Origin of the sequence: Variovorax sp. MSC1_012, from assembly GCF_023667525.1 — a bacterium.
Lineage (GTDB): Bacteria > Pseudomonadota > Gammaproteobacteria > Burkholderiales > Burkholderiaceae_C > Variovorax > Variovorax beijingensis_B.
In genome coordinates this window covers 1,909,057-2,133,924 of record NZ_CM174443.1, presented here as the reverse complement: position 1 = coordinate 2,133,924, position 224,868 = coordinate 1,909,057, and the positions used below count along the sequence as shown (strand labels likewise).

214 protein-coding genes and 1 tRNA gene (2 of these 215 cut by a window edge) are annotated in these 224,868 nt (G+C 67.0%); 138 read left to right on the top strand and 77 right to left on the bottom strand.

All coding sequences use genetic code 11. The annotated features are described in order from the left end of the window. Positions 1–748 carry the 3' portion of a class I poly(R)-hydroxyalkanoic acid synthase gene (gene phaC / locus L1081_RS10110; protein ID WP_489416762.1) on the top strand. Its footprint begins 1,004 nt before the window's first position, so 748 of the gene's 1,752 nt are visible here — the last part of the coding sequence; its start codon lies beyond the left edge, outside the window; the stop codon is at positions 746–748. A gap of 48 nt (positions 749–796) precedes the next feature. Beyond that, positions 797–1,975 carry an acetyl-CoA C-acetyltransferase gene (locus tag L1081_RS10105; RefSeq protein ID WP_124959488.1) on the top strand — a complete coding sequence of 393 codons (1,179 nt, stop codon included), beginning with the start codon at positions 797–799 and terminating at the stop codon, positions 1,973–1,975. A gap of 484 nt (positions 1,976–2,459) precedes the next feature. On the opposite strand, the gene L1081_RS10100 is transcribed toward L1081_RS10105, so the two are convergent. Further along, positions 2,460–3,371 (bottom strand): LysR substrate-binding domain-containing protein, encoded by a 912-nt coding sequence (locus L1081_RS10100; protein ID WP_489416287.1) that lies wholly within the window; start codon positions 3,369–3,371, stop codon positions 2,460–2,462. Between the two features lie 110 nt (positions 3,372–3,481). Here L1081_RS10100 and L1081_RS10095 point away from each other — a divergent pair, with 110 nt between their 5' ends. The 5 genes from L1081_RS10095 to L1081_RS10075 are packed head-to-tail and all read left to right on the top strand — an operon-like array spanning position 3,482 to position 8,460. Beyond that, positions 3,482–4,456 carry a tripartite tricarboxylate transporter substrate-binding protein gene (locus L1081_RS10095; RefSeq protein WP_489416286.1) on the top strand — a complete coding sequence of 325 codons (975 nt, stop codon included), beginning with the start codon at positions 3,482–3,484 and terminating at the stop codon, positions 4,454–4,456. A gap of 8 nt (positions 4,457–4,464) precedes the next feature. After that, positions 4,465–5,373, top strand: coding sequence for an FAS1-like dehydratase domain-containing protein (locus L1081_RS10090; RefSeq protein WP_489416285.1), 909 nt, complete (start codon positions 4,465–4,467; stop codon positions 5,371–5,373). A gap of 20 nt (positions 5,374–5,393) precedes the next feature. Beyond that, the gene (locus L1081_RS10085; protein ID WP_489416284.1) at positions 5,394–6,575 is read left to right on the top strand and encodes a CoA transferase; all 1,182 of its coding nucleotides are present in this window, start codon (positions 5,394–5,396) and stop codon (positions 6,573–6,575) included. Further along, positions 6,572–7,459 (top strand): aldolase/citrate lyase family protein, encoded by an 888-nt coding sequence (locus L1081_RS10080; protein ID WP_489416283.1) that lies wholly within the window; start codon positions 6,572–6,574, stop codon positions 7,457–7,459. Before L1081_RS10085 ends, L1081_RS10080 begins: the two co-directional genes overlap by 4 nt. After that, the gene (locus L1081_RS10075) at positions 7,456–8,460 is read left to right on the top strand and encodes a tripartite tricarboxylate transporter substrate-binding protein (RefSeq protein WP_489416282.1); all 1,005 of its coding nucleotides are present in this window, start codon (positions 7,456–7,458) and stop codon (positions 8,458–8,460) included. The genes L1081_RS10080 and L1081_RS10075 overlap by 4 nt, the downstream gene beginning before the upstream one ends. 11 nt (positions 8,461–8,471) lie before the next feature. Here L1081_RS10075 and L1081_RS10070 read toward each other — a convergent pair whose 3' ends face one another. After that, entirely contained in the window at positions 8,472–8,993 is a 522-nt protein-coding gene (locus tag L1081_RS10070; RefSeq protein ID WP_489416281.1) for a nicotinamide-nucleotide amidohydrolase family protein, read from the bottom strand. Between the two features lie 223 nt (positions 8,994–9,216). Here L1081_RS10070 and L1081_RS10065 point away from each other — a divergent pair, with 223 nt between their 5' ends. The 3 genes from L1081_RS10065 to L1081_RS10055 all read left to right on the top strand — a co-directional run bounded on the left by L1081_RS10065 (position 9,217) and on the right by L1081_RS10055 (position 13,170). Further along, positions 9,217–9,954 carry an acetoacetyl-CoA reductase gene (locus tag L1081_RS10065; RefSeq protein WP_012747162.1) on the top strand — a complete coding sequence of 246 codons (738 nt, stop codon included), beginning with the start codon at positions 9,217–9,219 and terminating at the stop codon, positions 9,952–9,954. 124 nt (positions 9,955–10,078) lie between these two features. Further along, on the top strand, positions 10,079–11,422 hold the full coding sequence (locus tag L1081_RS10060; RefSeq protein WP_489416280.1) for a C4-dicarboxylate transporter DctA: 1,344 nt from the start codon (positions 10,079–10,081) through the stop codon (positions 11,420–11,422). Between the two features lie 50 nt (positions 11,423–11,472). Then, positions 11,473–13,170: a cation:proton antiporter domain-containing protein gene (locus tag L1081_RS10055; protein WP_489416279.1), complete on the top strand. Its 1,698-nt coding sequence runs from the start codon at positions 11,473–11,475 to the stop codon at positions 13,168–13,170. A 41-nt stretch (positions 13,171–13,211) separates the two neighbouring features. On the opposite strand, the gene L1081_RS10050 is transcribed toward L1081_RS10055, so the two are convergent. Next, entirely contained in the window at positions 13,212–13,616 is a 405-nt protein-coding gene (locus L1081_RS10050) for a hypothetical protein (RefSeq protein WP_489416278.1), read from the bottom strand. Positions 13,617–14,018: 402 nt separating this feature from the next. On the opposite strand from L1081_RS10050, the gene L1081_RS10045 reads away from it, so the two are divergent. Continuing rightward, positions 14,019–15,377, top strand: a complete 1,359-nt coding sequence (locus tag L1081_RS10045) for a homoserine dehydrogenase (RefSeq protein ID WP_489416277.1) — start codon at positions 14,019–14,021, stop codon at positions 15,375–15,377. A 9-nt stretch (positions 15,378–15,386) separates the two neighbouring features. On the opposite strand, the gene L1081_RS10040 is transcribed toward L1081_RS10045, so the two are convergent. The 4 genes from L1081_RS10040 to L1081_RS10025 all read right to left on the bottom strand — a co-directional run bounded on the left by L1081_RS10040 (position 15,387) and on the right by L1081_RS10025 (position 20,315). After that, positions 15,387–16,379: a tripartite tricarboxylate transporter substrate-binding protein gene (locus tag L1081_RS10040; RefSeq protein ID WP_489416276.1), complete on the bottom strand. Its 993-nt coding sequence runs from the start codon at positions 16,377–16,379 to the stop codon at positions 15,387–15,389. A 56-nt stretch (positions 16,380–16,435) separates the two neighbouring features. Further along, on the bottom strand, positions 16,436–17,632 hold the full coding sequence (locus tag L1081_RS10035) for an acyl-CoA dehydrogenase family protein (protein WP_489416275.1): 1,197 nt from the start codon (positions 17,630–17,632) through the stop codon (positions 16,436–16,438). Between the two features lie 12 nt (positions 17,633–17,644). Further along, positions 17,645–19,219, bottom strand: coding sequence for an AMP-binding protein (locus L1081_RS10030; RefSeq protein WP_489416274.1), 1,575 nt, complete (start codon positions 19,217–19,219; stop codon positions 17,645–17,647). Positions 19,220–19,322: 103 nt separating this feature from the next. Further along, positions 19,323–20,315 (bottom strand): LysR substrate-binding domain-containing protein, encoded by a 993-nt coding sequence (locus tag L1081_RS10025; protein ID WP_489416273.1) that lies wholly within the window; start codon positions 20,313–20,315, stop codon positions 19,323–19,325. A gap of 219 nt (positions 20,316–20,534) precedes the next feature. On the opposite strand from L1081_RS10025, the gene L1081_RS10020 reads away from it, so the two are divergent. Further along, a complete protein-coding gene (locus L1081_RS10020; protein WP_489416272.1) occupies positions 20,535–20,879 on the top strand; it encodes a DUF1090 family protein in 345 nt (114 codons plus the stop codon). A gap of 13 nt (positions 20,880–20,892) precedes the next feature. Here the strand turns inward: L1081_RS10020 and L1081_RS10015 are convergent, their stop codons facing one another. Next, positions 20,893–21,744: a PA4780 family RIO1-like protein kinase gene (locus L1081_RS10015; protein WP_489416271.1), complete on the bottom strand. Its 852-nt coding sequence runs from the start codon at positions 21,742–21,744 to the stop codon at positions 20,893–20,895. Next, positions 21,741–22,835, bottom strand: a complete 1,095-nt coding sequence (locus L1081_RS10010; protein ID WP_489416270.1) for a GNAT family N-acetyltransferase — start codon at positions 22,833–22,835, stop codon at positions 21,741–21,743. The genes L1081_RS10015 and L1081_RS10010 overlap by 4 nt, the downstream gene beginning before the upstream one ends. 481 nt (positions 22,836–23,316) lie before the next feature. Between L1081_RS10010 and L1081_RS10005 the strand changes: the two genes are divergently transcribed. The 6 genes from L1081_RS10005 (at position 23,317) to L1081_RS09980 (ending at position 29,959) form a co-directional block, all read left to right on the top strand. After that, on the top strand, positions 23,317–23,703 hold the full coding sequence (locus L1081_RS10005) for a helicase SNF2 (protein ID WP_489416269.1): 387 nt from the start codon (positions 23,317–23,319) through the stop codon (positions 23,701–23,703). A 114-nt stretch (positions 23,704–23,817) separates the two neighbouring features. Continuing rightward, on the top strand, positions 23,818–24,789 hold the full coding sequence (locus tag L1081_RS10000; protein ID WP_489416268.1) for a tripartite tricarboxylate transporter substrate-binding protein: 972 nt from the start codon (positions 23,818–23,820) through the stop codon (positions 24,787–24,789). Between the two features lie 86 nt (positions 24,790–24,875). Next, on the top strand, positions 24,876–26,267 hold the full coding sequence (locus L1081_RS09995) for an acyclic terpene utilization AtuA family protein (RefSeq protein ID WP_489416267.1): 1,392 nt from the start codon (positions 24,876–24,878) through the stop codon (positions 26,265–26,267). 157 nt (positions 26,268–26,424) lie between these two features. Next, a complete protein-coding gene (locus tag L1081_RS09990; RefSeq protein ID WP_489416266.1) occupies positions 26,425–26,790 on the top strand; it encodes an AtuA-related protein in 366 nt (121 codons plus the stop codon). A gap of 46 nt (positions 26,791–26,836) precedes the next feature. Continuing rightward, positions 26,837–27,808, top strand: coding sequence for a tripartite tricarboxylate transporter substrate-binding protein (locus tag L1081_RS09985; protein ID WP_489416265.1), 972 nt, complete (start codon positions 26,837–26,839; stop codon positions 27,806–27,808). Positions 27,809–27,868: 60 nt separating this feature from the next. Next, positions 27,869–29,959 carry an alpha/beta hydrolase domain-containing protein gene (locus L1081_RS09980; RefSeq protein WP_489416264.1) on the top strand — a complete coding sequence of 697 codons (2,091 nt, stop codon included), beginning with the start codon at positions 27,869–27,871 and terminating at the stop codon, positions 29,957–29,959. On the opposite strand, the gene L1081_RS09975 is transcribed toward L1081_RS09980, so the two are convergent. Then, the gene (locus L1081_RS09975) at positions 29,956–30,753 is read right to left on the bottom strand and encodes an NAD(P)H-dependent oxidoreductase (protein WP_489416263.1); all 798 of its coding nucleotides are present in this window, start codon (positions 30,751–30,753) and stop codon (positions 29,956–29,958) included. The two genes, L1081_RS09980 and L1081_RS09975, sit on opposite strands and share 4 nt — an antisense overlap. Positions 30,754–30,842: 89 nt before the next feature. Between L1081_RS09975 and L1081_RS09970 the strand changes: the two genes are divergently transcribed. After that, positions 30,843–31,736: a LysR substrate-binding domain-containing protein gene (locus tag L1081_RS09970; protein WP_489416262.1), complete on the top strand. Its 894-nt coding sequence runs from the start codon at positions 30,843–30,845 to the stop codon at positions 31,734–31,736. A 44-nt stretch (positions 31,737–31,780) separates the two neighbouring features. Here L1081_RS09970 and L1081_RS09965 read toward each other — a convergent pair whose 3' ends face one another. After that, on the bottom strand, positions 31,781–32,185 hold the full coding sequence (locus tag L1081_RS09965) for a DUF4440 domain-containing protein (RefSeq protein WP_489416261.1): 405 nt from the start codon (positions 32,183–32,185) through the stop codon (positions 31,781–31,783). Positions 32,186–32,310: 125 nt separating this feature from the next. Next, entirely contained in the window at positions 32,311–32,805 is a 495-nt protein-coding gene (locus L1081_RS09960) for an Lrp/AsnC family transcriptional regulator (RefSeq protein WP_206168836.1), read from the bottom strand. Between the two features lie 65 nt (positions 32,806–32,870). Between L1081_RS09960 and ilvB the strand changes: the two genes are divergently transcribed. Then, a complete protein-coding gene (ilvB, locus tag L1081_RS09955) occupies positions 32,871–34,670 on the top strand; it encodes a biosynthetic-type acetolactate synthase large subunit (RefSeq protein ID WP_489416260.1) in 1,800 nt (599 codons plus the stop codon). Between the two features lie 66 nt (positions 34,671–34,736). Here the strand turns inward: ilvB and L1081_RS09950 are convergent, their stop codons facing one another. From L1081_RS09950 to L1081_RS09940, 3 genes are all read right to left on the bottom strand, one after another. Further along, positions 34,737–35,744: an alpha/beta fold hydrolase gene (locus L1081_RS09950; protein ID WP_489416259.1), complete on the bottom strand. Its 1,008-nt coding sequence runs from the start codon at positions 35,742–35,744 to the stop codon at positions 34,737–34,739. An 81-nt stretch (positions 35,745–35,825) separates the two neighbouring features. Beyond that, positions 35,826–36,302 carry a transcriptional regulator, SarA/Rot family gene (locus L1081_RS09945; RefSeq protein ID WP_489416258.1) on the bottom strand — a complete coding sequence of 159 codons (477 nt, stop codon included), beginning with the start codon at positions 36,300–36,302 and terminating at the stop codon, positions 35,826–35,828. 66 nt (positions 36,303–36,368) lie between these two features. Then, the gene (locus L1081_RS09940; RefSeq protein WP_489416257.1) at positions 36,369–37,343 is read right to left on the bottom strand and encodes a helix-turn-helix domain-containing protein; all 975 of its coding nucleotides are present in this window, start codon (positions 37,341–37,343) and stop codon (positions 36,369–36,371) included. 205 nt (positions 37,344–37,548) lie between these two features. Between L1081_RS09940 and L1081_RS09935 the strand changes: the two genes are divergently transcribed. Continuing rightward, positions 37,549–38,322, top strand: coding sequence for an aldolase (locus tag L1081_RS09935; protein WP_489416256.1), 774 nt, complete (start codon positions 37,549–37,551; stop codon positions 38,320–38,322). Further along, positions 38,319–39,620 carry an MFS transporter gene (locus L1081_RS09930; protein WP_489416255.1) on the top strand — a complete coding sequence of 434 codons (1,302 nt, stop codon included), beginning with the start codon at positions 38,319–38,321 and terminating at the stop codon, positions 39,618–39,620. The genes L1081_RS09935 and L1081_RS09930 overlap by 4 nt, the downstream gene beginning before the upstream one ends. 3 nt (positions 39,621–39,623) lie before the next feature. Here L1081_RS09930 and L1081_RS09925 read toward each other — a convergent pair whose 3' ends face one another. The 4 genes from L1081_RS09925 to L1081_RS09910 all read right to left on the bottom strand — a co-directional run bounded on the left by L1081_RS09925 (position 39,624) and on the right by L1081_RS09910 (position 43,471). Beyond that, a complete protein-coding gene (locus L1081_RS09925) occupies positions 39,624–41,351 on the bottom strand; it encodes a hypothetical protein (RefSeq protein WP_489416254.1) in 1,728 nt (575 codons plus the stop codon). A gap of 69 nt (positions 41,352–41,420) precedes the next feature. Beyond that, on the bottom strand, positions 41,421–41,759 hold the full coding sequence (locus L1081_RS09920; protein WP_489416253.1) for a putative antibiotic biosynthesis monooxygenase: 339 nt from the start codon (positions 41,757–41,759) through the stop codon (positions 41,421–41,423). A gap of 44 nt (positions 41,760–41,803) precedes the next feature. After that, complete coding sequence (locus L1081_RS09915) at positions 41,804–42,706, bottom strand: NAD(P)-binding domain-containing protein (protein WP_489416252.1); 903 nt, start codon at positions 42,704–42,706, stop codon at positions 41,804–41,806. 3 nt (positions 42,707–42,709) lie between these two features. Next, complete coding sequence (locus L1081_RS09910; RefSeq protein WP_489416251.1) at positions 42,710–43,471, bottom strand: SDR family oxidoreductase; 762 nt, start codon at positions 43,469–43,471, stop codon at positions 42,710–42,712. A gap of 216 nt (positions 43,472–43,687) precedes the next feature. Between L1081_RS09910 and L1081_RS09905 the strand changes: the two genes are divergently transcribed. Both L1081_RS09905 and L1081_RS09900 read left to right on the top strand, forming a co-directional pair. Then, positions 43,688–44,608: an NAD(P)-dependent oxidoreductase gene (locus tag L1081_RS09905; protein ID WP_489416761.1), complete on the top strand. Its 921-nt coding sequence runs from the start codon at positions 43,688–43,690 to the stop codon at positions 44,606–44,608. An 18-nt stretch (positions 44,609–44,626) separates the two neighbouring features. Beyond that, positions 44,627–45,700 carry a zinc-binding dehydrogenase gene (locus tag L1081_RS09900; protein WP_489416250.1) on the top strand — a complete coding sequence of 358 codons (1,074 nt, stop codon included), beginning with the start codon at positions 44,627–44,629 and terminating at the stop codon, positions 45,698–45,700. 5 nt (positions 45,701–45,705) lie between these two features. Here the strand turns inward: L1081_RS09900 and L1081_RS09895 are convergent, their stop codons facing one another. The 3 genes from L1081_RS09895 to senB all read right to left on the bottom strand — a co-directional run bounded on the left by L1081_RS09895 (position 45,706) and on the right by senB (position 49,000). Next, the gene (locus tag L1081_RS09895) at positions 45,706–46,716 is read right to left on the bottom strand and encodes a substrate-binding domain-containing protein (protein ID WP_489416249.1); all 1,011 of its coding nucleotides are present in this window, start codon (positions 46,714–46,716) and stop codon (positions 45,706–45,708) included. A gap of 221 nt (positions 46,717–46,937) precedes the next feature. Then, positions 46,938–48,011 carry a selenophosphate synthetase SenC gene (gene senC / locus L1081_RS09890; protein WP_489416248.1) on the bottom strand — a complete coding sequence of 358 codons (1,074 nt, stop codon included), beginning with the start codon at positions 48,009–48,011 and terminating at the stop codon, positions 46,938–46,940. Continuing rightward, the gene (gene senB, locus L1081_RS09885; RefSeq protein WP_489416247.1) at positions 48,008–49,000 is read right to left on the bottom strand and encodes a selenosugar synthase SenB; all 993 of its coding nucleotides are present in this window, start codon (positions 48,998–49,000) and stop codon (positions 48,008–48,010) included. The genes senC and senB overlap by 4 nt, the downstream gene beginning before the upstream one ends. Here senB and senA point away from each other — a divergent pair. Genes senA through phnE form a run of 5 tightly spaced genes read left to right on the top strand, consistent with a single transcriptional unit; the run spans position 48,988 to position 53,687 of the window. Then, positions 48,988–50,238 (top strand): selenoneine synthase SenA, encoded by a 1,251-nt coding sequence (senA, locus tag L1081_RS09880; RefSeq protein WP_489416246.1) that lies wholly within the window; start codon positions 48,988–48,990, stop codon positions 50,236–50,238. The genes senB and senA overlap by 13 nt on opposite strands. A gap of 52 nt (positions 50,239–50,290) precedes the next feature. Continuing rightward, positions 50,291–51,148 carry a putative selenate ABC transporter substrate-binding protein gene (locus L1081_RS09875; RefSeq protein WP_489416245.1) on the top strand — a complete coding sequence of 286 codons (858 nt, stop codon included), beginning with the start codon at positions 50,291–50,293 and terminating at the stop codon, positions 51,146–51,148. 25 nt (positions 51,149–51,173) lie between these two features. Further along, a complete protein-coding gene (locus L1081_RS09870) occupies positions 51,174–51,992 on the top strand; it encodes an ATP-binding cassette domain-containing protein (protein WP_489416244.1) in 819 nt (272 codons plus the stop codon). Positions 51,993–51,994: 2 nt separating this feature from the next. After that, complete coding sequence (locus L1081_RS09865) at positions 51,995–52,834, top strand: ABC transporter permease subunit (protein WP_489416243.1); 840 nt, start codon at positions 51,995–51,997, stop codon at positions 52,832–52,834. A gap of 13 nt (positions 52,835–52,847) precedes the next feature. After that, complete coding sequence (gene phnE, locus L1081_RS09860; protein ID WP_489416242.1) at positions 52,848–53,687, top strand: phosphonate ABC transporter, permease protein PhnE; 840 nt, start codon at positions 52,848–52,850, stop codon at positions 53,685–53,687. 25 nt (positions 53,688–53,712) lie between these two features. On the opposite strand, the gene L1081_RS09855 is transcribed toward phnE, so the two are convergent. The 17 genes from L1081_RS09855 to L1081_RS09775 form a co-directional block, all read right to left on the bottom strand. Continuing rightward, complete coding sequence (locus L1081_RS09855) at positions 53,713–54,588, bottom strand: amidohydrolase family protein (RefSeq protein ID WP_489416241.1); 876 nt, start codon at positions 54,586–54,588, stop codon at positions 53,713–53,715. Next, positions 54,585–55,355, bottom strand: a complete 771-nt coding sequence (gene lra1 / locus L1081_RS09850; protein WP_489416240.1) for an L-rhamnose 1-dehydrogenase Lra1 — start codon at positions 55,353–55,355, stop codon at positions 54,585–54,587. Before lra1 ends, L1081_RS09855 begins: the two co-directional genes overlap by 4 nt. A 13-nt stretch (positions 55,356–55,368) precedes the next feature. Then, positions 55,369–55,698 (bottom strand): L-rhamnose mutarotase, encoded by a 330-nt coding sequence (rhaM, locus tag L1081_RS09845; RefSeq protein WP_489416239.1) that lies wholly within the window; start codon positions 55,696–55,698, stop codon positions 55,369–55,371. Positions 55,699–55,710: 12 nt separating this feature from the next. Further along, positions 55,711–56,895, bottom strand: a complete 1,185-nt coding sequence (rhmD, locus tag L1081_RS09840; protein ID WP_489416238.1) for an L-rhamnonate dehydratase — start codon at positions 56,893–56,895, stop codon at positions 55,711–55,713. Between the two features lie 30 nt (positions 56,896–56,925). After that, positions 56,926–57,861 (bottom strand): dihydrodipicolinate synthase family protein, encoded by a 936-nt coding sequence (locus L1081_RS09835; protein WP_489416237.1) that lies wholly within the window; start codon positions 57,859–57,861, stop codon positions 56,926–56,928. Beyond that, positions 57,858–58,400: an NUDIX hydrolase gene (locus L1081_RS09830; protein ID WP_155248128.1), complete on the bottom strand. Its 543-nt coding sequence runs from the start codon at positions 58,398–58,400 to the stop codon at positions 57,858–57,860. The genes L1081_RS09835 and L1081_RS09830 overlap by 4 nt, the downstream gene beginning before the upstream one ends. Before the next feature lie 471 nt (positions 58,401–58,871). Further along, positions 58,872–59,138 (bottom strand): helix-turn-helix domain-containing protein, encoded by a 267-nt coding sequence (locus L1081_RS09825; RefSeq protein WP_489416236.1) that lies wholly within the window; start codon positions 59,136–59,138, stop codon positions 58,872–58,874. After that, complete coding sequence (locus tag L1081_RS09820; protein WP_489416235.1) at positions 59,122–60,348, bottom strand: MFS transporter; 1,227 nt, start codon at positions 60,346–60,348, stop codon at positions 59,122–59,124. The genes L1081_RS09825 and L1081_RS09820 overlap by 17 nt, the downstream gene beginning before the upstream one ends. A gap of 88 nt (positions 60,349–60,436) precedes the next feature. After that, a complete protein-coding gene (locus tag L1081_RS09815) occupies positions 60,437–61,156 on the bottom strand; it encodes an ATP-binding cassette domain-containing protein (protein ID WP_489416234.1) in 720 nt (239 codons plus the stop codon). Continuing rightward, complete coding sequence (locus L1081_RS09810; RefSeq protein WP_489416233.1) at positions 61,153–61,950, bottom strand: ATP-binding cassette domain-containing protein; 798 nt, start codon at positions 61,948–61,950, stop codon at positions 61,153–61,155. Before L1081_RS09810 ends, L1081_RS09815 begins: the two co-directional genes overlap by 4 nt. Continuing rightward, positions 61,947–62,834 (bottom strand): ABC transporter permease subunit, encoded by an 888-nt coding sequence (locus tag L1081_RS09805; RefSeq protein ID WP_489416232.1) that lies wholly within the window; start codon positions 62,832–62,834, stop codon positions 61,947–61,949. Before L1081_RS09805 ends, L1081_RS09810 begins: the two co-directional genes overlap by 4 nt. Continuing rightward, positions 62,827–63,720 (bottom strand): ABC transporter permease subunit, encoded by an 894-nt coding sequence (locus tag L1081_RS09800; RefSeq protein ID WP_489416231.1) that lies wholly within the window; start codon positions 63,718–63,720, stop codon positions 62,827–62,829. Before L1081_RS09800 ends, L1081_RS09805 begins: the two co-directional genes overlap by 8 nt. Before the next feature lie 30 nt (positions 63,721–63,750). Beyond that, a complete protein-coding gene (locus L1081_RS09795; RefSeq protein WP_489416760.1) occupies positions 63,751–64,857 on the bottom strand; it encodes an ABC transporter substrate-binding protein in 1,107 nt (368 codons plus the stop codon). Between the two features lie 56 nt (positions 64,858–64,913). Then, positions 64,914–65,627 (bottom strand): FCD domain-containing protein, encoded by a 714-nt coding sequence (locus L1081_RS09790; RefSeq protein ID WP_489416230.1) that lies wholly within the window; start codon positions 65,625–65,627, stop codon positions 64,914–64,916. A 30-nt stretch (positions 65,628–65,657) separates the two neighbouring features. Beyond that, on the bottom strand, positions 65,658–66,434 hold the full coding sequence (locus tag L1081_RS09785; RefSeq protein WP_489416229.1) for an aspartate racemase/maleate isomerase family protein: 777 nt from the start codon (positions 66,432–66,434) through the stop codon (positions 65,658–65,660). Further along, complete coding sequence (locus L1081_RS09780) at positions 66,431–67,675, bottom strand: D-amino acid dehydrogenase (RefSeq protein ID WP_489416228.1); 1,245 nt, start codon at positions 67,673–67,675, stop codon at positions 66,431–66,433. Before L1081_RS09780 ends, L1081_RS09785 begins: the two co-directional genes overlap by 4 nt. 12 nt (positions 67,676–67,687) lie before the next feature. After that, positions 67,688–68,035 (bottom strand): Rid family hydrolase, encoded by a 348-nt coding sequence (locus L1081_RS09775; RefSeq protein ID WP_489416227.1) that lies wholly within the window; start codon positions 68,033–68,035, stop codon positions 67,688–67,690. 522 nt (positions 68,036–68,557) lie between these two features. Between L1081_RS09775 and rfbB the strand changes: the two genes are divergently transcribed. From rfbB to dusA, 5 genes are all read left to right on the top strand, one after another. Beyond that, on the top strand, positions 68,558–69,643 hold the full coding sequence (gene rfbB, locus L1081_RS09770; RefSeq protein WP_489416226.1) for a dTDP-glucose 4,6-dehydratase: 1,086 nt from the start codon (positions 68,558–68,560) through the stop codon (positions 69,641–69,643). Next, positions 69,640–70,530, top strand: coding sequence for a dTDP-4-dehydrorhamnose reductase (gene rfbD / locus L1081_RS09765; protein ID WP_489413172.1), 891 nt, complete (start codon positions 69,640–69,642; stop codon positions 70,528–70,530). The genes rfbB and rfbD overlap by 4 nt, the downstream gene beginning before the upstream one ends. Before the next feature lie 71 nt (positions 70,531–70,601). Beyond that, on the top strand, positions 70,602–71,501 hold the full coding sequence (gene rfbA, locus L1081_RS09760; protein ID WP_489416225.1) for a glucose-1-phosphate thymidylyltransferase RfbA: 900 nt from the start codon (positions 70,602–70,604) through the stop codon (positions 71,499–71,501). Continuing rightward, the gene (gene rfbC / locus L1081_RS09755) at positions 71,498–72,043 is read left to right on the top strand and encodes a dTDP-4-dehydrorhamnose 3,5-epimerase (protein WP_489416224.1); all 546 of its coding nucleotides are present in this window, start codon (positions 71,498–71,500) and stop codon (positions 72,041–72,043) included. The genes rfbA and rfbC overlap by 4 nt, the downstream gene beginning before the upstream one ends. Positions 72,044–72,295: 252 nt before the next feature. Further along, positions 72,296–73,297 (top strand): tRNA dihydrouridine(20/20a) synthase DusA, encoded by a 1,002-nt coding sequence (gene dusA / locus L1081_RS09750; protein ID WP_489416223.1) that lies wholly within the window; start codon positions 72,296–72,298, stop codon positions 73,295–73,297. 12 nt (positions 73,298–73,309) lie between these two features. On the opposite strand, the gene L1081_RS09745 is transcribed toward dusA, so the two are convergent. After that, the gene (locus L1081_RS09745) at positions 73,310–74,188 is read right to left on the bottom strand and encodes a TauD/TfdA family dioxygenase (RefSeq protein ID WP_489416222.1); all 879 of its coding nucleotides are present in this window, start codon (positions 74,186–74,188) and stop codon (positions 73,310–73,312) included. Positions 74,189–74,225: 37 nt separating this feature from the next. After that, positions 74,226–75,173 carry a tripartite tricarboxylate transporter substrate-binding protein gene (locus L1081_RS09740; RefSeq protein WP_489416221.1) on the bottom strand — a complete coding sequence of 316 codons (948 nt, stop codon included), beginning with the start codon at positions 75,171–75,173 and terminating at the stop codon, positions 74,226–74,228. 191 nt (positions 75,174–75,364) lie between these two features. On the opposite strand from L1081_RS09740, the gene L1081_RS09735 reads away from it, so the two are divergent. Next, positions 75,365–76,150: an IclR family transcriptional regulator domain-containing protein gene (locus L1081_RS09735; RefSeq protein WP_489416220.1), complete on the top strand. Its 786-nt coding sequence runs from the start codon at positions 75,365–75,367 to the stop codon at positions 76,148–76,150. Positions 76,151–76,274: 124 nt separating this feature from the next. Here L1081_RS09735 and L1081_RS09730 read toward each other — a convergent pair whose 3' ends face one another. Further along, positions 76,275–76,922, bottom strand: a complete 648-nt coding sequence (locus L1081_RS09730) for an FCD domain-containing protein (RefSeq protein ID WP_489416219.1) — start codon at positions 76,920–76,922, stop codon at positions 76,275–76,277. Between the two features lie 127 nt (positions 76,923–77,049). Between L1081_RS09730 and scpA the strand changes: the two genes are divergently transcribed. From scpA to L1081_RS09695, 7 genes are all read left to right on the top strand, one after another. After that, entirely contained in the window at positions 77,050–79,212 is a 2,163-nt protein-coding gene (gene scpA / locus L1081_RS09725; RefSeq protein WP_489416218.1) for a methylmalonyl-CoA mutase, read from the top strand. 10 nt (positions 79,213–79,222) lie between these two features. Further along, the gene (locus L1081_RS09720) at positions 79,223–79,699 is read left to right on the top strand and encodes a GNAT family N-acetyltransferase (RefSeq protein WP_489416217.1); all 477 of its coding nucleotides are present in this window, start codon (positions 79,223–79,225) and stop codon (positions 79,697–79,699) included. Beyond that, positions 79,693–80,745: a methylmalonyl Co-A mutase-associated GTPase MeaB gene (gene meaB / locus L1081_RS09715; protein ID WP_489416216.1), complete on the top strand. Its 1,053-nt coding sequence runs from the start codon at positions 79,693–79,695 to the stop codon at positions 80,743–80,745. Before L1081_RS09720 ends, meaB begins: the two co-directional genes overlap by 7 nt. Before the next feature lie 40 nt (positions 80,746–80,785). Beyond that, positions 80,786–82,330 (top strand): carboxyl transferase domain-containing protein, encoded by a 1,545-nt coding sequence (locus L1081_RS09710; RefSeq protein ID WP_489416215.1) that lies wholly within the window; start codon positions 80,786–80,788, stop codon positions 82,328–82,330. A gap of 20 nt (positions 82,331–82,350) precedes the next feature. Then, positions 82,351–84,399, top strand: a complete 2,049-nt coding sequence (accC, locus tag L1081_RS09705) for an acetyl-CoA carboxylase biotin carboxylase subunit (RefSeq protein ID WP_489416214.1) — start codon at positions 82,351–82,353, stop codon at positions 84,397–84,399. A gap of 138 nt (positions 84,400–84,537) precedes the next feature. Next, entirely contained in the window at positions 84,538–85,584 is a 1,047-nt protein-coding gene (gene bioB / locus L1081_RS09700; RefSeq protein WP_489416213.1) for a biotin synthase BioB, read from the top strand. Beyond that, positions 85,581–86,072, top strand: a complete 492-nt coding sequence (locus tag L1081_RS09695) for a VOC family protein (protein WP_124957626.1) — start codon at positions 85,581–85,583, stop codon at positions 86,070–86,072. The genes bioB and L1081_RS09695 overlap by 4 nt, the downstream gene beginning before the upstream one ends. Here L1081_RS09695 and L1081_RS09690 read toward each other — a convergent pair. Beyond that, positions 86,047–86,574: a DinB family protein gene (locus L1081_RS09690; protein ID WP_489416212.1), complete on the bottom strand. Its 528-nt coding sequence runs from the start codon at positions 86,572–86,574 to the stop codon at positions 86,047–86,049. The genes L1081_RS09695 and L1081_RS09690 overlap by 26 nt on opposite strands. A 105-nt stretch (positions 86,575–86,679) precedes the next feature. Here L1081_RS09690 and L1081_RS09685 point away from each other — a divergent pair, with 105 nt between their 5' ends. Then, the gene (locus tag L1081_RS09685; RefSeq protein WP_489416211.1) at positions 86,680–87,279 is read left to right on the top strand and encodes a TetR family transcriptional regulator; all 600 of its coding nucleotides are present in this window, start codon (positions 86,680–86,682) and stop codon (positions 87,277–87,279) included. On the opposite strand, the gene L1081_RS09680 is transcribed toward L1081_RS09685, so the two are convergent. Further along, positions 87,269–87,766 carry an Lrp/AsnC family transcriptional regulator gene (locus L1081_RS09680; RefSeq protein ID WP_436035749.1) on the bottom strand — a complete coding sequence of 166 codons (498 nt, stop codon included), beginning with the start codon at positions 87,764–87,766 and terminating at the stop codon, positions 87,269–87,271. The genes L1081_RS09685 and L1081_RS09680 overlap by 11 nt on opposite strands. 115 nt (positions 87,767–87,881) lie before the next feature. Here L1081_RS09680 and yedA point away from each other — a divergent pair, with 115 nt between their 5' ends. Next, positions 87,882–88,817 (top strand): drug/metabolite exporter YedA, encoded by a 936-nt coding sequence (yedA, locus tag L1081_RS09675; RefSeq protein WP_489416210.1) that lies wholly within the window; start codon positions 87,882–87,884, stop codon positions 88,815–88,817. 12 nt (positions 88,818–88,829) lie between these two features. On the opposite strand, the gene L1081_RS09670 is transcribed toward yedA, so the two are convergent. The 4 genes from L1081_RS09670 to L1081_RS09655 form a co-directional block, all read right to left on the bottom strand. Next, entirely contained in the window at positions 88,830–89,468 is a 639-nt protein-coding gene (locus tag L1081_RS09670; protein WP_489416209.1) for a LysE family transporter, read from the bottom strand. Further along, the gene (locus L1081_RS09665; RefSeq protein ID WP_489416208.1) at positions 89,465–90,103 is read right to left on the bottom strand and encodes an RnfABCDGE type electron transport complex subunit B; all 639 of its coding nucleotides are present in this window, start codon (positions 90,101–90,103) and stop codon (positions 89,465–89,467) included. The genes L1081_RS09670 and L1081_RS09665 overlap by 4 nt, the downstream gene beginning before the upstream one ends. Further along, on the bottom strand, positions 90,100–91,515 hold the full coding sequence (locus L1081_RS09660) for a polyhydroxyalkanoate depolymerase (RefSeq protein ID WP_489416207.1): 1,416 nt from the start codon (positions 91,513–91,515) through the stop codon (positions 90,100–90,102). The genes L1081_RS09665 and L1081_RS09660 overlap by 4 nt, the downstream gene beginning before the upstream one ends. A 157-nt stretch (positions 91,516–91,672) precedes the next feature. Further along, positions 91,673–92,869: an aromatic amino acid transaminase gene (locus L1081_RS09655; protein WP_489416206.1), complete on the bottom strand. Its 1,197-nt coding sequence runs from the start codon at positions 92,867–92,869 to the stop codon at positions 91,673–91,675. A 106-nt stretch (positions 92,870–92,975) separates the two neighbouring features. Here L1081_RS09655 and uvrB point away from each other — a divergent pair, with 106 nt between their 5' ends. The 14 genes from uvrB (at position 92,976) to L1081_RS09585 (ending at position 104,388) form a co-directional block, all read left to right on the top strand. Further along, on the top strand, positions 92,976–95,093 hold the full coding sequence (gene uvrB, locus L1081_RS09650; protein WP_489416205.1) for an excinuclease ABC subunit UvrB: 2,118 nt from the start codon (positions 92,976–92,978) through the stop codon (positions 95,091–95,093). A 232-nt stretch (positions 95,094–95,325) separates the two neighbouring features. Next, positions 95,326–95,862 carry a Fe-S cluster assembly transcriptional regulator IscR gene (gene iscR / locus L1081_RS09645; RefSeq protein WP_007828186.1) on the top strand — a complete coding sequence of 179 codons (537 nt, stop codon included), beginning with the start codon at positions 95,326–95,328 and terminating at the stop codon, positions 95,860–95,862. A gap of 76 nt (positions 95,863–95,938) precedes the next feature. Next, positions 95,939–97,159 carry an IscS subfamily cysteine desulfurase gene (locus tag L1081_RS09640; RefSeq protein ID WP_124957635.1) on the top strand — a complete coding sequence of 407 codons (1,221 nt, stop codon included), beginning with the start codon at positions 95,939–95,941 and terminating at the stop codon, positions 97,157–97,159. 29 nt (positions 97,160–97,188) lie between these two features. Continuing rightward, the gene (iscU, locus tag L1081_RS09635) at positions 97,189–97,608 is read left to right on the top strand and encodes a Fe-S cluster assembly scaffold IscU (protein WP_021006925.1); all 420 of its coding nucleotides are present in this window, start codon (positions 97,189–97,191) and stop codon (positions 97,606–97,608) included. Between the two features lies 1 nt (position 97,609). Then, positions 97,610–97,933 (top strand): iron-sulfur cluster assembly protein IscA, encoded by a 324-nt coding sequence (gene iscA / locus L1081_RS09630; protein ID WP_012747263.1) that lies wholly within the window; start codon positions 97,610–97,612, stop codon positions 97,931–97,933. A 153-nt stretch (positions 97,934–98,086) separates the two neighbouring features. Next, positions 98,087–98,605, top strand: a complete 519-nt coding sequence (gene hscB / locus L1081_RS09625; protein WP_489416204.1) for a Fe-S protein assembly co-chaperone HscB — start codon at positions 98,087–98,089, stop codon at positions 98,603–98,605. A 92-nt stretch (positions 98,606–98,697) separates the two neighbouring features. After that, the gene (gene hscA / locus L1081_RS09620; RefSeq protein ID WP_489416203.1) at positions 98,698–100,554 is read left to right on the top strand and encodes a Fe-S protein assembly chaperone HscA; all 1,857 of its coding nucleotides are present in this window, start codon (positions 98,698–98,700) and stop codon (positions 100,552–100,554) included. Between the two features lie 7 nt (positions 100,555–100,561). Further along, the gene (gene fdx, locus L1081_RS09615) at positions 100,562–100,900 is read left to right on the top strand and encodes an ISC system 2Fe-2S type ferredoxin (protein ID WP_124957638.1); all 339 of its coding nucleotides are present in this window, start codon (positions 100,562–100,564) and stop codon (positions 100,898–100,900) included. Positions 100,901–100,912: 12 nt separating this feature from the next. After that, positions 100,913–101,620, top strand: coding sequence for a DNA polymerase III subunit epsilon (gene dnaQ, locus L1081_RS09610; RefSeq protein WP_489416202.1), 708 nt, complete (start codon positions 100,913–100,915; stop codon positions 101,618–101,620). Positions 101,621–101,689: 69 nt separating this feature from the next. Beyond that, positions 101,690–101,764 (top strand) — tRNA-Val (locus L1081_RS09605). A 145-nt stretch (positions 101,765–101,909) separates the two neighbouring features. After that, entirely contained in the window at positions 101,910–102,032 is a 123-nt protein-coding gene (locus L1081_RS09600) for a hypothetical protein (protein ID WP_012747270.1), read from the top strand. Positions 102,033–102,067: 35 nt separating this feature from the next. After that, a complete protein-coding gene (locus L1081_RS09595; RefSeq protein WP_489416201.1) occupies positions 102,068–103,171 on the top strand; it encodes an FAD-dependent oxidoreductase in 1,104 nt (367 codons plus the stop codon). 149 nt (positions 103,172–103,320) lie between these two features. After that, positions 103,321–103,617, top strand: coding sequence for a glycine zipper domain-containing protein (locus L1081_RS09590; protein ID WP_012747272.1), 297 nt, complete (start codon positions 103,321–103,323; stop codon positions 103,615–103,617). A 48-nt stretch (positions 103,618–103,665) separates the two neighbouring features. Then, on the top strand, positions 103,666–104,388 hold the full coding sequence (locus L1081_RS09585; protein ID WP_489416200.1) for a phage holin family protein: 723 nt from the start codon (positions 103,666–103,668) through the stop codon (positions 104,386–104,388). Between the two features lie 24 nt (positions 104,389–104,412). Here L1081_RS09585 and L1081_RS09580 read toward each other — a convergent pair whose 3' ends face one another. Next, complete coding sequence (locus L1081_RS09580) at positions 104,413–105,492, bottom strand: quinone-dependent dihydroorotate dehydrogenase (protein WP_489416199.1); 1,080 nt, start codon at positions 105,490–105,492, stop codon at positions 104,413–104,415. 40 nt (positions 105,493–105,532) lie between these two features. Between L1081_RS09580 and rpiA the strand changes: the two genes are divergently transcribed. After that, positions 105,533–106,264 carry a ribose-5-phosphate isomerase RpiA gene (gene rpiA, locus L1081_RS09575; protein ID WP_489416198.1) on the top strand — a complete coding sequence of 244 codons (732 nt, stop codon included), beginning with the start codon at positions 105,533–105,535 and terminating at the stop codon, positions 106,262–106,264. Positions 106,265–106,303: 39 nt separating this feature from the next. Here the strand turns inward: rpiA and L1081_RS09570 are convergent, their stop codons facing one another. The 5 genes from L1081_RS09570 to L1081_RS09550 form a co-directional block, all read right to left on the bottom strand. Further along, on the bottom strand, positions 106,304–106,948 hold the full coding sequence (locus tag L1081_RS09570) for a glutaredoxin domain-containing protein (protein ID WP_489416197.1): 645 nt from the start codon (positions 106,946–106,948) through the stop codon (positions 106,304–106,306). A gap of 30 nt (positions 106,949–106,978) precedes the next feature. Beyond that, a complete protein-coding gene (locus tag L1081_RS09565; RefSeq protein WP_489416196.1) occupies positions 106,979–109,036 on the bottom strand; it encodes a M3 family metallopeptidase in 2,058 nt (685 codons plus the stop codon). A gap of 5 nt (positions 109,037–109,041) precedes the next feature. Beyond that, positions 109,042–109,893, bottom strand: coding sequence for a bifunctional methylenetetrahydrofolate dehydrogenase/methenyltetrahydrofolate cyclohydrolase FolD (gene folD / locus L1081_RS09560; protein WP_489416195.1), 852 nt, complete (start codon positions 109,891–109,893; stop codon positions 109,042–109,044). 80 nt (positions 109,894–109,973) lie between these two features. Further along, complete coding sequence (locus L1081_RS09555; RefSeq protein WP_012747279.1) at positions 109,974–110,606, bottom strand: response regulator transcription factor; 633 nt, start codon at positions 110,604–110,606, stop codon at positions 109,974–109,976. Then, entirely contained in the window at positions 110,603–113,143 is a 2,541-nt protein-coding gene (locus L1081_RS09550; RefSeq protein WP_489416194.1) for a PAS domain S-box protein, read from the bottom strand. The genes L1081_RS09555 and L1081_RS09550 overlap by 4 nt, the downstream gene beginning before the upstream one ends. Before the next feature lie 205 nt (positions 113,144–113,348). On the opposite strand from L1081_RS09550, the gene aceE reads away from it, so the two are divergent. The 4 genes from aceE to lpdA (L1081_RS09530) are packed head-to-tail and all read left to right on the top strand — an operon-like array spanning position 113,349 to position 120,180. Then, entirely contained in the window at positions 113,349–116,063 is a 2,715-nt protein-coding gene (aceE, locus tag L1081_RS09545; protein WP_489416193.1) for a pyruvate dehydrogenase (acetyl-transferring), homodimeric type, read from the top strand. A 54-nt stretch (positions 116,064–116,117) separates the two neighbouring features. Next, positions 116,118–117,776: a dihydrolipoyllysine-residue acetyltransferase gene (aceF, locus tag L1081_RS09540; protein ID WP_489416192.1), complete on the top strand. Its 1,659-nt coding sequence runs from the start codon at positions 116,118–116,120 to the stop codon at positions 117,774–117,776. Beyond that, on the top strand, positions 117,773–118,366 hold the full coding sequence (locus tag L1081_RS09535; protein ID WP_012747283.1) for an Ntn hydrolase family protein: 594 nt from the start codon (positions 117,773–117,775) through the stop codon (positions 118,364–118,366). The genes aceF and L1081_RS09535 overlap by 4 nt, the downstream gene beginning before the upstream one ends. After that, entirely contained in the window at positions 118,363–120,180 is a 1,818-nt protein-coding gene (lpdA, locus tag L1081_RS09530; protein WP_489416191.1) for a dihydrolipoyl dehydrogenase, read from the top strand. Before L1081_RS09535 ends, lpdA (L1081_RS09530) begins: the two co-directional genes overlap by 4 nt. A gap of 86 nt (positions 120,181–120,266) precedes the next feature. Here the strand turns inward: lpdA (L1081_RS09530) and L1081_RS09525 are convergent, their stop codons facing one another. Next, positions 120,267–120,851, bottom strand: a complete 585-nt coding sequence (locus L1081_RS09525; protein WP_124957652.1) for a C40 family peptidase — start codon at positions 120,849–120,851, stop codon at positions 120,267–120,269. 322 nt (positions 120,852–121,173) lie between these two features. Between L1081_RS09525 and L1081_RS09520 the strand changes: the two genes are divergently transcribed. After that, on the top strand, positions 121,174–122,226 hold the full coding sequence (locus L1081_RS09520) for a PQQ-dependent sugar dehydrogenase (RefSeq protein WP_489416759.1): 1,053 nt from the start codon (positions 121,174–121,176) through the stop codon (positions 122,224–122,226). A gap of 16 nt (positions 122,227–122,242) precedes the next feature. Here L1081_RS09520 and L1081_RS09515 read toward each other — a convergent pair whose 3' ends face one another. Next, a complete protein-coding gene (locus L1081_RS09515; protein WP_489416190.1) occupies positions 122,243–123,040 on the bottom strand; it encodes an alpha/beta hydrolase in 798 nt (265 codons plus the stop codon). Between the two features lie 83 nt (positions 123,041–123,123). Here L1081_RS09515 and L1081_RS09510 point away from each other — a divergent pair, with 83 nt between their 5' ends. The 7 genes from L1081_RS09510 (at position 123,124) to L1081_RS09480 (ending at position 133,369) form a co-directional block, all read left to right on the top strand. Further along, the gene (locus L1081_RS09510) at positions 123,124–123,726 is read left to right on the top strand and encodes an isochorismatase family protein (protein ID WP_489416189.1); all 603 of its coding nucleotides are present in this window, start codon (positions 123,124–123,126) and stop codon (positions 123,724–123,726) included. Positions 123,727–123,810: 84 nt separating this feature from the next. Further along, the gene (locus L1081_RS09505) at positions 123,811–125,778 is read left to right on the top strand and encodes a propionate--CoA ligase (protein ID WP_489416758.1); all 1,968 of its coding nucleotides are present in this window, start codon (positions 123,811–123,813) and stop codon (positions 125,776–125,778) included. Positions 125,779–125,956: 178 nt separating this feature from the next. Continuing rightward, positions 125,957–128,833, top strand: a complete 2,877-nt coding sequence (locus L1081_RS09500) for a 2-oxoglutarate dehydrogenase E1 component (protein ID WP_489416188.1) — start codon at positions 125,957–125,959, stop codon at positions 128,831–128,833. 55 nt (positions 128,834–128,888) lie between these two features. Then, positions 128,889–130,148 carry a 2-oxoglutarate dehydrogenase complex dihydrolipoyllysine-residue succinyltransferase gene (gene odhB / locus L1081_RS09495; protein ID WP_489416187.1) on the top strand — a complete coding sequence of 420 codons (1,260 nt, stop codon included), beginning with the start codon at positions 128,889–128,891 and terminating at the stop codon, positions 130,146–130,148. Between the two features lie 14 nt (positions 130,149–130,162). Next, positions 130,163–131,593 carry a dihydrolipoyl dehydrogenase gene (gene lpdA, locus L1081_RS09490; RefSeq protein ID WP_489416186.1) on the top strand — a complete coding sequence of 477 codons (1,431 nt, stop codon included), beginning with the start codon at positions 130,163–130,165 and terminating at the stop codon, positions 131,591–131,593. A gap of 4 nt (positions 131,594–131,597) precedes the next feature. After that, positions 131,598–132,701: a cell division protein ZapE gene (zapE, locus tag L1081_RS09485; protein ID WP_489416185.1), complete on the top strand. Its 1,104-nt coding sequence runs from the start codon at positions 131,598–131,600 to the stop codon at positions 132,699–132,701. Next, positions 132,698–133,369, top strand: a complete 672-nt coding sequence (locus tag L1081_RS09480) for a hypothetical protein (RefSeq protein ID WP_489416184.1) — start codon at positions 132,698–132,700, stop codon at positions 133,367–133,369. The genes zapE and L1081_RS09480 overlap by 4 nt, the downstream gene beginning before the upstream one ends. A 34-nt stretch (positions 133,370–133,403) precedes the next feature. On the opposite strand, the gene L1081_RS09475 is transcribed toward L1081_RS09480, so the two are convergent. Then, positions 133,404–134,171 carry a protein phosphatase 2C domain-containing protein gene (locus L1081_RS09475; protein ID WP_489416183.1) on the bottom strand — a complete coding sequence of 256 codons (768 nt, stop codon included), beginning with the start codon at positions 134,169–134,171 and terminating at the stop codon, positions 133,404–133,406. Between the two features lie 108 nt (positions 134,172–134,279). Here L1081_RS09475 and L1081_RS09470 point away from each other — a divergent pair, with 108 nt between their 5' ends. Together L1081_RS09470 and yoaA are read left to right on the top strand one after the other, a co-directional pair. Continuing rightward, a complete protein-coding gene (locus tag L1081_RS09470; protein ID WP_012747296.1) occupies positions 134,280–134,483 on the top strand; it encodes a YdcH family protein in 204 nt (67 codons plus the stop codon). Further along, positions 134,480–136,537 carry a DNA repair helicase YoaA gene (yoaA, locus tag L1081_RS09465; protein ID WP_489416182.1) on the top strand — a complete coding sequence of 686 codons (2,058 nt, stop codon included), beginning with the start codon at positions 134,480–134,482 and terminating at the stop codon, positions 136,535–136,537. The genes L1081_RS09470 and yoaA overlap by 4 nt, the downstream gene beginning before the upstream one ends. Positions 136,538–136,615: 78 nt before the next feature. Here yoaA and bamD read toward each other — a convergent pair whose 3' ends face one another. Then, positions 136,616–137,422: an outer membrane protein assembly factor BamD gene (gene bamD, locus L1081_RS09460; RefSeq protein ID WP_489416181.1), complete on the bottom strand. Its 807-nt coding sequence runs from the start codon at positions 137,420–137,422 to the stop codon at positions 136,616–136,618. A 56-nt stretch (positions 137,423–137,478) separates the two neighbouring features. Here bamD and L1081_RS09455 point away from each other — a divergent pair, with 56 nt between their 5' ends. The 20 genes from L1081_RS09455 (at position 137,479) to L1081_RS09360 (ending at position 157,965) form a co-directional block, all read left to right on the top strand. Further along, positions 137,479–138,462: an RluA family pseudouridine synthase gene (locus tag L1081_RS09455; protein WP_489416757.1), complete on the top strand. Its 984-nt coding sequence runs from the start codon at positions 137,479–137,481 to the stop codon at positions 138,460–138,462. Between the two features lie 128 nt (positions 138,463–138,590). Next, on the top strand, positions 138,591–139,436 hold the full coding sequence (gene scpB / locus L1081_RS09450; protein WP_489416180.1) for an SMC-Scp complex subunit ScpB: 846 nt from the start codon (positions 138,591–138,593) through the stop codon (positions 139,434–139,436). Then, complete coding sequence (locus tag L1081_RS09445) at positions 139,433–141,247, top strand: pseudouridine synthase (protein ID WP_489416179.1); 1,815 nt, start codon at positions 139,433–139,435, stop codon at positions 141,245–141,247. Before scpB ends, L1081_RS09445 begins: the two co-directional genes overlap by 4 nt. A 151-nt stretch (positions 141,248–141,398) precedes the next feature. Continuing rightward, positions 141,399–141,824 carry a nucleoside-diphosphate kinase gene (gene ndk / locus L1081_RS09440; RefSeq protein ID WP_012747302.1) on the top strand — a complete coding sequence of 142 codons (426 nt, stop codon included), beginning with the start codon at positions 141,399–141,401 and terminating at the stop codon, positions 141,822–141,824. A gap of 21 nt (positions 141,825–141,845) precedes the next feature. After that, entirely contained in the window at positions 141,846–142,994 is a 1,149-nt protein-coding gene (gene rlmN, locus L1081_RS09435; RefSeq protein WP_489416178.1) for a dual-specificity RNA methyltransferase RlmN, read from the top strand. A gap of 4 nt (positions 142,995–142,998) precedes the next feature. Next, entirely contained in the window at positions 142,999–143,853 is an 855-nt protein-coding gene (gene pilW / locus L1081_RS09430) for a type IV pilus biogenesis/stability protein PilW (RefSeq protein ID WP_489416177.1), read from the top strand. Continuing rightward, complete coding sequence (locus tag L1081_RS09425) at positions 143,846–144,805, top strand: RodZ domain-containing protein (protein ID WP_489416176.1); 960 nt, start codon at positions 143,846–143,848, stop codon at positions 144,803–144,805. Before pilW ends, L1081_RS09425 begins: the two co-directional genes overlap by 8 nt. Further along, entirely contained in the window at positions 144,802–146,082 is a 1,281-nt protein-coding gene (ispG, locus tag L1081_RS09420) for a flavodoxin-dependent (E)-4-hydroxy-3-methylbut-2-enyl-diphosphate synthase (protein WP_489416175.1), read from the top strand. Before L1081_RS09425 ends, ispG begins: the two co-directional genes overlap by 4 nt. A gap of 12 nt (positions 146,083–146,094) precedes the next feature. Then, positions 146,095–147,417, top strand: coding sequence for a histidine--tRNA ligase (gene hisS, locus L1081_RS09415; RefSeq protein ID WP_489416174.1), 1,323 nt, complete (start codon positions 146,095–146,097; stop codon positions 147,415–147,417). Positions 147,418–147,422: 5 nt separating this feature from the next. Next, entirely contained in the window at positions 147,423–148,115 is a 693-nt protein-coding gene (locus tag L1081_RS09410) for a YfgM family protein (RefSeq protein ID WP_319432055.1), read from the top strand. 7 nt (positions 148,116–148,122) lie between these two features. Next, the gene (gene bamB / locus L1081_RS09405; RefSeq protein WP_489416173.1) at positions 148,123–149,265 is read left to right on the top strand and encodes an outer membrane protein assembly factor BamB; all 1,143 of its coding nucleotides are present in this window, start codon (positions 148,123–148,125) and stop codon (positions 149,263–149,265) included. 48 nt (positions 149,266–149,313) lie between these two features. Then, a complete protein-coding gene (gene der, locus L1081_RS09400) occupies positions 149,314–150,657 on the top strand; it encodes a ribosome biogenesis GTPase Der (RefSeq protein ID WP_018902785.1) in 1,344 nt (447 codons plus the stop codon). A 164-nt stretch (positions 150,658–150,821) separates the two neighbouring features. Beyond that, complete coding sequence (gene hfq, locus L1081_RS09395; protein ID WP_012747311.1) at positions 150,822–151,067, top strand: RNA chaperone Hfq; 246 nt, start codon at positions 150,822–150,824, stop codon at positions 151,065–151,067. 52 nt (positions 151,068–151,119) lie between these two features. After that, positions 151,120–152,289: a GTPase HflX gene (gene hflX, locus L1081_RS09390; protein WP_489416172.1), complete on the top strand. Its 1,170-nt coding sequence runs from the start codon at positions 151,120–151,122 to the stop codon at positions 152,287–152,289. Positions 152,290–152,363: 74 nt separating this feature from the next. Beyond that, a complete protein-coding gene (hflK, locus tag L1081_RS09385) occupies positions 152,364–153,734 on the top strand; it encodes an FtsH protease activity modulator HflK (RefSeq protein WP_319432059.1) in 1,371 nt (456 codons plus the stop codon). A gap of 16 nt (positions 153,735–153,750) precedes the next feature. Beyond that, the gene (gene hflC / locus L1081_RS09380; RefSeq protein WP_489416171.1) at positions 153,751–154,656 is read left to right on the top strand and encodes a protease modulator HflC; all 906 of its coding nucleotides are present in this window, start codon (positions 153,751–153,753) and stop codon (positions 154,654–154,656) included. An 18-nt stretch (positions 154,657–154,674) separates the two neighbouring features. After that, positions 154,675–154,863: a DUF2065 domain-containing protein gene (locus tag L1081_RS09375; protein ID WP_021006983.1), complete on the top strand. Its 189-nt coding sequence runs from the start codon at positions 154,675–154,677 to the stop codon at positions 154,861–154,863. A 43-nt stretch (positions 154,864–154,906) separates the two neighbouring features. Next, positions 154,907–156,067: an ATP phosphoribosyltransferase regulatory subunit gene (locus L1081_RS09370; protein WP_489416170.1), complete on the top strand. Its 1,161-nt coding sequence runs from the start codon at positions 154,907–154,909 to the stop codon at positions 156,065–156,067. Positions 156,068–156,090: 23 nt separating this feature from the next. Further along, on the top strand, positions 156,091–157,422 hold the full coding sequence (locus tag L1081_RS09365) for an adenylosuccinate synthase (protein WP_012747317.1): 1,332 nt from the start codon (positions 156,091–156,093) through the stop codon (positions 157,420–157,422). A gap of 18 nt (positions 157,423–157,440) precedes the next feature. After that, on the top strand, positions 157,441–157,965 hold the full coding sequence (locus L1081_RS09360; protein ID WP_489416169.1) for a phosphoribosyltransferase family protein: 525 nt from the start codon (positions 157,441–157,443) through the stop codon (positions 157,963–157,965). Between the two features lie 104 nt (positions 157,966–158,069). Here the strand turns inward: L1081_RS09360 and L1081_RS09355 are convergent, their stop codons facing one another. Together L1081_RS09355 and L1081_RS09350 are read right to left on the bottom strand one after the other, a co-directional pair. Beyond that, the gene (locus L1081_RS09355; RefSeq protein WP_489416168.1) at positions 158,070–158,531 is read right to left on the bottom strand and encodes a VOC family protein; all 462 of its coding nucleotides are present in this window, start codon (positions 158,529–158,531) and stop codon (positions 158,070–158,072) included. 90 nt (positions 158,532–158,621) lie between these two features. Then, positions 158,622–159,464, bottom strand: coding sequence for a helix-turn-helix domain-containing protein (locus tag L1081_RS09350; RefSeq protein WP_489416167.1), 843 nt, complete (start codon positions 159,462–159,464; stop codon positions 158,622–158,624). A gap of 75 nt (positions 159,465–159,539) precedes the next feature. Between L1081_RS09350 and L1081_RS09345 the strand changes: the two genes are divergently transcribed. Together L1081_RS09345 and L1081_RS09340 are read left to right on the top strand one after the other, a co-directional pair. Further along, a complete protein-coding gene (locus tag L1081_RS09345; RefSeq protein WP_489416166.1) occupies positions 159,540–160,733 on the top strand; it encodes a cystathionine beta-lyase in 1,194 nt (397 codons plus the stop codon). Between the two features lie 113 nt (positions 160,734–160,846). Then, positions 160,847–161,050, top strand: a complete 204-nt coding sequence (locus L1081_RS09340) for a hypothetical protein (RefSeq protein WP_047785064.1) — start codon at positions 160,847–160,849, stop codon at positions 161,048–161,050. A 75-nt stretch (positions 161,051–161,125) separates the two neighbouring features. On the opposite strand, the gene L1081_RS09335 is transcribed toward L1081_RS09340, so the two are convergent. After that, positions 161,126–161,797, bottom strand: coding sequence for a GDSL-type esterase/lipase family protein (locus L1081_RS09335; protein ID WP_489416165.1), 672 nt, complete (start codon positions 161,795–161,797; stop codon positions 161,126–161,128). Between L1081_RS09335 and L1081_RS09330 the strand changes: the two genes are divergently transcribed. From L1081_RS09330 to rlmB, 3 genes are read left to right on the top strand one after another with little or no spacing between them, the layout of a single operon-like run. Next, complete coding sequence (locus L1081_RS09330) at positions 161,796–162,518, top strand: ABC transporter ATP-binding protein (protein WP_012747325.1); 723 nt, start codon at positions 161,796–161,798, stop codon at positions 162,516–162,518. The two genes, L1081_RS09335 and L1081_RS09330, sit on opposite strands and share 2 nt — an antisense overlap. After that, on the top strand, positions 162,515–163,495 hold the full coding sequence (locus L1081_RS09325; protein ID WP_489416164.1) for a hypothetical protein: 981 nt from the start codon (positions 162,515–162,517) through the stop codon (positions 163,493–163,495). Before L1081_RS09330 ends, L1081_RS09325 begins: the two co-directional genes overlap by 4 nt. Positions 163,496–163,528: 33 nt before the next feature. Beyond that, positions 163,529–164,275 carry a 23S rRNA (guanosine(2251)-2'-O)-methyltransferase RlmB gene (gene rlmB / locus L1081_RS09320; RefSeq protein WP_489416163.1) on the top strand — a complete coding sequence of 249 codons (747 nt, stop codon included), beginning with the start codon at positions 163,529–163,531 and terminating at the stop codon, positions 164,273–164,275. A 30-nt stretch (positions 164,276–164,305) separates the two neighbouring features. Here rlmB and L1081_RS09315 read toward each other — a convergent pair whose 3' ends face one another. Beyond that, positions 164,306–164,476, bottom strand: a complete 171-nt coding sequence (locus tag L1081_RS09315; RefSeq protein WP_021006995.1) for a hypothetical protein — start codon at positions 164,474–164,476, stop codon at positions 164,306–164,308. Positions 164,477–164,587: 111 nt separating this feature from the next. Then, the gene (locus L1081_RS09310; protein ID WP_489416162.1) at positions 164,588–165,175 is read right to left on the bottom strand and encodes a helix-turn-helix domain-containing protein; all 588 of its coding nucleotides are present in this window, start codon (positions 165,173–165,175) and stop codon (positions 164,588–164,590) included. Between the two features lie 61 nt (positions 165,176–165,236). Here L1081_RS09310 and L1081_RS09305 point away from each other — a divergent pair, with 61 nt between their 5' ends. After that, positions 165,237–165,758 carry a GNAT family N-acetyltransferase gene (locus L1081_RS09305; protein ID WP_489416161.1) on the top strand — a complete coding sequence of 174 codons (522 nt, stop codon included), beginning with the start codon at positions 165,237–165,239 and terminating at the stop codon, positions 165,756–165,758. A 59-nt stretch (positions 165,759–165,817) separates the two neighbouring features. On the opposite strand, the gene L1081_RS09300 is transcribed toward L1081_RS09305, so the two are convergent. The 3 genes from L1081_RS09300 to L1081_RS09290 all read right to left on the bottom strand — a co-directional run bounded on the left by L1081_RS09300 (position 165,818) and on the right by L1081_RS09290 (position 168,101). Beyond that, on the bottom strand, positions 165,818–166,789 hold the full coding sequence (locus tag L1081_RS09300) for an aldo/keto reductase (protein ID WP_489416160.1): 972 nt from the start codon (positions 166,787–166,789) through the stop codon (positions 165,818–165,820). Between the two features lie 33 nt (positions 166,790–166,822). Further along, the gene (locus L1081_RS09295) at positions 166,823–167,410 is read right to left on the bottom strand and encodes a chromate transporter (RefSeq protein ID WP_489416159.1); all 588 of its coding nucleotides are present in this window, start codon (positions 167,408–167,410) and stop codon (positions 166,823–166,825) included. 100 nt (positions 167,411–167,510) lie between these two features. Continuing rightward, positions 167,511–168,101, bottom strand: a complete 591-nt coding sequence (locus L1081_RS09290; protein WP_489416158.1) for a chromate transporter — start codon at positions 168,099–168,101, stop codon at positions 167,511–167,513. 88 nt (positions 168,102–168,189) lie between these two features. Here L1081_RS09290 and L1081_RS09285 point away from each other — a divergent pair, with 88 nt between their 5' ends. Beyond that, the gene (locus L1081_RS09285; RefSeq protein ID WP_489416157.1) at positions 168,190–169,101 is read left to right on the top strand and encodes a YhjD/YihY/BrkB family envelope integrity protein; all 912 of its coding nucleotides are present in this window, start codon (positions 168,190–168,192) and stop codon (positions 169,099–169,101) included. A gap of 12 nt (positions 169,102–169,113) precedes the next feature. On the opposite strand, the gene L1081_RS09280 is transcribed toward L1081_RS09285, so the two are convergent. Continuing rightward, positions 169,114–169,665 (bottom strand): DUF924 family protein, encoded by a 552-nt coding sequence (locus L1081_RS09280; RefSeq protein ID WP_489416156.1) that lies wholly within the window; start codon positions 169,663–169,665, stop codon positions 169,114–169,116. 116 nt (positions 169,666–169,781) lie between these two features. Between L1081_RS09280 and L1081_RS09275 the strand changes: the two genes are divergently transcribed. The 6 genes from L1081_RS09275 to L1081_RS09250 all read left to right on the top strand — a co-directional run bounded on the left by L1081_RS09275 (position 169,782) and on the right by L1081_RS09250 (position 175,511). Next, the gene (locus L1081_RS09275; RefSeq protein WP_489416155.1) at positions 169,782–170,231 is read left to right on the top strand and encodes a CHRD domain-containing protein; all 450 of its coding nucleotides are present in this window, start codon (positions 169,782–169,784) and stop codon (positions 170,229–170,231) included. A 49-nt stretch (positions 170,232–170,280) separates the two neighbouring features. Then, positions 170,281–171,489, top strand: a complete 1,209-nt coding sequence (locus L1081_RS09270) for a patatin-like phospholipase family protein (protein WP_489416154.1) — start codon at positions 170,281–170,283, stop codon at positions 171,487–171,489. Positions 171,490–171,553: 64 nt separating this feature from the next. Beyond that, positions 171,554–172,336: a 3-hydroxybutyrate dehydrogenase gene (locus L1081_RS09265; protein WP_489416153.1), complete on the top strand. Its 783-nt coding sequence runs from the start codon at positions 171,554–171,556 to the stop codon at positions 172,334–172,336. A gap of 125 nt (positions 172,337–172,461) precedes the next feature. Further along, positions 172,462–173,469: a tripartite tricarboxylate transporter substrate-binding protein gene (locus L1081_RS09260; protein WP_489416152.1), complete on the top strand. Its 1,008-nt coding sequence runs from the start codon at positions 172,462–172,464 to the stop codon at positions 173,467–173,469. Positions 173,470–173,512: 43 nt separating this feature from the next. Beyond that, positions 173,513–173,986: a tripartite tricarboxylate transporter TctB family protein gene (locus L1081_RS09255; protein ID WP_489416151.1), complete on the top strand. Its 474-nt coding sequence runs from the start codon at positions 173,513–173,515 to the stop codon at positions 173,984–173,986. Positions 173,987–174,002: 16 nt separating this feature from the next. Next, positions 174,003–175,511, top strand: coding sequence for a tripartite tricarboxylate transporter permease (locus L1081_RS09250; RefSeq protein WP_489416150.1), 1,509 nt, complete (start codon positions 174,003–174,005; stop codon positions 175,509–175,511). Here L1081_RS09250 and L1081_RS09245 read toward each other — a convergent pair. Then, entirely contained in the window at positions 175,498–176,460 is a 963-nt protein-coding gene (locus tag L1081_RS09245; RefSeq protein WP_489416149.1) for a GNAT family N-acetyltransferase, read from the bottom strand. The genes L1081_RS09250 and L1081_RS09245 overlap by 14 nt on opposite strands. Positions 176,461–176,611: 151 nt before the next feature. On the opposite strand from L1081_RS09245, the gene L1081_RS09240 reads away from it, so the two are divergent. The 3 genes from L1081_RS09240 (at position 176,612) to L1081_RS09230 (ending at position 182,202) form a co-directional block, all read left to right on the top strand. Continuing rightward, positions 176,612–179,017: a YgiQ family radical SAM protein gene (locus tag L1081_RS09240; RefSeq protein WP_489416148.1), complete on the top strand. Its 2,406-nt coding sequence runs from the start codon at positions 176,612–176,614 to the stop codon at positions 179,015–179,017. Between the two features lie 58 nt (positions 179,018–179,075). Then, a complete protein-coding gene (locus tag L1081_RS09235; protein ID WP_489416147.1) occupies positions 179,076–179,990 on the top strand; it encodes a hypothetical protein in 915 nt (304 codons plus the stop codon). A 103-nt stretch (positions 179,991–180,093) separates the two neighbouring features. Continuing rightward, the gene (locus tag L1081_RS09230; protein ID WP_489416146.1) at positions 180,094–182,202 is read left to right on the top strand and encodes an esterase-like activity of phytase family protein; all 2,109 of its coding nucleotides are present in this window, start codon (positions 180,094–180,096) and stop codon (positions 182,200–182,202) included. A gap of 30 nt (positions 182,203–182,232) precedes the next feature. On the opposite strand, the gene L1081_RS09225 is transcribed toward L1081_RS09230, so the two are convergent. Then, positions 182,233–183,111, bottom strand: a complete 879-nt coding sequence (locus L1081_RS09225; RefSeq protein ID WP_489416145.1) for a CoA transferase — start codon at positions 183,109–183,111, stop codon at positions 182,233–182,235. A gap of 149 nt (positions 183,112–183,260) precedes the next feature. On the opposite strand from L1081_RS09225, the gene L1081_RS09220 reads away from it, so the two are divergent. Continuing rightward, positions 183,261–184,163, top strand: coding sequence for an SDR family oxidoreductase (locus L1081_RS09220; protein ID WP_489416144.1), 903 nt, complete (start codon positions 183,261–183,263; stop codon positions 184,161–184,163). Positions 184,164–184,204: 41 nt separating this feature from the next. After that, positions 184,205–184,813 carry a glutathione S-transferase N-terminal domain-containing protein gene (locus L1081_RS09215; RefSeq protein ID WP_489416143.1) on the top strand — a complete coding sequence of 203 codons (609 nt, stop codon included), beginning with the start codon at positions 184,205–184,207 and terminating at the stop codon, positions 184,811–184,813. 5 nt (positions 184,814–184,818) lie between these two features. Here L1081_RS09215 and L1081_RS09210 read toward each other — a convergent pair whose 3' ends face one another. After that, positions 184,819–185,208, bottom strand: coding sequence for a DUF488 domain-containing protein (locus tag L1081_RS09210; RefSeq protein WP_125965692.1), 390 nt, complete (start codon positions 185,206–185,208; stop codon positions 184,819–184,821). A 31-nt stretch (positions 185,209–185,239) separates the two neighbouring features. Then, entirely contained in the window at positions 185,240–187,099 is a 1,860-nt protein-coding gene (locus L1081_RS09205) for an alkaline phosphatase PhoX (RefSeq protein WP_489416142.1), read from the bottom strand. Between the two features lie 92 nt (positions 187,100–187,191). Between L1081_RS09205 and L1081_RS09200 the strand changes: the two genes are divergently transcribed. Together L1081_RS09200 and L1081_RS09195 are read left to right on the top strand one after the other, a co-directional pair. After that, positions 187,192–188,019, top strand: a complete 828-nt coding sequence (locus L1081_RS09200) for a crotonase/enoyl-CoA hydratase family protein (RefSeq protein WP_489416141.1) — start codon at positions 187,192–187,194, stop codon at positions 188,017–188,019. 255 nt (positions 188,020–188,274) lie between these two features. Beyond that, positions 188,275–188,586, top strand: a complete 312-nt coding sequence (locus L1081_RS09195; RefSeq protein ID WP_489416140.1) for a hypothetical protein — start codon at positions 188,275–188,277, stop codon at positions 188,584–188,586. A 39-nt stretch (positions 188,587–188,625) separates the two neighbouring features. Here the strand turns inward: L1081_RS09195 and L1081_RS09190 are convergent, their stop codons facing one another. The 3 genes from L1081_RS09190 to iaaH form a co-directional block, all read right to left on the bottom strand. Continuing rightward, the gene (locus L1081_RS09190) at positions 188,626–189,771 is read right to left on the bottom strand and encodes an alanine racemase (protein ID WP_489416139.1); all 1,146 of its coding nucleotides are present in this window, start codon (positions 189,769–189,771) and stop codon (positions 188,626–188,628) included. Between the two features lie 82 nt (positions 189,772–189,853). Next, complete coding sequence (locus L1081_RS09185) at positions 189,854–190,150, bottom strand: hypothetical protein (RefSeq protein ID WP_489416138.1); 297 nt, start codon at positions 190,148–190,150, stop codon at positions 189,854–189,856. A gap of 74 nt (positions 190,151–190,224) precedes the next feature. Continuing rightward, a complete protein-coding gene (iaaH, locus tag L1081_RS09180) occupies positions 190,225–191,652 on the bottom strand; it encodes an indoleacetamide hydrolase (protein WP_489416137.1) in 1,428 nt (475 codons plus the stop codon). 140 nt (positions 191,653–191,792) lie between these two features. Here iaaH and L1081_RS09175 point away from each other — a divergent pair, with 140 nt between their 5' ends. The 12 genes from L1081_RS09175 (at position 191,793) to L1081_RS09120 (ending at position 202,802) form a co-directional block, all read left to right on the top strand. Beyond that, the gene (locus L1081_RS09175; RefSeq protein WP_489416136.1) at positions 191,793–192,800 is read left to right on the top strand and encodes an ABC transporter substrate-binding protein; all 1,008 of its coding nucleotides are present in this window, start codon (positions 191,793–191,795) and stop codon (positions 192,798–192,800) included. 14 nt (positions 192,801–192,814) lie between these two features. Further along, positions 192,815–193,669, top strand: coding sequence for an ATP-binding cassette domain-containing protein (locus tag L1081_RS09170; RefSeq protein ID WP_489416135.1), 855 nt, complete (start codon positions 192,815–192,817; stop codon positions 193,667–193,669). Then, positions 193,666–194,424, top strand: a complete 759-nt coding sequence (locus L1081_RS09165) for an ABC transporter permease subunit (RefSeq protein ID WP_489416134.1) — start codon at positions 193,666–193,668, stop codon at positions 194,422–194,424. The genes L1081_RS09170 and L1081_RS09165 overlap by 4 nt, the downstream gene beginning before the upstream one ends. Next, entirely contained in the window at positions 194,403–195,161 is a 759-nt protein-coding gene (locus L1081_RS09160; RefSeq protein ID WP_489416133.1) for an ABC transporter permease subunit, read from the top strand. Before L1081_RS09165 ends, L1081_RS09160 begins: the two co-directional genes overlap by 22 nt. Positions 195,162–195,163: 2 nt before the next feature. Beyond that, positions 195,164–195,937, top strand: coding sequence for a class II aldolase/adducin family protein (locus tag L1081_RS09155; RefSeq protein ID WP_489416132.1), 774 nt, complete (start codon positions 195,164–195,166; stop codon positions 195,935–195,937). Positions 195,938–195,982: 45 nt separating this feature from the next. Next, positions 195,983–196,822 (top strand): TauD/TfdA family dioxygenase, encoded by an 840-nt coding sequence (locus L1081_RS09150; RefSeq protein ID WP_489416131.1) that lies wholly within the window; start codon positions 195,983–195,985, stop codon positions 196,820–196,822. A gap of 65 nt (positions 196,823–196,887) precedes the next feature. After that, positions 196,888–197,634, top strand: a complete 747-nt coding sequence (locus L1081_RS09145; RefSeq protein WP_489416130.1) for an FCD domain-containing protein — start codon at positions 196,888–196,890, stop codon at positions 197,632–197,634. A 48-nt stretch (positions 197,635–197,682) separates the two neighbouring features. Continuing rightward, complete coding sequence (locus tag L1081_RS09140) at positions 197,683–198,516, top strand: SDR family oxidoreductase (protein WP_489416129.1); 834 nt, start codon at positions 197,683–197,685, stop codon at positions 198,514–198,516. Beyond that, positions 198,513–199,688, top strand: coding sequence for a pyridoxal phosphate-dependent aminotransferase (locus tag L1081_RS09135; RefSeq protein ID WP_489416128.1), 1,176 nt, complete (start codon positions 198,513–198,515; stop codon positions 199,686–199,688). Before L1081_RS09140 ends, L1081_RS09135 begins: the two co-directional genes overlap by 4 nt. An 8-nt stretch (positions 199,689–199,696) precedes the next feature. Next, entirely contained in the window at positions 199,697–200,578 is an 882-nt protein-coding gene (locus L1081_RS09130; RefSeq protein ID WP_489416127.1) for an alpha/beta fold hydrolase, read from the top strand. Next, on the top strand, positions 200,578–201,852 hold the full coding sequence (locus L1081_RS09125; protein ID WP_489416126.1) for a hydantoinase/carbamoylase family amidase: 1,275 nt from the start codon (positions 200,578–200,580) through the stop codon (positions 201,850–201,852). The genes L1081_RS09130 and L1081_RS09125 overlap by 1 nt, the downstream gene beginning before the upstream one ends. After that, positions 201,849–202,802, top strand: coding sequence for a cupin domain-containing protein (locus L1081_RS09120; RefSeq protein ID WP_489416125.1), 954 nt, complete (start codon positions 201,849–201,851; stop codon positions 202,800–202,802). The genes L1081_RS09125 and L1081_RS09120 overlap by 4 nt, the downstream gene beginning before the upstream one ends. 14 nt (positions 202,803–202,816) lie before the next feature. Here L1081_RS09120 and L1081_RS09115 read toward each other — a convergent pair whose 3' ends face one another. Both L1081_RS09115 and L1081_RS09110 read right to left on the bottom strand, forming a co-directional pair. Next, positions 202,817–203,095 carry a hypothetical protein gene (locus tag L1081_RS09115; protein WP_489416124.1) on the bottom strand — a complete coding sequence of 93 codons (279 nt, stop codon included), beginning with the start codon at positions 203,093–203,095 and terminating at the stop codon, positions 202,817–202,819. 168 nt (positions 203,096–203,263) lie between these two features. After that, positions 203,264–203,467 (bottom strand): hypothetical protein, encoded by a 204-nt coding sequence (locus L1081_RS09110; RefSeq protein ID WP_489416123.1) that lies wholly within the window; start codon positions 203,465–203,467, stop codon positions 203,264–203,266. 423 nt (positions 203,468–203,890) lie between these two features. On the opposite strand from L1081_RS09110, the gene L1081_RS09105 reads away from it, so the two are divergent. The 4 genes from L1081_RS09105 to L1081_RS09090 all read left to right on the top strand — a co-directional run bounded on the left by L1081_RS09105 (position 203,891) and on the right by L1081_RS09090 (position 207,064). Next, a complete protein-coding gene (locus tag L1081_RS09105) occupies positions 203,891–204,883 on the top strand; it encodes a hypothetical protein (RefSeq protein WP_489416122.1) in 993 nt (330 codons plus the stop codon). Positions 204,884–204,888: 5 nt separating this feature from the next. Next, positions 204,889–205,662, top strand: a complete 774-nt coding sequence (locus tag L1081_RS09100) for a hypothetical protein (protein ID WP_489416121.1) — start codon at positions 204,889–204,891, stop codon at positions 205,660–205,662. Positions 205,663–205,737: 75 nt separating this feature from the next. Then, positions 205,738–205,875 carry a hypothetical protein gene (locus L1081_RS09095; RefSeq protein WP_489416120.1) on the top strand — a complete coding sequence of 46 codons (138 nt, stop codon included), beginning with the start codon at positions 205,738–205,740 and terminating at the stop codon, positions 205,873–205,875. A gap of 46 nt (positions 205,876–205,921) precedes the next feature. Next, on the top strand, positions 205,922–207,064 hold the full coding sequence (locus L1081_RS09090; protein WP_489416119.1) for a ScoMcrA-related endonuclease: 1,143 nt from the start codon (positions 205,922–205,924) through the stop codon (positions 207,062–207,064). Between the two features lie 158 nt (positions 207,065–207,222). Here the strand turns inward: L1081_RS09090 and L1081_RS09085 are convergent, their stop codons facing one another. Then, positions 207,223–207,495 (bottom strand): helix-turn-helix domain-containing protein, encoded by a 273-nt coding sequence (locus L1081_RS09085; protein WP_489416118.1) that lies wholly within the window; start codon positions 207,493–207,495, stop codon positions 207,223–207,225. A 305-nt stretch (positions 207,496–207,800) separates the two neighbouring features. On the opposite strand from L1081_RS09085, the gene L1081_RS09080 reads away from it, so the two are divergent. The 9 genes from L1081_RS09080 to L1081_RS09040 all read left to right on the top strand — a co-directional run. After that, positions 207,801–208,322: a cupin domain-containing protein gene (locus tag L1081_RS09080; protein ID WP_489416756.1), complete on the top strand. Its 522-nt coding sequence runs from the start codon at positions 207,801–207,803 to the stop codon at positions 208,320–208,322. A 521-nt stretch (positions 208,323–208,843) separates the two neighbouring features. Next, complete coding sequence (locus L1081_RS09075; protein WP_489416117.1) at positions 208,844–209,425, top strand: hypothetical protein; 582 nt, start codon at positions 208,844–208,846, stop codon at positions 209,423–209,425. Positions 209,426–209,480: 55 nt separating this feature from the next. Beyond that, positions 209,481–210,524 carry a relaxase/mobilization nuclease domain-containing protein gene (locus L1081_RS09070; protein WP_489416755.1) on the top strand — a complete coding sequence of 348 codons (1,044 nt, stop codon included), beginning with the start codon at positions 209,481–209,483 and terminating at the stop codon, positions 210,522–210,524. Positions 210,525–210,622: 98 nt separating this feature from the next. After that, positions 210,623–211,033 carry an ATP-binding protein gene (locus L1081_RS09065; protein WP_489416116.1) on the top strand — a complete coding sequence of 137 codons (411 nt, stop codon included), beginning with the start codon at positions 210,623–210,625 and terminating at the stop codon, positions 211,031–211,033. Positions 211,034–211,240: 207 nt separating this feature from the next. After that, positions 211,241–211,507: an AlpA family phage regulatory protein gene (locus L1081_RS09060; RefSeq protein ID WP_489416115.1), complete on the top strand. Its 267-nt coding sequence runs from the start codon at positions 211,241–211,243 to the stop codon at positions 211,505–211,507. Between the two features lie 919 nt (positions 211,508–212,426). After that, on the top strand, positions 212,427–221,570 hold the full coding sequence (locus L1081_RS09055) for a two-partner secretion domain-containing protein (protein ID WP_489416114.1): 9,144 nt from the start codon (positions 212,427–212,429) through the stop codon (positions 221,568–221,570). 6 nt (positions 221,571–221,576) lie between these two features. Beyond that, a complete protein-coding gene (locus L1081_RS09050; RefSeq protein WP_489416113.1) occupies positions 221,577–222,542 on the top strand; it encodes a hypothetical protein in 966 nt (321 codons plus the stop codon). Positions 222,543–222,792: 250 nt separating this feature from the next. Next, complete coding sequence (locus L1081_RS09045; RefSeq protein ID WP_489416112.1) at positions 222,793–223,014, top strand: hypothetical protein; 222 nt, start codon at positions 222,793–222,795, stop codon at positions 223,012–223,014. A 312-nt stretch (positions 223,015–223,326) separates the two neighbouring features. Beyond that, positions 223,327–224,868: the 5' portion of a ShlB/FhaC/HecB family hemolysin secretion/activation protein gene (locus tag L1081_RS09040; protein ID WP_489416111.1), read on the top strand. It continues 177 nt past the right edge of the window; the window shows 1,542 of its 1,719 coding nt (coding positions 1–1,542); the start codon lies at positions 223,327–223,329; its stop codon lies beyond the right edge, outside the window.

Genomic DNA, 224,868 nt, shown 5'->3' with positions numbered 1-224,868 from the left:
GGCCGCCTCGGTCACGCTGCTCACCACCTTTCTCGACTTCAGCGACACCGGCATCCTCGACATCTTCGTCGACGAGGCGATGGTGGCGTACCGCGAAATGCAGCTGGGCAAGGGCGGCCTGCTGCCGGGCATGGACCTGGCCTCGACCTTCAGCTTCCTGCGGCCCAACGACCTGGTCTGGAACTACGTGGTCGGCAACTACCTGAAGGGCGAGACCCCGCCGCCCTTCGACCTGCTCTATTGGAACAGCGACGCCACCAACCTGCCGGGCCCGTTCTACACCTGGTACCTGCGCAACACGTATCACGAGAACAAGCTCGCCAGGCCCAATGCGCTCACGGTCTGCGGCGAGAAGATCGACCTGGGCAAGATCGATATCCCGGCCTACATCTATGGCTCGCGCGAAGACCACATCGTGCCGATCGGCGGCGCCTATGCGTCCACGCAGCTGCTGCCGGGCAAGAAGCGCTTCGTCATGGGCGCTTCGGGCCACATCGCGGGCGTGATCAATCCGCCCGCCAAGAAAAAGCGCAGCCACTGGATCCGCGAAGACGGCAAGTTCCCCAAGACCCAAGCCGAATGGCTGGCCGGAGCCACCGAGCATCCCGGCAGCTGGTGGACCGACTGGGCCCAATGGCTCAAGGGCCATGCGGGCAAGCAGGTTCCCGCGCCCAAGGCCTACGGCAACGGCAAGGCCTACAAGGCCATCGAGCCGGCGCCCGGACGCTACGTCAAGGCAAGAGCCTGACCCGATCCTTCACAACCCCGACTTCAAATCACTTCAACGGAGAACCTCATGGAAGACATCGTCATCGTTTCGGCTGCACGCACGGCGGTCGGCAAGTTCGGCGGCTCGCTCGCCGGCATTGCAGCCACCGAGCTGGGCGCCCTCGTGATCAAGGAAGTGATTGCGCGTGCCAACCTCACGGCCGACCAGGTCGGCGAAGCCATCATGGGCCAGGTGCTGGCCGCCGGCGCGGGCCAGAACCCCGCGCGCCAGGCATGGCTCAAGAGCGGCGGCACCAAGGAAACGCCGGCGCTCACCATCAATGCCGTGTGCGGCTCGGGCCTGAAGGCCGTCATGCTCGCGGCGCAGGCCGTGGCCACCGGCGACAGCGAGATCGTCATTGCGGGCGGCCAGGAGAACATGAGCGCCGCGCCGCACGTGCTGCCCAACTCGCGCAACGGCCAGCGCATGGGCGACTGGAAGCTGGTCGATACCATGATCGTCGACGGCCTGTGGGACGTCTACAACCAGTACCACATGGGCATCACGGCCGAGAACGTGGCCAAGAAGTACGGCATCGACCGCTCCGCGCAGGACGAACTCGCGCTCGGCAGCCAAACCAAGGCCGCGGCCGCGCAGGACGCCGGCAAGTTCAAGGACGAGATCGTTCCCGTGAGCATTGCGCAGAAGAAGGGCGACCCGATCGTCTTCGACAAGGACGAGTTCATCAACCGCAAGACCAGCGCCGAAGGCCTGGCGGGCCTGCGCCCGGCGTTCGACAAGGCCGGCGGCGTGACCGCGGGCAATGCCTCGGGCCTGAACGACGGCGCTGCCGCCGTGATGGTGATGACGGCCAAGAAGGCGGCCGCGCTCGGCCTGAAGCCGCTGGGCCGCATCGCGAGCTACGCCACGGCCGGCCTCGATCCGGCGATCATGGGCATGGGCCCGGTGCCCGCATCGACCAAGGCGCTGCAGCGCGCCGGCTGGAAGGCCGCCGACCTCGACCTGCTCGAGATCAACGAAGCCTTTGCCGCGCAGGCCTGCGCGGTGAACAAGGAAATGGGCTGGGATGTGAACAAGGTCAACGTGAACGGCGGCGCCATTGCCATCGGCCACCCGATCGGCGCGTCGGGCTGCCGCATCCTGGTGACGCTGCTGCACGAAATGCAGCGCCAGAACGCGAAGAAGGGCATTGCCTCGCTGTGCATCGGCGGCGGCATGGGTGTGGCGCTGACCATCGAGCGATAGGGCTCTTTCGAGGGGGACGCTGCTGCTGTTCAGGGCGGCGCTCCCGCCGACGGGGTACGCGGCGAAGCGAATGTCCTCCGCCCTTCGGGCTCCCCCTTTATTTCGCTGCGCAAGGCACCCCATCGGCGTGATCGTTGGACAGAGCGGTCGTTGATCAGCGATACACCAGCAGCGTGCCCAGGTGCACAGGGCATCGGGTGCTCCCCGCAGCGAAATCAAGGAGGAGCCGAAGGCGGGGGACATTCGCGGAGGGGAGTACCCGGTGGCCTGTGCACGCGCCTGAACAAGCGCTGCTAATCGCGACAGGCGCATGCCACGTTGTTCACCGCTCAAAATTTGAGCAAACTGATTATTCCCCTTGTAAAACAATGAGTTAGTTCGCCTTTACAAGGAAGAACATCAGTTATCCCCAAAGTTGTCCACGGAAAATGGGGATGGCATCGGTTTCTTCAGAATTCGCCCGCAAGTCCTTGTTTTTGGGCAATCAATCGACGGCGGCCTGCTCCCCCGCGTAGTGCTGGCACAGCGTTTCGACCAGCGCCTGCGCGTAGATGGGCAGGGCAGCCCGGTCGCGCACCAGCAGGTAGCGCTCCCGCACGCACCACGCATCGCTGAGATCGATCAGCGCGAGTTGCATGCTTTCCTGGTTGCGCCGCGCCGCCGACTCGGGCACGACGCCAATGCCCACGCCGCTGCCGATCATCCGGCACATGGCATCGAAGCTGCCTAGCTGGATGCGCAGCTTCTGCCGTTTGCCGAGGTTGTCCGTGATCTGCGCCAGAAAGGTCTGCAAGGTGCTGCCCTGCTGCATGCCGATTGCGTCTTCGTCGAGCGTTTCCGCGAATGAAATCCTGCGGCGCTTCGCGAAGCGGTGCCTGCGCGAGGTGGCGAGCACCAGCCGGTCGGTGCTGAAGTGGATGGCTTCGAGGCCCAGCGTGTCGACGCGGCCCGCGACGATGCCGATGTCGGCGCGGCCGTCGAGCACGCCACGCGGGATCTGAGCATTCGGTTTTTCCTGAAGGTCGACGTTGATGCGCGGGTTGCGCGCAAGAAAGCCCGGCAAGATTTCAGGCAGGAAATCGGTCACCGCCGTGGTGTTGGCGAACACGCGCAGATGGCCGCGCAGCCCGCCGCCGTATTCGAGCAGGTCGGCGCGCAGTTGCTCGGTCTGGTGCAGCACGAGGCGCGCGTGGTGCAGGAAGGCTTCCCCCGGCGGCAGCAGTCGCACGCCGCGGGCTTCGCGCTGCAGCAGCTGCAGCCCGGCCTGGTTTTCGAGCGCCTTGATGCGCGCGCTGGCCGCCGCAAGCGACAGGTGCTGCCGCTCGGCCGCGCGCGTGAGGTTGCCGAGCTCGGCCGTGGCAACGAAGAGGCGCAGGTCGGTCAGGTCGAAAAGCATGGTGCCATCGTAAAGCCCAAGCCTTCGGTATTTCAGAAGGCTGGGTTCCGAAATCGCAGATTGCGCGCGCTGCCACGGCAGAACACCATGCGGCCATGGAGACAAAGACAATGAAATTCCGCGCACTGGCGCTTCTTTCCCTTGCTGCGGCAGCGCTTTGCACTGCGGTTCCGGCTGCCGCGCAGCCCTACCCCTCGCGCCCTGTCACGCTCGTCGTGCCGCAGGCCGCGGGCGGCACCAACGACATCGTCGGCCGCCTCGTGGGCCAGAAGATCGGCGAGCTGATGAACGCGAGCGTGGTGGTCGACAACCGGCCGGGCGCCGGCGGCAACATCGGCACGCAACTGGTCGCCAAGGGACCGAAGGACGGCTACACGCTGCTCATGACCATCAGCAGCAGCCAGGCCATCAATCCGGCGCTCTACAAGAATGCGGGCTTCGATCCGGTGAAGGACTTCAAGCCCGTGGGCCTGATCGGCGCGGTGCCCAACGTGCTGCTGGTCAACCCTTCGTTTCCCGCCAAGGACTTCAGCGAGTTCCTGAAGCTCGCGCGGCAGAAGGGCGCCAACTACCAGTACGCCTCGGCCGGCAACGGCACGCTCAACCACCTGCTGGGCGAAATGCTCAACAGCATGGCGGGCATCTCGATGCAGCACGTGCCGTACAAGGGCGTGGCGCCCGCGCTCAACGACGTGCTCGGCGGGCAGCTGCCGATCGTGTTCGCGAGCCTGCCTTCGGCGCTCTCGCACATCAAGGCCGGCAAGCTGCGCGCGCTGGCCGTGAGCGGCGAGAAGCGCTCGCCGGTGCTGCCGGATGTACCCGCCATTGCCGAGGCCGTGCCGGGCTACAACGGCACGCTCTGGATCGGCCTGTTCGCGCCCGCGGGCGTGCCGGCCGATGTGCTGGCCACGCTGCAGGATGCGACGCGCAAGGCACTGGCCGCGAAGGACCTGCGCGACAAGCTCGAACAGCAGGGCGTGGAGATCGCGGCGCCCACCACGCCCGATCAATTTTCGAAACTTCTGCAGGACGACCTCGCCAAGTGGGCACGCATCGTCAAGGCCTCCGGGGCAGCGGTCGACTGAAGGAACCGATGAGCAATCCCACCCAAGAAGAGTCCTCCGGCGCGATCGACGGAGGCACGCTCGCCAGGCTCCAGGCCTGGCAAGGCCGCAGCGAAACGCTGGCCGACGACATCACCGCCGCCCCGGTGCGCGCACTCTCGGCCACGCTCGACCGCGACGACGCGCTGCCCACGGCCGGCACGCGCCTGCCCGAACTCTGGCACTGGCTCTACTTCCTGCCGCACCATCGCCAGTCCGAGATCGGCGAGGACGGCCATGCGAAGCGCGGCGGCTTCCTGCCGCCCGTGCCGCTGCCGCGCCGCATGTGGGCCGGCGGCCGGCTGGCGTGGGAGCAGGGCAACCCGCTGCAGGTCGGCGACAAGGCCGAGCGCACCTCGACCATCGCCTCGGTCACCCACAAGGTGGGCCGCACAGGCGAGCTGATGTTTGTGCTGGTGCGCCATGAGGTGCGCAACGAACGCGGCCTTGCGCTGACCGAGGAGCACGACATCGTCTACCGCGCTGCGGCCGCGCCCGGCGAGAAGGCACCGCCGCCCGCGCCGACGCCGAAGGACGCCGCCTTCAGCCGCGAGATCGTGCCCGACGACGTTCTGCTGTTCCGCTACTCGGCGCTCACCTTCAACGGCCACCGCATCCACTACGACCGCCGCTACGTGACGCAGGTCGAGGGCTATCCGGGCCTGATCGTGCACGGCCCGCTGATCGCGACACTGCTGGTGGACCTGCTGCGCCGCAATGTGCCGGGCGCGCAGCTCGCGCGCTTCGAGTTCCGCGCCGTGCGGCCGACCTTCGACATCGCGCCGTTCCGCGTGCATGGCAGGCCGGCCGAAGGCAGCACGCACGGCAAGACCTTCAGCCTCTGGGGCGAGGACGCCGATGGCTGGCTCACGATGCAGGCCACGGCCGTGCTCGCATGAAAAAAACGGAAGACAAGCCCATGACAAGACCCCTCGACGGCATCACCGTGGTTTCGCTCGAACACGCGATCGCTGCGCCTTTCTGCACCCGGCAACTGGCCGACCTTGGCGCCCGCGTCATCAAGGTGGAGCGCCCCGGCGTCGGCGACTTCGCACGCGCCTACGACGCACGCGTGGGCGGCGAGGCCTCGCACTTCGTGTGGGTGAACCGCTCCAAGGAAAGCCTCACGCTCGACCTCAAGCAGCCTGCCGCGCTCGCGGTGCTGCAGGAGCTGGTGGCCGATGCCGACGTGCTGGTGCAGAACCTCGCGCCCGGCGCCGCCGCGCGCATGGGCCTGGGCGCCGAGGCGCTGCAGGCATTGCATCCGCGGCTCATCGTCTGCGACATCTCGGGCTATGGCGACGACGGCCCGTACCGCGACAAGAAGGCCTACGACCTGCTGATCCAGAGCGAGGCGGGTTTTCTCTCGGTCACGGGCACGCCGGATGATCCGTGCAAGTCGGGCAATTCGATCGCCGACATCGCGGCGGGCATGTATGCCTACACCGGCATCCTCGCGGCGCTGCTGCAGCGCGGCAAGACCGGCAAGGGCTCGCACATCGACGTGTCGATGCTCGAATCGCTCGCCGAGTGGATGGGCTACCCGATGTACTACGCCTACGGCGGCGCGCCGCCCCCGCCGCGCAGCGCCGCCTCGCACGCCACCATCTATCCCTACGGCCCGTTTCCCGCGGGCGATGGCGGCACGGTGATGCTGGGCCTGCAGAACGAGCGCGAATGGCGCGTGTTCTGCGAGAAGGTGCTGCTGCAGGCGGGGCTCGCCACCGACGCGCGCTTCGACAGCAATGCGCGGCGCAACGAGAACCGCGACGCGCTGCGCGCGATCATCGTGGAGACCTTTGCCGCGCTCGGCACCGCGCAGGTGGTCGAGCGCCTCGATGCGGCGCAGATCGCCAACGCGCGCATGAACGACATGGCCGGGCTGTGGGCGCATCCGCAGCTGCAGGCGCGCGAGCGCTGGCGGCAGGTGGGCTCGCCGGCCGGCGACATTCCGGCCCTGCTGCCGGCCGGCCGCCAGAGCGCCTTCGACTACCGCATGGACGCGATACCGGCCGTGGGCCAGCACACCGACGCCATCCTGCGCGGCCTCGGCCGCAGCGAGGCGGACATTGCGGAGCTGCGCGAGGCGGGGGCGGTGTGAGCACGGCAGCGCTCGCGCTGGCGCGCGCCTTTCTCTTCGTGCCGGCCGACCGGCCCGAGCGCCATGCGCGCGCGCTGGCCACCGGCGCGGGCGCAGTGATCGTCGACCTGGAGGACGCGGTGGCACCCGAACGCAAGGCCGCGGCGCGCGAAGGCCTTGCCGCCTCGTTCGCCGCGCTGCCCGGCACCGATCGGCAGCGCCTGCTGGTGCGCATCAATGCCGCAGGCACGCCGTGGCACAAGGACGACCGCGCGGCCGTGGCGGGGCTGGTCTCGCAAGGGCTGGCTGCGGGCGTGGTGCTGCCCAAGGCGGAGCGGGACAGCGACCTGCGGCTGCTGGCCGAAGCCATCGGCCCTCGGGGCGTGCTCGTGCCGCTCGTCGAATCGGCGGCCGGCCTTGCGGCGGTTGATGAACTCGCGGCGGTGCCACAGGTGCTGCGGCTCGCCTTCGGCAATCTTGATTTCCAGGCCGATGTCGGCCTGGCCTGCGATGCGGACGAAGCCGAGCTGGCGCCGGTGCGCCTCGCGCTGCTGCTGGCCTCGCGCCGCGCCGGGTTGCCCGCGCCCATCGACGGCGTGACCGCCGACTGGCGCGATGCACAACGCCTGGCCGCCGACACGGCACGCGCGCGCCGCGGCGGCCTCGGCGCCAAGCTCTGCATCCACCCCGACCAGGTCGCGCCGGTGCAGGCTGCGCTCGGCCCGAGCGCCGGCGAGCTCGCATGGGCGCGCCGCGTGATCGAGGCTGTGCGGGCCGCCGGCGGCGGTGTGGCCAGCCTCGACGGACGCATGGTCGACGCGCCGGTGGTGCGTCTGGCCGAACGCCTGCTGGCGCTCGATGCAGAACAAGACAGACATCCAACAACCCAGGAGACAACCCGATGAATCTGAAGAAGAACTGGAAGGCCCGCACCCTGCTGACCGCATCGCTGGGCGCAGGCCTGCTGGCCGGGCAAACGCCGGCCGCCGCGCAGGCGCCCTGGCCGGAAAAAGCCATCACCATGGTCGTCCCGTATTCGGCCGGCGGCCCCACCGACGTGGTCGCGCGCATGCTCGCGATTCCCATGGGCAAGTCGCTCGGGCAGACCGTGATCGTCGAGAACACCGTGGGCGCGGGCGGCACCATCGCGCCCGCGCGCGTGGCCAAGGCGGCGCCCAACGGCTACACCATCCTGATCCACCACATGGGCATGGCCACCGCGCCCGCGCTCTACAAGAAACTCAACTACGACCCGCTGAAGGACTTCGAATACGTGGGCCAGGTGATGGACGTGCCCATGACCCTGCTCTCGCGCAAGGACTTTCCGGCCAGCAACTTCCAGGAGCTGCTGGCCTACGTGAAGACGAACAAGGACAAGGTGACCCTCGCCAACGCCGGCATCGGCGCGGTGTCGCAGCTGTGCGGCATGCTCTTCGCGCACCAGATCGGGGTGCAGCTCACCACCGTGCCCTACAAGGGCGCCGGCCCAGCGCTCAACGACCTGATGGGCGGGCAGGTCGACCTGCTGTGCGACCAGACCACGCAGACCGCGCCGGTCATCAAGGACGGCAACCGCGTCAAGGTATTCGGCGTGACCACGCCGAGGCGGCTGTCCAGCATGCCGAACATTCCCACGCTCGACGAGCAGGGCCTGAAGGGTTTCGACGTGAAGGTGTGGCATGGCATCTACGCGCCCAAGGGCACGCCGCCGGTCGTGATGGAAAAGCTCAACACGGCCCTGCGCGCCGCGCTGCAGGACGATATGGTCAAGCACCGCTTCGCCGAACTGAGCACCGAAGCCGTGCCAATGGACAAGGTGACGCCCGAAGCGCTGCGCACCCACCTGGCGGCCGAGACCGAGAAGTGGGGGAAGGTGATCCGGGCGGCGGGGGTGCAGGCGGACTAGGGGCTGCCCGTTCAGCCGGATGTTCCCCAAGGCTGCGCCCGCAGCGTCTCGTGGAACAGCAGGAGCAGCTGGCGCGCAAAGACGTCCATGTTCGACACGCGGTCCGCATCGGCGGTTTCGATCGTCCTGCTCGCCGCAGCCTCTCCGGCGACGGCGACGCACACGTGCCCCGGCGCGTCGCCGTAGGAGCTGCCGGACGGGCCGGCCGCGCCGCTCTCGGCGATTCCCCAGGTGGCGCGGTGGCTGCCCCGGATCCTGCCTGCAATGAAGCTGGCATAGGGTTCGGTTTCCGCGCGCATGCCGGCCATGTCTTCGGCCGTCAGGCCCAACAGCGCTTTTCCGGCCCGGCGTGAATAGACGACCGCCCCGCCGAGGAAAAAAGCCGAGGCACCCGGAATGGCGAGCAGGGCGGCCGACACGAGGCCGCCGGCCGAGGATTCGGCCACCGCCACCGTCTGGCGCCGCTCGCGAAGGATGGTGCCGACACGGTTGGCGAGCACGGAAAGCGGTTCGAGGCCGGCGGCGTCAGACATGGTGACGCCGCCTGGCGTTTTCGAATTCATACTTTCGAACTCCTTGGAAGCAAAAGGGGTGAGCAGGGCGGCGACCGACTTATGCAATATGGTTGCACATGCGGCTGCGCCGTGACAGCTGGTTGCAAGCTCGGCTCAGTGTTTTCCTCAGAGTTCGACGGCTTGAAACTCGCTAGAGTGAAGGCGGCCGTTCAGGCTTTTCGCACACATCAAGGAAAAATTCATGAGCAAGAAAGTTGCATATGTCACCGGGGGCATGGGTGGCATCGGAACAGCCATCTGCCAGCGCCTTCACAAGGACGGCTTCACTGTCGTCGCGGGCTGCGGCCCCACGCGCGACCATGCCAAATGGCTGGCCGAGCAGAAGGCCCTGGGCTTCGAGTTCCATGCCTCGGTCGGCAATGTCGGCGACTGGCAATCCACCGTCGAGGCCTTTTCTGCCGCCAAGGCAGCGCATGGCCCCATCGACGTGCTGGTCAACAATGCCGGCATCACGCGGGACCGCATGTTCCTGAAAATGACGCCCGAGGACTGGAGCGCGGTCATCGAGACCAATCTCAACAGCATGTTCAACGTCACCAAGCAGGTGGTGGGCGACATGGTCGAGAAGGGCTGGGGCCGCATCATCAACATCAGCTCGGTCAACGGCGCCAAGGGCCAGGCGGGGCAGACCAACTACTCGGCGGCCAAGGCCGGCATGCACGGCTTCACGATGGCGCTGGCGCAGGAGCTGGCGAGCAAGGGCGTCACGGTCAACACCGTGAGCCCGGGCTACATCGGCACCGACATGGTCAAGGCCATCCGCCAGGAAGTGCTCGACAAGATCGTGGCCACCATTCCGGTCAAGCGCCTGGGCGAGCCGAGCGAGATCGCTTCCATTATTGCGTGGCTTGCCACGGACGAGGGCGGCTACAGCACGGGCGCCGACTTCTCGGTCAACGGCGGCCTGCACATGCATTGATCACGCTGACGGCAAGCTGATCGAAAAGACCCGCCTCGGCGGGTTTTTTCATGTCTGCGATGTGGCTTCTACGAATGGAAAGCGGCCGATTCGGTTTTACAGTTTCCAACCCTCCGGAGGCAACATGGCAGACACAACAATCACACCCACCAGAAAGCTCCCGCTCTACCGGTCCCTCTACGTGCAGGTGATCACGGCGGTGATCATCGGCGTGCTGCTCGGCCACTTCCATCCTGCGCTCGGCGAGGCCATGAAGCCGCTGGGCGACGGTTTCATCAAGCTCATCAAGATGATCATCGCGCCGATCATCTTCTGCACGGTGGTGGTGGGCATCGCGGGCATGGAGGACATGAAGAAGGTCGGCAAGACCGGCGGCCTGGCGCTCCTGTACTTCGAGATCGTGAGTTCCATCGCGCTGGTGGTGGGCCTTGTGCTGGTCAACCTGCTCAAGCCCGGTGCGGGCATGAACATCGACCCGTCCACGCTCGACACCAAGGCACTCGCGTCCTATACCGGCCCGGGCAAGATGACGGGCACGGTCGACTTCCTGCTCAACGTCATTCCCAGCACGGTGGTGGATGCCTTCGCCAAGGGCGAGATACTGCAGGTGCTGCTGATCGCGGTGCTGTTCGGCTTTGCGCTGCATCGCTTCGGCGGGCGCGGCACGCTGGTGTTCGACGTGATCGAGAAGGGCTCGCACGTGCTCTTCGTGATCGTGGGCTACATCATGAAGCTGGCGCCCATCGGCGCCTTCGGCGCGATGGCCTTCACCATCGGCAAGTACGGGCTGGGCAGCCTGTTCTCTCTCGGCAAGCTGATGGGCACCTTCTATCTGACCTGCCTGCTGTTCATTTTCGTGGTGCTGGGGCTCATTGCGCGCTTCCACGGCTTCAGCATCTGGAAGTTCATCAAGTACATCAAGGAAGAGCTGCTGATCGTGCTGGGCACCTCGTCCTCCGAGTCGGTACTGCCGCGCATGATGGAGAAGATGGAGAACCTGGGCGCCAACAAGGCCTGCGTGGGCCTGGTGATTCCCACCGGCTACTCGTTCAACCTGGACGGCACCTCCATCTACCTGACGATGGCGGCCGTGTTCATTGCGCAGGCAACCAACACGCCGATGACGCTGACCCAGGAGATCACGCTGCTGGCCGTGCTGCTGCTTACTTCGAAGGGTGCGGCGGGCGTCACGGGCAGCGGCTTCATCGTGCTGGCCGCCACGCTGTCTGCCGTCGGCCACGTGCCGGTGGCGGGCCTGGCGCTGATCCTGGGCATCGACCGCTTCATGTCCGAGGCGCGTGCGCTGACCAACCTGATCGGCAACGGCGTGGCCACCATCGTGGTGGCCAAGTGGACCAACGAGCTCGACACCGAGCGGCTGCGGGCCGGGCTCGACAACGAGAACTGGGTGGAGTCGCAGGAGCCCGAAGTGCTCGAAGCTGCGCGCATCAGCAAGATGGCCGATTGATGATGCCCGTGTGAAACCGGAGGGGCGCATCGTTCCTGCAAAATGGAGCAATGCCCCACAGCGTTTCCCTCATCAACACGATTGCAGCCGGCCTGGGGCTGGCGCTCGTGCTGGGTTTCCTGGCGCTGCGGCTGCGGCTGCCGGCGCTGGTGGGCTACCTGCTCGCGGGCGTGATCATCGGTCCCTTCACGCCGGGCTTCGTGGCCGATGCAGGCATTGCGGCGCAGCTGGCCGAGATCGGCGTGATGCTGCTGATGTTCGGCGTGGGCCTGCATTTTTCCCTCGACGATCTGCTGGCGGTGCGCAAGATCGCGCTGCCGGGTGCGCTCGCCCAGATCGCGGTGGCCACGCTGCTGGGCGGTGCGCTGGCGCTCTGGTGGGGCTGGTCATGGGGCGAGGCGCTGGTCTTCGGGCTGGCGCTGTCGGTGGCAAGCACGGTCGTGCTGCTGCGCGCGCTCGAGAGCCTGGGCATTCTCGATTCGTTCACCGGGCGCATCGCGGTCGGCTGGCTGGTGGTCGAGGACCTGGCCATGGTGCTGGTCCTGGTGCTGATGCCGCCGCTCGCGGGGGCCCTGGGCGGCCGGGCGGGCGATTCGGCCAACGTCGATCCGCTGTGGCAGACGCTCGGCGTCACGCTGCTGCAGGTGGGCGGGTTCGTGGCGCTGATGCTGGTGGTAGGGCGGCGCGCGTTTCCGTGGATTCTCTGGCAGGTCACGCGCACCGGCTCGCGCGAGCTGTTCACGCTGTGCGTGATCGCGGCCGCAGTCAGCATCGCCTTTGCGTCGGCGGCGCTGTTCGGCGTGTCGTTCGCGCTCGGCGCTTTCTTCGCGGGCATGGTGATGCGCGAATCGGAATTCAGCCACCGCGCGGCGCAGGAGTCGCTGCCGCTGCGCGATGCCTTCGCGGTGCTGTTCTTCGTGTCGGTGGGCATGCTCTTCGATCCCTCGGTGCTCATCGAGCGGCCGCTGCAGGTGCTGGCGGTGGTGGGCGTGATCGTGCTGGGCAAGTCGCTGGCCGCCTGCGCGCTGGTGCTGGCGTTCCGCTATCCGCTGGGCACGGCACTCACGGTAAGCGCGAGCCTCGCGCAGATCGGGGAGTTCTCGTTCATTCTTGCGGGGCTCGGCGTCTCGCTCGGCCTGCTGCCGGTGGAAGGCCAGAGCCTGATCCTGGCCGGTGCGCTGATTTCCATTGCCACCAATCCGCTGTGGTTCAGCCTGGTCGCTCCGGTGGAGAAATGGCTGCATGGCCGTTTTCCCCTGGCGCGCGGCCTCGAGTCGCACGACCATCCGCTGGCCGAACTGCCAACGACCACCGAAGCCCGGTACCTGTCCAGGCAGGTGGTGCTCGTGGGCTACGGCCGCGTCGGGCGCCGCATCGCATCGGAACTGGAGGCGCACGACATTCCCTATGTGGTGGCGGAGCAGAACCGCGAACTGGTCGAGAAGCTGCGCGAGGCCGGTGTTGCGGCCGTCTGGGGCGACGCGGCCGATCCGGCCGTGCTGATCCAGGCGCACATCGCGCGTGCCCGCGTGCTGGTGGTGGCCATACCGGATGCCATGAACGTGCGTCAGATGATGGAGACCGCCCGCACCCTCAATCCGGCCATCGAAACCGTGATCCGCAGCCACAACGAAGAGGAGGCCGGGCTGCTGACGCGCGAAATGGCCGCCACGGTCTTCCTGGGCGAACAGGAACTCGCGCAGGCCATGGCCCGCGACGTGGTGCGGCGCGCAGCGGCGGCCGCCTGAGCCGGCTTCGGCGGGAGAGAGAGAAGAGAGAGAGAGAAATCTCAGAGGTCTTCGATGACCAGCGTGCGATAGCGCTGCGCGATCGAATAGGGCACGGTGCGCACCACCTCCATCAGGCGGTTGGCTTCTTCCTCGTTCTTGGTCCTCACCAGGAGGCCGGTATGGCCTTCGCGCGCGAGCTTGGTGTAGGCGCGCACGGTGGCCGCGTCGGTGCCGGCCGAAGGCAGCGGATCGTCGGCCTCCTTCACGGTGGGCGTGATCTCCGACAGCACGGTTTCAGCGGGAAGCAGATAGATCTCGTCGCCGCTCACGCCTTTCTCGATCAGCTTGTGGCCGATGCGGTTGGCGTCTTCCGTGTTCGGGAACATCACCATCGAATAGCCTGTGGGGTAGAAAGCGCCGCCGATGCTCGAGCGCATGCGGGGCTCCAGAACGAAATTCTTCATGATGCTGCCTCCTGGATGATGCAGTTCTTTGCCCACCACACTAGGCCCGCGGCCGCCCGCCTGCTGTAGGCCTGCTCCCCGAAATTCCGCAGGCTGGGCGCGCCAGCCGCCCCATGCCGGTGCCGTCGGCACGGCCTGCTCCTGTACACTGGCGGCTTCATGCCGTGCCAATCCTTCCCCTCCACCGTCTGCGCGGCCACCCTGGCCCGCATGATGCCGCCTGCCTTCGCGCGGGCGGAGGGGTCATTGGTTGCACGAATGATTACCACCATTACCACCGCGGCCACCTGAGCACGCGCAGGTGGCCGTTTCGGCAGCCACCTGGTGTATCGCTCTTCTTCTCCGAATGAATGAAACCCAGCTCTGGCAGCTGGGTTTCTTGTTTTTCATCCGGAGATGTCCATGTACCGCGATCCCGTCCAGTCCCTCGAACCCCTGCCCAGCCTTCCTGCGGCCATTCGCGCGTTGCGCGTGGGCATGATCGGCATCGGCACCGTCGGCTCGGGCACGTTCCGGGTGCTGGCGCGCAACCAGACCGAGATCGCGGGCCGGGCGGGCCGGCCGATCGAGCTGGTGATGGTGGCCGCGCGCAACCTGGTGCGCGCCGCCGCCATCGTGGGCGCGGATGTTCCCTTGACGGACGACCCGCTGCGCGTGGCCACCCACCCCGACGTCGACGTGGTGGTCGAAGTGGCCGGCGGCACCGGACCGGCGCGCGAATGGGTGCTGGCCGCCATCGCGCACGGCAAGCATGTGGTCACGGCCAACAAGGCCTTGCTCGCGGTGCATGGCGCCGAGATCTTTGCCGCGGCCCGGCAGCATGGCGTGGCGGTGGCCTACGAGGGCGCGGTGGCGGTGAGCATTCCCATCGTCAAGGCGCTGCGCGAGGGGCTCGCGGCGAACCGCATCGAATGGGTGGCGGGCATCATCAACGGCACCACCAACTTCATCCTGAGCAAGATGCGCGATGAAGGCCTGGACTTCGAGTCCGCGCTCGCGCAGGCCCAGGCGCTCGGCTATGCCGAAGCCGATCCGGCCTTCGACATCGAAGGCATCGACGCCGCGCACAAGCTCACGCTGCTGGCCGCCAATGCGTTTGGCACCCAGGTGCGCCTGGCCGACGTGCACGTGCAAGGTATCACGGCGCTCGAGCGGGTGGACGTGGCCTGCGCCGAGCAGCTGGGCTACCGCATCAAGCTGCTGGGCGTCGCGCGGCGCCGGGAAGAGGGCGTGGAGCTGCGCGTGCAGCCCACGCTGGTGCCTGCGTCGCACCTGATGGCGCATGTGAGCGGGTCGATGAATGCCGTCATGGTCAAGGGCGATGCGGCCGGCGTGACGATGTACTACGGCGCGGGCGCCGGCTCCGAAGAGACCGCATCGGCGGTGATTGCCGACCTGGTCGATGTGGCGCGGCTCGACGGCATCCATGCCGCGCAGCGGGTGCCGCATCTCGGGTTTCATGCGCATGCGATGAGCGAACTGCCGGTGCTGCCCCGCGCCGCCGCGTGCGGCGCGTATTACCTGCGCATACCCGTGCATGCCGCCAGCCAGATCGAGGCGGTGTCGGGCTGGCTGGCCGGGCAGCAGGTGCCGGTGCGGCGGGTGGCTCTGGCGGCCGCGCAGCCCGGCATGGGCGCGCAGGTGCTGGTGCTGACGCGGCCGGTGCGGCAGGGCGCGATGGACCTGGCGCTGCATGCGTTGCAGGCGCATCCCTCGGTCGCAGGAAAGGTCACGGCGCTGCGGGTGGAGGAACTGGCGTGAGCGCCGTCTTCACATTGGCGCCAGCCGCGCCTTCTTCATCATGGTTTCGGTCAATGCCATTTCCTGCGTGAACAGCCTCAGGTATTCCTCGGAGCTCGAAAGACTGACGCTTGCTCCCGAGGCTTCGACGGCCGTGCGCACGGCCGGCTGCGCCATGGCGCTTTCGAAGGCGGCCCGGATCCTGGCGACGACGGGCGCGGGTGTGCCGGCCGGCACGGAAACGCCGCCCCAGGAGGTGAGCGACACGCCGGGCACGCCCCCTTCGGCCAGCGTCGGCACCTCCGGCAGGGCGGCGTTGCGCTGGCTGCCGACGACTGCCAGCGCCTTGAGCCGGCCGGCCTGCACGTGCGGAAACGCCACGCCGAAGATGGGCGTTGCAAAGGCAACCTGCCTACCGAGAACGGCATTGACCAGTTCCGAGGCGCCTTTGTAGGGCACGTGCGTGGCCTGCACGCCGGCCGCGCTCAGGAACAGTTCCACGCCCAGGTGAGAGGGCGTGCCCACGCCGCCGGATGCGTAGTCGAGCTGGCCGGGATTTGCGCGTGCCCGTTCGACCAGTTCGCGCACCGAGCCGATCCCCGATGACGGATGAACGATCAGGAGAATGTCCGAGGTTGTCAGCCGCATGATGTGCCGGAAATCCTTGATCGCGTCGTAGCCCGGTACGGCGTACATGCGCATGTTGGCCGCCATCGGCGCGGCCGAATAGATCCAGGTATAGCCGTCGGCCGGCGCGCGCGCCACCAGCCTGGCGCCGATGTTGCCCGCCGCGCCGCCGCGGTTCTCGATCACCACCGGCTGTCCCAGCAAGGGGCCCAGGGCCTCGGCCAGCGTGCGCGCGGTGGTGTCGGGCCCGGTGCCCGCGAGGTAGGGCAGGACCCATTTGATCGGCCGGCTGGGCCAGTGGCCGTCTGCCGCCAGCGAAGGCAAGGCGGCGGGCCACAGCGATGCGGCCAGCGCCTTGCAGAGCTGGCGCCGGGTGGGCATGCATTCTCGATTCATTGCGTCTGTCTCCTGATTTGTCTTTGTCTGTCTTTCTGCCGAACCGCGGCGAAAACCTAAGGCCCGGAATCGCCGAGCAGTTCGCGCGCGATGGTGTTGCGCTGGATCTCGCTGGTCCCGGTCAGCACCCGGTACATGCGCAGCATGCGGAACAGGAACTCCACGCGGCGGCCCTGCACGATGCCTTCGCCGCCGTGGATCTGCACGGCAGAGTCCGCGATGCGGAAGGCCGCTTCGGAGCAGAACAGCTTGGCCATCGAGGCTTCGGCGCGCGCTTCGCCGCCGGCGTCGAGCTGGCGTGCGGTCGCGATCATCAGGCCGCGCGCGGCCGCGAGTTCGGTCGCCATGTTGGCCAGCATGTGCTGGATCGCCTGGAACTGCGCAATCGCGCGGCCGAATTGCCGGCGGCCCTTTGCGTAGGCGACGGCGTCGTCCAGCGCCACCCGCGCGAGGCCCACCATGGCGGGGCAATGCAGAAGCCGGTTCACCGTGATGCGTCCGAGCGCCAGCGCCAGTCCGCGCCCGCGTTCGCCGATCATGTTGCGCGTGGGAATGCGGCACGCCTCCAGCACGATGTCGCCCGTGTGCGACTGCCCCGCCATGGTCTTGTAGCCCGACTCCACGCGCGCGCCCGGCTGGCCCAGGTCGACGAAGAAGGCGGAGACTTCGCGCTGCCCCGGCTCGTCGGCCGTCGAGGCCATGACCAGTGCGAAGTCGGCGAACGGCGAGCCGGAAATGAAGCGCTTGCGGCCGGTGAGCACATAGTGGTCGCCCTGCAGCTCGGCCCGCGTCTGCACCGCGCCGGCATCCGACCCCGCCTCGGCCTCCGTCAGGGCAAAGCAGATGGCCTTGTCGGCACGGGCCACCGGCACGATGAACTGCTCGAGCTGGTAGGGCGTTGCCTGCCGCGCGAGCGCGCCCACCCGCGGCGGGCCGCTCAGCTCGCCGAAGACATGCGGCGCGAGCGGCGAGCCGCTGGCGTAGATGAACTCCTTGATCAGCACGTGATCGAGCACCGAAAGGCCCATGCCGCCCATGGCCTTGGGCAGCGTGATGCCGTAGAAGCCGAGCTCGTTCGAGCGGCGCCAGACGCGCCGCAGCGTTTCGCGGTCGGCGCTGCGTTCATGGTCGAGGCCATGCTCGGCGACGATGGCGGCAAGCTCGCCGTGGAGGAAATCGCCGATGCGGGCGATGAGTTCCGCCGCCTGCGCGGAACCTTCGAAGGGCACGGTGGATGGGGGCGAGGTGTTCATGCGTGCAGCTCCTCAGTTCACGCGCCGGGCGCGGTCGGACCAGTACGGCGCCTGGATGGCCTTGCGCGCCACCTTGCCGTTGGCGTTCTTCGGCAGTGCGGCAACGAACTCGATCATGCGGGGCCGCTTGAAGCCGCCGAGCCGCTCGGCGCAGAACGCGTCGAGCGCCGCGGCATCGGCCGACTGCCCGGCCTTGAGCACGATGTGCGCGGCCACCGCTTCGCCCCACTTGTCGTCGGGCACCGCGAACACGCAGGCGTCGGCGACGGCAGGGTGCTGGTAGAGCACGGCCTCCACCTCCGAGGGGTAGACGTTGAATCCGCCGGTGATCACCATGTCCTTCTTGCGGTCGACGATGTAGATGTAGCCCTCGTCGTCGGCGCGCGCCAGGTCGCCCGTGTGGTAGCCGCCGTTCTTCAGCACCTCGGCCGTCAGCTCGGGCGCGCGCCAGTAGCCCGCGAACACGTCGGGTCCGCTGACCACGATCTCGCCGATCTCGCCGACTGCCACGGGCTGGCCCTCGTCATCGACGATCTCGACCTGCGATTCCAGGAACGGGCGCCCGCACGAAGCCAGGCGCTCGGGCCGGGCGGCGCGCGCGAACAGGTGGTCTTCCACCGAGAGGCCGCAGACGCCCGATGTGGTCTCGCCGGCGCCGTAGCCCTGGGAGAGGATCGGCCCGAACACATCCATTGCCTGCAGGATGCGCGCGGGCGCCATCGGCGCCGCGCCGTAGCTGAGCCGCCGCAGGTCGGGCAGGGGCAGATATTTTCCTCCGAGCTCGGCAAGCAGCATGTTGATCATCGTCGGCACCATGAAGGTATGTGCGACGCGGTCAGCGCGCATTTCCGCGAGGAAGCGGCCGGGCTCGAAACCGTCGAACAGCCGGATGGTGGCGCCGCTGCACAGCGCCGGCACGAGCTGCATGCCCGACGCGTGCGTGATCGGGCCCACCAGGCCCAGCAGCTCGCCGGGGCGCATGCCGTCCGCGCGCATGAGGAACTTGCGCAGCTGCGCGAGCCGGTTGCCGAAGGTCTGCATCGCCGCCTTCAGTACGCCACTCGAGCCCGAGGTGTAGTGCAGCACCGCCAGTTCGTCCGAGTGCACGCGGGCGACCTCGAACGATGCGCTCGCGGCGGCCAGTGCGCCTTCGTAGCTCGGCGTGCTGCCCTCGGGCTGGTCGACCAGCAGCAGCCGGGGCGCGGCGGTCTTCAGCAGCGGAAGAAAAGCCTCGGCGCGGGCGGAGGTTGTCACGATCAAACTTGCTTCGCTGTTGGCGATGACTTCGGCCACCTCCACCGGCGACAGCCGCGAATTGATGGGTGCCTTCACCAGCGCAGCCTTGTAGCAGGCCAGCTCGACCTCCACCACCTCGATGCAGTTGGGCAGGCACACGCCGACGCGCGCCCCGCGCGCCAGGCCCTGCGCATGCAAGGCGTTGGCCAGCCGGCTGGCGCGCTGGTCGAGGGCTTCGTAGGTGATGGACCGGGTCGGGCTCTTGATCGCGACCTGTCTGGAGAATGCGCGGGAAGCGCGTGAGACGAGGGCGCCGACGTTGGCGACCTCGAAGGATGCGGAATTCGACAAAGGGCTATCTCCTGTGCGCCACGTCTCTGTTTGCGCGTGGACTGGCGCCACTATCGCGGCGCCGGGGCACAAGGAGGAAATACCGTTTACTGATGCAAAGGCATCAATCTTTTTGATGGCCGCCCAGCAGTTCGGCATCCCAGCGGCCTTCATCGACCATGCGTGCGATTTCTTCCCGCAGAACCTCGGCCACCGCCTGCACCACGGCATCGGCGGGCCGGCTGGCTTGGGTGGCCAGCGTGTAGCTGCGAAGCAGCTCAGGCTGCGTGACGCGCGCGCACACCCAATCCTTCTTGCCCAGGGCCGAATCGTCGAGCGCGCATGCCGGCGTGAACGTGAAGCCCGCACCGGCCTGGTACAGGGAGCGGATCACACGCGCCGAATCGTGCTCGTAGGCAATGTTCAGCTCGATGTCCAGGCCCGCGGCCGTCTCTTCGACCGCCTGCCGGATGCTGAAGCGCCGGGACTGCAGCACGAGCGGCAGCTGTGCGGCCTGTGCGAAACGGATCTGCGCCGCGCCGCGACGGGCCGCTGCAGACGGGCGGCGCTTTGGCTCCAGCATGGGCGCGGCCATGCCGTCCGCGTCGAAGCCGCAAAGAAAGATCGACTCTCGCGCCAGCGGCTCGCACAGGACGCCTTCGAGCGCCTGCGTGTCCACCAGGATGCCCACGTCCGCGCGGCGGTCGAGCATGGCTTTCTTCACCATCAGGCTCAGGTCGTCCAGCACGAAGACACGCACGCGCGGATGCCGCTCTTTCACGCGCATCAGCACGGCGCCCATCAGCAGCGATGAAAGCAGCGTGGGAACGGCGATGGTGACCGAGCCTTCGAGGCCCTCCGGCGCGCGCTGGAAACGTTCCCGCAGCGCCGCGGCGTCCGAGAGCAGCCGGCGCGCGTCGTGATAAAGCTGCATCCCGGCTGCGGTGGGCGTGACGCCGGCGTGCGAGCGCTCGAAGAGCTGGGCGCCGAGTTCGCCTTCGAGCTTCTTGATCTGGGCTGTCAGGGCAGGCTGGGCCACGTACAGCGAGCTTGCTGCGCGTGAAAGGCTGCCGGCTTCCAGCACGGCGATGAAGTAGCGAAGGGCGCGAAGGTCCACGGGCTCGGTGTGCGTTGTCGAAGGGGAAAAGAGGCGCTGCGGTCGAGGCAGTACGAAGGCCCTATTGTCGGCACGAAACGGTGGCTTGCCTTGGCGCGCCAGGGTCGGGCAAGCTGAGACAGAATGAGGCACGGCGGACACTGGCTCCGCCAACGAAACGGGAGTCGCAATGGAGTTCGATCGGCACGGTGGCCCTCAAGACCACGACGGGAGCCGCGTGTGAAACGCTGCGTCCTCTCCGTTGTGCTGGCCCTGGCGATGCCAGCCTTCGCCCAATCCACGCAGTCCGCGCAACCCGAGGAACCGGCGCAGGGCGCGTCTTGCCAGGCGGAAGAAGCCACGCTGGAGCGCGACATCGACCTTGCGCGCTCCAGGGGGCAGATGCTGCGCCGGCGGCAACTCGCCGAGACACTGGCTGCGCTGCGCACGCGCTGCCGGGGGGCTGAACCCGCTCAGAGCCGCGCGGCGCGCATCGACAAGCTGGAGCACGACATCCGGGCGCTGCGGTCTGACCTCGAGCATGCCGAGGAGCAGTTGCGCGAGCTGAAGAACGAGCGGCCCTGACGGCCCGCCGCCCTCAGAGCCTGGGCAGCTGCATGCGCAGGCGCCGCGCCGCTTCCTCTTCGCGCGCATCGTCCACCTCGCGCAGCACGTTGCCCAGGTCGACGGGGCCGGTGTCGCGCGCATGCGTGCCGGTCAGCACCGATTCGACGCGCAGCAGGCCGCGCTCGTACAGGTGCCAGATCTCGTCGCCGTAGTGCGTGCCCAGCAGCTCCGGCGCGAACTGGCCGAAGAAGTTGCGCAGGTTCTCCACGTCGCGCAGCAGCATGCGCTTTGCATGGTTGTTGCCCGCCGCATCCACCGCCTGCGGCAGGTCGATCACCACCGGACCGTCGGCCGCCAGCAGCACGTTGAATTCCGACAGGTCGCCGTGTACCACGCCCGCGCACAGCATGCGCACTACTTCCTTCAGCAGGCTGGCGTGGTGCTGCACGGCTTCGTCGCGCGTGAACGCCACGTCGTTCAGGCGCGGGGCCGCATCGCCATTGGCATCGGTCACCAGCTCCATCAGCAGCACGCCTTCGAGGAAGTTGTAGGGAACGGGCACGCGCACGCCTGCTGCCGCGAGGCGGTAGAGCGCATCGACCTCGGCGCTTTGCCAGATGGCCTCGGTCACCTGGCGGCCGAAGCGCGTGCCCTTGGCCATGGCGCGCGTCTCGCGCGAGTTGCGCACGCGGCGGTTCTCGGTGTAGTCGACGGCCTGGCGGAAGCTGCGCTTGTCGGCTTCCTTGTAGACCTTGGCGCAGCGTGTCTCGTCGCCGCAGCGCACCACGTAGACCATGGCTTCCTTGCCGCTCATCAGCTGGCGTACCACCGTGTCGATCAGGCCTTCGTCGACCAGCGACTGCAGTCGTGGTGGTGCTTTCATTGGTACCGCTCCATCGGGTCCAGCGGGCGGGTCGAGAGGAAGGCCCTCAGGCTTTCCGGGCCGATCTGGTAGACCGCATCATGCCTGTGTGGCGCAAAGCCCAGCCGGTGATTGATGGAGAGCATCGGCGCGTTGACCTCGGCGTTGCTGGTGATGACGGTGGTGACCTCGGGGTGGCGCTCGCGCACCAGCGCCAGCATGGCGGCCTTCACGCCTTTGGCCAGGCCCTTGCCGCGCCAGCGCGGTGCTACGGCGGTCAACTGCTGGTACATGCGGTCTGGAAAGCGCTGGTCCCAGCTGGCGTCGCACATGGCGGCCACGTCGTCGCCGTCGAGCAAAAGCACCAGGAAGTGCTCGCCGCCGCGCTGCGACATGTCGGCGTACCAGGTGCGGTAGTTCTCGAGTTCGTAGCGCATGCGCGGCATGTCCAGCGCGTTGGTGGGCGCATCGTTGATGAGCGCGGAGAAGGGCGCGATCAGCCTCGCCAGGCGATCGAAGGGCACGCGGCCGGCGTGGATTTCCGCGCGCAAGCCCCCGCCGGAGGCGAATGCCCGGGCTTGCCAGCGGTCGAGTTCGTCCCACGGCAGCGTATCGAAGGCCACCCGGTTCTCGACGGCGCGGTGCTTTTCGATCGCGCCGATGGCCGAGAGAAACGCATGCCCTTCGGGCAGATGGGCCTTGATGCTGGCCGTGGTCTTGCCGCGTTCTTCCATGACGCCGAGCAATGCGTGCAGCAGTGCGCTGGCCACGCCGCGCCGCCGGTGCGGACGCAGCACGCCGCCCCAGGCGTCGAGATAAGGCGCAAAGGCGGCATGGTCTGGCGAGCCTTCGCGGCGAAAGCTCAGCGTGAGGCTGCCGATGAATTCGCCATCGCAGCTCGCGAGGACCCGATGGAAGGCCTGCAGCGGCAGGTGTTCCCGCAGCGCGCGCTCGGTGTCGGCGTTGGGGATGCGGCGCTCGCCGGGGTGGTCTTCCTCGGTGCGAAGCTGCCAATAGCGATGGAACTTCTCCCAGCTTTCGGCGGACGCCTCATGGGGATCGAAAACGGAAATCGAAAACGGCCGCGGATGCGCGGCACGGGTTTCAAGCATGGTGAGCCTTGAGGATTCTGAAAACGAGCAGATCGCGGCCGGCAACTGCATGCCGACGGCGGCGTTTGAATCTCGGGCGGTTTGTCTTTTGCGGCCAGGAAGCGCCGCAAGGGTCGAGTTGGCAGTGTCAGCAACTCGTCGAAGAACCGACAAACCGTCCGGAAGTGGGGCAATGAATAGCTGTGTCTTCCATCGCGTACCTCCGATCCGGGTTGTTTGTCGAGGCGTCGAATGTAGCGGCCTTGCCGCGCCCTGTGAAGTGCCGTGTGGCATGTGCGCACCTGCGCAAGCCGGCCGCTAGCAGCTTTCGCACATCGATTCAAAGAGCGGCCGGCTGTTTCCACGTCGCGATTGCCGGGATTCCCTTTCCCAATGGTTTGTACCTGGATGCCGTCGCAGAATTGATTTCACGGACCAGCCCAAAAAGCAAAAACGGTTCGAAGCCTCCCTCCATCCATTCATTGAATCGAAGGACATCCGAATGACCCTCTCAAGCTCCAAGCACCTCTGCGCCATCGCACTGGCCCTCGCGGCCGCCGCCGGTGCCGCCCATGCCGAAACCTATGAAGGCGTCCATCCCCCGACCTCCGCCGAGAGCCGCGCCAATGTGGCCGCCGGGGCCGTGGTGGCCGCGCACACGGCCGATCCCTATGCCACGGGTGCGGATGCCGGCCCGATCTATCCGCCGGTCGCCATGAACAGCCGCGATGCGGTGCGCGCCGAAGCGGTGGCCGCTGCGCGCGCGCCGGACCCGTATGCCGAAGGCGCTTCGTCGGGCGCCGCGCCGGTCGTCGCCGGTGCGGTGGATCGCGCGACGGTGCGCGCCGAAGCCTATGCTGCCGCACGCGGCAATGCGCTGCCGCTGTAGTTGCAAGCCACCCGTCCGCAAGAATGCGGGTACGAGAAAGAAGGCCGGACCTGCGAAAGCGGGCCCGGTTTTTTTGCGCCGATGTAAGGTTGCGGGCCCAAGCAGAGATCGAACATGAACAAGAAGAGCAGGCTCGCCGCATTCCTCCTCGCCTGCGCATCGGCGGTGGCCGCCTCCGCCCAGGAGTGGCCGACGAAGGCCGTGCGCATGATCGTTCCCGCGCCCGCCGGCAGTTCGCTGGACCTGATCGCGCGCACGTTGGCCGACCGGCTGCGTCCCATGTGGAAGCAGCCCATCGTCATCGAGACGAAGGCCGGCGCGGGCGGCCTGATCGGCATGGACGCCGTGGCCAAGGCGCCGAACGATGGCCACACGCTGGGCATCGGCTTCAACGGGCCGATCGCCTTCGGCCCCTACATGTACAGCCGCATGCCGTATGCGCCCGCGCGCGACCTGATGCCGATCGTGCTCACCACCTCGCAGCCCAACGTGCTGGCCGTGCAGGCCGCCAACCCTGCAAATACCCTGCCGGAATTCGTGGCGTGGGCCAGGAAGCAGGGCCACCCGTTCAGCTATGCGTCGGTGGGCGCGGGGAGTTCCTCGCATCTGACGATGGAGCTGTTTCGCAGCGTTGCCGGCATCGAGGCGGTGCACGTGCCCTATGCCGGATCGCCGCCGGCGGGCCTCTCGGTGGCAGCCGGCGACACGCAGGCGCTGTTCACCGTGGCGCCTGCGCTGCTGCCGCTCATCCAGGGCAAGCGCATCAAGTTGCTCGCGGTCACGAGCGCAAAGCGCTCCGAACTCATGAAAGACTTGCCCACCGTCGCGGAGTCAGGCTATCCGGGTTTCGAATCGCTCGCCTGGAACGGCCTGTTCACTGCGAGCGGCACGCCGCCCGATGTCGTTCGCCGCATCAATGCCGATGTGAACACGGTGCTGCAGGAGCCTGCCGTGCGCGAACTGCTGGCCAACCAGGGCCTGGTGGCGGGCGGCGGCTCCGCCGAGGAGTTCGGCTCGTTCATCGACAGCGAGGGCCGCAAGTGGGGCGCGATCATCGCCAGGCGCGGCATCCGGCTCGACCAGTGAGATTTCTCGAACGATCTGAAATTCAGATCAATTGATCCGAATTTTCGATTTTACGGATGACGGTGGCCTGCCTACAGTCCGCCTCGATGAATGCCAATGCACCGCCCCCACTGCTGATCGGCTGCGCGGCCGGCTTTTCCGGCGACCGCACCGATGCGGCCGGGCCGGTGGTCGACACGCTGATCGCACGGCTCGCCGGCGGCCCCGCGGGCCAGCGTGCCTTCCTGATCTTCGAAACGCTGGCCGAACGCACGCTTGCGCTTGCCCAGCTGCGCCGCCGCGACAACCCTGAGGCCGGCTACGAGCCCTTGCTCGACGCCATGCTGCGGCCCGTGCTGGCGCGCTGCCTGGCGCACGGCATCCGCATCGTGAGCAACTTCGGCGCGGCCAACCCGCGCGCCGCGGCGCGCCACATCGCCCGCATGGCGCGCGAACTTCGCGCCGATGCGCCGCGCATCGCGGTGGTGGAAGGCGACGATCTTTCCGGCTCCGCGCACCGCGTGCTCTTGCATGAAACGCTGGGCGCGCAGATGGAGGGCCTGCGCATCGTCAGCGCCAACGCCTACATCGGCGCCGAGCCGATTGCCGCCGCGCTCGACGCCGGTGCGCAGATCGTGGTGTGCGGCCGCGTGGCCGATCCATCCCTTGCGGTCGGCCCCGCCATGTCGCACTTCGGCTGGCGCGCCGACGACTGGCACCGGCTGGGCCGCGCCACCATGGCGGGCCACCTGCTCGAATGCGGCGCGCAGGTGTGCGGCGGCTACTTCGCGGACCCGGGCTACAAGGACGTGCCGGGGCTCGACAACGTGGGCTTTCCGATTGCCGAGATCGGCGCCGACGGCCACTGCACCATCGGCAAGGCCGACGGCACCGGCGGCCTCGTGAGCGAAGCCACCGTGAAGGAGCAGCTGCTGTACGAGGTCCACGACCCGAGTGCCTACCTCACGCCCGACGTGGTGGCCGACATCGCCGAAGCCGAAGTGCGCGCGCTGCCCGGCACGGACCGTGTTGAACTCTCCGGCGTGCGCGGCCATGCGCGGCCGAGCCACTACAAGGTCAACGTCTGCCACGAAGGCGGCTGGCTCGCCGAAGGCGAAATCTCCTACGCGGGGCCGCGTGCCGAGGCGCGCGCCCGGCTCGCGGCCGAGGTGCTGCGCAAGCGGCTCGACGGGCTTGCGCTGCGCGTGGACCTGATCGGCGCGCTGAGCATCCTGGGCGACGATGCCGGCCGCATGCTCGCGGACACGCCCGACACCGGCCGGCGCGACCTGCGCCTGCGCGTGGCGGCCACGCATGCGGAGCGCGCGCAGGCCGAGCGCCTCGCGCGCGAGGTCATGGCGCTCTACACCTGCGGACCCGCGGGCGGCGGCGGCGTGCGCACGGCGCTCACGCCGCGGCTCAATACCCTGTCGTGCCTGCTGCCGCGGGAAGCGGTGCCGGTGCGCTTCGAACTGCTCGGCGCGGAGGCCCTGGGATGAAACCCACCCCCGTCCCTCGCTCACTTCGTGTAGCTCGACTCCTCCCTCCAGGGGGCAACACCGGCGGCCCGGCAAAGCCGGTTCCGCGGTGTTCCTGGCCTGGGCCGTGTCGGTTTCATGCGTCGCGGGTCACGCGCCAGCGTGGAGGAAAACTGGCATGAACACGACGGCAGACATGATCGAAGTGCCGCTCTACCGCGCGGCCCATGGCCGCACCGGCGACAAGGGCGACCGCTCCAACATCAGCGTGATCGCCTGGCATGCGGATCTCTACCCCTTGCTGGCCGAGCAGCTCACGCCCGAGCGCGTGTCGATGCAGTTCCGCCATCGCGCACCGGCGCGGGTGCAGCGCTTCCTGCTGCCGCGGCTGCATGCGATGAACTTCGTGCTCGACGCGGTGCTCGACGGCGGCGTCAACGATGCGCTGAACCTCGATGCGCACGGCAAGGCGCTGTCTTTCCTGCTGCTCGACATGCCCATCCGCGTGCCGCGCTCGCTTGTGCCGCTGCTGGCGGGGCCGTAGCGGCGGCCATCCATTTTTTACCAGCCATCCCTCCGGAGACAAAACAATGAAACGACATTCCCTGACCCTTTCGGCCGCTGCGCTGGCCCTGATGCCGCTGCTGGGCCACGCGCAGCCGCAGGCCTTTCCAGAAAAGCCCATCACCTTCGTCGTGCCCTTTGCGGCCGGCACCGCCACCGACCAGATCGCGCGTGCGCTGGGCAACAGCATCACGGCAGAGACCAAGCAGCCGGTCGTGATCGACAACAAGGCCGGCGCGAGCGGCTTCATCGCCTCGCAGCAGGCGGCCAAGGCGCCGGCCGATGGCTACACCGTGCTGATCACCACCAACACCACGCATGCCGCCAACGAGCACCTGTTCAAGAAGCTGCCCTACGACCCGGTGAAGGACTTCGCGCCCGTTACCGCACTCGGCAAGGGCGGGCAGATCATGGTGGTGAATCCGTCGTTTCCTGCGAAGAGCGTGGCCGAGTTCGTGGCGCTCGCGAAGAAGGAGCCGGGCAAGTACAGCTTCGGCAGCGGCAGTTCGTCCAGCCGCATGGCGGGCGAGCTGCTGCAGCAGATGGCCGACATCAAGCTGCTGCACGTGCCCTACAAGAGCAACACGCTGGCCGTCACCGACCTGCTGGGCGGGCAGATCCACATGATGATCACCGACGCGGCCACGGGCCTGCCGCAGGTCAAGGCCGGCAAGCTGCGCGCGCTGGGCGTTTCGAGCGCCACGCGTTCGCCGCTCGCGCCCGACGTGCCCACCATCTCGGAAGCGGGCGTGAAGGGCTACGAAATGGGCTACTGGTTCGCGGCCTATGCGCCCGCGAAGACGCCGCCGGCCGTCGTCAAGCGGCTCAACGAGCTGCTGGTGAAGGCCGCGAAGAGCGAGTCCGCGAAGACGGCTTTCTACGAGCCCACCGGCACCGAGGTGTTCACCGCCTCGCCCGAAGAGCTCGCCAGGTTCCAGACGGCCGAGTCGCAGAAGTGGGGCCGCATCGTGAAGGCTGCCGGCATCGAAGCCGAGTAGGGCGCGCCGGCCGTAGCGGGGATCGGCACCGCGCAGACACCTCAACGAAGGAGACAAACCATGAAACGCTGGAGCCTGTTGGCTGCCACGGTGGCTTCGGCCGCCCTTTTTCTGAGCGCATGCGGCGGAAGCGGTGGCGGAGGAGGCGGTGGCTTCGTGCTGCCGCCGCCGGCTGCAACCACGCCGCCGCCGGCAACTGCCGAAGCGCCCAAGTTCAAGCTCGCCATATCGAAGACCGAGGACGTTGCGGGCAGCTTCGGCAGCGTCGGCGCCTACGAGAAGATCACCGGCACCTTCACCGGCGAGGTCGATCCGAAGGACGCGCGCAACGCGATCATCCAGGACCTGGCGCTCGCGCCGCTCAATGCCAACGGCAAGGTCGAGTACAGCTCCGATTTCGTGCTCTTCAAGCCCAAGGACATGGGCAAGGCCAGCGGCGTGCTGCGCTACGACGCGCCGAACCGCGGCAACATTGTCAACCTCGATCCGTACTTTGCATCGCGCGGCTATGTGTTTCTCACGGCCGCATGGCAGGGCGACGTGCCGGCCGCGGCGGGCAAGCTTACCCTGCAGGTGCCCGTGGCCCGGAATGCGGACGGCAGCAGCATCACCGGCAGCTACCGCGCCGAGCTGCTGCCCACGGCGGCCACCAGCGATTCGCTGCCGCTGCCCGGCGGCCCGTTCAATGCGGCCATGCAGGCCTATGCGGCGGCGAGCCTGGACAACACCCAGCCCGGCTACGTGCTCACGCGGCGCATCAACGAAGCCGATGCACGCCAGCTCATTCCCGCGAGCGACTGGAAGTTTGCCAAGTGCAGCGCTGCCGCGCCGTTCCCCGGCACGCCCGATGAGACGAACGTGTGCCTGCGCGAAAAATGGGACCCGGCCTACATGTACGAGCTGGTCTACGTCGCGAAGGACCCGAAGGTCATGGGCCTGGGCCTTGCGGCGGTGCGCGACATGATCGCTTTCTTCCATCGCGAAGCGAGCGATGCCGAGGGCACCGCCAACCCGGTGGCGGCCGCCATCAGGAACACCATCGCTTCCGGCGTGTCGCAGTGCGGCAACTTCATGAAGACCTTCGTGCACCTGGGCTTCAACCAGGACCTCGCGGGGCGCAAGGTGTTCGACGGCGTGTTCGCGCAGATCGCGGCGCGGCAGACCAACATCAACATGCGCTTCGCGATTCCGGGCGGCGGCGGGGGCGTGCGCACCGACCACACGGCCTTCGGCCAGGCTGGAACGCGCGGCCTTTCGAAGGACTACGTGGACGACGTGGCGCAGCGCCGCGGCGGCATCCTGTCGCGCTGCGAGGCGAGCGGCACCTGCCCCAAGCTCTTCATCGGCTTCAGCGGCACGGAGTTCTATGTGCTGCAGGGCTCGCCGCTGCTGACCGACGCCTGGGGCACGGCCGACCTCGTGCAGCCGGACAACGCGCGGATCTACTACTACGCGAGCACGCACCACCTGCTGGGCCTGCCCTCGCTGCCGGGCGCGACCGCGGGGGCGCTCTACGCCACCAACGCGAACGCCGGCGTGGTGCCGGTGGTGCGCGCGCTCTATCAGAACCTGGAGGACTGGGTCGTCAAGGGCACGACGCCGCCCGACAGCCAGGTGCCCAAGCTGGCCGACGCCACGCTGGTGCGCCCGCAGCAGCTGAAGTTTCCGTCCATTCCGGGCGCGAGCTACACGGGCCTGGTCAACACCTATTCGCTGCTCGACTGGGGGCCGAACTACCGGCCGCAGGACGAGAGCGGCATCGCCACGCAGGTGCCGCCCGCCTACCTGGGCCGCGACTACGCCATCCTCGTGCCGCAGGTGGATGCGGACGGCAACGACATCGCAGGCATCCGCAGCCTCGACGTGGCGGTGCCGGTGGGCACGAACACCGGCTGGAACTACACCAGCAAGCCCGGCACCATCGACCTCGCGGGGCTGTTCGGCGCGTACTTTCCGTTTGCGAAGACCGCGGCCGAGCGTTCGGGCAGCGGCGATCCGCGGCCGTCGCTGCAGGAGCGCTACACCGACCAGGCCGGCTACGTCGCGGCGCTGACCGCCGCGGCCAACGACCTCGTCGCCAGGCGCTTCATGCTGCGCGCCGATGCGGACGCGGCCATTGCCAATGCGGCGGCGAATCCGGTGCTGCCCTAGCGAGCAATGCTGCCAGCCGGTGCGGCGTGCACCGCAAAGCCCGCCTCGCCCGGTGCGATGTCGTCGCGCAGGGTGAGGGCGGGAATCTCGTAGTCGCCGGCGTTCTGCGGGCGGAACGGGATCGGCTCGGTGGTTGCCAGCGTGTCGAGCCGGCGGCCCAGTTCGTCGGTGATGCGCGCATAGGCCGCGGCGTCGACCTTGCCGGTGCGGTACACCACGAAGGGCGGCAGCACCTCGAAGCCGGGGTAGTAGAGGATGCCGTGGTGGATCGGGAACAGCAGGTCATCCATCGGTCCGTTGATGCCGCGCGCACTGTAGTGCGAGGCCCAGCCGCCGGTCGTGACCACCAGCATCGCGCGCTTGCCGGCCATCACGCCCTGGCCGAAACGGTCGCCCCAGTGCGTGTCGGAATGCTCGCCCACGCCGTAGGCAAAGCCATAGGCGTAGACACGGTCGACCCAGCCCTTGAGGATGGCCGGCATCGTGTACCACCACAGCGGGAACTGGAAGATCACGGTGTCGGCCCAGAGCAGCTTGGCCTGCTCGGCGGCGACTTCCTCGCGCTGGTTGCCGGCCTCGAAGGCGCGCAGCGAATCGGCGATGGGATCGAAGGGCGCGCCGGGCTCGAGGTGCGCGAAGTCGTCGGCGGCCAGCGTGGCCTTCCATTGCATGGCGTACAGGTCGGACACCTGCACCTCGTGCCCGGCCTGCACGAGGCGTTCGCGCATGAACTGTTTCAGCGAGCCGTTGAGCGAGCGGGCTTCGGGATGCGCATGGACAAGAAGGATTTTCATGGCTGCATGGTTCGTCGGATGAAGATGCAGGCAGGTTAGGAGTTGTCGAGCTATATTGGAAATGAATATTCAGAATTCCAGGAATAGTAATGGACAATTTCACGCGGATCGACCTGAACCTGCTGCGCACGCTCGACGTGCTGCTGGCCGAACGCAGCGTGACGCGGGCCGCCGAGCGCCTGAACCTCTCGCAGCCCTCGGTGAGCGTGCAGCTCGCCCGGCTGCGCGAGGTGTTCAACGATCCGCTGCTGGTGCCCGCGCAACGCGGCATGCGGCCCACCGCGCGCGCTGACGAACTGCGCGAGCCGCTGCGCGAAGCGCTCGAGTCATTGGGGCGCGCAATGGCGCCCACAAAACCCTTCGACCCCGCCGAGGCGACCACCACCTGGCGCGTTGCCGCAGCCGACTATGCCGAATCGGCGATCCTGCTGCCGGCGCTCGCCGGTCTGCGCGCAGCCGCGCCCCATACGCGGCTGGCCGTGGTGGAGGCGGTGCCCTCGCGCATGGCGCGGCAGCTGGAGCAGGGGGAGATCGACCTGTTCTTCCACACCAGCGTGGGCGCGCCGGCCGGGCTGCATCGGCGCGTGCTGTTTCATGAGCGCTACGTGCTGGCCGGGCGCAGCGGCCATCCGCGCCTGAAGCGCCGGCCCACGCTTGCACAGTTCTGCGCGCTGGAGCATGTGGTGGTGTCGCCGGGCGGCGGCGGTTTCGTCGGGCCCACGGACGAGGCGCTGGCGCAGAAGGGCCTCGCGCGGCGCGTGGCGCTCTCGGTGCCGCATTTCCTTTTCATGATGTCCGTGCTGGCCGGTACCGACATGGTCGCGATGCTGCCCGAGCGGCTGGCGCGCGGCGCGCCGGGGCTGCGCGTCGTGGAGGCGCCGCTCGAAGTGCCGGGCTACGAGATGGCGATGCTGTGGCACGAACGGCGGCACCGGGACCCGGCGCATCGCTGGCTGCGGGAGCGGATTGCGGCGAGCTTGTAGGTGCCGGTGCGCAGGCCCCGGGCGGAAGTTCGCGGCCGCGAGAGCTAGTGGCCCTTTGCCTTCCCCGTGGGTGCAGGTGCTTCCGTGTGCATGACACATCGCCATGCGTCCCCGTCGCGGATCCACGTCGACGTGTCGAGCATGTCCTGTTCCACCTTTTCGGACTTTCCTCTCGGCGACAGGGTTTGATGGGCCTTGTAGCTCAGGACTGCGGTGTCATCGTTGGGGAAAGTGGCCTCCATGTCGCTGAGCTTGAACGACTTGACCACCATGGTCCCATGCTCTGCCATCTCGCGGTAGCCAGCGTGGTCGAACTTCATCGAGCCATGAGAGCTCACCATGAAGGCCGGTTCGCACAGCAGGGCGATGGCAGTGTTCGTGTCGGTGTCCACCATCGACTGCCAGAATTTCTTTTCAAGAGCGAAGAGTTCACGGCTTTTGTCTTGCACAGGCGTCTCCTGGGTACGTTGGGAAAGCAACGATCGAGTCGCGATGGAGCCTGCGGTGCAGGGTCACCCGCAGAGTTGCGGTCAGCAGCTTCCTACGACGTCACGATGCGAGAAGTGCGCCGGCCTCAGATGACCGGCACGCTGGTTTCCTTGAGCACGCGCAGCACGAAGTGCGACTTGCTGTGGCGGATGCCCGGGATCTTGTAGAGCTTTTCGCGCAGCAGCCGTTCGTAGTCGCGCGTGTCGCGCACCGCGATGCGGATGTAGTAGTCGTAGTCGCCCGACACCAGGTAGGCCTCCTGGATCTCCGGAATGGTCGCGAGCACGCGGCCGAAGTCGTAGAGCGTTTCGTCGGTGTGGCTTTCGAGCGTGACCTGCACGATCACCGAGTCGTGGTAGCCGAGCTTGGCCGGGTCCACGTCGATGGTGTAGCGCTTGATCACGCCATGGGCTTCGAGCTTCTTGATGCGCGTCCAGCAGCTGGTGGGCGACAGGCCGACCTCGTTGCCGATCTCCTGCAGGGTCTTGCGCGAGTCGAGCAGCAGCACCCGCAGGATCGCCATGTCAATCTTGTCGAAAGATCCTTCTTCGTTGGAGGCTGTTTTCCGAAGAGTTTTCATGAATTGGACCGAAATAGCCAAAAGAAAGAAGCAAATTTTGCATCAGAAGCGGAAGAATCGACGGCATGCGACTGCTCGACCTTCCCCTTCCGTCCTCCCTGGCCCTCCACCCCGGAGCCCACGAGGCTCCCAACTCGGCCGTGCGCCTGCGCAACGGCGCCGAGGCCCTGCTCGACACGCTGGTCGAGTGCGGCGTCGACACCATTTTCGGCTACCCGGGCGGTGCCGCGCTGCCGCTGTACGACGCGCTGCACGGCGAACCGCGGCTGCGCCATGTGCTGGTGCGCCATGAGCAGGCCGCGGTGCATGCGGCCGAAGGCTATGCGCGCAGCACGGGACGCGTGGGCGTGGTGCTGGTCACCTCGGGGCCTGGCGTGGGCAACACCATCACGGGGCTGCTCGACGCCATGAGCGATTCGGTGCCGGTGCTCTGCATCAGCGGGCAGGTCGCGACCGCAGTGATCGGCACGCAGGCCTTCCAGGAGAGCGATGCGCTGGGCATGTCGCGCCCCGTCACCAAGTGGAACCAGCAGGTGCGCGCGGCGGACGATGTGCCTTCGCTGGTGCGCCGTGCGCTGGAGATCGCCGCGTCGGGGCGGCCGGGGCCGGTGCTGCTCGACGTGCCGAAGGACATCCAGCTCACACGCCTCGCGCACGGCGCCGCGCCGAAGCCGCTGCGCGCGCTGCGCACGGGCAGGGCGGCGCTGCCGCCGAAGGCCATGCTGCAGCGCGCGGCCGACCTGCTGTCGACCGCGCGTCGGCCGGTGCTCTACGGCGGCGGCGGGCTGATCAACTCGGGGCCGGCCGCCTGCGAGGCCTTCGCGCAACTGGTGCAGCGCCTGCATGCGCCTTGCACGCTCACGCTGATGGGGCTCGGCGCCTTCCCTGCATCCGACCCGAAATTCATCGGCATGCTGGGCATGCACGGCATGCTTGAAGCCAACCTGGCCATGCACGAGGCCGATCTGGTGGTGTGTGTCGGTGCGCGCTTCGACGACCGCGTGACCGGCAAGCTCGACGAGTTCTGTCCGCATGCGCGCAAGATCCATATCGACATCGACCCCGGCAGCATCAACAAGGTGGTGAAGGTCGATGTGCCCATGGTGGGGGACTGCGCCGCGATCCTCGACGCCGTGCTCGCGCTGCTGCCGGCAGAAGGCCTTGCGCCCGGGCGGCTCGCGCCGTGGTGGGAGCGCATCGAGCGTTGGCGCGGCGAGGAGTGCCTGCGCTTCGCGCCGCGCGGCGATGCGATCCTGCCGCAGCAGCTGATGTCGTCGCTGCAGCGGGCGATCGCGGGCCGCGATGCGATCGTGTCGACCGACGTGGGCCAGCACCAGATGTGGGCCGCGCAGTACCTGCGCTTTGACAGCCCGCGCCGCTGGCTTACTTCGGGCGGCGCCGGCACCATGGGCTACGGGCTGCCCGCGGCCATCGGCGCGCAGATCGGCCACCCCGGCGCGCTCACCGTCTGCGTGAGCGGCGATGCCTCGGTGCTCATGAACATCCAGGAGCTTTCAACCGCCGTGCAGCACCGCGCGCCGGTGAAGCTGGTGCTGTGCAACAACGGCTACATGGGCATGGTGCGGCAGTGGCAGGAGCTCAACCACGGCAACCGGCTGAGCCACAGCTGGAACGAGGCGCTGCCCGATTTCGTGGCGCTGGCCAAGGCCTTCGGCTGGGGTGCGCGCCGCGTGTCGGACCCGGCCGAACTCGAAGCCGCGCTGGCCGAGTGCCTGGCGAGCAAAGGGCCGTTCTTCCTCGACGTGCAGGTCGCGGCGCAGGAGAACTGCTTTCCGATGATGCCGGCCGGGCAGGGGCATCACCGCGTGATGCTCTCGAAGGATCGGTGGTACGAAGAGGCCTGAGGTCTTTCTCCCTCTCCCTCCGGGAGAGGGGGAAAACAAGCCCGGTTACACGCCCTGTAGGAACGCTCAGGACTTGATGAACGCCAGCAGGTCGGCGTTGAACTTGTCCTTGTGGGTGTCGGTCAGGCCGTGCGGTGCGCCGGGGTAGACGATGAGCTTGCTGTTCTTCACCAGCTTGGCCGAGGCCAGGCCCGAAGCGCCGATCGGCACGATCTGGTCGTCGTCGCCGTGGATGATGAGCGTGGGCACGTCGAACTTCTTCAGGTCTTCGGTGAAGTCGGTTTCCGAGAACGCCTTGATCGAGTCATAGGTGTTCTTGTGGCCGCCGAGCATGCCCTGCGCCCACCACGAGTCGATCAGTCCCTGCGAGACCTTGGCGCCCGGCCGGTTGAAGCCGAAGAAGGGACCCGAGGGCACGTCCTTGTAGAACTGCGAGCGGTTGGCGAGCTGCGCTGCGCGCAGGCCGTCGAACACTTCCATCGGCAGGCCGCCGGGGTTGGCGGCGGTCTTCAGCATTTGCGGCGGCACGGCCGAGATCAGCGCGGCCTTGGCCACGCGCTTGGTGCCATGGCGGCCGATGTAGCGCGCCACCTCGCCGCCGCCCGTCGAGAAGCCGACCAGGATGGCGTTCTTCAGGTCCAGCGTTTCGATGACCGTGGCCAGATCGTCGGCGTAGGTGTCCATATCGTTGCCGTTCCAGGGCTGGCTCGAGCGGCCGTGGCCGCGGCGGTCGTGCGCCACGGCGCGGTAGCCCTGCGATGCCAGGAACAGCATCTGCGATTCCCAGCTGTCGGAATTGAGCGGCCAGCCGTGGCTGAACACGACGGGCTGGCCGGAACCCCAGTCCTTGAAGTAAAGCTGGGTGCCGTCCTTGGTGACGATGGTGTTGCTCATGGTCTGCTTTCCTTTCGAAGAGGCGTGAACCGCACCGGCTTTCGGCGCGGCGGTGGAAGCGGCGGATGCCGCCTTGGAGAAGCCGGTCGCCACGAGGGCTCCGGCTGCAATGGAAGCACCGCCGGCCAGCAGGCTGCGGCGGGTCGGGGGGGCGGTGAGATTCTTGCTTTTTGCAGACATGGTGCGTTCCTTTGTTGACATGGTTAGGTTGAATAAACTATCGCTCGTATTAATATCGCATGCGATATAAATGGCAAACCCTCATGCGTTCCTGTCGAGGTTCGAACGCAGCGCCAGCAACTGGGCGCGCAGGGCGCCGATTTCCTTGGGCGCGAGTTCCATCGCCTGCGCGACGCATGACGGAAGGGCTTTGGCCTTGCCGCGAAGCGCCCGGCCTTCGGCGGTGAGGGACACGATGACCTGGCGCTCGTCCGATGCCGACCGCACGCGCTGGATCAGGCCTCGTGCCTCGAGCCGTTTCAGCAGGGGCGTGAGTGTGGTGGTCTCGAGCGCCAGCCGCGTGCAGATCTCGGAGACGTTGATGCCATCTTTCTCCCACAGCACGAGCATGACGAGGTACTGCAGATAGGTCAGGTCCAGGTCGTGCAGGAGGCCGCGGTAGACCTTGTTGAGACTCAGCATCGTCGAATAGAGCGCGAAGCAGAGCTGCTCGTCGAGCGCCAGCGAGTCGCCCTGCGGGGCGTTGAGGGGCTTGGCGGCAAGGCGCTTGGAAGGCATGGGTCGGATATTAGATCGCATGCGATCTAATGGCAAGCGATATTTAACGCCGGCATCGGTCGGCTTTCAGAGAGGCGCCTTGCGGAAGGCCCCGGGCGGGGCGCCGAACTGGTTCCTGAAGCAGCGGCTGAAGTGGCTCGCATCGCCGAAGCCGCAGCGGTACGCGATTTGCGCAACGCTCAGGTGATCGAGCCTGCGGTTCGTCAGCTCGTCCCTCGCGCGTTCCAGGCGACGCGCCTTCAGGTAGGCACCGTACTGCGTGCGCTGCATCTCGAACAGCCGGTGCGTGAGCCTCCTGGAGATGCCCAGGTCCTTCGAGATCGCATCGACCGACAGCTCCGGGTTGCCGAGGTGCATCTCGATGAAGGCCACGAGCCGCTGCCAGCGGTCGCGCTCGCGGCGCTTGCCGTCGGCGGCGTCCTCGTCCACCGATTCGCAGTACGTCGCGGCCAGCAGCGAGACGAAGGACTGCTCGGAAAAATAGGCCAGCGCCGGCGAGGCCTGTGCCGGCCCCGGGAACACATGGTTCATGTGCGTGCGCGCAGTCTCGGCCAGCCGCGAATCCGGCCGTGCGATCGAGGGCACGAAGCGCTCGTGCAGGTCTGCATGGATGCCGAAGAACCGGTTGGCCGGCACGCGCAGCATCACCAGCTTGCCGGGCGTCGCCAGCGTGCAAGTGGAGGGGAGCCGGGTAGTGCGGAAGGTGATGTCGCCCTGGCGGAAGGGAATTTGCCTGCCGCCCTGCTCGATGCTGCCTTCGCCTTGGATCGCGATCATGGCCAGCACGTCGCCCGTGCCGCCGGGGGATGCGAGCGCCGTGTCGTGGCGCACCGCGAGCGGCGTCGAGGAGAAGCTGATGGCCAGGCCGCCGCCCACGAGGCGGCAGGCTTCGAGGCTCATGCGCGGGTTGCTGTCCTGCACGCTGAGCTCGCCGGGGTAGACCAGCGAGTCGAGCGCGGTCGAGTAGCCCCGCACGTCGCCCGGATAGAACGGGCGGAAGCAGGGTGCGAAGCTCAGGTCGGATGCGGTGTCGTGGTGCATGGTGGGACTCCTGCCGTTGGCCCGCACGCTTCGTGCCAAGCGGCTGCAGTCTAGGCGGCGGTGCGCCTCGCAACGATCGAGACTTTCCACTAGCCAGGACCTGTGTACCCCGGTGATGCATCCGGTTGGCACACTGGATCAATACGGCTGCGCGCACGCACAAGAGAAAAAAGCACAGCGCTTCTTACATTGACCGCGATCGTCAATGCACAGGAGCCACAACGTGAGCGATACGAACCCCAGAAACCACGACATCCCCGGACCGTCCCTCGACGGACTCACCGGCGGCAGCTGGAGCGAGGCCGAGAAGCTCGCGCTCAGCTGCCGCATCCTGGCCAGGGAAGGGCACTCCGAGACCCTGGCCGGACAGGTCACGGTGCGGCAGGCGGACGGCAGCTTCCTGACCACGCCGCTCGCCCATGCCTTTGGCGAGATCCGCGCGCAATCGGTCATCCGCATCGACGATTCGCTGCGCGTGCTCGATGGCCGTGGCGTGCCCAACCCCGCGGTGCGTTTTCACCTGTGGGTCTACAGGCGCAGGCCCGATGTGAACTGCGTGATCCACACGCACCCGCCGTATGTGTCGGCGCTGTCGATGACGGGCGAGCCGCTGCAGATCGCGCACATGGACGCCACGCCTTTCTTCGACGATTGCGCTTTCCTGCCGGAGTGGCCCGGCCTGCCGATCGCCGACGTCGAGGGCGAGATCATCTCGGCGGCGCTGGGCCAGAAGCGCTGCGTGCTGCTGGCCAACCACGGCTTCCTGGCCGCGACGCCGACGATCGAGGAGTCGCTCTACCTGTCGGTGCTCATCGAGCGCGCGGCCCGCAACCAGCTGATTGCGCAGTCGGCCTACGGGCGGCTCAAGCTGGTGGATCCGGCGCTGGCGAAGGAGTCGCACGACTTCCTGCTGCAGCGGAGCATCGTCAATGCGAGCTTTGCGATGTTCTCGCGGCAGCTTCCGCAGGAGGCCGCATGAGCAGCATCGCCTCGCCATTGCAGGGTGCCGTGGAAAAAAAGCGCCAGAGCGTGTGGAAGATCGGCGCCGCCACCATGGTCGGCACGGCCATCGAGGCCTTCGACTTCCTTGCCTACGGCACCGCCGCGGCGCTGGTGTTCAACAAGCTCTTCTTCCCCAACTTCGACCCGGCGGTCGGCACGCTGGCCGCCTTCGGCACTTTCGCGAGCGGCATGCTGGCGCGGCCGTTGGGCGGCATCGTCTTCGGGCACTACGGCGACCGGCTGGGCCGCAAGTCGATGCTCACGCTGAGCCTGCTGATGATGGGCATCTGCACCGTGCTGATCGGCCTCCTTCCCACCTACGAGTCGATCGGCCTGTGGGCGGCGGTGCTGCTGGTGCTGCTGCGCATCGGGCAGGGGCTGTCGTTCGGGGGCGAACTCGGCGGCGCGATGCTGATGGCCGTGGAGCATGCGCCGCCCAAGTGGCGCTCGCTGGTCGGCAGCATGCCGCAGATGGGCGCGCCCATCGGCGTGCTGCTGTCGTCGGGCGCCTTCGCGCTGGTGACGCAACTGCCCGAAGCCAGCTTCCTGAGTTGGGGCTGGCGGCTGCCATTCCTGGCGAGCGCGGTGCTGATCGTGCTGGGCGTGTTCATCCGCATGAAGGTGGAGGAGTCGCCCGAGTTCATGCAAGTCAAGGTGCACCAGAAGACGGCGGTGCTGCCCGCGCGCGAAGTCGTCGTGGCGCACCTGAAGCCCTTGCTGCTGACCATCGGCGGCAAGCTGGCCGAGGTGACGCTGATCTACACGGTCCTGGTGTTCTCGATCTCGTATGCGACCAGCCGCCTCGGGTTCTCTCGCGCCGACGCGCTGCAGGCGCTGATCGCCGGGTCGGCGGCAATGGTCTTCACCATTCCGGCCAGCGGCTGGCTCGCGGACAAGGTGGGCGCGCGGCGGCTCTATGTGTTCGGCGGGCTGTTGCTGGCGATCATGGCGGTGCCGTTGTTCCAGGCCATCGGCAGCGGATCGCTCACAGCCTACACCGTGGCGATGGTGGTGGCACTGTCGATCAACTATGCGTTGATGTTCGCGCCGCAGTCCAATCTCTATGCCGCGCAGTTTCCGCCCGAGTTGCGATATTCGGGCATCTCGATCGGCATACAGTTCGCGGCTGCGCTGGGCGGCGGCCTGGCGCCGATCATCGCGGCGACGCTGGTGGCCAGGTATTCGAGCATCGTGCCGGTAGGCGTCTATGTCGCGGTGCTGGGCCTGATTGCCGCGGTGTCCGCGCACCTGATGCGGCCCACGGCGAACGAGTGATCGTCAGGAGTGCCCATCCACCCGCATCTGGAACAGGAAGTAGGGCGGTATGCAGGCCCCGCGCCCTTCGGGCTGGCCCTCCGCCTGCGCGCAGATGAAATCGTCGCGGCAGGGCTGCTGCGCCGAGCAGCTGCGCAGGTTGCCGGGCCGCGTGTGCTTGGCCAGGCATTCGCCGAAGGGCCTGTTCGTGGCCAGGCACTGGTTGAAGTCGCTGAGGATGGCAATGCCACCGCAGGTGCCGTTCTTGTCCAGCGGATCGCACGGACCCGAGCACATGCCGCCGGGAAAGCCGACCGAGGTTTTCTCGCACACGGAGGACGCGCCTTCGCAGGCGACGCGCGGCAGTTTTTCGGCGCGATCCAGCCACGGGTTGGCCGACTGCGTGATGCGGGTGGGCTCGCAGCTTGCGCCGACCGTGGCTTTCTCAGGTGCGGCGTCCGTGAGCTCCGGTTCGGCCAGCGGCCGGAACGGATCGGGCAGGGGCGCCGACAGCGCGGCGTGCACATGGCGGCTGCGCCGCGCAAGTTCGTCCTGCAGGTGCGGCGAATGCGGCCGCGCCAGCGCATTGCCCGCCGTGAAGGTGCGCGATGCGCCGCGCCGGTCGACGCCGAGCAGGTGAAAGCCCGCGACCGCGCGGCTCTGGTGGCAGCCCATGCAGCTGAGGTCGTCGAGGCGGCGCAGCAGCGCCTGCGGCGACTGCAGCGTGCGGCTGCCGGGCACGGGCTGCCATTCGCCGGGCGGGAAGAGCTGTGCGAACGGCCGGTTCGCCAGCCGCGCAAGACCGCGCGGCGCCACCGAGATGGCCTCGGTCGCCAGGAACTTCTCGGGAATTTGCAGGGTGGCCTCGTCCAGCGCGCGCAGGTTGGCGGGCTGCTGCAGCCACTGCCGCAGCTCCTTGCGCAGCGGGGCATTGGCCTTGAGCCGCGCGACATCGGGCGTGTTCTCGAGCGGGGCTGCGTCGAAGCGCCGCGTGCCGGCATTCCAGCGGAAGGCGCGCAGCATGTATTCCGCATGGCCGCCGAGATCGGGCCGCACCGCCGAGGGCCAGCGCACGCTCTGCAGGTTGGTGGTGATCTGCGCGATGCGTGCGGGCGCGAGGCGCTGCGGCGCCAGCGGACCGTCGGCCGACACCAGCCAGCGGCCGAGCGCCTCGTCCCGCATCGAGGGCTGCGGCGGCTGCCAGCGCCGTGCGGTGCTCGCGCAACTGCCATCGGCATCGGGCGCATCGCCGCGCAGTTCCACGTTGACGGTCATCGGCAGGCGCGACTGCATCGCGGCGCTGCGGTAGGCGAGCCGGTACACCAGCCGCGTCTCGCCGCAGGCGCCGCCCTGGAAGGGCCGGCGGTCCATGCGGTTGGCGACGCCCACCAGCTCGAAGAATGCATCCGGGCTCGCCAGCCAGCGCGCATCGAACAGCCGGTGCGGATAGCGCGAGATGCCGACGCCGGCCTGCGGGTCGCTGCGCCGGATGCGCGCGATGCTCTCGACGAGCGGCGTGGCGATCGATTGCCACGCCGGCGCGCGCATCAGCACCTGGTTGCTTGCGATGCCGTCGGCCGAAGCGGGTGCGTCGCCGATCCAGTGGGCGAAGCCGGCGCCGGATCTCTCGGCGGCCTGCAGGGCGGCCGGCGAGGTGACGAGCAGCACGGGGTCGGCCGCGCGTACCCCGGGCGCGGCGAGAGCGAGCGCCAGCGCGAGGCCGGCGGGCAGGCAGTGGTTGAAGAGGCGCACGCGGACGATTGTGCCGCCCTGTTCATGCGAGAGCTTTTTTCCTGTTGCCGCCAGCAGTTCCTTCCCGCTTCAACGGTTGGCGAGCGGAAATTCCTCGGCGCTGAAGACCGTGTGAAAGACCGTGCCGTCGAACATCTCGAACAGGTGCTTCGAGACCTCGCGGCTTTCGTAGCGCACCGGCGAATCGAGCGCATGCGCGATGTCTTCGCGGCTCGCATAGTGGGTCGACAGCACCATGGCCAGTTCGGGATCGCTCACGTCGCTTTCGATCTGGCGCAGCACGCGCACTTCGAGCACGCCCGGAAAGCGGGTCCACAGCGGCACCAGCTTTTCGTGCACGTGCCGGTCGAAAGCCTCTTCCATGCCGGCCTTGACCCGGCCCCGGAAAAACGCGCAACGGATGAACATGGTGTCTTCTTTCTGTGAGTGGCCAATATCAGCCAACACGCGCTTCAGCAGTCGCGCGCGTAGCCGTTGAACTGCCGCATCATGGCGGCCGTGTCTTCTGCCCCGAGCCCGGCCGCGACGAAGGCGCGATGCAGTTCGGAGACCGCGCCCGCCAGCGGCAGCGGCAGGCGTTCGCCCTGTGCAAAGGCCTGCACGGCCTCGAGGTCCTTGAGCATGTTGTCGATGCGGCCGGTGGGCGTGAAGTCGCGTGCGGCCATCTTGGGGCCGAACTCGCGCAGGATCTGGCTGTCGGCCCGGCCACCGGCCAGCGCGGTGTGCAGCTTCGACGCATCGACGCCGCCGGCCTCCGCCAGCCGCACCGCCTCGGCCACGGCCTGGAAGCCGATGGCGCAAAGCAGCTGGTTGACCAGCTTGGTGGTCTGGCCCGCGCCGCTTTCGCCCATGCGGGTGTAGTTGGCGCACAGGCTGTCCATCACGGCGCGTGCGCGCGCCACGTCGTCCTCGCTGCCGCCTGCCATGACCGTCAGCTGCCCGAGCAGGGCCTTGGGGGCGCCGCCTGACAGCGGCGCATCGACGAAACCCATGCCCGTGCGCTCGCGCAGCGACTGCGCGAGCCGGCGCGTGGAGGGCGGGTCGATGGACGACATGTCGATCAGCAACCGGCGCGAGTCCGCGGGCTCGGCGGCGGCCACGCCGGCTTCGCCGAAGAGCACGCGCTCCAGCACCGCGGCCGAATTGAGGCTGGTGATGACGAAGTCGCTCGCAGCCGCGGCCGTGGCCGCGCTGCTGGCGGCCTGCGCGCCCAGCTGCTCCATCGTGGCGACCCTGGCGGAATCGAGATCGAATACGGACACCGCGTGGCCGCATTCGAGCAGGCGGTATGCAATGGCCGAGCCCATGATGCCGACGCCGATCACGGCCACGCGCTGGCCTGGCTGCGCGGACATGGATCAGAGGCTGGCGGTGATGCCGCCGTCCACGTACAGGATGTGGCCGTTGACGAAGCTCGATGCGTCCGATGCCAGAAAGATCGCCGCACCGCCGAGTTCTTCCACGTCGCCCCAGCGCCCCGCGGGCGTGCGGCCGGAGAGCCAGGCCGTGAAGGCTTCATCGGCCACCAGCGACTGCGTCAGCTCGGTCTTGAAATAGCCAGGGCCCAGGCCGTTGACCTGGATGCCGTGCTTGCCGAGGTCGATCGCCATGCCCTTGGTGAGCATCTTCACCGCGCCCTTGGTGGCGGCATAGGGTGCAATGCCCGGGCGGCCCAGCTCGCTTTGCACCGAGCAGACGTTGATGATCTTTCCGCGCTTGCGCTCGATCATGCGCTGCGCCACGAAGCGGCCGACGAAGAACACGCTGTCGATGTTGGTGGTGGTGATCTTGTGCCACGCATCGATCGGAAACTCCGCGAACGCGCCGCGATGCTGCATGCCGGCGTTGTTGACCAGGATGTCGACGGGGCCGATGTCGGCTTCGACGCGCGCCACGCCGGCCTCCACCGCGGCGGCGTCGGTCACATCGAAGGCCATGGCCTCGGCTGCAACGCCCCGGGCGCGCAGGGCGTCGCGCGCGGCTTCGAGTGCGACGGCATCGCGCGCATTGAGCACGATGCGCGCGCCGGCCGAGCCCAGTGCCGCGGCCAGCGCAAAGCCGATGCCCTTGCTGGAGCCGGTGATGAGGGCGATGCGCCCGGTCAGGTCGAAGAGTTTCAAGCGGGGCTCCAGGAGGGTGGCGGAATGCGCAGGCGCGGTGGCAATGTAAATACGTTACCGGTATCTTATTGTGCCGTCAATGGTGGAAACCTTCGTGGGGCTTCCGTCGCGCAGGGCGGGAACACGGTTAAAGTTACCGGTATCCAATTTGCGCAGCCGCGCCATCCCCGCAGGAGAATCCGCTTGACCGCTGCCCTACAACCCCCGCATGTGCTGATGCCCGGCCCCTATCCGGAATGGGACATGGAGCCGATGCAGGCGAGCTACACGCTGCTTCGCTGGTGGGAGGCGCCGGACCGGCAGGCCTTCATCGCCGAGCACGCCGCGGACATCCGCGCGGTGGCCACGCGCGGCGAGCTCGGTGCCAGCGCCGAGCTCATCGCGTCGCTGCCGGCCCTGGAACTGATCGCCTGCTATGGCGTGGGTACCGACGGCATCGACCTTGCGGCCTGCCGCGCGCGCGGCATCCGCGTGACCAACACGCCCGACGTGCTCAATGGCGACGTGGCCGACCTTGCCGTGGGCCTCACGCTCGCGCTGCAGCGGTCGATTCCGGCCGGCGACCGCTTCGTGCGCAGCGGCGCGTGGGCCAAGGGCCCGATGCCGCTGGCCACGCGCTTCTTTGGCCAGCGCGTGGGCATCGCCGGTTTCGGGCGCATCGGCAGCACCATCGCGCGGCGGCTCTCGGGCTTCGAGATGGAGCTGGGCTACTTCAGCCGCACGGCGCGCGAGGACAGCCCGCATCGCCACTTCGCCAGCCTCGCGGCCATGGCCGAATGGTGCGACGTGCTGATCGTCATCCTGCCCGGCGGCGAGGCCACGCGCGGCATCGTCGATGCCGAGGTGCTGCAGGCGCTCGGCCCCAGGGGCTGGCTGGTGAACGTGTCGCGCGGCTCCACGGTGGAGGAGGGCGCGCTGCTGCAGGCGCTCGAGCAGCGCAGCATCGCGGGCGCGGCACTCGACGTGTTCCAGAACGAGCCGCGCATCGACCCGCGCTTTGCGGCGCTCGACAATGTGGTGCTGCACCCGCACCATGGCAGCGGCACCGAGCAGACGCGCCGCGCCATGGGCGAGCTGGTTCGCCGCAACCTGCAGGCCCACTTCGGCGGCCAGCCCCTCGTCACCCCGGTCGCCTGACGGCCTGAAGGAGAACCCATGCGTATGCGCTGTATGTGCCTCGTGATCCATGCCCCCGACGACCTGCGCCTGGAGGAACAGGACGCCGGAGACATCGGCCCGGGCCAGGTGCTGGTGAAGGTCGGCATGGGCGGCATCTGCGGCTCCGACCTGCATTACTTTCACAACGGCGGCTTCGGCACCGTGCGCATCAGGGAGCCGATGGTGCTGGGCCACGAGGTGGCCGGCACCGTGGTGGCCACGGCGCCCGGTGTCGACAGCGTGCGCATCGGCGACAAGGTGGCCATCAATCCGAGCCGCCCATGCGGCGCCTGCAAGTTCTGTCTCGAAGGCCTGCCCAACCAGTGTCTGGACATGCGCTTCTACGGCAGCGCCATGCGCATGCCGCACGTGCAGGGCGCATTCCGCAACATGCTGCTGTGCGAGGCCACGCAATGCGTGAAGGTGGCGGACCACGTGCCGCTGCGGCTGGCGGCACTGGCCGAGCCGTTCTCGGTCGGGCTGCATGGCGTGTCGCGCGCAGGCCCGCTGCTGGGCAAGCGCGTGCTGGTGTCGGGCTGCGGGCCCATCGGCGTGCTGGCCATTGCGGCCGCGCGCGCGCACGGCGCGGCCGAGATCACCGCCACCGACGTGGTCGACGAGCCACTGGCCATCGCGCGCGCCATGGGCGCCGACCACGCCATCAACGTCGCGCAGGACAAGGCCTGGGTGTCGCGCTATTCGGCCGACAAGGGCAGCTTCGACGTGATGCTCGAATGCTCCGGCAACGAACGCGCCCTGCGCGACGGGCTCGAGGTGATGCGTCCGCGCGGCGTGGTGGTGCAGCTGGGCCTGGGCGGCGACGTGAGCATTCCGCAGAACATGGTGGTGGCCAAGGAGCTCAGCATCTGCGGCTCGTTCCGCTTCCATGCGGAATTCGCGCTGGCGGTGCGGCTCATCAACGAAGGGCGGGTCGACCTGTCGCCGGTCGTGTCGCACACCTTTCCGATGCTGCAGGCGCGCGAGGCTTTCGAGCTGGCGAGCGATCGGCAGCGCGCGATGAAGGTGCTGATCGACTTTGCCGATGCCGGCGCGGAAACCGCCGCGGCCTGAACGCCCTAGGAGCTTTCCCGCTGCTCGACGCGGAACGGGATCAGCACCGTTTCCGCGGGCGGCCGGCGGCCCTCGCGGGAGCCGTCGATCACGCGCAGCAGCAATTCGCCTGCGGCCCTGCCCATGCCTACGCAGTCCAGCGCCACGGTCGTGATGCGCGGGTGCGAGGCGCGGGCCACCTCGAAGTCGCCGAAGCCCGCGATCGCGATGCGGCCCGGCACCTCCCAGCCGCGGCGCTGGCATTCCATCAGCGCGCCGAAGGCCGAGAGGTCGGACACGCACATCACCGCATCCACGTCGGGCCACTGCCGGACCAGCTGCACCACGGCCTCTGCGCCTTGCGCCATGGAGATCGGCGGCTGCCCGAAGCCGATGACGCGCCCATCGGGCAGGCCCAGTTCGCGGATCGCCTCGGCATAGCCGCGCTGCCGGTCGGCCCCGCGCGTATCGCGGTTCGAGGTGCCGCCGATGAAGGCGATGCGCCGGTAGCCCTGGCCGTGCAGGTGCCGCACCATCGCGGCGGCCGCTTCCGCGTTGGAGAAGCCGACCGTGTGCTCGATGGGCGTGGCGGGCAGGTCCCAGGTCTCGACCACCGGCACGCCGGCTGCGTGGAGCATGGCGCGCGCGGCGGGCGTGTGGGCTCCGCCCGTGAGGATCACGCCCTCGGGCCGGCGCGCGAGCATGGCGCGCAGCAGGCGCTCCTCGGTCTCCACGCGGTAGTCGGTGTAGCCCAGCAGCAGTTGCAGTCCGCGCGCTTCAAGGGCGGCGGCGATGCCTTGCGCCGTCTCGGAAAAGTTGGAGTTGTTCAGCGACGGAATCAGCACCGCGACGAAGCCCGAGCGCTTGCTGGAGAAGGTGCGCGCGGTCTGGTCGATCACGTAGCCCATCTCCTCGCATGCCTGGAGGATGCGCTGGCGCAGCGCCTCCGAGGTCGCGCGGTCGCTGCCCGTGCGGCGGTTCAGCGCACGCGACACCGTCATCTTCGAGACGCCGACACGCGCGGCGACGTCGGCCATCGTCGCCGGACGGGGCGGGGGGGCGGATGCTTTGGGCGAGGGCAAGGGACAGGTCTCTCTGGAATGCTGGAACGCGGGTCCGAGGATAGGCGACAGCCGGGCTGAAATGGCAATTCGCAGGGAGATCGATCAGATGAATGCGATCCGCCAGAGACTGGGCGCGATGTAGCTTGCGCCCGCCTGAGCCGCGGCCTCGGCAGCCCGGCCCACGCGCCAGCGCGTCAGCGGATCACCAGGCGCGGCGAGGTGCCGTGCGGGCTGGCACCGCCAATCACCGCGGCGCCGTCGAAGCCATGCCGATGGAAGATGGCCAACACCTCGTCGAGTGCCTCGGGCGCGCACGAAACCAGCAGTCCGCCGCTGGTCTGCGGGTCGGTGAGCAGGGCGCGCTCTTCCTCGGGAAAGTTCTGCGGCAGGGCGACGTCGGACCCGTAGCCGGCCCAGTTGCGGCCGGACGCGCCGGTGACATGCCCCGACTGCACCAGGTCGCGCACTCCCTCGAGCACCGGCACTTGCTTCCAGTCGATTTCCAGCGACAGCTTCGCGCCGCGCGCGAGTTCCAGCGCATGGCCGGCCAGGCCGAAGCCCGTCACGTCGGTCAGCGCATGCACGCCGTCGAGCGCCGCGAGTTCGGGGCCGGGCGTGTTCAGCCGCGTCGTGGTGGCGATCATGCGTTCGTAGCCGGCCGCGTCGAGTGCTTCCTTCTTGAGCGCCGCCGACAGGATGCCCACGCCCAGCGGCTTGCCCAGCACCAGCAGGTCGCCGGCCTTGGCGCCGGCATTGCGCTTGACGCGCTTCGGGTGGACCAGCCCGAGCGCGACCAGCCCGTAGATGGCCTCGACCGAATCGATGGTGTGGCCGCCCGCGATCGGAATGCCCGCGGCCCGGCACACCGATTCGCCGCCTTCGAGGATGCGCCCGATGGTCGCCGTGCTGAGCACGTTGATCGGCATCCCGACCAGGGCGAGCGCCAGGATCGGCTTGCCGCCCATCGCATACACGTCGGAGATCGCGTTGGTGGCCGCGATGCGGCCGAAGTCGAACGGATCGTCGACGATCGGCATGAAGAAGTCGGTGGTGGCGATCAGCGCCTGCTCGTCGTTGAGCTGGTAGACGGCCGCGTCGTCGGCCGTCTCGATGCCGACCAGCAGCTCGGGCGGCATCGGCATGCGCGCCGTGCCCTTGAGGATTTCCGACAGCACGCCGGGCGCGATCTTGCAGCCGCAGCCGCCGCCATGCGACAGCGAGGTGAGGCGGGGCTCGGTGGCGGGGGCTTGCGGGAGGGCAGCGTTCATGGCGGTGGCTGGAGTTCGTTCAGGAGTTGGAACAGTGCGGCCTGCTCGGCCCTGGGGTCGAACAGCGGCGCGCGCAACGCGCATTGTGTGCGCAGACTGTCCAGCAGACCGGCCGCGCGGTCTTTCGAGCCCTGCCCCGCGCGGCAGGCCTCGAGCAACGCCACCAGTGCGGCGGCGTCCCCGTGCGGAAAGTAGCCCGCGTAGTCGCCGCCGAGCATGCCGACATTGCCGGGCACGCGCGACGCCAGCACCGGCGTGCCGCTGCGCACCGCCTCCATGATCACGTGGGCTCCGCCTTCCAGCGCGCTGGTGTGCACCAGCACGTGGGCGCGCTGGATGCGCTGGCGGGTCTGCGCATGGGGCAGGGCGCCGAGCCAGCGGTAGCCCGGGCAGTCGCTGGCGAGTGCGCGCGCGAGCTCGCCGAGCCCGGTGTCGCCCGCGTCCCCGATGTGATCGATGCGGATGTCCTCGCGCCCGCACAGCAGGCGCGCCGCGTCGAACAGCGTCTGCGGCGACTTGACCTGCCGCAGGTGGCCGACCATCACCGCGCGCAGCTGCCGTTCGGACTTGCGCAGCTCGGCGCGCGCGGATGTCGACTGGTACACCACGCGTGCCTTGTTCCGGCATTCCGGCGGCAGGGCCTCGGCGCCCAGCGCCTGCAGCACGACCAGACGCTGCGCCAGCTGCAGCGAGCGCTGCGCCCGAGGGTCGCTGCCGATGTCCTGGTACAGGTCGGTGCCGGTCAGCACCACGGCCAGGCCGCGGCCGGGATGGGCGCTGGCCCAGTGCGCGATCGATTCCGCCGAGCGCCGCGCGTGCAGCGCCAGCATCACGGTGTCGGCCGGTGCGTCCGCATCGGGCCACTGCTGCACCACGCGCGCGCTGCAGGCCGGCGACAGCAGGGTCTTCCAGCGCTGAGCGGTGCGCCAGTTGCCATTGTTGGCACCGGGCAACGCCGGGCTTACGATCACAACCGATGGATTCGACATTGCCTGTTTATAGCGTGGCCGCCGCGCCCGAGGCGCTGGCGCTGCGCGCGGGGCCGCCGGCATCGGTGCGCGCGGCGCTGCTGGCCGCACGGCGGCGCACGCTCGATCTTGCGGACGATTTTCGGGCCGCGCTGGGAGACGCCTATCCCGGCATCGGCTACGCGCCCGAGTTCAATCCGCCGCTCTGGGAGCTGGGCCACGTGGCCTGGTTCCAGGAATGGTGGATCGGCCGCAACCCGCAGCGCGCGCGGGGCGCGGCCTGCGAGCCGGACCCTGCGCGCGAGCCGTCGCTGCTGCCGCAGGCCGACGCCTGGTACGACTCCAGCCGCGTGGCGCACCGCACCCGCTGGACGCTCCCGCTGCCCGATGCCGAGGCCACGCGCGGCTACCTCGAACGCACGCTCTCGCAAACGCTGGCACTGCTGGACGAGCTCCCGCCGGATGCGCACGACGATGCGCTCTACTTCTTCCGCCTGGTCGCCCTGCACGAGGCCATGCATGCGGAAGCGGCGGCCTACATGGCCGAGGGCCTGGGCATCGCGCTGCGCGAGAGCGGGGCCGCGCCGCAGCTTGCGGCGGACGCCGAACTGGACCTGCCGGCGCAGCGCTTCCGCATAGGTTCCGAAGCCGGCGCCGGCTTTGCGTTCGACAACGAGCTGCAGCCCCACGAGGTCGCCATCGAGCCGCTGCGCATCGACGCGCAGGCCGTGAGCTGGGCGCGCTTCCTGCCGTTCGTCGAAGCCGGCGGCTACGAGGACCCGGCCTGGTGGTCCGACGCGGGCCGCGACTGGCTCGCGCGCCAGCCGCTGCGCCAGCCCGCCTGTCTTCGTGCGGCGAGCACTGGCTGGCAGCAGCGGCGCGGCGGCCGCTGGCTGCCGCTCAACCCGCAGGGCGCAGCGGTCCACCTGAACGCACATGAAGCAGACGCCTGGTGCCGCTGGGCCGGTCGGCGGCTGCCGACCGAGGCCGAATGGGAGTGCGCGGCGCTCACGCTGCCGGGCTTCGCCTGGGGCCGGGTCTGGGAATGGACCTCGAGCCCGTTCGAGCCCTACCCAGGCTTCGCGCCCCATCCCTACCGCGACTACTCGGCGCCGTGGTTCGGCACCCGGCGCGTGCTGCGCGGCGCCTGCCACGCCACGTCGGCGGCGCTCGCGCATGCGCGCTACCGCAACTTCTTCGAGCCGCACCGCCGCGACATCTTCGCCGGCTTCCGCAGCTGCCGGGCCGCCGGCGGCTGAGCGGGCTCTTGCGGTCTAATCCCCGCCTTGTTCTTCGCTTTTCGGGAGTCTCATGAAATTCGCTGTCTTGCCGCGCTTCGTGCTGGCGCTGGCCCTGCTGGCCGGTGCCATCGCCGCGCAGGCCCAACAAACCTTCCGCATCACCGCGATTCCCGACGAATCGCCGACCGAGCTCGCGCGCAAGTCGGCGCCGCTGGCCGCCTACCTGGAGCGCAAGCTGGGCGTGAAGGTCGAGTTCACGCCGGTCACCGACTACGCGGCCGCCGTCGAGGCGCTGGCCAACAAGCAGGTGGACCTGGCCTGGCTCGGCGGCTTCACCTTCGTGCAGGCCAGCCATCGTTCGGGCGGCAAGGTGGTGCCGCTGGTGCAGCGCGAGGAAGACGAGAAATTCCGCTCGGTGTTCATCACGACGAACGCGGACATCCGCTCGCTCGGCGATCTCAAGGGCCGCAACCTGAGCTTCGGCTCGCAGTCCAGCACCTCGGGCCACCTGATGCCGCGCAGCTTCCTGCTGGCGGCCGGCATCGACCCCGACCGCGACCTCAAGCGCGTGGCCTATTCGGGCGCGCACGACGCCACGGTGGCTGCGGTCGCATCGGGCAAGGTGGACGCCGGGGCCCTCAACATCTCTGTGTGGGAGAAGCTCGTGGCCGACAAGAAGGTCGATCCGGCGAAGGTGCGGGTGTTCTACACCACGCCTGCCTACTACGACTACAACTGGACCGTGCATGCCGACATGCCCGCCGCCAGGCGCGAGCAGCTGGTGCGCGCATTCGTCGAGCTGAGCCCGGCCACGCCTGAGGGCAAGGACATCCTTGCGCTGCAGCGCGCCACGCGCTTCGTCCCGACGCGCGCCGAGAACTACAAGGGCATCGAAGCCGCGGCGCGCAACGCCGGGCTGCTGAACTGACCGGCGCAATGCAGGAGCGAGGCCGGTGAACATCGAGCTGCGGTCATTGTCCGGCCGTCATCCGGCGGCCCCCGCCGCGGCGCCGCCTGCATTGCGCGCGCTGGACCTGCACGTGGCGGCGGGCGAGCAGGCCGCGGTGATCGGGCCTTCGGGCGCCGGCAAGACGACACTGCTGCACCTGATGGCCTGCGCGCTCGCGCCCGCGGCCGGCAGCATCGAACTCGACGGCCGCAATCCGTGGCGGCTGCCCCGGCGCGAACTGCAGCGCCTGCGCGGCCGGCTGTTCCTGGCGCCGCAGGTGCCGCCGCTGCCGCCGCGCCAGCGCGTGGTGACCGCGGTGCTGGCCGGCCGGTTGCCGCGCATCGGGCTGTGGCAGGCGCTGCGCAGCCTGTTCTATCCGACCGGCATCGCGCAGGCCGACGCTGCGCTGGCGCGCTTCGACATGGCGGAAAAGCTCTTCGCGCGCGTGGACCGCCTGTCCGGCGGCGAGCGGCAGCGAGTGGGACTGGCGCGCGGCCTGCTCTCCGAGGCGCAGCTGCTGCTCGTCGACGAGCCCTTGTCGGCGCTGGACCCGGCCCGCGCCGGGCAGGCCCTGGACACCCTCACGCAGTGGGCGCGCGAGAGCGGGGCGACGCTGGTGGCCACGCTGCATGACGTGCCGCTCGCGCTGCAGCACTTCCCGCGCATCATCGGCCTGCGCGACGGATTGCTGGCCTTCGACCTGCCGACTGCGCAGGTGACGCCGGCCCTGTTGCGCGAGCTTTATGCGCAGGAGCCGGCGCAGGCCGGTGTCCTCGACGAGGGCCCGGTAGCAGCGGCTCCTGTCGTGATGCACTGCCGCTGAGCATGGCCGCCGTTCCGTCACGCACAACACCGGCAGAGCGCGACCCCGCCTGGGCGCACCGCGTGTTCTGGCTGCTGGCCGCGGCCGTGGTGCTGTGGCCGATGCTCGTGCTGACCGAATTCAAGCCCTGGCTGCTGCTGGCGCCCGGCAGCCTGGAGCCGGCGCTGCGGTTCCTGGCGGGCTTCGTGCCGCCGCGCATGGACGCGGAGTTCCTGGCGCTGGTGGCGCGGGAAACCTGGCGCACGGTGGCCATTGCCACGGCCGGGCTGACGCTGGCCATGGTGCTGGCGATTCCGCTCACGCTGCTGTCGGTGCGCTCGCTTTCCATCTCCGGCCTGGCCGGCCGCATGGCGGCGCTGCCGGCGGTGCTGCGCTTTTCGGTGCGCGGGCTGCTGATCGTGCTGCGCAGCGTGCCGGAACTCATCTGGGCGCTGGTGTTCGTACGCGTGGTCGGGCTGGGTGTCACGGCCGGCGTACTGGCCATCGCGCTGACCTATGCCGGCATGCTGGGCAAGGTCTACGGCGAGATCCTGGAGAGCGGCGATGCCCATCCCACCGAGACGCTGCTGCGCAATGGCGCCGGCCGCATCCAGGCCTTCTTCTACGGGCTGCTGCCGCAGAACGCGGCAGAGCTCACCAGCTACACCGTCTATCGCTGGGAATGCGCCATCCGCTCGTCCGCCGTGCTCGGCTTCGTGGGCGCGGGCGGCCTCGGCCAGCAGATGGATGCATCGATGAAGATGTTCAACGGCGCCGAGGTCAGCACCATGCTGCTGGTGTTCGTGCTGCTGGTTGCCGCCACCGACCGGCTGAGTGCCTGGCTGCGGCGCGCCCTGGCCTGAGAGCTTCCTCGCCATGCCGAAGATCGAGCCGCAGCCATCCGCCGCCAACGAGGTCTACCGGCTGCCGCCGCCGCTGTTCGACGCGCGCTGCCGCGCCTGCTGGATGGTCGCTGCGATGGTGGCGCTGGTGGTCGCGAGCTTCTGGTCGCTCGACCTGCAGTGGGCGCGCTTCTTCTCGATCGATTCGCTGGCCCGCATGGGCCGCTTCGCCGGCGAGCTCGCGAAGCCGGCCCTCGGCGCGGCGTTCCTGCAGAAGCTGCTGCCGGCCGCGCTCGAGACGCTGGCGATGTCGGTGGTCGGCACCTTGCTGGCCGTGGTGGCCGGCCTGCTGCTCGCGCTGCCTGCGAGCAAGCTGCACGCCGGCGATCCGGCGCGCTGGCGCGGCCCCGCGCGGCTGCTGCTCAACGCCCTGCGCAGCGTGCCGGAACTGATGTGGGCCGCGCTGTTGCTGATTGCCGCGGGCCTCGGGCCATTCGCGGGTACGCTGGCGCTGGCGGTGCACACCTCCGGCGTTCTGGGCCGCCTGTTTGCCGAGAGCATCGAGAACGCGGCCCAGGGCCCGGCCTTCGCGCTGCGCGTGCGCGGCGTGCCGGAAGGGCGGGTGTTCCTCTATGCGACGCTGCCGCAAGTGCTGCCGCAACTGATGAGCTATGCGCTCTACCGGTGGGAAAACAACATCCGCGCCGCGGCGGTGCTGGGCGTGGTCGGCGCCGGCGGGCTGGGCCAGATGCTGGCCTTTCACCTGGGCCTGTTCCAGATGCGCGAGACCAGCGCGGTGCTGCTGGCGATGATCGTGCTGGTCGCACTGGTGGACGCTGCGAGCTACATCGCCCGGCGCCTGATGGGGCGGTGAACCGCGCCTTTGAGCTGCAGCCGTTTCAGCGGTAGGCGCGAGCCGAGTTGGTCGAAAAGAACTTCGTCCTTGCCAGCTCGGACTTGTCTTGCATGAACCACAGGGCCGAGCCCAGGACATCGCAAAAGGGGGCCTCGCGCAGGCTGTTGGGCCAGTCGCTGCCAAACAGGCACCGGTCTTCGCCAAACAGTTCCCACAGGATGTCCAGGCGGTTGCGGGCCTGCGCCGAATCGCTCGCGTTCACGGGGATCTGGGAGATCTTCACGAACATCCCGGGGTGCGCCGCCAGGGCCCGCAGGTTGTGCAGGAAGGTCTGCTCCTGATCGGCCGGGACGACGGCGCCGGGCAGGTGGTCGACCACGATCCTCAGTGCCGGCACCTGGTGGGCGATCTCCAGCAGGGCCTCGATCAATCGTGCATCGGGGTTGGCGCTGTCGAGGCTGCGACCGCTCTCTGCCAGCGCGCGCAGGCCGCCGATGAAGGCGGGGTTTCGAACATCTTCGCGCAGGTCGCGGTCCCAGAGGTTGCCGCATCGGATTCCGAGGAACAGGGGCTCGGCCGACAGCCGTTCCAGCGTGCGGCGAAAGTCGTCGGTGCCGGGCACCAGGTTGCCGACGAAGCCGAGCATCCGGGCATCGGCGCGCAGCGTTTCCAGCAGCCAGAAATTGTCCTCCTGCCAGGGACTCGCTTCGACGGCGATGGCACCGGTGACGCCGTGCTCCGCCGATGCGGTGAAGTAGTCCGCAGGAAGCGTGGGCCGATGGATCGCATCGTGCTTCGGAGGCCACGGAATGCCTTGCGGGCGGCGGGGATCGAACAGATGGATGTGCGAATCGACGATCGGTCCGGTGTAGATGCCCAACCCCCTGCCAGGCGGTTCCGGCCAGAGTTCGGGGGTCATTGAAGATTGACGAACAGGCCGCCGTCCACCAGCAGCGCGGCGCCCGTGACATAGCGGGCCATGTCCGACGCCAGGAAGACGACCGGGCCGGCGATGTCCTCGGGCACGCCCAGGCGGCCCAGCGTGGTGCGCCGGATCATGTAGGCGCGCTTTTCCTCATCGGCCAGGTCTTCCTGGTTGATGTCGGTGGCGATGGTGCCCGGCAGCACGGTATTGCAGCGGATGCCGTAGGGTCCGAGCGCGATGGCGCAGGACTGCATCAGCGAGTGCAGCCCTGCCTTGGTCGGCGTGTAGTGCGTCTGCATGCCGCCCCCGACCAGTGCGCTGATCGAACTGACGGCGATGATGGCGCCGCCGCTTCCTTGTTTCTTCATCTGGTTGGCAGCGGCCTGGACCGCGAAGTAGGCGCCGTTCAGGTTGGTGTCGACAGTGCGCAAGTAGGTTTCGCGGGGCATGTCGAGAAAGGAGTGGAAGGGGCAGATGCCGGCGTTGTTGACGAACACGTCCACGCCGCCGAAGGCGTCGAGCGCCGCCGCGACCAGCCTGGCACCGGTGTCGGGGTCGGCGGCATCGCTGCCCACCTCGATGCCATGGCCGCCGAAGCCGGAGATTTCCTCCATCAGCGAGAAGGCCGCCGTCCGGCCCTGGGCACTGCCGCTGTGCCCGATGACGACGCGCGCTCCCTGGCGCGCGCATTCCATAGCGACGGCACGGCCGATGCCGCGCGAGGCGCCGGTCACGATCACGGTCTTGTTGGCAAGCAGCATGCGCAGCACTCCTTCAGGTGGCTGATTCGGGCGGAAAGGCGAAGACCGGCAGCAGCTCGACGCTGACAGGGGAATGATCGGGGTGGGTCTGCATGATGTCCGCCATGTAGGCCCACCAACGCTGCATCACGGGCGAGCGGGGCAGCGCTTCGAGCAGGTCGTCGCGCCGGTAGCGCACGACACCGTAGAGCGCGCCGTCCTTCTCGTCGAGAAAGATCCGGTAGTCCTCGATGCCGGCCTGCTGCAGCAGTGCCGCCAGCTCGGGCCAGAGGGCATCGTGGCGGCGCCGGTATTCCGCCGCCTGACCCGGGTTCAGCTGGAGCCTGAAGGATCGCACCGGCATCGCTCGCGCACCTCAATGGCTGTAGGGCCGCTCGAGCATGCATTCGGGGTTCAGGCGCACCCCGAAACCCGGCTTGTCGAGCTGGTTCACCGACATCCGCCCCTGCTGCGGAATTGGTTCGTCCAGCAGCAGCGGGTTGAACATCGGCACCACTTCATCGGCCTTGGGCGCCATCATCAGGAACTCGGCAAACGGGCTGTTGTGCCGCGTGATGACGAAGTGATAGCTGTAGACCGACGAGCCGTGCGGCACCACCAGCGCGCCGTGCGCATCGGCCAGCGCAGAGATCTTGACCAGCTCCGTGAGGCCGCCGCACCAGTTCACGTCGGGCTGGATGATGTCGCAGCATCCCATCTCGAGGAGCAGGCGGAAGCCCCAGCGCGTGGCCTCGTGCTCGCCGGTCGAGACCATCATGCCGGCGGGCATGTTCCTGCGCAGCGCCGCATAGCCCCAGTAGTCGTCCGGCGGCAGCGCCTCTTCGATCCACTTGAGCCTGAAATCGGCGGCAGCGTGCGCCAGCCGCGTGGCGTAGTTGAGGTCCAGGCTCATCCAGCAGTCGTACATCAGCCAGAAGTCGGGGCCGACCTGCTCGCGCATGTGGGCCAGCTTCTCGAGGTTGCGCCGCAGGCCTTCCTCGCCTTCGGCGGGGCCGTGCTGCAGTGGCAGCTTGCCGCCGATGAACCCCATCTGCTTGGCGAGGTCCGGGCGCGCGCCGGTGGCATAGAACTGCAGTTCGTTGCGCACGGCGCCGCCGAGCAGCTGGTGCACGGGCTCCTCGCGCAGTTTGCCCATCAGGTCCCACAGCGCCAGGTCCACCGCGGAGAGCGTGTTCAGCACGATGCCCTTGCGGCCGTAGTAGAGGGTCGACTGGTACATCTGGTCCCAGATCTTCTCCACGTCGGTGACCCGGGCGCCTTCGATGAAGCGCGCCAGGTGCTTCTCCACGATGAAGGCGCCCGGCTCGCCGCCGGTCGTGACCGCGAAGCCCACGGTGCCGTCGCTCGCCTCGACTTCCACCACCAGCGTGCCGAGCACGTTGATGCCGAAGCTGCGGCGACTCTGGCGGTACTCGGGGTACTTGCTCATCGGGGTCGAGATGTGGTCGTCGATCCAGTGCCCGTCGGACTGGTCGTGGTAGTCGGCCCCGCCGCCACGCAAGGTGTAGGCACGAACCTGTTTGATGGTCTGGGAAGCCATGGGCAGCACCTTTCTTCGGTTGCGGGGTGGTCAACGCGCCCAGCGCAGCACCATCGCGTCGAGGTTCCGGGCGATTTCGATCAGCCCGGCTTCGGTCGCGGGATGCAGCGCGGGGATCGGGTGCCGCGCCAGGTCGCAGCGGATGATTCCGCCGGCCTTCATCAATGCCTTGCTGGCCAGCAGGCCGCACTGCCGGTTCTCGTAGTTGATGAGCGGTAGCCATCGCTCGTAGCCGCGCATCGCCTGTTCGCGGTTCCCTGCGAGGTAGTCGCGGATGATCGGCTGCAGGCCGTCGGGATAGCCGGCGCCGAGGATGCCGCCGGTCGCGCCGGCTTCCAGGTCGGCGAACAGCGTGATGGCCTCTTCACCGTCCCACGGTCCCTCGATGGCATCGCCGCCCAGTCGGATCAGTTCGCGCAGCTTGCCGGCCGATTGCGCCACCTCGATCTTGAAATAGCACACCGCCGGCACGTCGTGCGCGAGCTGCGCCAGGAAGGCTGCGGACAGCGGCGTGCCGCTCATCGGGGCGTCCTGCAACATGATCGGTATGTCGAGGCCGTCGGCCACGCGCCGGTAGAACTCCCCAACGCCGGCCTCGCTGGCCCGGATGGTGGCGCCGTGGTAGGGCGGCATGATCATGACCATGGCCGCTCCCGCCTGCGCGGCGCGCTTGCTGCGGTCGGCGCAGATCTGGGAGCTGAAATGGCTGGTGGTCGCAATGACCGGGACGCGTCCGGCCACATGCTCGAAGATCGTGGTGGTGAGGATTTCGCGCTCACGGTCCGACAGGGCGAATTGCTCCGAATAATTGGCCAAGATGCAAAGCCCGTCGGCGCCCGCTTCGATGATGAAATCGATACAACGCTTCTGGCCGTCGAGATCGAGTTCGCCGCGCTCGTCGAAAATCGTCGGGGCGACCGAAAAGGCGCCCGCATACCGCGCCTTGCGTTTTCCGGAATTCATCATTGCAGCCACCCGAGGGATGCTGCCGCCTTGATCGCTTCAGGAATGATCAGCTTTTCGTGCGGCTCGAAGATCGGCTTCGGCAGGTCGCTCGGCTTGTAAAAGCCCGAGGGCGTGCTGCTCGTCAATTTGCCGCTGCGGTAGCGCGTGATATAGAGCAGCGACAGGTAATGCCCCCGCTTCGATTCACTGAATTCAAGGATCTTGATGAATTGAGGCCCATCGGCCACCACGTCCGTTCCCAATTCGTCCTTGCACAGCCGCTCCCAGGCGTTGTCGATGGATTCGTTGAAATTATGCATGACGCCCGGGTTGTGCCATTGCCCTGCGAAGGGCTCGTCAGGCTGCCTTTCCTTGCTCGGCCGCTGGGTCAGCCAGACATTGCCGCCTTCGTCGAAGATCACCAGTTCGGTGGATATCTTCTTGTAGGTCTTTACGAATTCCTCATAAAGCCGCTGCGGCAATACCCTCGCTCCCACGTCGGAGCGAATTCTTTGCAAGATGGAAATTTCCTCATCTATCAGTGCTTCATTCCAAGACATTTTCATTCATCCTGTGACGTAGGGTTAAAGAAGGTCTCCTCTGCGGCAGCCCTGCTCTCGAATGGCGGTAAAGGAATTATTTTTCGTAATGAAATAGGTTTAAAGAACCGGTTGGCTGCAGATAAATCGCAACATTAATTAGCAACATATATGCCATGTGCTGCACTGCAGCAGAGAAATGAATGGCACCTTCGGTGGTGCAAATCAATTGCCACATCGGGCTGAAAAGTTATGTCACATCGATCTTTGGCATTTCATTCTCTGGACCGAATAGCGGCCGGGTGGCTCTACTTTTCCGGTGGTCGGGACAAGGCGGTTTCATCCAGACGAGGCGGTGTTCGGGCGTACTGGATGCGCAGGCTTCGCGAGCGCTGGGCGCTCTTTTTTTTCTGCACCAAAACGCGACTCGAAGCGGTATCGAGGGGCCTGCACTGCACCGGGAAAAGCAGGCGCCCGGGTGTGCGGCGGTGCTCATTCGCCGCGTGCCGGCACCATCGGCTCCGATGCGGCATTCGCATCGCGCCGCTTGGGCCGGCCGGGAATGGGCTTGGCCAGCAGAGCCTGCGGCCCGTCGCGCCGGTAGTCCGCGACCCAGCGAAACACCGTGCGCCGGTTCAGGCCGTAGACCAGCGCGACCTGGGCCACGCTGCACCCTTCGTTCACGGCCGCGACCGCCCGTTGCCGCAGGGTCTGCAGCAGCCGGTGGTCCAGGCTGCGGGCGTCAAACTTGGCATTCATGATCGACGGCCTTGCGCAAGGCGGTGGTCCGGAGTGCGCCCCAGATGCCCAGGCCCTGCAGCACGAGCAGCCCTGCGAACGGGAGCGAGACCGACAGGTTGGTGCCGACCGGAAGATGCCCGACCAGCGCCGAACTGATGCCGGCGCAGACCATCATTCCGCAGCCCAGCAGGCTCGCGGTGGCGCCGGCGCGATCGGGGTAGAGCGTCATCGTCAGCGCCACCACGTTGGAGAACAGCAGGCCCTGGCCGAAGTTCGTCAGCATCACCCCGGCCAGCAGGCTCGGCAGTACCAGCGAACCGGGTGTGCTGAGCATCGCGAAGATCCCCAGCACGCAGGCAGCGAGCCCGGCCAGCATGAGGGTGCGGCCGCTCACGGTGCGGATCAGCGTGCGGTTGAGCAGCGTGCCCACGAGGTAGCACACGCCCGCGAGCAGCGCAGTGGTGCCGAAGTAGGACGGGCTCCGCTGCAGCCGGTCCTGGATGACGAAGGGACCGATGATGTTCCAGATCAGGAACACCGACAGGCTGCACCCCAGGGCCAGCGTCGCCGACAGGAAACGCGGGTTGCCCAGGATCAGCACATAGCCGCCGAGCGATTGGCGCAGGCTCTTGCGCCGGCTGGGCGCGAGCGACTCCTGCAGCTTGAAGCTGAGCGCCAGCAGCACCGCGCTGTAGCCCGCATACAGCGCGAAATTCCAGCGCCAGCCCGCGTACTGCTCGACCAGGCCGCCGATGAAGGGCGCCAGCACCGGACCCAGGCCCCAGGCGAGGCTCAGGTAGACCACGGCGACATAGAAGCGCTCGCCCTGGATGTTGTCCACCAGCAGTGCGCGCGCCACCACCTGGCAGGCGCCGATGGCAAAGCCCTGCATTGCGCGGCCGATGAGCAGCTGCGTGATGTCGCCGGCCATCATCGCCACCAGGCTTCCCGCGATGAAGAGCGCGAGGCCCGGCAGGATGGCCGGCAGCCGGCCGCGCCCGTCTGCGATCAGGCCGAAGAAAAGCTGGCCGACTGCGTAGGCGATCAGCGTGACCGAGATGCTTCCCTGCATCACGATCGCGCTGACGCCAAATTCGCGCCCGATGGCGGGCATGCTGGGCGCGTAGAGATCGATCGCGATGCCGCTGACGCTGTTCAGCAGCGGTGCAATGACGATGACGAAGTTCTCGTAGGACCTCGTCTGCTGCTGCGTGGATGCCGGGTTCATGGCCGTTCCTCCTCGGTAAAGAGTTCGGGGCCCGGGGCCGGGTCGCGACCGCCGGGCTGATGTCTGGCATGCCTGGCGCGCGCGCTTTTCACGGCGACGGCCTGCCCAGATAGAGTTCCCGCACCTGCGGGTCGTGCATGAGCGAGCGGGCCGCACCCGAAAGCGCGACGGTGCCCATCGACAGGATGTAGGCGCGGTCCGAGATGCGCAGCGCTTCCATGGCGTTCTGCTCGACCATCAGGATCGTGACGGCCTCCTTGCGGCGGATCTGCGCGATGGCCTCGAACACCTCCTGCAGCATCTTGGGGGAGAGGCCTGCCGAGGGTTCGTCGAGCAGCAGGATGTGGGGCCGCGGCATGAGGGCGCGCGCCAGCGCCAGGATCTGCCGCTCGCCGCCCGACAGCGAAGCGGCACGCGCGCCGAACTTGCGCCCGAGCATCGGATACAGCGCGCACAGCTCGCGCATGCGCTCTTCGCACTGCGCGTTGCCCAGGTAATGGCCGCCCACCAGCATGTTCTCACGCACCGTCAGCGCGCTGAAGACGTTCTCGGTCTGCGGCACGAAGCCCAGGCCGCAGCGGCGGATCTTGTCGTGCGCCGGCATCCTCGACACGTCCTGGCCCTCGAGCAGCACCGTGCCGCTGCGCGGCGGCACGAAGCCGGCAATGCTCTTGAGCAGCGTGGACTTGCCGCAGCCGTTCGGCCCGAGCAGCGTCACGATCTCGGCCCTTGCGGCGTGCAGCGTGATGCCCTTGAGGATGTCGACCTCGGCCGTGTAGCCCGCGACAACCTGCCTGACCTCGATCATGGGAGCGCCTCCTCGAGCTCGGGCTCCTCGGCGCGCCCGAGGTAGGCACGCACCACTTCCTCGTTGCGCACGAGTTCGTCGGGGCGGCAGTCGGCGACGATGCGGCCGCGGTCCAGCACGATGCAGCGTGTGCAGACCTCACGGATGAACTGCATGTCGTGCTCGACGATCAGCATCGTCATGCCCTCGGCATTGAGGTCCCGCAGCGCGGCCACGATTTCGCGCCGCAGGTTGGGGTGCACGCCGGCCGTCGGTTCGTCGAGGATCAGCAGCCGGGGCTGCGCCATCAACGCGCACACGATGCCCAGCAGCTTCTTCTGGCCGCCCGAGAGCGCAGCGGCCGGCAGGTCGCGCACGGGAGCCAGCAGCAGCTGGTCGAGCAGCTGCCCGGCTTTCTTCAGCGCAGCCTGTTCGGTGCGGTGCGCCGCCGCGCTTCGCAACAGCGTGGCCCAGATGCCGTGGTGCGCCGTGGCGGCCGCCACGGCCACCTCCAGCACCGACATCTTGCGCGGCATCGAAGGCAGCTGGAAGGTGCGCCCGATGCCCGCCGCGACCACGCGGTGGACCGGCAGCCCGTCGATGCGATCGCCGGCCAGGCGGATCGCCCCGCGGTCGACGGTTTCGAAGCCGTTGATGGTGTTGAGCAGCGTGCTCTTGCCCGATCCGTTGGGCCCGAGCAGCCCGACGATTTCGCCGGGCGCGACGTTGAAGCTCACGTCCTGCAGCACGTGGTTGCCGCTGAATGCCTTGGCGACGGCTTCCACATCCAGCAGGGCAGGCGTATGGCGACTCATGGCATCTTCCGGATCTTCTCCGGCACCAGTCCTTCGCTGCGCCACAACAGGCAAGCCAGCAGGATGAGTCCGATGAGGCCCAGGCGCAGCGCGCCGGCCTGGTCCGAGCCGAAGCCCAGCACCTGCCTGGCAAATGGCGCCAGCACGTTCGCCGCCTGGACCAGCAGTACGCCGACGAGCACGCCGGCCGTGCTGCCGACGCCACCGATCATCAGCATGGTCCACAGCAGGAAGGTCTCCGCGGGGAGCATGTAGTCGGGACTCACGAAGCTCATGTAGTGGGCATAGAGCGAGCCTCCGAGCGCGGTGATGGCCGCGCCGGCCATGAGGGTGCGCGACTTGAGCGAGCGCAGGTCGTAGCCCATGCAGGCCGCGAGTTGCGGCTCCTCGCGCATGAGTCGCAATGCACGGCCGAACCGGCCATTGCCCAGCCGGCGGCACAAGAGGGCGCATGCGGTAACGACGGCCACGACCAGTCCGAGGAAGGCCAGTCCGCTCCACGGCCTGCCCAGGCCGTCGAAGAGCGAGGGAATGGCGCTGATGCCGTTGGCGCCACCCGTGAGCCAGTCCTCGTTGGTCGCCACGGTGCGCAGGATCTCGGCAATCGCCAGCGTGGCGATGCCCCAGTAGTCGCTGGCCAGCTTGTTGCCGATGCGCGCGATGCACCAGCCCAGCGCCATCGCCGCGAGCACGCCAAGGGCCGCCCCGGCGAGCGGCGGCCATCCGAGCGCGAAGGCGATGCCCGTCGCATAGGCGCCGAGGCCCGCGAACGCGATATGGCCGAAGTTCATCAGGCCTGCATAGCCCGCCTGCAGATTCAGCCCCAGCGCCATGAGCGCGTAGATGCCCGCAACGGTCAGCGAGAAGACGAGGAAGTCAAACACGGCGTACCTCGCGGTCGAACAGTCCGTAGGGCCTGAACAGCAGCGCCAGCAGAAGAATGAGGAAGGATGCTGCGTTGATGTAGGTCACGGGCAGGAACTTCATGTCCACTCCGAAGAGAAAGCCGAAGTTGAGATTGGTGACGGCGGTCTCGGTCACCGCGATGAGCAGCGCGCCTGCGATGGCGCCCATCGGGTTGCCCAGCCCACCCAGGATGGCCGCGGCGAAAACCGGCAGCAGCAGGTCGTTGCCCAGGTTGATGTGGGCACCCGTCGACAGCGACAGCATGCTGCCTCCCAGGCCCGCCACCATGCCGCTCGTGAAGCTCACGAGAAAAGTGATGCGCTCCGCGTTCAGCCCCGATGCGTTGGCCAGTGCGGCGTTGTTGGTGAGCGCGCGCATGGCGCGGCCCAGGCGCGTGTAGAACAGCAGCAGCGTCACCAGCGCCAGCAGCACCATCGTTGTGCAGACGAAGTAGAACTGCGTGTACGAGATGTGGGCGCCGGCGATGGTCAGCGGTGCCGCATGGCCGAGCTTGAACATGCGCGGAAACGACCCCGCCAAGCCCTGCATCAACGCGATGGCCAGCATCGACACGGCCAGCGAGCCGACCATGGAAATGGACGGGCCCGCCCGCAGCAGCCGGCGAAAGATCAAGAGGTGCAGGCCCAGCGCCACCACGCCAGTGACGACGCTGGCGATCAGCAGCGACCCGACCAGCGGCGCGCCCGCGGCATGCAGCGCATAGCTCGCGTAGGCCCCGAACATCGCGTACTGCACATGGGCGATGTTCGGGAACTTGACCAGCCCGTAGAGCATGCTCAGTCCGAGCGTGACCAGTGCGAGGTCCGCAGTGCGCAGGAGGGCGTCGATCAGGAACTGGAACATGTCAGCGGCCTTGTGCGGTGTGTGGCTCGATCAGCGCTGCGCGATCTTTCCGTTCTCGAACTTGAGCCGGTCGTAGGGCGGGTTGAGCCGCTGCCGGTTGGCGTCGAAGCTGATGACGCCGGTGACGCCGGGGTAGGATTGCCCGATCTCCTTGAGCGCGGCCTGGATGGCGGCCGAGTCGACCGACTTGGCCTTCTCCATCGCGGCCGCGGTCATCAGCACGGCGTCGTAGCCATAGCCCGTATAGGCGGTCTTGAAGCCTTCCTTGTATTTCGCGGTGAAGGCTTCGGCATAGGCCTTGCCCGACGGCCCCTGCACCGCGCCGAGCTCCATGCCGAGCTGCCCGTTGGCGATCTCGGGCGGCGTGTCCGACACGCACATGCTCAGGAGGATGGCGTACCAGGGTGTCTTGCGCAGGCCCAGGTCGTGCGCTTCGCGGTTGATCACCGCGGCCTCCTGGCCATACGCGGTGTAGACGAAGGCGTCCGGGCTGCTGCGCGACATCTGTTCGAGCTCGCGGCGGTAGGTGGACTGCCCCGCGGCATAGAGAACCTCGGTGACGACCTTGCCGCCCAGCTTTTCGAAGGCCTCCTTGTAGCCCTGCAGCACGCCCTGTCCGTAGGCGTTGTTGGGCGCGATCACGGCGACCTTGCGGTAGCCCAGCGCGTAGGTGTCGGAGGCCGAGAAGCTGTTGGCGTAGTTCTCCAGCCCGAGCAGCCCGAACGAGGTGGACCCGAGGTCCTTCAGCTTGATGCTGCTGCTGTTGATGTTGAGGTGTGTGACGCCTTCCTTGACCAGGTACTGCCCCACGGGCAGCGTGATGCTCGAGGAGTATTCGCCCATCACCACCGGCACCTTGTCCACGCCGACCAGCTTGCGCGCCGCATTGAGCGCCGTCGTGGCGTTGCCGCCCGAGTCCTCGACGAGCACGTTGAACTTCTTGCCGAGCACGCCGCCCTTTGCATTCACCTGGTCGACGCCCAGCATGATGCCGCGGCGCACGTCCTCGCCGATGGTGGCGCTTGCACCCGTGAGGGACAGCACCGCGCCGACGTTGACGGTGCCCTGGGCCAGGGCGACGGAGGAGCCGGCTGAGAACAGCAGCACGGCGAGAAGACTGGGTGAAAACTGTTTGATCACGGCGTACTCCACGTTTTGAAAAAATCGGAAAAAGGGCGCGATGGCAGGGCCGCCTACACGTGCCCTGCATACAGCCGAACCACGCTGCGCTGGATGAACTGGACGATGTCTTCCATGCGGTGCGCCACGTGGCCGCTGATGACATCGCGGCACAGCGGTGCGTCGCGGCGCAGCAGTGCATCGAGCAGCGCCAGGTGCTCTTCCTCCATGGCCTTGCTCCTGCCTTCGAGATCGCTCCATCGAAAGTAGTGGATGCGGGCGTTGACGGCCTGCAGCGACTTCGCGATCTCCTGGTTGCCGGAGAGCCGCGCGATCGACAGGTGAAACTGCTCGTCCGCTTCCAGCAGCTGGTAGGTGGACATCGCCGCCGTGTGCTGCATGACGTCGATCCATGCGTCGCGCGCCAGGACGATGTCGTCGTGCGGCGCGCGCTGCAGTGCCAGGTTGACGGACGCAAGCTCGATGGCGCCGCGCAGCTCGTACAGGTCGAAGACCTCCTGCCGTTCGAGTTGCCGTCCGTAGAAACCGCGGTTGGGCACCAGCGTGAGCATGTTCTCGGCCACCAGCCGGTGCAGCGCCTCGCGCAGGGGCGTGCGACTCACGTCCAGCTCCTCCGCCAGTTCGCCTTCGTTGACGCGTTCGCCGGGCTTGATCCGGTAGACGATGACCATTTCCTTCAAGCGCTTGTGAACGTCGTTGACGGTCATGCCGGCGCGGCGCAGCGTGCGCGGAAGAACGCTCACGACGGCTTCGGATCTGCGGTTCATGGGGCTTTTGAAGCTTTTGAAAATAGGAAGTCAGACTTCGAACAGGCGTCCGAAGCGGGGAAGGGGATCGCGCACTTCGGCCAGGCGCAGCGCGTGCCATGCCATGGCGCAATTGCTCGAGACCACGGGCTTGCCGAGCGCGGCCTCGACCTCGCGTGTCAGGTTGGCCATGCGCAGGCTGGTGCAGGCGACGAACACTGCATCCACGTCGGGTTCGGCACCGGCCGCGAGAATGGCCGCGCGCAGCGATGCGCGGTCGATGCGCGCCACCTCGCTGTCGTTGGCGTGGTTGAAGGTCGCGATGCGCGGAACCTCGATGCCGCCAGCTTCGATGTGCTGCTTGAACACCTCGTTGATCGAATGCACGTAGGGCGTGATCAGCGCGGTCCTGCGCACGCGCAGTGCATGAAGACCGGCCATGGCGGCCGTGATCGGCGTGGTGCAGGCCACGCCCGGCCGTGCGTCGCGTATCTGTGCGAACACCTTGTCTTCGCCGATCACGATCGAGCCCGAGGTGCAGCCGAAGGCGACCACGTCGAGTTCCACGTCGGGCACGATGAGCCGCGTGGCCGGCGCGATGTGCGCTTCCATCCGGGCGAGCGAGGCCAAGCCGATGTCGGCCGGGCTCGGCAGGCGCGCCTCGAAGTAGGCCACGCCGGGCAGCTGCATGATCTGTCGCCACTCGTGCTCGATGGTCTGGTCGGTTTCCAGCACCACGAGACCGATGGCGGCCCGCGCCATCACGCCCTCGTCCATTTCGAACGACAGGATCGTGTAGTTCTCGCCCAGGGTCGCTGTGTGATTCATCGCAAGGTCATTCCCGTGATGTCGATGGCCGGCGTGCGGCCGTTCATGATGTCGGTCACGATCTGTGCGGTGCCGCAGGCCATGGTCCAGCCCATGTGGCCGTGGCCGGTGTTGAGGTACAGGTTGTCGTGCCGGCTCTTGCCCAGGATGGGTGTGCCTTCCGGCGTCATTGGACGCAGGCCGGCCCAGAAGTCGGGTTTTTCATAGTCCGCGCCATCGGGGAACAGCTGCCGGGCCACGCGCAGCATCGGGCCGAAGTCCGCCGGTTCGTGCCGCGTGTCGTAGCCGCTGAATTCCGCCGTGGCGGTGAAGCGCAGGCGGTCGCCGAAGCGGGCCCAGGCCACCAGGTTGTTCTCATCGACGCCGGCCAGCGTAGGAGGGCGGTGCCGAGAGTCGGTCGGAAAGGTGACCGAGTAGCCCTTGACCGGATAGATCGGCAGCCGGTAGCCGAGCGGGCGTGCGGCAATGGGCGAATAGCTGCCCATGGCCAGCACGTAGTCGTCGGCGGCAACGGCGCCATGGCTGGTGTGCACGGCGCGGATGCGGCTGGTGTCGGCCTCGATGCGCTGGATGTTCGCATCCATCATGAAGGTCACGCCCGCCGAGCGGCATCGCTCGGTGAGAGCCCGCGTGAACATGCGTGCATCGCCGCTCTCGTCGCTCGGGCAGTAGATGGCGCCGGCGATGTGCGGGCGCGCGTCGGCGAGCGCGGGTTCCTGCGCCACCACGCCGTCGCCGTCCAGCAGCTCCAGCCGCATGCCGCCGTCGGCCAGTATCTGCATGTTGGCCTTGCCGCGTGCGAACGAGGCTTGGTCACGGTACAGGTACAGCGCGCCGCGGCTGATGCGTTCGTATGCCAGGTCCTGCGCGGCCGTCAGCTGCTGCAGCAGGCTCTGCGAGTAGCGGCACAGCACCAGCTTGCGGCTGGTGTTGAGGCGCGAGCGCTCGGCCGTGCAGTTGTGCATGAATTTCCACAACCACATCCACATGCGCGGATCGGGGTTGAGCTTCAGGCGAAGCGCCTGGCTGTCGTCGCGCAGCGAGCGCCAGAGAATGCCCGGTGCCCGCGGCGATGCCCACGTGTAGGAGTGCCCCGGTGCCACCATGCCCGCATTCGCGTAGCTGGTTTCAGCGGCAGGCAATGGTTGGCGGTCGATCACCGTCACCTGGCGCCCTTGCGCGGCAAGATACCAGGCGGTAGCAACACCCGCCACGCCGGCACCGAGGACCACGGTATGCATCGCGGTGCTCCGTCAGACGGCCGCGATGACGCCAATTTCGACCGTGTAGGGCGGAAAGGCCAGCGCCGATTCCACACAGGCACGCGCCGGTGCATGGCCTTCGGGAACCCATGCGTCCCACACCGTGTTCATCTCGGCGAAGCTCTTGTGGTCGGCCAGCCAGATCGTGGCCTGCACGATGCGCGTCTTGTCGCTGCCTGCTTCTTTCAGCAGTGCGTCGATCTTGGCGACGATCTGCGCGGTCTGGCCAGCGACGTCGGCCGCGGTGTCGCTCGCCACCTGGCCTGCCAGGAAGATGAAGCCGTTGGCGATCACGGCCTGGCTCATGCGTGCGTTGGTCTGAAGTCTTTGTATGGGCATTGCGGATCGGTCCTTGGAGGGAAGGTGCAAAGTGAATTCACTTGCTTATTCACTTGCACACAAAAACCATGCCAAATCCGTCGCGCAGGAAGTAGTGCCACCGCCTGCCTGAGTCGGGCGCAGCGAAGATGCCGGCCGCATGAAGCGAACCGCCGATGGCATTACTTTTTGCGAGGGATGAGCGATCGCGGTCGGAGGGCGCGCATGCACTGCCGATTGCGCACTCGCATCCGGCGGATTGCACCAGGGGAGCACCTTTTGAGTGCTCTAGCCAGGTCGGTCGCTTGGCGCCGCGTTGCATCGCGGCGAGGCCGGCTTGTCCTTTGCCAGGTGTCCGGAGTTTTCTTCGAGGAAGTAGAACCATGCATGGATGTGCGCCACCTGACTGCGCATTCACCCGCTGCGGCTTTGGTGTTGACACTACTTTTTCAACGCGGCGATCCGGGCCGCCGTGCAAGCCGGTTTTGGCATGCTTTTTGTAGGTGTGCACACATCTGAATCAACAAGTGAGTTCAAGGTGCCATGATCCTGATCACCGGCGGCGCGGGCTTCATCGGCGCCAACTTCGTACTCGACTGGCTGGCGCAAAGCGGCGAGCCAGTCGTGAACCTCGACAAGCTGACCTACGCCGGCAACCTCGAGACGCTCGCGTCGCTCCAGGGCGACCCGCGGCACATCTTCGTGCAGGGCGACATCGGCGACAGCGCGCTGGTCGACCGCCTGCTGGCCGAGCACCAGCCGCGCGCCGTCGTGAACTTTGCCGCGGAATCGCATGTGGACCGCTCCATCCACGGCCCCGAAGACTTCGTGCAGACCAACGTGCTGGGCACCTTCCGCCTGCTCGAGTCCGTGCGCGGCCACTGGAGCGCGCTGCCGGCCGAGCAAAAAGCCGCCTTCCGCTTCCTGCACGTGTCCACCGACGAGGTCTACGGCTCGCTCTCCAAGACCGACCCCGCCTTCACCGAAGACAACAAGTACGAGCCCAACAGCCCCTACTCGGCCAGCAAGGCCGCCAGCGACCACCTCGTGCGCGCCTGGCACCACACCTACGGCCTGCCGGTCGTCACCACCAACTGCTCCAACAACTACGGGCCCTTCCACTTCCCCGAGAAGCTCATCCCGCTGATGATCGTCAACGCCCTGGCCGGCAAGCCCCTGCCCGTGTACGGCGACGGCATGCAGGTGCGCGACTGGCTCTACGTGAAGGACCACTGCAGCGCCATCCGCCGCGTGCTCGAGGCCGGCCGGCTCGGCGAGACCTACAACGTCGGCGGCTGGAACGAGAAGCCCAACCTCGAGATCGTGAACACCGTCTGCGCGCTGCTCGACGAACTGCGCCCGCGCGCCGACGGAAAGCCCTACAAAGAGCAGATCAGCTACGTCACCGACCGCCCCGGCCACGACCGGCGCTACGCCATCGATGCGCGCAAGCTCGAGCGCGAGCTCGGCTGGAAGCCCGCCGAAACCTTCGACAGCGGCATCCGCAAGACCGTCCAGTGGTACCTGGCCAACGCCGAATGGGTGCGCAACGTGCAAAGCGGCGCCTACCGCGCCTGGGTCGAGAAGCAATACGACGCCGCCCCCCCCGCGGCCCAGGCGGCGGCATGAAGCTGCTGCTGCTGGGCAAGGGCGGCCAGGTCGGCTGGGAGCTGCAGCGCAGCCTCGCGCCGCTGGGCGAGCTGGTCGCGCTCGACTTCGACAGCACTGAGTTGAACGCCGACTTCAGCCGCCCCGAGCAGCTGGCCGACACCGTGCTGAAAGTGCGCCCCGACGTCATCGTCAATGCCGCGGCCCACACCGCCGTCGACAAGGCCGAGAGCGAGCCCGAGTTCGCGCGCACCCTCAACGCCACCTCGCCCGGCGTGGTGGCCGAAGCCGCCCAGCAGATCGGCGCGCTCATGGTGCACTACTCCACCGACTACGTCTTCGACGGCAGCGGCACCACGCCCTGGCAGGAAGACGACGCCACCGGCCCGCTCAGCGTGTACGGCCGCACCAAGCTCGAAGGCGAGCAGCTGGTGGCCGGGCACTGCGCGAAGCACCTGATCCTGCGCACCAGCTGGGTCTATGCCGCGCGCGGCGGCAACTTTGCCAAGACCATGCTGCGCATCGCCAAGGAGCGCGACCGCCTGACCGTCATCGACGACCAGTTCGGCGCCCCCACCGGCGCCGAGCTGCTGGCCGACGTCACGGCGCATGCCATCCGCGCCACCCTGCAGGACCCCGCCAAGGCCGGCCTGTACCACGCCGTGGCCGGCGGCGAGACCAGCTGGCACGGCTATGCGCGCTTCGTGATCGAGCAGGCGAAGGCAGCGGGCGTCGCGCTCAAGGCCGGCCCCGAAGCGGTCGACCCCGTGCCCACCAGCGCCTTCCCCACCCCCGCCACGCGCCCCGCCAACTCGCGCCTGGACACGCGCAAGCTGCAGGCCACCTTCGGGCTGGTGCTGCCGCACTGGCAGCAGGGCGTGGCCCGGATGCTGCGCGAGACCCTTTGACAGGCGGCAGGACAAGCGACCCACGCAAGCAAGCAGCAAGAAGCACGCAGCAAAAAGCGGAGAACACAACAATGACCACGAAGACCACCCAACGCAAAGGCATCATCCTCGCCGGCGGCTCCGGCACCCGGCTGCACCCCGCCACGCTCGCGCTCAGCAAGCAGCTGCTGCCGGTGTATGACAAGCCGATGATCTACTACCCGCTGAGCACGCTGATGCTCGGCGGCATGCGCGACATCCTGATCATCAGCACGCCGCAGGACACGCCGCGCTTCCAGCAGCTGCTGGGCGACGGCAGCCAGTGGGGCATCCACCTGCAGTACGCCGTGCAGCCCAGCCCCGATGGCCTGGCACAGGCCTTCATCATCGGCGACAAGTTCGTGGGCAACGACCCCAGCGCGCTGGTGCTGGGCGACAACATCTTCTACGGCCACGACTTCGCGCACCTCTTGGCCGATGCCGATTCGAAGCCCGCCGGCGCCACCGTCTTCGCCTACCACGTGCACGACCCCGAGCGCTACGGCGTGGTGGCCTTCGACGACAAGGGCAAGGCCAGCAGCATCGAGGAGAAGCCGGCCAAGCCCAAGAGCAGCTACGCCGTCACGGGCCTGTACTTCTACGACAACCAGGTGGTCGAGATTGCCAAGGCCGTGAAGCCCAGCGCACGCGGCGAACTGGAGATCACGGCCGTGAACCAGGCCTACCTCGACCGCGACCAGCTCAGCGTGCAGATCATGCAGCGCGGCTATGCCTGGCTGGACACCGGCACGCACGAGAGCCTGCTGGAAGCGGGCCAGTTCATCGCCACGCTGGAGCACCGGCAGGGGCTGAAGATCGCCTGCCCGGAAGAGATCGCGTGGCGCAACGGCTTCATCGACCGCGAGCAGCTGGCCAGGCTGGCCGCGCCGCTGCAGAAGAACGGCTACGGCAAGTACCTGAACCATCTGCTGGCCGAGGAGGTGCGCTCGTGAAGGCCACGCCGACCGCCATTCCCGAGGTGCTGATCATCGAGCCGAAGGTCTTCGGCGATGCGCGCGGCTTCTTCTACGAGAGCTTCAACGGCAAGGCCTTCGACGAGGCCGTGGGCCGGCACGTCGAGTTCGTGCAGGACAACCATTCGCGCTCGGCCAAGGGCGTGCTGCGGGGCCTGCATTACCAGATCCGGCAGCCGCAGGGCAAGCTGGTGCGCGTGGTGCGCGGCGCGGTGTTCGACGTGGCGGTGGATATCCGCAAGTCGTCGCCGACGTTCGGCCAATGGGTGGGGGTGGAGCTCAGTGAGGACAACCACAGGCAGCTGTGGGTGCCCGAGGGCTTTGCGCACGGGTTTCTGGTGCTGAGCGAGACGGCGGAGTTCTTGTACAAGACTACGGACTACTATGCGCCGGCGCATGAGCGGTGCATCAAATGGGACGACGCCGAGCTAGGAATTGCGTGGCCGAGCGTCGGCGCTCATCCTCAGCTATCGGCCAAGGACCAGGCCGGCGCCAGACTGGAGAACGCAGAAACTCCGTAGCGTCGTGAGCAAGAGGCTCGCAGGCAAAACGCTCGATGCTGGCAAAGCAGCCTTCGACCCTGCAAAGGGCTTTGGGGGCCGCCGCATGAGAAACTACCAGCTTGATGCGGCCGGTGTCCATGTGGATGGCGACAGGACCGGCGTCGTCCTTGGCGCGAGTCCTCGCCGACGTGGATGAGCCGCTCGCAGCCCTCCTTCGTGTCGGGTGACATGCAGATCGGAGATCGATGCGACATCTCGGACTCCAAATGTATGAACGATATCGTTAAGTCATTGAATTTAAAGAAAAAAGTCGTCTCCGTTGCGCCCATGATGGATTGGACGGACCGCCATTGCCGTTACTTCCATCGCCTGATGTCGCGCCACGCGCTGCTCTATACCGAGATGGTGACCACCGGCGCGCTGGTGCATGGCGACGTCCCCCGGCACCTGCGCTTCAACGAGGAAGAGCATCCCGTGGCCCTGCAGCTGGGCGGCAGCGAGCGGGCCGACCTCGCGCATTGCGCCAGGCTCGGCGAGGAGTGGGGCTACGACGAGATCAACCTCAACTGCGGCTGTCCCAGCGAGCGCGTGCAGCGCGGCGCCTTCGGTGCCTGCCTGATGGCGGAGCCGGCGCTGGTGGCCGATTGCGTGAAGGCCATGGTCGACGCCACCCGCCTGCCGGTCACGGTCAAGCACCGCATCGGCATCGACAAGATCGAGAGCTACGAGTTCGTGCGCGACTTTGTCGGTGCGGTGAGCGAGGCCGGCTGCCGGAGCTTCATCGTGCATGCGCGCAATGCGTGGCTGCAGGGCCTGAGCCCGAAGCAGAACCGCGAGATTCCGCCGCTGCGCTACGAGCTGGTGCACCGCCTGAAGCACGAGTTTCCCGAGCTGGATTTCTCGATCAACGGCGGTATCTCGGCCAACGTGCAGGTGCATGAGCACCTGCGGCTGCTCGACGGCGTGATGGTCGGCCGCGAGGCCTACCACAACCCCTGGTGGCTGGCCGAGTGGGATGCGGAGTTCTACGGCGCAGCGCCGCAGCCGCTGACGCGCGAGGACGTCGAATCGCTGATGTGCGACTACATGGTCCGCGAGGCGGCCGAACACGGCACGCAGTGGTCTTCGATCGCGCGCCACATGCTGGGAATGCGCAACGGCCTGCCCGGCGCGCGCCGCTGGCGCCAGGTCTGGAGCGACCATCGGCTCAAGACGCGCCCGCCGCACGAGGTGATGGCGCTGGCGCACGAGCCCGCGGCGCAAGAGGCCTGAAGCCGCGCGGCGTCAAGCTGCGATCAGCGTGGCCTCGGGCACGTCCTCGATGGTGGTGCGGCGCAGCTCGCGGCGCTCGGCGATGTCGTAGCGCCGGCCACGGTGCAGGGTGCTGCGGTTGTCCCACATCACGAGGTCGCCCACCTGCCATTCGTGCGTGTAGACGAACTCGCGGCGGGTTGCATGCTCGAGCAGATCGGATAGGAACATGCGCCCCTCGGCCACCGGCCAGCCGATGATCTCGCGCGCGTGCACGCCCACGAACAGCAGCTTGCGCCCCGAGCCCGGATGAGTCTGCGCCAGCGGCCATACGGCCGGCGGAATGGCTTTCTTCTGGTCGTCGGTGTAGGCCTCGTCGCCCAGCAGGATGCGGGTGTGCAGCGCGTAATGCTCGGCGCACAGGCCCTCGATCTCCGACCGGGTGCGCTGGGGCAGCGCGTCGTAGGCGGCGCGAAGATCCGCGAACTCGGTGTTGCCGCCCCAGCTCGGCAGCACCAGCGCATGCAGCATCGAATAGGCGGCGCGCGGGTTCTGGAAGGAGCTGTCGCTGTGCCAGAGCTGGTTTGCAAAGTTCGACAGGTTCTTGGGCGAATCGCGGCGCGCCACCTTGCCTTGCGCATCGACATTGGAGATGTCGATCAGCCGTTCGTCCTCCAGCCGCTCGGGGCGTTTGAAGACCTTCTTCAGGCCCAGGTCGAGCGGGCCGAACGACTTCGCGAAATCGATCTGCTGCTGGCCCGTGAGCGGCTGTCCGCGCCACACCAGCACGGCATATCGGTTCATGGCCGCGTTGATCTGCTTCACCTCGGAAGGCGACAGCGGCTGCGTGATGTCGATGCCGCGTGCCTCGGCGGCGAAGAGCGGGTGCAAGGGGGTGAGTTCAAGGGACATGAGCGGTCTTGCCAATGAGGATGGGAAATGGCGAGGCCTATTCGGCCTGGATGCCGGCTTCGGCGATCACGCGCGACCAGCGCTTCATCTCGCTCTGGACGAACGCGTCGAACTGCGCGGGCGTGGAAGCCACCACTTCCATGCCCTGTTCCTCGACGCGGCGGCGCATCTCGGGGTCGTGCAGCACTTTTGCGGTGTCGGCCTGGATCTTCGTGACCACCGCCGGCGGCGTGGCGCGCGGCGCAACGAAGCCGAGCAGCGCGCTCACATGGAATCCCGGCAGGGTTTCGGCCACGGTCGGATAGCCGTAGCCCGGAACCCGCTTCTCGCCGAGCGTGGCGATCATCTTCATCCGGCCCGCCTTGACGTACGGCAGCACCGAGAGAAAGGGGTCGAACACGAGGTCGAGGCGCCCGCCCAGCAGTTCGGTGTGCGCCGGCGCGCTGCCCTTGAAGGGCGCGTGCAGCATGTCGAAGCCCGCTTCGCGCTTGAGCAGTTCGGCACCCAGGTGCGTGGTGCTGCCGGCGCCAGGCGTGCCGTAGCTGAGCTTGCCCGGGTTCTTCTTTGCGTAGGCGATGAGTTCGGCCAGCGTGCCGAAGGGCGCGTCGGGCCGCGCGACGATCGCGAGCTGCAGGTTGGCGATCTGCGTGATGCCCGCCAGGTCTTTCACTGTGTCGTACGGAAGGTTCTTGCGCAGCGATGGATTCACCGCGAAGGACGAATTCACCATGCCGAAGGTCAGCCCGTCGGCCGGCGCCTTGGCGACGAAGTCGACGCCGATGGTCGTGCCGGCCCCCGGCTTGTAGTCGACGAGCACCGGCTGGCCCCAGATCTCCTGCAGCTTGAGCGAGATCAGGCGCGCGACCGTGTCGGTGGGCCCGCCGGGCGCAAAGGGGACGATGAGCTTGACGGGGCCCTTGGGGTAGCCGCCCGCGTCTCCCTGGGTTGCAGCCGGCGCGGCAGCCGCAAGGCCGGACAGCGCCACGCCGCCTGCCGCCAGCAGGAGCAGCCGCCGGTCTCGCGAGGGGAAAAGAAGGGGGATGGGGCCACCAGCGGAATGTCTCGTATTTCTGTATAAATGGAACATTGTTCCGAAATAATGATTCCCGAGCGCCGGCACGTCAACAGCTTTTTGCTGAAGAATGAATGAACATCAAAAAAAAAGGGTTTGGATACATGAATGACGCGATTGGCGGCAAAGAAGAAGTCAGCGCGCTTGCCAGGGGGCTGGCCTTGCTCAAGGTCATCGGAATGGCAGCCGCACCCATCAGCAATCGCGACCTGGCCGAAACCACCGGCATCCCCAAGGCCACCGTGTCCCGTCTCACGGCCACGCTGGTGGCTGCGGGCTACCTGAAGCAGTCGCAGGACAGCGACCGCTTCAGCCTCGGGCCGGCGCTGCTCGACATGAGCAGCCGCTACCTTCGCCACTTCGACCTGCGGACGGTGGCGCGCCCGCATCTTGCGGAGCTGTCCGAATTTGCCGGCGCCAGTGTCCACATGGGCGTCCGCGACGAGCTCGACATGCTCATCATCGATTCGCTGCGCCCCCGCTCCGCGCTGATCAGCTCGCGCATCGAAGTGGGCTCGCGCATGACCATCGCCACCTCGGCCGCGGGCCGCGCCTACCTTGGCGCGCTACCCGCCGCCGAGCGGGCCGAAGTGCTGGAGCAGATCCGCCTGGAAAGCGGCGAGAACTGGCCCTCGATCGAACCGCGCCTGATGGCCGGGCTCGACGAATACGCGCGCCTGGGCTATTGCAGCTCGTTCGGCGAGTGGCATCCGCACATTCACGCCCTGGGCTTTGCGCTCAAGGGCCCGCGCGGCGAGCGCTACGGCGTGAGCTGCGGCGGCCCCGCCTACCTGCTGCCCAAGGACGTGATGCTCGGCCGCGTGGCCCCCAGGCTGCTGGAAACCGCCCAGCGGATCGCCCGGGAAACCGGCACCGTCAGCACCGACTGACCCTCGGCAATCCAACGAATCTGTTCGTGAAACACCGAGGATCCGGCTTTGCCGGTCCTCTGGTGTTGCCCCCGGCGAGGGGGTTGGCGAAGCGACACGAAGTGCGCGAAGACTGGGGGAGAGCCTAATTCGCGGCTTCCAGGCCGTTCGCAAAGTGCTCGCGCATCCGCGTCATGGCCGCTGCGGCATCCCGCGCCTCGATGGCCGCCATCACCGACCGGTGCTCCGCCAGCGATTCCGCGATGCGCCCCGCCTTCAGCAGCGAGTTGTGGCGATTGAGCTTCATTACCTTGCGCAGGTCGGCCACCATCTGGTCGCGCCATTTGTTGTTCGCAATGGCCAAAAGGCACATGTGGAAGCGCTCGTTGACCGCGAAGAAATGCTCGCGGTCTTCCTTGCCAGGGGCGCCTGCCGCTTCGAGTTCGGCATGCAGCGCCTTCAACTCCGCGCGCTCGGCCTCGCTGGCGCGCTCGGCCACCACGCCGGCCGCATCGCTTTCCAGCAGCGAGAGCAGGTGGTAGACGTCCGCCAGGTCCTGCTCGGACACCTCGGTGACGTAGGCGCCGCGCCGCACCTTCATGGTCACCAGGCCTTCGGCCGCAAGCACCTTCAGCGCCTCGCGCAGCGGCGTGCGGCTGATGCCGTATTCCTCGGCCAGCTTGAGCTCGTCGATCCAGCTGCCCGGCTCGAGCTCGCGGCGGAAGATCCGCTGGCGCAGCAGTTCGGCCACCTCTTCATAGAGGGCGCGCGGGGTGAGGGTGAGGGCGGACATGGGGCGGACTGTACCGCAAAAACGGGTTTGAATTAATAATTATGGATCGGTTAGACTCGCTGCCGGCTTGCAAATCCCTTGCAGGCGAATTTGCGACTACCCTGCAAGACACTGCGAAAAGCCCCTCATGAGCAGCAAACCCGAACCCACCTTCAAGCCGGCCAACCTCGACGACTGGGCCAAGGCCGCCGCCAAGTCGGCACCGGGCGGCGACCTGGGCGCGCTCAACTGGCTCACGCCGGACGGCATCATCGTGAAGCCGCTCTACACCGCGGCCGACCTGCAGGGCCTCAAGTACACCGACACGCTGCCCGGCTTCGAGCCCTACCTGCGCGGCCCGCAGGCCACCATGTACGCGGTGCGCCCGTGGACCATCCGCCAGTACGCGGGCTTCTCCACCGCCGAGGAATCGAACGCCTTCTACCGCAAGGCGCTGGCCGCCGGCGGGCAGGGCGTGAGCGTGGCCTTCGACCTGGCCACCCACCGCGGCTACGACAGCGACCATCCACGCGTGACCGGCGACGTCGGCAAGGCCGGCGTGGCCATCGATTCGGTCGAGGACATGAAGATCCTGTTCGACCAGATCCCGCTCGACAAGGTGAGCGTGTCCATGACGATGAACGGCGCCGTGCTGCCGGTGCTCGCGGGCTACGTGGTCGCGGCCGAAGAGCAGGGCGTGAGCCAGGACCAATTGAGCGGAACCATCCAGAACGACATCCTCAAGGAGTTCATGGTCCGCAACACCTACATCTTCCCGCCCGCGCCGAGCATGCGGATCATCGGCGACATCATCGAGTACACGGCGCAGAAGATGCCCAAGTTCAACTCGATCTCGATCAGCGGCTACCACATGCAGGAAGCCGGCGCCAACCAGGCGCTGGAGCTGGCCTTCACGCTGGCCGACGGCAAGGAGTACGTGAAGACCGCGCTGGCCAAGGGCCTGGACGTCGACGGCTTTGCCGGGCGCCTGAGCTTCTTCTGGGCCATCGGCATGAATTTCTATCTCGAAGTGGCCAAGATGCGCGCCGCGCGCCTTTTGTGGTGCCGCATCATGAAGGAGTTCAACCCGAAGAACCCCAAGAGCCTGATGCTTCGCACGCACTGCCAGACCTCGGGCTGGAGCCTGACCGAGCAGGACCCCTACAACAACATCGTGCGCACCACCATCGAGGCCATGGCCGCGGTGTTCGGCGGCACGCAGAGCCTGCATACCAACGCGCTCGACGAAGCGATTGCGCTGCCCACCGAGTTCAGCGCCCGTATCGCGCGCAATACGCAGCTCATCATCCAGGAAGAAACGCACATCACGAACGTGGTCGACCCCTGGGCCGGCAGCTACATGATGGAGAAGCTCACGCAGGACATGGCGGACAAGGCGTGGGAAATCATCGAGGAGGTCGAGGCCATGGGCGGCATGACCAAGGCGGTGGACAGCGGCTGGGCCAAGCTCAAGATTGAAGCCGCCGCCGCCGAGAAGCAGGCGCGCATCGACTCGGGCAAGGACGTGATCGTGGGCGTCAACAAGTACAGGCTCAAGACCGAGGACGCGATCGACAGCCTCTCCATCGACAACGTGATGGTCCGCGAGCAGCAGGTGGCGCGGCTGCAGAAGATCCGCGCCTCGCGCGACGGCGCCAAGGTGCAGGCCGCGCTCGACGCGCTGACCGAAGCCGCCGAGAACGGCACCGGCAACCTGCTCGCCCTGAGCATCGATGCGGTGCGCCTGCGCGCCACGGTGGGCGAGATTTCGGATGCACTCGAAAAATCATTCGGCCGTCATCGGGCCGACACGCAAAAGGTGACCGGTGTGTACGCAGCTGCCTACGACTCGGCCGAAGGCTGGGAAACCCTCAAGACCGAAATCAACGCCTTCGCCGAAGAACAGGGCCGCCGCCCGCGCGTAATGATCTCCAAGCTGGGCCAGGACGGCCACGACCGCGGCGCCAAGGTGGTGGCCACGGCTTTCGCCGACCTGGGCTTCGATGTCGACATGGGGCCGCTGTTTCAAACGCCCGAAGAGTGCGCGCGCCAGGCCATCGAGAACGACGTGCATGCCGTCGGCGTGAGCACGCTCGCGGCCGGCCATAAGACGCTTGTGCCCGCCATCATCAACGAGCTCAAGAAGCAGGGCGCAGACGACATCATCGTGTTCGTCGGCGGCGTGATTCCGCGGCAGGACTACGACTTTCTCTATGAGGCCGGCGTCAAGGGCATCTACGGTCCGGGCACGCCCATTCCGGCCAGCGCCAAGGACGTGCTGGAGCAGATCCGCGCGGCGGTTTCGGCCTGAGAAGCAGAGCGTGGGCGATCTCTTGTCGCGGCTGTCGCTGCAGCCGGTTGAATCCAGCGATTTCGAGGCCATGCTGGCCCTGCGCGTCGATGCGATGCGTCCCAGCCTGGAGCGCGTGGGGCGCTTCGACCCGGCGCGCTCGCGCGAGCGGCTGCAGGCCGGTTTCGTCGTGCCCTTCATGCACCACATCGTGCTCGACGGCGGGCTGCGCATCGGCTTCGTCACGCTCAAGCCCGAGGACGCGGATGCGCTCCGCCTGGACCATCTCTACCTGCGCACCGGCTTCCAGGGCCTGGGCATCGGCGAGTGGGTGCTCGAGTGGGCCAAGTCGCAGGCGCGCGAACGGCAGCTGGACATCAAGCTCACCGCGCTCGTGCAGAGCGATGCCAACCGCTTCTACCTGCGGCACGGCTTCGTGCTCGAAGGCGAAGAGGGCGTCGACCTGCACTACCGCTGGCGCGTGTCGTCCCCGGAGGACGCGTGCTGAACAAGCCGACGGCCGCACTGGAGCACGCGATTGCCGAATCGGACGGCATGGCGCAGCGCCGCGCGATTGCCAAGGCCATCACGCTGCTCGAATCGACCCGCGCCGACCATCGCGCGCAGGCCGACGAGCTCCTCACCGCGCTGCTGCCGCGCACCGGCAATTCGTTTCGGCTCGGCATCTCCGGCGTGCCCGGCGTCGGCAAGTCGACCTTCATCGAGACGCTGGGCCTGCTGCTGATCGGCAAGGGCCACCGCGTGGCGGTGCTCACCATCGATCCTTCCTCCAGCGTCTCGGGCGGCTCCATTCTTGGCGACAAGACGCGCATGGAGCGGCTCTCGGTGCACGAGCGTGCCTACATCCGCCCCAGCCCCTCGAGCGGCACGCTCGGCGGCGTGGCCGAGAAGACGCGCGAGGCCATGCTGGTGTGCGAGGCCGCGGGCTACGACATCGTGATCGTCGAGACCGTGGGCGTGGGCCAGAGCGAAACCGCCGTGGCTGGCATGACCGACATGTTCGTGCTGATGCAGCTGCCCAATGCGGGCGACGACCTGCAGGCCATCAAGAAGGGCGTGATGGAGCTGGCCGACCTGGTCGTCATCAACAAGGCTGACATCGACAAGGACGCCGCGACGCGCGCGCAGGCGCAGATCACCTCGGCGCTGCGCCTCTTCGGCCACCAGGGCAACCCGGAGCACGCGCATGCGGTGCACGACGCGCACAGCGGCGCAGAGGTGCGCTTCTGGCTGCCCAGGGTGCTGCAGCTCAGCGCACTGGCCGGCACCGGCGTCGATGCCTTCTGGGATGCCGTCACCCAATTCAGGCAGCTGCAGAGCGCCAATGGCAAGCTCGCCAGGCGCCGCGAGAAGCAGGCCACCGCGTGGATGTGGGAACGCATCGACGCTGGGCTCAAGCAGGCCTTCAGGCAGCACGCGCAGGTGCGCGAACTGCTGCCGCAGCTTACGCGGCAGGTGGCGGAGGGCGCGCTGCCCGCATCGACGGCGGCGCGCCAGCTGCTTGCGGCGGCCGCCATCACCGCCAGGCCATGACCACATACGAAATTCAGGACCACAGCTTCGGAAGCACACCATGCAAGAACTGATCGAACAACTCGAAAAGCGCCGCGCCCAGGCGCGCCTGGGCGGCGGGCAGAAGCGCATCGACGCGCAGCACGCCAAGGGCAAGCTCACGGCGCGCGAGCGCATCGAGCTGCTGCTCGACGACGGCACTTTTGAAGAATGGGACATGTTCGTCGAGCACCGCTCGGTCGATTTCGGCATGGCCGAGCAGAAGATCCCGGGCGACGGCGTGGTCACTGGCTACGGGATGATCAACGGCCGTCTCGCCTTCGTCTTCAGCCAGGACTTCACGGTCTTCGGCGGCGCGCTCAGCGAAGCGCATGCCGAGAAGATCTGCAAGGTGATGGACCAGGCCATGAAGGTCGGCGCGCCGGTCATCGGCCTCAACGACTCGGGCGGCGCGCGCATCCAGGAAGGCGTGGCCTCGCTCGGCGGCTACGCCGACGTGTTCCAGCGCAACGTGATGGCTTCCGGCGTGGTGCCGCAGATCAGCATGATCATGGGCCCGTGCGCGGGCGGCGCGGTGTACTCGCCCGCCATGACCGACTTCATCTTCATGGTGAAGGACTCCAGCTACATGTTCGTCACCGGCCCCGAGGTGGTGAAGACCGTGACGCACGAGAGCGTCACGGCCGAAGAGCTGGGCGGCGCCATTACCCACACCACGCGCAGCGGCGTGGCCGACATGGCGTTCGAGAACGACGTCGAGGCGCTGATGATGCTGCGCCGCCTGTACAACTACCTGCCGCTCAGCAACCGCGAGAAGCCGCCGGTGCGCCTGGGCAACAACGGCCAGGGCGATCCGGCCGACCGGCCCGACTACTCGCTCGACACGCTGGTGCCCGACAACCCGAACAAGCCCTACGACATCAAGGAGCTGATCCTCAAGGTGGTGGATGACGGCGACTTCTTCGAGCTGCAGCCCGACTACGCGAAGAACATCGTGATCGGCTTCGCGCGCATGGAAGGCCAGACCATCGGCATCGTGGCCAACCAGCCGCTGGTGCTCGCGGGTTGCCTGGACATCAAGAGCAGCATCAAGGCCGCGCGCTTCGTGCGCTTCTGCGATGCCTTCAACATTCCGGTGGTCACTTTCGTCGACGTGCCCGGCTTCATGCCCGGCACGGGCCAGGAGTACGGCGGCATCATCAAGCACGGCGCCAAGCTGCTCTATGCGTATGCGGAGTGCACGGTGCCCAAGATCACCGTCATCACGCGCAAGGCCTACGGCGGCGCGTACGACGTGATGGCATCCAAGCACCTGCGCGGCGACGTCAACCTGGCCTGGCCGCGCGCCGAGATCGCGGTGATGGGCGCGAAGGGCGCGGTGGAAATCATCTTCCGCGAGGACAAGAACGACCCCGAGAAACTCGCTGCCCGTGAAGCCGAATACAAGGCGCGTTTCGCCAACCCGTACGTGGCGAGTGCGCGCGGCTACATCGACGACGTGATCCTGCCGCACGAGACGCGCAAGCGCATCTGCCGCTCGCTGGTGATGCTGCGTGAGAAGAAGCTCGAGAACCCGTGGCGCAAGCACGGGAACATTCCGTTGTAAGCGGCGCGGAGAAGAAGAACATGTTCAAGAAGATCCTGATCGCCAATCGTGGCGAAATCGCCTGCCGCGTCATTCAAACGGCCAAGAAGATGGGCATCCTTACCGTCGCCGTCTATTCCGACGCTGACAAGGAGGCCCGCCATGTCGAGCTGGCCGACGAGGCCGTGCACATCGGCGCCGCGCCCAGCCGCGAAAGCTACCTGCAGGCCGACCGCATCATCGAAGCCTGCAAGAAGACCGGTGCCGAGGCCGTGCATCCGGGCTATGGCTTTCTCTCGGAGAACGAAGCGTTCGCACGCAAGGTCGAGGAAGAGGGCATTGCCTTCATCGGACCCAAGCACTATTCGATCGCGGCCATGGGCGACAAGATCGCCTCCAAGAAGCTCGCGAACGAGGCCAAGGTGAACACCATCCCGGGCTGGAACGACGCCATCGAGACGGCCGAGCGCGCCGTCGAGATCGCCAAGGACATCGGCTACCCCGTGATGATCAAGGCCTCGGCCGGCGGCGGCGGCAAGGGCCTGCGCGTGGCCTACAACGACAACGAGGCCTTCGAGGGCTTCACCTCGTGCCGCAACGAGGCACGCAACAGCTTCGGCGACGACCGCGTATTCATCGAGAAGTTCGTCGAGGAGCCGCGCCACATCGAGATCCAGGTGCTGGGCGATTCGCACGGCAACGTCATCTACCTGAACGAGCGCGAATGCTCGATCCAGCGCCGCCACCAGAAGGTGATCGAGGAAGCGCCTTCGCCCTTCATCAGCGATGCCACGCGCCGTGCGATGGGCGAGCAGGCGGTGCAGCTGGCCAAGGCCGTGAAGTACCAGAGCGCGGGTACGGTGGAGTTCGTCGTCGGCAAGGACCAGAGCTTCTACTTTCTGGAGATGAACACGCGGCTGCAGGTGGAGCACCCGGTGACCGAATGCATCACGGGGCTCGACCTGGTCGAGCTGATGATCCGCGTGGCAGCTGGCGAGCAGCTGCCGATCACGCAGGCCGAGGTCAAGCGCAACGGCTGGGCGATCGAGTGCCGCATCAATGCCGAGGACCCGTTCCGCAATTTCCTGCCTTCCACCGGCCGCCTGGTGAAGTTCCAGCCGCCGGCCGAGACCATGTTCGCGGCCGACACCGAGCGCCTGAACGGCGTGCGCGTGGACACGGGCGTCTACGACGGCGGCGAGATCCCGATGTACTACGACTCGATGATCGCCAAGCTCATCGTGCACGGCAAGGACCGCCAGCATGCGATTGCCCGCATGCGCGAGGCGCTCAACGGCTTCGTGATCCGCGGCATCAGCACCAACATCCCGTTCCAGGCCGCGCTGCTCGCGCATCCGAAGTTCGTGGCGGGCGATTTCAACACCGGCTTCATCGCCGAGCACTACGGCAAGGGCTTCCATGCCGAGGACGTGCCGCACGCCGATCCTTCGTTCCTGATTGCGCTCGCAGCCTATGTGCACCGCCGCTACCGCGCGCGGGCTTCGGGCATCAGCGGGCAGCTCGAAGGCCACGGCGTGAAGGTGGGCGAGCAGTTTGTGGTGGTGGAGCTGGGGCCGGAGGGCAAGCATGTGCACCATCCTGTTTCGGTCACCGACTTCCATGGCAAGACCGGCGCCAGCGCCGTGGCGGTGGGCGGCCAGAACTACAAGATCGACAGCGGCTTTGCGCTCGGCGCCATTCGCGTGCAGGGCACGGTCAACGACAGGCCCTTCACCGCGCAGGTGGAACGTGGTGCCGGCAAGAACCCGCTGGCGCTGCGGGTGTCGCACGACGGCACGCAGGTCGAGGCGATGGTGCTGTCGCCCCGGGGCGCGCGCCTGCTCGAGCTGATGCCCTACAAGGCGCCGCCCGACCTGAGCAAGTTCCTGATGTCGCCTATGCCGGGCCTGCTGGTCGAGGTGTCGGTGCAGCCGGGGCAGCAGGTGCGCGCCGGCGAGAAGCTGGCCGTGATCGAGGCCATGAAGATGGAAAACGTATTGTTCGCCACGCAGGACGGCGTGGTCGGCAAGATTTCGGCGGGCAAGGGCGAATCGCTTGCCGTCGATCAAATCATTCTGGAGTTTGAATAAAGCTCACCCCAGGCTTCGCGCACTTCGTGTCGCTTCTCCAACCCCCTTCCGGGGGCAACACCTGCTGCCCGGCGAAGCCGGTTCCGCGGTGTTTCCCGAACAGGCAACGCTTCGCGCAGTTATGAAAGTCCCACTGATATGACGACCTCCGCTCCTTTTATTGAAGTTCCCATCTCGGCGCCTGTCACGCTGCACCGGTCCGCAAAGCCCGCGGCGCCGCAAGGCCCGTGGACGATCGAGGCGATACAGGCGCTGCTCGACAAGCCGCTGATGGACCTGCTGTTCGAGGCGCAGACGGTGCACCGCCAGCACTTCCCGGAAGGCGACATCGAGCTGGCGACGCTGCTCTCGGTCAAGACCGGCGGCTGCCCGGAGAACTGCGGCTACTGCCCGCAGTCGGCCGAGTTCGACACCGGCGTGAAGGCGCAGAAGCTCATGGAAGTCGACGAGGTGGTGCGTGCCGCGCAGGCCGCCAAGGACGCCGGTGCCACGCGCTTCTGCATGGGCGCCGCATGGCGCGCGCCGAAGGACCGCGACGTCGAGAAGGTGGCCGTGCTGGTCGAGGCCGTGAAGGGACTGGGCCTGCAGACCTGCGCCACGCTCGGCATGCTGGAGCCGCACCACGCGCACCAGCTCAAGGCCGCGGGCCTGGACTACTACAACCACAACCTCGATACCGCGCCCGAGTACTACACCGACGTGGTCGACACGCGCACCTACCAGGACCGGCTCGACACGCTGGCCCATGTGCGCAGCGCCGGCATCAGCGTGTGCTGCGGCGGCATCGTCGGCATGGGCGAGCAGCCGGTGCACCGCGCGGGACTGATCGCGCAGCTGGCCAATCTGAATCCGTACCCGGAATCGGTGCCGATCAACAGCCTGGTGCGCGTGCCGGGCACGCCGCTGGCCGATTCGGAGCCGGTCGATCCCTTCGACTTCGTGCGCATGATCGCGGTCGCGCGCATCACGATGCCGACCGCGCGCGTGCGGCTCTCGGCGGGGCGCCAGCAGATGGGCGATGCCGTTCAGGCCCTGTGCTTCATGGCCGGCGCGAATTCGATCTTCTATGGCGACAAGCTGCTCGTTACCGGCAACCCCGACGTGGAAGCCGACACGGTGCTGCTGCGCAAGCTCGGCCTCGACGCGCGGCAGGTGCAGGAGCAGCCGGAAGGTTGCGCCGCATGACCACCGCCGCCGCACGCCCCTTCAAGGTGCTGGGCATCCAGCAGATCGCCATCGGCGGACCTGACAAGCTGCGTCTGCAGAAGCTCTGGGTCGACATGCTAGGGCTCGAGGTCACGGGCACCTTCAAGAGCGAACGCGAGAACGTCGACGAGGACATCTGTTCGATGGGCAGCGGGCCGTTCAAGGTCGAGGTCGACCTGATGCAGCCGCTCGACCCGGAGAAGAAGCCGGCCGTGCACGCCACGCCGCTCAACCACGTGGGCCTGTGGATCGACGACCTGCCCAGGGCCGTCGAGTGGCTCACCGCGCAGGGCGTGCGCTTTGCGCCCGGCGGCATCCGCAAGGGCGCGGCGGGTTTCGACATCTGCTTTCTGCACCCGAAGGCGAACGACGAGTTTCCGATCGCGGGCGAGGGCGTGCTGATCGAGATGGTTCAGGCGCCGCCGGAGGTGGTGAGCGCCTTCAGCGCACTGGCGCGCCAGCCCTGAGGTCTCGGCGCGTCGGCTCGCTGCGGTGCAGGAAGACGGCGAAGGTGTCCCAGGGCAGCTCGGCGCCCGCTGCCGCCAGCAGGCGTCCGGCTTCGCCGCGGTGATAGCTGCTGTGTGTCAGCACATGCAGCAGCATCTCTTCACGCGACATGCGGCCCGTGTCTCCGTCAGTGAAGACGAAGGACAGGGTCTCGGCCAGCGCTTCGGGCGAGACGGCGTCGATGTAGCGTTCGTACCAGTCCAGGCTTGCGTCGTTGCGATCGCGCAGCTCGTGCAGCGTGAGCGTGCCGGTGGCGCTGACCGAAGCAAGGCCATGCGGCTCGCCGGTCAGATGGGCGGCGAAGACGCGGTCTACAAGGTGGTTGTGGTGGACAAGGCGCAGCGACGCGTCCCGGGTGGCGCCATGCGTTTGCGCGTCCAGGCCTTCCAGGCAGCCCAGAAGTTCGTTGTCTGCCCAGCGCCTGTAGGCGAAGAGCCGCTGGAGAAGCGTGCGGGACGGCATGTGGCGGAACCTCCTTGATGCTGCGATTGAAATGCGAGTAACCTGCTCGCATCGTCGCTTCGCCCCTGCATCATGTCTACTCGCATTGCCAGACCCGGGACCGCCATGCGCAAAGCACCGCGCCAGGCGCGCTCGAAGGCCACGGTGGATGCCATCGTCGAGGCGGCTGCTCGCATTCTTGCGACCGGTGGCGCGAGCGGCTTCTCGACCAATCAGGTGGCGCAGGCCGCGGGCGTCGGCATCGGCTCGCTCTACCAGTACTTTCCCGACAAGCACGCCATCGTCGAGGCCATCCGAAGGCAGCATCTCGACGAAGTGCTCGCTGCGCTTCGCGCCGCCAGTGCATGCCGGGGAGCACCAAGGACGTGTGCCGAGACGCTGGTCGAAGGCCTGGTCGCGGTGCACGCGGGCAAACCGGGCCTGCATCGCGCGCTGCTGGAGCTTGCGCCCGCGCACACGGGTGAGGCGCTGGCGGCAGGCGGCTTCGAGCAGGCGTATGCCGATGCCTATGTGGAGGTCGTGAAGGCGCTGCAGGGGCGGCAGTCTGCAACGCGGACGCAGGCGGTGGTGCTGTCGGGCGCCCTGGAAGGCGCGATTCACGCAGCGGCGCGTGCCGGGCTGGTCGCTTCACCCGCGTTTCGCCGGCAGCTCGTCGAACTGGTCATGGCCTACCTGGCACGCGAACGGAACCCGGCTACGCGTTGAGCACCTTCCTGATCGGCGGCCTGACGTCCGAACGCTGAGGCGGCAGCATCGGCTGGTGCTCGCGCGCCGGGTTCAGGATGATCGAGGTGGCCGTCTCGGTGAGGATGCAGAACTTGGTCACGACCGCATCGAGGTGGCTCACGTCGATGACCGCGATCTCCAGGATCCAGCTGTCGTCGCCGGTCACGTTGTAGGCATTGACGCATTCGGGCGTCTGTTGCACCAGTTCCACCACGCGCGCATAGTCGGCGCGGCCCACGCGGATGATCGCGCGGATGCCGTAGCCGAGCTTGCCGAGGTTCACGGTCGCGCGGTAGCCGCTGATCACGCCCGCGGCCTCGAGCTTCTTGACGCGTTCGGTCACGGCCGGCTGGCTCAGATGCACGCGGCGACCGAGTTCGGCCATGGTGAGCCGCGCATCGGCCTGCAGTTCGGCCAGGATGCGGGTGTCGTGCGCATCCAGCGCGGGGTTCAAGCTGAAGTCCATGCAACTCCTTCAAATCGACGGTATGAAACGCAAAGAACCATGAAATGTGCATGGTTGCGAGGAGATGGCTTTCATACCATGGACGGCGTTTCCATACCAACAAGACAACATCGACATGCCCACTCTCGCATCCCCCGCCCAAGCCGCATCCGGTCCCGCGCGCACCGCACTGCCGCCGCTGCTGTGGCTCTGCCTGGCCGCCACCTGGGTGGTCTGGGGCTCGACCTATCTTGCAATCAAGTACGCGCTGATCAGCTTTGCGCCCTTTCTCCAGATGGGCTCGCGCTTCCTGTTCGCGGGTGTGCTGCTCGCCGCCTGGATGCGCTGGCGCGGCGCGGCCTGGCCTTCGCGCGTGCAGTGGCGCAATGCCCTCGTGGTCGGCACGCTGATGCTCGGTGGCGGCATGGGCGGCACGGCCCATGCCGAAGTGTCGATCGGCTCCGGGCTGGTGGTGGCCTTCATCGCGGTGGTGCCGCTGCTGATTGCGCTGCTCAACCTGATCTGGGGCGTGAAGCCGACGCGGCTGGAGGCGGCGGGCATTGCGCTCGGGCTCATCGGCGTGCTGATGCTGACGCAGGGCAGTGGTTTCCAGTCGTCGCCCGCAGGCTTGGCGGCAATTTCCATTGCCTGCATCTGCTGGTCGATGGGCAGCGTGCTGAGCCAGCGCAGCCTGCCGCTCGCGCCCGGTGCGATGGGCTTCGCGAGCGAAATGATCTGCGGCGGCGTGGTGCTGCTGATGCTCGCGGCCCTCTCCGGCGAACAGCTGGTGTGGCCGCCGCAGCCCGTGGCCGCTGCCGCCTGGCTGTACCTCGTGGTGTTCGGCTCGCTGATCGCCTTCAACGCCTACATGGTGCTGCTCGCGAAGGCGCCCGCCGCCTTGGCCGCGAGCTACACCTTCGTCAATCCGGTGATCGCGATGCTGCTGGGCGTGTGGATTGCCAATGAGACCGTGACGCGCTTCGAGTGGTATGCGGTAGCCGTGGTGCTGGCCGGTGTTTTGCTGCTGCTGTTCAAGCGCCCGCAGAAGGCGAAAGAGAGCCAAGAGGGCTGAGCCCCGCGCCGTTCAGGTGCCCGGGCGGCGCCAGAAGGCCAGCGTTGCGGCCAGCAGCCACATGCCGGCCGCGCAGCTGCGATTCAGCGCCTTGAGGCCGCGGCGCGAGAGCCAGCGCACGGCCTGCGTTCCGGCGGCCGCATAGGCCAGCATCACGCAGGTGTCGAGCGCCACGAAGATCGAGCCGAGCAGCAGGTACTGGGTGCCCTGCGGCCGGGTGATGTCGATGAACTGCGGCAGGAAGGCTGCGAAGAACAGCACGGTCTTGGGGTTCGACAGCGCCACGAGCAGGCTGCGCATGAGCGCGACGCGGCCATGCGGGCGAACCTCGATGGCGGATTTGGCCAGCGCCGCACCCAGGTCGGTCTCTTCGCTGCGCCACAGCTTGACGCCGAGCCAGACCAGGTAGGCGACACCCGCCACGCGGATCGCGTTGAAGAGCAGTTCGGATGCGGCCAGCAGCGAGCCGAGCCCGAGCGCAACCACCGCGATCAGCGCGACGCTCCCGAGCGACGCACCGGCAATGCCCCAGCTCGCGCGGCGCATGCCGCCGTCGATGCCGTTGGAGAGCGCCAGCAGCATCGTCGGGCCGGGGATCACGGCCAGCGCGAGCGAGGCGACGACGTAGACGAGCAGCGTGTCGAGGGTCATGGCTTGGCGGTGGGTGGGCGTTGTTGTTGCGAGGCGGCGCGGGCACGCGCCAGCGCGGCTTCGACGATGGACCGCTTGCGCGTGTCGGCGGCCTGCGGCTGCGCGACGGCGGGCGCTTCTTGCTCGCTCTGGCGCTTGTCCGTTCGGCGGTGCTCGCCGTGCAGCTTGTAGCGCCGCAGCGCGGCTTCGGCCTGCACCTGCGACCAGGCCTGCCAGCCGCTGCGGCCCGGCGTCTCGACCTCGAGCGAGATGCAATCGACAGGGCAGGCTGGAATGCAGAGCTCGCAGCCCGTGCAGTGCGTTTCGATCACGGTGTGCATGCGCTTGTTGATGCCCACGATGGCATCGGTGGGGCAGGTATCGAGGCAGAGCGTGCAGCCGATGCACCAGGCTTCGTCGATGACCGCCATGGCGCGCGGGCCTTCGGTGCCGAACTGCGGATCGAGTGGGAGCGGCTCGCGGCCGGTGAGCCTCGCCAGCCTGGCCACGCCTTCGGCGCCGCCGGGCGGGCACTGGTTGATGCCGGCCTGGCCGTCGGCCACGGCTTGCGCATAGCCGGCGCAATCGGGGTAGCCGCAACGTGTGCACTGCGTCTGCGGCAGTGCATCGTGGATGCGTGCGGCCAGCCCGTTCACTTCCTGCGTGCCGCGGGCTTCTTGGCGGCGGCAACCGCCACCGCTTTCCTGGCTGCGACATTCTTGCCGGCTGCAACGGCCGCCGTGCTCCGGCCCGGCTTGATGCGGTCTTCGGCCGGCAGGGTTTCGCGCGCGCCCGCGCGGCGCTGGGGCTGGTCGTGGGCCGCGATGAACTTTTGCACCTTGGGGTAGACCAGTTCGCGCCAGCGGCGGCCGCTGAAGATGCCGTAGTGGCCCGCGCCCTTGACTTCGTAGTGCTCGCGCTGCGAATCGGCAATGCCGGTGCACAGGCTGTGGGCGGCCTCGGTCTGGCCCGAGCCCGAAATGTCGTCGAGCTCGCCCTCGACGGTCAGCAGGGCGGTCGAATGGATGTCCTGCGGGCGCACGCGCTCGATCTGGCCCTTGGGGTTCTTGACGTCCCAGGTGCCGTTCACGAGTTCGAATTCCTGGAACACGGTGCGGATGGTGTCCAGGTAGTAGTCGGCGTCCATGTCGAGCACGGCGTTGTACTCGTCGTAGAACTTGCGGTGGGCCTCGGCGCTCGCGTCGTCGCCCTTGATGAGGTCCTTGAAGTAGTCGTAATGGCTCGACGCGTGGCGGTCGGGGTTCATGGCCACGAAGCCCGTGTGCTGCAGGAAGCCCGGGTACACGCGGCGGCCTTCACCCGGGAAGCCCTGGGGCACGCGGTAGATCACGTTGTTCTCGAACCACTCGAAGCTCTTGTTCATCGCGAGGTTGTTTACCGCGGTGGGCGACTTGCGTGCGTCGATCGGGCCGCCCATCATCGTCATGGTCAGCGGCAGCGGCTCGCCGCGGCTCGCCATGAGCGACACGGCCGCCAGCACCGGCACGGTCGGCTGGCACACGCTCACCACGTGGCAGTTGCCGTACTCGGCCTGCAGCCGGCGGATGAACTCCTGCACGTAGTTGATGTAGTCGTCGAGGTGGAACTCGCCCTCGGACATGGGCACGAGACGCGCGTTCTTCCAGTCGGTGATGTAGACCTTGTGGTCCTGCAGCATGGTGCGCACGGTGTCGCGCAGCAGCGTGGCGTAGTGGCCCGACAACGGCGCCACGATCAGCACCACGGGCTGGCTCTTGAGCGTCTTGAGGATGTGCGGTTCGTCGGTGAAGCGCTTGAAGCGGCGCAGCTCGCAGAAGGGCTTGTCGAGCTCGACGGCCTCCTGGATGACCACGTCTTCGCCCTCGACCTTCACGGACTTGATGTTGAACTCTGGCTTCTCGTAGTCCTTGCCCAGGCGGTAGAGCAGGTCGTAGCCTGCCGCCATGCGCTGGGCCATGGGCAGCTGGCCCCACACCGCGCCTTGGCCATAAAGCTTGGACGCCGCTTGGGCGAAGTCCGAAAACGGCTCCATGAGGGAACGCTGGGCTTCGTAGAGTTGATAGAGCATCGCTGGTCTTGGAGTGGAATGTTGCAATGCAATATATCAGCGCATTCGCTGACTTGCAGGGGGCCTAACCCCTACATCGGCCCTGCCGAAAGGGCCGTTTTTAAGCCACGAATGTGAAGGAATCGTAAACGCAGATTCCCTCACATCTTGCTGACGCCTAGATGACCTTGGCGATCGACGCGCAGACGTAGTCGATGTTCTTGCTGTTGAGCGCGGCCACGCACATGCGGCCGGTGTCGGTGCCGTACACGCCGAATTCGTTGCGCAGGCGCACCATCTGGTCCTTGCGGAGGCCCGAGTAGCTGAACATGCCGATCTGCGTGGTGATGAAGCTCATGTCGTCCTTCACGCCGGCGGCCTTGAGGCCGTCGACCAGCTTCTGGCGCATGGCCTTGATGCGCACGCGCATTTCGCCGAGTTCCTTTTCCCACAGCGCGCGCAGTTCAGGGTTGCCGAGCACCGCGGCCACCACGGCGCCGCCATGGATCGGCGGATTGCTGTAGTTGGTGCGGATCGCGATCTTGAGCTGCGACAGCACGCGGCCGGCTTCTTCCTTGTTCTCGCACAGCACCGAGAGGGCACCCACGCGTTCGCCGTAGAGGCTGAAGCTCTTCGAGAACGAGGTCGAGACGAAGAAGGTCAGGCCCGCGTCGACGAACTTGGCGACCGCCGCGCCGTCTTCCTTCAGGCCGTAGCCGAAGCCCTGGTAGGCCATGTCGAGGAAGGGGACGAGGCCCTTGGCCTTGACCGCGGCCACGACCTGGTCCCACTGCTCGGGCGTGATGTCGTAGCCGGTCGGGTTGTGGCAGCAGGCGTGCAGCACCACGACGGTGCCGGCGGGCGCCGCGTTCAGGGCGGCCAGCATGCCGTCGAAGTTGACGCCGCGCCTGGCGGCGTCGTAGTAGGGGTAGCTTTCGACCTCGAAGCCCGCGTTGGTGAACAGGGCGCGGTGGTTTTCCCAGCTCGGGTCGCTGATCAGCACCTTGGCCTTGGGGTTGAGCTTCTTGAGGAAGTCGGCGCCGACCTTCAGGCCGCCGGTGCCGCCGATGGCCTGGATGGTGGCCACGCGACCCGATTGCACCGGCTCGCTGTCGGCGCCGAAGACCAAGGCCTTGACCGCGTTGTCATACGCCACGATGCCGTCGATCGGCAGGTAGCCGCGCGCGGTGGGCGCCTTCATCATGTTCTGTTCGGCGGCCTGCACGCACTGCAAAAGCGGCAGCTTGCCGTTGTCGTCGTAGTAGACGCCGACGCCGAGGTTGACCTTGTTGGGGTTGGTGTCGGCTGCAAACTGCTCGTTGAGGCCGAGGATCGGGTCGCGCGGTGCCATTTCGACCGCGGTGAACATAGACATGGAGAAAGTCCTTTGGGATGAAAGCTTCGCTGGCAACCGGACTTGGCTTAAGCTTTCCGGTTGCCTTGAATTTTACCGGCGCCACCGCCACCTGTCGGGAACAGCCATGCCAGAGAACAACGAAGCCATAGCAGACCTGAAGAAACTGGACCCGATCGGTCCGGTGAAGCAGGGCGAATTCATCAAATACCCCGGTTCGCCTTTCGAACTTTTCCAGCCCTACCCGCCGGCTGGAGACCAGCCGAAGGCCATCGAGGGCCTGGTCGAGGGCGTGCTCGACGGCGAGGTGTTCCAGACTCTGCTGGGCGTCACGGGCTCGGGCAAGACCTTCACCATGGCCAACGTGATCGCACGGCTGGGCCGACCGGCCATCGTGTTCGCGCCCAACAAGACGCTGGCGGCGCAGCTCTACAGCGAATTCCGCGAGTTCTTCCCCAAGAACGCGGTCGAGTACTTCGTGAGCTATTACGACTATTACCAGCCCGAGGCCTACGTGCCCCAGCGCGACCTGTTCATCGAGAAGGACTCGTCGATCAACGAGCACATCGAGCAGATGCGGCTGTCGGCCACCAAGAGCGTGCTGGAGCGGCGCGACACGGTCATCGTGGCCACGGTGAGCGCCATCTACGGCATCGGCACGCCCGAGGACTACACGCAGATGCGCTTCATCATGCGGGTTGGCGACAAGATCGGCCAGCGCGACGTGATCGGGCGGCTGATCCGCATGCAGTACACCCGCAACGAGCAGGACTTTTCGCGCGGCACCTTCCGCGTGCGCGGCGACACCATCGACGTGTTTCCGGCCGAGCACAGCGAGCTGGCCATCCGCATCGAGCTGTTCGACGACGAGATCGAGACGCTGCAGCTGTTCGACCCGCTCACGGGCCGCATCCGGCAGAAGATTCCGCGTTTCACCGTGTACCCGTCGAGCCACTACGTGACGCCGCGCGACAAGGTGCTGAGCGCGGTCGAAACCATCAAGATCGAGCTGGCCGAGCGGCTCAAGGAATTCGTCGGGCAGGGCAAGCTGGTGGAGGCGCAGCGCCTGGAGCAGCGTACCCGCTTCGACCTGGAGATGCTGGCCGAGATCGGCCACTGCAAGGGCATCGAGAACTACACGCGCCACCTCTCGGGCGCGGCGCCGGGCGAGCCGCCGGCCACCTTGACCGACTACCTGCCCAAGGACGCGCTGATGTTCCTCGACGAAAGCCACCAGATGGTCGGCCAGCTCGGCGGCATGTACAACGGCGACCGGGCGCGCAAGACCACGCTGGTCGAATACGGCTTCCGGCTGCCGAGCGCGCTGGACAATCGGCCGCTCAAGCTGGAGGAGTTCGAGACGCGCATGCGCCAGTGCATCTTCGTCTCCGCCACGCCTGCGCAGTACGAGAAGGACCATGCCGGCAACGTGGTCGAGCAGCTGGTGCGGCCGACCGGACTGATCGACCCCGAGGTCGAGGTGCGCCCCGCAACCCACCAGGTGGACGATGTGCTGGGCGAGATCCGCATCCGCGTCGACAAGAACGAACGTGTGCTCATCACCACGCTGACCAAGCGCATGGCCGAGCAGCTGACCGACTACCTGGGCGACAACGGCGTGAAGGTGCGCTACCTGCACAGCGACGTCGACACGGTCGAGCGGGTCGAAATCTTGCGCGACCTGCGGCTGGGGAGCTTCGATGTGCTGGTGGGTATCAATCTGCTGCGCGAGGGCCTGGATATTCCCGAGGTGTCGCTGGTGGCCATTCTGGATGCCGACAAAGAGGGCTTCCTGCGCGCCGAGCGCTCGCTGATCCAGACCATCGGCCGCGCGGCGCGCAACCTGAACGGCAAGGCCATCCTCTATGCCGACCGGATGACCGACTCGATGAAGAAGGCCATCGATGAAACCGAGCGCCGCCGCGCCCGGCAGATCGCCCACAACGAGGCCAATGGCATCACCCCGCGCAGCATCGTCAAGCAGGTGCGCGACCTGATCGACGGCGTCTACAGCGAAAAGACGGGCAAGGAAATGGCCAAGCTCGACCTGGAACGCGCCAAGGTCGAGGACATGAGCGAAAAGGACATCGCCCGCGAGATCAAGCGGCTCGAAAAGCTCATGATGGAACACGCCCGCAACCTCGAATTCGAGAAGGCAGCCCGGGTGCGCGACCAGCTGGCGCTGCTGCGGGAGCAGGCTTTTGGCGCCTCCGGCGGGGACAATATCGCCGTTCTGCCGTCCTAGGACGGGGTTCCGGTTTCTTCAAGCGATTCCCGCTGGGGTTTACCCGAGCAGACCTCAAGGTCTTCTGCTATACTTGAGCGAAATACTCAACAACAAAAAAAGAACTTCGCGATGAAGAACCGATCCCACTGGCTGGTTCACCAGCGCCAGGGGTCGGGCAGGGCGGAGACGAAGTCACCGCGGCCTTGGGCCACGGTGTCATTTCAACGGTAAGCACTTGAAGGAGCTTGCGATGCGTCTCACTACCAAAGGCCGTTTTGCGGTCACAGCAATGATCGATCTGGCGCTGCGTCAGAACACCGGTCCGGTCACGCTGGCTGCGATCAGCCAGCGGCAGCAGATTTCGTTGTCGTATCTCGAACAGCTGTTCGGCAAACTGCGCCGCCACGAGCTGGTCGAGTCGACCCGCGGCCCCGGCGGCGGCTACAGCCTCGGCCGCAAGGCTGCGGATATCACCGTCGCAGACATCATTGTTTCCGTCGATGAGCCCATCGATGCCACGCAATGCGGCGGCAAGGAAAACTGCCTCGGCGAAGCCGGCCGCTGCATGACGCACGAGCTCTGGGCCTCGCTGAACCAGCGCATGGTCGAGTTCCTCGATTCCGTCACGCTGCAGAAGCTGGTCGACGACCAGATCGCCAAGGGCGTGCAGATCGAGAACAAGCCAGTCGTCAAGCGCGCGATTTCCGCGCAGCCGGTGGTCAAGCCGATTCGCGTGAACGCGCCGAATTCGGTGTTTGCCCTCGGCAACGCCTTCGCGAAGTCCTGAAGCCGTGGAGCGCCTCCGGGCGCTGCCGCGAGAAGCCCAGATCAAAGAAACAACCCCACGCCAGCCCGAGCCAGCCATGGACGTCACTCCTCATTTCCCGATCTATCTCGATTACGGCGCCACCACGCCGGTCGACCCGCGTGTGGTCGACGCCATGATCCCCTGGTTGCGCGAGCACTTCGGCAACCCGGCGTCGCGCAGCCATGCCTGGGGCTGGGAGGCTGAAGAGGCGGTCGAGAAAGCGCGCGGCTATGTGGCCGAGCTGATCGGAGCCGACCCGCGCGAGATCGTCTGGACCTCCGGCGCCACCGAGTCGAACAACCTCGCGCTCAAGGGCGCGGCCCAGTTCTACAAGGGCAAGGGCAAGCACCTCATCACGGTGAAGACCGAGCACAAGGCCGTGCTCGACACCATGCGTGAGCTTGAGCGCCAAGGCTTCGAAGTCACCTACATGGACGTCGAGGAAAACGGCCTGCTCGACCTGGACAAGTTCAAGGCGGCGATCCGCCCCGACACCATCCTTGCGAGCGTGATGTACGTCAATAACGAGATCGGCGTCATCCAGGACGTGGTCGCGCTCGGCAATGCCTGCCGCGAAAAGGGCGTGATCTTCCACGTCGATGCGGCCCAGGCCACCGGCAAGGTCGAGATCGACATCGCCAAGCTGCCCATCGACCTGATGAGCCTGGCTTCGCACAAGACCTACGGCCCCAAGGGCATCGGTGCGCTGTACGTGCGCCGCAAGCCCCGCGTGCGGCTCGAGGCACAGATGCACGGCGGCGGCCACGAGCGCGGCATGCGCTCGGGCACGCTGCCCACGCACCAGATCGTGGGCATGGGCGAGGCCTTCCGCATCGCCAAGCTCGAAATGAAGGAAGACATCGCTCAGGCCGCCCGCCTGCAGAAACGCCTGCTCGACGGGCTCAAGGATGTGGACCAGGTGTTCATCAACGGCGACCTCGAGCAGCGTGTGCCGCACAACCTGAACATGAGCTTCAACTATGTTGAGGGCGAGTCGCTGATCATGGGCATCAAGGGCCTGGCGGTGTCGTCGGGGTCGGCATGCACCTCGGCCAGCCTGGAACCCAGCTACGTGCTGCGCGCCCTGGGCCGCAGCGACGAGCTGGCCCACAGCAGCCTTCGCATGACCATCGGCCGCTTCACGACCGAGGAAGAAATCGACTACGCCATCTCGACCATCAAGCACAACGTCGCCAAGCTGCGCGAGCTGAGCCCCCTGTGGGAGATGTTCCAGGACGGCGTCGACATCAGCACGATCCAGTGGTCGGCCCACTGACGCATTGAACAAAGTTTGAGAGGTACACCATGGCATATTCATCCAAGGTCATCGACCACTACGAAAATCCCCGCAACGTCGGCTCCTTCGAAAAGGGCGACGACTCGGTCGGCACCGGCATGGTCGGCGCGCCGGCCTGCGGCGACGTCATGAAGCTGCAGATCAAGGTCAATCCCGAAACCGGCGTGATCGAAGATGCGCGCTTCAAGACCTACGGCTGCGGCTCGGCCATTGCGTCGTCCTCGCTCGTGACCGAGTGGGTCAAGGGCAAGACGCTCGACGAAGCCGCGGCGCTCAAGAACGCGCAGATCGCCGAGGAACTGGCGCTGCCGCCCGTCAAGATCCACTGCTCGATCCTGGCCGAAGACGCCATCAAGGCCGCCGTGAGCGACTACAAGGCCAAGCACGGCGCCAAGGCGGCAGAAGCCGAACCATCGGCAGTCCACTGACATGGCCGTTACGCTGACCGAAGCCGCCGCGCGTCACGTCACCCGCTACCTTGGCAAACGCGGCAAGGGCGTGGGCGTGCGGCTGGGCGTGAAGACCACCGGCTGCTCGGGCCTGGCCTACAAGCTCGAGTACGTGGACGAGTTCGCGCCTGAAGACGTGGTGTTCGAAGACCACGGCGTGAAGGTGCTGGTCGACCCCAAGAGCCTGGCCTACATCGACGGCACGCAACTCGACTTCGTGCGCGAAGGCCTGAACGAAGGCTTCAAGTTCATCAATCCGAACGAGCGCGATCGCTGCGGTTGCGGAGAGAGTTTCCGCATCTGATGCGCCGTCGCTGACAGCGACCACAGCCGCCACCATGTCATGTGCTGGCGGTTTTTTCTTGATCCATATGAGCCCCCACGTTCGGCACTTTGTGTCCTCACTGCCCCCCGAGGGGGCACAGGCCGCCTTCGGGGCGGCCCGGCAGGCAGTCTGATGAACCTGAACGACACCGACTTTCAACTGTTCGACGTCCCCGCGACCTTCGCGCAGGACCGCGCCGTGCTCGACGCCCGGTGGAAGGAACTGCAGCGCGAGGCCCATCCGGACCGCTTTGCCGCGCAGGGCGCCGCGGCGCAGCGCGTGGCGATGCAATGGTCGGTGCGCATCAACGAGGCCTACCAGCGGCTCAAGGACCCGATCCGGCGGGCCAGCTACATCTGCGAACTCAACGGTGCACCGCTGAACGCCGAGAACAACACGGCCATGCCGGCCGATTTCCTGATGCAGCAGATGGAGTGGCGCGAGGCGCTCGACGACGCCGGCGACATTGCCGCGGTCGAGCAGTTGCAGGCCGAAGTCGAGGCCGGCCGTGCCCGCGCGCTGTCGTCGCTCGACTGGCTGATCGACGAGAAGGGCGACTACCCGGCCGCCGCGCAGCAGGTGAGAGCCCTCATGTTCATTGAGCGCTTCGGACAGGACGTCGAAGCCAAATTCGATCAGTTGGGACAATAGCCAGATATGAACCTCCACGCTCATCACTTCGTGTATTCGCTGCCCCCCGAGGGGGCGCAGGCTTCCCTTGGGGCGGCCCGGCGGGAGGCCTGATGGCTCTTCTTCAAATTTCCGAACCCGGCCAGGCGCCCGATCCGCATCAGCGCCGCATTGCCGTTGGCATCGACCTGGGCACCACGCATTCGCTGGTGGCCGCGGTGCGCAATGGCGTGGCCGAATGCCTGCCCGACGACCAGGGCCGCGTGATCCTGCCTTCGGCCGTGCGCTATCTCGACCGCGAGCGGCGCCAGATCGGCTTCGATGCGCTGGCCGCGCGTGCGCAGGATGCTCCGAACACCATCACCTCGGTCAAGCGCCTCATGGGCCGCGGGCTGGCCGACATCGCCAACCGCGAGTCGATGTCCTACCGACTGGTGGATGAAGGCGGCATGGTCAAGGTGCAGACGGCCGCGGGCATCAAGTCGCCGGTGGAGATCAGCGCCGAGATCCTGGCCACCTTGCGCTACCGCGCCGAAGACACCTTCGACGACGAGCTCTACGGCGCCGTCATCACCGTGCCGGCCTACTTCGACGAAGGCCAGCGCCAGGCCACCAAGGACGCCGCGCAGCTCGCCGGCCTCAACGTGCTGCGCCTCATCAGCGAGCCCACGGCCGCGGCCATTGCCTACGGCCTGGACAACGCGAGCGAAGGCGTCTACGCGGTCTACGACCTGGGCGGCGGCACCTTCGACATCTCGATCCTGCGGCTTACGCAGGGCGTGTTCGAAGTCATTGCCACCGGCGGCGACTCGGCCCTGGGCGGCGACGACTACGACCACGCGCTCGCCGATTTCGTGCTTGCGCAAACCGGCCTGCAAGTGGGCAGCGATGCCGACAAGGCCGCCATGCTGGTGGCCGCCCGTGCGGCCAAGGAGGCGCTGACCGATGCCGATTCCGTGGCGTTCCACGCCGAGCTTGCCACTGGCGCCGCCCGGTTCGACCTGGCGCGCGCGCAATTCGACGCCGCCACCAAACCGCTCACCGACCGCACGATCGCAGCGGTTCGCAAGGCGCTGCGCGACGCGAAGCTAAAGCCCGACGACCTGCAGGGCATCGTGCTGGTCGGCGGTTCCACCCGCATGCCGCAGATCCGCCGTGCCGTCGCCGAATTCTTCGGCCGCGAGCCGCTCGTCAACCTGAACCCCGATGAGGTCGTGGCGCTCGGCGCCGCCATCCAGGCCAACCAGCTGGCCGGCAACAACGGCGCGGGCGATCTGCTGCTGCTCGACGTGATCCCGCTGTCGCTGGGCATCGAGACCATGGGCGGCCTGGTCGAGCGCATCGTGCCGCGTAACCAGACCATTCCCACGGCGATGGCGCAGGACTTCACCACCTATCAGGACGGCCAGACGGCACTCGCATTGCACGTGGTGCAGGGCGAACGCGACCTGGTCGCCGATTGCCGCAGCCTGGCGCGCTTCACGCTGCGCGGGATCCCGCCCATGGCGGCGGGCGCGGCGCGCATCCGCGTGACCTTCACCGTCGATGCCGATGGCTTGCTGAGCGTCAGCGCCAAGGAGCAGGGCAGCGGCGTGGAGGCCAGCGTGACGGTCAAGCCTTCGTACGGGCTCTCGGACGATCAGATCGCGACCATGCTGCAGGAGAGCTTTTCCACCGCGCAGCAGGACATGCAGGCGCGCGCGCTGGTGGAGGCGCGCGTCGATGCCGAGCGCATGCTGCTCGCCACCCAAAGCGCGCTCGACGCCGACGGCGATCTGCTGGGCGAAGAAGAGCGCGCAGTCATCGATGCGTCGATGGCAAAGTTGCGCGAAGCCGCGAAGGGCAATGATGCCGCGGCCATCGAAGGTGCTACCAAGGCGCTGGCCAACGACACCGAAGCCTTTGCCGCCGAGCGCATGAACGCAGGCATTGCACGCGCGTTGTCGGGCCGCAAGCTCGAATCCCTCTGAGAACCACATGCCCACCATCAAGATATTTCCGCATCCCGAGTACTGCCCGCAGGGTGCAGAAATCACGGCGCCGGCCGGCACCTCGATCTGCGAGGCGCTGCTCGACAATCACATCAACATCGAGCACGCCTGCGAGATGAGCTGCGCCTGCACCACCTGCCACGTGGTCGTGCGCCAGGGCTTCAATTCGCTGAACGAGGCCGAAGAGGGCGAGGAAGACCTGCTCGACCGCGCCTGGGGCCTGGAGCCACAATCGCGCCTGAGCTGCCAGGCGATCCTGGCGCAGGAAGATGTGACGATCGAGATTCCCAAGTACTCGATCAACCACGCCAAAGAAAACCACTGAAAGAGCCACCGCATGTCGCGCCAGATCGTCCTCGACACTGAAACCACCGGCCTGTCCGCCGAGAACGGCGACCGCATCATCGAGCTCGGCTGCGTGGAGCTGTTCGCCCGCAAGCTCACCGGCAACGACCTGCACATCTACTTCAACCCCGAGCGCGAGAGCCATGAAGACGCGCTCAAGGTGCACGGCCTGACGACCGATTTCCTGCGCGACAAGCCGAAGTTCGCCACGCTGGCCAACGACATCGTCGAGTACCTGCGCGGCGCCGAGCTGATCATCCACAACGCGGCCTTCGACGTCGGCTTCCTCAACAAGGAGCTCGAACTGGCCGGCCTGCCGCCGCTGCGCAGCTTCGTCGGCGAGGTGACCGACACGCTGGCCATGGCCAAGCAGGTCTACCCGGGCAAGCGCAATTCGCTCGACGCGCTGTGCGACCGCTTCGGCGTCGACCGCTCCAACCGCACCTTCCACGGCGCCAAGCTCGACGCGCAGCTGCTGGCCGACGTGTACATCAATCTCACGCGCGGCCAGGACGCCCTGCTGATCGACGTGGCCTCGAACGAGCCGGCGCAGGGCACCACGGTGGTGGCCATCGACCTGAGCCAGTTCGACCTGCCGGTGATCATGGCCGCCGAGCAGGAGCTTGCAGCGCATGAAGCCGTGTTGTCGCAACTCGACAAATCCAGCAACGGGCGCACGCTGTTCCGCCAAAACGGCTGAAATCCTGTGGCATAATCGAAGGCTTCGCGCAACGCGATTAATTCCACGGCACTGCACTCGCGGTGCCACGGGCGGTTAGCTCAGGGGTAGAGCACAGCATTCACACTGCTGGGGTCGGAGGTTCGAAGCCTCCACCGCCCACCAATTCCAAATAAAAAGCGACCTGGCTGTCCAGGTCGCTTTTTTGTTTGCGCGGACGCACTGTCGGCTCGTGCTGACGCCAACTGCCGCCGCGCGCCGGCTGCAATCCTGAAGCAACGGCATAGAACCGGAAGCAAAGGAGAGCACCATGGCCACCCATCCCGACCTTCCGCCCCCCATCACGCCGGATCTGCCCGTGGAGCCTGACGAAGGGCCAAGCACGCCGCCCGACGAGCCGACCGATCCCGAGCCGCCCCCCACCACGTCCTGATGAAATCCCCATGCGAGCCGCGATAAGCTCGCACGATGGATGAACTCGATTGCGCCGTCATCGGCGCCGGTGTGGTGGGACTGGCAGTGGCGCGCGCCTTGGCGCTCGCGGGCCGGGAGGTGGTGGTGCTGGAAGCCGAAGGTGCCATTGGCACCGGGACCAGTTCGCGCAACAGCGAAGTGATTCACGCGGGCATCTACTACCCGCAGGGCTCGCTCAAGGCGAGGCTTTGCGTCGAGGGCAAGGAGGCGCTTTATGACTACGCAGCAGAGCGCGGCGTGCCCCACCAGCGCTGCGGCAAGCTGATCGTCGCGACCTCGCCCGAGCAGGTGGCCCAGCTCGAAGTCATCCGTGCCAAGGCGGCCGCCAATGGGGTCAGCGACCTCGTGCTGTTGACTGCCCAGCAGGCCATGGCCATGGAGCCTCAGCTCCATTGCGTGGCGGCATTGCACTCGCCCAGCACCGGCATCGTCGACAGCCATGCCTTGATGCTGAGCCTGCTCGGCGACCTGGAGAACGCGGGCGGCATGCTGGCGCTGAAATCGCCCATCGCCCGAGCGGAATGCGGCCGGGACGCTATCGTTCTGGTAGCTGAAGACGGAACGGCCCTGCGCTGCAACACCGTGGTCAATGCGGCCGGCCTGCTCGCGCCTGAACTGGCCCGCCGCTTCGAAGGGCTGCCGCCGGCGGCCGTGCCCACCGCCTATTTTGCCAAGGGCAGCTATTTCACGCTGTCGGGCCGCGCGCCCTTCAGCCGCCTCGTCTATCCGGTGCCCGAACCCGGCGGACTGGGCGTGCACCTGACGATCGACCTGGGCGGGCAAGCCAAGTTCGGGCCCGACGTGCAATGGGTGCAATCGGCCGACGACCTGGTGGTGGACCCGGCGCGCGGCAATGGCTTCTATGCCGAGGTGCGCAAGTACTGGCCCGCCTTGCCCGACGGGGCGCTGATTCCCGGCTACGCGGGCATGCGGCCCAAGATCTCGGGCCCGGACGAGCCGGCGCGCGACTTCATGATCGACGGACCCGAATCGCACGGCGTGCGCGGGCTGGTCAATCTCTTCGGCATCGAGTCTCCCGGGCTCACGAGCAGCCTGGCGATCGGGCGGCACGTCGAGCGCCTGCTCGAGGCGGCCTGACGGCGGACGCAACGCAGGGCCCATCGCGTGCAGAAGTCTGCATAACTGCTGTGCATGAGGGGCTTTTGTGCCTGTAACATGACACCACGCCATTTGCTGGCGTGAAGCCGCCGGCGCGGTGCCGGTGTCATCACGGAGGAAAGTTTCCAATGAGTGCATCCAACAATATCGAAGCGGCAGCCGAAGACATCGCAAGCGACGTGCGCGGCGTGCTGGCCAGCAAGGACCTGGATTCGGTTCCCCACATCAAGGCGCTGCGCCAGCGCATCGACACCAAGCTCGCCATTGCGCGCGAGCTTGCCGCGGAAAAGAGCAAGCTGGCTGCCAAGAAGGCCCGCGAAGCGGCCAACTCTGCCAACGCCTACGCCCACGACGAACCGTGGCAGATTGCCGGCGCTGCGCTGGCCGTCGGCGTGCTGGTGGGCCTGCTGCTTGGCCGCCGCTGACCTGAACGCAAGCCGCCGCGCCGTTCCTCGCCGAGCCGGAGTCGGCGCATGAGATTGCTGTCCCTGTTCGGGCTCGATGCCCGTTTGCGGCGGCTGCGGATCGCTGCGGCCGAAGGCGCGCTGGCGGCCGAAGACCGCGTGCAACTCCTGCGCATGGCGTGGGAGGACGAGAAGCAGCGCCTCAAGCTGATGCTCGTGCTGGTGGTGGCCGTGCTCGGGCTCACCACGGTGGCGGTGGCGTTGCTCTCAATGGCGGTGGTGGTGCATTTCTGGGAAACACCGCACCGCATCGCGGCTGCGTGGTCGGTGGCCGGCGTGTGGGTCCTGCTCTGGCTGGGCGCGGCGCTGGGGCTGTTCCTGACCCTTCGCAATGCCTCGAACAGCTTCATTCCGGCACGCCACGAATTCGAACGCGACTGGGCCTGGGTGCAGGACAGCTTCGGCCTCGGCAAGGATCCCGACCAAGATGAAGAAGCGCCGCGACCCCGGCGGCCTGCCACGCGCGAAGAACTGCTCGCCCGCATGGAGCGCCAGCGCGAACGCATCGCCACGATGCAGGGCGCAGGCCCGGCGCGGCCCGCCGGTGCAACGGGTGCTTCTTCCGAAGCACCTCCGGCCGACGAATCGGCGGCAGCTGCGGCATTGCGCATTGCGCGGGAGCACCCCGTGGCGACCGGCGTCGCCGCTGCGGTGGCCGTGGTGGTGATCCGTCCCAAGCGGCTGCTCCGCTGGGCCGCGTTCATTGCGCCAGTGCTCTGGCGCATGCGCTGAGAAGAAAAGAGAAAGAGCGAAGGCTCAGGCGGCGCTGCGGCTTTGCAGCAACGCCTGCGCCGCTTCGCGTACCAGCGCCGGGCCGCGGTAGATGAGGCCGGTGTAGATCTGCACCACGTCCGCGCCCGCGGCAATCTTGGCCCTGGCATCGGCCGCGCTCAGGATGCCTCCAACCCCGACGATCGGAAAACCCGCCCCCAGCGCCGTACGCAATTGCGAGATCACGCGGTTGCTCGCCTCGCGCACGGGTGCGCCCGAGAGCCCGCCCGCTTCGTTGGCATGCGGCAGGCCGGCGACCGCATCGCGCGCCAGCGTGGTGTTGGTGGCGATCACACCGTCCATGCCGTGGCGCTGCAGCGTGGCGGCGATGACGGCAACCTGGCTCTCGTCCAGGTCCGGAGCGATCTTTACGAACAGCGGCACGCGCCGATGGCTGCGCTCGGCCAGCGCATGGCGGCGCTCGGCGATGGCGCCCAGCAGCGCATCGAGCGCCTCATCGCTCTGCAGCGTCCGCAGATTGGCGGTGTTGGGGCTCGAGATGTTGATGGTCACGTAGTCGGCATGCGGGTACACGCCGTCCAGGCAGGCCAGATAGTCGTCCACCGCCTTTTCGATGGGCGTGGCGGCGTTCTTTCCGATGTTGAGCCCGAGCAGCATCGGCTTTTTGCTGCCGCCGCTGCCGCTCCTGCGGAAGCGTGCCTTCTGCACGTTGGCAAGAAAGGCATCGAGCCCTTCGTTGTTGAACCCGAGCCGATTGATGAGCGCGTCGCGCTGGGGCAGGCGGAACATGCGCGGCTTGGGATTGCCCGGCTGCGCCTTGGGCGTGACCGTGCCGACCTCGACAAAGCCGAAGCCCATGGCGGCAAAGGCGTCGATGCAGCGGGCGTTCTTGTCGAGGCCGGCGGCCAGGCCCACGCGGTTGGGAAACTCCAGCCCCGCAAGCGTGACCGGATCATCGACGCGCGGCGCGGCGTAGGCGCAGGCCAGTGGCGTGTTCTGCGTGCGGGCCAGCCCGTCGAGCGTGAGTTCGTGGGCATGCTCCGGGTCGAAGCCGAACAGAAAGGGCCGGGCCAGGCCGTAGAGCGAAGAGGGGAGCAGGGGCATCGGATAATTCTCGACTTCAATGAGCCAAGGATTCTCCGCGATGACTGCACCCGTTTCCCCTTCTTCCGCCTCCGGCGCCGCGAGCGGCGCGGGCGCCATCTCCCAGGACGAACTCAAGGCTCAGGTCGGCCGCGCAGCGCTGGCCTACGTGGCCAAGGGTGAAATCGTCGGCGTGGGCACCGGCTCCACGGTGAACAAGTTCATCGACGCGCTGGCCACCATCAAGGAGCAGATCAAGGGCGCGGTGTCCAGTTCGGTGGCCTCGACCGAGCGCCTGCGCGCCCTGGGCATTCCGGTGTTCGACAGCAACGAGGTCGACGAACTCGGCGTCTACATCGACGGCGCGGACGAGATCGACCACCACGGTTTCATGGTGAAGGGCGGCGGTGCGGCGCTCACGCGCGAAAAGATCGTGGCGGCGCAGTCGCGGCGCTTCGTCTGCATTGCCGATGCGTCCAAGCTGGTCGACACGCTCGGCGCCTTTCCGCTGCCGGTGGAGGTGATTCCGATGGCAGCCCGCCGCGTGATGCGGCAGTTCGAGGCCATGGGCGGCATCGCACAGGTGCGCGAAAAGGACGGATTGCCGCTCGTGACCGACAACGGCCAGCACATCGTCGACGTGACGGGGCTGCGGATCAGCGATCCGCTCGCCTTCGAATCCGAGGTGAGCCAGTGGCCGGGCGTAGTCACGGTCGGCGTGTTTGCGCACCAGAAGGCCGACGTGTGCCTACTGGGCACGGCCTCCGGCGTGCAAACGATGCAGTTCGACTGAAGAAAAAAGGCCGCCAGCTCTAGCCGACGGCCGGCCGGCTCAGAACTTGATGCCGGCCGGGTTGCTCGGGCTCGGACCGCTCGGGGCGGGCGCGGGCGGCTGCGGTGCAGGCGCCGGTTGCTCGGGCTCGCGTGCGGCGGGCGCCGGCTGCAGTGCCACCAGCGGCCGCGCCGGCGGATTGCGGTAGCCAGCGGGCAGGCTGTTGCTCTTCGGATAGCCCGCTGCGTCGAGGTATTGCGACCATTCGGCATCCGAGTAGCCCTTGAGCTGCTGCGAGCCGATCGTCAGCAGCGGCAGCGAGGCCTGGTTGCTCAGGCGCTGCAGCGCCTCGACATCCTGGTTGCTCTTGACGGTGCGCTCCTCGAAGGGAATGCCGCGCGTGACGAGCAGCGAACGGGCGGTGCCGCAGGGCGCGCATTCCTCGCTGCTGTAGAGCGTCACGGGATAGCGCTGCGCCACTTGCCGCAGCTCGTAGGGCAGCCCGGCATTGGCGGGAGGCGTGATGCCGGCCTGCGGCGCCGTGGCCGGCTCGGTGCTTGCGGTGGGCGCGCGGTCCGAGAAGGTGACCTTGCCATTCTTGTCGACGTTGCGGTAGATCGGCTGTGCCATCGCGCCCGCGGCGATCAGCAGCAGGGCGGCGCCGGACAGGCGATGCAAGGAGGATTTCTTGTGGGTCGAATGCATCGCCCGAGTATCGCAAGCTTCAGGCCCGCATCAAGCGGGCTGGGTCTGCGCCATGCCCTGGTGTCGCAGCAGCGCATCAAGCTGGGGCTCGCGGCCGCGGAAGGCCTTGAACGAATCCATGGCGCTGCGGCTGCCACCGGCCTCGAGGATGGCCTGGCGGTACCTGCGGCCGGTTTCGATGTTCGGCTGGCCGTCGGCGCCCACGGTTTCCTCGAAGGCGGCATAGGCGTCGGCGCTCAGCACCTCGGCCCACTTGTAGCTGTAGTAGCCGGCCGCGTAACCGCCAGAGAAGATGTGGCTGAAGGTGTTTGGCGTGCGGCTGAAAGGAGGCGAAGGCATCACGGCCACCTCGGTGCGCACCTTGGCCAGCAGCGCGAGCACGCCGCCCGGCTGCGCGGCGCCGGCCTGGTATTCGGTGTGCAGCAGCATGTCGAACAGCGAGAACTCGATCTGGCGCAGCGTCTGCAGGCCGCTCTGGAAGTTCTTGGCGGCGGTCATCTTGTCGAACAGCGCGCGCGGCAGCGGCTCGCTGGTGTCGACGTGGGCCGTCATGTGCCTGAGCACATCCCACTCCCAGCAGAAGTTTTCCATGAACTGGCTCGGCAGCTCGACCGCGTCCCACTCGACGCCGCTGATGCCCGACACGTCGCGCTCGTTCACCTGCGTGAGCATGTGATGCAGGCCATGGCCGAATTCGTGGAAGAGGGTGGTCACGTCGTCGTGCGTGAGCAGCGGCGGCTTGCCGTCGACGCCGCTCGCGAAGTTGCACACGAGCTGGGCGACGGGTGTTTGCAGCACGCCGTCGTCGGGGCGCAGCCAGCGCGCGCGTACGTCGTCCATCCAGGCGCCGCCGCGTTTCGCGGCGCGGGCGGAAGGATCGAGGTAGAACTGGCCGACCTTCTGGCCGGACCGCTCGATGCGGTAGACCTCGACGCTCGGGTGCCAGGTGGGCGCGCTGTCGCGGCGAATGGACACCTCGAACAGCGTCTCGACGATCTTGAACAGGCCGGCCATCACCTTGGGTGCCGGGAAGTACTGCTTGACCTCCTGCTCGCTGAAGGCATAGCGCGCTTCCTTCAGCTTTTCGCCGATGTAGCTCCAGTCCCAGGCCTGGGGATCGGTGATGCCCAGCTGCTCCGAGGCGAAGACGCGCAGGTCGGCCAGGTCGCGTTCGCCGTACGGCTTGGCCTTGGCCGCGAGATCGCGCAGGAACTTGATCACCTGCTCGGGCGACTCGGCCATCTTGGGCACGACCGAGAGCTCGCCGAAATTCCGGTAGCCGAGCAACCGGGCTTCTTCTTCGCGCAGCGCGAGGATCTCGTTGATCAAGGCCGTGTTGTCGAAGGCCGGATCGCCAAGCTCGCTGGCGCGGGTGACGTAGGCGCGGTAGAGCGTTTCGCGCAGCGCGCTGCTCCTGGCGAACTGCATCACGGGCAGGTAGCAGGGCATCTTGAGCGTGAGCTTGTAGCCCTGCTTGCCTTCGGCTTCCGCTGCTGCGCGGGCCGCGCTCACCACGTCTTCGGGCACGCCCTCGAGCTCGCCCAGCACCGCGTAGTAAGAGAAGGCGTCGGTGGCGTCGAGCGCGTTCTCGCTGAATTTCTGGCTCAGTTCGGCCTGGCGTTCCTGGATGTCGGCAAAGCGCTTCTTCGCATCGCCCTGCAGTTCCGCGCCGCCCAGCACGAAGTTGCGCACGGCATTCTTGTGCGCCTGGCGCTGCTCGGGGTTGAGGATGGCCACGTCGATGGCCTTGTACTTGGCGTAGAGGCGCTCGTCGGAACCCAGCCGGGTCCAGAAGGCGGTCACGCGCGGCATGGCCTCGTTGTAGGCGGCGCGCAGTTCCGGCGTGTCGGCCACGGCGTTGAGGTGGCCGACGGCGCCCCAGGCACGGCTGAAGCGCTCGGAGGCCACGTCGAGCACCTTGGAGATCGCGTTCCAGTCGGCGGGAAAATCGGCCGCCGTGACGGCCTGCAGCGCTGCCTCGGCTTCGGCCAGCAGGATGTCGACCGCGGGCGCAACGTGTTCGGGCTTGATGCGGTCGAACAGCGGGAGATCGGTGAAGTCGAGGAGGGGGTTGTTCTTCATGGCCATGTGAATCACTTGGCGGCGCGTTCGGCCGCTTCAAGGGTGTTGACGAGCAGCATGGCGCGCGTCATGGGGCCCACGCCGCCGGGCACGGGAGTGATCCAGCCGGCCACTTCCTTGACGCCGTCGAAGTCGACGTCGCCCGCGAGCTTGCCGTCCTCCTTGCGGTTCATGCCCACGTCGATCACGACGGCACCGGGCTTCACCATGCCGGCCGTCAGGATGTTGCGCTTGCCCACCGCGGCAACAATCACGTCGGCCTGGCGCGTGAAAGCGGCCAGGTCTTGTGTCGCGCTGTGGCAGACGGTCACGGTGGCATTCTTGGCCAGCAGCATCATGGCCATCGGCTTGCCGACGATATTGCTGCGGCCGATGACCACCGCGTGCTTGCCGCGCAGGTCGTAGCCGATGGATTCGAGCATCTTCATGCAGCCGTACGGCGTGCAGGGCCAGAAGCCCGGCGCGCCGGTCATGAGCGCGCCGGCGCTGGCCACGTGGAAGCCGTCCACGTCCTTGGCGGGCGAAATCGTCTCGATGACCTTCTGGCTGTCCATGTGCTTCGGCAGCGGCAGCTGGACCAGGATGCCGTGCACCTTGGGGTCCTCGTTGAGGGCACGGATGCGGTCCAGCAGCGCGGCCTCGCTCATGTCGGCGGGGTAGGTTTCGAGCGTGGCCGCGAGGCCGGTCTCGGTGCTGTCGTTGACCTTGTGCTTCGTGTAGACCTGGCTGGCCGGGTCGCTGCCCACGAGGATGATGGAAAGGGCCGGGTTCACGCCACGGGCCTTCAGTGCGGCGGTGCGGCCGGCGACCTCGGCGCGAATGGTTTTGGCGAGGGCGTTGCCGTCGATCAGTTGGGCGGTCATCGGTTTCGATTTTCCAAGTAAAAACGCCCGCTTGCGCAGGCGTGGGGGACATTCGTCGCTATCGGGGAGATAGCTGGCTCTTAGGCCTTGGCCGCTGGCGCCGCCTGCCCGAGGGCGATCTTGAGCAGATCGGCCACGGTGTTGGCGTTGAGCTTTTCCATGATGTTGGCGCGATGCGCCTCGACCGTCTTGATGCTGATGCCCAGGTCGTCGGCAATCTGCTTGTTCAGGCGGCCGGCGACGATGCGCTCGAGCACCTGGGCCTCGCGGCCGGTGAGCTTGGACAGCAGCGCATCGCGGCTGGCCGACTGCTGGTGCTGCGTGAAGGCACCGCGTGCGTGCTCGAGCATGCGCTCGACCAACGTGACAAGCTCTTCGTCGTTGAAAGGCTTCTGGATGAAATCCATGGCGCCTTTCTTCATGCTGTCGACTGCCATCGGCACGTCGCCGTGGCCGGTGATCACCACGATGGGCAGCGGGGAGCGCCGTTCGATCAGCCGGTCCTGCAGTTCGAGGCCGGTCATGCCGGCCATGCGGATGTCGACGATCAGACAGGCGACTTCGCGCGGGTCGTATCGAGAGAGGAAGGACTCGGCCGAATCGAAGCAGCGGACCCTGTAGTCCTTGCCTTCGAGCAGCCATTGCAGCGAATCTCGCACGGCTTCGTCGTCGTCGACGACATAGACAGTGCCCTTCTTCGGAATCAAACTCATGCAGGTACCTTTGCCTCGTCGCTTGCTACGGAACTGGGAGCGTCCAACACCGGAATCCAGAAGGAAAAACGGCATCCGATCACATCCGGACCATTGTAGATGTTCTCCGCCTGCATCCGGCCGCGGTGGGACTCCACGATGGTGCGGCAGAGGTTCAGCCCGATGCCCATGCCTTCGGGCTTGGTGGAGAAGAAGGCTTCGTACAGGCGGTCCATCACCTCGGGGGCCAGGCCCTTGCCGGTGTCCTGCACCGAGAACTCGATGGCGTTGTGGCCCTCGATCACCTTGGGCAGCACGCGCAGCTCGACGCTGCGGCGAGCGAGCGGACGCTCGGCAATGTCGATGGATTCGGCCGCGTTCTTCAGCAGGTTGACCATCACCTGCTCGATCAGGATCGGGTCCACCTGCACCACCGGCAGCCGCGCGGCCACGTAGTGGTTGAGCCGCACGTTGCGCCGCCGCAGTTCGATGCCCGCGAGTTCGACCGCTTCGCTGACCATGGTGGACACGTCGGCGGCGGTGCGGTTGGGCTCGCTGCGCTTCACGAACGAGCGGATGCGCTGGATGATCTGCCCCGCGCGCTGCGCCTGCTTGGAGGTTTTCTCCAGTGCCGCGAGCAGCGCCTCGGTGTCGATGGCCTGCCCCTTGAGGCGCGACATCATCCCGTTGCAGTAGTTGGTGATGGCTGTCAGCGGCTGGTTGAGTTCGTGCGCCACGCTGGACGCCATCTCGCCCATCGTGATCAGGCGGCTCGCGGCCTGCGCGCGGTCGGCCTGTGCGGCGGCCTGCTCTTCGGCGTCGCGACGCGGCGTGATGTCGGTGGCGATCACCAGCTGGGCCAGCCGGCCGTCGACCCACGTGAGATAGCGCGAGCGCACTTCGAGCCACTTGCCCAGGTGCGGCACGAAGATCTCGTTGTTGGCCGTCTGGGCGGCGGTCAGGGTGTCGATCGGCAGGCCGGCGTAGGGGTCGACGTCGTCCAGGCCCTCGTCGTGCGCATTGGAGGCGGGCACGCCGGCCTGCGCCACCATGCCCAGGTGGCCTACGGTGTCGGAGCCGAACCACAGCCGGTACAGCTTGTTCGCGAAGAGCAGTTCCTCGCTGCCGATGGGCGCGACCGACACGGCGGCGTCGAGCGCCTCCAGCACCGTGGTGAAGCGCTCGTAGGAAGCCGACAGCTGCTCGCGGATGCGCGTGGGCTCGGTGATGTCGGTCATCGAGGTCATCCAGCCGGTCTGGTGGCCGCGCGCGTCGATCAGCGGCGACACATAGAGCCGGGCGTTGAACACGCTGCCGTTCTTGCGCTTCACGCGCACCTGGAAGCCGCCGGGCAGGGCGCGCCCGTGCAGTTCTTCCTCGAGCCGTTCGTTCATCACTTCGCGGTCCGACTCGAGCCAATAGGGGAAGGGCGGCGACTGGCCCACCAGCTCCGCTTCGCTCCAGCCCGTCATTGCGCAGAAGGCGGCGTTCACATAGGTGATGCGGCCCTGCAGGTCGAGCACGCGCATGCCGGTCAGCATGGAGTTTTCCATCGCGCGCCGGAAGTTGGTCTCGGCGACCAGCCGCTGCTGGGCCTGCTGGCGCCGCCGGGTGTGGCGCCAGGTGCCGATCAGCATCCAGCTGGTCAGCACGCTGAGCGCGCAGACCAGCCAGAACAGACCGTTGCCGACCACCCCCTGCGAGGTGCGGTAGGCTTGCGCGCGCAGCACCAGTGCATTGCCGACAGGCGACACCGGCACTTCGTACTCATTGGTTCTTTCGGGCCAGGGAAGGAGCCGCGTGCCGCCTTCCCTCAGGCTGGCCGTATTGCCCGCGAGCACGTTGCCCTTGGCGTCGAGCAGCGAGACCGCATAGCGCGCCTGCACTTCCGAGGGCATGCCGTAGCGCAGCAGGCCATCGACCGAAAACTCGCCCAGCACCACGCCCGCGAACAGGCCCTGGTCGAAGAGCGGAATGTGCAGCTGCAGCATCGCCGCGGGATCGCCTCCCGCCGCCGGCTGGGAAAAAACCGGCTGGCGCAGTTCGCGGGCCAGCGCGTAGTTGCTCTCCACGTCGCCCGGACGCAGCACGTCGCCGATCAGGTGCTGCTGCGCGGGATGCACGCTCGGCGCCGAATAGCCAGCCTTGAAGCGGCGCCGGTCGTCGATCCAGGTGACGGTCTGCAGCTCGGGGAACTGGCTCACCAGCGATTCGGCACGGCTCGCGAATTCGATCGGGTCGATCTCGCGGTTGGAGGCGTCGCGCGCGATGCGCATCAGCTGTTCCTGGCGCTCGAGCAGGCGCAGGCGCATGCGCTGCTGCGCGTATTCGACGTCACGCCGCACGGATTCCTGCTCGCGCTCGATTTCCTCTGTGCGCAGATACCAGAACGCCGAAACGATGGCCGCCAGGAACAGCAGCACCGCCGCAATCGGCGCCAGCATGGCGACCGCGTCTTGCAGCACTGGCGTTTGCTGGCGCCACCAGCGGCGCCACCACGAGAGCGGAGACGCATTCACGGCGCTGCGCGCAACCGACAGCGGAGAGGAAAAGGGCATCCTGCGAGTTTAGGTGATGGCCCCTGCGCCAAGGAGAGAAGGGCCGCAGTGCCATTGATTCCGACACGGGCGACATTGTTTCCGAAATATCACATTAAGAAATCTACATGCACTATTTGAAATAGAAGTATTTCTATGAGAAACTCCCGCGCGGTGATCGAAGAGCGCACTAAATTACAGCCACAGCCCTAAAGGAGAGACAAGCATGTCGGCAAATCCCGAGAACCTGTTCGGCTCGGCCGCGAATGACGCGGACGCCCAGGAAACCCGTGAATGGATGGATGCACTGTCCTCCGTCATCCAAAGCGAGGGACCTGAACGGGCCCACTTCCTTCTCGAGCAGCTGCTCGAACATGCGCGGCAGCACAGCATCGACAAGCCGTTCTCCGCCAACACGGCCTACGTCAACACCATCGAGCCCGACCAGGAAGAGCGCTGCCCCGGCAACCTCGAGATCGAGGAGCGCCTGCGCGCCTACATGCGCTGGAACGCCATGGCAATGGTGGTCAAGGCCAACCGCCACCATCCGGCCGAAGGCGGCGACCTCGGCGGCCACATCGGCTCCTTCGCCTCGCTGGCGAACATGTTCGGTGCCGGTTTCAACCACTTCTGGCACGCCGAGAGCGAAAACCACGGCGGCGACTGCCTCTACATCCAGGGCCACGTCTCGCCCGGTATCTATGCCCGCGCCTACCTCGAAGGCCGCCTGAGCGAAGAGCAGTTGCTCAACTTCCGCCAGGAAGTCGACGGCAAAGGCCTTTCCAGCTACCCGCATCCGAAGCTGATGCCCGAGTTCTGGCAGTTCCCGACCGTCTCGATGGGCCTCGGCCCGCTGATGGCCATCTACCAGGCCCGCTTCCTCAAGTACCTGCACGCCCGCGGCATTGCCAACACCGAGAACCGCAAGGTCTGGGTGTTCTGCGGCGACGGCGAAATGGACGAAGTCGAATCGCTGGGCGCCATCGGCCTGGCCGCGCGCGAAGGCCTGGACAACCTGATCTTCGTCATCAACTGCAACCTGCAGCGCCTGGACGGCCCGGTGCGCGGCAACGGCAAGATCATCCAGGAGCTCGAAGGCGAATTCCGCGGTTCGGGCTGGAACGTCATCAAGCTGATCTGGGGCAGCGGCTGGGACCCGCTGATCGCACGCGACAAGGAAGGTGCGCTGCGCAAGATCATGATGGAGACCAACGACGGCGACTACCAGGCCTTCAAGGCCAACGACGGCGCCTACGTCCGCAAGCATTTCTTCGGCCGCGACCCGCGCACGCTCGAGATGGTGTCCAAGATGAGCGATGACGACATCTGGCAGCTGCGCCGCGGCGGCCACGATTCGCAGAAGGTCTACGCGGCCTTCGACGCGGCCGTGAAGCACAAGGGCCAGCCCACGGTGCTCCTGATCAAGACGGTCAAGGGCTTCGGCATGGGCAAGATCGGCGAGGGCAAGAACAACGTCCACCAGACCAAGAAGCTCAGCGACGAGGACATCATGGCCTTCCGCGACCGCTTCAACATCCCGATCCCGGACAGCAAGATCGCCGACCTGCCGTTCTACAAGCCGGCCGACGACACGCCGGAAATGAAGTACCTGCACGAGCGCCGCAAGGCGCTGGGCGGCTACCTGCCGCACCGCCGCACCAAGGCCGACGAGAGCTTCACGGTGCCTTCGCTGGACACCTTCAAGTCGGTGATGGAGCCCACGGCCGAGGGCCGCGAAATCTCCACCACCCAAGCCTACGTGCGCTTCCTCACGCAGCTGCTGCGCGACAAGGCGCTGGGTCCGCGCGTGGTGCCCATCCTGGTGGACGAGGCGCGCACCTTCGGCATGGAAGGGTTGTTCCGCCAGATCGGCATCTACAACCCCGCTGGCCAGCAGTACACCCCGGTCGACAAGGACCAGGTCATGTACTACAAGGAAGACAAGGCTGGCCAGATCCTGCAGGAAGGCATCAACGAAGCGGGCGGCATGTCGAGCTGGATTGCGGCGGCCACGTCGTACAGCACGAACAACCGCATCATGGTGCCGTTCTACGTGTACTACTCGATGTTCGGTTTCCAGCGCATCGGCGACCTGGCCTGGGCGGCCGGCGACATGCAGGCGCGCGGCTTCCTGCTGGGCGGCACCTCGGGGCGCACCACGCTCAACGGCGAAGGCTTGCAGCACGAAGATGGCCACAGCCACATCCTGGCCAACACCATCCCGAACTGCGTGAGCTACGACCCGACTTTCGCGCACGAAGTCGGCGTGATCCTGCATCACGGCCTGAAGCGCATGGTCGAGAAGCAGGACAACGTCTACTACTACCTCACGCTGCTCAACGAGAACTACGCGATGCCCGGCCTGCAGCCCGGCACCGAGGAGCAGATCATCAAGGGCATGTACCTGTCCAGGCAGGGCCCGGCGCTGAAGGCCAAGTCGCCCACCGTGCAGTTGCTGGGCAGCGGCACGATCCTGCGCGAAAGCTTCGCGGCGCAGGAACTGCTCGAAAAGGACTGGGGCGTTTCGGCCTCGGTGTGGAGCTGCCCGAGCTTCAACGAGCTGACGCGCGACGGCCAGGACGCCGACCGCTGGAACCTGCTGCACCCGGACCAGGCGCCGCGCGTGCCCTTCGTGGCCGAGCAGCTCGCGCCCACGACCGGGCCGGTGGTGGCATCGACCGACTACATGAAGGCCTACGCCGAGCAGATCCGCCCTTTCATTCCCAAGGGCCGCACCTACAAGGTGCTGGGCACCGACGGCTTCGGCCGCAGCGACTTCCGCAACAAGCTGCGCGAGCACTTCGAGATCAACCGCCACTACATCGTGGTGGCCGCGCTCAAGGCTTTGAGCGAAGATGGCACGGTGCCTGTGGCCAAGGTGGTCGAGGCGATCAAGAAGTACGGCATCAATGTCGACAAGGTCAACCCGCTCTACGCCTGAACATCAACCAACAACCAACGAACGAACGGCGCCTCACGGCGGGAGACGAACAATATGGCAGCAGTGGAAGTCAAGGTGCCGGACATCGGCGATTTCGATGAAGTCGCGGTGATCGAGGTGCTCGTGAAGGTGGGTGACACGGTCAAGGCCGAGCAGTCGCTCATTACCGTGGAATCGGACAAGGCGTCGATGGAGATCCCGTCGTCGACCGCCGGTGTGGTCAAGGAATTGAAGGTCGAGGTCGGCAGCAAGGTGAAGGAGGGCTCGGTGGTGCTCGTGCTCGAGGCCGAAGGTGGCGCCGCAGCGCCGGCGCCTGCAGCGGCTCCCGCCCCTGCGGCTGCCGCCCCGGCACCCGCAGCCGCTGCACCTGCACCGGCTGCCGCGCCTGCGGCCTCGGGACAGGTCGAGGTCAAGGTGCCCGACATCGGCGACTTCAAGGACGTCGCGGTCATCGAGCTGCTCGTGAAGCCCGGCGACACCATCGCGGCCGACCAGTCGCTGATCACGGTGGAATCGGACAAGGCCTCGATGGAGATTCCCTCGTCGGCGGCCGGCGTGCTCAAGGAACTCAAGGTCAAGGTGGGCGACACGGTCAACATCGGCGACCTGATCGCGATAGTGGAAGGCTCGGCAGGCGCAGCGGCACCCGCACCTGCGCAAGCTGCTGCAGCCGCACCGGCTGCGGCAACCGCCAGCGCACCCGCGCCAGCCGCCGCATCGCCGGCACCGGCTGCCGCAGCCGCGCCGCACGAGCCGACGGTTGCGCCCACCGGCAACCTGCCGCACGCCTCGCCGTCGGTGCGCAAGTTCGCACGCGAACTCGGCGTGCCGCTCGAAGAGGTCAAGGGTTCGGGTCCCAAGGGCCGCATCACGCAGGAAGACGTCCAGGGCTTCACCAAGGCGGTGATGAGCGGCCAGGCCAGCACCAAGGCCTCGGCGGCCAAGGCGCCGGCCGGTGGCGGCGGCGCGGACGGCGCCGCGCTGGGCCTCATTCCCTGGCCCAAGGTCGACTTCACGAAGTTCGGCGCGGTCGAGCGCAAGGACCTGTCGCGCATCAAGAAGCTCAGCGGCGCCAACCTGCACCGCAACTGGGTGATGATTCCGCACGTCACCAACAACGACGAAGCCGACATCACCGAGCTCGAGGCCTTCCGCGTCTCCACCAACAAGGAGAACGAGAAGTCGGGCATCAAGGTCACGATGCTGGCCTTCGTGATCAAGGCGGTGGTTGCGGCGCTGAAGAAATTCCCCGACTTCAACGCCAGCCTCGACGGCGACCAGCTGGTCTACAAGCAGTACTTCCACATCGGCTTCGCGGCCGACACGCCCAACGGGCTCGTGGTGCCGGTGCTCAAGGATGCCGACAAGAAGGGCATCCTGCAGATCAGCCAGGAAATGGGCGAGCTCGCCAAGAAGGCGCGCGACGGCAAGCTCGGCTCGGCCGACATGCAGGGCGGCTGCATGTCGATCAGTTCGCTCGGCGGCATCGGCGGCACGCACTTCACGCCCATCATCAACGCCCCCGAAGTGGCCATCCTCGGCCTCTCCAAGGGCCAGATGAAGCCGGTGTGGGACGGCAAGCAGTTCGTGCCGCGGCTGACGCTGCCGCTGTCGCTGTCGTACGACCACCGTGTGATCGATGGTGCCCTGGCTGCGCGCTTCAACGCCTACCTGGGCCAGGTGCTCGCGGATTACCGTCGCATCCTGCTATGACCACGGTAGTGGCCGTCCGCAAAGGCGGCCAGGTCACGATGGCGGCGGATTCCCTGGTGACCTTCGGCGACACGCGGCTTTCGCACCGCGCCGAGGCAAACCAGAAAATCTTCACCGTCGAGGACGCGGCAGGGCAGAGCCTGTTTGCCGTGGCCGGCGCGGCTGCGCACTTCCTGGTGCTGCAGCATGCGCTGGCCGCGCAGCCGCGCGAGGCACTGCTGTTCGGCAGCAAGCACGAGATCTTCCGCACCTTCACGCTGCTGCATCCGGTGCTGAAGGACGCGTTCTTCATGCAGACCAAGGAAGACGAGCACGAGCCCTACGAATCGAGCCAGTTCACGATGCTGATGGCCAACCAGAGCGGCATCTACGGCATCTACAGTTACCGCGAGGTGTTCGAGTTCAAGCAGTTCTGGAGCATCGGCTCGGGACGCAGCTTTGCGCTCGGTGCCATGCACGCGGCCTATGACATCAAGTCGCGCACCTCGCGCGACGTGGCGGAGGCGGGCATCGCCGCCGCCTGCGAATTCGATCGCAATTCGGCCCCACCGGTCGACGTTCTCACACTCAAACTGAAAGTGTCCAAATGAGCGAACAACAAATCAAGGTGCCCGACATCGGCGACTTCGACGAAGTCGCGGTGATCGAGGTGCTGGTCAACGTCGGCGACACGGTCAAGGCCGAGCAGTCGCTGATCACGGTCGAATCGGACAAGGCCTCGATGGAGATTCCGTCGTCGGCGGCCGGCGTGGTGAAGGCGCTCGCCGTCAAGGTGGGCGACAAGGTCAAGGAAGGCTCCGTGGTGCTGACGCTCGAGGTGGATGGCGCCGCGGCGCCCGCACCGGCGGCGGCCGCGGCTGCACCCGCCGCAGCGGCTCCTGCACCCAAGGCCGCTGCTCCGGCGGCAGCGGCGCCCGCGGCCTCCAGCTACGGCGGCAAGGTCGATGTCGAGTGCGACGTGATCGTGCTGGGCGCCGGCCCCGGCGGCTATTCGGCCGCTTTCCGCGCGGCCGACCTGGGCCTCAAGGTGGTGCTGATCGAGCGCTACGCCACGCTCGGCGGCGTGTGCCTGAACGTCGGCTGCATTCCCTCGAAGGCGCTGCTGCACGTGGCCTCGGTCATGGATGAAGTGAAGCACTTCGCCGACCTCGGCGTGAGCTTTGCCGCGCCCACGGTCGATCGCGCCAAGCTGCTCGGCCACAAGAACAAGGTGGTGGGCAAGCTCACCGGCGGCCTCACGGCCATGGCCAAGATGCGCAAGGTGACGGTGCTGCGCGGCGTCGGCAACTTCATTGATCCGTATCACCTCGAGGTCGAGGAAACCTCGGGCACAAGCTGGGACACCACCGGCAAGAAGCAGACCGTCAAGTTCCGCAACGCGATCATCGCGGCCGGCTCGCAGTCCGTGAGCCTGCCGTTCATGCCCAAGGATCCGCGCGTGGTCGATTCCACCGGCGCGCTCGAGATGGGCATCGATCCCAAGCGCATGCTGGTCCTGGGCGGCGGCATCATCGGCCTCGAAATGGGCACGGTGTATTCGACGCTGGGTGCGCGCCTGGACGTGGTCGAGATGCTCGACGGCCTGATGCAGGGCGCCGACCGCGACCTGGTGAAGGTCTGGCAGAAGATGAACGCGCCGCGCTTCGACAACATCATGCTCAAGACCAAGACGGTGGGCGCCGAGGCTACGAAGGAGGGCATCAAGGTGACCTTCGAGGGCGAGCAGGCCCCCAAGGAGCCGCAGGTCTACGACTTGGTACTTCAGGCTGTGGGCCGCAGCCCGAACGGCAAGAAGATCGGCGCCGAGAAGGCCGGTGTCGCGGTGAGCGACCGCGGCTTCATTCCGGTCGACATCCAGATGCGCACCAATGTGCCGCACATCTTCGCCATCGGCGACATCGTCGGCCAGCCGATGCTGGCGCACAAGGCGGTGCACGAGGCGCATGTGGCGGCCGAGGTGATTGCCGGCGAACAGAAGGGCGACAAGGAGCTCTCGAGCGCCGCCTTCAATGCCCGCGTGATCCCGAGCGTGGCCTACACCGACCCCGAGGTGGCGTGGGTGGGTCTCACCGAAGACCAGGCCAAGGCCGAAGGCATCAAGATCAAGAAGGGCCATTTCCCGTGGACCGCGTCGGGCCGCGCCATCGCCAACGGCCGCGACGAAGGCTTCACCAAGCTGCTGTTCGACGCCGAGACGCACCGCATCCTGGGCGGCGGCATCGTCGGCACGCATGCCGGTGACATGATCGGGGAGATTGCGCTGGCCATCGAGATGGGCGCCGACGAGATCGACATCGGCAAGACCATCCATCCGCATCCGACGTTGGGCGAGAGCATCGGCATGGCGGCCGAGGTGGCGCACGGGACCTGTACCGATCTGCCGCCGGTCAAGAAGGCGGCCTGACCGACGAAGTTCGACCGGCCACAAAAAATCCCGCCGCGGCGGGATTTTTTTCGTCCTGATCCAGGATGCCGGATTCGGGGGAAGGCTCAGTTGCCGGTGTGGGTCGCAGCAGTTGCCGCGGCCTTGATCTCGTCGTTCTGTGCGCCGCCGAGCACGCGGCGTGCGCCGTCGAAGCGGCGGCTCCAGTAGCTGCCGTTCATGTCTTCCACGCGCACCTGGGCGCCCGTGCGCGGCGAGTGGATGAACTTGCCTTCACCGACATAGATGCCGACATGGCTGAAGGCGCGGCGCATGGTGTTGAAGAAGACGAGGTCACCGGGCTTGAGCTGGCTGCGGTCGATCTTCTCGGTGGCCGCTGCCTGTTCTTCGGCGCGGCGCGGCAGCACGTGGCCGAGCGTCTGGTTGTACATCGCGCGAACGAAACCGCTGCAGTCGAAGCCGGATTCGGCAGAGTTGCCGCCGCGGCGATAGGGCACGCCGAGGAAGCCGATGGCGGTCACCACCAAGTCGGAAGTTCGTTCAGCGACGGTTTGGCGAACCTGCCTGAGTTGTCCGATGATGCCCTTGTCGGCCAGCAACCGGGCCAGTTCGTCGTCGGTTCGGTCCTGTTGAGGGGCGGCCTGGACGGCGACGGCAAACAGGAGAGACGCGGGTAGGACGAAAAAACGCATGGCGCGTAGGATATTGATGACGCGCGGTTATGTCAACCTCATCTGAATTGGCGAATGTATCTTCAAGTCTTTGATTTGTTTGATTTTTTTTGATTCGATCGAAGAAAAAATGTAACGGCCGATCTTTATGAACCATAAGCGATTGGCCGAAAGCGAACTTTTGTACTCGCACTGAAGAGGCAAACAGCCTGGATTCACACCCCATTTCGCGTCAAGATCGCGCCAACTAACCGGAAAAGACATGAACCTGCGAATTCAGGAAGCTGGGTGCCTCCTGGGAAAGGCTGCCGTTGTGGCGGGTCTGGCCGCCTGGGGTGCCGCCATGGCGCAGATACGGCCGGAAACCATTTCGACCGGCCTCGAGAACCCGTGGGGCGTGGCCTTTCTGCCGGGCGGCCGTTTCGTGGTCACGGAGCGGGCCGGCCGGTTGCGGCTGATCGCTGCGGACGGCAAGGTCGGCGCGCCCATCGCCGGCCTGCCGGTCATCGCGGCTGGCGGTCAGGGCGGCTTGCTCGACGTGCTGGCCGATTCGGGCTTCGAAAAGAACCGCACGCTGTATTTCTGCTTCTCGGAACCGGCAGCCGGCGGCGGTTCGGGCAATAGCACGGCACTGGCCAGCACGCAGCTTTCGGCCGACGGCACGCGGCTGGAGAACTTGAAAATCATCTTCAGCCAGCAGCCCAAGGTGGCCAGCCGCCACCATTTCGGCTGCCGCATCGTCGAGGCGCGCGACGGCACGCTGTTTCTTACGTTGGGCGACCGGTTCGGCCGCAAGGAAGATGCGCAGAAGCTCGACAACCACATTGGCAAGGTGGTGCGCATCGCCAAGGACGGCTCGGCGCCCCGGGACAACCCCTTTGTCGGCCGGGCGGGCGCGCTGCCCGAGATCTGGAGCTATGGCCACCGCAACGGACAGGGCGCAACGCTCGCGCCCGATGGCCGCTTCTGGATGACCGAGCACGGCCCGCAGGGCGGCGACGAAATCAACATTGCGCAGGCCGGCCGCAACTACGGCTGGCCGGTGATCACCTACGGCGAGAACTACGGCGGCGGAAAGATCGGCGATGGCATCACGACCAAGGACGGCATGGAGCAGCCGCTGCATTATTGGGTGCCGTCGATTGCGACATCGGGCATGGCCTTTCTGAGCAGCGACCGCTACGGTGCGGCATGGAAGGGCAACCTGTTCGTCGGATCGCTCAAGTTCGGCTATCTCGACCGCATCGAACTGAAGGACGGCAAGGTGGTGGCCGAGCACAAGCTGCTGGCCGACGACCGGGCCCGCATTCGCGATGTGAAGCAGGGGCCGGACGGCCTGCTCTATGTGCTGACCGACGAATCCGACGGCAAGCTGCTGCGCCTGCGGCCGAACTGAGGCCCGCCTTCAGCTCTCAGCCGGGGCAGCCCGGCAGCGGCAGTGTCGGCAGCATGCGGCGCCAGAGCCGCGTCCACTCGGGCCAGTCGTGGCCGCCTTCGGTCGTGAAGACGCGGCTTGCGGGCAGTGCGGCCGCCAGCAGCCGATGGCTGAATGCAAAGCGGTCATCGATGCCATAGCCCAGGTAGAGCGGTGGCCGCGCGCCGAAGGTGGCGGTCGCGCCGACGTAGCCGCGTAGCCACTGCCACAGCTGAGTCTCGTTCGGTGTCCGCGGGTCGCTGCCCGGCGGATCGCCCAGCGGCCCGGTCCAGCGGGCGAGGCCGCCGGCATTGGCGATGTCGGCGCCGAGCGCGCGTTCTCCGAGGTAGGGCGCAATGACGACGATGCCCGCGAGTTCACCGGGATGGGTCTGCGCGTAGAGCAACCCGCCGAAGCCGCCAATCGAAATGCCGACGATCCAGATGGCCCTGTAGCCCTGGCCGCGCGCCGGCATCATCACGTCCCGGTGCAGGCGGTCGAGGATCGTCTTGCCGTTGTAGTAGCCCAGGTGCGTATCGACCCGCATCACGTCCACCGCAAGCCTGTTGTCGCTCAGCGCCTTGACGAAGCCTTCCCGCTCGAATTCGTCCGGGTGCGAGTACGCGCCGGGCAGCATCACGATCAGCGTGTCGGCATTCGGCGTGCAGCTGCTCTTCTCGAGCGTGCGGTCCAGCGGCGCCTTGGCCGTGCGCAAGCCGCCGCATCCGGTCACCACGAGCGCCGCGCCAAGGGCCAGAATCGGCAAATGGCGCCGGGCCGAAAAGAAGATCCGCATCCGCCCGGAGTCTAGAGAGATACGCGCCTTTTCGGTGGTACGGTCTGGCCCCATCAATTCCATCTGAATGAAAGAACCGGTTCATGCTGCTCGATGCCTCGCTTTCCCAACTCGTCCTGGTCGACTACCAGGCGCGGCTGATGCCGTCGATCTTCGAGGGCGAAGCGGTCGCGCAGAACGCGGTGCGGCTCGGCAAGATGGCCCAGCTGCTCCAAGTGCCGGTGTGGGGCACCGAGCACAACCCTTCCAAGCTCGGTGAGAACGTGCCCGACATCCGCGCGCTGTGCCAGCGCACCCTGTCGAAGATGCATTTCAGCGGTGTGGAAGAGGGGCTCGGCGAATGGCTGCGCGTGCCGGCGAAAGCGCCGCAGGGCAATGCCCGCAGCCTGCCCAAGCACCTGCAGAAGCCTGCGGCGGCCGCCGAAGAGCGCAATTCCATCGTGATCGCCGGCTGTGAAGCCCATGTCTGCCTGCTGCAGACCGCGCTCGACCTGCTGGAGGACGAGTTCGAGGTCTGGGTCGTCACCGACGCCTGCAGTTCGCGCACCGAGCGCAACCGCGACGCCGCCTTCGACCGGCTGGCCGGCGCCGGGGCCGAACTCGTGACCACCGAGATGGTCGGCTTCGAATGGCTGCGCACGGCGGAGCACCCCGCGTTTTCCGAGCTGCTCGCCCTGATCCGATAAGCCGCAACCGGCGGCGCGCCACAAGGGCTCGGCCGGATTGTTCCGGCCGTCAGCTTGCTGCAAGATCGGCCTCCATAATTATGAATTCAGTTTTGGCGATGCTGCCAGGGCCGAACGAATAAACGGAGACAAATCCAGATGAGCCGCTACCAAGAGTTCTATCGCCAGTCCGTCGATGCGCCCGAGGCCTTCTGGGCCGAGCAGGCGAAGCTGATCGACTGGCAGGCGCCGGCCGAGCAGATCCTCGACGCCAGCCAGCCGCCCTTTGCGCGCTGGTTCGTGGGCGGCACCACCAACCTGTGCCACAACGCGGTCGACCGGCACCTGGCCGCGCGCGGCGACCAGCCCGCGCTGATCTTCGTTTCCACCGAAACCGGCGTGGAGAAGAGCTACAGCTTCAGGGAACTGCACGCCGAGGTGCAGCGCACCGCCGCCAGCCTGATCGAACTGGGCGTGGGGAAGGGCGACCGCGTGCTCATCTACATGCCGATGATTCCCGAGGCCGCCTTCGCGATGCTGGCCTGCGCGCGCATCGGCGCGATCCACTGCGTGGTGTTCGGCGGATTCGCGAGCGGCTCGCTGGCCACGCGCATCGAGGACGCCGAGCCCAAGGTGGTGGTGAGCGCCGACGCCGGCTCGCGCGGCGGCAAGGTCATTGCGTACAAGCCGCTGCTCGACGAGGCGATCCGGCTGTCGAAGTACAAGCCGGCCGCGGTGCTGCTCACCGACCGCAGCCTGGCACCGATGGACCTGACGGCCGGCCGCGACCACCTCGCGGCCGAATTGCGGCAGAAGCACCTCGATGCCCAGGTGCCCTGCACGTGGCTGGCCGCCACCGACATCAGCTACACCATTTACACCAGCGGCACCACCGGCAAGCCCAAGGGCGTGCAGCGCGACGTGGGCGGCTATGCCGTGGCGCTGGCTGCGAGCATGAAGCACATCTTCGACGGCCGGCCTGGCGAAACCTACTTCTCGACCAGCGACATCGGCTGGGTGGTGGGCCACAGCTACATCGTCTACGGCCCGCTGATCGCCGGCATGGCCACCCTCATGTACGAGGGCCTGCCCACGCAGGGCATCGACCGGCAGCCCGACGGCGGCATCTGGTGGCGCCTGGTCGAGAAATACAAGGTGACGGTGATGTTCAGCGCGCCGACCGCGGTGCGCGTGCTCAAGAAGCAGGACCCGGCGCTGCTGAAGAAATACGACCTGTCGAGCCTGCGCGCGCTGTTCCTGGCGGGCGAGCCGCTCGACGAGCCCACCGCGCGCTGGATCAGCGAAGGGCTGGGCGTGCCGATCATCGACAACTACTGGCAGACCGAGTCGGGCTGGCCGATGATCACCATTGCCAACGGGGTCGAGGCCAAGCCGAGCAAGTTCGGCAGCCCCGGTGTTCCGATGTACGGCTACCGCATCAAGATATTGCACGAATCGACCGGCGAAGAATTGACCGCCCCCAATGAAAAGGGCGTGGTCGTGGTCGAAGGGCCGACCCCGCCCGGTTTCATGCAGACCGTGTGGAAGGACGATGCGCGCTTCGTCGACACTTACTGGAAGAGCGTGCCGGGCAAGATGGTCTATTCGACCTTCGACTGGGGCATTCGCGACGAAGACGGCTACTTCTACATCCTCGGGCGCACCGACGACGTGATCAACGTGGCCGGCCACCGCCTCGGCACCCGGGAGATCGAGGAGAGCATCTCGGGCCACGCCAACGTGGCCGAAGTGGCGGTGGTGGGCGTGGCCGATGCGCTCAAGGGCCAGGTGGCGATGGCTTTCGTGGTGCCGAAGGACGGCATCGCCGTGACCGACGCCGGCGCTGCGCTGAAGCTCGAAGGCGAGATCATGAAGGTGGTGGCCGACCAGCTCGGCGCGCTGGCGCGGCCCGCCCGGGTGCGCTTCGTCTCGGGCCTGCCCAAGACCCGCAGCGGCAAGCTGCTGCGACGCGCCATCCAGGCCGTGTGCGAGCAGCGCGACCCGGGCGACCTGACCACCATCGACGACCCGGCGACCCTGCGGCAGATCAAGCAGCTGGTTTCTTCCGCCTGAATGAGCAAAACCGGCCTTGCGAAGTCGCGTCGAGCCGTCATATGTTTGACGTGGCACAATGCGAAGGTACTCAGGCCCTTCCCCAGCCACAGTCGCATCCGCCAATCGGTTCAGCCGTGTCGCGGAAGGTTTCTTAACCAGCTAGTGCTTCCTTCAGGGAAGCGAAGGTCAGCGGATCATGAGCGATTCCTCAAAGCCCACGGCGTATGCCGCGTATCAGGGCAACACGTACCTCTTCGGCGGCAATGCGCCCTATGTCGAAGAGATGTACGAAAACTACCTCTCCAATCCCGGCAGCGTGCCTGACAACTGGCGTTCGTATTTCGACGCCCTGCAGAACGTGCCCGCGGTCGATGGCTCCAACACCCGGGACGTTCCGCACCAGCCGGTGATCAACGCCTTTGCCGAACGCGCGAAGCAGGGCACCACCAAGGTCGTGCAGGCCAGCGGCGCGGATTCCGAGCTCGGCCGCAAGCGCACCGCCGTCCAGCAGCTGATTGCCGCCTACCGCAACGTCGGCGCCCGCTGGGCCGACCTGGACCCCCTCAAGCGCGCCGAGCGCCCGGCCATTCCGGAACTCGAGCCCTCGTTCTACGGCTTCACCGATGCCGACCTCGAGACGGTGTTCAACACCAGCAACACCTTCTTCGGCAAGGAGACCATGTCGCTGCGCGACCTGCTCAATGCCTTGCGCGAAACGTACTGCGGCACCATCGGCGCCGAGTACATGTACACCACCGACCAGAACCACAAGCGCTGGTGGCAGCAGAAGCTCGAAAGCGCACGCACCAACCCGCAGCTCAATGCGGAGCAGAAGAAGCACGTGCTCAACCGCCTGACCGCGGCCGAGGGCCTCGAGCGCTTCCTGCACACCAAGTACGTCGGCCAGAAGCGCTTCTCGCTCGAAGGCGGCGAAAGCTTCATCGTCTCGATGGACGAGCTGATCAACCAGGCCGGCATCAAGGGCGTGCAGGAAATCGTGATCGGCATGGCCCACCGCGGCCGCCTTAACGTGCTGGTCAACTCGCTCGGCAAGATGCCGGCCGACCTGTTCGCAGAGTTCGACCACACCGCTCCTGAAGACCTGCCGAGCGGCGACGTCAAGTACCACCAGGGCTTCAGCTCGGACGTGACCACGCCAGGCGGCCCGGTGCATCTGAGCCTGGCGTTCAATCCCTCGCACCTCGAAATCGTGAACCCCGTGGTCGAAGGCTCGGTGCGCGCCCGCATGGACCGCCGCGCCGACCCGCAGGGCAAGCAGGTGCTGCCCGTGCTCGTGCACGGCGACGCCGCCTTCGCGGGCCAGGGCGTCGTGATGGAAACGCTGGCGCTGGCCGAAACCCGTGGCTACTTCACGGGCGGCACGGTGCACATCGTGATCAACAACCAGATCGGCTTCACCACCAGCGACCCGCGCGACAGCCGCTCGACGCTGTACTGCTCGGACATCGTCAAGATGATCGAGGCGCCGGTGCTGCACGTGAACGGCGACGATCCCGAGGCCGTGGTGCTCGCCACCCAGCTCGCCCTCGAATTCCGCATGGAGTTCCAGAAGGACGTGGTGGTCGACATCATCTGCTTCCGCAAGCTGGGCCACAACGAGCAGGACACCCCGTCGCTCACGCAGCCGCTCATGTACAAGAAGATCGCCCAGCACCCCGGCACGCGCAAGCTGTACGCCGACAAGCTGGCGACGCAGGGCCTGGGCGAAACGCTCGGCGACGACATGGTCAAGGCCCAGCGCGCCGCCTTCGACGAAGGCCGCAACACGGTCGACCCGGTGCTCACGAACTTCAAGAGCAAGTACGCCGTCGACTGGAATCCCTACCTCAACAAGAAGTGGACCGACGCCGGCGACACCGCCATTCCGTCCAGCGAGTGGAAGCGCCTGGCCGAGAAGATCACCACGGTGCCGGCCGGCTTCACGGTGCACCCGCTCGTGAAGAAGGTGCTGGACGACCGCGCTGCCATGGGCCGCGGCGACGTCAACGTCGACTGGGGCATGGGCGAGCACATGGCCTTTGCCTCGCTGGTGGCCAGCGGCTACCCGGTGCGCCTGTCGGGCGAAGACTCGGGCCGCGGCACGTTCACGCACCGCCACGCCGTGCTGCACGACCAGAACCGCGAGAAGTTCGACGAAGGCACCTACACGCCGCTGCAGAACGTGGCCGAGAACCAGGCACCGTTCGTCGTCATCGACTCGATCCTGTCGGAAGAAGCCGTGCTCGCGTTCGAATACGGCTATGCGTCGAACGACCCGAACACGCTCGTGATCTGGGAAGCCCAGTTCGGCGACTTCGTGAACGGCGCGCAAGTGGTGATCGACCAGTTCATCGCCTCGGGCGAAGTGAAGTGGGGCCGCGTCAACGGCCTCACGATGATGCTGCCGCACGGCTACGAAGGCCAGGGCCCGGAGCACAGCTCGGCGCGCCTGGAGCGCTTCATGCAGCTGAGCGCCGACACCAACATGCAGGTGGTGCAGCCGACCACGGCCAGCCAGATCTTCCACGTGCTGCGCCGCCAGATGGTGCGGAACCTGCGCAAGCCGCTGATCATCATGACGCCGAAGTCGCTGCTGCGTAACAAGGACGCGACCTCGCCGCTGTCCGAGTTCACCAAGGGCGGCTTCCAGACGGTCATTCCGGACAGCAAGGGCCTGAAGGCCGAGAAGGTCAAGCGCCTGATCGCCTGCTCGGGCAAGGTCTACTACGACCTGGCCAAGAAGCGCGAAGAACAGGGCAGCGACGACGTGGCGATCATCCGCGTCGAGCAGCTCTATCCGTTCCCGCACAAGGCGTTCGCGGCCGAGATCAAGAAGTATCCGAACCTCGCCGACGTGGTCTGGTGCCAGGACGAGCCGCAGAACCAGGGCGCCTGGTTCTTCGTGCAGCACTACATCCACGAGAACATGCAGGAAGGCCAGAAGCTCGGCTACTCTGGCCGTGCCGCTTCGGCATCGCCTGCAGTCGGCTACTCGCACCTGCATCAGGAACAGCAGAAGGCGCTGGTCGATGGCGCATTTGGCAAGCTCAAGGGCTTCGTGCTGACCAAGTAATTCCAAGCCTCTTTTTCACACGAACACCTGAAGAACAAAACGGAGCTCACTCCAAATGTCTATCGTAGAAGTCAAAGTCCCCCAGCTTTCCGAATCCGTGGCCGAAGCCACCATGCTCACCTGGAAGAAGAAGGCCGGCGAAGCCGTCGCCGTCGATGAAATCCTGATCGAGATCGAGACCGACAAGGTCGTGCTCGAAGTGCCCGCGCCCTCGGCTGGCGTGCTGGCCGAAATCGTGCAGCCCGATGGCGCCACCGTGGTGGCCGACCAGCTGATCGCGAAGATCGACACCGAAGGCAAGGCAAGCGCCGCAGCGCCCGCAGCAGCGGCACCCGCCGCCGCGCCGGCCCCGGCAGCTGCGCCCGCAGCGGCTGCTGCCGCCACGGGCGGTTCGAAGTCCGACGTTGCCATGCCCGCCGCCGCCAAGCTGCTGGCCGACAACAACCTGAAGACCAGCGACGTGGCCGGCAGTGGCAAGGACGGCCGCGTCACCAAGGGCGACGTGCTCGGTGCCGTGGCCTCGGGTGCCAAGCCCGCGGCCGCCGTGGCCGCACCGGCTGCCAAGCCGGCGCTGCCGCAAGTTGCCGCGCCCACCAGCGCGCCCGACCTGGGCGAACGCCCCGAGCAGCGCGTGCCGATGAGCCGCCTGCGCGCCCGCATCGCCGAGCGCCTGATCCAGTCGCAGTCGACCAACGCCATCCTGACGACCTTCAACGAGGTCAACATGGCGCCCGTCATGGAACTGCGCAAGCGCTTCCAGGACAGCTTCACCAAGGAACACGGCGTGAAGCTCGGCTTCATGAGCTTCTTCGTGAAGGCCGCGGTGCATGCGCTCAAGAAGTACCCGGTGATCAACGCCTCGGTCGACGGCAACGACATCCTGTACCACGGCTACTTCGACATCGGCATTGCCGTCGGTTCGCCGCGCGGCCTGGTGGTGCCCATCCTGCGCAACGCCGACCAGATGAGCTTTGCCGACATCGAGAAGAAGATCGCCGAATACGGCAAGAAGGCACAGGACGGCAAGCTCGGCATCGAAGAGATGACCGGCGGCACCTTCTCCATCTCGAACGGCGGCACCTTCGGCTCGATGCTCTCGACCCCGATCATCAATCCGCCCCAGTCGGCGATCCTCGGCGTGCACGCCACCAAGGACCGCGCCGTGGTCGAGAACGGCCAGATCGTGATCCGCCCGATGAACTACCTTGCCATGAGCTACGACCACCGCATCATCGACGGCCGCGAAGCCGTGCTGGGCCTGGTGGCCATGAAGGAAGCGCTCGAAGACCCGTCGCGCCTGCTGTTCGACATCTGAGGAGAAAGAATCAGATGGCAAACAAACAATTCGACGTCATCGTCATCGGCGGCGGCCCCGGCGGCTACATCGCCGCGATCCGCGCGGCGCAGCTGGGCTTCAACGTGGCCTGCATCGACGAGTGGAAGAACGGCAAGGGCGGCCCGGCACCGGGCGGCACCTGCACCAACGTCGGCTGCATTCCGTCGAAGGCACTGCTGCAATCGTCGGAGCACTTCGACCAGGCCGGCCACCACTTTGCCGACCACGGCATCAAGGTCGAGTCCTTAAGCCTCGACCTCGACAAGATGCTGGCCCGCAAGGACCAGGTCGTGAAGCAGAACAACGACGGCATCCTGTACCTGTTCAAGAAGAACAAGATCACCTTCTTCCATGGCCGCGGCTCGTTCGTGAAGGCGGGCGAAGCCGGCTACGAGATCAAGGTGGAGGGCGCCGCCGAAGAGTCGATCGACGGCAAGCACATCATCGTGGCCACGGGCTCCAACGCCCGCGCGCTGCCGGGTGCGCCGTTCGACGAGGAGAACATCCTCTCGAACGACGGCGCGCTGCGCATGGGCGCGGTGCCCAAGAAGCTGGGCCTGATCGGCTCGGGCGTCATCGGGCTTGAAATGGGCTCGGTGTGGCGCCGCCTCGGCGCCGAAGTCACGGTGCTCGAAGCGCTGCCGACCTTCCTCGGCGCGGTCGACGAGCAGATCGCCAAGGAAGCCAAGAAGGCCTTCGACAAGCAGAAGCTCAAGATCGAACTCGGCGTCAAGGTCGGCGAGATCAAGTCGTCCAAGAAGGGCGTGAGCGTGGCCTGGACCAACGCCAAGGGCGAAGCCCAGACGCTGGAAGTCGACAAGCTGATCGTCTCGATCGGCCGCGTGCCCAACACCATCGGCCTGAACGCCGAAGCCGTGGGCCTGAAGCTCGACGAGCGCGGCGCCATTGCCGTGGACGACGACTGCAAGACCAGCCTGCCCAACGTCTGGGCGATCGGCGACGTGGTGCGCGGCCCGATGCTCGCGCACAAGGCCGAGGAAGAGGGCGTTGCCGTGGCGGAGCGCATTGCGGGCCAGCACGGCCACGTCAACTTCAACACCGTGCCGTGGGTGATCTACACCAACCCCGAGATCGCGTGGGTCGGCCAGACCGAGCAGCAGCTCAAGGCCGCGGGCCGCGCCTACAAGGCCGGCACCTTCCCGTTCCTCGCGAACGGCCGCGCACGCGCGCTGGGCGACACGACCGGCATGGTCAAGTTCCTGGCCGACGCGGCCACGGACGAGATCCTCGGCGTGCACATTGTGGGCCCGCAGGCCAGCGAACTGATCTCCGAAGCCGTGGTGGCGATGGAGTTCAAGGCCAGCGCCGAAGACATCGCGCGCATCTGTCATGCGCACCCGTCGCTGTCGGAAGCCACGAAGGAAGCGGCACTTGCCGTGGACAAGCGCACGCTGAATTTCTGATCCATTGACCACCAGCGTCAAACAGGCCTATGAGGCGGAACTCGCTGTGCGCGGGTTCCAGAGCGATCCCGCGCAACTGCGCGCCGTGGAAGCGCTGGATCGCTGCGCGCGCGAGTGGGGCGACTACAAGGCCCAGCGCTCCAACGCGCTGAAGAAGTTCATCAACCGGCCCGAGCTGCCGCGTGGCGTCTACATGTACGGTGGCGTCGGGCGGGGCAAGAGCTTCCTGATGGACCTGTTCTTCAACGCGGTGCCGCTCAGGCGCAAGACGCGGCTGCACTTTCACGAGTTCATGCGCGAGGTGCACCGCGAACTGCGCGAGCTGCAGGGCACGGTCAACCCGCTCGACGAGCTCGGGCTGCGCATCTCCAAGCGCTACAAGCTGATCTGCTTCGACGAGTTCCACGTGGCGGACATCACCGACGCGATGATCCTTCATCGCCTGCTGGTGGCGCTGTTCGAGAACGGCGTGGGCTTTGTCACCACCTCCAATTTCAGGCCCGACGATCTTTACCCCGGCGGGCTGCACCGCGACCGCATCCTGCCCGCGATCGCGCTGCTCAACGAGAAGCTCGAGGTGCTGAGCGTGGACAACGGCACCGACTACCGGCGCCGCACGCTCGAGCAGCTGCGCATGTACCTGACGCCGAACGATGCCGCGGCCGAAAAGGAGATGCGCAAGGCCTTCGACAGGTTGGCCGAAACAGCCGATGAGAACCCGGTCCTGCACATCGAGCAGCGCGAGATCCGCGCCAGGCGCAAGGCCGGCGGCGTGGTCTGGTTCGATTTCAAGACGCTGTGCGGCGGACCGCGCTCGCAGAACGACTATCTCGAGATCGCCAGCCAGTTCCACACGGTGCTGCTGTCCGACGTGCCGCACATGCCGGTGCGCATGGCCTCCGAAGCACGCCGTTTCACCTGGCTGGTCGACGTCTTGTACGACCGGCGCGTCAAGCTCATCATGTCGGCCGAGGTACCGCCGGAGGCGTTGTACACCGAGGGCCCGCTCGCGCACGAATTCCCGCGAACGGTTTCCAGGCTCACCGAAATGCAATCGAGCGAGTTCCTCTCCCTGGAACGCCGCATCGTGGACACTCGACTGACATGAAAAAAATTGTTCTCGCCATGCTGATGGCCCTGGGCAGCCTGCCGCTCTGGGCGCAGTCCAATGCGGCCACGGGCAATGCAGACTTCGAAGCGGAACGCAGCCGGCTGGCCGCCGAGCGCGCGGCCATCGAGGCGCGCTTCGACAAGGAGCGGGCTGCCTGCTACCAGAAGTTTGCCGTCGAAGACTGCCTGCGCGACAGCCGCAAGCGCCGGCGCGCCGAGACCGATCACATCAAGCGCCAGGAATCGGCCATCAACGACATCGAGCGCCAGCGGCGCGGTGCGGCCGAGCTCGAGAAGCTCGACCAGAAGGCCGCCACCCGGCGTCCGCAGGACACGCCGGAGAAGCAGGAAGAGGCCCGCAAGGGCCAGCAAGACCGCGAGCAGCGCGCGGCCGACCATGCAGCGAGCCGCGCCGCGACGGCGGCCGAGGCGGACGAGCGCCGGCGCCAGTTCGAGGCCAAGCAGAAAGCGCAAGCCGACGAGCAGGCCAAGGCCGCCCAGCGGCGGGCCGAGGCGCCCGCTGCGGTCGAACGCTTCGAAAGCAAGCAGCAAAAGGCGGCCGAGCACCGGGCCAGCCGCGAGCGGCAGAACGCCGAGCGCACCAAGCCGCGCGGGGCACCTTTGCCGACGCCGCCGGCATCGCCGGCTTCGGCACCCAGCCGCTGAGCCACCTTGCCGGACGAGCGCCCGGTGGGGGCGCTCAGTCTTGCGGAAGCGCTTCGAGCTTCAGCACCACGATCGAGATGTTGTCGCCCGTGCCGCGCGCCCGGCGGCGCGCTTCTCCCACCAAAATTTCCACCGCTTCGCGCGGCGGCTCCGCGTACAGGACGCTGGCCAGCTCCTCGGGGCTGAAGTAGTGCCAGAGCCCGTCGCTGCAGGCCATCAGCAGGTCGCCCGGCTGCATTGCGGGAATGTAGTGCGGCTCGATGGGCGGAGGCGTCGTGGTCATGCCCAGGCATCCGAGGAGGATGTTGCCCTTGGGATGGACATTGGCCTCGGCCTCGGTGATTTCGCCACGGTCGATGAGCACCTGGACGTAGGAATGGTCGCGCGTGCGCGTGACGAGTTCGCCGTTCTGGAAGTGGTAGATGCGGGAGTCGCCCGCATGGATCCAGGCGCAGTCGCCCCTGGGATTCATCAGAAAGGCCGCCAGCGTGCTGTGCGGTTCCTGCTCGCTCGACAGGGCCGTGAGCTTGATGACCGTGTGCGCGTCTTCCAGCAGTTGACGCAGCACGGCCGCGGAGCTGTCGCGGTCGGGGTGGTAGCGCGTGAACAGCTGGCGCGCGGTCATCAGCACCTGGTCGGAGGCCTTGCGCCCGCCGCTGCGCCCGCCCATGCCGTCGGCAATGATGCCCAGCATGCAGCCGGCCACGCGCGGATGGCTCATCATCAGGACCTGGTCCTGCTGATAGGGGCGGTCTCCCTTGTGGAGACCGGTGGCGGCGGCAAGCCGAAAGCCTTGTGTCATGAGCGCAAATGCGCCAATGGCGCGCCTTCTGTCTTCTCGTGGATTCGTACCAGGACGTATTATCGAGTGAACACGAGCTGCGGGCGGAATACGTTCGCAGCGCCAACGTTGGACTCCAATCTTCACTCCCTTTCCCGCCAATTGATCGAGCTGCGCATCGAACACGCAGACCTCGACGCCACCATCGACCGCCTGGCCGAAGCTTCGCCGCAGGACGAGCTGCTGCTGCGGCGCCTGAAGAAGCGCCGGCTTGCGCTGCGCGACCAGATCACGCGGCTCGAGAACGTGCTCGATCCGAAAGAACCCGCGTGAGCGAAACACTCGAGGACAAGGTGCGCGACGCCTTCGCGCAGGGCGGCGTCCTGTCGCGTGCAGCAGAGCAGTTCCGCGAGCGCTCGGGACAGACCGAAATGGCACTGGCCGTCGCCCGCACCATCGAGGACGGCGGCGTGCTGGTGGTCGAGGCCGGCACCGGCGTGGGCAAGACCTTTTCCTACCTCGTGCCGGCATTGCTGAGCGGCGAGCGCGTGCTGCTGTCGACCGCCACCAAGACCCTGCAGGACCAATTGTTCGGCCGCGACCTGCCGCGCCTGGTCGAGGCGCTCGAACTGCCGGTGCGCACGGCGCTGCTCAAGGGGCGCGCAAGCTATCTGTGCCTGCACCGGCTCGACCTGGCGCGCCACGATGCATCGCTGCCCGAACGTGGCAGCCTCCGCACGCTCGCCAAGATCGAGCAATGGTCCAAGGCCACGCGAACCGGCGACCTGGCCGAGCTGCCCGGGCTGGACGAGCGGTCGCCGCTCATTCCGCTCATCACCTCCACGCGCGAGAACTGCCTGGGCGCGCAGTGCCCGCAGTTCAAGCCCTGCCACGTCAACCTGGCGCGGCGCGAGGCGCTGGCGGCCGACGTGGTGGTCATCAACCATCACCTGTTCTTCGCCGACCTCGCGGTGCGCGAGACCGGCATGGCGGAACTGCTGCCGACCGTGAGCGTGGTCGTGTTCGACGAGGCTCACCAACTCAATGAAACAGGCGTGCAGTTCCTGGGCGCGCAGCTCGGCAGCGGGCAGGCCCTGGATTTCGCGCGCGACCTGCTCGGTGCCGGCTTGCAGCATGCGCGTGGTCTGGTCGACTGGCAGCAGCTGGTGGCGGCCGTCGAACGCGCCGCGCGCGAGCTGCGCCTTGCGGTCGGCAAGCAGTGGCCCGGCACCAAGCTGCGCTGGGTGGGGCCATCGCCGGAAGGCATCGATGCGCAGGTCTGGCAGGACGCGCTCGAAGCCTTGCAGCAGGCCTTCGAAATGGCCGCCGAAGGGCTCGACACCGTCAGCGAGATATCGCCGGATTTCGTGCGCCTGTACGAACGGGCGCAGCAGCTCGCCAAGCGCGCGGCACGCTTCGCGCTGCCCTGCGAAACCGACTCGGTGCGCTGGGTCGACGTGGGCACGCAGCTGCGCCTGGTCGAATCGCCGCTCGACATTGCCGAGGCCATGCGTACGCGGGTGCTCAAGATCGGCAGCGGCGCTGCCCCTGAGGACGACGAAGGGGAAGCAGTCCGCGCGGCGCCTGAAGACAACGGACGCGCCTGGGTCTTCACCTCTGCCACGCTGGGCGACGAGCCCACGCTGCGCTGGTTCACCGAGCCGTGCGGCCTGCGCGATGCAGAGGTGCTGCGGGTGCAGAGCCCCTTCGACTATGCCGCGCAGGCCGGGCTCTATGTGCCGCGTGCCTTTCCAAAGCCCAACGACGCCGCTCACAGCGCGCGGGTGGCGCAACTGGCCGCGCGGGGCGCAGCCGAACTCGGCGGCCGGACCCTGGTGCTGACGACCACGCTGCGTGCGCTGCGAGCCATCGGCGACGAGATGAAGCAGCAGTTCGAACGGCTCGAGGCGGACGTGCGGCCCGAGGTGCTGGTGCAGGGCGAGCTGCCCAAGCGCGTGCTCATGGACCGTTTCCGCGAAGGCGCGGAGGGCGGGCGCGCCGGCTGCGTGCTGGTGGCATCGGCATCGTTCTGGGAAGGCTTCGATGCGCCCGGCGATGCATTGCAGCTGGTGGTGATCGACAAGCTGCCGTTCCCTCCGCCCAACGACCCGCTGGTCGAGGCGCGCTCGCAGCGCCTCGAAGCCCAGGGACGCAGTTCGTTCAGCGACTATTCACTGCCCGAGGCGGCCGTGGCGCTGAAGCAGGGGGCAGGGCGGCTGATCCGCCGCGAAACGGACTGCGGCGTGCTTGCGATCTGCGACACCCGCCTGGTTGCCATGGGTTATGGCCGGCGGCTGCTGGCCGCGCTGCCGCCGATGCGCAGGCTGGAAAGCGAAGCGGACTTCGAGGCGGCGATCGGCGAGCTCAGGAATTCGCTCTCGGCCTGAAGGGTCGCGGAGCCGTTGCCGCAGCAGGCTCCGCAGACGAAGAAAAAGCCCCGAAGGGCTTTTTGTCGTTTCAGCGGACTACCAGACCTTCCACCACGGATCGTCCTTGCCCTTGAAGCCGCGCGCGAGGTATTCGCTGTTCGGATAGTTGGTGGTCAGCACGCGCTGGGCGTCGTCGCGCAGGTCCTTCATGCCGAGCGCATCGTAGGAGCGGACGATGATGTACAGGGCTTCTTCGAGCGCGGGCACTTCGCGGTAGTCGGACAGCGCAAGCTGCGCGCGGTTGATGGCCGCAAGGTAGGCGCCGCGCGAGTAGTAGTAGCGCGCCACGTGCACCTCGTACTGTGCGAGCGAGTTCACGATGTAGTTCATTCGCTGGCGCGCGTCGGGCGCGTAGCGCGACTCGGGGAAGCGCGTTGCCAGTTCCTTGAACGACTCGAACGATTCCTTGGCGGCCTTCTGGTCGCGCTCGGACAGGTCCTGGCGCGTCAGGAACGCGAACATGCCGAGGTCGTCGTTGAAGTTGATCACGCCCTTGAGGTAGAGCGCGTAGTCGATCGCCGGGCTGGCCGGATGCAGCTTCAGGAAGCGGTCGATGGTGGCGATGGCATTGGCCTTTTCGCCGGACTTGTACTGGGCGTAGGCCTTCTCGAGCTGGGCCTGCTGCGCGAGCGGCGTGCCGGCGGCGCGGCCCTCGAGCTTCTCGTACAGCGGCACGGCCTTGTCGTAGGCGCCGGAACCCGCTTCGTCCTTGGCTTCGGCGTAGATGCGGTTGGGGCTCCAGTTGGCGGTCTTGTCGACGGAGGTGGAGGAGCAGCCGGCTGCAAGCAGCGCTGCCGCGCTGAGCGCGATCCAGGAGGGGACCGATAATTTGGCGCGAAACATCACATACGGCTTTCATGAAACAGTTGCCCTCAATTATATCGACCGACCCCCTGGACATGGTCCCCGACGCCGTCGAGGCGGACGAGGGCGCCGACCCGGTCGAATCCAGCGAACTGCGGCCCTTCACGGTGGGCCAGGCCGAGCATGGCCAGCGGCTGGACCGCGCGCTGGCCGCCCTGGTGCCGGAATTTTCTCGCAACTATCTGCAACAGCTGATCGAAGCCGGCGCCGTGGAACTGCAGGGGCGCACCCTGCTGAAGGCTTCCGCCACGGTGCGCGCCGGCCAGACCGGCCATATCGAGCTGCGGCCGACGCCCCAGAGCCAGGCCTTCCGGCCCGAAACGATGGACATCGTCACGGTGCACGAGGACGAGCACCTGCGCATCATCGACAAGCCGGCCGGTCTGGTGGTGCACCCGGCGCCGGGCCATTGGAGCGGCACGCTGCTGAACGGCCTGCTGGCGCTCGACCCCAAGGCCGCGCTGCTGCCGCGCGCGGGCATCGTCCACCGGCTCGACCGCGACACCAGCGGGCTCATGGTCGTGGCGCGCACCCGGGCCGCCATGGATGCGATGGTGGCGCTGATCGCCGCGCGCGAGGTCAAGCGGCAGTACCTCGCGCTCGGGCACAAGCCCTGGGCCGGCGCGGCAGCCCGGCAGGTCGACGCGCCCATCGGCCGCGATCCGCGCAACCGTTTGCGCATGGCCGTGGTCGATCTCGAGCGCCATGCCGGCAAGACGGCACGCACGCTCATCGAGCGCCTGGACAGCAACGCGCAGGCTTGTGCCGTGCGGTGCACGCTCGAAACGGGCCGCACGCACCAGATCCGCGTGCACATGGCATCCATCGGGCATCCGCTGATCGGCGATGCGCTCTACGGCGGGGCGCCGGCCGCGGGGCTGGGGCGGCAGGCGCTGCACGCCTTCAGGCTCGCGTTCGTGCATCCCGTCACGCAAGCCGCACTGGAACTGCGCTCACTTCCGCCGGCCGATCTGGTTCAGGCGTTCCAGGGCCTGGGGCTGGATTACAATCGCGCCTGACGGCCCGAGGGCCGCGCCGGCCACCCCGATGCCGGCCTTGCGTTGCACTCGCCGCGTGCCGGCAGCGCCTTCTTTCCATCCTTCTGAACAAGCGTCCCCGAGACGCCTTTTCCCGGATAACGCAAACCATGAATACGGCGGATGCCAAGCGCATTCTCGAAACCGCCTTGATCTGTTCGAGCCAGCCGCTGCCGGTGCGCGACATGCGCGTGCTGTTCGACGACGAACTGGGCGTGGACACGATCAAGGTGCTGTTGCTCGAACTGCAGGAAGACTGGGCGCAGCGCGGCCTGGAGCTGGTGAGCGTCGGCAGCGGCTGGCGCTTCCAGAGCCGGCCCGAGATGCGCGACCACCTCGACCGCCTGCATCCCGAGAAGCCGCCGCGCTACACCCGCGCCGCCCTCGAAACGCTGGCCATCATTGCCTACCGCCAGCCAGTCACGCGCGGCGACATGGAAGACATCCGCGGCGTCACCATCAACTCCCTCATCCTCAAGCAGTTCGAGGACCGCGGCTGGGTCGAGGTCATCGGCCACCGCGAAACCGTCGGCCGGCCGGCGCTTTACGCCACCACGCGGCAGTTCCTCGACGACCTCGGCCTCGCATCGCTCGACCAACTGCCGCTGATCGAAACGCCGGCCCAGCAGGCGGCGCTGGTCGATGCGCTCGATCAGGCCTCGGGCAACCAGCCTGGGCTGCCGATGGACGTGCCGAACGAATCCGACGCCGATGCCTCGGGCATGCCGGAGGCGGACTCGGAAACAGGCGCGCCAGCCGACCTGGCCGCTACCGAGGCTCCAGAAGCCCTCGAAGCCGCCGCTGCGCAGTTCGCCGAGAACGCGGCCTCTCCCGACGAGCCCGCGGATATCCCGGCCCCCACGGAAGTCGAGCGTCCCGCCGTCGAGCTCGAAACCGAAGCCCCGTCGCCCGACGAGACCGATTCCCACGCTGTTCCCCCCGGAAAAACCTCATGAGCTCCTCCGACATCGACGACGCGGCAATCGTGCCGGCCCAGCCCGAATCCAAGAAAAAGAAGGCGAAGGCGGCCGTGTCCGGTCCGTCTGCGGACGCCGAAGCGGGCGTGCCCGCAGCCGAGGGCGGGGCGCCGAAGAAGCCGCGCGCCCCACGCCGCAAGAAGGCCGCCGAACCGGCGGCCGGGGAGGGAGAGCCCGCAGCAGCGCCTGCTGCGGCAACTGAAATTTCCAAGCCCGTGACCCAGGCGGCCGATGCAGCGCCTGCCGCCGCACCAATCGCCGGCGAACCCGCCACTGCCGCCGCGCCGGCCGCGCCAGTCGAACGCGCCGAACCCGAGGAGCGTCGCGTGGAAGACCGCGCTGAAGAGGATGCCCGCGCTCCCTCTTACGACGACGAAGAAGAGGAAGAAGAGCCCGACGAGGAAGAGGACGATCTCGACCGCGCACGCCGCGCCGCCGAGCGCGAGCAGCGCAACGCACTGCCGCCCGAGCCGATCCGCTTCGCGGACGTCATCTCGGGCCAGTTCGACGCCGACGAAGAGAGCCCCGAAGTCCCGCCCCTCAAGCGCGTGCTGCTGCCGGAAGCCGACTCGCCCAAGCTGCACAAGGTGCTGGCGCAGGCGGGTCTGGGCTCGCGGCTCGAAATGGAAGCGCTCATTCTCCAGGGCCGCATCTCGGTGAACAACGAGCCGGCCCACATTGGCCAGCGCATCCAGTACGGCGACCAGGTCAAGATCAACGGCAAGCCGATCCGCTACCGCATCGCGCCGCCTCCACCGCGCGTCATCGCGTACCACAAGCCGGTGGGCGAGGTCGTGACGCACGACGATCCGCAGAACCGCCCCACGGTTTTCCGCAAGCTGCCGCGCCTGCAGCAGGGCAAGTGGCAATCGGTCGGCCGGCTCGACCTGAACACCGAAGGCCTGCTGCTGTTCAGCAGCTCCGGCGACCTGGCCAACCAGCTGATGCATCCGCGCTTCGGCCTGGAGCGCGAGTACGCCGTGCGAGTGCTCGGTGCGCTCAATGCCGAGGAAAAGAAAAAGCTGCTCGAAGGCGTTCGCCTCGACGATGGCATGGCCCAGTTCGGCACCATCGAGGAGGGCGGCGGCGAAGGCTCCAACCACTGGTACCGCGTCACCATCTCCGAAGGCCGCAACCGCGAAGTGCGGCGCCTGTTCGAATCGGTGGGCCATGCGGTCAGCCGGCTGATCCGCATCCGCTACGGCGCCATGGTGCTGCCGCGCGGCTTGAAGCGCGGCGCCTGGATGGAACTCGACGAGCGCGACATCAACGCGCTGTTCCAGGCCTCGGGCGGCGGCGCGCCGCGTCCGCCACAGCAGCAACGTGGACCGGGCCAGGAAGGTGCCGGCGGCGGGCGCAACGGACGCAACAAGAAGCGGCGCGGCAACCGCAACGCCGGCGGCGGACAGCAGCAGCCGCGCGACATGCGCGATGACGGCCGCGAGGCGCCCATTCCCAATCCGCTCGGCGACGGCCGGCCGCCGCGCGGCGAGCGCGGTGGGCGTGGCAACCGCGGCGGTGGCGGTGGCAACGCCGGCATGCCGCCGCAAGGGCGCCGCGGCAACAGCAACAACAACCGCGGCAACCGCCAGGGCGAGGAGCGCCCGCCGAGCGGCGCGAACCAGCCCGATCCGATGAAGACCTCGCTCGGCTACATCGGCGCCGACAGCTTCTCGCGCCAGCGCAAGGAGCAGCGGCAGGGTCCGGGGCGCCGCGGCGGCGGCCCGGCCGGCGGCGGTGGCTTCGGCGGCCAGGGCGGCCCCGGCGGGAACCGGCGCCGCGGGCGCTGAAAGCCAGTTCTCCAGCGCAGCCTTTCGCGGGGTTTTCACCAATCCCGGGGATTGCGCCGGTTAAAATCAGAGGCTTTGTCGACTTACGATGCAACATATTCGTTGCAGTTGTGACAAATCACTTCAAAATCAAAGCTCAGGAAGCACTTCAATGGCTATCGAACGTACCCTTTCCATCATCAAGCCCGACGCCGTCGCCAAGAACGTCATCGGCAAGATCGTTTCCCGCTTCGAAGCTGCCGGCCTCAAGATCGTTGCCGCCAAGCTCGTGCACCTGTCGCGCAACGAAGCCGAGCAGTTCTACTCGGTCCACAAGGAACGTCCGTTCTTCAAGGACCTGGTCGATTTCATGATCTCCGGCCCGGTGTTCGTGCAAGTGCTCGAAGGCGAGAACGCCATCGCCAAGAACCGCGACCTGATGGGCGCAACGGACCCCAAGAAGGCGGCCCCGGGCACCATCCGCGCCGACTTCGCCGACAGCATCGACGCCAACGCCGTGCACGGTTCGGACGCTCCCGAAACCGCCGCCAACGAAGTGGCGTTCTTCTTCGCCGGCCTCAACGTCTACGCGCGCTGAAGCCGCACGCCAGCTGATTTCATGACCACGGCCAACCTGCTCGAATTCGATCTCGAGGGGCTGGCTGCGTTCTGCGAAAAGCTCGGCGAGAAGCGATTCCGCGCCACGCAACTGTTCCGCTGGATCCACCAGCGTGGCGCCAGCGACTTCGCCCAGATGACCGATCTGGCCAAGTCGCTGCGCGAAAAGCTCGCCACCACCGCTCGCGTCGAGGCCTTGCCGGTCATCACGCAGCACGAATCCAAGGACGGCACGATCAAGTGGCTGTTCGACGTCGGCGACGGCAATGCCGTCGAAGCCGTATTCATTCCCGAAGACGACCGCGGCACGCTGTGCGTGTCGTCCCAGGCCGGCTGTGCGGTGGGTTGCCGCTTCTGCTCCACGGGGCACCAGGGCTTCAGCCGCAACCTGAGCACGGGCGAAATCGTCGCCCAGCTCTGGTTTGCCGAACACTTCCTGCGCAAGCATCTCGCGCGCGACGAGCGCGTCATCTCCAACGTGGTGATGATGGGCATGGGCGAGCCGCTGCAGAACTACACCGCGCTCGTGCCGGCGCTGCGCACCATGCTCGACGACAACGCCTATGGCCTGTCGCGCCGCCGCGTGACCGTGTCGACCTCCGGCGTGGTGCCGATGATCGACCGCCTGGGCGCCGACTGCCCGGTGGCCATGGCCGTGTCGCTGCATGCACCCAACGATGCGCTGCGCGACGATCTCGTGCCGCTCAACCGCAAGTATCCGATTGCCGAGTTGCTCGAGGCCTGCAAGCGCTACCTGGTGCATGCGCCGCGCGACTTCATCACCTTCGAGTACTGCATGCTCGATGGCGTCAACGACCAGCCCGAGCATGCGCGGCAGTTGATTGAGCTCGTTCGCACCCATGGCGTGTCGTGCAAATTCAACCTGATTCCGTTCAATCCGTTTCCGGCCTCGGGCCTGCTGCGTTCGCCGCAGCCGCGGGTGCTGGCCTTTGCCAAGGTGCTGAGCGAGGCCGGCCTCGTGACCACCGTGCGCAAGACGCGCGGCGACGACATCGATGCGGCCTGCGGACAGCTGGCCGGCGACGTCAAGGACCGTACCCGCGCGGCCGAACGCATGGCCCAGCGCCGTGTCTCCGAGCGCACCGTTGTTCTGCATCCGGTTCGCAAGACCGCCCCCCAGGAGCATTGACCTAATGAGGATGGCCTTTCCGATGACGACCGCGAGCGCGCAGCGACTGGTGGCTGCAGGCTTTGGCGGCGTCGCAGTGGCGTTTCTGCTCGCGGGCTGCGTCAACACGCGAACCACCACCACCAGCCTGGCGGACACCAGCTCGGGCCAGGGTGCCGAGATGGTGACCGAATCCGACGAAAGCAGCCGGCAGCGCCGCGCGCGCCTGCGCATGGAGCTCGCCGCCGGCTACTTCGAGCACGGCCAGACCACCGTTGCGCTCGACGAGATCAAGCAGGCGCTGGTTGCCGATCCCAACTATGCGGACGCGTACAACCTGCGCGGCCTGGTCTACATGCGGCTCGAAAATGCGGGCCTGGCGGAAGACAGCTTCCGCCGCGCCATTGCCATCAATCCGCGCGATCCCAACACCCGCCACAACTACGGCTGGCTGCTGTGCCAGCAGAACCGCTACGGCGATGCGGCCCAGCAGTTCACCGAGGCATTGGCGGTGCCGAGCTATACCGACCGTGCCAAGACGCTCATGACGCAGGGTGTCTGCCAGCTCAGGGCGGGCCAGCGTGTCGAGGCGGAGCGCAGCCTCATGAAGGCCTACGAGATCGACGCCGGGAATCCGGTGGTCGGATTCAACCTGGCTTCGCTGCTGGTGCAGCGCGAAGAGTGGTCGCGTGCGCAGTTCTACATCCGCCGCGTCAACAACAGCCCTTCGGCCAGCGCCGAGACGCTCTGGCTCGGCATCAAGATCGAACGACGGCTCAACAACCGCGAAGCAGTGGCGCAGTTGGGAGGGCAACTGCAACGGCGCTTTCCGCAGTCCCGGGAGGCAATAGCGTACGAGCGCGGGAATTTCAATGACTGAACGGGTTTCGGAGTTCGGCACTTCCGCGGCACTGCCGCTCGAGGAAGGCGACATCACGCACAAGACAGCCGGCGACATGCTCCGCGAAGCGCGCGAGGCGCACGGTCTGCACATCGAAATGGTGGCCGCGGCGCTCAAGGTGCCGCCGCAGAAGCTCATTGCGCTCGAGGCGGACGACATCGCTTCGCTGCCCGACCCGGTCTTTGCGCGGGCCCTGGCCAGCAGTGTCTGCCGCGCCCTGCGCATCGATCCCGCGCCGGTGCTCGCAAAGCTGCCGGGCGCACAGCGCGCGGCGCTGGCGGTGGCCGACCGCACCCTCAAGAGCAACATCGTTTCCGGAACGCCGCGCTGGAACGGCGGGCGCTCCAGCGGGCTTCCGTCGCGCGCGCTGCTGACGGTGGTGGGGCTGCTGCTGGTCGGCGCAGCCGTGCTGTTCTGGCTGCCCCAGTCGGTGTTCGACCAGGTCGGGGCCTCGGTGTCGCGCTGGACGTCGCGCGGCGATGGCGACGCCAGTGCAGTGGCCGAGGGGCCGGCGGCTGCGCCGGCTTCGGGCGGGTCGTCCGTCGTGGTCGAGAGCGCGCCGGTGTCGCCGGTTGCTCCCCCAACATCGGCTGCACCCGCGGCGCCGGGTGCGCCCTCCGTAGCAGCCCTGCAGGCGGGCAGTGCGACCGCTGCGGCGCCTGCGGCTGTTGCTGCGGCACCTGCCAGCAGCCAGCAGCTGGTCTTCGTCGCGCGCGAGGAATGCTGGATCACCGTCACGGAAGCCGGCGGCAAGCAACTGCTGCGCCGCAGCCTGCAGGCCGGCGAAACGGTGGCATTGTCGGGAACGCTGCCGCTGTCGGTGGTGGTGGGGCGTGCATCGGCGGTCGATGTGCAGGTGCACGGAAAGCCCTACGATCTGAAGCCTGTCACGCGCGGCGGCGGCGTGGCGCGTTTCGAGGTGAAATCGTGACCGACTGCACTCCACAACCCATCGAATCGGCGGCGCCCAAGGCACGCCGTTCGCGCCAGGCCCAGGTGGTCTGGGGACCACGCACCGTGACGGTGGGCGGCGATGCGCCCGTGCGGGTGCAGTCCATGACCAACACCGACACCGTCGATGCCGTCGGCACGGCCATCCAGGTGAAGGAGCTCGCGATTGCAGGTTCGGAGATGGTGCGCATCACCGTCAACACGCCGGAGGCGGCGGCCCAGGTGCCGTACATCCGCGAGCAGCTCGACCGCATGGGCATCGACGTGCCGCTGATCGGCGACTTTCACTACAACGGACACCGCCTGCTCACCGACTATCCGGCCTGCGCCGAGGCGCTGAGCAAGTACCGCATCAATCCCGGCAACGTGGGCAAGGGCGACAAGCGCGACCGCCAGTTCGGCCAGATGATCGATGCGGCCATGCGCTGGAACAAGCCGGTGCGCATCGGCGTCAACTGGGGCAGCCTCGACCAGGAACTGCTGGCCAGCCTGATGGACATCAACAGCCAGCGCGCCGAGCCCTGGGATGCGAAGCAGGTAATGTACGAGGCGCTCATCACCTCGGCCATCGAATCCGCCAAGCTGGCCGAATCGATGGGCATGGCCGGCAACCAGGTCATCCTGTCGTGCAAGGTGAGCGGCGTGCAGGACCTGATCTCGGTCTACCGCGAACTCGCGAAGCGCTGCGATTACCCGCTGCACCTGGGGCTCACCGAAGCGGGCATGGGCACCAAGGGCACGGTGGCGTCTGCCACGGCGCTTTCCATCCTGCTGCAAGAGGGCATCGGCGACACCATTCGCGTGTCGCTCACGCCGCAGCCGGGCGAGTCGCGCACGCAGGAAGTGCTGATTGCCAACGAGATCCTGCAGGCGCTGGGCCTGCGCGTGTTCGTGCCGAGCGTCACTGCCTGCCCGGGCTGCGGCCGCACCACGAGCACCACCTTCCAGGAACTGGCCAAGCAGATCGACGACTACCTGCGCCTGCAGATGCCGGTCTGGCGCAAGAAGTATCCGGGCGTCGAGACGCTGAAGGTGGCCGTGATGGGCTGCATCGTCAACGGCCCCGGCGAGAGCAAGCACGCCGACATCGGCATCAGCCTGCCCGGCACCGGCGAGGCGCCCGCCGCCCCGGTCTTCATCGACGGAGAAAAGGCGCTTACGCTGCGCGGCGACAATATCGCCAACGAGTTTCACCAACTCGTCGAAACCTACATTCAAAAGCGCTTCGGCCAGCACCAGGCTGCCGACGTCGCCTGACCACTTTCTCCCATGGCTGACAAGATCAATGCCGTCAAAGGCATGAACGACATATTGCCGGCGAGCGTGCCGCGCATCGACCGCCTGCCCGATTCGGCCCTCTGGTCGTGGTTCGAGCAGACGGTGCGCGGGCTCCTGGCCCGCTACGGCTACCAGTACATGCTGACGCCGGTGGTCGAGCCCACGGCGCTGTTTGTGCGCGGACTGGGCGAGGTGACCGATATCGTCGAGAAGGAGATGTACTCCTTCACCGACGCGATGAACGGCGACAAGCTCACGCTGCGCCCCGAGGCCACCGCCGGCATCGTGCGCGCCATGGTCGAGCACAACGCGCTCTACAACGGCCCGCTGCGCCTGTGGACGATGGGGCCGATGTTCCGCCACGAGCGTCCCCAGAAGGGCCGCTACCGCCAGTTCCACCAGCTCGACGTCGAGGCGCTGGGCTTTCCCGGCCCGGACGTGGACGCCGAACTGATCCTCATGGTGCGGGCGCTGTGGCGCGAGCTCGGGCTGGTCGAGGGCGAGCACGTGCGCCTGGAGATCAACAGCCTGGGCCAGCCGGCCGAGCGCCAGGCGCACCGCGAAGCGCTGATCCGCCATTTCGAGGCGCATGCCGACGTGCTCGATGCCGACGCGCAGCGACGCCTGCACAGCAATCCGCTGCGTATCCTGGATACCAAGAATCCCGCCATGCAGGCGGTGGTCGAGGCTGCGCCCCAACTGATGGACTTCCTCGGCGAGGAGTCGCGCGCGCACTTCGATGCGGTGCGCGCCGTGCTCGACGCTGCGGGGCTGGCCTACCGCGTCAACCCGCGCCTGGTGCGCGGGATGGACTACTACAACCTGACCGTCTTCGAATGGGTCACCGACCAGCTCGGCTCTCAGGGCACCGTCTGCGGAGGAGGGCGCTATGACGGCCTCATCGGCCAGATGGGCGGCAAGCCCGCGCCGGCCGTCGGCTTCGGCCTGGGCATCGAGCGGCTGCTGCTGCTGATCCAGGAACTCCGCCTGCCGGTGCCCGCCGCGGCGCCCACGGCCTACGCCGTCGTGCCGTCGGCCGCCGCGCTGCCGCAGGTCATGGCCGTGCTCGAGCAGTTGCGCGCCGCTGGGGTCAGCGTGCTGCAGCATGCAGGCGGCGGCAGCATGAAGGCGCAGTTCAAGAAGGCCGACGCGAGCGGAGCGCGCTATGCGCTGATCTTTGGCGAAGACGAACTGTCGCGTGGCGAAGTCACCGTCAAATCGCTGCGCGAGGGCGGTGGCGAACAGGTGGCGCAGCCGCTCTCCGAGGTGGCCACCTGGGCCGCCACCCTACAATCGCCGGCTCCCAACATCTGATACGCATGGCAACCCATCTCGATCTCGACGAACAGGAACAGCTCGACCAGCTCAAGCATTTCTGGAACACCTACGGCACCCTGATCACCTGGGTGGTTTTGCTCGCGGCCGGGGCCTTCGTGGCCTGGAACGGCTGGCAATATTTCCAGCGCAACAAGGCGGCGCAGGCCGCTGCCCTCTACGACGAGGTCGAGCGCAGCACGCAGTCCGGCGACGTGGAACGCATCCAGCGCGTGCTCGGCGACATGAAGGAACGCTTCGCCGGCACCGCCTATGCACAGCAGGCGGGCCTGCTGGCCGCCAAGGCGCTGTACGAGAAGGGCAACCTCGAGGCCTCGCAGGCGGCGCTCGGCTGGGTTGCGCAAAGCGCTGTCGATCCGGGCTACAAGGCCGTTGCCAAGCTGCGGCTGGCGGCCGAACTGCTCGACAGCAAGTCGTACGACGAAGCGCTCAAGCAGCTCTCCGGCGACGTGCCCAAGGAGTTCGAGCCGCTCGTGGCCGACCGCAAGGGCGACATCTACATGGCCCAGGGCAAGCGCGCCGAAGCGCAGGCCGAATACCGCAAGGCGTGGACCGGCCTTGGCCCGGCATCCGACTACCGGCGCCTGGTCGAATTCAAGCTCAACGCCGCTGGCGTCGATCCGAAGAGCCTGGCACCCGTGATCACGGTCACGCCGGCAGCCCCCAAAAATTCCTGATCGCACTATGAATTTCAAGCGTTTCATGCCTGAGTCGTCCGTCCTGCGTGCAGGTTCGGCCATTGTTCTGGTCGCGATGCTGGCTGCCTGCTCGGGCACCAGCAAGCCCAAGCCGGCCGAACTGCCCGCCAACCCCGCGTTGTTCGGCGTGCGCCAGGCCTGGAGCGTGCGCATCCCGGCCGTGGGCTTCCCGCTGGCCACCGACGTCAGCGGCGACATCGTCACCGTGGCCGGCAGCGACGGCACCGTGGTGGCCATCGACGCCCGTGCCGGCCGCGAAACCTGGCGCGCGAACGCGGGTGCCAAGCTCGCAGCAGGCGTCGGCAGCGACGGCTCGCTGGCCGCAGTGGTCACCGCCGACAACCAACTCGTGGCCATCGAAGGCGGCAAGGTCCTGTGGAAGCAGCGGCTCTCGGCCCAGGCCTTCACCGCGCCGCTGGTGGCCGGCCGCCGCGTCTTCGTTCAGACCGCCGACCGCAGCATCAGCGCCTGGGATGGCCAGAGCGGCCGCCGCCTCTGGCTGCAGCAGCGCACGGCCGAGAACCTCGTGCTCAAGAAGTCGGGCGTGCTGATCGCCGTGGGCGATACGCTGATCTCGGGCATCGGCGGCCGGCTGGTCGGCATCAACCCGGCCAATGGCACCTCGCGCTGGGAAGCCCCCATTGCGGCCCCGCGCGGCACCAACGACGTGGAGCGCCTGGTCGACCTGACGGGCAGCGTGAGCCGCATCGGCGACACCGTGTGCGCCCGTGCCTACTACGCCAATGTCGGCTGCGTCGACACGCTGCGCGGCCAGCTGCTCTGGAGCAAGCCTGCCGTGGGCGCCGAGGGCGTCAGCGGCGATGAGGGCTTCGTCTACGGCACCGAGGCCGATGGCAGCGTCACGGCCTGGCGCCGTTCCGACGGCGAGCGCGCCTGGCAATCGACCCGCTTCAAGAACCGCATCCTGACCGGGCCGCTGGCGGTGGGGCGTTCGCTGGTGATCGGCGAGGACAACGGAACGCTCCACTTCGTTTCACGCGAGGATGGTGCGCTGCTCAATCGCGTCACGCCCGATGGCTCTGCCATTGGCGTCACCCCGGTGATGGCCGGCAACACGGTGGTCGTGGTGACCGCCAACGGCGGTGTGTTTGGATATCGCCCTGAATAACTCTTTGCAAGGCCCGACCATGAAAACCGCGCCCCTGAAAGGCCGGCCATGAAGCCGGTCGTGGCCCTGGTCGGGCGGCCCAACGTCGGCAAGTCGACCCTCTTCAACCGCCTGACGCAGACGCGTGACGCCATCGTCGCCGACTTTGCCGGACTCACGCGCGACCGCCACTATGGCAACGGCCGCCTGGGCAAGCACGAGTTCATCGTGATCGACACCGGCGGCTTCGAGCCCGATGCGGGCAGCGGCATCTACAAGGAAATGGCCAAGCAGACGCGGCAGGCCGTGGCCGAGGCCGATGTCGTGATCTTCGTGGTCGACGCCCGCGAAGGCCTCTCGGCGCAGGACCACGACATTGCCAACGAGCTGCGCCGGCTCGGCAAGCCCTGCGTGCTGGCAGCCAACAAGGCCGAAGGCATGCACGACGGCACCAAGCTGGTCGATTTCTACGAACTCGGCTTCGGCGACGTGCACGGCGTGTCCGCGGCGCACGGGCAGGGCATGCGCGACCTGGTCGAGCTGGCGCTCGCGCCGCTGAACCTGCCCGATCCCGACGACGAGGCGGACGAGGACGACGTCAACAAGCCCATCAAGCTGGCGGTGGCCGGGCGGCCGAACGTCGGCAAGTCCACGCTGATCAACACCTGGCTCGGTGAAGAGCGCCTGGTGGCGTTCGACTTGCCGGGCACCACGCGCGACGCCATCTCGGTGCCGTTCGAGCGCAACGGGCAGCGCTTCGAACTGATCGACACGGCCGGCCTGCGCCGCAAGGGCAAGGTGTTCGAGGCGATCGAGAAGTTCTCGGTGGTCAAGACGCTGCAGGCCATCGAGTCGGCCAACGTCGTGCTGCTGCTGCTCGATGCCACGCAGGGCGTGACCGACCAGGACGCGCACATCGCCGGCTATATCCTCGAAAGCGGGCGCGCGGTGGTGATTGCCATCAACAAGTGGGACGCAGTCGACAGCTACCAGCGCGAGCAGATCCAGCGCCAGATCGAGACCCGGCTGCCGTTCCTCAAGTTCGCATCGCTGCATTTCATCTCGGCCATCAAGCGCCAGGGCCTGGGCCCGGTGTGGCAGGCCATTGCGCAGGCCCACAAGTCGGCCACGCGGAAGATGTCGACGCCCGTCCTGACCCGGCTGCTGCTGGAGGCCGTGCAGTTCCAGTCGCCCAAGCGCGCGGGCATGTTCCGGCCCAAGCTGCGCTATGCGCACCAGGGCGGCATGAATCCGCCGGTGATCATCATCCATGGCAATTCGCTGGAGCACGTCACCGAGGCCTACAAGCGCTTTCTCGAAGGGCGCTTCCGCAAGGAGTTCGATCTGGTGGGCACGCCCTTGCGCATCCAGTTCAAAAGCTCGCAAAATCCCTTTGCAGACAAGGACGATTGAGCGCGCTTGGCTGCCGATGGCCGCTAATGAGCCATGGCCGGGTCGAAAGTTCCGCCTTTTGAGAGACGTTATTTTTCAAAGGCTTTTGACCCCGATTGCTGCAGCGCAGAAACCCTGTGTTAAGGTCATCTCTCCAACAACTACTCTTGAACACGGAGAATATCGTGAGCAATAAAGGGCAACTTCTACAAGACCCGTTTCTGAACACCCTGCGTCGCGAGCATGTGCCGGTCTCCATTTACCTGGTGAACGGTATCAAGCTGCAGGGCCAGATCGAGTCTTTCGACCAGTACGTCGTGTTGCTTCGCAACACGGTGACGCAAATGGTCTACAAGCACGCCATCTCCACCATCGTGCCGGGTCGTGCCGTCAACTTCTCGGCTGCCGAGAACGACGACGCCGCAGCCTGATCGCGCGGAGCGCGGCGGTAACCCCGCCGCGCTTTTTCCATATTGATCCCGCTTGTCTGAACTGAACTCCCGCCAGGAAGGCGCCGCCGTTCTCGTCGGCGTCGATTTCGGGCTGCCCCATTTCGACAGCGAACTCGAGGAACTCGGCCTGCTCGCGCAGACCGCGGGCCTCGCGCCTGTCGCGCGCCTCGTCTGCAAGCGCAAGGCGCCCGATGCGGCCCTGTTCGTCGGCAGCGGCAAGGCCGACGAAATCAAGGAACTGGCCGCCATGCACCAGGCCAGCGAGGTCATCTTCGACCAGTCGCTGAGCCCGGCGCAGCAGCGCAACCTCGAGCGCCAGCTCGACGTGGCGGTGTACGACCGGACCTTCCTCATCCTTGAGATCTTCGCCCAGCGCGCCCGCTCCCATGAGGGCAAGCTGCAGGTCGAGCTGGCTCGCCTGCAGTACCTGAGCACGCGCCTGGTGCGCCGCTGGTCCCACCTGGAGCGCCAGACGGGCGGTGCGGGTGTGCGCGGCGGTCCCGGTGAAAAGCAGATCGAGCTCGACCGCCGGATGATCAGCGAATCGATCAAGCGCACGCGTGAGCGCCTGGCCAAGGTGCAGAAGCAGCGCGGCACGCAGCGCCGCCAGCGCGAGCGCCGCGAGACCTTCAACATCTCGCTCGTGGGCTATACCAACGCCGGCAAGTCGTCGCTGTTCAATGCACTGGTCAAGGCTCGCGCGTACGCGGCCGACCAGCTCTTTGCCACGCTCGACACCACCACGCGCAACCTCTACCTGGGCGATGCCCGCAGGCAGGTCTCGATTTCCGACACCGTCGGCTTCATTCGCGACCTGCCGCACGGACTGGTCGATGCCTTCAAGGCCACGCTGCAGGAGGCTGTCGATGCCGACCTGCTGCTGCACGTGGTGGATGCCTCCAATCCGCATTACCCGGAGCAGATGGCCGAGGTGCAGTCCGTTCTTCGCGACATCGGCGCCGACACAGTTCCGCAGCTTCTGGTGTTCAACAAGCTCGATGCCCTTGAAACTTCGCAGCACCCGCTGCATCTGCAGGACGACATGGAAATCGACGGCGTGCGGGTTCCGCGCATCTTCCTCAGCGCCCGCAGCGGCGAGGGCCTGCCCCTGCTGCGCGCCGAGCTGGCACGCCGGTCGGGCTCCCTGGGCGATGCGATGACCCCAGAGGCCGACACTGAATTGCACGACACCGCCAATTGATTGGGCACAATCCCGCCACTGACAAGAGAACGAAGCGAATGAATGCAAAGCCAGCGTGGAGAGGGTTTCTGGGCATGTTCAACCTGAACGATGGCCGATGGGGCCGTGGCGACGAGCCGTCGTCCAACGGCGACCGCCCGACCGGCAACCGGCCTCCCGACGCAGACCCGCCGGGCGCGCCGACGCCACCGCCTTCGGGCAACAACAACGGTAACGGCAACCGCCCCCGCGGCCAGGGCCCGAACCAGGGGCCGCCCGACCTCGACGAACTCTGGCGCGACCTCAACCGCAAGCTGGGGGGCTTCTTCGGCGGCAAGGGCGGCGGCAATCGCCCCAGCGGCGGCGGCAATGGTGGTGGCGGCAACGGCTATCGGCCGGACATGAAGAATGCCGGCTTCGGGCTCGGATTGGTCGCGGCGGTTGCCGTTCTCATCTGGCTTGGGACCGGCTTCTTCATCGTGAACGAAGGCCAGCAGGCCGTGGTGACGCAGTTCGGCCGCTACAAGTCGACGGTGAATGCCGGCTTCAACTGGCGCCTGCCGTACCCCATTCAGCGCCACGAGGTGGTGGTGACCACGCAGATCCGCTCGACCGACGTGGGCCGCGACGCCATCGTGCGTTCGACCGGCCTGCGCGAGTCGGCCATGCTGACCGAAGACGAGAACATCGTCGAAATCAAGTTCGCCGTGCAGTACCGCCTGAGCAATGCGCAGGCCTGGCTCTACGAGAGCAAGTCGCCGGCCGAAACCATCGTGCAGGTGGCCGAGAGCTCCGTGCGCGAAGTGGTCGGCAAGATGAAGATGGATGCGGCGCTGGCCGAGGAGCGTGACCAGATCGCCCCGCGCGTGCGGCAGTTGATGCAAACCATCCTCGACCGCTACAAGATCGGTGTCGAAGTCGTCGGCATCAACTTGCAGCAGGGGGGGGTGCGCCCTCCCGAGCAGGTGCAGGCAGCGTTCGACGATGTGCTCAAGGCCGGCCAGGAGCGCGAGCGCACCAAGAACGATGCACAGGCCTATGCCAACCAGGTCGTGCCGCTTGCCGCCGGTACATCCTCGCGTCTCAAGGAAGAGTCCGAAGCCTACAAGGCGCGCATCGTCGCGCAGGCACAGGGCGATGCCGGCCGCTTCAGTGCGGTGCTGGCCGAGTACCAGAAGGCGCCGCAGGTCACCCGCGACCGCATGTACACCGACGCCATGCAGCAGATCTATGCCAGCACCACCAAGGTGCTGGTCGATACCAAGCAAGGCTCCAACCTGTTGTACCTGCCGCTCGACAAGCTCATGCAGCTGAGCGGCAGCAACCCGGCCGCAACGCCGGTCGATGCGGCCAGTCCCAGCGTGGCGGGTACTGCGCCAGCCCAGTCGTCGGTGATTCCGGTGGTGCCGCCATCGAGCGAGAGCCGCGCCCGCGATGGCCGTTCGCGTGATCGCGACGTGCGTTGAAAAGGCCAGGAAGAACATGAACAGAATCGGATTCATCGCCTCGTCGATCCTCGTCTTGCTCGTGCTGCTGAGCTCGACCCTCTTCGTGGTCGACCAGCGCCAGTTCGGCGTGGTCTATGCCCTGGGCCAGATCAAGAGCGTCATTACCGAGCCCGGCCTCAACTTCAAGCTGCCGCCGCCGTTCCAGAACGTGTCGTACATCGACAAGCGGCTGCTCACGCTCTCCAGCCTCGACACCGAGCCGATGCTCACGGCCGAGAAGCAGCGTGTGGTGATCGACTGGTACGTGCGCTGGCGCATCACCGATCCGCAGGCCTACATCCGCAACGTCGGCCTCGACGAAAACGCGGGCGCCACGCAGCTCAACCGCGTGGTGCGCAACGCGTTCCAGGAAAACATCAACAAGCGCACTGTGCGCGACCTGATCTCGGTGCGCCGCGAAGCGCTGATGGCCGACGTGCAGCGCGAAGTGCTGGCCGTGGTGAAGGGCTCCAAGCCCTGGGGCGTGGACGTGGTCGACGTGCGCATCACGCGTGTGGACTATGTGGAAGCCATCACCGAATCGGTTTACCGCCGGATGGAGGCCGAGCGCAAGCGCGTGGCGAATGAACTGCGTTCGACCGGCACGGCTGAAGGTGAAAAGATCCGCGCCGACGCCGACCGCCAGCGCGAAGTGATCGTGGCGAACGCCTACCGCGATGCCCAGAAGATCAAAGGCGAGGGCGATGCCCAGGCTGCCGCTGCGTACAGCGAGGCCTTCGGCCGCGATCCGCAGTTCGCGCAGTTCTACCGTAGCCTGGACGCCTACAAGCAGAGCTTCAACAAGAAGAGCGACGTGATGGTGCTCGACCCGTCGTCGGACTTCTTCCGCGCCATGCAGAGCGCTGGCACGCCCGCAGGCAACGCTCCTCCACGCCGCTGATCCGGCGCCGGGCCGCCCGTGAGCGCCGAAATCTTCTGGAGTGCGCTGGCGCTCGTCCTGGTGATCGAGGGCATCCTGCCTTTCGTCTCGCCGGGCGGGTGGCGGCGCGGTTTCGGGCAGCTCATGCAGCTGCGCGACGGCCAGTTGCGCTTCTTCGGACTCTGCAGCATCTTGATGGGTTTGGCCCTTCTTTGGCTGCTGGGGTAGCGCGGCCCGGTAGAATCCCGGTTTAACCACGCCCCCGATCCCCATGTCCGCCTGGGTCCTCCCGGATCACATTGCCGATGTGCTGCCTTCCGAGGCGCGCCACATCGAAGAACTTCGACGCCAGCTGCTCGATACCGCCCGTGGCTATGGCTACGAGCTGGTGATGCCGCCGCTGCTCGAGCACCTCGAGTCGCTGCTGTCCGGCACCGGCGAGGCGCTCGACCTCCAAACCTTCAAGCTGGTCGACCAGCTCTCCGGCCGCAGCATGGGCCTCAGGGCCGACACCACGCCCCAGGTGGCGCGGATCGATGCCCACCTGCTGAATCGCGAAGGCGTGGCACGGCTGTGCTATTGCGGACCGGTGCTGCACACCCGCCCCGACCGGCCGCACGCCACGCGCGAGCCGCTGCAGTTCGGGGCCGAAATCTATGGTCATGCGGGGCTCGAGGCCGACACCGAAGTGCTGCTGCTGGCGCTCGATTGCCTGCATGCGTCGGGCCTGAAGGACGGCGTGATCGTCGACCTGGCGGATGCGCGCATCGTGCGGGCGCTGTTTGCCGGCGTGCCGGTCGATGCCGCCATGCTGGCGCGCGTGCATGCGGCGCTGGTTGCCAAGGATGCGAGCGAGCTGCATGCGCTGACGCGCAATTTCCCGGCTTCGTCGCGCGACGGGCTGCGCGCACTGGTCCAGCTGTATGGCGATGCGTCGGTGCTCGACGAGGCCGCCAAGGCCCTCAAGGGCACGCCGGCCGTGAGCGCGGCGCTGGACGGATTGAAGCAACTGGCCGCGAGCCTCGGCGCCGATCCGGCGCGGCAGATCAGTTTCGACCTGGCCGACCTGCGCGGCTACGCCTACTACAGCGGCATGCGTTTCGGCATCTACGTGCCGGGCGCGGCCGATGCGCTGGTGCGCGGCGGGCGCTACGACGAAGTCGGCGCCGTGTTCGGCCGCAACCGGCCGGCGGTCGGCTTCAGCCTGGACGTGCGCGAACTGGTCGGCGTGCTGCCGGCGCGTCCGCTGCGTGCCGCCATCCGCGCGCCCTGGAGCGATGCAGCCGGCCTGCGAGATGCCATTGCCGGGCTGCGCAAGGCCGGCGAGATCGTGGTCCGCGTACTGCCGGGCCACGGCAGCGAAATCGATGAATTCCATTGCGACCGCGAGCTCGTCGAGCACGCAGGGCAATGGCAAGTCCGAGCCATCTGAATTTTTGAAGTAATGGAACGAGCATGAGCGTAACCACCGGAAGAAACGTGGTCGTCGTCGGCACCCAATGGGGCGATGAAGGCAAGGGCAAGCTGGTCGACTGGCTGACGGAAAGCGCCCAGGGCGTGGTCCGCTTCCAGGGCGGCCACAACGCGGGCCACACGCTGGTCATCAACGGCGTGAAGACCGCGCTGCACCTGATTCCCAGCGGGATCATGCGGCCGGGCGTCAAGTGCTACATCGGCAACGGCGTGGTGCTTTCGGCTGCCAAGCTGTTCGAGGAAATCGAAGGGCTGGAGAAGGCCGGCGTCGAGGTGCGTTCGCGCCTGCGCATCAGCGAAGCCTGCCCGCTGATCCTGCCTTTCCACGCGGCGCTCGACATCGCACGGGAAACGTACCGCGAAAAGGGCGGCGTCGAGAAGATCGGCACCACCGGCCGTGGCATCGGCCCGGCCTACGAAGACAAGATCGCGCGCCGCGCGCTGCGCGTGCAGGACCTGAAGCACCCGGAGCGTTTCGCGACCAAGCTGCGCGTGCTGCTCGACCTGCACAACCATGTGCTGACGCAGGTGCTCGGCGCGCCCGCCATCGACTTCGACCTGGTGTTCGACGAGGCCATGCGCCATGCCGCGCTGCTCAAGCCGATGATGGCCGACGTGTCGCGCGAGCTGAACGACGCGCACAAGGCCGGCGCCAACCTGCTGTTCGAAGGCGCGCAGGGCACGCTGCTCGACGTCGACCACGGAACCTATCCGTACGTCACATCGAGCAACTGCGTGGCCGGCAATGCCGCTGCGGGTTCGGGCGTGGGCCCGGGCATGCTGCACTACATCCTGGGCATCACCAAGGCCTATTGCACGCGCGTGGGCGGCGGTCCGTTCCCCACGGAACTCGACTGGGCCACACCGGGCACGCCGGGCTACCACATGAGCACCGTGGGCGCCGAAAAGGGCGTCACCACGGGCCGCAGCCGCCGCTGCGGCTGGTTCGACGCCGCGCTGCTCAAGCGCTCGGCGCAGGTCAACGGCCTGTCAGGCCTGTGCATCACCAAGCTCGACGTGCTCGACGGGCTCGAAAAGCTCGAGCTGTGCACCGGCTACGAGCTCGACGGCGAGACCACCGACATCCTGCCCATGGGCGCAGATGAAATCGAGCGCTGCACGCCCATCTACGAGACCCTCGAAGGCTGGAGCGAGAGCACCGTCGGCGTCACGCAGTACGACAAGCTGCCTGTGAACGCACGGCTCTACCTGCAGCGCATCGAGCAGATCACGGGCGTGCCGATCCACATGGTTTCCACGAGCCCTGATCGCGACCACACGATCATGATGCGCCACCCCTATCTCGCCGACTGAACAGGACCGAACCAGACCATGTTGACCGAAGACGGCAAGCATCTCTACGTCAGCTACGACGAGTACCACAATCTGATCGAGAAGCTCGCGATCAAGATCCACCAGTCGGGCTGGCAGTTCGACACCATCCTGTGCCTCGCGCGCGGCGGCATGCGGCCGGGCGACGTGCTTTCGCGCATCTTCGACAAGCCGCTGGCGATCATGTCGACCAGCTCGTACCGCGCCGATGCCGGCACGGTGCAGGGGCATCTGGACATCGCGCGCTTCATCACCACGCCCAAGGGCGAGATTGCCGGCAGGGTGCTGCTGGTGGACGACCTGGCCGACTCGGGCCACACGCTGCATGCGGTGATGGACATGCTGCGCAACAATTACAAGCCGATCACCGAACTGCGCAGCGCGGTGATCTGGACCAAGGCGCTGTCGACCTTCACGCCCGACTACTCGGTCGAGTACCTGCCGACCAACCCGTGGATCCACCAGCCCTTCGAAGGCTACGACTCGCTCGGTGCCGAGAAGCTGCTGGAGAAGTGGTCGGTTTAAGACCTCCCCCGAAGCGCCTTCGGCGCCTTCCCCCACTGGGGGGGCGCAACCGGCGGCCCGGCAAAGCCGGTTCCGAGGGGGTGCTGGACTGGGCGCTTTGAGATTTACGAGTCGCGGGGCGCAGCCGTGTCGAACATCGCGGTGTAGCGCCGCTGCATTTCTTCCGGCGTCAGCTTCTCGATGCTGTGGCCTACGTTCCAGCGATGGCCGAAGGGGTCGCGGAACACGCCCGATCGCTCGCCGTAGAACTGGTCCTGCGGCGCCATGTCGAGCGTGGCGCCGGCCGCCACGGCACGCGCCACCACGGCGTCGGCATCGTCCACGTGCAGGTGCAGCGTCACTGCGGTACCGCCCAGCGTCTTGGCGCTGCGGATGTTGTACTCGGCGAACTCGTCCGAGATCATGAGGATCGCGCCGTTGTGGAAGTCGAGCTCCGCATGGCCGATGCGGCCGCTCGGCTCGGTGAGCCGGAAGATCTCCTTGACTTCGAAGACCTTGCAATAGAAGTCGATGGCGGCGCCGGCATCGTCGACGCAGAGGTAGGGGAACAGTTCGTGGATGGCCATGTCGATGTCCGCTCGGGTTGATGGGATGCCGGCGATTCTGGCTGCCGCGGCACGCATCGTCTTGAACAAAATTGACCTGCCGGCAGGGGCTCAGACCTGCACGTGGCGCGAGGACATCGGGGCCGCGCGCCGATAGGCCTCGGGCGACATGCCGGCGATCGCAAGGAATTCGCGGCTGAAGTGCGCCTGGTCGCTGTAGCCGGCATCCAGCGCCAGCTCGACCCAGGGCTGGGCCGGATTCAGTGCGAACTGCCCGATCACGCGGTCGAAGCGCAGCATGCGCGCGTACTGCTTGGGTGCGATGCCGGTCATGCCGCGAAAGAGTGCGATGAAGCGCCGGTGGCTGTAGCCGCTCTGCCTCACCAACTCGCGTATCGCGCCGGTTTTGGGGTCGCCGCCGGCGCCGGTCAGGCCGGCCAGCGCCTGCGCCACCGCGGGGTGCAGGCCATGCGCGGCGGAGGCGGACAGGCGCGCGCTCAGCAGGGCATCGAGGATCGCGAGCTGACGCGCGAGGGAGACGGTGCCGTGGAGTTGCTCGAGCGCGAAGCCCGCGTTCGCTCCCCAGAGCGCTTCGAGCGGCGTGTGGCACCCGGCCAGTGCGTCTTCCGGTGCGCCGAGCAGCGCCCTGGCCGCGCCCGGTTGCAGCATCACGCCGACCGAGCACGTCTCGACCGACACGTCGCGCACGAAAAACGCGCAGCGGGTCCCGCCCACCATGGCGTAGCCCACCGTGTAGCCGTGCGTGTCGGCGTCGTCGCGGAACAGGCGCAGCGGCGGTCCGGCGAGCCGGAACACCAGGTGCATGCCCCCGGTGGGCAGCACATGCTCGCGCGCGCCCGGCTGCTCGGCGGCCGCACCCGCGGGGGCCGAGGCCCACATCAGCCGCACGTAGGGCCGAAGGCAAGGGGAGGGCAGTCTCGTCAGCTGCGGCATGGCGTGGCTCTCGAGGAAAACAGGCAGTTGCCCATCGGCGCATTGTGCGGCGGATTGCCGCGCTAGCATCGGGCCATGAGCAAGCCTTCCACGACCCTGATCCACCACCCCTACAAGCCCCCCGCCAACTTCGCCGCGCCGCAGCCTGGCATCTACAAGGCATCGACCGTGTTCTTTGCCGATGTGGCCGCGATGCGCGCGCGCGACTGGAAGACCAAGGCCGGCTACACCTACGGCCTGCACGGCACGCCGACCACCTTCACGCTCGAGGAACGCCTGGCCACGCTCGAAGGCGGCACCGAGTGCCTGCTGGTGCCGAGCGGGCTTGCCGCCATTTCGCTGGTTTCCTTCGCCTTCCTGAAGAGCGGCGACGAAGTGCTGATTCCCGACAACGCCTACGGCCCCAACAAGGCACTGGCGACCGGCGAACTGGCCAACTTCGGCATCACGCACCGCATGTACGACGCGATGAACCCGTCCGATCTGGCCGCCAGGCTCTCGGACCGCACGCGGCTGGTGTGGCTCGAGGCGGCGGGCTCGGTGACGATGGAGTTTCCCGACCTGCCGGCGCTCGTGAAAGCCTGCCGCGCGCGCGGCGTGGTGACGGCGCTGGACAACACCTGGGGCGCGGGCCTGGCATTCGCGCCCTTCGATTTCAACGGCAGCGGGCAGGGCGTGGACATCTCGGTGCACGCGCTCACCAAATACCCGAGCGGCGGCGGCGACGTGCTGATGGGCAGCGTGGTCACGCGCGACGAGCGGCTGCACCGCGCGCTCAAGCTCACCCACATGCGCACGGGCTTCGGCGTCGGCGTCGGCGACGTGGAAACGCTGCTGCGGTCGCTGCCGAGCATCGGGCTGCGCTATGCCGCGCACGACCGTTCGGCGCGCGAGCTGGCGCGCTGGCTCGCCGGCCGCGAGGAAATCGCGCAGGTGCTCCATCCCGCACTCGAGGAGTCGCCCGGCCATGCGAACTGGCGTGCGCTGTGCGGCGCCACGGATCTGGCGGCCGGCCTGTTCTCGGTCGTGTTCGACGAAAGCTACAGCACCGAGCAGGTCGACCGCTTCTGCGACAGCCTGAACCTGTTCCGCCTCGGCTATTCGTGGGGCGGCCCGGTGAGCCTGGTGGTGCCCTACGACATCGGCTTGATGCGCGATGCCAGCGTGGCGCACTGGCCGCACAAGGGGACGCTGGTGCGCTTCTCGGTCGGCCTGGAGGATGTGGAAGACCTGCGGGCCGACCTGCGGCAGGCGCTCGCGCGGATGTAAGCGAAGTTTTCCGGATGCAGGGCGAGTCCGCTCCGCGGGCTTTGGGTGCACCGTTATCGCTTACAGTTGGATGACACGCAGTCGCTTTGACTGCCTCGTTCAAGGAGAGAACAGTGGCAACACCCAATTACGGCTACGAAAAGCGCCAGAAGGAGCTGGCCAAGAAGAAGAAAAAGGAAGAGAAGCTCCGCGAAAAGGCCAATCGCAAGCTCTCCCCGAGCAGCGAAGGCCTGGCCCCGGGTGACCCGGAAACCGACGTGGCCTCGCTCGAACGCGATCCGCCGACGGTGCCCGATCTGCCGACCAAGAACGGCTGATCCCAAATCAAGGCTCTCGACAAAAAAGCCGCTGCGGGCCCTCGGGCCTGGAGCGGCTTTTTTGTTTCCGCAGGCCTACTTGGCCGCGAGCAGTTTGCGCAGCTCCGGCCAGACGTTGTCAAGCAGCTGCGGCTGCGCGGCGGCCGTGGGATGGATGCGATCGGCCTGGAACAGCGCAAGCGCGTCGGGCGCGTCGGCCACGCCCTTGAGCAGGAAGGGCACCAGCGCCGCCTTGGTGGTGCTGGCCACCTTGCCGAACACGGCCTCGAAGCGCCGCGTGTAGTCGCCGCCGTAGTTGGGCGGCACCTGGATGCCGACGATCAGCACCTTGGCGCCCGCCGCCTGCGCTGCCTTGGTGATCTGCAGCAGGTTGTCCTCGGTGTTCTGCAGCGGCAGGCCTCGCAGCGCGTCGTTGGCGCCCAGCTCGACCACCACGTGGCTGGGCTTGTGCTGCGCCAGCAGCGAGGCAAAGCGGGCGCGTCCACCCGAACTGGTGTCGCCGCTGATGCTGGCATTGACCACCGTGGCCGGGATTTTCTGCTCTGCGAGCCGCTTCTCGAGCAGGGGCACCCAGCCTTCGCCGCGCTTCAGGCCGTATTCGGCGCTCAGCGAATCGCCGAGCACCAGGATGACCGGTTTGCCGGGCGCGGCGGCCTGCGCATGGCCCGCCGTCCAAGCCCCTGCACTGCCGAATGCTGCAGCGCTCAAGATAAAGTCACGTCGTTTCAAAACGAAAAGCCTTTCCATGTCCCAACCCCCGTCTGATGCCATTGTCGCAGTCGAGCATGTGTTCAAGTCCGTGACCGACTCGACCGGTACGCTCGACATTTTGCAGAACATCGATTTCACCCTGGGTGCGCGGGAAACCGCCGCCATCGTCGGTGCCTCGGGTTCGGGCAAGAGCACCTTGCTGTCGATCATTGCCGGGCTCGACACGCCCACGCGCGGCACCGTCAGGCTCGCGGGCGATGACATTTTCGCCATCGACGAGGACGAGCGCGCCGCGCTGCGCGCCCAGCGCGTGGGCTTCGTGTTCCAGAGCTTCCAGCTGCTGGGCAACCTGAGCGCGCTCGAGAACGTGATGCTGCCGCTCGAACTGGCCGACCGCAAGGACGCGCGCAAGGCCGCCACCGAGATGCTTGGGCGCGTCGGCCTCGGGCAGCGGCTCGGCCACTATCCCAAGGTGCTTTCGGGCGGCGAGCAGCAGCGCGTGGCGCTGGCCAGGGCCTTCGTGGTGCAGCCGGCCCTGCTGCTGGCCGACGAGCCCACCGGCAGCCTCGACTTCGCGACCGGCGAGCAGGTCATGCGGCTGATGTTCGACCTCAACCGCGAGCTCGGCACCACGCTCGTGCTGGTCACGCACGACCGCGGCATTGCGGCCCAGTGCGAGCGCCGCATCACCATCGAGGCCGGGCGCATGGCGCTCAATGAGTCGACGCCTGTGCTGGTGGCTTCGCTGCAGGCATGATCGTTCCCCAGTTTTGGGCCGAAGGCCGCATCCAGGAGCAGGTGGCGGGCAAGCAGATCACGGTGCGGCGCTACGGCTGGTCCGATGAAAGCCCGATCGCCGCACAGGCGCATGCCGACCAGCGCACGCAAGAGGCGTTCGAGCGCATCGCCGCGGGCGAACAGCTCAACCGCCGCGAGCGCAAGCTGGCCTACAACGGGGCCGAAGGCGTGCCCATCCGCGAAGAGATCGTCGAGCGGCAGGGCGATACCGTCATCACCCGCAACAGCTACGGCGCGCGCTGCCTCAACACGCCCGACGTGTTGTTCGTCGACATCGACTTCGACGAACCCCTGCGCGGCAGCGTGTTCGGCTTTGCGCTGGTGCCTGCGCTGATCGCGGGCATCGTCGGCGGCTGGACCGCCAAGACCTGGCTGGGCGGGCTGATCGCGGCCGTCGTGGTCTTTGCCGTGGCCTACCGCATCGGCTTGGCCAGGAAGCGCGGCGAGGCCAGCGGCAACCCCACGCCCGAAAAGCGCGCGGCCGAGCGCATCGGGCGCTTCGTCCACCAGCACCCCGACTGGCACCTGCGCCTCTACCGCACGCCGGCCGGCTTCCGGGTGCTGGCGATGCACGACGTCTTCAGCCCGGCCGACATGGCGGTGGCCGACTGTTTCCATGCGCTGGGCGTCGACAAGGTCTATGCGCGCATGTGCCGCAACCAGAACTGCTTTCGCGCCCGCCTGAGCGCCAAGCCCTGGCGCATCGGCATCGGCGAGCACCTTCGGCCGCGGCCGGGCGTGTGGCCCGTGTCCCCCGAGAAGCTGCCGCTGCGCGACGCCTGGGTCGCGCGCTACGAAAAGGCCGCCGAAGGCCATGCCGCCTGCCGGTACCTGGAAAGCGCCGGCAACAGCGCACGGGTGCATCCGAACGCGCTGGCCGTGCAGGAACTGCACGACGAACGCACCCGCGCGCACAGCGGATTGCCGATTGCCTGAAGGACGGGGCGTGCAGGCCTCGATAATCGGAGGATGTCTTCCCCCAAAGTGATCTTCGGCTTCCATGCCGTAGGCGTGCGCATCAAGACCGCGCCGAAATCGGTGCTCGAAGTGATGTTCGACACCAGCCGGCGCGATGCGCGCATGAAACAGTTCATCGCACGCGCGCAAGAAGCCGGCGTGCGGCTGGTCGAGGCCGACGGGCTGCGGCTGGCCAAGCTCAGCGGCAGCCATGGCCACCAGGGCGTGGTCGCGCGGGTCGAACCCATTGCGCAGGTCCGTTCGCTCGATGAGCTGCTCGAAGGCCTGGAGGAGGCCGGCACCGTGCCGCTCTTGCTGGTGCTCGACGGCGTAACCGATCCGCACAACCTGGGCGCCTGCCTGCGCGTGGCCGATGGCGCCGGGGCGCATGCGGTGATCGCGCCCAAGGACCATGCGGCTGGCATCAACGCCACCGTGGCCAAGGTGGCGAGCGGCGCCGCCGAAACGGTGCCGTACTTCATGGTGACCAACCTGGCGCGCACGCTGAACGAACTCAAGGAACGCAGCATCTGGTGCGTCGGCACCAGCGACGATGCGCCCGGCACCCTCTACCAGAGCGACTTCAAGCGGCCGCTGGCGCTGGTGCTCGGCGCCGAAGGCGAGGGCATGCGCCAACTCACCCGCAAGACCTGCGACGAGCTCGTGAGCATTCCCATGGCGGGCGCGGTCGAGAGCCTGAACGTTTCCGTGGCCAGCGGCGTGTGCCTCTACGAGGCCATGCGGCAGCGCAGCGCCTGACGCAGCACTGCGATCGGGGCGCGGTTCAAGTCAGGAGGGGTCCTTGCTCCGCGTGCGGGCCACCGCGCTGAAGATGCCGATGCCCAGGATGATCAGCGCACCGATCCCGATGTAGAGCGTCGGTACGCCGGCCACCGAGGCGCCCCAGGCGACACCGGCGAGGAAGATCAGAAAACCGATCATGTAGAGCGCAAAGGACATGCTTGTTCCCCCGGAAGCTTTTGATGCCTTGGAGTATCCCGGCCGGCCCCCTCGGCGGCACAGGCCGTCGTCTCCAGTCGCTGTGGGAACTTGCCTACTACTTCCGCGCCGCTATGCGGGGGAGGCGACCAGCAGGTAGCGGCAGCCCGCGCGCCCGAGCGCCTTGAAGGCCAGCGGGCGGTCGACGCCGAAATCCAGGCAGTCGCCGGGCGTGAGTTCGAAGCGCTCGTCGCCGTAGTCCACCCGCAGCGCGCCTTCGAGCATCCACAGGCACTGCCGGTAGGGCTTGCCGCTCCAGCGCGGATAGGCGACCTGCGCCGAGCGCGGCAATTCGATCTCGACCATTTCGACGCCGCCGCTCGCAGCGCGCTCGACAACCTGCCGCCGCAGGTAGCCCGCCGCGGGATCGCGCCAGACCTCCTGTTCGGCCCGGGTGCGCAGCCGGCGCGGCGAGCCCTTGTCCTCCGTCAGCAGCTGTGCGAGCGGCACGCCCAGGCCCGCGGCCAGCCGGCCCAGCAGCACGGCCGTCGGGCTGCTTTCCGCGCGCTCCACCTTCGAGATCATGGCCTTGCTGACGCCGGAGAGTTCGGCCAGCTCGGCCAGGCTCAGCGCCTTGGCCTGGCGCAGCGCGAGGAGCCGGCTGGCGATGAGCGAGTCGATGCCGGAGGGCTCGGCGGGCGGAGATGAATTGTTTCTCATATGAGATTATTATTCTCCTATATTGGACAGACTGAAATTGAACAACCTGAAAGGAACGAACATGCGCCTGGTCCCCTGTACCGAGGAAGCCCACGCGGGCGCCATCCTTGCCATCCTCAACGAGGCCATCGCCAATTCGACCGCGCTGTATGACTACAAGCCGCGCACGCCCGAGAGCATGGTGGCGTGGTTCGCCACCAAGCGCGCCAACGGCTTTCCCGTGGTCGGCGCGGAAGACGACAGCGGCAAGCTGCTGGGCTTCGCGAGCTACGGCACGTTCCGCGCCTTCCCGGCCTACAAGTACACCGTGGAGCACTCGGTGTATGTCGAGGCGGGCCACCGCGGTGCGGGCCTCGGCCGCACACTCATGGAGAGGATCATTGTCGAAGCCGTGGCGCGCGACGTGCACGTCATGGTCGGCGCCATCGATGCCGCGAACGCCGGCAGCATCGGGCTGCACGAGCGCCTGGGTTTCGAGCATGCCGGCACCGTGCGGCAGGCCGGGTTCAAGTTCGGCCGCTGGCTCGACGTGGCCTTCTACCAGCGCATTCTCTCGACGCCGCTGAATCCGGTCGACGGCTAGCGCGAACCGGATCGGCACGAACTACTGCATCGGCGCCAACAAGCGCATCGCGCGTCCGGTCAGGCGTCTGCAGGGGTCTCGGCGCTGGCCCGGTCCAGCATCTGGATGGTGCCGGCATCGAGCTTCAGCTGGGTGGCAACCACCAACTCCTCCAACTGGGCGATGGAGCTTGCGCTGGCGATCGGTGCCGTGACCGAAGGGCGTGCGATCTGCCACGCAATGGCCACCTGGCCCGGCTTGGCGTTGTACTGCTGGGCCACCTTGTCGAGCGCCTCGAGAATGCGCAGGCCCCGCGGGTTCAGGTACTTCTTGGTGGTGCTGGCGCCGCGCGCGCTCTTGGAGGCGTCGGCCTCGGTGCGGTACTTGCCGGTCAGGAAGCCGGCCGCCAGCGCATAGAAATTGATCACGCCCACTTCGCGCTTCAGGCACAGCGGCTCCAGCTCGTCTTCGAACACCGCCCGGTCGTAGAGGTTGTACAGCGGCTGCAGGCTCTCGTAGCGCGCAATGCCCAGCCGTTCCGACACGTCGAGCGCCTCGGCCAGCCGCGGCGCGCTGTAGTTGGAGGCGCCGATGGCGCGCACCTTGCCGGCCTTGATCAGTTCGTCGAAGGCCTGCAGCGAATCTTCGAGCGGCGTGGCGGCATCGTCGTCGTGCGACTGGTACAGGTCGATGAAGTCCGTCTGCAGGCGCTTGAGCGAGGCTTCCACCGCTTCGCGGATGTAGGTCGGCGCGAGGCCCGACTTGCCTTCGCCCATCGGCTTGCCGACCTTGGTGGCCAGCACCACGCGGTTGCGCTTGCCGCTTTGCTTGAGCCACTTGCCGATGATGGTCTCGGATTCGCCGCCGGTGTGGCCCGGCACCCAGGCCGAATAGACGTCGGCGGTGTCGATGAAGTTGAACCCCGCGTCCAACCAGGCATCGAGCAGGCGGAACGAGGTGGCCTCATCCGCCGTCCAGCCGAACACGTTGCCGCCGAAGGCAAGCGGTGAAACCAGGAGGCCGGAGCGGCCGAGCGAGCGGAGTTGCGACATGAGTTTGTTTCCTGAAAGAGAACGAAGATCAGATCAGACGAAGCCCACGGCACCGAGCAGCGCACCCGCGCCCAGCAGCCAGAGCAGGTGAATGCGCGTGCGCCAGACGATAAGCGCGGCCACCGCGGTCAGCAGCCACAGATGCCATGCAGGCGCGTCGCCGGCATGGTTACCCGCCGCCAGCACCCAGCCGGTGGCGATCAGCAGGCCCACCACCACCGGCGCCATGCCCTGCTTGAAGGCGCGCACGCCGCGGCGGTCGCGGTTGCGGTGGCCCCAGCGCGTGGCCAGGTAGGTGAGGGTGGTGCTTGGCAGCATGATGCCGAGCATGGTGACCATGAGCCCGAACAGGCCCAGCAGCCAGGCACCTGGCCCCGCACCGATGCCGCCGCCCGCGTTGAGCCCGACGTTCCAGCCCATCAGCGCGACGAAGAGCACGTTCGGTCCCGGCGCGGCCTGGGCGATGGCCACCGAGGAACTGAACTGCGCCTCGGTGAGCCAGCCGTGCTGCGCAACGAGGTAGCGGTGCATGTCGGGGACGGTGGTGATGGCGCCGCTGATCGACAGCAGCGACAGCAGCAGGTACTGGCCGAAAAGCGCGAGCCAGTCGTGCCATTGCATGGCGATGGTCACTGTGTGGCCCCCACGCTCGGCACTGGCGTGTCCTCGCTGCCCCCCGAGGGGGCCTTCGCACCTTGGGGCGGCCCGGCGGTGCTGGCGCTCATGGACCGATCCTGCGCCAGGTCCAAGCGCACGCCACGCTGCCCACGGCCAGCAGCACCCAGCCGAGCGGCACCTTGAACAGCGCGATGGCGCCGAACACCAGCGCGACGAATGCCAGGCAGGTGGCAAAGCCCAGCGGGTGCTTGCGCAGCTGCGGAATCAGCTTGATGCCGGTGGCGGCGATCAGCCCGCCCGACACCGCGCCCATGCCGCGTAGCGCGGCGGCCACCTGCGGGTTTGCCGCGTAGTGGGCATAAAGAACGGCCAGCACAAGAATGACGACGAGCGGTATCGCGAGCATGCCGGCCACCGCGGCAATGGCGCCGCGCAGGCCGAAGTAGCGGTCGCCGATCATCAGCGCGAGGTTGATCACGTTCGGCCCCGGCATCACCTGGGCCACGGCCCAGTCTTCCAGGAACTGCTCGGGCGTGAGCCAGCGCTTCTTCTCCACCATCTCGCGCTGGACGATGGCGAGCACGCCACCGAAGCCCTGCAGCGCAAGCCAGGTGAATGAAACAAAAAGGTCGCGTGGCGACTTCGGTTGCGAAGGGGCGGGCGGCGCCGCCGCGCCTGAAGGAGACGGATGCATGTGGGTGCGATTATCGTAGCCAGGCCTGCAACATGCCGGGCATCGGGCTGACATGCCCCTGCATCACTCAACGGGAGACTCCACCGCCATGCAAATCCGCGCGCTCTTCGATCTCTGCAAGCAGGCCGTCGCCTCCTGGTCCAACGACTACGCCCCGAGCATGGGCGCCGCACTGGCCTACTACACGGTGTTCTCGATTGCGCCGCTGCTCTTGATCGTGATCTCGGTGGCCGGCCTGGTGTTCGGCCAGGAGGCCGCGCGCGGCGAGATCTTCGCGCAGCTTTCCGGCCTCATGGGCGAGCAGGGCGCAGCCGCGGTGCAGGGCATGCTGCAGGCGGTCAACAAGCCGGCCGAAGGCATCGTGGCCACGGTGGTCGGCATCGGCCTGCTGGTGATCGGCGCAACCACCGTCTTCGGCGAACTGCAGGACGCGCTCGACCGCATCTGGCGGGCACCGGCGCGCACCAAGAGCAAAGGCATCTTCAACCTGCTGCGCGTGCGGGCGCTGTCGTTCAGCATGATCATGGCCATCGGCTTCCTGCTGATGGTGTCGCTGGTGGCCAGTGCGGCGCTGGCGGCGCTCAGCAAGTGGTGGGCGCCGGTGTTCGGCGGCTGGGCCGCGCTGGCGCAGGCGGTGAACTTCGTCTTCAGCTTTGCGATGGTGACGGTGATCTTCGCGATGATCTACAAGATCATGCCGCGCACCAAGGTGCAGTGGCGCGACGTGTGGGTGGGCGCGGCGGTCACCGCGCTGCTGTTCACCATCGGCAAGCACCTCATCGGCCTGTACATCGGCAAGAGCAGCGTGGCTTCGGGCTACGGCGCCGCGGGTTCGCTGGTGGTGGTGCTGGTGTGGGTGTACTACTCGGCGCAGATCTTCCTGCTTGGGGCCGAATTCACCTGGGTGTATGCCAAGACCTATGGCTCGCTCAAGGACATGGGGCGCCGCGGCGATGCGAATCCTTCGCCGACGCGCTCGGATCCGCTGCCGCAGCGCTAGGGCAGGCCCTGGCTATCCCGCGAAGCCGCCCTCGTCGAGGAAGCGCTGCTCCTCGGCGCTGCTGGTGCGCCCGAGCAGCTTGTTGCGGTGCGGAAAGCGGCCGAAGCGCGCAATGATGTCGCGGTGCAGCACCGCAAAGCGTTGGGTGTTGGCATCGAGCGCCGCATTGAGTTCGACCGAGCGCTGCTGGTCGTCCAGCGACTCGGAGTGCATGAAGGGCAGGTAGAAGAAGCGCCGCAGGTCTTCGCCGGCCTTCAGGTCGAAGCCGGCTTCGATCGCCTGGCGGGCGATGGCCAGCGCCTTGGCGTCGGTCGCCAGCATGCGGGCGTTTCCGCGCCAGGTGTTGCGTGGAAACTGGTCGAGCAGCACCAGCAACGCCAGGGCGCCCTCGGCGTTCTGCGCCCAATGGTCGAGCCCGCCGCGCGCGGCGGCTTCGTGGGCGGCAAGAAAGCGCCCGCCGAATTCGGCGTCGAAGGCTTCGTCCTTGGCAAACCATCGTTCGGGTCCGGCATGGCGCCAGAAGTCGACGATGTCACGGGCGGTGGGCAGGTCGGCAGGGTTCATTGCCGCATTCTCTTTCAGCCTGCGCCCGGCCTGCAAAGTCGCGGTCGTGGCCGACAAGGCGATTGGCAAGGCCTGCCTATGCTTTAGCGGTTTTCATAACTCAGGAGATAAAGCTCATGACCCGATATGGCAGCTTTTTGCGCGCAACCCTCATCGCCGGCGTGGCCAGTGCCGCGCTGGCCGGCTGCGGAATGATGTCCAGGTCGAACACCGCGAGCTTCAGCGGCGCGATGAACGCCGCCAGCGAAGTGCCGCCGAACATGACGCGCGGCAGCGGCCTGGCGGAGGCCTGGCTCAACCGGGACACCAATGTCCTGAAGTACAAGATCACCTACAGCGGCCTGAGCGGCCCGGCTACGGCCGCGCACTTCCACGGCCCTGCGGCCGCGGGCGCCAATGCCGGCGTGGTGCTGCCCTTTGCCAACGCCGCCAGCCCGATCGAGGGCCAGGCCACGCTCACGCCGGCGCAGGCGGCCGACCTGATCGCCGGCAAGTGGTACGCCAACATCCATACCGCCGCCAATCCGGCCGGCGAAATCCGGGGACAGATGCTGCCCAAGATGTAAGGGGCAGTGGTCAGCTTGCGGCAGCCGGGCTGGTGTCAAATGACGCCATATGACGACGAAGACCCCCGGTAAGCCACGTGCCGCAAGCAGGAAAACCCTCAACACCTTCGAGGCCCGCCGCGAAGACATGCGCGCCGCGCGCAAGGCGCTGGTGCTGCAGGGCGGCGGTGCCCTTGGCGCCTACCAGGCCGGCGTGTATGCCGCGCTCAGCGAGACCGACCTGCAGCCGCACTGGATTGCCGGCGTCTCCATCGGCGCCATCAACGCGGCGCTGATCGCGGGCAACGCGCCCGACAAGCGGGTCGAACGGCTGCGCGAGTTCTGGCACCTGGTGTCTTCCGGGCCGGCGCAGCGCCTGCCCTCATGGCTGGGCGACCGCGCCACGCAGAACCAGTGGAGTGCCAGCATGGCGATGCTGGTGGGCATTCCAGGCTTCTTCGAGCCGCGCTATTCGCCCGCGCTGCTGATGGGCGCCGCGGCGCCGCTCCTGAGCTACTACGACACGACGCCGCTGAAGGCCACGCTCGAGCGCCTGGTCGACTTCGACCGCATCAACGCTTGCGAGGCGCGCTTCAGCGTAGGCGCGGTCGACGTGCGCACCGGTAACTCGGTGTACTTCGACAACACACGCCAGCGCATCGGCCCCGAGCACATCATGGCCAGCGGCGCGCTGCCGCCGGGCTTTGCGCCCGTCAGCATCGATGGCGACGATTACTGGGACGGCGGCATCGTCTCGAACACGCCGCTGCAGTACGTGCTCGACATCCATCCGCGCTCCGAGCCGCTGGTGGTGCTGCAGGTCGATCTTTTCAATGCACGCGGCGAGATGCCGCGCACGCTGTCGGGCGTGATGGAGCGGCAGAAGGACATCACCTATTCGAGCCGCACCCGCATGAACACCGATGCACTGGCCGCCAACCTGAACCTGCAGCAGGCCATTGCCGACCTGATCTCCAAGCTGCCGGCGCACCTGCGCAACGACCCTTCGGTGCTCGCGGTGCAGGCCGAGCTCACGCACCATCCGATCGACATCTTCCACCTGATCTACCGCGACAAGCCCTACGAGGTCGAATCGAAGGACTACGAGTTCTCGCGCGCCGCCGTCGAAGAGCATTGGGAGGCCGGCGCGCGCGACATGCGGCGCACGCTGGCGCATCCCGAGACGCTGCGCAGCGACGCCACCGTGAACGGCGTGACCACCTTCGACCTCGGCGAGCCCGGCGTGGAGCGCGTCAAGCGTCCCGGGCTGTCGCGCTGAATGCGAACTGCGATCGCCTGATTCCTGCAATCCCGTTTTCTTTTCAACCTCAAGGACATTCACCATGCAACTCAAGGACAAGGTCGCCTACATCACCGGTTCGGCCAGCGGCATCGGCAAGGAGATTGCCATTCTGTTTGCGCGCGAGGGTGCCAAGGTCGTCATTGCCGACCTCAACAAGCAGGCCGCCGACGCCACCGCGGCCGAGCTCCAGGCAACGGGCGCGCAGGCCCTGGGCGTGGCGGTGGACGTGACCAGCGAAGAGCAGGTCGATGCCTCGGTCGAAGAGGCGGCCAAGGCCTTCGGCGGCATCGACATCCTGGTCAGCAACGCGGGCGTGCAGATCGTTCATCCGGTCGAGGAATTCAGCTTTGCCGACTGGAAGAAGATGCTCGCGATCCACCTCGACGGCGCCTTTCTCACCACCAAGGCCTGCCTCAAGCACATGTACGCCCAGGGCCGCGGCGGCAGCGTGATCTACATGGGATCGGTGCACTCCAAGGAAGCTTCGCTGCTGAAGGCGCCCTACGTCACCGCCAAGCACGGCCTCATCGGCCTGGCCAAGACGGTTGCGAAGGAAGGCGCGAAGCACGGCGTGCGCGCCAACGTGATCTGCCCGGGCTTCGTGCGCACGCCGCTGGTCGAGAAGCAGATTCCCGAGCAGGCGAAGACGCTCGGCATCACCGAGGAACAGGTCATCAAGAACGTGATGCTGAAGGAAACGGTCGATGGCGAATTCACCACCACCGACGACGTGGCGCGCGTGGCGCTGCTGTTCGCGGCCTTCCCGACCAATGCGTTGACCGGCCAGTCGCTGGTGGTGAGCCACGGCTGGTTCATGCAGTAGCGAAAAGACGCCGCCTCGCGCGGCGCACGATGGTTCACCCTAATGTCTCTGGCGAGCGAACTGTGAGAAAAACCTGCTTGCCGTTCAATCGTCATACCAATGACTTTCGTCAGGAGACAAAAACCATGCGTGTTCGTTCCGCCGGCTTCTTTTCGCGCCGCTCGTTCGTGTCCCATGCCGCAGGCGTCGCAGCAGGGCTCGCGCTGTTTGCAGCGGCCGCGCCCGCGGCTGCCCAGGCTTATCCGAGCCGGCCTGTCACGCTGATCGTTCCCTGGGGTGCGGGCGGCGGCACCGATGCCACGGCGCGCATCATCGCGAGCCTGCTCGAAAAGGAACTCGGCCAGCCGATGACGGTGGTGAACCGCACCGGCGGCAACGGCGTGGTGGGCCATGCGGCCATTGCCGCCGCACCGCCTGACGGCTACACCATCGGCATGGCCACGGTCGAGATCGGCATGATGCACTGGCAGGGGCTGACGCCGCTGACCAGCGCCTCGTACACGCCGATCGGCCTGGCCAATCTCGATCCGGCCGGCATCCAGGTGCGGGCCGACGCGCCCTACAAGACCGTGGCCGAACTGCTGGCGGCCATCAAGGCCAGTCCCGGCAAGCTCAAGGCCTCCGGCACGGGGCAGGGCGGCATCTGGCACCTGGCCATCGCGGGCCTCTTGCGCGACCAGAAGATCGATCCTGCGGCCGTGCCGTGGGTGCCGAGCAATGGCGCGGCGCCGGGCCTGCAGGATGTGGTCGCGGGTGGCGTCGACATCGCGCCGGTCTCGCTGCCCGAGGCGCGTTCGCTGATCGATGCGGGCAAGATCAAGAGCCTTGCGATCATGAGCGACAAGCCCTCGGCGCTGTATCCCAACGTGCCCACGCTCAAGGCGGCCATCGGCAGCGACTGGTCGATGGCCGCCTGGCGCGGCATCGTCGCGCCCAAGGGGCTTCCGGCCGACGTGCGCGACAAGCTCGCGGGTGCGCTCAGGAAAGTGGTGGCGAGCAAGGAGTACACCGACTTCATGGCCTCGCGCGGATTTGGCGTGATCTATGCGGGCCCCGACGACTTCGCCGCCTACATGGCCAAGTCCGATGCCGAGCTCGGCGCCACGATGAAGGCCGTGGGTATCGTCAAGTGAGCGCCGGACGGCGCACGCCCGCGCCGGGCGGAGGTGCGGCGCGATGAAATTCAACGACGCGATCTTCGGTGCGATCCTGCTGGCGCTCGGTATCGTGGTGCTTGCCGTGGTGCGGGGCTATCCGGGCATACCGGGCCAGCAGGTGGGGCCGGCGCTGTTTCCGGGGCTCCTGGCCATCGGGCTGTGCATCTGCGGTGCGATGCTGCTGGCCAAGGGCTGGCGCGAGCGCCGCGCCGCGGCCTGGGTGCGGCTCGGCGACTGGGCCGCTTCGCCGCGCCACGTGCTGGCCGCCGCGCTGGTCATTGGCGCGGTGCTGTTCTACATCTTCGCCTCCGAGCGGCTCGGCTTCCTGCCGACCGCGGCGATCTCGCTGCTGGCGCTGATGCTCGCCATGCGCGTGCCGCCGGGCCGCGCACTGTTGATTGCGCTGATTGCCACGCTGGTGATCCATACCGCGTTCTCCAAGCTGCTGCGCGTTCCGCTTCCCTGGGGCGTCCTGACACCCATCGCCTGGTAACCGGAAACATCCATTCATGTCGGCAGCACTCTTGCAGGCTTTCTCGATGGTCTTCGAGCCCTACACCATTCTCGTGATGGTGCTGGCCTCGCTCTATGGCCTGTTCGTCGGCGCGGTACCGGGGCTGTCCGCCACCATGGCGGTGGCGCTGCTGGTGCCGGTCACCTTCTTCATGCCGCCGATTCCGGCCATCGCGGCCATGGTGACGGCCACCGCCATGGCCATCTTCTCGGGCGACATTCCGGGCTGCCTGCTGCGCATTCCGGGCACGCCTGCGTCCGCCGCCTACACCGACGAAGCCTTCGCGATGACGCGCAAGGGCATGGCCGAGACGGCACTGGGTGCGGGGCTCGTGTTCTCGGCCGTGGGCGGTCTTTTCGGCACGGTGGTGCTGATCGTGGCGGCACCGGCGCTCGCCGACTTCGCGCTCAACTTCAGTTCCTTCGAGTACTTCTGGCTCGTGCTGCTGGGGCTGACCTGCGCGGTGTTCATCACCTCCGACCGGCCGCTCAAGGGAATGATCACGCTGCTGCTCGGCCTGCTGGTGGCCTGCGTGGGGCTCGGCAATCCGGCGGGCTTTCCGCGCTTCACCTTCGGCAATGCGGAGATGACCGGCGGCATCGGCATGATCCCGATGATGATCGGCATGTTCGCCGTCTCGGAGGTGATCCGCTTCGCGCTCGACACGCTGCCGCCCGGCGAGATCGTGGTCGAGAAAGTGGGGCGCGTGCTCTCGGGGCAGTGGGCGCTGGCCAAAAAATACCCGGTGCAGATACTGCGTGGCAGCGTGCTGGGTACGGCAGTGGGTGCGCTGCCCGGCGCGGGTGCCGACATCGCGGCGTGGATGTCGTACGCCATGAGCAAGAAGTTCTCCAAGGAGCCCGAGAAGTTCGGCACGGGCCATGTCGAAGGCATTGTCGAATCGGGTTCGGCCAACAACAGCGCGCTGGCCGGCGCTTGGATTCCGGCGCTGGTGTTCGGCATTCCGGGCGACTCGATCACGGCCATCGTGATCGGCGTGCTCTACATGAAGAACCTCAATCCGGGGCCGACGCTGTTCACCACCAACCCGCAGAACATTTATGCGGTGTTCATGCTGTTCATCATCGCCAACATCATCATGATTCCGCTGGGCATCCTGTGCATCAAGGTGTCCAAGCGCATCCTGCGGGTGCCGCGCAACGTGCTGATGCCGCTCATCCTGCTGTTCTGCATCGTCGGCGCGTTCGCCATCAACAATTCGCTGTTCGACGTGGGCGTGATGCTCGTCGCAGGCATCGTGGCCTACCTGCTCGAGGAGAACGGCTTTCCCATTGCGCCGGCGATCCTCGGCGTGGTGCTCGGCGGCATGCTCGAGGAGAACTTCATCACCTCGATGATCAAGTCGGACGGCAACCTGGCCGGCTTCGTGTCGCGGCCGATTGCCGCTTCGCTGGCGGTCGTGGTGCTGCTGGTGTGGCTTGCGCCCTTGCTTCGAAAGCTATGGATCAGAAGCCGGCGAACCGCTTCGTCTACTGCAGCTTGAGTGACCAGGTCTCGCCGACCAGCTGCTGGCCGAAGCCTTCGTAGGGCTCGGACTTGTCCAGCTTGAAGCCGCGCTTGGCGTAAATAGCGCGGGCGGCTTCCAGGCAGCTGTTGGTCCAGAGCACCATCTTGCGATAACCCTTCGCACGCGCGAAGGCAATGCATTCATCGGTCAGGCGTGCGCCCAGGCCCAGGCCGCGCGCCGAGGGCGAGAGCAGCAGCAGGCGCAGCTGGGCCGTGGAAGCCGACTTGCGCACCACGAAGATCGCGCCCACGCGTTCGCCATCGAGCTCGGCGATCCAGCACTTCTCCCACGCGGGCTGGAACTTGCGCACGAACTGGGCCACGATGTCGGCCACCAGCGCCTCGAACTCGCTGTTCCAGCCGTACTCGCGCGCATAGAGTTCGCCGTGCTGCTGCACCACCCAGCCCATGTCGCCGGGCAGCGGGTCGCGCAGCACGATGGTGCGCGTGCGCGCCGCAGGGGCCGCAGCGGGATCGAGCACGCGCTCGATGCGGGCCATGGCGTCGATCACCTGCTGGCGCTCGTGCGGGGGCATCGGCGCAAGCAGCGCGGCCGCCTCGTCGCGCGATTTCTGTTGCAGCGGCGCAAATGCGGCGTGGCCGGCTTCGGTGAGGTGCAGCACGCTTTGCCGCGCGTCGCGCGGGTGGGGCGCGCGCGTGAGCCAGCCGGCCGCCTCGAAGCGGCGCAGGATGCGGCTCATGTAGCCGGCGTCGAGCCGAAGGTCGCGGCCGATCTCGCTGGCCACGGGCGTTTCCCGGTGGGCCAGTTCGTACAGCACCCGGACATCGGTCAGCGACATGTCGCTGCCAAGGTAGGGGTCGAGCACGCCGATGCGGCTCGTGTAGAAGCGGTTGAAGCGCCGGATTGCCTTGACGGCGACGGCGTCGGGCGGAGGCGAATTGTCCTGAATGGTTGCTGTTGTCATATTAATGATTGACTGAGGCAACCATTTAAAGGCCTTGCTTCAGGCGCGTCAACAGGCGCCAGCGCGACAGAAGTGGTGGAAAACCCTAAAATCGCGGGTTGCCCACTGCAGCGCCGTGCCCGCCAAGCCGCCGCTGCCAACTTCCCCACTGATGAACGCCCCCGTCGACGTCTCCTTTTTTGCGCGTGCCGCCAAGCCGCTGACCAGCTACCGCAAGTACTGGGCGGCCCGTTTCGGCACGGCCAAATTCCTGCCGACCACGCGCAAGGAAATGGATGCGCTCGGCTGGGACAGCTGCGACATCATCGTGGTGACGGGCGACGCCTACGTCGACCACCCGAGCTTCGGCATGGCCGTGATCGGCCGCATGCTCGAGGCGCAAGGCTTCCGCGTGGGCATCATTGCCCAGCCCGACTGGCAGAGTGCCGAGCCTTTCAAGGCGCTGGGCAAGCCGAACCTGTTCTTCGGCGTGACCGCCGGCAACATGGATTCGATGATCAACCGCTACACGGCGGACCGGAAGATCCGCAGCGACGACGCCTACACGCCCGGCGACGTCGGCGGCGCCAGGCCCGACCGCGCGGCCATCGTGTATTCGCAGCGCTGCAAGGAAGCCTGGAACGACGTGCCGATCATCCTCGGCGGCATCGAAGGGTCGCTGCGCCGCATCGCCCACTACGACTACTGGCAGGACAAGGTCCGCCGCTCGATCGTGGTCGATTCGAAGTGCGACCTGCTCTTGTACGGCAACGCCGAGCGCGCCATCGTCGAGATCGCGCACCGGCTGGCAGCTCGCGAACCGGTGCACGAGATCACCGACGTGCGCGGCACCGCGTTCGTGCGGCGCGACACACCCGCGGACTGGTTCGAGATCAACTCCACCAGCGTGGACGAACCCGGCCGCGTCGAAGCCCACGTCAACCCCTACCTGATGGTGTCCGAGCAGGCCAAGGCCAACGGCGCCACCTGCGCGAAGGAAGACGAGGCCCAGGCCGTGGCGCAGGCCGCCGAGGCAGGTGCTGCGGCGGCGAACCCGGTGAACCCGGCCATCAAGCCGCTGACCTTCGTGCCGAACCCCGCGCTCCAGCCGCGCGCGAGGATCAAGGTGCCGCCGCGCGACCGCAGCGTGATCCGCCTGCCGTCGTACGAGCAGGTGCGCGCCGACCCGGTGCTCTACGCGCACGCCAACCGCGTGCTGCATCTCGAGACCAACCCGGGCAACGCCCGCGCGCTGGTGCAGGCGCACGGCGAGGGCGCCACGGCGCGCGACGTGTGGATCAACCCGCCGCCGATCCCGCTCACCACGGCCGAGATGGACCACGTCTTCGACCTGCCGTATGCGCGCAGCCCGCATCCGCGCTACGCCGACGAGAACGGCAGCCACGACGGCGCCACCAAGATTCCCGCGTGGGAAATGATCCGCTTCAGCGTGAACATCATGCGCGGCTGCTTCGGCGGCTGCACCTTCTGCTCGATCACCGAGCACGAGGGCCGCATCATCCAGAGCCGTTCGGAAGAATCGATCATCAAGGAGGTCGAGGCCATCCGCGACAGCGTGAGCGGCTTCACCGGCACCATCTCCGACCTTGGCGGCCCCACGGCCAACATGTACCGGCTCGGCTGCAAGAGCCCCGAGATCGAATCGGCGTGCCGCAAGCCCAGCTGCGTGTACCCCGGCATCTGCCCGAACCTGGGCACCAACCACGATCCGCTCATCAAGATCTACCGCCGGGCCCGTGCGCTCAAGGGCATCAAGAAGATATTGATCGGCTCCGGCCTGCGCTACGACCTGGCCGTGCAGTCGCCCGAGTACGTGAAGGAGCTGGTGCAGCACCACGTCGGCGGCTATCTGAAGATCGCGCCCGAGCACACCGAGCAGGGCCCGCTCACCAAGATGATGAAGCCCGGCATCGGCAGCTACGACAAGTTCAAGCAGATGTTCGAGAAGTTCTCGGCCGAGGCGGGCAAGAAGCAGTACCTGATTCCGTACTTCATTGCCGCGCATCCGGGCACCAGCGACGAGGACATGATGAACCTCGCGATCTGGCTCAAGAAGAACGGCTTCCGCGCCGACCAGGTGCAAACGTTCTACCCGAGCCCGATGGCCACGGCCACGACGATGTACCACACCAACAAGAACCCGCTGCGCAAGATCACGCGCGAGAGCGAGACGGTGGACATCGTGCGCGGCGACAAGCGCCGCCGCCTGCACAAGGCCTTCCTGCGCTACCACGACGCCAACAACTGGCCGCTGCTGCGCGAGGCGCTCAAGAGCATGGGCCGCGCCGACCTGATCGGCAATGGCAAGCACCACCTGATCCCGACGTGGCAGCCGCTGACCGATGGCGGCTACACGAGCGCCCGGCGCAAAAACTCGACCTCCGCGCCGGTGGCGGCCAAGGCGTCGGCGCCGGTCCGGCTGGCGCCCGTGAAGCCCTCGAAGGGCCGCATCCTCACGCAGCACACAGGCCTGCCGCCGCGGGACAACGGTTCGGCACCGGCGCCGCGCAAGGCCTCGGCCGGCCCGGTGCGCGGCAGCATCCGCAAGCCGCGCTGAGTTCAGTCCCGGGGCAAGCCAGGGGCTCGCCGGCCGCCCGTTGTGTATGGTGTGGCCCATGAGCAGTCCGTTCTCCTTGCCGGTTTCATGGGTTCGCACACTGGCGGGCGTCGTCGTGCTCGCAGCTTCTGCGCAAGCCCTGGGGGCGTCGCCCGACTCCGCGCCCGCCTCGGCCGCGGCGCAGGCGCTGCGCGCCACGCATCAGCGCATGGGTGCAAAGCTCGCGCAGAGCGGTTTCGGGCGGCCGATCCAGCTCGACTCGATGGAGACGCCGAACGGCCTGCAGGGCGACATCTACGCGGTGGTGGACCACTCGCTGCCGGAGATCAGCGCCGCGCTCAAGGAGCCGTCCCGCTGGTGCGAGCTGCTCAGGTTGCACGTCAACAACCGCCGCTGCCGCACCGGCAGCGCGCCGCAAGGGGGCGAAATGCTGACGCTGTTCGTGGTGCGGCGCTATGACAAGCCGGTCGAGCAGGCGTTCCAGCTGCCCTTTGCCTATCGCGTGGCCAGCGCAACACCGGAGTACCTGTCGGTCGAGATGAACGCGGCCAATGGACCGCTCGGAACCAGCAACTACCGCGTCACGCTCGAAGCGGTGGCGCTCGATGGGCAGAGGAGCTTCCTGCATTTCGGCTACAGCTACGACCACAACATGATGGTGCGCATGGCCACCCAGGCGTACCTGGCCACCTTCGGCCGCAACAAGGTGGGCTTCACCGTGGTGGGCAAGGACGCCGATGGCCAGCCCGAGTACATTCGCGGCACGCGCGGCCTGGTGGAGCGCAATGCGATGCGCTATTTCCTCACGCTCGACGTCTATCTCTCTTCGGAATCCGGCGCGCCGGCCGAGCGGCGTGAGCGCTCCTGGTTCGCCGCGGCCGAGCAATATCCGCGGCAGTTGCACGAGATCGACCTGGACACCTACCTCGCGATCAAGCGCGAGGACCGGCAGCGCGACGGCGCCGGCCGCTGAGCACCCACAGCCTCGTCTTCCTGGTTTCACTGGCTTGTCACATGCCGCGGCGCTAATCGCCGGGGCCTGTGCCTGTTGCGCAGGCGCATGACAAGGACAAGTGATGAACAAGACAACAAGAGGATCGAGGATCGGGTGGCTGGCGCTCGCGGGTGCCGCTGCGCTGGTTGCCGCCTGCGGTGGCGGCAGCGGCGGTGGAGGAGGAGGGTGGGCATTTCCCGTGGCCGGCGGTGGCGGCACCACCCATCCGCCGGCCGCGCAATCGAAGACCGGCACCTTCCTCGACGCGGCCGTCGAAGGCCTCGACTACATCGCGGGCGGCAGCGCCGCGGCCAGCACCAACGCCAATGGCGAATTCAGCTGCAAGGACGGCGAAACCGTCGTCTTCAGCGTCGGCGCGCTGGCGCTCGGCAGTGCCGCCTGCGGTGACGCGATCACGCCGCTGACCCTGGCGGGTGGCAGCGACGTGAAGGCCGATGCGGTCGTCAATCGCCTGCTGGCGCTGCAGAGCTTCGACGACGACCGCGATCCGTCGAACGGCATCCGCCTCGTGCCGGCACTGAAGGCCGCGCTGACTGCCGGTGCGCTCGATTTCAGCGCCGCTGCCGAGGGCTTCGACACCGCGCTCAACGCGGTGCTCGCAGGGCTGCCCGCTCCCTACAATGCCCGCATGGTCGATTCAGGCCGCCGCATGCTGGCGCGCGAACACTTCGAGAACACACTGGCCTCGCGCCTTGCCGCACCGGTGACCGAGGCCACGACGCAAACCAACGCGCTCGGCACCATCGGGCTCGGCGTCACCCGCTACCAGTTGCAGGCCGATGCCGCCTTCAACGTGCCCTACGAGGGCGACAACGAGAAGACCAGGGCCGACTTTCCGCTGGGTTTCCTGCCGGCCTATGGCTCCGGCCTGGCATTCAAGGGCAAGGCCGATGACGGCACGCTCGAGTTCTATGCCATCACCGACCGCGGCCCGAACGGCGACGGCCCGACCGCGCCCGTGCCCGGCGGCAACGGCGCTACCAGCATCAGCAAGGTGTTCCCCGCGCCGTCGTTCGCGCCGAGCTTCGGCATCGTGCGCATCGGCAAGACGGGCGCCGTGCTCGCATCGAGCCTGCCGCTCAGGCTCGATGCCGGCAAGAAGCTCAGCGGCCTGCCGCCGCAATCGGGCGTGGGCTCGACCGGCGAGACGCCGCTGACCGACCGCTACGTGTTCGATGCCGCCAAGGCCAACTTCGACGCCAACGGGCTCGACCCCGAGACGCTGGTGCTCGACAAGGCGCGCAACGTGCTGTGGACCAGCGACGAGTACGGCCCCTTCATCGCACGCATCAACATGGCGACCGGCGTGGTCGAGAAGAAATACGCACCCGGCAGCGGCGCCGCCGACCTGCCGCTGGTGCTGGCGCGGCGCCGGCCCAACCGCGGCATGGAAGGTCTGACGCTCGATGCGGCGAGTGGCGTGCTGCACGGCTTCCTGCAGAGCCCGATCGATCCGCGCGATGGCAGCGGCAAGTCGATCAAGGCCAGGCCGCCGGGCGGCAGCAACACCGACGTACGCCACATCGCAAAGTTCACGCGCTGGCTCGCCTTCGATCCGGCCACCGAGACCTCGAAGCTCTATGCCTACCCGATCGACGGCAGCCAGTACGACAAGGACCGCACCGGCAACGCCAAGCTCGGCGACGTGGTGAGCCTGGGCAACGGCCGCTTCATCGTGATCGAGCAGGGCGCGCGCAAGAGCGACGGCAAGGTGTTCAACAAGCTGATGCTGGTGGAGCTGCCCGACAACGCGACGGACATCAAGGCCTTCGACTACGAATTGGAGATCAGCAGCATCACGCAGGCGCCGTCGGGTAGCGCCGACTATTCGAGCGTGGTGACGATGCGCAAGACCGAGCTGCTCGACCTGAACGCACTGGGCTGGCTGGCCGAGAAGGCAGAGGGCCTGACGATCGTGGACGACCAGACGCTGGCGCTGGTGAACGACAACGACTTCGGCCTGGGTACGGTGCTGCTCGATGCCGACGGCAAGGCCCTGGCCGGCAGCGTCGAGGACTGCACGGCCGACGCCGGCGGCGTGCTCAGCGGCTGCCCCGCGGGCGCCGCCGGCGCGCGCATCACGCGCGGCTCCGACCTGGAGCGGCCGACCCGCATCTGGCTCATCAAGCTCGACCGCAAGCTCGGCGAGCTGCGCCTGCCGGCGTCCTGAGGACGCGGGCCGCGCCGGCCGGCCGCCCCGTCAGGCGGCCAGCGTGAGCAGCGGCACGTCGCGCTCGCGGCCCATGGCTTCGAGCTCGGCGCGCGTGCGCGTCGCGAGCCAGGCGGCCAGCGCGGTGTGCGTGGCCGGCGCCATCATGTCGGGCGGCGACACGCCCGCGGCCTCGCAGAGGCGGGCCGCGAAGTGCGGCTCCAGCGCCGCCACCGCCACGCGGCCGTCGGCGCAGGGGTAGACGCGGTAGCCCGCATGGGCGCCGCCCACTGCGCCCGTGGGCTGCGTGAGGCCCCAGGTGCGCGGCAGCGCCAGCCAGTCGGCCGAGGCATTGAGCGCCACCTCGAGGTACAGCCCGTTCGCGCCGGCCGAGGACCGCCCATGCAGGGTGGCCTGCAGCACGGCTTCGCTTGCGAGCAGCGCGCCGCCCATGTCGGCAAAGAGCGTGGGTGGCAGCTCGGTGCCGGTGACGAGGCCGCTTTCGGCGAGGTAGGTCAGGTCGTGGCCCGGTTCCTCGGCGCGTGCGCCGGGCGCACCGACGATCGCCACTTGCGACAGCCGCGGATGCCGCTCCTGCAGCGCGGCCCGGTCGAGGCCGAGCTTGGCCAAGGCGGAAGGGCGGAACGAGGTCAGCAGCACGTCGGTCTGCGCGAGTTCGGCGTGCAGCTGCTGCTGTCCGGCCTCGGCCTTGAGGTCGGCGGTGCGGACGGCGATGCCTTCGTGCAGCGCGGCATAGGCAAGCTTGTTGTAGTGCGCCATCGGGTCGCCGGCGGGTGGCTCGAACTTCACGCAGGCGGCGCCCATGGCCCGGCAGCGCAGCAGCGCCGCGGGGCCCGGAAGGTTGAGCGCAAGGCTCAGCACGCGCACGCCGGCAAGCGGCTGGAAGGAGGAAGCTGTGAAAGCTGGCATGGGCGGATTTCCAGGGAACAGGTCGGCTGCCATTCTGACTCGTCGCGGGGAGCCGGATTTCGCAAGCCGCGGCGCCGGCAGCGCGCGTAGCATGTGCGATGGCGGCGCTCCCTGCCTTGGCGCTGCCGCAACGACCAAGGAGACCCACCATGTTCGAACCTTCCCTCATGAGCGGCCAGCGCATTCTCGTGACCGGTGGCGGCACCGGCCTGGGCCGGGCCATGGCCGAGCGTTTTCTGGACCTGGGCGCCGACGTGGCCATCTGCGGCCGGCGCCAGTCGGTCTGCGAGGAAACCGCGGCCGGGTGGCGCCAGCAGTTTCCGGGGCGCCGCATCGACACCTTCGGCGTCGACATCCGCGTGGCGCAGAGCGTCGACGACATGGTCGAGAGCCTGTTCCAGAGCGGCGGGCTCACGGGGCTCGTCAACAATGCCGCCGGCAACTTCGTCGCGCCGACAGAGAGCCTCTCGCCGCGCGCCTTCGACGCCATTGCGAACATCGTCTTCCATGGCAGCTTCTACGTCACGCAGGCCGTGGGCAAGCGCTGGGTGGCCGAGGCCAAGGCCGGCAAGTGGAAGCAGGGCGATGCGATGCGCAGCGTGATGAGCATCATCGTGACCTGGGTCGACAACGGCAGCCCCTACGTGGTGCCGTCGGCCATGAGCAAGGCGGGCATCGAGGTCATGACCAAGTCGCTCGCGGTGGAGTGGGCGCGCCATGGCATTCGCCTCAATGCCGTCGGGCCGGGCGAGATTCCGACCGAAGGCATGAGCAAGCGCCTCAATCCCGGCGAGGAGCCCGGCGCGCGCAGCAAGAAGACCAACCCGATGGCGCGCACCGGCCGCATGAGCGAGCTGCAGAACCTGGCGGCCTTCCTCATGGCGCCGGGCCAGTGCGACTGGCTCACAGGCCAGAGCATCATGATGGACGGCGGCAACGCATTGGCCACGGGCGGCAACTTCTACGAGCTGCGGCAGTGGAGCGACGACGATTGGCAGGCCGCGCGCGAACGCATCGAGGCGCAGAACCAGAAGGACAAGGCGCAGCGCTGACAGGCGTTATCGTTGCGCTTCATCCCTCAGGAAAAAACAAGATGCAACTCATCGGCATGCTCGACTCTCCCTACGTGCGCCGCGCGGCCATTTCGCTGCGCCTGCTGGGGCTTGCCTTCGAACACCGGTCGATCTCGGTCTTCAGCACCTTCGAACAGTTCCGGGCGATCAATCCCGTGGTCAAGGCGCCGACGCTGGTGTGCGACGACGGCACGCTGCTGATGGATTCCACGCTGATCATCGACCACGCGGAAACCATCGCGGGCCGCAGCCTCATGCCGGCCGGCGCTGCAGAGCGGCTGCATGCGCTGCGGGTGCTGGGGCTCGCGCTCGCGGCCTGCGAGAAGACGGTGCAGATCGTCTACGAGCGCAAGCTGCGCCCGCCCGAGAAGCAGCATGCGCCGTGGGTCGACAGGGTGCGGGGCCAACTGGCTGCCGCCTACGCCGGGCTCGAGGCCGAAGTTGCGAAGTTGCCGGCGCCGGCCGGCGAAACCGCCATCGGGCAAGCCGGCCTGACCAGCGCCGTCGCATGGGGCTTCACGCAGATGATGGTTCCCGAATTCGTCGCACCGGCCGACTTTCCGTCGCTCGCAGCCTTTGCCGCCGCTGCGGAAAAGCTGCCGGCCTTCGTGGCCCTGCCGCCGGTCTGAACGGATCAGTTCGCGATGTCCGCCCCGCGCTCGGCCAGCAGGCCGCGCAGCAGCGAGCGGTGGCAGCGCGACTCGTCCTCGCAGTAGCAGCCGACCGAAAACGCCGCGGTGTGCGACAGGGCGGCCAGCAGGTCGATGCTGCGGCTTGCATCGGCCTCGGCCATCTCGGACTTGTACTTGCGCATGAAGGCGTTCCATTGCGCGGGGGTTTCCGCTTCCTGGCCCAGCTTCATGGTCTCCGCGGAAGGCGCGAGGTTCGGGTACCACACGTCATACCAGTCCTGTGATGCGAACTCGGTCTTCGGAACGCCGCGCGGCGGGCGGCGCACGGTACCGATGCGCAGGCCTTCACCGGCCGTGCGCGGCGTGCCCAGGCGAACGATGCGGATGCTCATGCAAGGTCTCCTTTTTTGTGCTTCTTCGGCTTCAGGTCCCGACGATACCGCCGTCGCGCCGGCGGATCGCAAGCGTGGCCGAGCGCGGCCGCGCGCTGCCGGGTGCGGTGCCGTCGGGCCATGCGCTGTTGGGTGTCGCGCTGCCATCATCGCGCGATTCGCCCGGATGCTGGATGTTGACGAACAGCGTGCGCCGGTCCGGCGTCACCACGCAGCCCGTGACCTCGCTGCCGCTGGGCGCCGTGAGGAAGCGCTTGATGCGCCCCGTGGCCGGATCGGCGCACAGCATCTGGTTGTTGCCGAGCGAGGCATAGGGCGGCTTGCCGATGAGCTGGCCGCTCATGTCGGTCTGGATCCAGAGCAGGCCGCCGCCGTCGAAGTGCAGGCCGTCGGGGCTGCCGAAAACGTCGGCATCGTCCGATGGATAGTGCGCGCCGCTGCCCGCCTGCGCGGGGTCGCCGGCCAGCGCGAAGTGGTCCCAGCCGAAGCCCGCGCTGCCGGCATCGCCGCCGTCCTCGCGCCAGCGCAGGATGCCGCCGAAGAGATTGCCGGCACGCGGGTTGGCCGCGTCGGGCGCGGGCTTGCCCGGCTCGCCGCGCTGGCTGTTGTTGGTGAGCGTGACGTACACCTCGCCGGTCTGCGGATGCACCGCGATCCATTCGGGGCGGTCCATCTTGGTGGCGCCCACCGCGTCGGCGGCCAGCCTGGCGTGGATCAGCACCTCGGCCTGGTCGGCGAAGCCGCTGCTCGCGTCGAGGCCGTTGCGGCCATGCACGAGTTCGAGCCATTGGCCGCGGCCGTTGGCATCGAAGCGTGCGGCGTAGAGCGTGCCTTCGTCGAGCAGGCGGCTGTTGGCGGAGGCCCGGGAGCCGTCGCCGGCCATCGAGACCTTGCCGTGGCTCACGAACTTGTAGATGTATTCGAACCTCGCGTCGTCGCCCATGTAGACGACGACGCGCCCGTCCCTGGCAAGCGTGCAGGTCGCGCTTTCCTGGCGCTTGCGCCCGAGCGCGGTGCGCTTGACCGGCTTGGCCGCGGGGTCGAAGGGATCGATTTCCACCACCCAGCCGAAGCGGTGGGGCTCGTTCGGATGCCGGCTCATGTCGAAGCGCTCCTCGAAGCGCCAGTACTCCACCCATTGCGCGCCCGGCACCGTGCCGTAGCGGCGCTGCGCGGGCGTGGCGTCCTTCGCCGCTTCCTTCGGGCCGCCGAAGTAGCCATGGAAGTTTTCCTCGCAGGTCAGGTAGGTGCCCCAGGGCGTGACGCCCATCGCGCAGTTGGCGAAGGTTCCGAGCACTTCGTCGCCGGCCGGATTGGCGGCGGTGCGCATCGGTGCCGCGCCCGCGGCGGGCCCTGCGATGCGCATGGGCGTCCGCCCGTGCACGCGCCGCGCATAGGGCGAGGGCCGCACCTGGCGCCAGCCATCGCGCGTGCGGCGGATCTCGATGACCGAGACGCCCATCGCATGCAGCGACTTGCGCACCTTCTCGGCGGTCCATTCCTTGCCGGCGCCCGCGTGGAGCAATTGCTCATCGGTGTATTCGTGGTTCATCACGAGCAGGCCTCGGTCCGGCGCCGCGAGCGGAAAGAAGTGCATGCCGTCGTGATGCATGCCGGCCTGCAGCGCCTGGTCTGCGGCGCTGTTGCTGCCGTCGGGCGCGAAGGCCGGCATGGGATGCCCGGCGATGCCGGTGGGCGTGCCCCAGGGATAGAGCAGCTGCCATTCGTATTCCGGTGGCACCACCACCGCATCGCGCAGCGACGCCGGCACCGCGGTGAAGCCGAGCACAGGCCCGCCCGGGCCGGCGGGTGCGCTGGCGCACTGGGAATGGAGCAGCGCCACCACGGCGGCGGCACCCGATTGCAGAAAGAGCCGGCGGTCCAGGGTCATGGGTCCAGGGGTGTTGGGTAGGCGACAGGCGCCATCATCGCCGAGCGCCCGTGCCGGGCGATACTGCCGCAGGAACCGAAGGAGACACTGCCATGGCCGAGCGAATCGAATGGACCCGCCACCCCGACGGCGTGGTGGAACTGCAGCTTGCACGCGCGGACAAGATGAACGCGCTCGATCCCGCGATGTTCGACGCGCTGATCGAAGCGGGCGAGGCCCTGCGCGGCGACGCCGCGGTGCGCGCCGTGGTCATCTCGGGCCAGGGCAAGGCTTTTTGCGCGGGCCTGGACATGGCTTCCTTCGAACGCATGGGGCAGGGCGCCGCCAGCGCGGTGCTGGGCGTGGCCGCGGGCGGCACCGACCTGTCCGCGCGCACGCACGGCATCTCGAATGCGGCCCAGTACGTTGCGATGGCCTGGCGCGAGGTGCCGGTGCCCGTCATTGCCGCGGTGCATGGCGTGGCTTTCGGTGGCGGCTTCCAGGTAGCGCTGGGGGCCGACATCCGCATCGTGGCGCCCGACACCAAGCTGTCGGTGATGGAAATCAAGTGGGGCCTGGTGCCCGACATGGGCGGCATGGTGCTGATGCGCGAACTCGCCCGCAGCGACGTGGTGCGCGAACTCACCTTCACGGGCCGCATCTTCTCGGGCGAGGAAGCGCTGCAGCTCGGCTTTGCCACGCGGCTGGCAGCCGATCCGCTGGCAGAGGCGCTTCAGATGGCGCACGGCATCGCGGGCAAGAGCCCCGACGCCATCCGGGCGGGCAAGCGCCTGCTCAATGCGGCGCTGTCGCACAGCGCGGCCGAGCTGCTGATCGCCGAATCGGTGGAGCAGCAGGCCTTGATCGGAAGCGCGAACCAGACGGAGGCCGTGCAGGCCAACATCGAGCGGCGGTCGCCGCGGTTCAGCTCGTCCGCCTGAGCCGCCCCAAGGAGAACCCAAAAGGCCGGATTCCGGCCTCTTTTTTTGCCTTTTTGGTGCAGAAAACAGCCAAACCGACACACTCGGCTGGCGGTATGTAAGAATTAAGTATCCTTGTAGGGCGTTCGATCTTCACCACAAAGCTTCACTTTGTGTGAGGTAGATCACGTCTCGCAAAGGAAAAGGGCCGGGAAAGGTGGATGTCTTGGTCACATTCCCTAACAATTAATCCTTTTGATTGCGACGGCGCTCTGCATGTCGACCACTTTTTTCTGCAACCTCAGCTTGCCCGTGCTGGTGGGCGAGGATCGCTACAGGTACTTGCCCGTCGTCGCGGTCTTCCGCAGCATTCCGTTCGACCAGGTGGACGAGTGGGTGATGCTTCCCGACGGCCAGCCGCGCAGCGACCGCGAATTGGCGGCGGAAGTGCTTGTGGAAATCCGCGAGCCGGCTGGCGGGAGCGTACGCAGTGCGCCGCACTCCTTCGAGGTGGCCGACGTCCTCCAACTGGACCGTGCGGCCGCCATCGTCGTATCGACCTTTCTTGCAGCTCTGCCACGCACCTGACGAAAGCGGTGATCCGGCCGCAGGCCCCGATGCGGGCCTTCAGTGCCTGCCGCGCGCGTCCACCGGCCAGATGGCGACCAGCGTGTCGCCGTCGACCACGTGGTAGGCATCGTGCAGGTTGACGGTCGGGTCGCAATGCGGCGTGATGAACTCCACCCGGTCGCCGAGCGCGGGCCGCTGCCCGGCGCAAAACAGCTTGCCGTGCTCGTCGCCGAAGAAGGCGTAGCGGCTCGCCGGATCGGCACCGCGTGCGACCAGCGGCACGCCGCAGTCGGTCGCAAAGCACTTGGTGCCGCCGTCCACGGTGACCCATTCCGCCGCATTGGTGCTCACCACCGCCGTCTGCACGAACAGCGACACCTCGAACGGTGAAGGCTGCCCCGGGCTGCCCTGCAGCACCTGTGCATATTCCGCATCCATGAACACATAGGAGCCGGCCTGCAGTTCGGTGAAGGCGTCGCGCTCTGCATCGAGATCGTGCGTGCCGGTGCCCGCGCCCGTGACGATGTCGAAGTGAATGCCGCTGCGCCTGGCCTCCGCGACGATGCGCGCGATGGTTTCGCGCAGGCTGGCCGCGGCGGCGCTGCGCTGCTGGCGGTCGGCGATGTGCTGCAGATTGCCGGCATAGGCCTGCAATCCGCGCAGCTTCAGGCGCGGCTCGGCCGTGATGCAGCGCGCGAGTTCGAGCACCTGCGCCTCGCTGGCCGCGCCCGTGCGGTTGTAGCTGGCGCCGTAGTCGACCAGCACCTCAAGCGGATGCGGCAGGCCGAGCGTGGCGGCGGCCAGGTCGGCGGCATTGCGCGGGTCGTCTACCACCACCATCATCCCGCCGGGGCCGGCCAGCCTGGCCAGCTTGACCACCCGCGCGATCTTGCTCGGAGTGACCGCCGGCGAGGTGATCAGCACGTCCGGAATGCCGGCCTTGACCATGACCTCGGCCTCGCCCAGCGTGACGCAGCTCACGCCGATGGCGCCGGCGGCCACCTGGCAGCGCGCGATCTCCACCGACTTGTGCGTCTTCACGTGCGGCCGCAGGCCGACGCCGCGCGCTTTGGCAAAGGCGGCCATGCGCTCGATGTTGCGCGTCATGGCGCCAAGATCGAGCAGCAGCGCCGGCGTATCGAGCGACTGCCGGCCGCCGGCAATTCCGATCAGCGGTTTGTTGACTTGCGTATCAGGAAGCATGGGAAACCTTTGCGAGGGCGCGCATCGGCGCGATGAACGAATGGCGAAATGATCGCATCGAATGGCCTTCGGCGATGCTTCGTCAGTCGTCCTGCGCCGGCAGCCGATGCGCCGGGCGCCGCAGCGCCAGCCACCAGAAGAGCCCCGCGTTGACGGCCCAGCTTCCGGCCAGCAGGAGCAAAGCGGTCTGCGCCACGCCCGGCGCCAGGTCGAGCGTCAGCAAGGCCAGCGACCACGGCAAGGCCCCCGCGATCGCCGCCAGCATGGCCATCTCGCTGTCCGGAAAGGCTGCGCTCGAAACAACGCACACCACGCCCGCGGCCGTATAGGCGAGCGCGCCGACGCGCCACCAGGAAGGAAAGATAGGTCGGGTGTCCATGGTGTGCATGCCGCAACGATGGCAAAGGGCAGTGGCATGCCGCGACAGCCGCTCGCGCGAAGCGATGTAAGCCTTCAGGCGATGGCGGGCGCCACCGGCGCGGACGGAAGAACGGCTTCGACGGCGAGCGCCAGCGCGAGCAGCGCATGGTCCGATCCGGCCGGGCCCGTCAGTTCCATTCCCGCGGGCAGGCCGCCGCGCGAGAGGCCCATCGGCAGGCTCAGCGCGGGCAGTCCCGCCATGCCGGCCGGACCCGTGTTGCGGATGTAGGCGGAGAAGGCCGATACCGGCCGGCCGCACAGCATGACCTCCACGTCTTCGCCGATGCGCGCCGCACAGAGCGGACTGGTCGGGAACACCAGCGCGGCGATGGCGTTCTGTGCGAAGCAGCGGCGATACGCTTCCTGCATGCGCGGGCGCAGCACGCCGAGCGCGTGGCGGTAGGCCGGCGTGCGGATCGCGCCTGGTCCGAACAGGCGCTCGAAAAGCGGCCGGACGTCGGGGCTCGCGACGGCATCGGCGAGTGCGCGGGCATCGAAGGGGCGCTCGTGGCGCGCGAAGTAGGCCTGCAGCGCAGGCAGGATCTCATGGAGAGAGATCGACATGGAGCCCTGCTGGAACAGCGCGCCGGCTTCGCCCAGCTCGCAAGGCACCAGCACCGCGCCGGCCTCGCGCAGCCGCTCGAGCGCCTCCTGCGCCAGCGCGGCCACCGGCGGATCGATCTCGTCCCAGAAATAGCGCCGCGGCACGCCCAGGCGCACGCCAGCGAGGGGCGCCGGCGCCAGCCGGAGCGGGCCATTGGCGACGGCATGGTCGATCAGCACGCAGTCGTCCACGTTGCGCGCCATGGCGCCTGCGGTGTCGAAGGTGGGCGAAATGGGCACCAGTCCGTCTCCAGGCCAACGGCCGATGGTGGGCCTGAAGCCGACCAGGCCGCACAGCGCGGCGGGCACCCGGACCGAGCCGCCCGTGTCCGTGCCGATGGCCGCGGGAATGGCGCGCATGCCGAGCAATGTGGCGTTGCCACCGCTGGAGCCGCCTGAAATGCGCGAGGGGTCGAAGGGGTTGCGCGACGGGCCGAAAGCGTGGTTGTGGCCGGTGACGCCTTGCGACCACTCGTGCAGATTCGTCTTGCCGAACACCAGCGCACCCGCGTCCAGCAGGCGCTGCGTCACGCCCGCCGCGCGGCGCGGACGGTGGTCCGCCATCCACGGGCTGCCGGCGGTGGTGGGAAAGCCGACCACGTCGATGTTGTCCTTGAACGCGAGCGGCACGCCATGCAGAGGGCGTGAGCCCGCGGCCGCCCGGGGCGCCGTGTCGAGGGCCGTGGCTTCGCTGCGAAGGCGCTCTGCGTCCTGGTGCAGCAGGCCACCGAGGGAGGCGGCTGCGGCACTGCGCCGCAACAGCGCTTCCACATAGTCCGCGGTGCGGAGGTCGCCCCGCGCCATCTGCTCGGCGGCTTCGCGGGCGGAGAGATCGGTGAGCGCATGGATTCGGTTCATGGAGGATTCAAATTGGGGCAGGGGCCATGCGGAAGTGCATGTTCCGGGCCAATTCGCCGCTCCGAGGGCCATAAAACCGCCTGGAATAGCATGGCATGGATACTGCTTAAAGAGTTTTTTGTATCCACGAGGCCTTCCACATGTCTTCCAAGTCCTTGCGTTTCCTGACTCTCGCCGCAGCGTCGATGGCGCTTCTTGCGAGCCTGCCCGCATCCGCTGCGGAGAAGGTGTCGCTACGCCTCAAATGGCTGGCACAGGCGCAGTTCGCCGGCTTCTACGTGGCCAAGGCCAAGGGCTTCTACGACCAGGGCGGCCTCGACCTGACGATCAATCCGGGTGGGCCCAACCTCAACGTCGAGACCCTCGTCGCCTCGGGCAACGACACCTTCGGCCTCGCCGGCGGCACGGAGACGGTGCTGCTGGCGCGCGAGAAGGGCCTGCCGCTGGTGTGCATCGGCGTCACGGTGCAGACCACGCCCTTCACCTATGTCGCCTACAAGGATTCGGGCATCACCCAAGTGAAGGACTTCGCGGGCAAGAAGGTGGCCACGTGGTTCACCGGCACGCAGTACACGCTCTATTCGATGCTTGCTTCGGCTGGCATGAAGCAGGGCGACCTGACCATCGTGCCGCAGTCGGGCTCGATGGCGCCCTTCGTCGAGAAGCAGTTCGACGTCGCCGCCGCCACCTACTACAACGAACTCAACGTGCTCAAGGCGCAGGGCCTGGGCGACAAGCTCACGCTCATCAAGCCCGATGACTACGGCGTGATCGTGCAGCAGGACACGGTGCTCGTGTCCGAGAAGTACCGCAACGAGAAGCCACAGCAGGTGCAGGCCTTCATGAACGCGACCATCAAGGGCTGGAAGTACGCACTGCAGAACAAGAAGGAAGCCATCGACATCGTCATGGCCGCATCGCCCAGCCTGAACCGCGCGCACCAGGAGGCGATGCTCGACGAGTTCGAGAAGCTCGTGAAGGCCGGCAAGGGCACGACAGACGGCATCCTCGCCATTGACCTGCCGACGGTCGAGAAGATGCAGACCCAGCTGGTGGGCTACAAGGCGCTGAAGGCGCCGGCCGACCTGTCGAAGGCCTACGACCCGAGCTTCTGGACGCAGGTGCCGGCCACCGACAAGAAGTTCTGAGCCGCCGCGCGATCATGAAGTTCATGCCTCACGAAGTGATGCCGCCCGCCGCTGCCGGCACGGCCGCACCGCCGATGCTCGAGCTCGTCAACGTGTGGAAGCGCTTCGGCGGCGGCCAGGCGCAGACGGTGGCGGTGTCCGGCGTCGACCTGCGGATCGCAAAGAGCGAGTTCGTCACGCTCGTAGGCCCTTCGGGTTGCGGCAAGTCGACGCTCTTCAACATGATTGCGGGGCTGCTGCCGCCCGACGACGACGGCTCGCTGCTGTTCGGCGGCACGCCGCAGCGCGACGGCCAGCTGCTGGGCAAGGTGTCGTTCATGCCGCAGCGCGACCTGCTGTTTCCGTGGCGCACCGTGCTGGACAACGCCATCCTCGCGCTCGAAGTGGAGGGCGTGCCGCGCAAGGAGGCGCGCGAGCGTGCGCGCGCCATGCTGCCGGAGTTCGGCCTCACCGGCTTTGCCGACCACTATCCGCATCAGCTGTCGGGCGGCATGCGCCAGCGCGTGGCGCTGATGCGCACCTTCCTGTTCGAGCGCGACCTGCTGCTGCTCGACGAACCCTTCGGCGCGCTCGATGCGCTCACGCGCAGCCGCATGCAGCACTGGCTGCTCGAGATCTGGGCGCGGCATCGCCGCACGGTGCTCTTCATCACGCACGACATCGACGAAGCCATCGTGCTCGGCGACAGGGTGCTGGTGATGACGGCGCGGCCCGGCACGGTGAAGAGCGAGACGGTGGTCGACCTGCCGCGCCCGCGCGATCCGTCGATCGTGCTGTCGCCGGAGTTCATCGGGCTCAAGCAGCGCCTGCTCGCGGAGATCGAGGAGGAAAGCCGCAAGACCTTCGCCCAGGAGGAGCGCGCCTCGTGAGCTCGCCGATGCAACGCATGCTGCGCTCGCCCGTGCTGGCCTTCGTCGGGCTCGCCATCGTGTGGGAGATCGCGGTGCATGCCTTCGCGCCGTCGCCTCGCTACCTGCCGGCGCTGAGTGCGATTGCGCAGGATGCGTGGTCGGTGTGGCCGCAGCTCTTGCGCGGCTTCGGCCGCACGCTGCTCGAAACCGTGCTGGGCTTCGCGATGGGCGCGGTGTTCGGCTGCCTCTGCGGCACCGTGTTCACCTACTCGCGCTGGATGGAGCGCTCGGTGTTCCCGCTGTTCGTGGTGTCGCAGACCGTGCCGGTGGTGGCCTTCGGCGCGCTGATCGTCATCTGGTTCGGCAACTCGCTGCTCGCGAAGGTGATGACCGCGTTCTTCCTCACCTTCTTCCCGGTGACGGTGAACACCTTGCGCGGCCTCAAGTCGTGCGACCCGCAGCGCATCGCGCTGATGAAGAGTTTCGGCGCCGGCCGCCTCGTGATGTTCTTCAAGCTGGCCGTGCCCTCGGCGCTGCCGCAGATCATGGTGGGCCTGCGCGTGGCCATCGGCCTGAGCCTGATCGGCTCGGTGGTGGGTGAATGGTTCGGCGAGACCGTGGGCCTGGGCGTGATGCTGATGGAGGCGATGAACGCCGACCTGGTGCTGCGCCTGTGGGTCGTGATGTTTGCCTGCGGGCTGATGGGTGCGCTGCTCTACGGGCTGCTCACCTTCGTGGAAAGGAGGCTCGTATGGTGGCGAAGCGAAAGCTGAGCGCATCGCCCGTGGTGCCGGTGATGCTGAGCGTCATCGTGCTGCTCGCGGTGTGGGAAGGCGCGATCCTGCTCTTCCGGATTCCGCCCTTCGTGCTGCCGGGCCTGGGCGCGATCGTGCAGCATGCCTTCACCGACACCGGCCGTCTCATGGCGGCGTTGCTGGCCACGCTCGGCGAGGCGCTTGGCGGCTATGCGCTGGGAAGCGTGCTCGGCCTGCTGGTGGCGGTGGTGCTGCTGCTCGCGCCGCCGCTCGAGCGCGTCGCGATGCCGCTGGCCGTGGCCGTGAACGCGGTGCCGACGGTGGCTTATGCGCCGCTGTTCCTGATCTGGTTCGGCCTTGGCGCCGCATCGAAGATCGCACTGGTGGCGCTGGCGGTTGGCTTCACGATGCTGGTCAACGCGCTGCACGGACTCAAGCAGGCCGACCTGGCCGCCGTGAACCTGATGCGCAGTTTTGGCGCGGGGCCGCTCAAGATCGTGTGGCGGCTGCGCCTGCCGGTGGCGATGCCGTCGGTAGTCACGGCGCTGCGCATCGGCGTGCCGCGCAGCATGATCGTGGCCATCGTCGGCGAGATGCTCGGTGCCTATGCGGGGCTCGGGCGAATGATCTATGAATCGACCCAGCAGGTCGACCTGCTGAGCGTGTGGTCGGCGGTGCTGGTCGCTTCGGTGGCGAGCATGGTCTTCTACGGCGCGCTCGTCTGGATCGATCAGAAACTGGTGTGGTGGCAGTGATGATGACGACGAAGACAAATCCCGCGGCCTATCCGGCGAGCGAAGCCGCACTGCGCGTACAGCTCGCAGCGTGCTACCGGCTGGTGGCGCACTTCGGCATGGACGACCTCATCTACAACCACATCTCGGCGCGCGTGCCGGGGCCGGCCCACCACTTCCTCATCAATCCCTACGGACTGCTGTTCTCGGAGGTGACCGCTTCGTCGCTGGTGAAGATCGATCTCGACGGCAACAAGGTGGACGATACCGATGCAGAGGTCAACCAGGCCGGCTTCGTGATCCACAGCGCCATCCATGCAGGGCGGCCCGACGCGCTGTGCGTGCTGCACACCCACTCCGATGCCGGCACCGCGATCGCGGCGATGCCCAACGGCCTGGCACCGCTGAGCCAGTTCGCGATGCGCTACCAGGGTCACACGGCTTTCCACGACTACGAAGGCGTGGCGCTGGAGACCGGAGAGCGCGAGCGGCTGGTGCGCGACCTGGGCCCGCACAGCACGCTGGTGCTGCGCAACCACGGCATCCTGACGGTGGGCCGCACGATCCCCGAGGCCTTCATCCTCATGTACTACTTCGAGAAGGCGGCCAAGGTGCAGCTGCTGGCCCAGGGTGGACTCGCGCCGGGCGAGGCGCTGGTATATCCGCAGCCCGAAGTGAGCGCGCTGGCCGCGCGCCAGTTCACCGAATTTGCCGGCGACATCCTGCCGCCCGGCATGCGCGAATGGCCTGCGTTCCTGCGCATGCTGGACCGCACCCAGCCCGACTACAGGCTCTGAGGCTTGCTTCATTTTTTCTTCAATCCCGCAGACACGTTTCCTCCCATGCAACTTGAGAATCTCACCTCATTCATCGGCACCGAAGTGAAGGGCATCGACCTGCGCGAGCCGGTGAGCGACAGCGACTTCGCGGTACTGCGCGACACGCTCAACCAGCGCTCGCTGCTGCTGTTCCGCGGCCAGCGCATCAACGAGGCGCAGCACGTCGCGTTCTCGCGCCGCTTCGGTCCGTTGCTGGGCCATGTGCTCACCCAGTTCCTGAAGAAGGAGCATCCCGAGGTGTACGTGCTGTCCAACGTGTCGGAGAACGGCAAGCCCATCGGCAACCACAAGGAGGGCTGGAACTGGCATTCCGACCTCTCGTACAAGGCCGAGCCCTCGATGGGCGCGCTGCTCTACGCGCTCGAAGTGCCGCCCGTGGAGGGCGACACCTTCTTCGCCTCGATGCATGCCGCCTACGACGCGCTCGACAACGGCACGAAGGCCCGCATCCGCCACCTCACGGCCACCCACAGCTACGCCAACTATTACGGCAAGGCCTTTGCAGACCGCAACCCGCTCACGCCCGAGCAGCTCGCCGCCACGCCCGACGTGGTGCATCCGCTGGTGCGCACGCATCCCGAGACGGGCCGCCTGTCGCTCTACGTGGGCGAGGACGTCGTCAAGCAGATCGACGGCTTGCCGCCGGAGGAAAGCGCCGCGCTGCTGGCCGAGCTCAATGCCCACGCCATTTCGCCCGAGTTCAGCTATCGCCACAAGTGGCTCGCCGGCGATCTGCTGATCTGGGACAACCGCTGCACCATGCACCGCGCCACCCCCTATGACGACACGGCCTACCGCCGCGTGATGCACCGCACCACCGTGGCCGGCGACCGTCCCTTCTGAAGAAGCCGGCGATGGCAGGCGGTCCGGCGGCATCTCCCGACAACGACAACCACAAGAAAGAAGACATGAGCAGCATGGAACCCGACGAATCCGATACCGCCCAGCCCGCGGCGCTGCGCGGCCGCGACCGGCAGCGCGTGAAGGGCGGCGCCACGCTGTCCGACGAGCTCAAGGACACGCTCGAAGACCTGATCGTGAGCGGCGTACTCAAGCCCGGCACGCGGCTCGACGAGGCCGAGCTGTCGGAGCGCTTCAAGGTGTCGCGCACGCCGGTGCGCGAGGCGCTCAAGGCGCTGGCAGCCACCGGCCTGGTGGACCTGCGCAGCCGCCAGGGCGGCGTGTGCGTGGCGCGCATCTCGCTGCCGATGCTGATCGAGATGTTCCAGATGATGGCGGTGATGGAAGGCCTGTGCGCCAAGTTCGCGGCGCGTCGCGCCACCGAGGTGCAGAAGGCGCGCATGGGCGCGCTGCACGACGAGCTCACGAGCATTCTTGCTTCGGGCGACCACTCGCGCTTCTACGACGTGAACCAGGATTTCCACGACGCGCTGTACGAGGCTTCCAACACCCACTACCTGGCCGAGCAGACGCGCGCACTCCGAAAGCGCGTGCGCGTCTACCGGCGCTACGTGACCTTCCAGCCCGGCCGGATGACGGCCACCATCGGCGAGCACGGCGCCATCCTCGACGCGATCCGCCGCAACGATCCGAAAGCTGCATTCAACGCCGCCATCGATCACGTGAGCCTGCTCGAGGACGACATCGTCGACCTGATCGCGGCGCTGTCCGAACAGGACGCCGGCGCAAGCTGACTCACCTCTCCAACCTATTTCCCTGATCGCATCCCAGGACCCGAATCCATGAAACTCGAACTCGAAGGCAAGACCGTCCTCATCACCGGCGCCTCCAAGGGCATTGGCCTTGCAGCCGCGCACGCATTCGCCGCCGAAGGCTGCCACCTGCACCTGGCGGCGCGCGACGGCGTTGCGCTCGCGGCCGCGAAGGAAGAGATCGAGAAGATCCATCCGATCAACGTGAAGGTCCATCCGATGGACCTGGCGGCGGCCGGTGCCATGAACCTGCTTGCCGAGGCGGCGGGCCACGTCGACATCCTCGTGAACAATGCGGGCGACATTCCCTCGGGCCCGATCGAGTCGCTCGACTTCGCGGCCGTGCGGCGCGGCTTCCAGCTCAAGGTGCTGGGCTACATGGAATTGAGCCAGATCTACTACGCACGCATGAAGGCCGCGGGCGGCGGCGTCATCGTCAACGACATCGGCAACTCCGGCGAAAACTGGGACGCCAACTATATCGCCGGCTCCACCGGCAATGCCGCCGTCATGGCCTTCACGCGCGCGCTCGGCGGCGTGAGCCTGGACGACGGCATCCGCGTGGTGGGCGTGAACCCCGGCCCGGTGGCGACCGACCGCATGGTCAAGCTCATGAAGCGCCGCGCGCTCGACACCCACGGAGACGAAGGCCGCTGGGAAGAGCTGTTCGACAACTACCCCGGCGGCCGCCCGGCCACGCCCGAGGAGGTCGCGGAACTGATGGTGTTCCTGGCGTCGCCGCGCGCGGGCTACATCACCGGCACGGTGGTGACCATCGACGGCGGGATTGCGGCGCGCGGCTCGATCATCAAGACCAGCAAGAAGGTCATCGAGGCCGAGCAGGCCCGCAGGATTGCGGCATGAATGCGGCGCTGAACCCCGTGGCGGCCGTGCCTTCCGTGACCAGCGACGCTGAAACCCGCAACCAGTACTTCGACCGCCTGTTCACCAACCCGGACCTGATGTGGCTGGGCCAGAACACCAACCACTTTCCGCTGCATCCTGCCGTGCGCAAGGCGCTGCACGACGCCATCGACGACGAGAGCTTTCACGCCTACGCGCCGCCGCTGGGCATGGAAGCGCTGCGTGCGGCCATCGTGGCCGACCTGGGCGTGCCCGATCAATCGGCGGTGGTGGCCGACGGCGCGGTGTCTGCGCTGGCGCTGGCCTGCCGTGCCTTTTGCAAGGAAGGCAAGGGCTTTGTCACCACCGATCCCGGCTGGAAATGGCCGCTGCAGTTTGCGGCCAAGGCCGGCTCGGTGGTCACCGAGATTCCGATCTACGGGCCCGAATACGGCTTCAAGCTCTCGGCCGACGCACTCGCCGCATCGACCGACGAGAACACCGCGGTCATCTACCTGGTGGACCCGAACAACCCGCTCGGCACCACCTACAGCGAAGACGAGATCCGTGCCTTCGCAATGCGTGCACGAGAAGTCGGCGCCGTGCTGATCCACGACTGCACCTACCGCGACTTCGCCGACAGCCACACGCTGGCTTCGCGCTTCTATCCCGAAGGCACTGTGACGATCGTTAGCTTCTCGAAGTGGCTGGGCCTGGCCGGGCTGCGGCTGGGCGCGCTCGTCGCGTCGCCTGAATTGCTCGCACGCATCCTGCCGCACTCGCAGGCGCCGCTGGGCGCCAGCGTGCTCGCGCAGCGCGCGGCCATTGCGGGCCTTGCCGTGAAGGACGAGTGGATGGCCGAGGTCATTGCGCAGCAGCGCGAGAACCAGCGAATGATCGTCGAGGCCTTCGCAGAACTGCCCGGCTTCGAGGTGCCGGTGTTCCCGTCGCAGGCCAACTTCATCGTGGTCGAGTGCAGCGGCGCAGGCGTGACGCCCGAGGCGCTGGTGACCGCGCTGGGCGAGCACGACATCATGGTGCGGCAGGGCACGTACCACACGCCGCGCTTCGGCCATCGTTTCGTGAAGATATCGACCACCGTGCCCAAGGCCTGGGCGCAGGCCCTGTGCGACGTGCTGCCGCAAGCCGTGGAGCGTGCGCGCAGCCTGCCCGCCACCGCGGCGCTTTTCTGAGGAACGCCATGAGCTTCGCCACCACCGCGGACGGCATCCGCCTGTACTACGAAACCGCCGGCACCGGCACGCCCATTGTGTTCGTGCACGAGTTCGGCGGCGACCATCGCAGCTGGGAGCCGCAGATGCGCTACTTTGCGCGCCGCCATCAGTGCGTGACCTTCGGCGCGCGCGGCTATCCGCCCTCGGAGGTGCCGAAGGACACGGAGCGCTACTCGCAGGCCATTGCCGCGGACGACATCGCCGCCGTCATGGATGCGCTGCAACTGCCGCGCGCGCATATCGTCGGCCTTTCGATGGGCGGCTTCGCGACGCTGCACTTCGGCCTGCGCCACAGCGGGCGAGCGGCTTCGCTGGTGATTGCCGGCGCGGGCTACGGCGCCGAGAAGGAACACGAAGAATATTTCCGCGGCGTCTCGCTGGAAGTGGCGAAGCAGTTCGAAGTCCAAGGTGCAGAACGCTTCGCGCGCACCTATTCGCTGGGTGCGAGCCGCGTGCAGTTCCAGAACAAGGACCCGCGCGGCTGGCAGGAATTTGCGACCTGGCTCGGCCAGCACGACGCGGTCGGAGCGGCCAACACCATGCGCGGCGTGCAGGTGCGGCGTCCGTCGATCTACGACCTGGAGGCCGAACTGCGCGTGATGAGCGCACCTTCGCTGGTGGTAGTCGGTGACGAGGACGATCACTGCCTGCAGCCCGGCATCTTCCTCAAGAAGACCATTCTGGCCTGCGGCCTGGCCGTGATGCCGAAGACCGGCCACACGCTCAACCTGGAAGAGCCGGCCGCGTTCAATGCCTTGCTCGCGGAGTTCTTCGCGCAGGTCGAGGCTGGCCAGTGGAAGCCGCGCGATCCGCGCGCGCTGCCCAGCCAGATCATGAAGACCGACTGATGGCGCAGGCAACGTCGCAGCGCACACTGGCCGCGTGCCGCGTCAATGCCGACCGCCTCTGGCAGCGGCTCATGGCGCTTGCACGCTGCGGCGCCACCGCCGGAGGCGGCGTCGATCGGCAGGCGCTCAGCACGGAAGAGGTCGAGTCCTGGCACCTGATGATCGGCTGGGCCAGGGCGGCGGGGCTGGAACCCGCGACCGATGCAGCGGGCAATCTCTTCATCGCGCTGCCCGGCCTCGATCGAGAGGCGCCGCCCGTCCTCGCGGGCAGCCATCTCGACAGCCAGCCCGGCGGCGGCCGCTTCGACGGTGTGTACGGCGTGCTTGCGGCGCTCGAGGTGCTGACCGTGCTCGCGGAGCAGGGCGTCCGTCCGCCGATGGACATCGTCTGCGTGGCGTGGATGAACGAAGAGGGCTCGCGCTTCGCGCCCGGCATGATGGGCTCCGAAGCTTTCGCTGGCGTCCGCACCCTCGAGGCCGTGCGCGCGGCGCGCGATGCCGATGGCGTCTCGGTGGCCGAGGCACTCGATGCCTTGCATGCCGCGTTCCCGTCGCTGCGGCGCAGGCCGCTTGGCTTTTCGTTGAAGGCCTACGTGGAAGCCCACATCGAACAGGGCCCCATGCTCGAGGCGGAGGGCCGGGTGATCGGCGTCGTCACCGGCATCCAGGGCAAGAAGACATTCGACGTCGTGATCGATGGTGAGCGGGGCCACGCGGGCACGCTCGCCATGGCCGGCCGGCGCGACGCGCTCGCCGCCTTCGCGCGCATCGCTGCGGCGTGCTACAGCGAGATCGGCGGCCATGACGAGGCGGTGAAGTTCACCATCGGGCGGCTCCAGGTCGAACCGAATGCGCCCTCGGTGGTGCCCGAGCGCGTCACGCTGCGCATCGATCTGCGCCACCCCGACAACGACGTGCTCGACCTGCTGGGCCAGCGACTGGTCGCGCTCTGCGGCATGCATGCCGCACCTTGCAGGGCCACGGCGACTCGGCTGGTCGATGCGCCATCCAATGCCTTCGATCCCGCGCTGCAGGCGGTCATTGCAGCCGCGGCGCAACAGCTTGGGGAGCCGCACACGCCCATTCTTTCCGCCGCGGGCCACGACGCGCGCCATATGGCGGCGCTGTGCCCGAGTGCGATGATCTTCATTCCCTGCCGCGGCGGCGTGAGCCATGCGGAGCACGAGTGGGCCGAGCCGGCGCATGTGGCGGCCGGTGCCGATGTGCTGCTGCGCGTGCTGCTGCCGTTTGCGGGTTGCGGGGAGGGCGCTTGAAGAGGAACGAGCCGATCACCGACATGGCGGATCTGCCGGCGCAGCGGCCCGCAGTGCCAGCGACCGCCGCGCAGGCCCGGGCACGCTACTTCAACTCCGGCAATGCATTCAACGTGAAGCTGCCCGAAGTGCCCGCACGGCTCTTCGCGCCACCGCGCGCAGATGCGTTCGGCGTTTTCGATTGCGACCAGTCCGATGCGCTGGGCTGCGGTTTTGCGGCCACCACGCCGCTCATGCTCGCGCGCTACATGCGCGTTGCGCCCGGCGAGGCGCTGCCACTCGATGTGCACGCCACCGGCTCGGTCTGGTACGTGATTTCAGGCAGCGGAGAGCTTGGCGGCATGGCCGAAGGTCTTGCATTCGGCGCGGGCGACGTCTTCCTGCTGCCCGCGGCACAGGGCTACCGGCTCAGCGCCGGTCCCGCAGGCGCATTGCTGTGGACCGTGGGCAACGAGCCGCAGCTGGCCTTCGACGGGTCGCAGCCACCTGCGGCTTCGAGCGCGCCTATCGATGCAGTGCACTATCCCGCCGACGAGATCGAACGGCAGTTCGAGCTGATCTTCTCGATGGCCACGAGCGATGCAACCTCGGGCCGTGCGCTGATTTTTTCGTCCGACCGGCAGGAGGCCGCACGCAACCTGACGCCCACGCTGACATTGAGCTTCAACACCCTGGAGCCGCAGGCGCACCAGCGATCGCACCGCCACAATTCCGCGGCCGTCACGCTGGTGGTGCGGGGCGAGGCATGCCATTCGATGGTCGGCGGGGTGCATTGCCAATGGGAGCGATGGGCGACCCTTGTCACGCCGCCGGGCGCGCCACATTCGCATCACAACGCAGGCATGAAGGGCGCACGCTTCCTGATCGTGCAGGATGGCGGATTGCACTATCACGCGCGGACGATGGGATTCGAGTTCCTGGAAGCGGTGGCGCAGGCGGGTGCGGCCTGAACCGGGCCAGACGATCAACCGGCCGGATCGTGCCGGCAAGGAAGTACGAAGGCGACCGAAGGCAGATCAGGGTGCGGCCCGTCGCCCGATCCGAAGTAGCGCGCGGCAGCGCGTCCCAGGTTCGTGACCTCGTGCACCGTCGCAGAGGGCGGCACCGCGCCTTGCGGCGGCGAGAACGCCACCTTGATGTATCCGGCATCCCGCAAATCCTTGAGCCGGTCTATTTCAGACGGACTGTAGAACCGCGTCGGCAGCCGCGTCATGAGGATCTGCTTGAAAAGCGCATGCGCCACGTTACGTCTCCCGACCTGAGGGTGATGGGGGTGACAAGGGCGCGCATCATCCCGCGTGCCGGTCCGGTTCGGAAGATACGCCGGTCGATGCTGCCTATCGATTCCACGTTCGGCATAGGCCTAGGCATGCGGGTAGCGGGGAGCCGGCCCTCGAAAGTAGCCTTCTCCTTAGCGGGATTTGGCCGGGCTGGCGTTCTCCTGGGCCGGCGCCACGGCGCCGCTTGCAGGAACGTTGCCCGGTCCTTTCGATGGATCGGTGATGCCGTAGAAGAAAAGCACCGCCACGACGATGACCGCAATGACGGCCAGCAGGATCCACATCAGGCGGCGGCCGATGTCGCCTTGCTTGTGGTGCTCTTGTTTGGTTGCCATGGAACCGAGCCTGAACCCGCAAGGCGACGGTGCCATGTCGTTTTGGCGCCTCTTGCTGACGGTGGATTTCCTACGCTGCCTCGCCTCGGGTGGGCGAAGAGGAGCAGCAAAATGGCCCCGGAGGGGATCGAATATTCGGCTAGAGACCGCATGGGAGCTCGCTTCTGGCGGTTCTGATGGCATTGGGTACCTACAAAAATACCGACAAAATCTGAGGCCTGTCGTCATGTCGCACGTTTGCCACGCGCAACCGCTGGTCCAGGAATTGTGCGAGGGAATAGCGAGTCCTCGTTCCGATTATGTCTGGTTTCTCGGACGGCTCGGCATGGGGCCGGGAACAGTCAATAGCGCCATGATAACGCAAGTTTGCACGATAACAGTGAGTGTGTTATCGTGCGGAACTAAAGTTATTCAGGATGAGCCTTGCCAACCCTCGCGACCGCCGTTCTGCGCTACCTCCATGAGGTCCTGGGCATTGAAGCGCCAGCCGTGACGCCGTGGGCGCGTGCAAACGAACTGCCGTACTTCCTTCGCGATGCCTTCCAGTTCAGCGAGTTCGAACTGCTGGGGCAGCCCATTGTCCTGGCGATAGGGCGCGCGGAGGCCAAGCAGTCCCTCAGCGAAGTCCGGACCTGGCTGGACAAGGTTCAGGCCCTGGCCGGTCAGCCGGCGGTCTACGTCACCGATGCACTGGCCTCCTACGACCGTCGACGCTTGATCGAGCAAAAAGTCCCGTTTATCGTGCCGGGCAACCAACTCTATCTGCCGGACCTAGGTCTGGACCTGCGCGAGTATTTTCGGCAGCGCGCGCCGGCCACGGAAGCGCTGAGCCCTTCCGCGCAAGCCATGCTGATCACCGCCTTGCTGCGCCAGCCGTGGCAATCCGATTGGCAGCCCTCCAAGGTCGCAGTCGCCTTGGGCTACACGCCCATGACACTGTCACGCGCGGTCAAGGAACTGACTGCGGCCGGGCTGGCTACGGCATACACAATCGGCCGCTCGCGCTGGCTGCGAATGGAACTCCCGCCGGAGCAGGTCTGGGAGCGTGCGAAGCCCGCACTGCGGACGCCCGTCAGGCGTACGGTCTGGGTGGCCGCCCATGGCATCGTTGCACACCGGCCCAGCCGCCTCGCGGGTCTGAGCGCGCTCGCGCGCTATTCCATGCTGACCGAGCCGAAACGGCCGGTGTTTGCGTTGACCGCCGCTGACTGGAAGGCTGCGACGGATGCCGGCGTTCGCGAGTTGCCTGAACCTGAAGCGAGCGCCCAAGAATGGCAGCTGTGGAGCTACAGCCCGGCGTTGGTGCCAGACGCCAACACGGTGGACCCGCTCTCGCTGACGCTCAGCCTGCAGGAGAACGCCGACGACCGAATCCAGCTCGCACTGGATGAACTGAAAGGACAACTTCCATGGTGAGAGGCTTGGACATTTTCCAGGAGCGGTTTGCGGCATACGTCGACCAGTACGTCCTGATTGGCGGCACGGCCGCGACCTTGACGATGGAGGAGGCCGGGCTGGAATTCCGAGCCACCAAAGACCTGGACATCGTCCTGCATGTGGAGGCACTGACCCCGGCATTTGGCGAGGCCTTCTGGAAATTTGTCGAGGACGGCGGCTATGAAATCCGTCAGGCCAGCGACACCGGAAAACCAATCTTCTATCGGTTCCAGAAGCCCGCTGATGCTCGCTACCCGGCGATGGTCGAGCTGTTTGCGAGAGCCCCCGACGGATTGCAACCGGCTGATGGCAGTCAGCTGACACCAATACCACTCGACGAAGCCGTCTCCAGCTTGTCTGCCATCTTGCTAGACGAGGTCTACTACGCATTCATCATGGCTGGGCGCCGCGAAGTCGATGGCCTGCCCTGGGTCGGTGAAGACCGCCTGATCCCGCTCAAGGCCGTCGCGTGGCTGGAACTCGCGGCGCGAAAAGAGCAGGGCGCCAAGGTGGACGCCAAGGACGTGCGCAAGCACCTCAACGATGTTCTGCGCCTTTCACAACTGCTCGCGCCCGCCACACGCATCGCGGTCGATGAAAAGATCAGCGCCGACATGACGCGGTTCCTTGTTGCCGTTGCTGCGGACACGTCCATCGACCCGAAAACGCTGCAGCTCGGCAACGTCGCCGTCGCCGAATTGGTAGCCCGTATAGCCCAAGCATACGAAATTGAACTGCCTGCGCAGGCGGCGGGATGACGGACGAGAAGTCAAGCGGAGCGGATCGATGGGCAGCTAGTCTGACCGGAACTCACAAAGAACGGAGGAGGAGTCATGGCATTGTTCAAGGCTTGGTGCGCTGGCACCGAGGACAAAAGCAAGAAGAAGACATTCCGAACGTACTTGGAAAAAGGTGGCGGCCGTGCAGCCGTTCTTACGCAGCTGGGCGAAGCCGTCAGGACGCCAGGCTGACCGGATCGCTGACGATGTCGCCTGAGGCGGCTCTTCCCAAACGCTGATGGCTGTTGAACTTTCGCGCCTCCAAAGTCCCGCTGCCATTCAAGCCGCACTGGACGAGTTTTCCCGCGTCGGTCGAACGGCGTTTCTGGCGCGGTACGGGTTTGGAAAGTCGCGCGATTTTCTGGTTCGCGATGGGAAAACCGGGCAGTTGTGCGATTCCAAAGCCATCGTGGGGGCCGCTTTCGGCCATCAATTTCCTGACGAGGGCCCGCTTAAACCTGCGGACTTTTCCGGCGGTGAGGCCACCGTCGTTCCCAAGCTGCAGCGCCTCGGCTTCGAGGTCGTGCGCATCGGCGAGGACTGGACCGCGGACGAGGTGCAGGCCACGGTCACTTCCTATTTCGAGATGCTCCGGCTGGAAGCGGCGCAGCAGCGCTACACCGAGACGGAGTTCAATGTGCAGCTTCGCCAACAGTTGCGCGGGCGCAGCAAGGGCTCGGTTGAGCTGAAGTACCAGAACATCAGTGCCGTCTTGCACGACCTCGAACTGCCCTTTGTCCGCGGCTACAAGCCTCGTAGCAACGCGCAACTCCTGCTGCGACAGGCGGTGCAGCAATTCGTCTTGGCTCAACCGGGCTTGATGTCTCAGATTGTCGATGCGATGGAGGAGGTCAAGACGCCAGGCCAACAGGCTTTTCACGCCTCCTTGGTGGGACCTCCGAACCTTGAGACCGTGGTGGAGGTGGCCGAGCGAGGGCCTAAAGTGAGGTTCCCGCGCAAAACGAACTGGGCTCAGCGCGACGAAGCGAACCGAAATCTCGGCCGGGCCGGCGAACAGTGGGTCATCGGGTTCGAACAGCGGCGGCTCGCAGACGCGGGGCATCCGGAACTGTTCCAGCAGTTGGACTGGGTTTCAGATCGTCTCGGCGACGGGATTGGCTACGACATCCTCTCGCATGAACGGCCCGGCGAGCATCGCTTCATCGAAGTCAAGACCACCAACGGTGGCCATGCCTCCTCCTTCATCATCAGTCGCAACGAGTTGGACTTCGCCGCAGAAGCCGAAGAGGCGTTTCATCTCTATCGTGTGTTTCAGTTCCGCGAAGAGCCGAAGCTTTACATCCTCAAGGGCAGCCTGGAAGACCAGGTTCATCTGGAGCCCATTGACTATCGAGCGTCGTTCCGGCGGGTGGTCGGGTGATCTGCAGCGGCTGAAAAGTCTTGTCCCTTTTGCGCTTGCCTCCTGAGCAGGCCTTGGGGCAGATCGCCGACGCGCTCCGACTTCGGAGCCGGTCAGCGGCATCTACAGAGATGGCTTCAATCGGAGTAGCGATTGCCATGGATGATCGGCGAGATCTCCTATTCGGCCGTCGACTTGGTCCGCAGCTCTTTCTTGTAGCGCTTCATCAAGGAACTCATGAGTTCCGACGGCTCTACCTCGAGCCCATTGCACAAGAAGATGAGACTGGTCAATGAAGGGCTGGTAGTGGCCGTCTCCAATTTGGCAATGAATGTGCGATTGAGGCCCGACGCAAAACCGAGCTCTTCCTGATTGAACCCGCGCACTGCCCGCCGAGCCTTCAGCTCGGCCGCAAAGGCTTTCAGTAGTGCGGGATCCTGCGTCGATCGCATGCAACGAATCTCGCTGCATGGACTTCTTTATGCACCCGCTTGTATGGTACATAATGAGTTGGACATCTGCGTTTCTAATTTCGCAATGGACCGCTCCTCCTGCGGGTTGCCTCTGTTGCCGAGATTCAAAGCTCTTACCGCTGCCAACGAATCCAATGACGCGTCGACAAGTCGCTTCACCTCTGCCAACGACCCGACCTCTGCGGCTGCCGGTCTCGGTGACGCGTGTCCGGCCGCGGCAGCCGGCGCATGTCGTGCGCAGCCTGTCCGCGGTACGCATTGGGACGCAGGTGAGGGCGCTGCGCATGGCAGCCGAGGTGTCTGGCGGCGAACTGGCCAAGACCTCGGGGATTTCTGCCTCGATGCTCTCGCGCATCGAGCGCGGTCTGGTCTCGCCTTCGGTCGAGACCTTGGAGCGCCTCGCGCAGGGCCTGCATGTGCCGACCTCACGCTTCTTCAGTGATCAGGCGCGGCGCACTGACTTTTGCCATGTGCGTGCAGGACATGGTGTCTTGGTCGATCGGATCGGCGCCGTGGCGGACTACCGCTACGAGCTGCTGGGCCACCTGCTGTCGGGCAATCTGTTCGTCGAGCCCTATCTGGTCACGCTGCTGCCCGGTGCCGATCCCTACGTGACCTTTCAGCACCCGGGCCTCAAGTTCCTGTACTTCTTGTCCGGGGAGGTCAGCTACCGTTACGGCGGCAGGACTGCGGAGGTGAGGGCAGGGGATTCGCTGCTGTTCGATGCGACCGCACTCCATGGGATCGAGGCCATTCAGACCCAGCCGGTCTCTTACCTGTCAGTGGTGTTCACGCTGCGAGAGTAGGTTGTTCTTGGCGGCCCTGCCGCGCTGCGGGGCGACGCCGATGCCCATTCGATGGTTCCCCTGCGAATTCGCTACGTGCCGAATTCACCTCTCCGTCCTTAGCTTTCTCTCGGTGTTCGGCATGCCGAACACCGAGAAAGTCTCGAACGGTAGCAACAGCGAAGGTCTTCTGCTTGATGGAGCCGTGAGGAAATTTATGCGGCGGCCGGACGGGCCCGCTCTGCGAGCGGAATGAATTTTCGATTTCGGCAGCCTGGACGCGGCGGTCGCAGGACGATGTCGAAACTTCGAGGGCAACGTCTTTGTGGGGCTACGAGGGCGGGATCGTTCCGTCTACCTCCGGAATGTTCGGCATGCCGAACATCGATGGTGGTCTTCGAACTGCCGATCGACCGCAACGCTCCGGGAGCGGCGAAACAGCGAGGGGAGTTCGACACTGGAATTCCGAGGGCAAGGTCCTTGTGCGGCTATGAGGGCAGGATAGACTGCCGTCAGACATTGTTAACAGCCATGGCGTTGCAATGACCCAGTCCTCTCGACCCAGCCGCGTGATCGGAACCCGGGTGCCGCCCGATACCAGGGCGCGCTTCGCCGCGCTGGCGGCGCGTCATCACCTCAGTGCGTCGACTCTGCTCGCGAAGATGGTCGACGAGGTCCTCAAAACCAACGGCGACATCTCGCTGGGCTCGGGTGGTCAGCGCTCCCTACGCGAGACGGAAAACAGCGTTGGCCTGGCGGATCGCATCACGCTGCGGCTTCGCCAAGGCGATCGCGCGCTGGCGGCAGAGCGAGCCCGTGTCCGTGGGATGAAGACAGCCAGCTACCTCGCCCTGCTGATCCACAACCATGTGCGTGACGCGGCCGTGCTGCCGCCGAACGAACTGGACCAGATCAAAGCGACCGTCGCCCGACTGGCCGCGCTGGGGCGGCAGCTTCGAATGTTCGGCATGCCGAACACGCTGCCGGAGCCGGTGGCACCGGACCTCGGCGAAGCGATCGCGCGGGTCCGGCAGGAAGTCGAGCAGGCACGCGAAGCCGCGGCCGCCCTCGTGCGCCGCAACCTGGTCAGCTGGGAGACCGGCGCTGGGAGTGCCCGTGCCTGAACAGACGGCGCGCATCGGCCGAAGCGGCCGCGCCGCGGCCGATGCGCCGCGCGACATGGCGCTGGACATCGTGAGCTACGGTCGGCGTGGACCGGGTGGCGCGCTGCGCTTCGGCGCCGACCAGATTGCACAGATCCAGCGCACGGTGGGGCGCACGCCCGAGGTGATGGTGAAGGTCTCCGGCGGCGCACGGGACGTCGGCGGCGTCGAGGCCCATCTGCGCTACATCGGCCGGCACGGCAAGCTGCAGCTGGAAACCGACGAGGGACTGGCGCCGCAGGGCCGGGGTGCAGCCAAGGAGATCACGGCCGACTGGCAGCTGGCGCTTTGCAGAAGCCAGTACAAGCCTAAGCCTGCTCAGGGGCAGAGAGACACGCGTGCGAAGCTGGTGCACAACATCGTCCTGTCCATGCCCGCCGGCACGCCGCCGGACAAGGTACGGGCGGCGGCGCGTGTCTTTGCGCGCGAGAACTTCGCGCTGCAATATCGCTACGCCATGGTGCTGCACACGGACCAGCCGCACCCGCATGTGCACCTGGTGGTCAAGTGCGAACACGAGTTCGAGCCTGGCAAGCGCCTCTACATCCGAAAGGACACGCTGCGCCAGTGGCGCGAGCAGTTCGCCGCGCTGATGCGTGAGCAGGGCGTGGCGGCCAATGCCACGCCGCGCCAACTGCGAGGCCAGGCCCGCAAGCCCTACAGGGATGCGATCCATCACCGGCTCCGCGCGCTTCGGGCATTCGGCCAACTGCCGCCCAGCGACCGGACCGAGTATCGACCGCCGAAGACCTCGACCTTCATGCGCGCCAAGCTGGAGAGCGTGCTCCAGGCCTTACAGACAAAGCGAGGCATCCTGGATGCCGGCAAAGAGACCATGCAGCGCACGCGGCAGGAGGTGGTGGCGGATTGGCGCGCCACAGTGGATGCGCTCCGAAGACGGGGCGAGGCAGATCTTGCTGACCAAGTGGATCGCTTCACTGCGCGCATGCCCGCGGTGCAGACCGATGCGCAGTGGATCGCCGACCGCTGGAGACAGGCCGAGAAGAGCCGTGCGCCGGAGCACGCGCCCGCCAGTCCGCCTCAGCCGCATGTCCGGTGAGTGGCCGTGCGGCATCTCTCGCCAGTGCGCGGAGAAGAGGCGCGCGTGCGGCGTCGACCTTGGCCGGATGACGCGGTGCACCCAAGGCGCAGATCATCGTGTGGGGCCACCTGGCCTTCGTCGAGCGTGTCGAGAGCGTGGTGATGCTCGGGCACGGCGGCGTGGGCAAGGCGTACATCGCGCTGGCGCTGTGCCAGCGCCCCGTCATGGCGTGGCCCAAGGCACGCTTCAATACGGCGGCCGATCTGATGATGCAGTTGACAGCGGCCGAGGCACAGAACCGACAGAAGGAATACTTCAACCGGGTGGTGCTCGACCCCAGCTGCTCGTGGTCGACGAGATCGATTACTTGCCCTTCGGGCGGAACGAAGAACAGAACATGCCGGTGGCGCCGCGCCAGCTTGGCTCGCCTGGAGCAGGGCATAGCAATTGAGACACCAAGCCATTGCCATCGGCTTTGGGCGCAGCCCATCGGACGTTCCCACAGGCCTGTCAGAACTGTCAGTTGACCGCCTGTTGGCTTGATTGCACGCTCGCGAAATCCCTGCGGAAGACGCCATTTCGGGATGGGGGTAGGAGATTGCTGGTGACGTGTGATGGACCGGCGCTGCGGCGTCGCCCCATGCACGGCGTTTGGTTCTGCTCGGGCTCTTCAAGAAGGCATACACCTTCAAACGCAAGCCCTTGAAGGTCGGACTCCATTTCGAGGATTTGTCATGCATATCGAACCCCACGCCAACCGCGGCGATGTTGACTTTCAGTCGGCGGCCGGCCCTGCGTTCTTTCGCATGGCCGACGTGATCCGGATCACCGCGCTGAGTCGTACCACCGTGTACCGACGGATCGCCGACGGCAAGTTTCCGCCTCCCGTGCACTTGGGAGGACGCGCCTGCGGATGGCCGCGTGCAGCGCTTCAGCGGTGGATCGAAGATCCGGACGGTTACTCGAATTCGCCTGTCACGCACCTGCGCCGAATGAACTGAGCAGCGCGTGATGCTCCGGGGCCTTCCCGCGGGACCCAGATGCTTTCCGATCCTCGCCCTGTTGGATTCCGCCGACCTCTGTCCCCCTTCAACTGAGACGCGGCAGGTTGGAGTTCTGGGTTGCGTTCGTCGAAATGAGCTTCTCAGGGCGGCAGTCATGGATAAAGAGGGGCAATCTTCGCGACGCGCCACTGGACAGGAGCGCTTTGCCCCGAAAAAGTCAGGGGCAGCAAACAGACGCGGGCCATTCCTTGCGCGAGTCGGCGCTCGCGGTCGCAGCGGATGGCCGCCAGAGGTGCGGCAGCGGCTGGCCGATGTCGTGTGATCGTTGTCGATGGGCCGCGCCGGCCCGTCGGAGTCACGCAGCAGCGCCTTCAGGTTGCAGCCGATGGCCCTGGCCATGGCACGCACCGTCTGGTCGCCCGCGGGGTGCGCCGGCGCGAACGCCTGCATCTTGGCAGGTGGACCGCCCGGGACGCACGGACGCCGTTTGATCGCGTCGAACCATCCATCCGGAATGGCTTGGCTCACGGCTGCCGATTGCAGCGTGCCTCGGCTCGTACGGGCCGTGCGGCCGCAGGGCGAGCAGGCGCTGGTGATTGTCGGTTCCCAAGAGTGGCGCCTCCGGCGGCCGATCAGCGGCTGTGCCGGTGGAGGGTGTTTTTCCCAAGGACTCCAGAGGAATGCGAGTGCCGTTGGCGCCGCTCGTCGAGTTCGGTCCGTTGCACTCATCCAACGCCGGGCACTCAAAAGTAATGCGCATGAATTACTTGCTGCGGCTGTGATTGATAAGTACGCAGCATTCGTGAATAAGTACCGCGCAGACGAGAACGGGCCCCTCCCATAATCGGCCCGCCGAAGCATCCTGTCACAAAAGTAACGATGCCCGGCAAACCAGTCGTAGAGGGAGCACCAGAACATGAATCGCCATTTGCACCGCATCGTCTTCAACGCTAGGCGCGGCCTGCGCATGGTGGTTCAGGAGACGGCGAAGGGCACAGGCAAGGGCTCCTCCAAGGCGACCACCGTGGCAAGCGCGACCCTCGCCGGCATAGCCGCCTTTGCGCCGATGCTCGCGGGTGCGGCGCTCGCGGGCGTGCTGTGGGCCTCACCGGTTCAAGCCCAGATCGTCGGCGCTCCCAACGTGCCGGCCAACCTGCGCCCCACGGTGCTGGTCGCGCCTAACGGCGTGCCGCTCGTCAACATCCAGACGCCCAGCGCGGCCGGCGTTTCGCGCAACGTCTTCAACCAGTTCAACGTGGCGCCCAACGGCGCCATCCTGAACAACAGCCGCACGAATGTGCAGACCCAGCTGGGCGGCATCGTCCAGGGCAATCCGTTTCTCGCCACCGGCCCCGCGCGCATCATCCTCAACGAGGTGAACGGCGGCAGCCCGAGCCAGCTGCGCGGCTACATCGAAGTCGGCGGCATCCGGGCCGAAGTGATCATCGCCAACCCCGCCGGCATCAGCGTCGACGGCGGCGGCTTCATCAATGCGAGCCGGGCCACGCTGACCACCGGAACGCCGCAGTTCAATGCCGTGGGCGGCCTGGACAGCTTCCTCGTGCGCGGCGGCACCATCACCATCGACGGCGCGGGGCTCGACGCGAGCAAGACCGACTACGCCGCCATCCTCGCGCGCGCCGTGCAGGCCAACGCCGGCATCTGGGCCAGCGAACTCAAGGTGGTGACGGGGGCGAACACCGTCAGCGCCGACCACGGCCAGGTCACGCCCACCACGGGCACCGGAGCGGCTCCCAGCTTTGCCCTGGACGTGGCTGCGCTCGGCGGCATGTACGCCGGCAAGATCACCCTCATCGGCACCGAGGCCGGCCTGGGCGTGCGCAATGCCGGCACCATCCAGGCCGCGCCGGGCGCGACCGCGCTGATGGGCGCGGGCCAACTGGTCGTCACCAGCGCCGGGCGCCTGGAGAACATCGGCACGATCCAGGCCACCGCCGATGCGAACCTCGCGGCCCCGGCGCTTGCCAACAGCGGCCGCATCAGCAGCGGCGGCAACCTCAAGGTCACGGCGCAGGGCGACCTGGCCAATGCACTGAACGGCGCGGGCGGCACGCTCGAAGGCGCGCGGCTGGAACTGGCCAGCACCGCGGGCGACATCGACAACCGCGGCGGCACCCTGCGCCAGACCAGCAGCGCTGGCGTCGGGCTGAGCGCGCCGGCCTTGAGCAACACCAGCGGCGGCGCCATCGGGCTGGAGCCCGTGGCGCCAGCGCCGTCCACCCCCGGCACCGGCGGCGGCACAGGCGGCACAGGAACCGGAACGGGCGGCACTGCCAGCCCCGGCACCCCGGCCGCAGGCACGGACACCGGCGCCGGCGGCACCGTCGCGCCCGCGCCGTACGTGCCGCCATCGCCCGGCACCGTCACCGCGGCCGGCACCCTGCGCAACGACGGCGGCAAGATCTACGCGGGCGGCCCCATCAGCCTGCAAAGCGCCCACATCAACAACAACGGCGGCACCTTGAGCGTGGCCAGCATGGCGGTCCAGCAGCCGAGCTTCGACAACCACGGCGGCACGCTCAACGTCAGCCACGGCTTCAGCGCCAATGTCGAGCGCTTCGACAACGGCGGCGGTACGCTCAACGCGGGCAGCCTGAACATCACGACGACCGGCGACTTGGTCAACGTCGACGGCAAGCTGACCAGCGCCACCGATGCCGCCCTGACCGTGGGCGGCCAGGCCGACAACACACGCGGGACGATTTCGAGCACGGGTGCGCTATCGGCCACCGTGGCGGGTGCATTGAACAACACCGGCGGCACTCTTGCTGCCAACCAAGGCCTGACGCTCAGCACCGGCTCGCTGGACAACACGCAAGGCAGCGTCCAGTCGGCGCAGTCCGGCGTGCAACTGGCGATCAGAGGTCGCGTGCTCAACGGCGGCACGGGCTCCATCAACGCGGCCACCAATCTGGGCATTCAGGCGGGTTCGCTCACGAATGGCGGCACGCTGCGCGGTGCCAACGATGTCAATGTCGCGGTCGGCGGTGCGCTGGTCAACGACGGCAGCATCACGGCAGGCCGCAATGCGACCCTCACGGCCGAAAGCGTTCAGAGCGGTAGCACCGGCGTGCTCGGCGCGGGCATCCAGAGCGACGGCAATCTCGCCAGCGCACCCGGTGCACAAGGCGCTCTGCGCGTGACCTCCACCGGTGTCCTCGTTGCCAACGGCACCAACCTCGCGGCGGGCGATGCTGCGTTGCAAGGCGCGAGCGTCGACATCTCCGGGAAACAGACCAGCGCTGCCAACATCGCCATCGTCGCGACGCAAGGTGATGTGATCACCAGCGACGCGGTGGTCACCACACCGGGCATGTTGAGCATCGTGGCGGCCGGGTCGCTGACGAACGTCGACGGTGTGCTGGCCGCCAACGGGTCCACGCAGGTCGAGGCTGGCAGCCTCGACAACACCCGTGGGACACTGGCCGGCGTAACCGGCGATCTGCGCGTCACCACCAGTGGCACGACCGACAACACCTCGGGCAGTCTGCTGGCTGCGGGAGCGGTCGTCCTCGCCAACAGCGACCTGGTGAACACCGACGGCAAGCTGAGCGGCCGCAGCCTGGTCGTCGACACACGCAACGGAGCATTGGACAACACGCGAGGAACCCTGACCGCAGGCAGCACCGTCGAGGTGAACTCTGGCGCGCTCACCAACGACGCGGGACTGATCCAATCCGGCGGCGCAATGACCATCGACACGCACGGCGGCGCCTTGATCAACGCCCATGCGGCCGGCTACGCCAACGGCCAGGGCGGTATCGTCAGCGCTGACACCCTGCGCATTGCAACGGGCGCTGCGGGAGGATCCTTCGGCCGCCTGGACAACAACGCGGGCTTCATCGGCTCAAAGAACGCGCTGACAGCCAACACCGGCGAGTTCCTCAATGGCAATCACGGCCTGGTGCTGGGCCAATCGACGCTGGTCATCAACACGCACGGCGGCACCTACGACAACCGCAGCGGGCAGACGCTGGCTGTGGGCGATCTGCAGGTCGACACAGGAATGGTCCTGAACGCGAGCGGCTTGATCCGTTCGAGCGCCACGACCACGCTGCGCGCCGCACGGGTCGACAACGCATCAACCTCCGGCACCGATCAGGGCATTGAAGGCAAGAACGTCGGGATCACGGCGACAAACGTCAGCAACGCATCGGGCGCCATCCGCGCCGATGTGAACGCCACCCTGAGCAGCACGGGGTTCATCGACAACGGCGCTGGCGGCCTGATTTCCGCAGGCGACACGGTCAGCATCGTCGATCCCAATGCCGGCGCCAAGACCCTGAGCGTGACCAATGCCGGCACCATGCTCGCCGGCAAGACGCTCACCGTGGATGCAGCCTCGCTCACCAGCAGCGGCAAGCTGCTCTCGCAGGGCGACATGGGTCTGTCCTTGACGCAGGACGTGGCCTTCGCCACAGGTACCGAGACCATCGCCAACCACGACCTGCGCATCGCCAGCAACGGCAACATCGCCAACAGCGGCCGCATCGCCGCCGGCAACGCGCTGTCCTTGTCGGCCGCGAACATCGAGAACGCCGCCACCGGTGACATCCAAGGATCCAGCACCCATTTGAGTGCCACGGGCACCGTGACCAACCGGGGCGTGATCGACGGTGTCGTGACCCGCATCGATGCAGGCACGTTGACCAACATCGGCACCGGTCGCATCTATGGCGACCAGATCTCGATCGGCGTCGATACGCTGAACAATTTGGCAGAGACCGTCAACGGCAGCACGAGCGCCGCGACCATCGCCGCGCGAGTGCGTCTGGACATCGGCGCGGGCACCGTCAACAACCGCGACGGCGCCCTCATCTTCAGCGGCGGCAATCTCGCCATCGGCGGCGACCTCGATGTTCTCGGCCATGCCACTGGCTCGGCGGGTGCCGTGAACAATCACGCCGCGACCATCGAGGCCACCGGTAACGTCGACATCAAGACGGGCGTGCTGAACAACACCAATGGCGGCGTGACCTGGACCCTGGAGCCCGGCTCAAGCCAGCGCGTCGTCGAATATTCGCTCCCCGGCAGCAGCGTGCGCTATGCGGCGAGCGAAGTGCTCTTCAGCATCGGCGGCTTTCAGCAGTTCCCCGACACCGGCTGGAACGGCTGGGCCGCCGTACCGGCCACCGATCCGCAAGGGCCCGGCAGCAACGCCAACATGCGTCTGCTGATCCCGTCGCCCGAGTACCCCCTTGAGAAGTTCCGCGCGTACTACATGCGAAGCCCGGCCAGCAGCCATGACCGGACGATCCAGGAGTGCACAGTCGGGGAAGACAGCACCTGCACCGGAGTGACCGTCCCTGGCGCCTGGTACCCGCGCACCGATCCGATCTGGGCGACCTTCGGCGTCACACCACCGGCGGAGGAGGTGCCCGCTGACTTCGTCGGCTGGCGCTACCCCGACGTCACTGTGGGACAGGCAGGCATCACGAGCTGGGACGACAGCGAGCCTCCGCACGAAGTGTTCACGCCCTTCGACCATCCGGTCACGCAGGCCGAGTACGACCGGTGGCAGGCCTATCGCGCGGCACACAAGAAGCTGGATGAAGCCACACTGAAGTTCATCTACACCATGACTGGGCACACGTCGCTCACAGATCCCAGCGACTACAAACCCACACGCATGTCGTCGATTTATGACGCGTACGACTACACCGTGACCTCGTCTACCCCGGTGCTCCAAAGCTCCAAGCCGGCCAAGATCCTCGCGGGTGGCACGATGAACATCAACGTGGCCAGCGGCGTCAACGACATGAGCCAGATCCTCGCCGGAGGCGCCCTGACGGTCACCGGCGGCACGATCCAGAACGTGGGCCTGACGGTGGATGCGCCCACCGTGCAGAAAGGCATCACGCTCCACAGCTACATCAACGAGCACGATTTCGGGAGCGACGAGCGGGTCTACCAACTGGCGCCGTACAACCTCACGACCAACGACAGCGTCACGCTCGCGGCGGCACGCCAGCAAGGCAATGTGGCGTTCGCGGGCAGTGGAACCGGCACCGGTACGCTGACGCGAGGCCAGACCGGTACCGGCGCCCAAGGCGCGGGCGACGTATCTGCCGGCGCGCGTGTCAATCCGATCATCCAGGTTCCCTCGGCCGCAGGACCGAGCGGAACCGCAGGTACTGTTGGACCCGCACCCACCGTCGTGCGCACTACCGTGCCCAACGCCACGGTACCGACCGCCAGCCTGTTCACCACGCATCCTGAATCGTCCAGCCGTTACCTGATCGAGACGGACCCGCGCTTTGCCAATTACCGCAACTGGCTGTCCAGCGACTACCTGCTGAATAACCTCGGGCTGGACCCCAACAACACCCTGAAGCGCCTGGGCGACGGGTTCTACGAGCAGCGGTTGATCCGCGAGCAAGTGGCACAGTTGACCGGTTTCCGCTACCTGAATGGCTTCGAGAGCGACGAAGCGCAGTACACGGCGCTGATGAACGCCGGGGCGACGTTCGCCAAGCAATACGGCTTGCGACCGGGGATTGCCCTGACAGACGCGCAGATGGCCCAGCTCACCAGCGACATCGTCTGGCTGGTCGAGCAGACCGTCACCTTGCCGGACGGCAGCACCCAGCGCGTGCTGGTGCCGCAGGTCTACGTGCATGTGAAGGAAGGCGACATCGACGGCTCGGGCGCGCTGCTGTCGGGCCGCAGCGTGAACATGCAGTTCACGGGCGACCTCACGAACTCGGGAGGCACCATTGCCGGACGGCATGCGGTCTCGCTCTCGGGCGACAACATCAACAACCTCGCGGGCCGCATCACGGGCGAGGATGTGACGCTGACCGCCAGGACCGACATCAACGTCATTGGCGCGGTGGTCGACGCCAGCAAGAGCCTGACGGCAGTGGCGGGTCGTGACATCAACGTGGTGACGACCACCCGCGATTCGAGGAGCGACGCGGGCGCGCTGCCGCGCTCGGATGCATCGAGCGGCGTGAACCTCAGCGCAGTGACCCTGGACCGTGTCGCGGGCCTGTACGTCACGAACCCAGGGGGCACTCTGACCGCCGTGGCCGGGCGCGACATGAATCTGGTCGGGGCCGAAATCAAGAGCGCGGGCGATGCGACCCTGGTCGCCGGACGCGACATGAACCTCGGCACTGTGACGACAGGACGCACCGAGGACATCCGCTGGAGTTCGCGGAACTCGCGCAACGAGGAGCGCAGCCAGGAAACCGGCACCACCGTCAGCGGCGCGGGCAATGTGAGCATCGGCGCGGGGCACAACCTCACGGCAATCGCTTCCAAGCTGAATGCGGGCGAGAGGCTCAGTCTCAGTGCAGGCGATCAACTTGTCCTTGCGGCCGGTGAGAACCAGAATTCGGCCGAAACAAAGCATTCCATCCGCAAGGGCCTGAGCCATTCCAGCCTGGATGCCGACAGCCAGCAAACCACCCTGGCACGCACCACGCTCGCGGCCAAGGAGATCCAGCTCAAGAGCGGTGGGGACATGACGCTGAGCGCCGTCGAGGCCGATGCGGAAAGCATCGGCATCGACGCCGGCGGCAAGCTCAACCTGCTCACCCAGAAGACGAGCAGCGCCGCAAGTCGCAGTGAGAACGACGGCGACGGCGCCTGGGTATCGGCCAAGAGCAGTGGCCGTGCGGACGAGACCACTCAGTACAACCTGTTCAACACGCTGAACCTGAACATCAAGGCCGGCGGCGGCGTGACGGCGCAATTGGGGCAGAACGCCAGCCTCTCGGATCTGGCCAAGCAGCCCGGCATGGCTTGGGTGAACCAACTGGCGAACGATCCTGCCTTCGCGAACAGCGTGCAATGGCAGCGCGTTCAGGAAGAGCACAAGAAGTGGGCCCAGAGCCAGACCAGCCTGGGGCCGGTGGCGTCGGTCATCGTAAGCGTGGTGGTAGGTGTGGCCACCGCAGGGGCTGGAACAGCCGCTGTCGGAACGGCCGGAACTGCGACAAGTGCAGGGACCGGCATGGCAGGCGCCATGGGGCTGTCTGCGACGACTACCAGCATCGCGTCGGCTGCAATGCAGGCCGGCATTACCGCGATGGCGAGCCAGGCGACGATCTCGTTCGTCAACAACGGCGGCGACCTCGGGAAGGTGTTCGACGAGCTTGGCAGCAGCCAGAGCGTCAAGAACATCCTGACGGCAATGATCACGGCGGGCGCCATTCAAGGGCTGAGCGTCGGCGATGTGCTGCCGACGAACCTCGCCCATGCCACCAACGGCAGCGCACTCTTTACCGACCAGTTGCAGCGCCAGCTGATCGACGGTGTGGCCAGTTCGGTGATACGCAGTGCGATCAATGGCACGAGCCTGGAAGACGAATTGGGCAGCGCCATCACAAACGCGCTCTTGAACACGGTCGCTGCACAGGGCGCCAATGAGATTGGCAACTTGCGCGTCAATGAAACCTTGAACGTCTATGGCCAGCAGGTGGCGCACGCCGTTCTGGGGTGCTTGGTGGGCGCAGGCCGGGCGTCCGCAGGAGGCAGCAGCAGCGGCGGCGGATGCACGGCGGGCGCCATCGGCGCCGTGGTGGGCGAACTGACGGCCGCCGCATTCAACCCCACAGGAAATCCGGCACTGGCCGACCAGACGCTGCAGGCGGCCACTGTGATGAGCGCGGTCGTCGGCGCGCTGGCGGGCGGCAGCGCGAGCGCAGGCTACATCGCGGTCGCCGCGGGGGTCAATGCGGCCGAGAACAACTTCCTGCTGCACAGCCAGGCCATTGCGATGAAGGAAGACTTCGCGGCTTGCTCCAAAAGGGCCGGCGGTTGCTCCGAGCAGGAGATCAGGGACATCACGCAGAAATACCTGAAGCTCTCCGGCGACAACATCGACGCTGTCAGCAAGTGCGTCACCGCCGGGGACGCGGCTTGTGTGCGACGGATCGAAGGGCAGGCCGCGACCGCGGGCGAAGTGGACAGTGCGATTCCCGTGGGCTACGGGGACATCTCCAGGGTCTTCCAAGGGCTGCAGAACAACGTCAACAACTACGGCTCCGTGAAGGGGCCGCAGAGCCTGTTTGGCACGGATGAGCAGCAGGCCCGGGAGGTCGCGGAGTTCAGGCAGGCGAACTGCGCCACAAGATCGGCTGCTGATTGCAACAGCATGGTCAAGCAAGCCATCGATGACCGCTATACGCGTGTGGGGGCGCTCATGCTGGCTGGCGGCGTCACGGCGACGGCGATGAACCAGGTGATCGGTCTGAGGGCGCCGACCACCGTCAAGACGCCGATCAAGCCGGGTGCTGTCGCTGATGACCTTCCGGCGGGATTCACGCGCGGCTCGGGCGGCAACGGCCGCGTCGTCGGGGATATCGATCCCGTCACGGGAGAGTTCTTGCTGAACACTGGCGGCAATGCGATGGCTCTGCCATCGAGCTATGTGCCGATGAGCGTGGGCAACTTGCCGACCGGATACCAGGGCGTGCTGAACGTCGGGACCGGCGAGATCATGATGATGACGGCCGCCGGGCAGATCCTGCCGCTACCGGCGAACGTGGCAAGCACGTTGCCCAGTCCCCAGCCGTTGCCCAATCCGGCCGCGACGCCGCAGCCGGTGTCGAGTCTCTATGGGCAAACGTTGATCGGGCCGGCGGTTTCGCACACGACGGGACGCCAGACGGGGTTCCTTGGTGAGGACATCGGGCTGCAGACGCTGAATACACGGACGGGGTTGAACTTCGCGCCGTTGCAAAACAACAGCAATCAAGGGGCGGATGGCGTGGCGATTGACCACAATGCCAGAACCATTTACGTGGCGGAGGTGAAGTCCTCGCAGAACGGGGTTGACAAAGCTGCCTCGGCCGAGGGCAATCCTGTGACTCTACTGCAGGGCTGGGTACGCGATTCGCTGAGTCCTCCTCAGGGGCAAGTGCCTGGTGCTACTTGGCAGTCTCAACCGTCAGAGAATATCGCTTTGGCTCGATCAATTCAAAGAGCTACCAATGCTGGCTATCGAGTGGTCGGCGTGCAGGTTCAAGTGGGAGTTCCGGCGCCTGGGGTGAGCGGGATTCCTCAAATCAAGATAAACCCATGGCCGTAAAAATTTATGAGAATTATTAAAGAGCCTGTTCGTACTGGTGTTGATCCGCGCTGGATGACTCGTAAAAAAATTATTCAAGGGATCGAGAAAACGACTCCATGGGATATGGGCGAGGCGGAAGAATACAGTGCGAGAGTCGATAAGGAAAATTCCCTCAACATACCTCCGACAGCTTCTTTTTATCCTGTGGGCGCTCGAATGCTCGCTAAGTCCGAAGCGCTTGCGTTGAGCAATCAGCCTTGGGAGCGGCAGGCGGTAGATGCTTTGGGTTACCTGAGATTCGGGTATCAGTTGTACTATTTTTGGCATCGTCAATTCCGAAGGATTTTCGAGAATCCGCATCAGCCCTTGCGAATGTTCGACTGGGAGTCCACGACGGAATGCATGGCACGGTATTTCATCCTGGGGCAAGTCGACGAGGCGGTGTACATGGGCTATATGACCCATGCAGCATTGAATCAAACCTTCCAACTCCAGCTCTCTTACGAGGAGCACCACCGTCGATGTCACGCTTTTATGTTGCGCCTGTTCGCGGACTGGCGTGGCGATGCCCGTCATGCTTGGCCCGCATTTGCGTACGAGGAGCCTCTGTATGAGGGGCTTCTTGCCCTTTGGAGGGAGCCGGACTCTGAATCGCTCAAGCCGTGGCTACTGGCAGCGTGTGATCACCACACGCAAGGGCTGAAAAAGGGTGAGAAAGCAGCGTTTACAGATTGCGGCAGCTTCCCGAGAACACCTTTGGAGATTCTCCTGATATTTCGTTTGCGCGAACTAATCGGGCTCTTCAATCCTGTCCTCGATCACCCGCTGATGGAAGCCCCCTTTGATCGTTTTCCAGAGACACCGCCTGCGTATGTGCCGGATGCGCTGATGCAAGGGACGTTGGATCGAGTGCGCCAAGACTGGCCGAATTTCGATCAGGAGGTTTCCCTCGCATCGCTTGTTGCTTTATCACGGACTCCGGTTGCTTAGATATGCAGGCGATAGAGGCATGGCTCGAGTCGATGCCGGCGGCGGCACGCGGGTGAAATAAATATTCATCATGAAAAAAAGCGCCTTTGAACGAGTCTTCATGAGAAGCCTGACGAAAACTCGGGGGCAAATATACAAGGAGTTGCCGAGAAATCAGAGGGTGGCGTACCTGATTTTTATGGCTTTGATCTTTGGATTTATTGTGATATTTTTACTCTCTAAGTAGTTTGGTTGGAGCTGGGATTTGAGAATGTTCGTAGGTCTGTTCTTGACCTTCCTCTTCATGTTTGGCTTCTGTTTTTCCTTGCTCGCCTTGTTTGTCGGGCCCTTGATTCGTTGGCAAGTTCACGGGGTGCTTTATTTCCCGGTCAGCCCATCCGAGCTCTACCGTCTGCTCTTTGTCATTCTCGGCGTTACTGTTGTTGCAACAATCGTCATGTGGTTGGCCGGAAAGTACAAGGGACAGTGGTGATATTTTCAACGTTGTGAAACGGCATGGCCCGTATTGGCGAAAGCGTCTGTTGAGTGCATCTGATCGATTGCCTACCCTCGCAGGGGGCAGATGAAATTTGAACGAAATGAAGTAGTGGGTGATTGGAGCTTTGCTCATTGCGTGTCCCCTTGTTTTTGGAGTCGGCTTGTCCTTGCCGTTAATGGTCGCGATTCCGTGACGTGGTTCGTGGGAAAGAACAAAGGGCGTGGATGAAAGGGCGGAGTTCCTGCGTGCTACAGCACAGATAAAGATATTGAGGGAGAGAAATTGAAAACTAACTCATGTACCGCCATGGTGGCTGGTATGCTGCTGGGCGCACCGTTGGTGGCGATTTCCCAACAGACTCCGACCGCCCCGCAACCCTTCGTCGAACAGCAACGCCAGCAGGAACGCGAACGCGCCCTGCGCGAGCAGAACGAGCGCACGGTCGACCAGCGCCTGCAGGCGGCACCGCCTGCACCAGTAGCACGCATCCCCGAATCCGAAGCCCCATGCTTCCGCATCGACCGCGTGCTCCTGGTCGGCGAGCAATCCGAGGCCTTCCAGTGGGCCGTTGCCGATCTCTCAGGTCCTGAAGGAAACGATTCACCCCTCGGTCGTTGCCTCGGCACTGCGGGCGTGAACGTGGTGCTCGCCCGCGCCCAGCAGGCGGCCATCGCGCGCGGTTTCGTCACTACGCGGGTGCTGGCTGCGCCGCAGGACCTGTCCGCCGGCACCCTGACCCTCTCACTGGTGCCCGGGCGCATCGCGACCATCCGCGTGACGCCGGATTCTTCCTCCACGCTGTTCGGCAGTTCCGCCTTACTGGCCACCGCCATTCCCGCACGGGTCGGCGACCTGCTGAACCTGCGCGACATCGAGCAGGGCCTGGAGAACCTCAAGCGCGCGCCCACGGCCGAGGCCGACATCCAGATCGAGCCCTCGACCGCGCCCGATGCCAGGCCCGGCGACAGCGACCTGGTGGTCAAGTACGTCCAAGCCAAGAAATGGCGCGTCACCCTGAGCCTGGACGACAGCGGCACCCAGGCCACGGGCCGCTACCAGGCCGGCGCCACGCTGTCGCTGGACAACCCCTTCGGCCTGAACGACCTGTTCTACGTCAGCGCCAACCACAACCTCAACAACCACGTCTTCAGCGACCCGGCCAAGGGCACCGAAGGCCAGACCGTTCACTACTCATTGCCCTACGGCTACTGGATGCTGGGCCTCACGGCCTCCAACAGCCAGTACCACCAGCGCGTGGCCGGCCTGAACCAGGACTACATCTACGCCGGCAAGACCAACAACGCCGAGGTCAAGCTCTCGCGCCTGCTCTACCGCGATCAGCACCGCAAGACCACGCTGGCGCTCAAGGGCTGGCGGCGCGAATCGCGCAACTTCGTGGACGACACCGAGGTCGAGGTGCAGCACCGCGTGGTGGGCGGTTGGGAGCTCGGCCTCAACCACAAGGAGTTCATCGGCGAGGCCACGCTGGAGGGCACGATCGCCTACAAGCGCGGCACGGGCGGCTTCGGCGCGAGGGCGGCGCCGGAAGAAGAATTCGGCGAGGGCACCTCGCGCCTGAAGCTCTACACCGCGGACGTGAGCCTCAATGCCCCGTTCAAGCTCGGCGAGCAGAAGCTGCGCTACTCGGGCCTGATCCGCGCCCAGTGGAACCGCACCCCCCTCGTGCCGCAGGACCGCTTCGCCATCGGCGGACGCTACACGGTGCGCGGCTTCGATGGCGAGACGAGCCTGATGGGCGAGCGCGGCTGGCTGATTCGCAACGACATCGGCTGGGCCATGGGGCAGAGCGGGGCGGAGCTGTATGTCGGGGCCGACTACGGGCATGTG

Excerpts from the sequence above, each read along its gene's own strand:
- L1081_RS10105 (WP_124959488.1), top strand. The coding sequence starts at position 797 with ATGGAAGACATCGTCATCGTTTCGGCTGCACGCACGGCGGTCGGCAAG.
- L1081_RS10100 (WP_489416287.1), bottom strand. The coding sequence starts at position 3,371 with ATGCTTTTCGACCTGACCGACCTGCGCCTCTTCGTTGCCACGGCCGAG.
- L1081_RS10095 (WP_489416286.1), top strand. The coding sequence starts at position 3,482 with ATGAAATTCCGCGCACTGGCGCTTCTTTCCCTTGCTGCGGCAGCGCTT.
- L1081_RS10090 (WP_489416285.1), top strand. The coding sequence starts at position 4,465 with ATGAGCAATCCCACCCAAGAAGAGTCCTCCGGCGCGATCGACGGAGGC.
- L1081_RS10085 (WP_489416284.1), top strand. The coding sequence starts at position 5,394 with ATGACAAGACCCCTCGACGGCATCACCGTGGTTTCGCTCGAACACGCG.
- L1081_RS10075 (WP_489416282.1), top strand. The coding sequence starts at position 7,456 with ATGAATCTGAAGAAGAACTGGAAGGCCCGCACCCTGCTGACCGCATCG.
- L1081_RS10070 (WP_489416281.1), bottom strand. The coding sequence starts at position 8,993 with ATGTCTGACGCCGCCGGCCTCGAACCGCTTTCCGTGCTCGCCAACCGT.
- L1081_RS10065 (WP_012747162.1), top strand. The coding sequence starts at position 9,217 with ATGAGCAAGAAAGTTGCATATGTCACCGGGGGCATGGGTGGCATCGGA.
- L1081_RS10060 (WP_489416280.1), top strand. The coding sequence starts at position 10,079 with ATGGCAGACACAACAATCACACCCACCAGAAAGCTCCCGCTCTACCGG.
- L1081_RS10055 (WP_489416279.1), top strand. The coding sequence starts at position 11,473 with ATGCCCCACAGCGTTTCCCTCATCAACACGATTGCAGCCGGCCTGGGG.
- L1081_RS10050 (WP_489416278.1), bottom strand. The coding sequence starts at position 13,616 with ATGAAGAATTTCGTTCTGGAGCCCCGCATGCGCTCGAGCATCGGCGGC.
- L1081_RS10045 (WP_489416277.1), top strand. The coding sequence starts at position 14,019 with ATGTACCGCGATCCCGTCCAGTCCCTCGAACCCCTGCCCAGCCTTCCT.
- L1081_RS10040 (WP_489416276.1), bottom strand. The coding sequence starts at position 16,379 with ATGAATCGAGAATGCATGCCCACCCGGCGCCAGCTCTGCAAGGCGCTG.
- L1081_RS10035 (WP_489416275.1), bottom strand. The coding sequence starts at position 17,632 with ATGAACACCTCGCCCCCATCCACCGTGCCCTTCGAAGGTTCCGCGCAG.
- L1081_RS10015 (WP_489416271.1), bottom strand. The coding sequence starts at position 21,744 with ATGAAAGCACCACCACGACTGCAGTCGCTGGTCGACGAAGGCCTGATC.
- L1081_RS10010 (WP_489416270.1), bottom strand. The coding sequence starts at position 22,835 with ATGCTTGAAACCCGTGCCGCGCATCCGCGGCCGTTTTCGATTTCCGTT.
- L1081_RS10005 (WP_489416269.1), top strand. The coding sequence starts at position 23,317 with ATGACCCTCTCAAGCTCCAAGCACCTCTGCGCCATCGCACTGGCCCTC.
- L1081_RS10000 (WP_489416268.1), top strand. The coding sequence starts at position 23,818 with ATGAACAAGAAGAGCAGGCTCGCCGCATTCCTCCTCGCCTGCGCATCG.
- L1081_RS09995 (WP_489416267.1), top strand. The coding sequence starts at position 24,876 with ATGAATGCCAATGCACCGCCCCCACTGCTGATCGGCTGCGCGGCCGGC.
- L1081_RS09990 (WP_489416266.1), top strand. The coding sequence starts at position 26,425 with ATGAACACGACGGCAGACATGATCGAAGTGCCGCTCTACCGCGCGGCC.
- L1081_RS09985 (WP_489416265.1), top strand. The coding sequence starts at position 26,837 with ATGAAACGACATTCCCTGACCCTTTCGGCCGCTGCGCTGGCCCTGATG.
- L1081_RS09980 (WP_489416264.1), top strand. The coding sequence starts at position 27,869 with ATGAAACGCTGGAGCCTGTTGGCTGCCACGGTGGCTTCGGCCGCCCTT.
- L1081_RS09975 (WP_489416263.1), bottom strand. The coding sequence starts at position 30,753 with ATGAAAATCCTTCTTGTCCATGCGCATCCCGAAGCCCGCTCGCTCAAC.
- L1081_RS09970 (WP_489416262.1), top strand. The coding sequence starts at position 30,843 with ATGGACAATTTCACGCGGATCGACCTGAACCTGCTGCGCACGCTCGAC.
- L1081_RS09960 (WP_206168836.1), bottom strand. The coding sequence starts at position 32,805 with ATGAAAACTCTTCGGAAAACAGCCTCCAACGAAGAAGGATCTTTCGAC.
- ilvB (WP_489416260.1), top strand. The coding sequence starts at position 32,871 with ATGCGACTGCTCGACCTTCCCCTTCCGTCCTCCCTGGCCCTCCACCCC.
- L1081_RS09950 (WP_489416259.1), bottom strand. The coding sequence starts at position 35,744 with ATGTCTGCAAAAAGCAAGAATCTCACCGCCCCCCCGACCCGCCGCAGC.
- L1081_RS09945 (WP_489416258.1), bottom strand. The coding sequence starts at position 36,302 with ATGCCTTCCAAGCGCCTTGCCGCCAAGCCCCTCAACGCCCCGCAGGGC.
- L1081_RS09940 (WP_489416257.1), bottom strand. The coding sequence starts at position 37,343 with ATGCACCACGACACCGCATCCGACCTGAGCTTCGCACCCTGCTTCCGC.
- L1081_RS09935 (WP_489416256.1), top strand. The coding sequence starts at position 37,549 with ATGCACAGGAGCCACAACGTGAGCGATACGAACCCCAGAAACCACGAC.
- L1081_RS09930 (WP_489416255.1), top strand. The coding sequence starts at position 38,319 with ATGAGCAGCATCGCCTCGCCATTGCAGGGTGCCGTGGAAAAAAAGCGC.
- L1081_RS09920 (WP_489416253.1), bottom strand. The coding sequence starts at position 41,759 with ATGTTCATCCGTTGCGCGTTTTTCCGGGGCCGGGTCAAGGCCGGCATG.
- L1081_RS09915 (WP_489416252.1), bottom strand. The coding sequence starts at position 42,706 with ATGTCCGCGCAGCCAGGCCAGCGCGTGGCCGTGATCGGCGTCGGCATC.
- L1081_RS09905 (WP_489416761.1), top strand. The coding sequence starts at position 43,688 with ATGCCCGGCCCCTATCCGGAATGGGACATGGAGCCGATGCAGGCGAGC.
- L1081_RS09900 (WP_489416250.1), top strand. The coding sequence starts at position 44,627 with ATGCGTATGCGCTGTATGTGCCTCGTGATCCATGCCCCCGACGACCTG.
- L1081_RS09895 (WP_489416249.1), bottom strand. The coding sequence starts at position 46,716 with ATGGCCGACGTCGCCGCGCGTGTCGGCGTCTCGAAGATGACGGTGTCG.
- senC (WP_489416248.1), bottom strand. The coding sequence starts at position 48,011 with ATGAACGCTGCCCTCCCGCAAGCCCCCGCCACCGAGCCCCGCCTCACC.
- senA (WP_489416246.1), top strand. The coding sequence starts at position 48,988 with ATGGATTCGACATTGCCTGTTTATAGCGTGGCCGCCGCGCCCGAGGCG.
- senB (WP_489416247.1), bottom strand. The coding sequence starts at position 49,000 with ATGTCGAATCCATCGGTTGTGATCGTAAGCCCGGCGTTGCCCGGTGCC.
- L1081_RS09875 (WP_489416245.1), top strand. The coding sequence starts at position 50,291 with ATGAAATTCGCTGTCTTGCCGCGCTTCGTGCTGGCGCTGGCCCTGCTG.
- L1081_RS09865 (WP_489416243.1), top strand. The coding sequence starts at position 51,995 with ATGGCCGCCGTTCCGTCACGCACAACACCGGCAGAGCGCGACCCCGCC.
- phnE (WP_489416242.1), top strand. The coding sequence starts at position 52,848 with ATGCCGAAGATCGAGCCGCAGCCATCCGCCGCCAACGAGGTCTACCGG.
- L1081_RS09855 (WP_489416241.1), bottom strand. The coding sequence starts at position 54,588 with ATGACCCCCGAACTCTGGCCGGAACCGCCTGGCAGGGGGTTGGGCATC.
- lra1 (WP_489416240.1), bottom strand. The coding sequence starts at position 55,355 with ATGCTGCTTGCCAACAAGACCGTGATCGTGACCGGCGCCTCGCGCGGC.
- rhaM (WP_489416239.1), bottom strand. The coding sequence starts at position 55,698 with ATGCCGGTGCGATCCTTCAGGCTCCAGCTGAACCCGGGTCAGGCGGCG.
- rhmD (WP_489416238.1), bottom strand. The coding sequence starts at position 56,895 with ATGGCTTCCCAGACCATCAAACAGGTTCGTGCCTACACCTTGCGTGGC.
- L1081_RS09835 (WP_489416237.1), bottom strand. The coding sequence starts at position 57,861 with ATGATGAATTCCGGAAAACGCAAGGCGCGGTATGCGGGCGCCTTTTCG.
- L1081_RS09830 (WP_155248128.1), bottom strand. The coding sequence starts at position 58,400 with ATGTCTTGGAATGAAGCACTGATAGATGAGGAAATTTCCATCTTGCAA.
- L1081_RS09825 (WP_489416236.1), bottom strand. The coding sequence starts at position 59,138 with ATGAATGCCAAGTTTGACGCCCGCAGCCTGGACCACCGGCTGCTGCAG.
- L1081_RS09820 (WP_489416235.1), bottom strand. The coding sequence starts at position 60,348 with ATGAACCCGGCATCCACGCAGCAGCAGACGAGGTCCTACGAGAACTTC.
- L1081_RS09815 (WP_489416234.1), bottom strand. The coding sequence starts at position 61,156 with ATGATCGAGGTCAGGCAGGTTGTCGCGGGCTACACGGCCGAGGTCGAC.
- L1081_RS09810 (WP_489416233.1), bottom strand. The coding sequence starts at position 61,950 with ATGAGTCGCCATACGCCTGCCCTGCTGGATGTGGAAGCCGTCGCCAAG.
- L1081_RS09800 (WP_489416231.1), bottom strand. The coding sequence starts at position 63,720 with ATGTTCCAGTTCCTGATCGACGCCCTCCTGCGCACTGCGGACCTCGCA.
- L1081_RS09790 (WP_489416230.1), bottom strand. The coding sequence starts at position 65,627 with ATGAACCGCAGATCCGAAGCCGTCGTGAGCGTTCTTCCGCGCACGCTG.
- L1081_RS09785 (WP_489416229.1), bottom strand. The coding sequence starts at position 66,434 with ATGAATCACACAGCGACCCTGGGCGAGAACTACACGATCCTGTCGTTC.
- L1081_RS09780 (WP_489416228.1), bottom strand. The coding sequence starts at position 67,675 with ATGCATACCGTGGTCCTCGGTGCCGGCGTGGCGGGTGTTGCTACCGCC.
- L1081_RS09775 (WP_489416227.1), bottom strand. The coding sequence starts at position 68,035 with ATGCCCATACAAAGACTTCAGACCAACGCACGCATGAGCCAGGCCGTG.
- rfbB (WP_489416226.1), top strand. The coding sequence starts at position 68,558 with ATGATCCTGATCACCGGCGGCGCGGGCTTCATCGGCGCCAACTTCGTA.
- rfbD (WP_489413172.1), top strand. The coding sequence starts at position 69,640 with ATGAAGCTGCTGCTGCTGGGCAAGGGCGGCCAGGTCGGCTGGGAGCTG.
- rfbA (WP_489416225.1), top strand. The coding sequence starts at position 70,602 with ATGACCACGAAGACCACCCAACGCAAAGGCATCATCCTCGCCGGCGGC.
- dusA (WP_489416223.1), top strand. The coding sequence starts at position 72,296 with ATGAACGATATCGTTAAGTCATTGAATTTAAAGAAAAAAGTCGTCTCC.
- L1081_RS09745 (WP_489416222.1), bottom strand. The coding sequence starts at position 74,188 with ATGTCCCTTGAACTCACCCCCTTGCACCCGCTCTTCGCCGCCGAGGCA.
- L1081_RS09735 (WP_489416220.1), top strand. The coding sequence starts at position 75,365 with ATGAATGACGCGATTGGCGGCAAAGAAGAAGTCAGCGCGCTTGCCAGG.
- L1081_RS09730 (WP_489416219.1), bottom strand. The coding sequence starts at position 76,922 with ATGTCCGCCCTCACCCTCACCCCGCGCGCCCTCTATGAAGAGGTGGCC.
- scpA (WP_489416218.1), top strand. The coding sequence starts at position 77,050 with ATGAGCAGCAAACCCGAACCCACCTTCAAGCCGGCCAACCTCGACGAC.
- L1081_RS09710 (WP_489416215.1), top strand. The coding sequence starts at position 80,786 with ATGCAAGAACTGATCGAACAACTCGAAAAGCGCCGCGCCCAGGCGCGC.
- accC (WP_489416214.1), top strand. The coding sequence starts at position 82,351 with ATGTTCAAGAAGATCCTGATCGCCAATCGTGGCGAAATCGCCTGCCGC.
- bioB (WP_489416213.1), top strand. The coding sequence starts at position 84,538 with ATGACGACCTCCGCTCCTTTTATTGAAGTTCCCATCTCGGCGCCTGTC.
- L1081_RS09695 (WP_124957626.1), top strand. The coding sequence starts at position 85,581 with ATGACCACCGCCGCCGCACGCCCCTTCAAGGTGCTGGGCATCCAGCAG.
- L1081_RS09690 (WP_489416212.1), bottom strand. The coding sequence starts at position 86,574 with ATGCCGTCCCGCACGCTTCTCCAGCGGCTCTTCGCCTACAGGCGCTGG.
- L1081_RS09685 (WP_489416211.1), top strand. The coding sequence starts at position 86,680 with ATGCGCAAAGCACCGCGCCAGGCGCGCTCGAAGGCCACGGTGGATGCC.
- L1081_RS09680 (WP_436035749.1), bottom strand. The coding sequence starts at position 87,766 with ATGGACTTCAGCTTGAACCCCGCGCTGGATGCGCACGACACCCGCATC.
- yedA (WP_489416210.1), top strand. The coding sequence starts at position 87,882 with ATGCCCACTCTCGCATCCCCCGCCCAAGCCGCATCCGGTCCCGCGCGC.
- L1081_RS09670 (WP_489416209.1), bottom strand. The coding sequence starts at position 89,468 with ATGACCCTCGACACGCTGCTCGTCTACGTCGTCGCCTCGCTCGCGCTG.
- L1081_RS09660 (WP_489416207.1), bottom strand. The coding sequence starts at position 91,515 with ATGCTCTATCAACTCTACGAAGCCCAGCGTTCCCTCATGGAGCCGTTT.
- L1081_RS09655 (WP_489416206.1), bottom strand. The coding sequence starts at position 92,869 with ATGTCTATGTTCACCGCGGTCGAAATGGCACCGCGCGACCCGATCCTC.
- uvrB (WP_489416205.1), top strand. The coding sequence starts at position 92,976 with ATGCCAGAGAACAACGAAGCCATAGCAGACCTGAAGAAACTGGACCCG.
- iscR (WP_007828186.1), top strand. The coding sequence starts at position 95,326 with ATGCGTCTCACTACCAAAGGCCGTTTTGCGGTCACAGCAATGATCGAT.
- L1081_RS09640 (WP_124957635.1), top strand. The coding sequence starts at position 95,939 with ATGGACGTCACTCCTCATTTCCCGATCTATCTCGATTACGGCGCCACC.
- iscU (WP_021006925.1), top strand. The coding sequence starts at position 97,189 with ATGGCATATTCATCCAAGGTCATCGACCACTACGAAAATCCCCGCAAC.
- iscA (WP_012747263.1), top strand. The coding sequence starts at position 97,610 with ATGGCCGTTACGCTGACCGAAGCCGCCGCGCGTCACGTCACCCGCTAC.
- hscB (WP_489416204.1), top strand. The coding sequence starts at position 98,087 with ATGAACCTGAACGACACCGACTTTCAACTGTTCGACGTCCCCGCGACC.
- hscA (WP_489416203.1), top strand. The coding sequence starts at position 98,698 with ATGGCTCTTCTTCAAATTTCCGAACCCGGCCAGGCGCCCGATCCGCAT.
- fdx (WP_124957638.1), top strand. The coding sequence starts at position 100,562 with ATGCCCACCATCAAGATATTTCCGCATCCCGAGTACTGCCCGCAGGGT.
- dnaQ (WP_489416202.1), top strand. The coding sequence starts at position 100,913 with ATGTCGCGCCAGATCGTCCTCGACACTGAAACCACCGGCCTGTCCGCC.
- L1081_RS09600 (WP_012747270.1), top strand. The coding sequence starts at position 101,910 with ATGGCCACCCATCCCGACCTTCCGCCCCCCATCACGCCGGATCTGCCC.
- L1081_RS09595 (WP_489416201.1), top strand. The coding sequence starts at position 102,068 with ATGGATGAACTCGATTGCGCCGTCATCGGCGCCGGTGTGGTGGGACTG.
- L1081_RS09590 (WP_012747272.1), top strand. The coding sequence starts at position 103,321 with ATGAGTGCATCCAACAATATCGAAGCGGCAGCCGAAGACATCGCAAGC.
- L1081_RS09585 (WP_489416200.1), top strand. The coding sequence starts at position 103,666 with ATGAGATTGCTGTCCCTGTTCGGGCTCGATGCCCGTTTGCGGCGGCTG.
- L1081_RS09580 (WP_489416199.1), bottom strand. The coding sequence starts at position 105,492 with ATGCCCCTGCTCCCCTCTTCGCTCTACGGCCTGGCCCGGCCCTTTCTG.
- rpiA (WP_489416198.1), top strand. The coding sequence starts at position 105,533 with ATGACTGCACCCGTTTCCCCTTCTTCCGCCTCCGGCGCCGCGAGCGGC.
- L1081_RS09570 (WP_489416197.1), bottom strand. The coding sequence starts at position 106,948 with ATGCATTCGACCCACAAGAAATCCTCCTTGCATCGCCTGTCCGGCGCC.
- L1081_RS09565 (WP_489416196.1), bottom strand. The coding sequence starts at position 109,036 with ATGGCCATGAAGAACAACCCCCTCCTCGACTTCACCGATCTCCCGCTG.
- folD (WP_489416195.1), bottom strand. The coding sequence starts at position 109,893 with ATGACCGCCCAACTGATCGACGGCAACGCCCTCGCCAAAACCATTCGC.
- L1081_RS09555 (WP_012747279.1), bottom strand. The coding sequence starts at position 110,606 with ATGAGTTTGATTCCGAAGAAGGGCACTGTCTATGTCGTCGACGACGAC.
- L1081_RS09550 (WP_489416194.1), bottom strand. The coding sequence starts at position 113,143 with ATGCCCTTTTCCTCTCCGCTGTCGGTTGCGCGCAGCGCCGTGAATGCG.
- aceE (WP_489416193.1), top strand. The coding sequence starts at position 113,349 with ATGTCGGCAAATCCCGAGAACCTGTTCGGCTCGGCCGCGAATGACGCG.
- aceF (WP_489416192.1), top strand. The coding sequence starts at position 116,118 with ATGGCAGCAGTGGAAGTCAAGGTGCCGGACATCGGCGATTTCGATGAA.
- L1081_RS09535 (WP_012747283.1), top strand. The coding sequence starts at position 117,773 with ATGACCACGGTAGTGGCCGTCCGCAAAGGCGGCCAGGTCACGATGGCG.
- lpdA (WP_489416191.1), top strand. The coding sequence starts at position 118,363 with ATGAGCGAACAACAAATCAAGGTGCCCGACATCGGCGACTTCGACGAA.
- L1081_RS09525 (WP_124957652.1), bottom strand. The coding sequence starts at position 120,851 with ATGCGTTTTTTCGTCCTACCCGCGTCTCTCCTGTTTGCCGTCGCCGTC.
- L1081_RS09520 (WP_489416759.1), top strand. The coding sequence starts at position 121,174 with ATGGCGCAGATACGGCCGGAAACCATTTCGACCGGCCTCGAGAACCCG.
- L1081_RS09515 (WP_489416190.1), bottom strand. The coding sequence starts at position 123,040 with ATGCGGATCTTCTTTTCGGCCCGGCGCCATTTGCCGATTCTGGCCCTT.
- L1081_RS09510 (WP_489416189.1), top strand. The coding sequence starts at position 123,124 with ATGCTGCTCGATGCCTCGCTTTCCCAACTCGTCCTGGTCGACTACCAG.
- L1081_RS09500 (WP_489416188.1), top strand. The coding sequence starts at position 125,957 with ATGAGCGATTCCTCAAAGCCCACGGCGTATGCCGCGTATCAGGGCAAC.
- odhB (WP_489416187.1), top strand. The coding sequence starts at position 128,889 with ATGTCTATCGTAGAAGTCAAAGTCCCCCAGCTTTCCGAATCCGTGGCC.
- lpdA (WP_489416186.1), top strand. The coding sequence starts at position 130,163 with ATGGCAAACAAACAATTCGACGTCATCGTCATCGGCGGCGGCCCCGGC.
- L1081_RS09480 (WP_489416184.1), top strand. The coding sequence starts at position 132,698 with ATGAAAAAAATTGTTCTCGCCATGCTGATGGCCCTGGGCAGCCTGCCG.
- L1081_RS09475 (WP_489416183.1), bottom strand. The coding sequence starts at position 134,171 with ATGACACAAGGCTTTCGGCTTGCCGCCGCCACCGGTCTCCACAAGGGA.
- bamD (WP_489416181.1), bottom strand. The coding sequence starts at position 137,422 with ATGTTTCGCGCCAAATTATCGGTCCCCTCCTGGATCGCGCTCAGCGCG.
- L1081_RS09455 (WP_489416757.1), top strand. The coding sequence starts at position 137,479 with ATGGTCCCCGACGCCGTCGAGGCGGACGAGGGCGCCGACCCGGTCGAA.
- scpB (WP_489416180.1), top strand. The coding sequence starts at position 138,591 with ATGAATACGGCGGATGCCAAGCGCATTCTCGAAACCGCCTTGATCTGT.
- L1081_RS09445 (WP_489416179.1), top strand. The coding sequence starts at position 139,433 with ATGAGCTCCTCCGACATCGACGACGCGGCAATCGTGCCGGCCCAGCCC.
- ndk (WP_012747302.1), top strand. The coding sequence starts at position 141,399 with ATGGCTATCGAACGTACCCTTTCCATCATCAAGCCCGACGCCGTCGCC.
- rlmN (WP_489416178.1), top strand. The coding sequence starts at position 141,846 with ATGACCACGGCCAACCTGCTCGAATTCGATCTCGAGGGGCTGGCTGCG.
- pilW (WP_489416177.1), top strand. The coding sequence starts at position 142,999 with ATGAGGATGGCCTTTCCGATGACGACCGCGAGCGCGCAGCGACTGGTG.
- L1081_RS09425 (WP_489416176.1), top strand. The coding sequence starts at position 143,846 with ATGACTGAACGGGTTTCGGAGTTCGGCACTTCCGCGGCACTGCCGCTC.
- hisS (WP_489416174.1), top strand. The coding sequence starts at position 146,095 with ATGGCTGACAAGATCAATGCCGTCAAAGGCATGAACGACATATTGCCG.
- L1081_RS09410 (WP_319432055.1), top strand. The coding sequence starts at position 147,423 with ATGGCAACCCATCTCGATCTCGACGAACAGGAACAGCTCGACCAGCTC.
- bamB (WP_489416173.1), top strand. The coding sequence starts at position 148,123 with ATGAATTTCAAGCGTTTCATGCCTGAGTCGTCCGTCCTGCGTGCAGGT.
- der (WP_018902785.1), top strand. The coding sequence starts at position 149,314 with ATGAAGCCGGTCGTGGCCCTGGTCGGGCGGCCCAACGTCGGCAAGTCG.
- hflK (WP_319432059.1), top strand. The coding sequence starts at position 152,364 with ATGTTCAACCTGAACGATGGCCGATGGGGCCGTGGCGACGAGCCGTCG.
- hflC (WP_489416171.1), top strand. The coding sequence starts at position 153,751 with ATGAACAGAATCGGATTCATCGCCTCGTCGATCCTCGTCTTGCTCGTG.
- L1081_RS09370 (WP_489416170.1), top strand. The coding sequence starts at position 154,907 with ATGTCCGCCTGGGTCCTCCCGGATCACATTGCCGATGTGCTGCCTTCC.
- L1081_RS09365 (WP_012747317.1), top strand. The coding sequence starts at position 156,091 with ATGAGCGTAACCACCGGAAGAAACGTGGTCGTCGTCGGCACCCAATGG.
- L1081_RS09360 (WP_489416169.1), top strand. The coding sequence starts at position 157,441 with ATGTTGACCGAAGACGGCAAGCATCTCTACGTCAGCTACGACGAGTAC.
- L1081_RS09355 (WP_489416168.1), bottom strand. The coding sequence starts at position 158,531 with ATGGCCATCCACGAACTGTTCCCCTACCTCTGCGTCGACGATGCCGGC.
- L1081_RS09350 (WP_489416167.1), bottom strand. The coding sequence starts at position 159,464 with ATGCCGCAGCTGACGAGACTGCCCTCCCCTTGCCTTCGGCCCTACGTG.
- L1081_RS09345 (WP_489416166.1), top strand. The coding sequence starts at position 159,540 with ATGAGCAAGCCTTCCACGACCCTGATCCACCACCCCTACAAGCCCCCC.
- L1081_RS09330 (WP_012747325.1), top strand. The coding sequence starts at position 161,796 with ATGTCCCAACCCCCGTCTGATGCCATTGTCGCAGTCGAGCATGTGTTC.
- L1081_RS09335 (WP_489416165.1), bottom strand. The coding sequence starts at position 161,797 with ATGGAAAGGCTTTTCGTTTTGAAACGACGTGACTTTATCTTGAGCGCT.
- L1081_RS09325 (WP_489416164.1), top strand. The coding sequence starts at position 162,515 with ATGATCGTTCCCCAGTTTTGGGCCGAAGGCCGCATCCAGGAGCAGGTG.
- rlmB (WP_489416163.1), top strand. The coding sequence starts at position 163,529 with ATGTCTTCCCCCAAAGTGATCTTCGGCTTCCATGCCGTAGGCGTGCGC.
- L1081_RS09315 (WP_021006995.1), bottom strand. The coding sequence starts at position 164,476 with ATGTCCTTTGCGCTCTACATGATCGGTTTTCTGATCTTCCTCGCCGGT.
- L1081_RS09310 (WP_489416162.1), bottom strand. The coding sequence starts at position 165,175 with ATGAGAAACAATTCATCTCCGCCCGCCGAGCCCTCCGGCATCGACTCG.
- L1081_RS09305 (WP_489416161.1), top strand. The coding sequence starts at position 165,237 with ATGCGCCTGGTCCCCTGTACCGAGGAAGCCCACGCGGGCGCCATCCTT.
- L1081_RS09300 (WP_489416160.1), bottom strand. The coding sequence starts at position 166,789 with ATGTCGCAACTCCGCTCGCTCGGCCGCTCCGGCCTCCTGGTTTCACCG.
- L1081_RS09295 (WP_489416159.1), bottom strand. The coding sequence starts at position 167,410 with ATGCAATGGCACGACTGGCTCGCGCTTTTCGGCCAGTACCTGCTGCTG.
- L1081_RS09290 (WP_489416158.1), bottom strand. The coding sequence starts at position 168,101 with ATGCATCCGTCTCCTTCAGGCGCGGCGGCGCCGCCCGCCCCTTCGCAA.
- L1081_RS09285 (WP_489416157.1), top strand. The coding sequence starts at position 168,190 with ATGCAAATCCGCGCGCTCTTCGATCTCTGCAAGCAGGCCGTCGCCTCC.
- L1081_RS09280 (WP_489416156.1), bottom strand. The coding sequence starts at position 169,665 with ATGAACCCTGCCGACCTGCCCACCGCCCGTGACATCGTCGACTTCTGG.
- L1081_RS09275 (WP_489416155.1), top strand. The coding sequence starts at position 169,782 with ATGACCCGATATGGCAGCTTTTTGCGCGCAACCCTCATCGCCGGCGTG.
- L1081_RS09270 (WP_489416154.1), top strand. The coding sequence starts at position 170,281 with ATGACGACGAAGACCCCCGGTAAGCCACGTGCCGCAAGCAGGAAAACC.
- L1081_RS09265 (WP_489416153.1), top strand. The coding sequence starts at position 171,554 with ATGCAACTCAAGGACAAGGTCGCCTACATCACCGGTTCGGCCAGCGGC.
- L1081_RS09260 (WP_489416152.1), top strand. The coding sequence starts at position 172,462 with ATGCGTGTTCGTTCCGCCGGCTTCTTTTCGCGCCGCTCGTTCGTGTCC.
- L1081_RS09255 (WP_489416151.1), top strand. The coding sequence starts at position 173,513 with ATGAAATTCAACGACGCGATCTTCGGTGCGATCCTGCTGGCGCTCGGT.
- L1081_RS09250 (WP_489416150.1), top strand. The coding sequence starts at position 174,003 with ATGTCGGCAGCACTCTTGCAGGCTTTCTCGATGGTCTTCGAGCCCTAC.
- L1081_RS09245 (WP_489416149.1), bottom strand. The coding sequence starts at position 176,460 with ATGACAACAGCAACCATTCAGGACAATTCGCCTCCGCCCGACGCCGTC.
- L1081_RS09240 (WP_489416148.1), top strand. The coding sequence starts at position 176,612 with ATGAACGCCCCCGTCGACGTCTCCTTTTTTGCGCGTGCCGCCAAGCCG.
- L1081_RS09235 (WP_489416147.1), top strand. The coding sequence starts at position 179,076 with ATGAGCAGTCCGTTCTCCTTGCCGGTTTCATGGGTTCGCACACTGGCG.
- L1081_RS09230 (WP_489416146.1), top strand. The coding sequence starts at position 180,094 with ATGAACAAGACAACAAGAGGATCGAGGATCGGGTGGCTGGCGCTCGCG.
- L1081_RS09225 (WP_489416145.1), bottom strand. The coding sequence starts at position 183,111 with ATGCCAGCTTTCACAGCTTCCTCCTTCCAGCCGCTTGCCGGCGTGCGC.
- L1081_RS09220 (WP_489416144.1), top strand. The coding sequence starts at position 183,261 with ATGTTCGAACCTTCCCTCATGAGCGGCCAGCGCATTCTCGTGACCGGT.
- L1081_RS09215 (WP_489416143.1), top strand. The coding sequence starts at position 184,205 with ATGCAACTCATCGGCATGCTCGACTCTCCCTACGTGCGCCGCGCGGCC.
- L1081_RS09210 (WP_125965692.1), bottom strand. The coding sequence starts at position 185,208 with ATGAGCATCCGCATCGTTCGCCTGGGCACGCCGCGCACGGCCGGTGAA.
- L1081_RS09205 (WP_489416142.1), bottom strand. The coding sequence starts at position 187,099 with ATGACCCTGGACCGCCGGCTCTTTCTGCAATCGGGTGCCGCCGCCGTG.
- L1081_RS09200 (WP_489416141.1), top strand. The coding sequence starts at position 187,192 with ATGGCCGAGCGAATCGAATGGACCCGCCACCCCGACGGCGTGGTGGAA.
- L1081_RS09195 (WP_489416140.1), top strand. The coding sequence starts at position 188,275 with ATGTCGACCACTTTTTTCTGCAACCTCAGCTTGCCCGTGCTGGTGGGC.
- L1081_RS09190 (WP_489416139.1), bottom strand. The coding sequence starts at position 189,771 with ATGCTTCCTGATACGCAAGTCAACAAACCGCTGATCGGAATTGCCGGC.
- L1081_RS09185 (WP_489416138.1), bottom strand. The coding sequence starts at position 190,150 with ATGGACACCCGACCTATCTTTCCTTCCTGGTGGCGCGTCGGCGCGCTC.
- iaaH (WP_489416137.1), bottom strand. The coding sequence starts at position 191,652 with ATGAACCGAATCCATGCGCTCACCGATCTCTCCGCCCGCGAAGCCGCC.
- L1081_RS09175 (WP_489416136.1), top strand. The coding sequence starts at position 191,793 with ATGTCTTCCAAGTCCTTGCGTTTCCTGACTCTCGCCGCAGCGTCGATG.
- L1081_RS09170 (WP_489416135.1), top strand. The coding sequence starts at position 192,815 with ATGAAGTTCATGCCTCACGAAGTGATGCCGCCCGCCGCTGCCGGCACG.
- L1081_RS09160 (WP_489416133.1), top strand. The coding sequence starts at position 194,403 with ATGGTGGCGAAGCGAAAGCTGAGCGCATCGCCCGTGGTGCCGGTGATG.
- L1081_RS09155 (WP_489416132.1), top strand. The coding sequence starts at position 195,164 with ATGACGACGAAGACAAATCCCGCGGCCTATCCGGCGAGCGAAGCCGCA.
- L1081_RS09150 (WP_489416131.1), top strand. The coding sequence starts at position 195,983 with ATGCAACTTGAGAATCTCACCTCATTCATCGGCACCGAAGTGAAGGGC.
- L1081_RS09145 (WP_489416130.1), top strand. The coding sequence starts at position 196,888 with ATGAGCAGCATGGAACCCGACGAATCCGATACCGCCCAGCCCGCGGCG.
- L1081_RS09140 (WP_489416129.1), top strand. The coding sequence starts at position 197,683 with ATGAAACTCGAACTCGAAGGCAAGACCGTCCTCATCACCGGCGCCTCC.
- L1081_RS09135 (WP_489416128.1), top strand. The coding sequence starts at position 198,513 with ATGAATGCGGCGCTGAACCCCGTGGCGGCCGTGCCTTCCGTGACCAGC.
- L1081_RS09130 (WP_489416127.1), top strand. The coding sequence starts at position 199,697 with ATGAGCTTCGCCACCACCGCGGACGGCATCCGCCTGTACTACGAAACC.
- L1081_RS09125 (WP_489416126.1), top strand. The coding sequence starts at position 200,578 with ATGGCGCAGGCAACGTCGCAGCGCACACTGGCCGCGTGCCGCGTCAAT.
- L1081_RS09110 (WP_489416123.1), bottom strand. The coding sequence starts at position 203,467 with ATGGCAACCAAACAAGAGCACCACAAGCAAGGCGACATCGGCCGCCGC.
- L1081_RS09095 (WP_489416120.1), top strand. The coding sequence starts at position 205,738 with ATGGCATTGTTCAAGGCTTGGTGCGCTGGCACCGAGGACAAAAGCAAG.
- L1081_RS09090 (WP_489416119.1), top strand. The coding sequence starts at position 205,922 with ATGGCTGTTGAACTTTCGCGCCTCCAAAGTCCCGCTGCCATTCAAGCC.
- L1081_RS09085 (WP_489416118.1), bottom strand. The coding sequence starts at position 207,495 with ATGCGATCGACGCAGGATCCCGCACTACTGAAAGCCTTTGCGGCCGAG.
- L1081_RS09080 (WP_489416756.1), top strand. The coding sequence starts at position 207,801 with ATGGCAGCCGAGGTGTCTGGCGGCGAACTGGCCAAGACCTCGGGGATT.
- L1081_RS09075 (WP_489416117.1), top strand. The coding sequence starts at position 208,844 with ATGACCCAGTCCTCTCGACCCAGCCGCGTGATCGGAACCCGGGTGCCG.
- L1081_RS09070 (WP_489416755.1), top strand. The coding sequence starts at position 209,481 with ATGGCGCTGGACATCGTGAGCTACGGTCGGCGTGGACCGGGTGGCGCG.
- L1081_RS09060 (WP_489416115.1), top strand. The coding sequence starts at position 211,241 with ATGCATATCGAACCCCACGCCAACCGCGGCGATGTTGACTTTCAGTCG.
- L1081_RS09055 (WP_489416114.1), top strand. The coding sequence starts at position 212,427 with ATGAATCGCCATTTGCACCGCATCGTCTTCAACGCTAGGCGCGGCCTG.
- L1081_RS09050 (WP_489416113.1), top strand. The coding sequence starts at position 221,577 with ATGAGAATTATTAAAGAGCCTGTTCGTACTGGTGTTGATCCGCGCTGG.
- L1081_RS09045 (WP_489416112.1), top strand. The coding sequence starts at position 222,793 with ATGTTCGTAGGTCTGTTCTTGACCTTCCTCTTCATGTTTGGCTTCTGT.